Annotated in this window: 165 protein-coding genes, 3 pseudogenes and 1 riboswitch (1 of these 169 running past the window's edge); of the genes and pseudogenes, 66 read left to right on the top strand and 102 right to left on the bottom strand. The window is 72.1% G+C overall.

The annotated features are described in order from the left end of the window. The 4 genes from ACGF5T_RS22335 to ACGF5T_RS22320 all read left to right on the top strand — a co-directional run. Positions 1 to 821: LUD domain-containing protein (locus ACGF5T_RS22335; RefSeq protein WP_366766914.1), on the top strand; the 821-nt coding region annotated here is incomplete at its 5' end. Continuing rightward, positions 818 to 1,465: an LUD domain-containing protein gene (locus tag ACGF5T_RS22330; protein WP_366766915.1), complete on the top strand. Its 648-nt coding sequence runs from the start codon at positions 818 to 820 to the stop codon at positions 1,463 to 1,465. The genes ACGF5T_RS22335 and ACGF5T_RS22330, both read left to right, overlap by 4 nt. A 126-nt stretch (positions 1,466 to 1,591) precedes the next feature. Then, positions 1,592 to 2,377 carry an ABC transporter ATP-binding protein gene (locus tag ACGF5T_RS22325; RefSeq protein WP_366766991.1) on the top strand — a complete coding sequence of 262 codons (786 nt, stop codon included), beginning with the start codon at positions 1,592 to 1,594 and terminating at the stop codon, positions 2,375 to 2,377. 3 nt (positions 2,378 to 2,380) lie between these two features. After that, entirely contained in the window at positions 2,381 to 3,694 is a 1,314-nt protein-coding gene (locus tag ACGF5T_RS22320) for an ABC transporter permease (protein WP_356605116.1), read from the top strand. Between the two features lie 94 nt (positions 3,695 to 3,788). Here the strand turns inward: ACGF5T_RS22320 and ACGF5T_RS22315 are convergent, their stop codons facing one another. The 3 genes from ACGF5T_RS22315 to ACGF5T_RS22305 all read right to left on the bottom strand — a co-directional run bounded on the left by ACGF5T_RS22315 (position 3,789) and on the right by ACGF5T_RS22305 (position 5,924). Next, complete coding sequence (locus ACGF5T_RS22315; protein WP_356605118.1) at positions 3,789 to 4,148, bottom strand: cupin domain-containing protein; 360 nt, start codon at positions 4,146 to 4,148, stop codon at positions 3,789 to 3,791. A gap of 79 nt (positions 4,149 to 4,227) precedes the next feature. Next, entirely contained in the window at positions 4,228 to 5,205 is a 978-nt protein-coding gene (locus ACGF5T_RS22310; RefSeq protein ID WP_356605120.1) for a pyridoxal-phosphate dependent enzyme, read from the bottom strand. Next, positions 5,202 to 5,924, bottom strand: coding sequence for a PAS domain-containing protein (locus ACGF5T_RS22305; RefSeq protein ID WP_356605493.1), 723 nt, complete (start codon positions 5,922 to 5,924; stop codon positions 5,202 to 5,204). Before ACGF5T_RS22305 ends, ACGF5T_RS22310 begins: the two co-directional genes overlap by 4 nt. A 435-nt stretch (positions 5,925 to 6,359) precedes the next feature. Between ACGF5T_RS22305 and ACGF5T_RS22300 the strand changes: the two genes are divergently transcribed. After that, positions 6,360 to 7,157 (top strand): class I SAM-dependent methyltransferase, encoded by a 798-nt coding sequence (locus ACGF5T_RS22300; RefSeq protein ID WP_356605122.1) that lies wholly within the window; start codon positions 6,360 to 6,362, stop codon positions 7,155 to 7,157. A gap of 48 nt (positions 7,158 to 7,205) precedes the next feature. Here ACGF5T_RS22300 and ACGF5T_RS22295 read toward each other — a convergent pair whose 3' ends face one another. After that, the gene (locus ACGF5T_RS22295; protein WP_366766992.1) at positions 7,206 to 7,511 is read right to left on the bottom strand and encodes a hypothetical protein; all 306 of its coding nucleotides are present in this window, start codon (positions 7,509 to 7,511) and stop codon (positions 7,206 to 7,208) included. 339 nt (positions 7,512 to 7,850) lie between these two features. Between ACGF5T_RS22295 and ACGF5T_RS22290 the strand changes: the two genes are divergently transcribed. Both ACGF5T_RS22290 and ACGF5T_RS22285 read left to right on the top strand, forming a co-directional pair. After that, complete coding sequence (locus ACGF5T_RS22290; protein ID WP_356605124.1) at positions 7,851 to 9,512, top strand: alkaline phosphatase D family protein; 1,662 nt, start codon at positions 7,851 to 7,853, stop codon at positions 9,510 to 9,512. Between the two features lie 190 nt (positions 9,513 to 9,702). Then, positions 9,703 to 11,082 (top strand): trypsin-like serine protease, encoded by a 1,380-nt coding sequence (locus tag ACGF5T_RS22285; RefSeq protein ID WP_366766916.1) that lies wholly within the window; start codon positions 9,703 to 9,705, stop codon positions 11,080 to 11,082. Positions 11,083 to 11,184: 102 nt separating this feature from the next. Here ACGF5T_RS22285 and ACGF5T_RS22280 read toward each other — a convergent pair whose 3' ends face one another. The 8 genes from ACGF5T_RS22280 to ACGF5T_RS22245 all read right to left on the bottom strand — a co-directional run bounded on the left by ACGF5T_RS22280 (position 11,185) and on the right by ACGF5T_RS22245 (position 18,869). Then, entirely contained in the window at positions 11,185 to 12,279 is a 1,095-nt protein-coding gene (locus ACGF5T_RS22280; protein ID WP_366766917.1) for a serine hydrolase domain-containing protein, read from the bottom strand. Continuing rightward, complete coding sequence (locus ACGF5T_RS22275; RefSeq protein WP_361015713.1) at positions 12,276 to 13,196, bottom strand: DUF6895 family protein; 921 nt, start codon at positions 13,194 to 13,196, stop codon at positions 12,276 to 12,278. Before ACGF5T_RS22275 ends, ACGF5T_RS22280 begins: the two co-directional genes overlap by 4 nt. Further along, entirely contained in the window at positions 13,193 to 14,146 is a 954-nt protein-coding gene (locus tag ACGF5T_RS22270; protein WP_366766918.1) for a DUF6895 family protein, read from the bottom strand. The genes ACGF5T_RS22275 and ACGF5T_RS22270 overlap by 4 nt, the downstream gene beginning before the upstream one ends. Then, positions 14,143 to 14,850, bottom strand: a complete 708-nt coding sequence (locus tag ACGF5T_RS22265; RefSeq protein ID WP_356605134.1) for a hypothetical protein — start codon at positions 14,848 to 14,850, stop codon at positions 14,143 to 14,145. The genes ACGF5T_RS22270 and ACGF5T_RS22265 overlap by 4 nt, the downstream gene beginning before the upstream one ends. A 21-nt stretch (positions 14,851 to 14,871) precedes the next feature. Continuing rightward, the gene (locus ACGF5T_RS22260) at positions 14,872 to 15,060 is read right to left on the bottom strand and encodes a hypothetical protein (protein WP_356605136.1); all 189 of its coding nucleotides are present in this window, start codon (positions 15,058 to 15,060) and stop codon (positions 14,872 to 14,874) included. 132 nt (positions 15,061 to 15,192) lie between these two features. Beyond that, on the bottom strand, positions 15,193 to 16,932 hold the full coding sequence (locus tag ACGF5T_RS22255; RefSeq protein WP_366766919.1) for a RecQ family ATP-dependent DNA helicase: 1,740 nt from the start codon (positions 16,930 to 16,932) through the stop codon (positions 15,193 to 15,195). Between the two features lie 121 nt (positions 16,933 to 17,053). After that, on the bottom strand, positions 17,054 to 17,689 hold the full coding sequence (locus ACGF5T_RS22250) for a class I SAM-dependent methyltransferase (RefSeq protein WP_361015722.1): 636 nt from the start codon (positions 17,687 to 17,689) through the stop codon (positions 17,054 to 17,056). Positions 17,690 to 17,885: 196 nt separating this feature from the next. Next, entirely contained in the window at positions 17,886 to 18,869 is a 984-nt protein-coding gene (locus tag ACGF5T_RS22245) for a mechanosensitive ion channel family protein (protein WP_361015724.1), read from the bottom strand. A 241-nt stretch (positions 18,870 to 19,110) separates the two neighbouring features. Here ACGF5T_RS22245 and ACGF5T_RS22240 point away from each other — a divergent pair, with 241 nt between their 5' ends. After that, complete coding sequence (locus tag ACGF5T_RS22240) at positions 19,111 to 19,377, top strand: hypothetical protein (protein WP_356605144.1); 267 nt, start codon at positions 19,111 to 19,113, stop codon at positions 19,375 to 19,377. Here ACGF5T_RS22240 and ACGF5T_RS22235 read toward each other — a convergent pair. Both ACGF5T_RS22235 and ACGF5T_RS22230 read right to left on the bottom strand, forming a co-directional pair. Continuing rightward, the gene (locus ACGF5T_RS22235; protein ID WP_366766920.1) at positions 19,309 to 20,304 is read right to left on the bottom strand and encodes a cytochrome c oxidase assembly protein; all 996 of its coding nucleotides are present in this window, start codon (positions 20,302 to 20,304) and stop codon (positions 19,309 to 19,311) included. The two genes, ACGF5T_RS22240 and ACGF5T_RS22235, sit on opposite strands and share 69 nt — an antisense overlap. Next, entirely contained in the window at positions 20,304 to 20,861 is a 558-nt protein-coding gene (locus tag ACGF5T_RS22230; RefSeq protein WP_356605148.1) for a DUF2243 domain-containing protein, read from the bottom strand. Before ACGF5T_RS22230 ends, ACGF5T_RS22235 begins: the two co-directional genes overlap by 1 nt. Positions 20,862 to 21,120: 259 nt before the next feature. Between ACGF5T_RS22230 and ACGF5T_RS22225 the strand changes: the two genes are divergently transcribed. After that, positions 21,121 to 21,558, top strand: coding sequence for a PPOX class F420-dependent oxidoreductase (locus ACGF5T_RS22225; RefSeq protein WP_361015730.1), 438 nt, complete (start codon positions 21,121 to 21,123; stop codon positions 21,556 to 21,558). Between the two features lie 7 nt (positions 21,559 to 21,565). On the opposite strand, the gene ACGF5T_RS22220 is transcribed toward ACGF5T_RS22225, so the two are convergent. The 7 genes from ACGF5T_RS22220 to ACGF5T_RS22190 all read right to left on the bottom strand — a co-directional run bounded on the left by ACGF5T_RS22220 (position 21,566) and on the right by ACGF5T_RS22190 (position 28,338). Beyond that, entirely contained in the window at positions 21,566 to 23,692 is a 2,127-nt protein-coding gene (locus ACGF5T_RS22220) for an MMPL family transporter (RefSeq protein WP_356605151.1), read from the bottom strand. A 153-nt stretch (positions 23,693 to 23,845) separates the two neighbouring features. After that, positions 23,846 to 24,352, bottom strand: coding sequence for a MarR family winged helix-turn-helix transcriptional regulator (locus ACGF5T_RS22215; protein WP_366766921.1), 507 nt, complete (start codon positions 24,350 to 24,352; stop codon positions 23,846 to 23,848). Positions 24,353 to 24,423: 71 nt separating this feature from the next. After that, the gene (locus ACGF5T_RS22210) at positions 24,424 to 24,885 is read right to left on the bottom strand and encodes a hypothetical protein (RefSeq protein ID WP_356605155.1); all 462 of its coding nucleotides are present in this window, start codon (positions 24,883 to 24,885) and stop codon (positions 24,424 to 24,426) included. A 175-nt stretch (positions 24,886 to 25,060) separates the two neighbouring features. After that, positions 25,061 to 25,393: a DUF3140 domain-containing protein gene (locus ACGF5T_RS22205; RefSeq protein WP_366766922.1), complete on the bottom strand. Its 333-nt coding sequence runs from the start codon at positions 25,391 to 25,393 to the stop codon at positions 25,061 to 25,063. A 7-nt stretch (positions 25,394 to 25,400) separates the two neighbouring features. After that, positions 25,401 to 25,628 (bottom strand): DUF2945 domain-containing protein, encoded by a 228-nt coding sequence (locus tag ACGF5T_RS22200; protein WP_366766923.1) that lies wholly within the window; start codon positions 25,626 to 25,628, stop codon positions 25,401 to 25,403. A 98-nt stretch (positions 25,629 to 25,726) separates the two neighbouring features. Beyond that, complete coding sequence (locus ACGF5T_RS22195; protein WP_366766993.1) at positions 25,727 to 27,028, bottom strand: NAD(P)/FAD-dependent oxidoreductase; 1,302 nt, start codon at positions 27,026 to 27,028, stop codon at positions 25,727 to 25,729. A 308-nt stretch (positions 27,029 to 27,336) separates the two neighbouring features. Continuing rightward, positions 27,337 to 28,338 (bottom strand): NADPH:quinone reductase, encoded by a 1,002-nt coding sequence (locus ACGF5T_RS22190; RefSeq protein WP_366766924.1) that lies wholly within the window; start codon positions 28,336 to 28,338, stop codon positions 27,337 to 27,339. Between the two features lie 490 nt (positions 28,339 to 28,828). Between ACGF5T_RS22190 and ACGF5T_RS22185 the strand changes: the two genes are divergently transcribed. Together ACGF5T_RS22185 and ACGF5T_RS22180 are read left to right on the top strand one after the other, a co-directional pair. Next, a complete protein-coding gene (locus ACGF5T_RS22185) occupies positions 28,829 to 29,491 on the top strand; it encodes a hypothetical protein (RefSeq protein ID WP_361015905.1) in 663 nt (220 codons plus the stop codon). Positions 29,492 to 29,694: 203 nt separating this feature from the next. Further along, the gene (locus ACGF5T_RS22180; protein WP_366766925.1) at positions 29,695 to 30,072 is read left to right on the top strand and encodes a hypothetical protein; all 378 of its coding nucleotides are present in this window, start codon (positions 29,695 to 29,697) and stop codon (positions 30,070 to 30,072) included. 201 nt (positions 30,073 to 30,273) lie between these two features. Here the strand turns inward: ACGF5T_RS22180 and ACGF5T_RS22175 are convergent, their stop codons facing one another. From ACGF5T_RS22175 to ACGF5T_RS22085, 19 genes are all read right to left on the bottom strand, one after another. After that, positions 30,274 to 30,621: an acyl carrier protein gene (locus ACGF5T_RS22175; protein WP_361015735.1), complete on the bottom strand. Its 348-nt coding sequence runs from the start codon at positions 30,619 to 30,621 to the stop codon at positions 30,274 to 30,276. A gap of 102 nt (positions 30,622 to 30,723) precedes the next feature. Next, entirely contained in the window at positions 30,724 to 33,921 is a 3,198-nt protein-coding gene (locus tag ACGF5T_RS22170; protein ID WP_366766926.1) for an amino acid adenylation domain-containing protein, read from the bottom strand. Then, entirely contained in the window at positions 33,918 to 34,964 is a 1,047-nt protein-coding gene (locus tag ACGF5T_RS22165; RefSeq protein ID WP_361015739.1) for an alcohol dehydrogenase family protein, read from the bottom strand. The genes ACGF5T_RS22170 and ACGF5T_RS22165 overlap by 4 nt, the downstream gene beginning before the upstream one ends. Continuing rightward, complete coding sequence (locus tag ACGF5T_RS22160; RefSeq protein WP_361015741.1) at positions 34,961 to 36,298, bottom strand: condensation domain-containing protein; 1,338 nt, start codon at positions 36,296 to 36,298, stop codon at positions 34,961 to 34,963. Before ACGF5T_RS22160 ends, ACGF5T_RS22165 begins: the two co-directional genes overlap by 4 nt. 23 nt (positions 36,299 to 36,321) lie before the next feature. Continuing rightward, positions 36,322 to 37,128: a class I SAM-dependent methyltransferase gene (locus ACGF5T_RS22155; RefSeq protein WP_361015743.1), complete on the bottom strand. Its 807-nt coding sequence runs from the start codon at positions 37,126 to 37,128 to the stop codon at positions 36,322 to 36,324. 6 nt (positions 37,129 to 37,134) lie between these two features. Further along, positions 37,135 to 38,043 (bottom strand): amidohydrolase family protein, encoded by a 909-nt coding sequence (locus tag ACGF5T_RS22150; protein ID WP_356605175.1) that lies wholly within the window; start codon positions 38,041 to 38,043, stop codon positions 37,135 to 37,137. Then, positions 38,040 to 39,965: a beta-galactosidase trimerization domain-containing protein gene (locus tag ACGF5T_RS22145; protein WP_356605177.1), complete on the bottom strand. Its 1,926-nt coding sequence runs from the start codon at positions 39,963 to 39,965 to the stop codon at positions 38,040 to 38,042. Before ACGF5T_RS22145 ends, ACGF5T_RS22150 begins: the two co-directional genes overlap by 4 nt. Next, the gene (locus ACGF5T_RS22140) at positions 39,953 to 41,098 is read right to left on the bottom strand and encodes a DegT/DnrJ/EryC1/StrS aminotransferase family protein (protein WP_356605179.1); all 1,146 of its coding nucleotides are present in this window, start codon (positions 41,096 to 41,098) and stop codon (positions 39,953 to 39,955) included. Before ACGF5T_RS22140 ends, ACGF5T_RS22145 begins: the two co-directional genes overlap by 13 nt. Then, a complete protein-coding gene (locus ACGF5T_RS22135) occupies positions 41,095 to 41,859 on the bottom strand; it encodes a sugar phosphate nucleotidyltransferase (protein ID WP_366766927.1) in 765 nt (254 codons plus the stop codon). Before ACGF5T_RS22135 ends, ACGF5T_RS22140 begins: the two co-directional genes overlap by 4 nt. After that, complete coding sequence (locus tag ACGF5T_RS22130) at positions 41,856 to 42,938, bottom strand: glycosyltransferase family 4 protein (RefSeq protein WP_356605183.1); 1,083 nt, start codon at positions 42,936 to 42,938, stop codon at positions 41,856 to 41,858. Before ACGF5T_RS22130 ends, ACGF5T_RS22135 begins: the two co-directional genes overlap by 4 nt. After that, entirely contained in the window at positions 42,935 to 43,918 is a 984-nt protein-coding gene (locus tag ACGF5T_RS22125) for an NAD-dependent epimerase/dehydratase family protein (RefSeq protein WP_361015749.1), read from the bottom strand. The genes ACGF5T_RS22130 and ACGF5T_RS22125 overlap by 4 nt, the downstream gene beginning before the upstream one ends. Beyond that, positions 43,911 to 45,215: a nucleotide sugar dehydrogenase gene (locus ACGF5T_RS22120; protein WP_361015751.1), complete on the bottom strand. Its 1,305-nt coding sequence runs from the start codon at positions 45,213 to 45,215 to the stop codon at positions 43,911 to 43,913. The genes ACGF5T_RS22125 and ACGF5T_RS22120 overlap by 8 nt, the downstream gene beginning before the upstream one ends. Before the next feature lie 49 nt (positions 45,216 to 45,264). Beyond that, on the bottom strand, positions 45,265 to 46,398 hold the full coding sequence (locus ACGF5T_RS22115; protein ID WP_356605189.1) for a hypothetical protein: 1,134 nt from the start codon (positions 46,396 to 46,398) through the stop codon (positions 45,265 to 45,267). Between the two features lie 47 nt (positions 46,399 to 46,445). Continuing rightward, positions 46,446 to 47,267, bottom strand: a complete 822-nt coding sequence (locus ACGF5T_RS22110; protein ID WP_361015755.1) for a creatininase family protein — start codon at positions 47,265 to 47,267, stop codon at positions 46,446 to 46,448. Positions 47,268 to 47,277: 10 nt separating this feature from the next. Next, the gene (locus ACGF5T_RS22105) at positions 47,278 to 48,171 is read right to left on the bottom strand and encodes a dihydroorotate dehydrogenase (protein ID WP_361015757.1); all 894 of its coding nucleotides are present in this window, start codon (positions 48,169 to 48,171) and stop codon (positions 47,278 to 47,280) included. Beyond that, positions 48,168 to 48,713 carry a nucleoside 2-deoxyribosyltransferase gene (locus ACGF5T_RS22100; protein ID WP_356605195.1) on the bottom strand — a complete coding sequence of 182 codons (546 nt, stop codon included), beginning with the start codon at positions 48,711 to 48,713 and terminating at the stop codon, positions 48,168 to 48,170. The genes ACGF5T_RS22105 and ACGF5T_RS22100 overlap by 4 nt, the downstream gene beginning before the upstream one ends. Next, positions 48,710 to 50,158 (bottom strand): aldehyde dehydrogenase family protein, encoded by a 1,449-nt coding sequence (locus tag ACGF5T_RS22095; protein ID WP_366766928.1) that lies wholly within the window; start codon positions 50,156 to 50,158, stop codon positions 48,710 to 48,712. Before ACGF5T_RS22095 ends, ACGF5T_RS22100 begins: the two co-directional genes overlap by 4 nt. 832 nt (positions 50,159 to 50,990) lie before the next feature. Further along, positions 50,991 to 52,403 carry a condensation domain-containing protein gene (locus tag ACGF5T_RS22090; protein WP_366766929.1) on the bottom strand — a complete coding sequence of 471 codons (1,413 nt, stop codon included), beginning with the start codon at positions 52,401 to 52,403 and terminating at the stop codon, positions 50,991 to 50,993. A gap of 339 nt (positions 52,404 to 52,742) precedes the next feature. Then, entirely contained in the window at positions 52,743 to 53,369 is a 627-nt protein-coding gene (locus ACGF5T_RS22085; protein ID WP_356605201.1) for a response regulator transcription factor, read from the bottom strand. Between the two features lie 787 nt (positions 53,370 to 54,156). Here ACGF5T_RS22085 and ACGF5T_RS22080 point away from each other — a divergent pair. From ACGF5T_RS22080 to ACGF5T_RS22070, 3 genes are read left to right on the top strand one after another with little or no spacing between them, the layout of a single operon-like run. Further along, positions 54,157 to 56,016: an ABC transporter ATP-binding protein gene (locus tag ACGF5T_RS22080; protein ID WP_361015762.1), complete on the top strand. Its 1,860-nt coding sequence runs from the start codon at positions 54,157 to 54,159 to the stop codon at positions 56,014 to 56,016. Beyond that, entirely contained in the window at positions 56,016 to 57,851 is a 1,836-nt protein-coding gene (locus ACGF5T_RS22075) for an ABC transporter ATP-binding protein (RefSeq protein WP_356605205.1), read from the top strand. The genes ACGF5T_RS22080 and ACGF5T_RS22075 overlap by 1 nt, the downstream gene beginning before the upstream one ends. 3 nt (positions 57,852 to 57,854) lie before the next feature. Further along, positions 57,855 to 59,426 carry a class I adenylate-forming enzyme family protein gene (locus ACGF5T_RS22070; protein ID WP_366766930.1) on the top strand — a complete coding sequence of 524 codons (1,572 nt, stop codon included), beginning with the start codon at positions 57,855 to 57,857 and terminating at the stop codon, positions 59,424 to 59,426. A gap of 35 nt (positions 59,427 to 59,461) precedes the next feature. Here ACGF5T_RS22070 and ACGF5T_RS22065 read toward each other — a convergent pair. The 6 genes and pseudogenes from ACGF5T_RS22065 to ACGF5T_RS22040 all read right to left on the bottom strand — a co-directional run. After that, positions 59,462 to 59,613: pseudogene (locus tag ACGF5T_RS22065) on the bottom strand (pirin family protein); the annotation flags it as partial. A 61-nt stretch (positions 59,614 to 59,674) separates the two neighbouring features. Next, positions 59,675 to 60,799: an XdhC family protein gene (locus tag ACGF5T_RS22060; protein ID WP_366766931.1), complete on the bottom strand. Its 1,125-nt coding sequence runs from the start codon at positions 60,797 to 60,799 to the stop codon at positions 59,675 to 59,677. Positions 60,800 to 60,811: 12 nt separating this feature from the next. Then, on the bottom strand, positions 60,812 to 61,804 hold the full coding sequence (locus tag ACGF5T_RS22055) for a nitronate monooxygenase family protein (protein ID WP_366766932.1): 993 nt from the start codon (positions 61,802 to 61,804) through the stop codon (positions 60,812 to 60,814). Positions 61,805 to 61,812: 8 nt separating this feature from the next. Then, entirely contained in the window at positions 61,813 to 62,955 is a 1,143-nt protein-coding gene (locus tag ACGF5T_RS22050) for an acyl-CoA dehydrogenase family protein (protein ID WP_366766933.1), read from the bottom strand. A 37-nt stretch (positions 62,956 to 62,992) separates the two neighbouring features. Further along, positions 62,993 to 63,613, bottom strand: a complete 621-nt coding sequence (locus ACGF5T_RS22045; protein ID WP_356605215.1) for a helix-turn-helix domain-containing protein — start codon at positions 63,611 to 63,613, stop codon at positions 62,993 to 62,995. A 35-nt stretch (positions 63,614 to 63,648) separates the two neighbouring features. Next, on the bottom strand, positions 63,649 to 65,469 hold the full coding sequence (locus tag ACGF5T_RS22040) for an AMP-dependent synthetase/ligase (RefSeq protein ID WP_366766934.1): 1,821 nt from the start codon (positions 65,467 to 65,469) through the stop codon (positions 63,649 to 63,651). Positions 65,470 to 65,756: 287 nt separating this feature from the next. Here ACGF5T_RS22040 and ACGF5T_RS22035 point away from each other — a divergent pair, with 287 nt between their 5' ends. Together ACGF5T_RS22035 and ACGF5T_RS22030 are read left to right on the top strand one after the other, a co-directional pair. After that, entirely contained in the window at positions 65,757 to 66,965 is a 1,209-nt protein-coding gene (locus tag ACGF5T_RS22035) for an acetyl-CoA C-acetyltransferase (protein WP_366766935.1), read from the top strand. 61 nt (positions 66,966 to 67,026) lie between these two features. After that, a complete protein-coding gene (locus tag ACGF5T_RS22030; RefSeq protein ID WP_366766936.1) occupies positions 67,027 to 69,192 on the top strand; it encodes a 3-hydroxyacyl-CoA dehydrogenase NAD-binding domain-containing protein in 2,166 nt (721 codons plus the stop codon). On the opposite strand, the gene ACGF5T_RS22025 is transcribed toward ACGF5T_RS22030, so the two are convergent. Continuing rightward, the gene (locus ACGF5T_RS22025; RefSeq protein ID WP_356605223.1) at positions 69,183 to 69,869 is read right to left on the bottom strand and encodes a TetR/AcrR family transcriptional regulator; all 687 of its coding nucleotides are present in this window, start codon (positions 69,867 to 69,869) and stop codon (positions 69,183 to 69,185) included. The two genes, ACGF5T_RS22030 and ACGF5T_RS22025, sit on opposite strands and share 10 nt — an antisense overlap. Positions 69,870 to 70,007: 138 nt before the next feature. Here ACGF5T_RS22025 and ACGF5T_RS22020 point away from each other — a divergent pair, with 138 nt between their 5' ends. The 7 genes from ACGF5T_RS22020 (at position 70,008) to ACGF5T_RS21990 (ending at position 77,227) form a co-directional block, all read left to right on the top strand. Further along, positions 70,008 to 71,237 (top strand): oxygenase MpaB family protein, encoded by a 1,230-nt coding sequence (locus ACGF5T_RS22020; RefSeq protein WP_356605225.1) that lies wholly within the window; start codon positions 70,008 to 70,010, stop codon positions 71,235 to 71,237. A 65-nt stretch (positions 71,238 to 71,302) separates the two neighbouring features. Beyond that, a complete protein-coding gene (locus ACGF5T_RS22015; RefSeq protein ID WP_366766937.1) occupies positions 71,303 to 72,526 on the top strand; it encodes an oxygenase MpaB family protein in 1,224 nt (407 codons plus the stop codon). A 299-nt stretch (positions 72,527 to 72,825) separates the two neighbouring features. Continuing rightward, positions 72,826 to 75,036: a molybdopterin cofactor-binding domain-containing protein gene (locus ACGF5T_RS22010; RefSeq protein ID WP_366766994.1), complete on the top strand. Its 2,211-nt coding sequence runs from the start codon at positions 72,826 to 72,828 to the stop codon at positions 75,034 to 75,036. 27 nt (positions 75,037 to 75,063) lie between these two features. After that, the gene (locus ACGF5T_RS22005) at positions 75,064 to 75,540 is read left to right on the top strand and encodes a (2Fe-2S)-binding protein (RefSeq protein ID WP_356605229.1); all 477 of its coding nucleotides are present in this window, start codon (positions 75,064 to 75,066) and stop codon (positions 75,538 to 75,540) included. 24 nt (positions 75,541 to 75,564) lie between these two features. Next, entirely contained in the window at positions 75,565 to 76,584 is a 1,020-nt protein-coding gene (locus tag ACGF5T_RS22000; protein ID WP_356605231.1) for a porin PorA family protein, read from the top strand. 299 nt (positions 76,585 to 76,883) lie between these two features. Further along, entirely contained in the window at positions 76,884 to 77,012 is a 129-nt protein-coding gene (locus tag ACGF5T_RS21995; RefSeq protein WP_356605233.1) for a hypothetical protein, read from the top strand. Next, positions 77,012 to 77,227, top strand: a complete 216-nt coding sequence (locus ACGF5T_RS21990) for a hypothetical protein (protein ID WP_356605235.1) — start codon at positions 77,012 to 77,014, stop codon at positions 77,225 to 77,227. Before ACGF5T_RS21995 ends, ACGF5T_RS21990 begins: the two co-directional genes overlap by 1 nt. 123 nt (positions 77,228 to 77,350) lie before the next feature. Here the strand turns inward: ACGF5T_RS21990 and ACGF5T_RS21985 are convergent, their stop codons facing one another. Next, positions 77,351 to 78,316: a pirin family protein gene (locus tag ACGF5T_RS21985; RefSeq protein ID WP_356605237.1), complete on the bottom strand. Its 966-nt coding sequence runs from the start codon at positions 78,314 to 78,316 to the stop codon at positions 77,351 to 77,353. Between the two features lie 136 nt (positions 78,317 to 78,452). Here ACGF5T_RS21985 and ACGF5T_RS21980 point away from each other — a divergent pair, with 136 nt between their 5' ends. Continuing rightward, complete coding sequence (locus tag ACGF5T_RS21980) at positions 78,453 to 78,800, top strand: tetratricopeptide repeat protein (RefSeq protein WP_356605239.1); 348 nt, start codon at positions 78,453 to 78,455, stop codon at positions 78,798 to 78,800. A 79-nt stretch (positions 78,801 to 78,879) separates the two neighbouring features. On the opposite strand, the gene ACGF5T_RS21975 is transcribed toward ACGF5T_RS21980, so the two are convergent. Further along, positions 78,880 to 80,301: a PepSY domain-containing protein gene (locus ACGF5T_RS21975; RefSeq protein WP_366766939.1), complete on the bottom strand. Its 1,422-nt coding sequence runs from the start codon at positions 80,299 to 80,301 to the stop codon at positions 78,880 to 78,882. 141 nt (positions 80,302 to 80,442) lie between these two features. Here ACGF5T_RS21975 and ACGF5T_RS21970 point away from each other — a divergent pair, with 141 nt between their 5' ends. After that, positions 80,443 to 81,087, top strand: a complete 645-nt coding sequence (locus ACGF5T_RS21970; protein ID WP_356605243.1) for a peptide deformylase — start codon at positions 80,443 to 80,445, stop codon at positions 81,085 to 81,087. A 95-nt stretch (positions 81,088 to 81,182) separates the two neighbouring features. On the opposite strand, the gene ACGF5T_RS21965 is transcribed toward ACGF5T_RS21970, so the two are convergent. Beyond that, positions 81,183 to 82,616: an NAD(P)/FAD-dependent oxidoreductase gene (locus ACGF5T_RS21965; protein ID WP_361015787.1), complete on the bottom strand. Its 1,434-nt coding sequence runs from the start codon at positions 82,614 to 82,616 to the stop codon at positions 81,183 to 81,185. A gap of 118 nt (positions 82,617 to 82,734) precedes the next feature. On the opposite strand from ACGF5T_RS21965, the gene trxA reads away from it, so the two are divergent. Next, a complete protein-coding gene (gene trxA / locus ACGF5T_RS21960) occupies positions 82,735 to 83,133 on the top strand; it encodes a thioredoxin (protein ID WP_356605247.1) in 399 nt (132 codons plus the stop codon). Positions 83,134 to 83,158: 25 nt separating this feature from the next. Here trxA and ACGF5T_RS21955 read toward each other — a convergent pair whose 3' ends face one another. Beyond that, positions 83,159 to 84,193 (bottom strand): LacI family DNA-binding transcriptional regulator, encoded by a 1,035-nt coding sequence (locus ACGF5T_RS21955; protein WP_356605249.1) that lies wholly within the window; start codon positions 84,191 to 84,193, stop codon positions 83,159 to 83,161. Between the two features lie 542 nt (positions 84,194 to 84,735). Further along, complete coding sequence (locus ACGF5T_RS21950; protein ID WP_356605251.1) at positions 84,736 to 85,404, bottom strand: helix-turn-helix domain-containing protein; 669 nt, start codon at positions 85,402 to 85,404, stop codon at positions 84,736 to 84,738. 144 nt (positions 85,405 to 85,548) lie between these two features. On the opposite strand from ACGF5T_RS21950, the gene ACGF5T_RS21945 reads away from it, so the two are divergent. Both ACGF5T_RS21945 and ACGF5T_RS21940 read left to right on the top strand, forming a co-directional pair. Next, the gene (locus ACGF5T_RS21945) at positions 85,549 to 86,112 is read left to right on the top strand and encodes an NAD(P)H-dependent oxidoreductase (protein ID WP_356605253.1); all 564 of its coding nucleotides are present in this window, start codon (positions 85,549 to 85,551) and stop codon (positions 86,110 to 86,112) included. A gap of 166 nt (positions 86,113 to 86,278) precedes the next feature. Next, positions 86,279 to 86,626: a hypothetical protein gene (locus tag ACGF5T_RS21940; RefSeq protein ID WP_361015791.1), complete on the top strand. Its 348-nt coding sequence runs from the start codon at positions 86,279 to 86,281 to the stop codon at positions 86,624 to 86,626. A 7-nt stretch (positions 86,627 to 86,633) separates the two neighbouring features. Here the strand turns inward: ACGF5T_RS21940 and ACGF5T_RS21935 are convergent, their stop codons facing one another. The 4 genes from ACGF5T_RS21935 to ACGF5T_RS21920 form a co-directional block, all read right to left on the bottom strand. Further along, positions 86,634 to 87,635, bottom strand: coding sequence for a TerC family protein (locus tag ACGF5T_RS21935; protein WP_366766941.1), 1,002 nt, complete (start codon positions 87,633 to 87,635; stop codon positions 86,634 to 86,636). A 97-nt stretch (positions 87,636 to 87,732) separates the two neighbouring features. Continuing rightward, complete coding sequence (locus ACGF5T_RS21930) at positions 87,733 to 88,749, bottom strand: sigma-70 family RNA polymerase sigma factor (protein WP_356605259.1); 1,017 nt, start codon at positions 88,747 to 88,749, stop codon at positions 87,733 to 87,735. An 85-nt stretch (positions 88,750 to 88,834) separates the two neighbouring features. Beyond that, positions 88,835 to 89,269 (bottom strand): PPC domain-containing DNA-binding protein, encoded by a 435-nt coding sequence (locus ACGF5T_RS21925; RefSeq protein ID WP_361015796.1) that lies wholly within the window; start codon positions 89,267 to 89,269, stop codon positions 88,835 to 88,837. A gap of 90 nt (positions 89,270 to 89,359) precedes the next feature. Next, positions 89,360 to 91,330 (bottom strand): BTAD domain-containing putative transcriptional regulator, encoded by a 1,971-nt coding sequence (locus tag ACGF5T_RS21920; protein WP_366766942.1) that lies wholly within the window; start codon positions 91,328 to 91,330, stop codon positions 89,360 to 89,362. 147 nt (positions 91,331 to 91,477) lie between these two features. On the opposite strand from ACGF5T_RS21920, the gene ACGF5T_RS21915 reads away from it, so the two are divergent. The 3 genes from ACGF5T_RS21915 (at position 91,478) to ACGF5T_RS21905 (ending at position 94,503) form a co-directional block, all read left to right on the top strand. After that, entirely contained in the window at positions 91,478 to 92,356 is an 879-nt protein-coding gene (locus tag ACGF5T_RS21915) for an alpha/beta hydrolase (protein ID WP_356605265.1), read from the top strand. A 166-nt stretch (positions 92,357 to 92,522) separates the two neighbouring features. Then, entirely contained in the window at positions 92,523 to 93,818 is a 1,296-nt protein-coding gene (locus ACGF5T_RS21910) for an MFS transporter (RefSeq protein ID WP_366766943.1), read from the top strand. Between the two features lie 43 nt (positions 93,819 to 93,861). After that, positions 93,862 to 94,503: a LysE family translocator gene (locus ACGF5T_RS21905; protein WP_356605269.1), complete on the top strand. Its 642-nt coding sequence runs from the start codon at positions 93,862 to 93,864 to the stop codon at positions 94,501 to 94,503. A gap of 37 nt (positions 94,504 to 94,540) precedes the next feature. Here the strand turns inward: ACGF5T_RS21905 and ACGF5T_RS21900 are convergent, their stop codons facing one another. Next, complete coding sequence (locus ACGF5T_RS21900) at positions 94,541 to 94,963, bottom strand: PPOX class F420-dependent oxidoreductase (RefSeq protein WP_356605271.1); 423 nt, start codon at positions 94,961 to 94,963, stop codon at positions 94,541 to 94,543. Between the two features lie 80 nt (positions 94,964 to 95,043). Then, entirely contained in the window at positions 95,044 to 95,955 is a 912-nt protein-coding gene (locus ACGF5T_RS21895) for an NAD(P)-dependent oxidoreductase (protein ID WP_366766944.1), read from the bottom strand. 242 nt (positions 95,956 to 96,197) lie between these two features. On the opposite strand from ACGF5T_RS21895, the gene ACGF5T_RS21890 reads away from it, so the two are divergent. After that, entirely contained in the window at positions 96,198 to 96,644 is a 447-nt protein-coding gene (locus ACGF5T_RS21890) for a type II toxin-antitoxin system PemK/MazF family toxin (protein ID WP_356605275.1), read from the top strand. A 15-nt stretch (positions 96,645 to 96,659) separates the two neighbouring features. Here the strand turns inward: ACGF5T_RS21890 and ACGF5T_RS21885 are convergent, their stop codons facing one another. Further along, positions 96,660 to 97,475, bottom strand: coding sequence for a TIGR02452 family protein (locus tag ACGF5T_RS21885; protein ID WP_366766945.1), 816 nt, complete (start codon positions 97,473 to 97,475; stop codon positions 96,660 to 96,662). A 286-nt stretch (positions 97,476 to 97,761) separates the two neighbouring features. Between ACGF5T_RS21885 and egtA the strand changes: the two genes are divergently transcribed. The 4 genes from egtA to egtD are packed head-to-tail and all read left to right on the top strand — an operon-like array spanning position 97,762 to position 102,174. Then, positions 97,762 to 99,063, top strand: coding sequence for an ergothioneine biosynthesis glutamate--cysteine ligase EgtA (gene egtA / locus ACGF5T_RS21880; RefSeq protein ID WP_366766946.1), 1,302 nt, complete (start codon positions 97,762 to 97,764; stop codon positions 99,061 to 99,063). After that, complete coding sequence (gene egtB / locus ACGF5T_RS21875; protein WP_366766947.1) at positions 99,060 to 100,415, top strand: ergothioneine biosynthesis protein EgtB; 1,356 nt, start codon at positions 99,060 to 99,062, stop codon at positions 100,413 to 100,415. Before egtA ends, egtB begins: the two co-directional genes overlap by 4 nt. Next, positions 100,415 to 101,215 (top strand): ergothioneine biosynthesis protein EgtC, encoded by an 801-nt coding sequence (gene egtC, locus ACGF5T_RS21870; protein ID WP_361015813.1) that lies wholly within the window; start codon positions 100,415 to 100,417, stop codon positions 101,213 to 101,215. The genes egtB and egtC overlap by 1 nt, the downstream gene beginning before the upstream one ends. Then, positions 101,212 to 102,174, top strand: a complete 963-nt coding sequence (gene egtD, locus ACGF5T_RS21865) for an L-histidine N(alpha)-methyltransferase (protein WP_356605285.1) — start codon at positions 101,212 to 101,214, stop codon at positions 102,172 to 102,174. Before egtC ends, egtD begins: the two co-directional genes overlap by 4 nt. Before the next feature lie 53 nt (positions 102,175 to 102,227). Here the strand turns inward: egtD and ACGF5T_RS21860 are convergent, their stop codons facing one another. Then, positions 102,228 to 103,490, bottom strand: coding sequence for an extracellular solute-binding protein (locus ACGF5T_RS21860; protein WP_366766948.1), 1,263 nt, complete (start codon positions 103,488 to 103,490; stop codon positions 102,228 to 102,230). Between the two features lie 243 nt (positions 103,491 to 103,733). Here ACGF5T_RS21860 and ACGF5T_RS21855 point away from each other — a divergent pair, with 243 nt between their 5' ends. Continuing rightward, complete coding sequence (locus ACGF5T_RS21855; RefSeq protein WP_356605289.1) at positions 103,734 to 103,949, top strand: dodecin; 216 nt, start codon at positions 103,734 to 103,736, stop codon at positions 103,947 to 103,949. A gap of 39 nt (positions 103,950 to 103,988) precedes the next feature. On the opposite strand, the gene ACGF5T_RS21850 is transcribed toward ACGF5T_RS21855, so the two are convergent. After that, positions 103,989 to 104,480 (bottom strand): HAD family acid phosphatase, encoded by a 492-nt coding sequence (locus ACGF5T_RS21850; RefSeq protein WP_356605291.1) that lies wholly within the window; start codon positions 104,478 to 104,480, stop codon positions 103,989 to 103,991. Between the two features lie 59 nt (positions 104,481 to 104,539). Here ACGF5T_RS21850 and ACGF5T_RS21845 point away from each other — a divergent pair, with 59 nt between their 5' ends. Then, positions 104,540 to 105,559 carry an LLM class flavin-dependent oxidoreductase gene (locus ACGF5T_RS21845; protein WP_366766949.1) on the top strand — a complete coding sequence of 340 codons (1,020 nt, stop codon included), beginning with the start codon at positions 104,540 to 104,542 and terminating at the stop codon, positions 105,557 to 105,559. 110 nt (positions 105,560 to 105,669) lie between these two features. Then, positions 105,670 to 108,018 (top strand): excinuclease ABC subunit UvrA, encoded by a 2,349-nt coding sequence (locus tag ACGF5T_RS21840; protein ID WP_366766950.1) that lies wholly within the window; start codon positions 105,670 to 105,672, stop codon positions 108,016 to 108,018. A gap of 43 nt (positions 108,019 to 108,061) precedes the next feature. On the opposite strand, the gene ACGF5T_RS21835 is transcribed toward ACGF5T_RS21840, so the two are convergent. From ACGF5T_RS21835 to ACGF5T_RS21810, 6 genes are all read right to left on the bottom strand, one after another. Further along, positions 108,062 to 108,988, bottom strand: coding sequence for a PRC and DUF2382 domain-containing protein (locus tag ACGF5T_RS21835; RefSeq protein ID WP_366766951.1), 927 nt, complete (start codon positions 108,986 to 108,988; stop codon positions 108,062 to 108,064). A 6-nt stretch (positions 108,989 to 108,994) separates the two neighbouring features. After that, on the bottom strand, positions 108,995 to 109,906 hold the full coding sequence (locus ACGF5T_RS21830; RefSeq protein ID WP_361015824.1) for a lysophospholipid acyltransferase family protein: 912 nt from the start codon (positions 109,904 to 109,906) through the stop codon (positions 108,995 to 108,997). Continuing rightward, positions 109,906 to 110,676, bottom strand: a complete 771-nt coding sequence (locus tag ACGF5T_RS21825; protein WP_366766952.1) for a GNAT family N-acyltransferase — start codon at positions 110,674 to 110,676, stop codon at positions 109,906 to 109,908. Before ACGF5T_RS21825 ends, ACGF5T_RS21830 begins: the two co-directional genes overlap by 1 nt. 215 nt (positions 110,677 to 110,891) lie before the next feature. Then, on the bottom strand, positions 110,892 to 111,641 hold the full coding sequence (locus tag ACGF5T_RS21820) for a succinate dehydrogenase/fumarate reductase iron-sulfur subunit (protein WP_356605303.1): 750 nt from the start codon (positions 111,639 to 111,641) through the stop codon (positions 110,892 to 110,894). Then, positions 111,638 to 113,587 (bottom strand): fumarate reductase/succinate dehydrogenase flavoprotein subunit, encoded by a 1,950-nt coding sequence (locus tag ACGF5T_RS21815; RefSeq protein ID WP_366766953.1) that lies wholly within the window; start codon positions 113,585 to 113,587, stop codon positions 111,638 to 111,640. Before ACGF5T_RS21815 ends, ACGF5T_RS21820 begins: the two co-directional genes overlap by 4 nt. A 1-nt stretch (position 113,588) precedes the next feature. Next, complete coding sequence (locus tag ACGF5T_RS21810; RefSeq protein WP_356605503.1) at positions 113,589 to 114,260, bottom strand: succinate dehydrogenase; 672 nt, start codon at positions 114,258 to 114,260, stop codon at positions 113,589 to 113,591. Positions 114,261 to 114,391: 131 nt separating this feature from the next. Between ACGF5T_RS21810 and ACGF5T_RS21805 the strand changes: the two genes are divergently transcribed. After that, positions 114,392 to 115,276, top strand: a complete 885-nt coding sequence (locus ACGF5T_RS21805; RefSeq protein ID WP_356605307.1) for a LysR substrate-binding domain-containing protein — start codon at positions 114,392 to 114,394, stop codon at positions 115,274 to 115,276. A 148-nt stretch (positions 115,277 to 115,424) separates the two neighbouring features. On the opposite strand, the gene rmdA is transcribed toward ACGF5T_RS21805, so the two are convergent. The 3 genes from rmdA to ACGF5T_RS21790 all read right to left on the bottom strand — a co-directional run bounded on the left by rmdA (position 115,425) and on the right by ACGF5T_RS21790 (position 119,586). Then, positions 115,425 to 117,569, bottom strand: a complete 2,145-nt coding sequence (gene rmdA, locus ACGF5T_RS21800) for a cyclic Di-GMP phosphodiesterase RmdA (RefSeq protein WP_356605309.1) — start codon at positions 117,567 to 117,569, stop codon at positions 115,425 to 115,427. Continuing rightward, positions 117,566 to 118,378: an SAM-dependent methyltransferase gene (locus ACGF5T_RS21795; RefSeq protein WP_356605311.1), complete on the bottom strand. Its 813-nt coding sequence runs from the start codon at positions 118,376 to 118,378 to the stop codon at positions 117,566 to 117,568. Before ACGF5T_RS21795 ends, rmdA begins: the two co-directional genes overlap by 4 nt. Before the next feature lie 260 nt (positions 118,379 to 118,638). Continuing rightward, on the bottom strand, positions 118,639 to 119,586 hold the full coding sequence (locus ACGF5T_RS21790) for an SCO0930 family lipoprotein (RefSeq protein ID WP_356605505.1): 948 nt from the start codon (positions 119,584 to 119,586) through the stop codon (positions 118,639 to 118,641). Positions 119,587 to 120,353: 767 nt separating this feature from the next. Here ACGF5T_RS21790 and ACGF5T_RS21785 point away from each other — a divergent pair. The 3 genes from ACGF5T_RS21785 (at position 120,354) to ACGF5T_RS21775 (ending at position 122,053) form a co-directional block, all read left to right on the top strand. Then, the gene (locus ACGF5T_RS21785) at positions 120,354 to 120,485 is read left to right on the top strand and encodes a hypothetical protein (RefSeq protein ID WP_356605313.1); all 132 of its coding nucleotides are present in this window, start codon (positions 120,354 to 120,356) and stop codon (positions 120,483 to 120,485) included. 15 nt (positions 120,486 to 120,500) lie between these two features. Then, the gene (locus ACGF5T_RS21780) at positions 120,501 to 121,265 is read left to right on the top strand and encodes a DUF4239 domain-containing protein (protein WP_356605315.1); all 765 of its coding nucleotides are present in this window, start codon (positions 120,501 to 120,503) and stop codon (positions 121,263 to 121,265) included. 260 nt (positions 121,266 to 121,525) lie between these two features. Then, entirely contained in the window at positions 121,526 to 122,053 is a 528-nt protein-coding gene (locus ACGF5T_RS21775) for a hypothetical protein (protein WP_356605317.1), read from the top strand. A 189-nt stretch (positions 122,054 to 122,242) separates the two neighbouring features. Here ACGF5T_RS21775 and ACGF5T_RS21770 read toward each other — a convergent pair whose 3' ends face one another. Continuing rightward, positions 122,243 to 122,737: a hypothetical protein gene (locus ACGF5T_RS21770; RefSeq protein ID WP_356605319.1), complete on the bottom strand. Its 495-nt coding sequence runs from the start codon at positions 122,735 to 122,737 to the stop codon at positions 122,243 to 122,245. Positions 122,738 to 123,066: 329 nt separating this feature from the next. Here ACGF5T_RS21770 and ACGF5T_RS21765 point away from each other — a divergent pair, with 329 nt between their 5' ends. Beyond that, positions 123,067 to 123,732: a class F sortase gene (locus tag ACGF5T_RS21765; RefSeq protein ID WP_356605321.1), complete on the top strand. Its 666-nt coding sequence runs from the start codon at positions 123,067 to 123,069 to the stop codon at positions 123,730 to 123,732. A gap of 30 nt (positions 123,733 to 123,762) precedes the next feature. Here the strand turns inward: ACGF5T_RS21765 and ACGF5T_RS21760 are convergent, their stop codons facing one another. Beyond that, complete coding sequence (locus ACGF5T_RS21760) at positions 123,763 to 124,599, bottom strand: polysaccharide deacetylase family protein (RefSeq protein ID WP_366766954.1); 837 nt, start codon at positions 124,597 to 124,599, stop codon at positions 123,763 to 123,765. A gap of 110 nt (positions 124,600 to 124,709) precedes the next feature. Between ACGF5T_RS21760 and ACGF5T_RS21755 the strand changes: the two genes are divergently transcribed. Beyond that, positions 124,710 to 125,171 (top strand): universal stress protein, encoded by a 462-nt coding sequence (locus ACGF5T_RS21755; protein WP_366766955.1) that lies wholly within the window; start codon positions 124,710 to 124,712, stop codon positions 125,169 to 125,171. A 103-nt stretch (positions 125,172 to 125,274) separates the two neighbouring features. Further along, positions 125,275 to 126,687 carry an amino acid permease gene (locus ACGF5T_RS21750; protein WP_356605327.1) on the top strand — a complete coding sequence of 471 codons (1,413 nt, stop codon included), beginning with the start codon at positions 125,275 to 125,277 and terminating at the stop codon, positions 126,685 to 126,687. Here the strand turns inward: ACGF5T_RS21750 and ACGF5T_RS21745 are convergent. Further along, on the bottom strand, positions 126,684 to 127,514 hold the full coding sequence (locus ACGF5T_RS21745; RefSeq protein WP_356605329.1) for an alpha/beta hydrolase: 831 nt from the start codon (positions 127,512 to 127,514) through the stop codon (positions 126,684 to 126,686). The two genes, ACGF5T_RS21750 and ACGF5T_RS21745, sit on opposite strands and share 4 nt — an antisense overlap. Before the next feature lie 49 nt (positions 127,515 to 127,563). On the opposite strand from ACGF5T_RS21745, the gene ACGF5T_RS21740 reads away from it, so the two are divergent. Continuing rightward, on the top strand, positions 127,564 to 128,046 hold the full coding sequence (locus tag ACGF5T_RS21740) for a MarR family winged helix-turn-helix transcriptional regulator (RefSeq protein WP_392888926.1): 483 nt from the start codon (positions 127,564 to 127,566) through the stop codon (positions 128,044 to 128,046). A 1-nt stretch (position 128,047) separates the two neighbouring features. Here ACGF5T_RS21740 and ACGF5T_RS21735 read toward each other — a convergent pair whose 3' ends face one another. Then, entirely contained in the window at positions 128,048 to 129,202 is a 1,155-nt protein-coding gene (locus tag ACGF5T_RS21735) for a CapA family protein (RefSeq protein WP_356605331.1), read from the bottom strand. Positions 129,203 to 129,434: 232 nt separating this feature from the next. On the opposite strand from ACGF5T_RS21735, the gene ACGF5T_RS21730 reads away from it, so the two are divergent. The 3 genes from ACGF5T_RS21730 (at position 129,435) to ACGF5T_RS21720 (ending at position 131,466) form a co-directional block, all read left to right on the top strand. Next, positions 129,435 to 129,989, top strand: coding sequence for a sigma-70 family RNA polymerase sigma factor (locus ACGF5T_RS21730; RefSeq protein ID WP_356605333.1), 555 nt, complete (start codon positions 129,435 to 129,437; stop codon positions 129,987 to 129,989). Positions 129,990 to 130,130: 141 nt separating this feature from the next. Continuing rightward, entirely contained in the window at positions 130,131 to 130,643 is a 513-nt protein-coding gene (locus ACGF5T_RS21725) for a hypothetical protein (protein WP_356605335.1), read from the top strand. A 172-nt stretch (positions 130,644 to 130,815) separates the two neighbouring features. Continuing rightward, positions 130,816 to 131,466 (top strand): zf-HC2 domain-containing protein, encoded by a 651-nt coding sequence (locus tag ACGF5T_RS21720; RefSeq protein WP_356605337.1) that lies wholly within the window; start codon positions 130,816 to 130,818, stop codon positions 131,464 to 131,466. Between the two features lie 20 nt (positions 131,467 to 131,486). Here the strand turns inward: ACGF5T_RS21720 and ACGF5T_RS21715 are convergent, their stop codons facing one another. Together ACGF5T_RS21715 and ACGF5T_RS21710 are read right to left on the bottom strand one after the other, a co-directional pair. Further along, the gene (locus ACGF5T_RS21715) at positions 131,487 to 132,350 is read right to left on the bottom strand and encodes a DNA-formamidopyrimidine glycosylase family protein (protein ID WP_366766956.1); all 864 of its coding nucleotides are present in this window, start codon (positions 132,348 to 132,350) and stop codon (positions 131,487 to 131,489) included. A gap of 41 nt (positions 132,351 to 132,391) precedes the next feature. After that, positions 132,392 to 134,482: a SpoIIE family protein phosphatase gene (locus tag ACGF5T_RS21710; RefSeq protein WP_356605341.1), complete on the bottom strand. Its 2,091-nt coding sequence runs from the start codon at positions 134,480 to 134,482 to the stop codon at positions 132,392 to 132,394. Positions 134,483 to 134,602: 120 nt separating this feature from the next. Between ACGF5T_RS21710 and ACGF5T_RS21705 the strand changes: the two genes are divergently transcribed. Further along, positions 134,603 to 136,021 carry a lipase maturation factor family protein gene (locus ACGF5T_RS21705; RefSeq protein ID WP_366766957.1) on the top strand — a complete coding sequence of 473 codons (1,419 nt, stop codon included), beginning with the start codon at positions 134,603 to 134,605 and terminating at the stop codon, positions 136,019 to 136,021. Between the two features lie 48 nt (positions 136,022 to 136,069). Here the strand turns inward: ACGF5T_RS21705 and ACGF5T_RS21700 are convergent, their stop codons facing one another. Further along, complete coding sequence (locus tag ACGF5T_RS21700; RefSeq protein WP_366766958.1) at positions 136,070 to 139,093, bottom strand: glycoside hydrolase family 38 C-terminal domain-containing protein; 3,024 nt, start codon at positions 139,091 to 139,093, stop codon at positions 136,070 to 136,072. Between the two features lie 293 nt (positions 139,094 to 139,386). On the opposite strand from ACGF5T_RS21700, the gene ACGF5T_RS21695 reads away from it, so the two are divergent. Next, positions 139,387 to 140,742, top strand: coding sequence for an amidase (locus ACGF5T_RS21695; RefSeq protein WP_366766959.1), 1,356 nt, complete (start codon positions 139,387 to 139,389; stop codon positions 140,740 to 140,742). A 24-nt stretch (positions 140,743 to 140,766) separates the two neighbouring features. On the opposite strand, the gene ACGF5T_RS21690 is transcribed toward ACGF5T_RS21695, so the two are convergent. Beyond that, positions 140,767 to 141,246, bottom strand: coding sequence for a GNAT family N-acetyltransferase (locus ACGF5T_RS21690; protein ID WP_356605348.1), 480 nt, complete (start codon positions 141,244 to 141,246; stop codon positions 140,767 to 140,769). A gap of 54 nt (positions 141,247 to 141,300) precedes the next feature. After that, a complete protein-coding gene (locus tag ACGF5T_RS21685) occupies positions 141,301 to 141,474 on the bottom strand; it encodes a hypothetical protein (RefSeq protein WP_356605350.1) in 174 nt (57 codons plus the stop codon). A 474-nt stretch (positions 141,475 to 141,948) separates the two neighbouring features. On the opposite strand from ACGF5T_RS21685, the gene ACGF5T_RS21680 reads away from it, so the two are divergent. Continuing rightward, on the top strand, positions 141,949 to 142,383 hold the full coding sequence (locus ACGF5T_RS21680; protein ID WP_356605352.1) for a hypothetical protein: 435 nt from the start codon (positions 141,949 to 141,951) through the stop codon (positions 142,381 to 142,383). Positions 142,384 to 142,456: 73 nt separating this feature from the next. Here ACGF5T_RS21680 and ACGF5T_RS21675 read toward each other — a convergent pair whose 3' ends face one another. The 4 genes from ACGF5T_RS21675 to glgA all read right to left on the bottom strand — a co-directional run bounded on the left by ACGF5T_RS21675 (position 142,457) and on the right by glgA (position 148,093). Continuing rightward, positions 142,457 to 143,950, bottom strand: coding sequence for an SDR family NAD(P)-dependent oxidoreductase (locus ACGF5T_RS21675; RefSeq protein WP_356605354.1), 1,494 nt, complete (start codon positions 143,948 to 143,950; stop codon positions 142,457 to 142,459). A 103-nt stretch (positions 143,951 to 144,053) separates the two neighbouring features. Then, complete coding sequence (locus ACGF5T_RS21670) at positions 144,054 to 145,391, bottom strand: wax ester/triacylglycerol synthase family O-acyltransferase (RefSeq protein ID WP_356605356.1); 1,338 nt, start codon at positions 145,389 to 145,391, stop codon at positions 144,054 to 144,056. A 255-nt stretch (positions 145,392 to 145,646) separates the two neighbouring features. Then, a complete protein-coding gene (gene glgC / locus ACGF5T_RS21665; RefSeq protein WP_356605358.1) occupies positions 145,647 to 146,867 on the bottom strand; it encodes a glucose-1-phosphate adenylyltransferase in 1,221 nt (406 codons plus the stop codon). A gap of 50 nt (positions 146,868 to 146,917) precedes the next feature. Continuing rightward, a complete protein-coding gene (gene glgA, locus ACGF5T_RS21660) occupies positions 146,918 to 148,093 on the bottom strand; it encodes a glycogen synthase (protein ID WP_366766995.1) in 1,176 nt (391 codons plus the stop codon). A 348-nt stretch (positions 148,094 to 148,441) separates the two neighbouring features. On the opposite strand from glgA, the gene ACGF5T_RS21655 reads away from it, so the two are divergent. After that, on the top strand, positions 148,442 to 149,650 hold the full coding sequence (locus tag ACGF5T_RS21655) for a DMT family transporter (protein ID WP_366766960.1): 1,209 nt from the start codon (positions 148,442 to 148,444) through the stop codon (positions 149,648 to 149,650). On the opposite strand, the gene ACGF5T_RS21650 is transcribed toward ACGF5T_RS21655, so the two are convergent. Further along, on the bottom strand, positions 149,640 to 150,950 hold the full coding sequence (locus ACGF5T_RS21650; RefSeq protein WP_366766961.1) for a transglycosylase family protein: 1,311 nt from the start codon (positions 150,948 to 150,950) through the stop codon (positions 149,640 to 149,642). The genes ACGF5T_RS21655 and ACGF5T_RS21650 overlap by 11 nt on opposite strands. Before the next feature lie 479 nt (positions 150,951 to 151,429). Here ACGF5T_RS21650 and gndA point away from each other — a divergent pair, with 479 nt between their 5' ends. Further along, on the top strand, positions 151,430 to 152,869 hold the full coding sequence (gene gndA / locus ACGF5T_RS21645; protein ID WP_366766962.1) for an NADP-dependent phosphogluconate dehydrogenase: 1,440 nt from the start codon (positions 151,430 to 151,432) through the stop codon (positions 152,867 to 152,869). 529 nt (positions 152,870 to 153,398) lie between these two features. Here the strand turns inward: gndA and ACGF5T_RS21640 are convergent. Genes ACGF5T_RS21640 through panD form a run of 3 tightly spaced genes read right to left on the bottom strand, consistent with a single transcriptional unit; the run spans position 153,399 to position 154,893 of the window. Next, positions 153,399 to 154,067 carry an aspartate/glutamate racemase family protein gene (locus ACGF5T_RS21640; RefSeq protein WP_366766963.1) on the bottom strand — a complete coding sequence of 223 codons (669 nt, stop codon included), beginning with the start codon at positions 154,065 to 154,067 and terminating at the stop codon, positions 153,399 to 153,401. Positions 154,068 to 154,099: 32 nt separating this feature from the next. After that, positions 154,100 to 154,444 (bottom strand): GNAT family N-acetyltransferase, encoded by a 345-nt coding sequence (locus ACGF5T_RS21635; protein ID WP_366766964.1) that lies wholly within the window; start codon positions 154,442 to 154,444, stop codon positions 154,100 to 154,102. 29 nt (positions 154,445 to 154,473) lie between these two features. Continuing rightward, positions 154,474 to 154,893, bottom strand: coding sequence for an aspartate 1-decarboxylase (gene panD, locus ACGF5T_RS21630; RefSeq protein WP_366766965.1), 420 nt, complete (start codon positions 154,891 to 154,893; stop codon positions 154,474 to 154,476). 776 nt (positions 154,894 to 155,669) lie between these two features. Between panD and ACGF5T_RS21625 the strand changes: the two are divergent. Next, positions 155,670 to 156,094: pseudogene (locus ACGF5T_RS21625) on the top strand (transposase); the annotation flags it as partial. Positions 156,095 to 156,231: 137 nt separating this feature from the next. On the opposite strand, the gene ACGF5T_RS21620 reads toward ACGF5T_RS21625, so the two are convergent. From ACGF5T_RS21620 to ACGF5T_RS21605, 4 genes are read right to left on the bottom strand one after another with little or no spacing between them, the layout of a single operon-like run. Beyond that, on the bottom strand, positions 156,232 to 159,477 hold the full coding sequence (locus tag ACGF5T_RS21620; RefSeq protein ID WP_392888842.1) for an SAV_2336 N-terminal domain-related protein: 3,246 nt from the start codon (positions 159,475 to 159,477) through the stop codon (positions 156,232 to 156,234). 13 nt (positions 159,478 to 159,490) lie between these two features. Beyond that, entirely contained in the window at positions 159,491 to 160,420 is a 930-nt protein-coding gene (locus ACGF5T_RS21615) for an AAA family ATPase (RefSeq protein WP_366766966.1), read from the bottom strand. Continuing rightward, entirely contained in the window at positions 160,417 to 162,483 is a 2,067-nt protein-coding gene (locus ACGF5T_RS21610; RefSeq protein WP_366766967.1) for a hypothetical protein, read from the bottom strand. Before ACGF5T_RS21610 ends, ACGF5T_RS21615 begins: the two co-directional genes overlap by 4 nt. Continuing rightward, positions 162,480 to 163,361: an alpha/beta hydrolase gene (locus tag ACGF5T_RS21605; RefSeq protein WP_366766968.1), complete on the bottom strand. Its 882-nt coding sequence runs from the start codon at positions 163,359 to 163,361 to the stop codon at positions 162,480 to 162,482. The genes ACGF5T_RS21610 and ACGF5T_RS21605 overlap by 4 nt, the downstream gene beginning before the upstream one ends. Positions 163,362 to 163,764: 403 nt before the next feature. Here ACGF5T_RS21605 and ACGF5T_RS21600 point away from each other — a divergent pair, with 403 nt between their 5' ends. The 5 genes from ACGF5T_RS21600 (at position 163,765) to ACGF5T_RS21580 (ending at position 168,847) form a co-directional block, all read left to right on the top strand. Beyond that, positions 163,765 to 164,283 (top strand): hypothetical protein, encoded by a 519-nt coding sequence (locus tag ACGF5T_RS21600; protein ID WP_366766969.1) that lies wholly within the window; start codon positions 163,765 to 163,767, stop codon positions 164,281 to 164,283. A gap of 57 nt (positions 164,284 to 164,340) precedes the next feature. Beyond that, complete coding sequence (locus tag ACGF5T_RS21595) at positions 164,341 to 164,985, top strand: Crp/Fnr family transcriptional regulator (RefSeq protein ID WP_366766970.1); 645 nt, start codon at positions 164,341 to 164,343, stop codon at positions 164,983 to 164,985. Positions 164,986 to 165,090: 105 nt separating this feature from the next. Continuing rightward, on the top strand, positions 165,091 to 165,894 hold the full coding sequence (locus tag ACGF5T_RS21590) for a hypothetical protein (protein WP_290002990.1): 804 nt from the start codon (positions 165,091 to 165,093) through the stop codon (positions 165,892 to 165,894). A gap of 50 nt (positions 165,895 to 165,944) precedes the next feature. Next, positions 165,945 to 168,161 carry a hypothetical protein gene (locus tag ACGF5T_RS21585; RefSeq protein WP_366766971.1) on the top strand — a complete coding sequence of 739 codons (2,217 nt, stop codon included), beginning with the start codon at positions 165,945 to 165,947 and terminating at the stop codon, positions 168,159 to 168,161. Then, positions 168,158 to 168,847, top strand: a complete 690-nt coding sequence (locus ACGF5T_RS21580) for a hypothetical protein (protein ID WP_366766972.1) — start codon at positions 168,158 to 168,160, stop codon at positions 168,845 to 168,847. Before ACGF5T_RS21585 ends, ACGF5T_RS21580 begins: the two co-directional genes overlap by 4 nt. 371 nt (positions 168,848 to 169,218) lie before the next feature. Here the strand turns inward: ACGF5T_RS21580 and ACGF5T_RS21575 are convergent, their stop codons facing one another. Both ACGF5T_RS21575 and ACGF5T_RS21570 read right to left on the bottom strand, forming a co-directional pair. Continuing rightward, positions 169,219 to 170,706 carry a UvrD-helicase domain-containing protein gene (locus ACGF5T_RS21575; RefSeq protein WP_366766973.1) on the bottom strand — a complete coding sequence of 496 codons (1,488 nt, stop codon included), beginning with the start codon at positions 170,704 to 170,706 and terminating at the stop codon, positions 169,219 to 169,221. Beyond that, a complete protein-coding gene (locus ACGF5T_RS21570; protein ID WP_366766996.1) occupies positions 170,693 to 172,822 on the bottom strand; it encodes an AAA family ATPase in 2,130 nt (709 codons plus the stop codon). The genes ACGF5T_RS21575 and ACGF5T_RS21570 overlap by 14 nt, the downstream gene beginning before the upstream one ends. Before the next feature lie 74 nt (positions 172,823 to 172,896). On the opposite strand from ACGF5T_RS21570, the pseudogene ACGF5T_RS21565 reads away from it, so the two are divergent. Continuing rightward, positions 172,897 to 173,654 (top strand): annotated as a pseudogene (locus tag ACGF5T_RS21565) (IS5 family transposase); the annotation flags it as partial. A gap of 8 nt (positions 173,655 to 173,662) precedes the next feature. Here ACGF5T_RS21565 and ACGF5T_RS21560 read toward each other — a convergent pair. Together ACGF5T_RS21560 and ACGF5T_RS21555 are read right to left on the bottom strand one after the other, a co-directional pair. Then, a complete protein-coding gene (locus ACGF5T_RS21560) occupies positions 173,663 to 176,944 on the bottom strand; it encodes a hypothetical protein (protein WP_366766974.1) in 3,282 nt (1,093 codons plus the stop codon). A 339-nt stretch (positions 176,945 to 177,283) separates the two neighbouring features. After that, positions 177,284 to 177,844, bottom strand: coding sequence for a hypothetical protein (locus ACGF5T_RS21555; protein ID WP_366766975.1), 561 nt, complete (start codon positions 177,842 to 177,844; stop codon positions 177,284 to 177,286). A gap of 163 nt (positions 177,845 to 178,007) precedes the next feature. On the opposite strand from ACGF5T_RS21555, the gene ACGF5T_RS21550 reads away from it, so the two are divergent. Continuing rightward, the gene (locus tag ACGF5T_RS21550) at positions 178,008 to 178,190 is read left to right on the top strand and encodes a 50S ribosomal protein L32 (RefSeq protein ID WP_366766997.1); all 183 of its coding nucleotides are present in this window, start codon (positions 178,008 to 178,010) and stop codon (positions 178,188 to 178,190) included. A 137-nt stretch (positions 178,191 to 178,327) separates the two neighbouring features. Here ACGF5T_RS21550 and ACGF5T_RS21545 read toward each other — a convergent pair whose 3' ends face one another. The 7 genes from ACGF5T_RS21545 to ACGF5T_RS21515 all read right to left on the bottom strand — a co-directional run bounded on the left by ACGF5T_RS21545 (position 178,328) and on the right by ACGF5T_RS21515 (position 185,082). Next, positions 178,328 to 179,341, bottom strand: coding sequence for a pyridoxal-phosphate dependent enzyme (locus ACGF5T_RS21545; protein ID WP_366766976.1), 1,014 nt, complete (start codon positions 179,339 to 179,341; stop codon positions 178,328 to 178,330). Then, positions 179,299 to 180,303: a GHMP kinase gene (locus tag ACGF5T_RS21540; protein WP_361015866.1), complete on the bottom strand. Its 1,005-nt coding sequence runs from the start codon at positions 180,301 to 180,303 to the stop codon at positions 179,299 to 179,301. Before ACGF5T_RS21540 ends, ACGF5T_RS21545 begins: the two co-directional genes overlap by 43 nt. Next, entirely contained in the window at positions 180,300 to 181,109 is an 810-nt protein-coding gene (locus ACGF5T_RS21535) for a Rossmann-like domain-containing protein (RefSeq protein WP_366766977.1), read from the bottom strand. Before ACGF5T_RS21535 ends, ACGF5T_RS21540 begins: the two co-directional genes overlap by 4 nt. Next, complete coding sequence (locus ACGF5T_RS21530; RefSeq protein ID WP_366766978.1) at positions 181,106 to 181,858, bottom strand: methyltransferase; 753 nt, start codon at positions 181,856 to 181,858, stop codon at positions 181,106 to 181,108. Before ACGF5T_RS21530 ends, ACGF5T_RS21535 begins: the two co-directional genes overlap by 4 nt. Before the next feature lie 233 nt (positions 181,859 to 182,091). Next, positions 182,092 to 183,102 (bottom strand): ABC transporter substrate-binding protein, encoded by a 1,011-nt coding sequence (locus tag ACGF5T_RS21525; RefSeq protein ID WP_366766979.1) that lies wholly within the window; start codon positions 183,100 to 183,102, stop codon positions 182,092 to 182,094. A 14-nt stretch (positions 183,103 to 183,116) separates the two neighbouring features. Beyond that, entirely contained in the window at positions 183,117 to 183,890 is a 774-nt protein-coding gene (locus tag ACGF5T_RS21520; protein WP_366766980.1) for an ABC transporter ATP-binding protein, read from the bottom strand. 1 nt (position 183,891) lies between these two features. Further along, a complete protein-coding gene (locus ACGF5T_RS21515) occupies positions 183,892 to 185,082 on the bottom strand; it encodes a FecCD family ABC transporter permease (protein WP_392888829.1) in 1,191 nt (396 codons plus the stop codon). A 389-nt stretch (positions 185,083 to 185,471) separates the two neighbouring features. Between ACGF5T_RS21515 and ACGF5T_RS21510 the strand changes: the two genes are divergently transcribed. The 3 genes from ACGF5T_RS21510 to ACGF5T_RS21500 form a co-directional block, all read left to right on the top strand. After that, positions 185,472 to 186,674, top strand: a complete 1,203-nt coding sequence (locus ACGF5T_RS21510) for an MFS transporter (RefSeq protein WP_366766999.1) — start codon at positions 185,472 to 185,474, stop codon at positions 186,672 to 186,674. Positions 186,675 to 186,741: 67 nt separating this feature from the next. Then, positions 186,742 to 186,949, top strand: a riboswitch (cobalamin riboswitch). 42 nt (positions 186,950 to 186,991) lie between these two features. Further along, positions 186,992 to 188,032, top strand: coding sequence for an ABC transporter substrate-binding protein (locus ACGF5T_RS21505; protein ID WP_366766981.1), 1,041 nt, complete (start codon positions 186,992 to 186,994; stop codon positions 188,030 to 188,032). Next, positions 188,029 to 188,406: the 5' portion of an iron chelate uptake ABC transporter family permease subunit gene (locus tag ACGF5T_RS21500; RefSeq protein ID WP_361015876.1), read on the top strand. 687 nt of this gene lie beyond the right edge of the window; the window shows 378 of its 1,065 coding nt (coding positions 1-378); its start codon is at positions 188,029 to 188,031; the stop codon falls past the right edge of the window. The genes ACGF5T_RS21505 and ACGF5T_RS21500 overlap by 4 nt, the downstream gene beginning before the upstream one ends.

Here is a 188,406-nt window from a genome sequence, read left to right as displayed (position 1 = left end):
AGACCGGCACCCTGGTCGTCGTGGAGTCCGAGGGCAACGGCCGGATGTGCCTGACCCTGCCCGAGACCCTGATCTCCGTGGTCGGCATCGAGAAGATCGTGCCGAGGTGGCAGGACCTGGAGGTGTTCCTGCAGACCCTCCCCCGCTCCTCGACCGCCGAGCGCATGAACCCCTACACGTCCATGTGGACGGGTACCTCCGACGACGACGGTCCCCGCGCCTTCCACCTGGTCCTGCTCGACAACGGCCGCACCGACACCCTCGCCGACGAGGTCGGCCGCCAGGCCCTGCGCTGCATCCGCTGCTCGGCCTGCCTGAACGTCTGCCCCGTCTACGAACGCGCCGGCGGCCACGCCTACGGCTCCGTCTACCCGGGCCCCATCGGCGCCATCCTCAGCCCCCAACTACGCGGCACCGCCGACGACATCGACGCCTCACTGCCCTACGCCTCCTCCCTGTGCGGCGCCTGCTACGAGGTCTGCCCCGTCGCCATCGACATCCCCGAAGTCCTCGTGCACCTGCGGGAGCGGGTGGTGCAGGGCGGCCCGGCCGTCCGGAGCGGCAACCGGGTCGTGCTGAGGCCCGCCAAGGGACACGCCGCCGAGCGGGCGGCGATGCGGGCGGCACGGTGGGCGTTCACGCACCCGGGCGCGCTGCGGACCGGGCAGCGGCTGGCCTCGCGCACCCGTCGGCTGCATCCGCGCACGCTGCCCGGTCCCGGCCGGGCGTGGAGCGGCAGCCGGGACCTGCCGGCGGTGCCCGCGGAGCCGTTCCGGGACTGGTGGCAGCGCACGCACGGTGGACAGGACGGGGCGAAGTGAGCAGCAGGGAACGCGTCCTGGGCCGGGTACGGCGGGCGCTGGCGGATGTGCCGGACGACGCGAGGCCCTACGAGGAGGCCGTCGCCCGGGACTATCTGCGCGAGCACGGGCAGCGGTCCGTCCGGGAGACGGTGGACCTGCTCGCCGAGAACCTGGCGGACTACCGGGCGATCGTGCACCGCGCGGACGAGGAGGAACTGCCGCTTCTCCTCATGCGGTTGCTCGCCCAGCGTGGATCCCGGTACGTGCTGGTGCCGCCGGGCCTGCCGCCCGAGTGGATGTCGGCCGCCGATCCGACGCGCGTGCACGACCGGGCGGTGAGCACACCGCACGAGCTGGACCGCGTGGAGAGCGTCGTGACCGGCTGCGCCGTCGCGGTCGCCGAGACCGGCACGATCGTCCTGGACGGCTCCCCCGACCAGGGGCGGCGGCGCATCACCCTGATCCCCGATCACCACATCTGCGTCGTGCGGGTGCCCGACCAGGTCGTGTCGTCGGTGCCCGAGGCCCTGGAACGCATCGACCCGAAGCGGCCGTTGACGTGGATCTCCGGGCCGTCCGCCACCAGCGACATCGAGCTGGACCGCGTCGAGGGGGTGCACGGCCCGCGCACCCTCGAGGTGGTGCTGCTGAGCGGCTCGTAGCGCTGCCGGGGTGTCGCTGAGTACACCCCCCGATACGGGTTCTGCGCCCAGTGTGGTCCAGTCCCACTCTCCGTAGCGTCTTCCACGAGGCACCGCACAGGGCGTGCCACACGGAGGGTGATGACGATGTTCCGCACCGGCGCACGAGGCGACGACCCGGGCCCCGCCTCCCCGGAGGCGCTGCGCCTGGTCAAGGTCACCAGGACCTACGGCACCGCCGAGAACGCCGTGACCGCGCTGGACGGGGTGACGCTGACCCTGGGGCGCGGCACGTTCACCGCGGTCATGGGACCGTCGGGCTCGGGCAAGTCCACGCTGCTGCAGTGCGCGGCCGGGCTCGACCGGCCGGACGGCGGCATCGTGTGCGTGGACGGCACGGAACTGACGGGCAGCGGCGAGGCGGAGCTGACCCGGTTCCGGCGCGGCCGGGTCGGCTTCGTGTTCCAGCAGTACAACCTGCTGGAGACGCTGACGGTCGCGCAGAACACGGTGCTGCCGCTCAAACTCGCCGGCCGGCGGGCGGACCGGAGACGGACCCGGGAGGTCCTGACCACCGTCGGCCTCGGTGACCGGCTCGGCCACCGGCCCGACCAGCTCTCCGGAGGTCAGCGGCAGCGGGTGGCGATCGCCCGCGCGCTGGTCACCGAGCCCCGCGTGATCTTCGCGGACGAACCCACCGGCGCGCTGGACACGCGCAGCGCACGGCAGGTGATGCTGCTGCTCCAGCAGGCGGTGCGGGTGCACGGCCGGACCGTGGTGATGGTGACGCACGACCCGGTCGCCGCCTCGTACGCCGACTCGGTCCTCTTCCTCGCCGACGGACGGCTGGCGGGGCGGATGGACGCCCCGACCCCCGACGCGGTCGCGGAGCGGCTCGCGCACCTCGGCGACGACGTGCCGGCGGGGGTGTGACCGATGTTCGTACTGGCCCTGCGGTCGATCGGGCGACGCCCCGGACGGTTCCTCGCGACGCTGCTGTCCGCCTTCCTGGGCGCGGCGATCATCATGACGTTCCAATCGATGCACGACACCGCCGGCCAGGACGGCGTGGACCCGGTGAGCGCGGACACGCTGGGCACGGCGGCGGGGGTCGTGGGCGGCTACGGGACCCTGCTGGTCTTCTTCGCGGTCGCCTCGACGCTCACCGTCAACGTGCGTCAGCGCGCCGCCGAACTGGATCTGCTGCGCTGCTCGGGGGCGACCCCGGCGCAGATCAAGCGGCTGGTCGTGGGTGAGGCGGTGGCGGTGGCCCTGGTGGGCGCCGCGGCGGCGACCGGCCCGGCGGTGCTCGGCGGGCGGACCCTGCTGGGGATGTTCCAGGACGGCGGCCAGGTGGCGCGGTCGGTCGAGTACTCCTTCGGCCCCCTCGCGCTGTCCAGCGGCGTGGGTGTCACCCTGCTCGCGTCGGCGGGCGCCGCCTTCCTGGCGGTGCGGCGGGTGACGCGGGGCCGCGGCCGCGAGCGGGCCGGGGCCAAGCGGTTCCTGGCCTACGGCGCGCTGGTCACCGGTGCCGCGGGGGCGGGCTCCACCCTCCTGTTCTCCGCGACGGACGAGGCACTGATGGCACCGCCGGCCTACGGGGCGATACTGCTGTCGGTGGGCTTCGCGCTGCTGTCGCCTCGGCTGCTGAAAGGCGTGCTCGCCCGGCTGCCGCTGAACGGGGCGAGCGGCTGGCTGGCCGTGCGCAACCTGCGCGAGCGGGCCGATCATCTCGCCGGCATCCTGGTATCGCTGATCATGTTCACGGCGGTGTCGACGGCGACGATCACCATGCAGGCGGTGGAGAGCGACGCGGTGCGGGCGTCCGGCCTGGTCAAGTCCGTCGACGCCAAGAACCTGGAGACGCTCAACCTCACGGTGGTCGGCATCGTCGCGGTCTTCGTCTGCGTGATGCTGGTCAACTCGCTGTACGCGGCGACGACCTACCGTTCCCGCGAGTTCGGGCAGCAGCGGCTGGCGGGGGCGACTCCGGGGCAGGTGCTGGGCATGGTCGGCGCCGAGGGCGCGATCCTGACGCTGACCGGTGTGTTCTTCGGAACGGTCGCCGCGCTGGCCGGGGTGGTGCCGTTCACGGTGGTACGGACCGACGCGGTGCTGCCGGACCGGTTCCCCGGCGTCTGGCTCGCGATGGTGGCGGTGTCGGCCGCGGTGACCCTGGGGACCAGCCTGGGGACGGCCCGGCGGACGCTGCGTACACCGGCGGTCGCGGTGGTGGCGTCGGCCGCGTGAAGGGGGCGGGAGGGAGCGGACAGGGGGCGGTCACCGCGGTGACCGTCCCCTCGTCCGCCCTTGTCCTCCTTTGTCCACCCCGTTTGTCGGCGGCCTAGTCCGCCTTGGCGTACTCCTTCGCCATGGCGCCCGCGAAGTCGTACACCACGCACTGGTCATCGCCCACGACCCAGGCGTCGTGGCCGGGCGAGCAGACGAAGACGTCTCCGGGCCCGACCTCGCTCTCCTCGCCGTCGTCCATGCGGACGCACATGCGGCCCTCGGACACGTAGCAGTTGTGGTGGATCATGCAGCTGTCGGTGCCCGCGATGGGCGCCACGGACTCCGACCAGCGCCAGCCCGGTTCGAAGGTGGCGACGGCGAAGTCGAGTCCCTCCATGTGCACGGCCTCGATGTGCCCGCGGGGGAAATCGCGTCGCTCGTCCGGCTTGTCGAGCGTCTTTGCCTCGAACATGACGCTTCTCCTTTCGCTGGCCCCACCACCCCATCGTCCGCCTGTCAACTCGGCGCCGCCATCCGGGGGACGCCCTGGGTCAGCGGGTGCCGCCGCAGAGCTCGGCGAACCGGCCCGCGTCCACGTTGCCGCCGGACAGGATCACGCCGACCCGGCGCGGCAGGGGGCCCGCGCGGCCGGTGAGGAGGGCTGCCAGCGAGGTGGCGCCGCTCGGTTCGAGGACGGTCTTCAGCCGCTCGAAGGCGAAGCGCATCGCGTCCCGGATCTCGTCGTCGCAGACCAGCACGACCCCGTCGAGCAGTCGGCGGTTGAGGGAGAAGGTCAGCTCGCCCGGCGTGGGCAGGGCCTGGCCGTCGGCGATGGTGCGCGGGACCGGGACCGTGACGCGGCGACCGGCTTCGAGGGAACGCCTGGTGTCGTCACCGGCCTCCGGTTCGACGCCGATCACCCGGGTCCCGGCGTGCAGGCCCTTCACGGCGGTCGCGCTCCCGGCGATCAGCCCGCCGCCGCCGACCGGTGCGATCAGCGCGTCCAGCTCCCCCGTCTCCTCGACGAGTTCGAGGGCGGCGGTGCCCTGTCCGGCGATGACGTGCGGGTGTTCGTAGGGCGGGATCAGGCTCAGCCCCCGTTCGGCGGCCAGGGCCTCGGCGACGGCGACGCGGTCGCCGGTGTAGCGGTCGTAGGTGACGATCTCGGCGCCGTAGCCGGCGGTGGCCGCGCGCTTGGAGGGCGGCGCGTCCTCGGGCATGACGATGACGGCGGTCGTGCCCAGCTCGCGCGCGGCCAGGGCGACCGCCTGGGCGTGGTTGCCCGAGGAGTAGGCGGCGATGCCCCGGGACAGCTGCTCCGGCGTGAGGCGGGAGGCCGCGTTGTAGGCCCCGCGGAACTTGAAGGCGCCGACACGCTGGAGGTTCTCGCACTTGAGGAAGACCTCGGCGCCGGCCAGGGCGTCCAGGGTGCGCGAGCGCAGCACCGGGGTGCGGTGCGCGACGCCGGCCAGGCGTGCGGCGGCGGAACGGACGTCGTCGAGGGTGACCGGCGGGGTCGTGGTCGTCACGCGTGTCCTCCAGCGGGGTCGGTGGCCGGGCCGGCCTCGGCGCGGGCCCGGGCGAGGTAGGTGTAGGCGGAGGCCCGGGAGATGCCGAGCCGGGCGGCGACCTGCTCGACCGAGCGGCGCACGGCGAACACGCCGCGTCCGTCCAGGTCGCGGAAGAGCTCCAGGCGCCGGTCGCGGTCCAGTGCCGCCCAGCTCCGGTCCCGGCGCAGCGGGTGGGCGTCCACGATGGCGTCGACGACCTTGTCGATGTCGTCGCCGAAGGTGGTCGCCGGTGGCTCGGCCAGGGCCCCCGCGGTGCCGGCGAGGGCCCCGAGCAGGGCCTGGGCGCGGTCGACGGCGGTGACGTCCAGGTTGACGCAGAGGGCCCCGAAGACGGCGCCCGTGGAGTCGCGCAGGGCGATCGTGGAGGACTTGAGCAGGGTGCCGTCCGTCGTCCGCGTGACGTAGTTCAGCTCGTCCCGCGCCTCGTCGCCGCGGGCGAGCATCCGCATGCCGATCTCGCTCATCGCCCCGCCCACCGACCGCCCGGTCACGGAGCCGGCGACGGCCACGACCGACCGCTCGGGGCGCCGGTAGTCGTGCAGGACCACCTCGCAGACCGGGCCGAACGTGGCCGCGATGCCGTCGACGACGGGGCGCAGCGCGGCGAGGACGGCGTCCTGTTCGGCGCCGCGTACGGCATTCCGTTCGGCCTCCCGCTCGACGCTCCCGCCCACCATGCGGTCGGCGTCCCCGTCGGCGTCGTGTCCGACATTCCGTCCGGTGTTCCGCTCGGCGTCCCGCGCCGGTTCGTTCACGAAGCGCCTCCCAGTCCGGACCTCCACCCGGAGGCAAGACTATACGTCCAGGCTCTGGACGGAAAGTCCACATGGCCTGATCGCGGCGTCCGGCCACCGCGAAGACGTCCGGATTCGGCCCCCACCCGTCCGGCCGCGAGCCGAAGGAGTGCACGGCCCGGCGCGCCCATGTCGTCCGCATCCGCGCGGCCGGTCCGGCCGGAGACTACTGGTCGTTCCAGTGGACCGGCACGGCCCTCCCCGGCGCCCTCCTCACCTCGGGACGCACCGTCGCCACGCTCCTGTCGCCGCGCCGCCGGGCCCTGGCCCCGGCATCCTCCACACCGCCCAGCCCCTCACCCGGAGGTCGATCCGCCCGTGCCCGAGGCAGCCGAGTCCCCGAAACTGCGCAGCAACCGCGCCGCGCTCCGCCACAAGGTCGGATACGCGCTACGCCACCCCGAGCGCGTCGGCCCGTACCTCCGGCGGGCCGGCCGGGACGCCTGGCTGCGGCTCAGGCAACCGGACCACGTCGGCTACTACCGGGCGGTGATGGCCTCCGACACCCGCCGCGACCCGGAGGCGGCGGTGGGCAGCCGGACCCACGACCGCTGGCTGGCGCTCGGGCGGATGCAGTTCGACTACCTGGTCGAACACGGCCTGCGCCCCGAGCACCGCATGCTCGACATCGGCTGCGGCAACCTGCGCGGCGGCTGGCGGTTCATCGACCACCTGGACGCCGGCCACTACTACGGCATCGACATCTCGCCGGACATCCTGATCGCGGCGAAGGACACCGTGACCGAACGGGGCCTCCAGGCGAAGCTGCCCCACCTGACCCTCACCCGGGACCTCCGGCTGGAGTTCCTGCCCGCGGACCACTTCGACGTCGTCCACGCGCACAGCGTCTTCTCGCACTCGCCGCCGAGCGTCATCGACGAATGCCTCGCGCACGTCGGGCGCGTCCTGACCGTCACGGGGTTCTTCGACTTCACCTTCGACCGCACGGAGGGCGCCGAGCACCAGGTGCTCCGGGAGGACTTCTACTACCGCACCGACACCCTGCTCACGCTGGCCGCCCGGCACCGCCTGCACGCCCGCTTCATGGAGGACTGGGAGAAGCGGCCGCACGGCCAGTCCAAGATCCGTGTCAGCCGCTCACCGCTGCCCTCGTAGGCGCTCCCCGCCCGCGACACCCGTGCGGTACGGACCGTGCCCCGACCCCTACGGGCGCGGGTTGACGCGCCGCCAGCCCGGGCGGGCGTCCGCTCCCCGGCGGCCCGCCGCGGCGGCGCAGCGGGGGCAGACCCGGCGGACCTCGTCGGCCGCACCGCCCGACTCGGGCAGCACGTCGGTCCAGGCGACCGCCGCGAAACGGGACAGCCGCGAACGGTGGAGCGAGAGGCCGCACACCGTCTGGTTCATGCCCTGCTCCCAGGCGTGCACCTCGCCGGCCGGCAGCCACCGGTTGTCCTCCGGGTCCCACCAGCGACCGGATGCGGCCACGCCGTAGCGCCGTGTCCTGGCCATCGGCTCCGCCACCCGCCTTCCTCGTACCCGTCCCGTGCGCCCCTTCCCCGGACGGCCCGGGTGCCCCGGGCGGGGGGCGCCACACCGGCGTACCTCCTCCTGTGTGATCACTCAGCAAGTCCTGACGGTTTCGGCTGTTTTGTCTGCTTAGAGTGCGGGGTCCGCGCATCACGGGTCGACGCCACCGCGCGACGGGACCCCGGCACGGACGGCGCACCACACCGGCCCGCCCCGACGGCGAGTACCCCGGGCCGACGTGCGTCGGGCGACCGCCCGGGGCCACCCGGTTCCCCGTGCCGCTCGTCCACGGACCGCCCGCCCTGTACGAGAGGACACCAGATGGCGCCCACGGGCCGTCACAGCCGACTGGCCGAGCACGCCTTCTCCCCGCACGACGCCGTGATGGGCGCCGCCGCACGCCACATCGGCCGCCGGCGCTTCCTCACCGTCACCGCGGCCGCCGCCGCGCTCGCCTTCTCCACCAACCTGCCGGCCCGCGGCGCGGTCGCCGCGCCCCTGCGCAAGGCCCGGATCACCAGCGACCCGTTCACCCTCGGCGTCGCCTCCGGCGACCCACTGCCGGGCTCGGTGCTGCTGTGGACCCGGCTGGCGCCCGAGCCGTTCCTGGAGGACGGCGGGATGGGCACGGAGCGGGTCACGGTCGAGTGGGAGGTCGCCCTCGACGAGTACTTCGCGGCCGTCCTGTTCCGGGGCACCGCCGAGGCGCACGCCGAGTACGCCCACAGCGTGCACGTCGACGTCCAGGGCCTGACCCCGGGCACGGTGTACTACTACCGGTTCCGCACCGGCGTCTGGCTCAGTCCGACGGGCCGCACCCGCACCGCTCCGGCGGAGAGCAGCGCGACCTCCTCGATGAAGCTGGCGGCCGTCGCCTGCCAGGCATACCAGGACGGCTACTACACGGTGTACCGGCACGTCGCCCAGGACGACGTCGACGTCGTCCTCCACCTCGGCGACTACCTCTACGAGTACGCGGTCAACTCGGCGGGCGGGGAGCGCCGGTACACCGACATCGTGCTGCCCGACGTGTTCAACCGCGAGACCATGACCCTCGCGGACTACCGGCTGCGCTACTCGCTGTACAAGAGCGACGAGGACCTCAAGGCCGCCCACGCCACGCATCCCTTCGTGGTCACCTGGGACGATCACGAGACCGAGAACAACTACGCGGGCAGCATCCCGGAGAACGGCATCCCGCCGGAGGAGTTCCTGCTGCGGCGGGCGGCCGCCTACCGCGCCTTCTGGGAGAACCAGCCGCTGCGCGCGGCCCAGCTCCCCCAGGGCCCGGACGCCCAGCTGTACCGCCGGCTGCACTGGGGCACGCTCGCCCAGTTCGACCTCCTCGACACCCGCCAGTACCGCTCCGACCAGGCCTACGACGACCGGCCGCACGCGCCGGGCCCCGAGTCGGACGACCCGGCGCGCACCATCACCGGCGCCGCGCAGGAGCAGTGGCTGCTCAACGGCTGGCAGAGCTCGTCGGCGCTGTGGAACGTGATGCCCCAGCAGGTCTGCTTCTCGCAGCGCAAGTTCGACGTGACCGCCGACGCCGCGCTCTCCATGGACGCGTGGGACGGCTACCGCGCGTCCCGCGCCCGGGTCGTCGCCGGGGCGAAGGCGGCGGGCGTCGAGAACTGGCTGATCCTCACCGGCGACGTGCACGTGGGCTACGCCCTCGACGTCAAGGAGAACTTCGACGACCCGGCCTCCGCCACCGTCGGCACCGAGGTCACCTGCACCTCCGTGGCCAGCGGCCGGGACGGTGTCGAGAAGCCCGCGAACTGGGACCTGTACATGCAGGCCAACCCGCACATGAAGCACTACGACGCCAGGCGCGGCTACGTCCGGGCCGAACTCGGGCGGCTGTCGACCCGCCTCGACTTCAGGACCGTCTCCGCCATCAGCACGCCCGGTGCCCCCGTCGCCACGACCGCGTCGTTCGTCACCGAGGCGGGCGCGCCCGGCCTGAAGCCGGCCTGAGCGCGGCCCGGCGCGCGCCCGCGTACTGCACATGGCACCCACCGCGTCCCCCATAGCGCGAAAGACGGCCGGGTCCGACATCCCGGCGCGTCCGCGCGGCAAGGACTGAGACGTCGCCGCAGTCGTACCCCGACCGACGGTCCCCCACCGATCCCGCTGTCTCGTACAGCCCCTGAAGGAGGCACATCGCATGGTCGCCGGACATGCCGCGCGCAGCCGCCGCGCCGCCCTGACCGCGCTCGGCACCCTGGTACTGACCGCACTTCCCTCGGTCGCCTCGGCCGCGCCGCCACCCGCCCCGGGGCCGCGGCCCGCCGCCTCCTCGACCCTCGGCGCCGACCGGCCGTCGGCGCAGGTGCTGCACGCGATGGAGCGGGACCTGGAACTGACGCCGGGCCAGGCGTCGGCCCGGCTGGTCAACGAGGCCGAGGCGGGCACCCGCGCGGGCATGCTGCGCAACACGCTGGGCGACCGCTTCGCCGGCGCCTGGGTGAGCGGCGCGACCTCCGACGAGCTGACGGTCGCCACCACCGACGCCGCCGACACCGCCGCCATCGAGGCGCAGGGCGCCAAGGCCGCCGTCGTCGCCAGAGGGCTCGGTGAGCTGCGGACGGTCAAGCAGCGGCTGGACGACGCCGCCGCGGCCGGTTCGCAGTCCCCCGAGACGCCGGTCTGGTACGTCGACGTGAAGGCCAACCGGGTCATGGTCCAGGCCACCAGCGAGCGGGCCGCGGCGGCCTTCGCGGAGGCCGCCGGAGTCGGGAGCCAGGACATCGGTGTCCGGGTCTCGGCCGACCGGCCCCGGGTGCTGGAGGACCTCGTCGGCGGCGACGCCTACTACATCGACGGACAGGCCCGCTGCTCCATCGGGTTCTCCGTGACAAAGGACCAGCAGCAGGGCTTCGCCACGGCGGGGCACTGCGGCAAGCCGGGCGCGACGACCACCGGCTTCAACGAGGCGGCCCAGGGCACCTTCCAGGCGTCGACGTTCCCGGGCAAGGACATGGCCTGGGTGGGCGTCAACGCGGACTGGACGGCCACGCCGGACGTCAAGGCGCAGGACGGCCAGAAGGTGCAGATCGCCGGCTCGGTGGAGGCGCTGGTGGGCGCGTCGGTGTGCCGTTCGGGTTCCACCACCGGGTGGCACTGCGGCACGGTCCAGCAGCACGACACGAGCGTCAACTACGCGGAGGGCACCGTCGACGGGCTGACCGAGACGACGGTGTGCGCGGAGCCCGGCGACTCGGGCGGCCCGTACGTCGCGGGCGCCCAGGCGCAGGGCACCACGTCCGGCGGCTCAGGTGACTGCACGAACGGCGGGACCACCTTCTACCAGCCGATCAACCCGCTGCTCAGCGACTTCGGCCTGACCCTGAGGACCACCGCCGCAGAGGCGGGCACGCCCGCGCCGCAGGACAACGCGGCGGCCGACGCGTGGGCCGCGGGCCGGGTCTACGAGACCGGGGCCACGGTGTCCCACTCGGGCGTGCGGTACCGCTGCCTGCAGAACCACCAGGCGCAGGGTGTCTGGTCGCCCGAGAGCACGCCGGCCCTGTGGCAGCGTGTCTGACCGACGGTGAACCGCCGGGCGGCGGTCGGCGCGGGGTCGCTGCTGGACGCGGCGGCCCCGCGCCCGCCTTGTGCGGTGGCCCCGTCACCCGTCCAGGAGGAATCACCCGTCCATGAGGAACGCGTACGCGGTGGCGATGAACGGGTCGCGGGCGCGGAACCGCCGGCTGCACAGTGCGGCCAGGGCCGTGCCGGTGTCGGGCCGGAAGCCCAGGAACGCCTGCTGGCCCAGGGTGGCCCCGCTGTGGAAGTACATCGGTCCGCCGTCGGTGGGGTGCCGGAACCAGGCCACGGTGTGCACGTGCCGGTGCCCGAGCCCGCGCCGGAGCACCGGCACCCGTACGGCCCGCAGCGCGCCCGCCAACGGTGAGCCCGCCGGGTCGAGGTGGGCCTCGAGGAAGGCGAGCAGGTCGTGCGGGGTGGAGCGGACGGCGCCGGCCGCCTGGAAGCCGCCGGCGTCCAGCGCGGGCACGGGCGTGCGGCCGTCCTTGCGGTGCCCGGTGGCGTCGGTCCCGGGGCCCTCGGCGTGCAGGGCCGTGCCGCTCAGTCCGAGCGGGCGCAGGACGTGTGCGGAGAGCAGGTCCTCCCACGCCGTGCCGGTGGCCGCGGCGACGGCGTGACCGAGGAGGGAGACGCCGTAGTTGGAGTAGTGCCAGCGGGTGCCGGGGCGGTGCCTCGGGCGGTGGTCGAGGAACGCGGCGGTCAACCGCTCGGCCGGGTAGCGGGCGTAGGGGTTGGTGCGCCACGCCGGCAGGGCGCGGCGGACGAAGCCGGGGGGCAGCGCGGGCAGTCCCGAGGTGTGGGTGACGAGGTGGGCGAGCGTGACCGGGTCCGGGCCGGGCGGCCGGGTCGCGTCGAGGCAGACGGCCGCCGCTTCGCCCCCGGTGAGCGCGCCGCCTCGGATCAGCCGGGCCAGCAGCAGTCCGGTGAACGTCTTGGAGGCCGAGCCGATCTCGTAGCGCAGGTCCTCCCGCGGGACGGCGGGCGGCGGGGCGGTGCCCCCGCTGTGCAGGGTGCGCCGGCCGTGCCGGGAGACGGCGAAGACGACGTCGGGTGCGTCGGCGGCGTCGACGGCCTCGGCCAGCCGCTCGCGCAGCACCCGCTCGTCGCCGGGCCCCGGGAGGTCCGGGCGCGGGGGCGGTGCCGGGGTGTCCTCGTCGGCGGGGTCGCCGGGCCAGGGTGCGGCACGGCCCGTCATGAGGCGGTGTGCGCCAGCTCGGACAGGGCGCGGGAGGTGGCCAACACCGAGGCGAAGGCGGCGACCAGCGTCGGGTGGTAGATCATGTCGAACACGCTGTCGCGGTCGCCCTCGGGCATCGTCCGTACGGCGGGCATGGCGCCGTCGGGCTGCTGGGCCGCGGCGAAGCCCTGCCAGGCGGGTTCGTCGAGGGTGGGCCGGGGCAGGCAGGCGTCGACGACGAGGAGTTCTCCGAGCAGGTCCCAGCGTTCCAGGTCCAGCCAGTCGTCGATCCACACCGGGAGCCAGGTGGCGAGGTAGTCGGCGACGGGGCCGGGCAGGCCCTCGGGGTGCTCGCCCCAGTCGGTGAGGTGGAAGACGGTGTGGGTGATGTCGTAGGCGGTGTGGCCCTCGACGGTCCACGGTTCGGGGGTGCCGGCCAGCCAGGTGGTGCCCACCAGGTCGGCCTCGGGGGGCCGGGCCGCCAGGCCGAAGCGGCGCTGGAAGGCGGACAGGCCCAGGCGCCGGGTCGCCGTCACCGGGAACCGTGCCCAGCTGTCCAGCCGGTGGTTGAGCACCGCGGCCCGCTCCACGTCGGGCTGGCTGTACCCCAGTTCCTTGAACGGCAGGTACACCTCGAAGGGGACGGGCGAGAAGGGCTCGACGCGCTGCCCGCGCACCAGCATGCGGCCGCCGTCCAGGGTGTCCCGCCAGACGTGGTCGAGCAGCTGCCGGGCCAGTTGCGCCTGCCGGGACCCGGCGACGCCCTCACGGAAGAGCACCTTGCAGATGAGGGCGAGTTCACCGATCGGCTTGAAGCGTTCCAGGAAGCCGATCTCGGGGTCCACGTCCGGCTCCAGCCGGAACCCGTCGCGGTGGGCCCAGAGCCACTCCAGGGCGTCGGCTCCGACGCGGTGGATCAGGCGGGTGTCCGTCATCTGGGCACTCCTTGTCCGGCGTGGTCCACGTCCCGGAGCCGTGCGGTGGTGAGGGCAGCCGCGAACACGGCCATCAGGGTGGAGTGGTAGCAGTCGGTGAAGGCGTAGGGGTCCTCGTGGCCGGCCCCGGACCCGCCCGCCGCGGCGTCCTGCGTCGCGCCCTCCTCGGGGAGCGCGCCGGACGCGTGCTGCGCCTCGGCGACGCGCTGCCAGGCGTCCTCCAGCACCGCCGGTCCGGGTGGCCGCGGCAGGCTCGCCGCCACGGCCAGCAGCTCGCAGCTCAGGTCCCACATCCGGGCCTCCAGGCAGGTGTCGAGCCAGGGGGGCAGCCAGTGCAGCAGGTAGTCCGCGAGGTCCGGTGGCATCCCCTGGGGGGTGCGGCCCCACTCGGTGAGGTGGAAGACGACGTGGGTCAGCGCGTAACCGCTCGCACGTTCGAAGGTCCACGGTTCCGGCAGGCCGCCCAGCCAGGTGCGGCTCAGTGCCTGTGGCACCGGGCCGTGCGGGCGCAGGCCGCTGCGCCGCTCCGCCTCGACGACCCCGAGCCGCCGGGTGGGGTACTGCTCGGTCAGCCGCCAGCCGCGGGTCCGGGCCACCACGGCGGCGGACGCCTCGTAACCGGCGTGCCGGTGGCCCGCCGAGGCGAAGGCCGCGTACACCTCCAGCGGGTAGGTGGCGAACGGCTCCAGCGACTGCACCAGCGGGAACAGTTCGCCGCGGCGGGTCTGTTGCCAGGCGAACTCCAGCAGCTCGCAGGCGCGGGCGTGGAGCGGGTCCGACGGCACCGTGCACGCGGACACCGACGCGCAGACCTGGGCCAGTTCGCCCAGCGGCTTCCAGGTGCGGTTCACCTGCCCGTCGGCGGCCAGCGCGTCCTCTCCGAGCACGAACCCGTCGCGGTGCGCGCTCACCCACTCCAGGGCGGCCTCCTCCACCCGCCGGACGCTCACAGGAGCACTCCGGCGGGCATCAGCCGGGCCGCCTCGAGCTGAAGGGCCACCCGGGGGTCGCCGCCGCCCATCAGCCGTACGAAGTCCAGTCCGGTCTCCAGGCCGAGGGTGTCGGGCACCCCGTCCAGCAGGGAGAGCCAGCGACCGGCTCCGGCCGCCTGCCGCCAGTCGCGGCGGCGGACCGCCCGTACGAAGCCGCGGGCGACGTCCACCGGCCGGTCGCGGGCCGCACGGGTCACCGCGCACTCCTCGCCGGGCAGCGCGAGCGGCGCGAGGACGGCGAGCTGATGGGTCAGGACCTGCCAGCTCGCTCCGTCGAGCCAGCCGGCGTCGGGCTCCGCGCCGGGGTCGCCGGCGAGCGGGTCGTCCAGGGGCTGTTCGATCCGGCGCAGGGCCCGGGCCATGGCCCAGTGGCTCCACACCACGGCGGGGGCCGCGTCGTCGCGCGGCGGATGGGCCGCCACGGCGTCCTTGAACACGGCCAGTTGCCCCGGGTCGGGCGGAACGCGCAGCAGGGCGGTGGGCAGCAGTGTGTCGGCACCCAGCACGCGCATCGCCGCACGCGCCACGCCGTCACCCGCGCCGCCTCCCGCCGAGGTGCCCCCCGCTCGCACGTGGTCTCCGCTCCGAAGAGCGGAGACCACGTCGGAAGCGAGGTCCAGCACCGTGCCCTCTAGGAGGGCTGATGTGCTCGACTGCTCCATGTTGTCACTCCCGTCGATCCGTCAGCCCTTCTTCGGGCGCGGGGTCGGCGGCGAGAGCAGCAGACTGGTTCCTCCGGACTGGAGGGCGAGCGCGGCGCACTCGCGGCTGTCACGGAAGACTCCGTCGGGCTCGGCGGGGTCGAGTGCCGCTTCGATGTCGATGTTCTCGGTGCGGGTGAGTTCCTCGAGCACCTTGTCCTTGGAAGGCATTTCCTCATCTCCCTCTGGTAGCCGAAGGGCCTTCACACCACAGGTGTCCGGTGAGCCACAAAGCATGCCTCTCTTCTCAAAATTCTCAGAAGATAACTTCTTCAACAAAACGGACATACAAGATGCGCTGGGTCAGTCCTCGCCCCCGCCCTCCTCCGGTGCGACGGTGAGCAGGTCCTCCCGGTCGGCCAGAGCCTCCAGGGACAGCGTGCGGTAGCCGGCCCGGTCGAACAGGACGGTGATGCGGTCCCCGTCCTCGCTCAGCACCGTCCCCTCGCCCCACTCGGCGTGCCGCACCTGCGTACCCACCGGAAAGGCGCGGGCGGGCGTCTTCGGCGCCCCGCCCTCCCGGGGCCCGTTCCCCTGTGACCCGTTCCCCCGGGACCCGTCCTCCTGAGCCCCGTCCTCCCGTGCCTCGCAGACGTCGCAGGCGCCGCACGGAGGCTCGTACTCCTCACCGAAGTAGCCGAGCAGGAACCGGCGTCTGCAGCCGGTGGTCTCGGCGTACGCGCGGGCCATCGCGACCCGGGTCCGGTCGGTCCGCCGATGGGCGTCGGCCGCGTCCTCGGCCAGGTCGGCCGCCGCCTCGGGCGGCGTGCCGGGGTCCGGCCGGACCCCGCCGTCCTCGCCGGTGGCGACGGCCCCGGACTCCTCCAGCAGGTTCACCGCGGCGGTGACGCGGTTGCGGGACATCCCGGTGTCCCGGCGCAGTTCGTCCAGGTCCGCCGGGTCGGGTCCGTGCTCGTGGACGGCGTCGGCGACCTCGGACAGCACGCCGCGGCCGGGGGTGCGGCCGGCGAAGTACGTCTGCATGCCGGTGTCCTCGGGCCGGTAGTGGAGTACGGCGAGTGCCGGGTCGCCGTCCCGGCCGCAGCGGCCGATCTCCTGGTAGTACGCGTCCGGCGAGCCCGGCAGCGAGGCGTGCAGCACGAACCGTACGTCCTCCTTGTCGATGCCCATCCCGAACGCGGAGGTGGCCACGACCACGTCGGCGTCCCCCGCGAGGAACGCGTCGTGGACACGGGTGCGTTCGGCCGCGCGCAGTCCCGCGTGGTAGGCCTCGGCGGCCAGTCCGAGGGCGGACAGCTCCTCGGCGAAGTACTCGGCGTCCTTGCGGGTGGCCGCGTAGACGATGCCGGGTTTCGGTTCGGCGGCGGCCCGTTCGACGAGTGCGCGGCGCCGGTCGTCCTCGTCGCGGAAGCGCTGGACCTCCAGCCGGATGTTCGGGCGGTCGAAGCTCGTCACCGTCACCCGGGGCCGGTCCATGCCGAGCCGTTCGGTGATCTCCCGGCGCACGGGCGGGGCCGCCGTCGCGGTGAGGGCGAGCACCGGGGGCCGGCCCACGCGCCGGGCGGCCTGCCCGAGGCGGAGGTAGTCGGGGCGGAAGTCGTGGCCCCAGGAGGCGACGCACTGGGCCTCGTCCACCACGAAGAGGGCGGGCCGGGCGTCGGCCAGCCGTTCCAGCACCTCGTCCTTGGCCAGTTGCTCCGGCGACAGGTACAGGAACCGGGCCTCGCCCCGCCGCACCGCGTCCCAGGCGGCCTCGGTCCGGGCCGCGGTGAGGTCGGAGTTCACCGCCACCGCACCCGGGGCGCGGGCCCCCTCGGGCAGCCCGGCGATCTGGTCCCGCTGGAGGGCGAGCAGCGGGGAGACGACCACCACCGGTCCGGACATCAGGACGCCGGGGACCTGGTAGACCGCCGACTTGCCGGAGCCGGTCGGCATGACGACCAGGGCGTCCCGGCCGCCCAGCACCGCCTCCATGGCCTCCAGTTGCTCGGGCAGGAGGCTGTCCCAGCCGTACACCTCGGCGGCGGTACGGCGCAGGCGCGCCGCCCGCCCTTCGGCCTCCGACCGACTCTGCTCACCCATGGCCGCTCCCTCGCTCCCCGGTTCCGGTCCGGGCGCACCGGTGCCGGTCGCGCCCGCGGCCTGGGTACCCGGAGCGGCCTGCGGGAACCGGCCGCGGACAGCGTTGCGCGGGCGGGCGGGCTCACACCCTGCGAAGACGCCACACGTGGTCGTCGCGGTGGCCCTCGACGCCCTCGGGGGAGACGCTCGGCCGACGGACGGTCTCCTTGGTGTCGACGGTCCACTCGCCGTCCGGCAGGGCGAGTTCGGCGAGGACGCCGTCCAGGGTGGGGAAGACCGCGTCGAAGGGCGGTTCGGTCTGCCAGGAGGGCCAGCCCGCGTGCAGGACCAGCAGCAGGGTGCCGCCGTCGGCCACGGCCCGTGCGGCGTCGCGCAGGACGGTCCGCTGGTCGAGCGGCACCGGGGACTGCAGGTAGTGGGCGCTCACCAGGTCGAAGGACCCGTCGGGGAAGGACCGGCCCAGTTCGTGGCGTTCCCAGGCGACCCGGTCGCCCACGCCGGCGTCGGCGGCGTGGCCGGCGGCGCGCTCCAACGCGGTGCCGGAGATGTCCACACCGGTGACCCGCCAGCCGCGTGCGGCCAGCCACACGGCGTCCGCCCCCTCGCCGCAGCCCAGGTCCAGCGCGGTGCCGGGGGTGAGGCCGCTCGCCTCGCGGACCAGCAGATCGTTGGGACGGCCGCTCCAGACGCGGTCGGCGTCACGGTAGCGGGCCTCCCAGAACTCGGTGGCGGAAGCCTGCGCGGACGTGTCGGTCATGGTGCCTCCCGGAGACGGACGGAACGGTGCTCGGCGGACACGCGGCGACCCGCGCGCCCTGGATGCAGGCTGCCTCCGGCGGGGCCAGGACGACAAAGAACTTTGCCGGTCCGGCAAACCCGCACACCGGCCGGTGGCCCGCCCACGAGGCAGGCGTACGTGCGCTCAGGGGCCCTCGGCCCCGCGTCGCGGCCCGCTAGGCGTCGGCCTCCGCCGCGTCACCACGCATCCACACCGCCCGCGCGAAGGGGATGTCGATGCCGGCCGCGTCGAGGGCGTCCTTGACACGGCGCCGCAGTTCACGGGTGACGGCCCACTGCTGAAGCGGCACGGTCCGCACCGCGACGCGCACCGTGACCCCGTCGGCGTCCAGCGCCTGCACGCCCCACACCGAGACGTCCTCGAGCAGGAGGTCGGCGAAGCGGGGGTCCTCGCTCAGGGTCCGGCCGGTCTCCTCCAGCACGCGGTAGACCGTGTCCAGGTCGGCGTCGTAGGTCACCGCGACGTCCAGGACCGCGCGCGCCCACTCCTGACTGTCGTTGCGGACCCGCATGATCTCGCCGTTGCGGATGTGCCACAGTCCGCCGTTGAGGTCGCGCACGTGGGTCAGGCGCAGGCCCACCTGTTCGACCTCCCCGACGGCCTCGCCGAGGTCGACCGAGTCACCGACGCCGTACTGGTCCTCGATCATGATGAGCAGGCCGGACAGGTAGTCGGCCACCAGGCTCTGCGCGCCGAAGCCGATCGCCAGACCGACCACCCCGGCACTGGCCAGGAGCGGGCCGAGCGCGATGCCGACCTGGTCGAGCACCATGGCCACGCCGACCATGAACAGCACGATGGTCACGGCGCTGCTGAGCACCGAGCCGATCGTGCGGGCCCGTTGTTCGCGTCGCTGCCGCGCCCGGGACCGGTCGCGGTGCAGTACGGCGGCGCCGCGGCCGGAGCGCCGGGGGCGGCTGCGTTCGGGCTCGCCCGCCGGGGGCTCCAGCACCCGCTGGACGACCCGGGTGATGGCCCGCTTGGCCAGTGCGCGCACCACCAGCAGGATGACGACGATGAGCGCGATGCGCAGGGGTATCCCGACCAGTGCCGCCGTGTGGTCGCCGAACCAGTGCGACCACGAGGCCGCCGACTGCGCGTTCTCGGTCGTGCCGGTGGGCGGTGAGGTGTGCGACATCGACTCAGGTGCTCCGTTCCTCGGGGATGACGTGTCTGCCGTCGGCCCCGCCTACCCGGGGACGGCGCGTGCATGACGCCTGACAGGATTCGCCCCGATCAGTCAGATGGTGTCTGCTTATACGCCTTTGGGTGGGTTCAGTGCGTTTGCCTGACGGTTGCGGCATCTTCACTCACGACCGGCCATCACCGGCGCCGAGCCGGGCAGCCGGGAGGAGTCGTCCACCGGAGGGGGCCCCGGCGTGGTTGTCGTCGCCGTCCTGCTGCTGCCCGGCCTGGGGCTGCTGCTGTACACCATGACCTGCCTGGAGGACCGGCTCTTCGGTGATCCGGACCCGACCGCCCGGCACGCCCGGCGCCGCCATCTGCGACTGATCCCCGGGGGCGGAGCCGGCGGCCCGACGGCCAGGCGTTCCGGGCAGCAGGCCGCCGCGCACCGGTCAGCCGGACGCCGGTCGGCCGGACACAGGTCGGCCGGACGCCGGTCGGCCGACCGCGACGCCGCCTGAGCCGGGGCCGCCGCGCACCGCTCCGCTGACCGGCCGTTCGCGACGGCGCCCGCGCTCGGGCCGCCAGGTGGCCACCAGCGCCGCGGCCAGCAGGAGTTCGGCGAGGTCGCCCGCGTAGTACATGATCTCCGCCGCCTGCCGCACCTCGTCGACAGGTGCGTGGACGTGGACGAAGAACCCGCCGTACATCGCCTGGGCGATGAGGGCGTGGGCGGCGATCGCGACGCCCAGGTACACCAGCCGGGCCGGTACGCCGGGCCGACCGGGAGCCGGGTCGGGGCCGGCGACGGCGTACGCGAAGAGGCATCCGGAGGCCAGGAAGTGGGCGTTCATCAGCCAGTGCCCCGCGGGGTGGCCCATCGCCGCGTCGTACAGCGGGGTGAAGTACAGCAGGCCGAGGGTGCCGGTGCTCAGTACGAGCGCGGCGGCGGGGTGGGCGACCAGGCGTGCGAAGCGGCTGTGCAGCAGCGAGGTGATCCGGCGGGCACCGGCCGGTGGCAGGGCGCGGAGTGCCAGGGTGACCGGGGCGGCGAGCACCAGGGCCGGCGGGGCGTACATGCCGATGAGCATGTGCTGGGCCATGTGCCCCCGGAAGTCGGTGTGTGCGGCCGGCCCCAGCGGGGGCAGCAGGGCGACGGCCACCACCGCCAGCCCGCCGAGGAACGACGCCGTCCGCCAGGCGCTCCAGCCCAGGGCGGGGTTGCGGCGCCGGGCCCGGCGGACGGCCAGCAGGTACCCGGCGGCCGCGACCAGGACGAGGGCGAGGACGAGGACGGTCGGTGCCGCCTCCAGGAGGCCGCCCGCGGTGCCCGGGTCGTCGTGGTGCGCGGGGTGCGCGGGGTGGGCGCCGTCGTGCGGGGCGTGATGCGCGTCCTGGTGCGGGGCGAGGGGTGGGCCGAGGGACGAGCCGAGGGGCGAGTCGTCCATCAGGCGCGGCCCTCCGTGCGGCGCGGAGCCTCGGGGTCGAAGGGCTGTCCGCCGCGCTGGAGCAGATGGCCGCCGGCCACGAGCAGGGCGCCGAGGACCAGGAACCCGGCGTCCCACCATGCCTGGTGGGGACCGCCGTGGACGTGGTGGATGCCCAGGACGTGGTGGTCCAGCACGCCCTCGACCAGGTTGAACAGGCCCCACCCGACGAGGATCCAGCCCCACAGCACCCGGGAGGCCCACACCGCCCGCCGGTGGTGGGTGACCCGGGAGTACAGGAGGGCCAGCCCCAGCAGGACCGAGAGCCAGCACACCGTGTGGAAGACGCCGTCCCACACGGTGTTCATCTCCAGCCCGGAGACGGTGTGCGGGTTGTAGTACTTCACTCCGATGCGGTCGTGGTTGGTGCTGGTGAGCATGTGGTGCCACTGGAGGAGCTGGTGGAGCAGGATGCCGTCGACGAAGCCCCCGAGTCCGACTCCGAGGACGATGCCGGGCAGCCTGATGCTGTTCGGCGCCGTCGCGGCCGCTCGGGTCTCCCCTGTCGTGCTGGCCATCGCCTGTACTCCGTCCCGTCGGCGTGCGCGGACCTTCGGGACACGGCTTCCCTCCGGGCGGCCTCCTGTCACGCGCCGGCCGGATCCTTCCGCCCTTTCCCGTCAGATGTGCCGCTGGCTCACCCGGCCCTTGCGCGGGCCGGTCCCCCCGGCCATCGGGGGGCACGCCGCCGGGGACGCCCCGGTCGCGCACACTGGTCGGGGCCGGCCCCGGCGACACCACCTCCGGGCGCCGCGGCACCCCACGTGAGGAGACGCGATGAACACCGAGGAACTGCACGAGGCGGACGCGGAGTTCGTGGAGTTCTGGCAGGAGCGCCGGGTGTGCTTCCTGTCGACGCCGCGCGCCGACGGGAGCCCGCACCTGGTCCCGGTCGGGGTGACGTACGACCACGCCACCCGTACGGCCCGGGTCATCACGAGCCGGGGCACCGCGAAGGTCCGCAACGTCGAGCGGGCGGGGCGTCCCGTCGTCGCCGTGGGCCAGGTGGACGGCAGGCGCTGGTCCACCCTGGAGGGCGTCGCCACCGTGCGGGACGACGCCGGGGCGGTCCGCGACGCGGAGGCCCGGTACGCGGACCGCTACCGGCAGCCCCGGGCGAACCCGGAGCGGGTCGTCATCGAGATCGCCGTACGGCGCTGCCTCGGCACGGTGCGCCCCCTCGCACCGGCCGGGACGGACGCCCGACGCGGCTGAGTCCGGGTCAGCCGCCGTCGGCGGGGCGGTCGGCCGGCGTGCCGGACCGCCCGCCCGGCTCCTCCCGGGAGAGACGGCCGGGCCACCAGGCGACGGCGCCGATGTCCCGGGCGAGCGCCGGGACCAGCAGCGAACGCACCACCAGCGTGTCCAGCAGGACGCCGAAGGCCACGATGAAGGCGATCTGCACGAGGAACGCCAGCGGGATCACCCCGAGCGCGGCGAAGGTGGCGGCGAGGACCACACCGGCCGAGGTGATCACGCCGCCGGTGGCGGTCAGGCCCCGCAGGATGCCCTCCCGCACGCCGTGCTGGAGCGACTCCTGCCGCACCCGGGACATCAGGAAGATGTTGTAGTCCACGCCGAGGGCGACCAGGAACACGAACCCGTACAGGGGCACGGAGGCGTCGGTGCCGCTGAAGCCGAACACATGGGTGAAGACGAGTGCCGAGACGCCCAGGGTGGCGAGGAAGTTCAGCGCCACCGTGGCCACCAGCAGCACCGGCATGAGCAGGGAGCGCAGCAGGGCGATCAGGATGACCAGGATGATGCCGAGGACCACGGGCACGATGAGCGTGCGGTCGTGTGCGGCGGTGCGCTGGGTGTCGTACTGCTGGGCGGTGTAGCCGCCGACCAGGGCGTCGGCCCCGGAGACGTCGTGGACGGCGGACCTGAGCCGGGCCACCGTGTCCTTGGCGGCGTCGCTGTCCGCCGGTGCCTGGAGCGTGGCGTCGATCCGCACCCGCCCGTCGACCACCTTGGGGTCCCCGCCGCCGGGCCGGCCGGAGGCGGTCACCGCGTCCGCGGAGGCCACGCCGCGGGTGTCGCGGGCCGCCGCGAGGACGGGATCGAGCCGGTCGGCGTCCGCGATGACGACGGCGGGGTTGCCGGAACCGCCCGGGAAGTGCCGGGCCAGGGTCTGCTGGGCGGCGACGGAGGGTGTGTCGTTGACGAAGATCTCGTCCAGCGGGACGCCCTTGGACGAGAGGCCCGGCGCGAAGGCGGCGCAGGCGATCAGCGCGGCCAGCGAGACGGCCCACACCCGTCGGGGCGCCCGGTCGACCAGGGCGGCGATGCGGTGCCACAGGCGGTGCCCGGCCTCCGGGTCGCCGGCCCGGACGGGCTTGGCCGGCCAGTAGGCGGCCCGGCCGAGCAGGACCAGGACGGCGGGCAGGAAGGTGAGGGTGCTCAGCACGGCGCAGACGATGCCGATGGCGCCGACGGGTCCGAGCGCGCGGTTGTTGGTAAGGTCGCTGAGCAGCAGCGCGAGCAGGCCCAGGGCGACGGTTCCCGCGCTGGCGACGACGGCCCCCCAGGAGGCGCGCAGGGCGGCGCGCACGGCGCCGAAGCGGTCGGGGTGCAGGGCCAGTTCCTCGCGGAAGCGGGCGGTGACCAGCAGCGCGTAGTCGGTGGCGGCGCCGATGACGAGGATGGAGAGGATGCCCTGGACCTGCCCGTCGACGCGTACGACGCCGCGGTCGGCGAGCGCGTAGACGATCGCGCAGGCCAGCCCCAGCGCGAAGACGGCGCCCAGGATGATGACCAGGGGCAGCAGGACGCTGCGGTAGACGAGCAGCAGGATCACCAGCACCGTGATCAGCGCGACGCCGAGCAGCAGTCCGTCGATGCCGGAGAACGCGTCGGAGAGGTCGGCCTGGGAGGCCGCCGGGCCGGCCAGTTGCGCCCGGGTGTCCGGTACCCGGTCGGCGGCCGCGCCGATGCGTTCGAGCACGTCGGGCAGGCGGTCGCCGAGGTCGGGCTCGACCTGGACCACGGCCTGCAGTGCCTCGCCGTCCTCGGACGGCAACGCGGGTGTCACGGGGCCGGCGACGCCGGGCTCCCCCTCCAGGCCGGCCACCGACCGGGTGGCCTCGGCCCGGTGGCCGGTGACGGCGCCGCCGCCGTCCGCGGTCCACACCACGATCACGGGAAGGGTCTCGTTCTGCTGGAAGGCCTCCTGCTCGTCGATCACCCGGGTGGACTCGGCGCTGCGGGGCAGGAAGGCGGCCTGGTCGTTGGTGGCGACCTCGCCGAGCTTCCCCGCGTACGGTCCGAGCGCACCTCCGATGCCGAGCCAGGCCAGGAGCAGGACGACGGGGACGAGCCAGCGGGCGCGCCGGGAGGGGAGGGACATCGGTGTTCAGGTCTCCTGGAGCTCAGGGGCGCGGAAAAGTGACTCGATCATAAACAATCTCAATGATTGAATTACTTGGGGTCCTCGTGACACGCCTACTACTGCCCGCGCCCCTCCCCCGGATGCACCACGCGTGCACCACGCGTGCGGGAATCAGCGCTCGTCCGTCCGGACGAGCCCCAGCTCCTCGTTCATCGCCGCCATGAAGCGGAGCACGACCGCCAGCTCCCCCTCGTCGAAGCGGGTGCAGGCGGCGGCGGCCGCGCCGGCCAGCGGACGGAAGTAGCTCCTGGCCGCCGCGCGCGCCTCGGGCACGTAGTGCAGATGGACCACGCGGCGGTCGGCGGCCTCCCGGACCCGGCGCACGTGCCCCGCGCGCTCCAGCCGGTCCACGCAGGCCGTGACCGCTCCCGAGGTGAGCCCGAGGTGCTCACGGAGCCGGCCCGGCGTCATGGGCTCCTCCGCGTCGAGGATCGCCGCGAGCGCCTGCACGTCGGTGGCGTGCAGACCGTGGGTGCCGGCGAAACCGTGCACGAGGCGGTTGATCTCGCCGTTCATCCGCCGCATCCGCGCGGCGAGTTCCTGCAGGTCGCCCGCCTCGGGCCCGGTCCGGGTCCCCCGTTCTTGCGCGTGCTGTCCGCGCTGGTTCGCTGTCGACACGTGATCAGCGTATAGAAGGCCCGTCGTGTGCGGCCGCGCGTCCACCGCCGGGGACTTGCAGACCACCGCCGTCAGGTGAAGGGGGCGTTCGGCCGCCGGGTGCCGGGGCTGTCGGGGCGAGCCGTGTGGTCCGGGTGGCCCCGGGTCCGGCGGGTCTCCTTCATCTCCGCCTCGAACAGGTGGTCGCGGCCGTCCGCGAGCCGCTCCACCGCCTCGCGCTCCAGGTCCTTGAACGCCTGGTAGTACGTCCGGTCGTAGGCCTCGACGATCTGGAACGTCCAGTGGCCCGGGATGACGTTGCGCCCGAGGATCTCCCGCTCGACCCGCTCCGCCCACTCCGGGTGGCCCGCCTTGCGCAGCAGTTCCACCGCGCGGTCCAGTTCGAGGTCCGCCGTGCCGGTGAGCTGGTGGAAGGAGAACAGGTGCCCGCGGGCACGCTCGGTCGTCTCCAGGGCCTTGGACAGTGATCCGAGGGCTGCCACCGTGTCGTCGTCGAGACCTTCCGGGCGCCGGTGCGCGTCCTGTTCGTCCATGTGCCGCCGGTTCCTTCCGTCGATGCGCTGATGCTGTGCGGGCCTGGTGCCGTGCGCGGCCTGGTGCTGTGCGGGGCCTGGTGCTGTGCGGGGCCTGGTGCTGTGCGGGGCCTGGTGCTGTGCGGGGCCTGGTGCTGTGCGGGGCCTCGAAGGGGGCGAGGCGCGTGGGCCGGCGTCAGGCCAGTGGGTCGTGGCCCCAGTTCATGAGCGAGTACCGCCACTTGGTGTCCTGGACGTCGCCCGAGGGGCGCTGGGCCAGGTGCCGGCGGATGTAGCCGACGACCTTGCGCATGTGACGGTAGTCGTCGTCCGTGAGGTCACCCTTCTTCGTCCGCTGGATCTCCACGATCCGGCGGCCGGACGCGTGGCCGGTGGACTCTCCCCCGTCCTGGTGCTGCCCCACGTCCCTGGACCGGTCGGACTCCAGCCACTTCTCCAGGTCGGCCGGCTTCATGTTCACCAGCTCCTGGAAGCCCTCCCAGGTCTCCTTCTGCTCCTCGCCGTCCACGGCCGCCTCACTTCTTCTTCAACGAGGACGGCTTGTGCACCGCGGACTTCCCGGACTTGTCGCTGCGGACCTCGTACTGCGGGTCGTCGGGGGACGCGTCCACCGTGCGGCCCGCGGCCTCGGTCCGCTTGGTGATCTTCTTCTCGACCTCGCCCTCGGTCGTGGTGCCGTGGGTGCTCCAGCCGACCTTGTCGCCCTTCTTCAGGTGGTCGCCCTTGTCGCGGTTCTTCGCCATGTCGTGCTCCTTCGTACGTCGGTCGATCCGGACGACGGGGGCTCGCCGGTCGTGTACGGCGCGTGGCTCGCCGGTCGTCGCGGGGACGGGAGGGCGGGTCACGGCGGTACGCCGTCCCTCCCGGTGTTCGCGGGAACCGCGCCCGGCGGATGCGGTCGCGCCCACAGGTCCGCCAGGACCTCCCGCGCCGCCCGGCTGCCGGAGGCCAGCGCGCCCTGGACCGAGCCGGTGGCGCGGTGGTCGCCGCAGACGTAGCGGCCCTCGGACCAGCGTGTGGTGCGGCTCAACGGCCAGGGGGGACGCATGACGGGGAGCGCGCCCTCGACGGTGTACGTGGCGACCGACCGCCAGTCGGCCGTGTCCGTCTCGTACAGCTGCGCCAGCCGCCGCCGGACGCCGTCCTCCCGGCCCGGCGCGTCCGCGCCCAGGACCGACGTGGACACCAGGGAGGTGCCCGGCGGCGCGTAGGTGGGGCTGACCTCGGTCAGCACGCAGGTGTTCAGGACGGCCAGCGTGCTGTCGACCACGAGGATCGGCTCGGACAGCGGTGAGCGGTCGGTGGCGTGGTAGTAGGTGGTGACGGTCCGGCCTGGCGGTACGTCGAGTCCCGGCAGCAGCCGGGCCGCCGTCGCCGCGTCGGTGGCCACGACCACGGCGCCGGCCCGCAGCTCGGTGCCGTCCTGGAGGACCGCGCCCCGGTCGGTGAGGCTCCGTACGGGTGACTCGAGTCGCACGGTGCCCTCGGGGAGCCGGGCGGCCAGCAGCCGCGGCACGCTGCCGATCCCGCGGGCCGGCAGGCAGAGCGTGCCGCGGGCCGTGCTGCGCCACACGAGGTGGAAGAAGCGGGCCGACGTCTCCAGCTCCGGCTCCAGGAACACCCCCGCCAGGAAGGGACGCAGCAGGTGGTCCACCGCCTCGCGGGACAGTCCGCTGCGCGCCAGGGCCTCGGCGGTGGGGCGGTCGCGGCCACGCTTCAGCAGGGCGGCCGGGGCCACCACGTCCCTGGCGGTGAGGCCGGTCAGGGCGGCCAGGTCCCTGGCCCCCAGGGCCCGGCCCGGCAGCAGCCGGCCGGCCTCGCGCGGGCGGCGGGTCGGGTCGGTGAGCCGGACGACGCCGGACGGCGTGTGGGCCAGCACCCCCGGGGTGAACGGCCGCAGTCCGAGTCTGCGCAGCGGCAGCCGGCGTCGTACCTGCGGATAGGCGGTGTTGAAGACCTGGAAGCCGCGGTCCAGGAGGAAGCCGTCCCGGCGGTCCGTGCGCATCCGTCCGCCGACCTCGTCGGAGGCCTCGTGGACCGTCACGTGCAGGTTGGCACGGCTGAGGTCGAAGGCGCAGGCCAGCCCGGCGAGACCGCCCCCGACCACGAGGACGTCCGGTTCCCGGCCGTGCCCGTTGCTCATCATGCGCGCTCCTTAGGCTGTTCACCAGCGTGGACCCGGTGCCGGGGTTCCACCACTCGGCCGCGGACCGCCGGCCGCCGTGCGACGGCCCGGCGAAGCTCCGGGTCCCCCGTTCGGGGACGTCGATCCCGCCGTCCGCCGCGGATCCGTCCTGGGCGCGGCCCGGGCGCCACCGTCCGGGGGACGCCTCGCCGCCGCCGTCGTCGGTCCCGGAGCAGCCCGTCGAACACCAGCACAGCGACCCCGGGCAGCCACGACGAGCGGATCGACGAGCACCGCCGACGGACCGGGATCGCCCCGCCCGCAGATCAGGAGGGGGTGAGGAGCAGGCGGCCCCGGACCTCGCCCGCCTCCAGCCTGCGGTGGGCCTCCGCCGTCATCGACAACGGCAGCCGATCGCTGATGCGCGGACGCCACGGCGTGTCCCGCAGGAGGCCCGCGACGCCGTGCGCCGCGTCGGCGAGGTCCGCCGTCGTGGCGTTGCTGATGGCGAAGCCCACGACGGAGGCGTCCTTGGTGTAGAGCCGGCCCAGCGGCAACGCGGCGGCGCCCCGGCCCAGTCCGACCATCGCGACCAGGCGCCCACCCCGGGCCAGCACGTCGACGGCGTCGGCGAGCACCCCGCGCCCGGACGTGTCCAGGTGCACGTCGTACCCGTCGGGAGCGGCTCGGCGCACCTTCTCGCCCAGGTCGGGCGACCGGTGGTCGAGGACCTCGGCGGCGCCGAGGCCCCGCACCGCCTCGGCGTCCTCGGCGCGCGCGGTGGCGACCACGCGGGCCCCGGCCCGGGCCGCCAGCGCCACGGCGGCGCTCCCCACGTTCCCGGCGCCGCCCCCGACGTAGACGGTCTCCCCCGCCCTCAGCCGGCCGTGCCGGAACAGGGCGAGATGCGCCGACGCCGCCGGGTGTGCCGCGGCCACGAGATCCTCCCCGGCGAGGTCGGACGGCGCCGCGTAGAGCCGTTCGGCGGCGACCGTCGCGTACTGGGCGCAGGCTCCTTGGCGTCCCTCGTGCCCCAGGCTGTTGCACCACACCCGCTGCCCGGGCGCGAAGCCCCCGGCGCCGGGTCCCGCCAGGGCGACCTCCCCCACCAGGTCCCGGCCGACGACGAAGGGGAACGGCAGCGGCGTGGCGTACGCGCCGGAGCGCACGAACGTGTCCACGGGGTTCACCGCCACCGACTCGACACGCACGAGCACGTCCGTGGGCCCCGTGGGCGGCACGGGAAGCTCTCCGTGACGGATGTGGTCCGGCGGGCCGACGGAGTCGATGTACGCCGCCCGCATCACGTCGGGGACTGGGCCGGTCATGACCTCATGCTACGAACCGGCCGTCCACCGCGCAGCGGTGCGAGGCCGGCGCCGGTGGCCCCTCGGTGGCGGGTCACCCGCTCCCACTCCGGCGGATTCGCGCGGTGAATGACCGGTCGGAAAACGGCGCCTTGCCCCTGCATTAACGAGGACCTGCGCGCATCAGAATTAATGTCTGTTCCGTACGCTCTTCATCGAACAACCGACAGAATCGTTCCGAAACGCACGTCGGCATCACTATGCTGAGATCGCTTCGCCGAGTCGGCGCAGCGGCTGCCCAGGCGCCCGGGGAGGGGCGCCGAAGCAGTTTCGGGGGGTGCGGAGAAATTCGGGGGATCTCGTCGTCGGGGGCTGAATTCATTCCGCGTGCAGTGGCCGTTTCTGTTCCTGCCGCGAAATCCCCGATAAGGCGACCGTGAATCCGTCGCGGGCCTTCTGCCCGCCGCCCCGGTATCCGTTTGACGAAAGCTGAGGAAACACTGTGAGACGCATGACCTCCGTCCTGCTGTCCCTGAGCGCCGTGCTGGCGACCTCCGCACTGGTCGCTCCCGCGGCCGGGGCGGCCCCGGAAGCCGACCGGCCGGTCGCCGCACCCGCCGGCTGGGAGGCGGTGGACGCCGCCGGTCTGGCCCGGATCACCGAGGAGACGGCCGCCCGGAAGGCCCCGCTCGCCGGGGAACGCGCCGCGGACGCGGCCGCGGAGCCCGAGCTGCTGGCGATGCAGTCCGTCCGCAACGGCCGGTTCGTGGCCACCGAGGCGAACTACGCCGCCCCGAACACCGGTGTGCTGCGCGCCCGGTCGGCCGAGTTCGGCGGCTCCTGGGAGGGCTTCTCCTTCGAGTGGGACGAGGCCACCGAGACCTACGCCCTGAAGTCCCTGGCGAACGACCGCTACGTGGCGGTGGAAAAGAACTACACCGGCAGCGCGCAGAACGTGCTGCGGGCCCGCTCCACGAGCGTCGGCGGCTGGGAGCGGTTCATCGTGTACTACAGCGAGACCCTGGACCGCTGGGCCCTCCAGTCCACGCTGAACGGACTGTTCGTCACCATGGAGAACGGCTACACCGGTTCGCTCCAGTACGCGCTGCGCGCCCGCTCCGCCGAGCCCACCGGCTCCTGGGAGGAGTTCGTCCTCTACGACATCGGCGCCTGACACCCGCAGGACCGACCCGTAGGACCGACCCCGTAGGACCGACCCCGTAAGACCGACCCGCCGGAGCCCGGGCAGGACCGGGCGCCGGCGGGTCCGGTCGCGGCGCCGGGCTCGGCACATCGGTGGGCGATCCGCACGTTTTGCCGTTTTTCTCCTGGTAACCCGGTGCGGGAGCCCACCCCTCATGTGACGAGGTGAGAACCATGCTGGTGCTGGGACTCCTGCTCATGGCGGGCGCCGCCGCTTTCGCGGGACTACTGATCGCGTACAACCTGTCCGGCGGTCCGGACTACACGGTGACGCTGCTGGGGAGCCAGCCGTTCACGATCAGCACACTCGGGGCGTTCCTCGGCGGCATCGCCCTGACCCTGATCTTCGGCCTGGGCATGTGGATGCTGCTCGCCGGAACGGTGCTGGCGCGTCACCGCAGCAAGAAGCACCGCAGGGACAGGGAGACCGCCCGGCGGGCCACCGCCGAGCGCGACGACCTGGCCGGCCGCGTGGAGGGCGAGGGCGGCGCGCCGGACCGGCGCGGGCCCGCCTCGCACCGGCCGAACTGGCTCCGGCCGCACAGCCACTGAGGCGGACGGGACGGCCTCATCGGCGCGGGCCCGGCTGCCCCGGCCGCCCCGGCTGCCCGCGGTCGGGCGGCGCTGCGGTGGCTCCTGGCCGCCGGGCGGATCAGCCCGGCGGCCGGCGGCGGCACCGTCCGCGCCCTCCGTCGGCGGCAGCGAAGGGCATTCGGCCGGGGCGCCGGACGCCCCGGCCGAATGCCGTGCCGGTCAGCGGGTCCCGTTCGGCCTGCCGTAGCCCTTCTCCGCCAGGAACTCGGCCTGGCCCATGGGGGTGGCGTTCTCGAAGAGACGGTTGAGGAGTTCTCCCTCCCATTCCACCGACTCCACTTCGCCGACCCCGTACTCCGCCAGGATCCTGCCTATGGCCTGAAGGGCGAGCAGCGAGTATCCGCCGAGTTCGAAGAAGTCACCGTGGTGTACGTCGATCGACTCGGCGTCCGCTTCCAGGACCTCCGCCCAGATCCCGCGCACCACCTCCGCCGCCGCTTCCGCGTCACCCGTCAGGTGCCGGGCCTCCCGGTCCGTCAGGGTGGCGGAGACGGGGGTCCTCGCCATGTCTGTCATTGTCGCCTTGTCCGCCTTGTTCGCATTGTCCGTCACAGTTCCTCCATGGGTCGCCGCAAGGGGCCGGTCGTCGGGGCAGGGCTCATCGGTTCCTCACAGCTCGGCGTCGGGCCGTTCGGCCAGCGCGGCGAGCAGCGGGGGGAACGCCGCGGTGAGGCGGCCGGCGGTCGCCTCGTCGTAGCGGGCCAGGTCGTACTCGAGGACGCCCGCGAAGCCGCCGTCCGCGTCCTCCTCGATCATCACGGTGACGTCGAACTTCGCCGAGCCGGTGTCGACCCGCACGGGCTCCGCGACCAGACCGGGGAGCTCGGGCGCGCGCGCCGAGCGGCCGCCGTAGGAGAACATCAGCTGGAACAGCGGGTTGCGCTGCCGGTCGCGGGCGGGCCGGAGCTCCCGCACCACGCGGTCGAAGGAGACGTCCTGGTGCTCCAGCGCCCCGTACACCACCTCCCTGGTCCGGCGCAGCAACCGCCGGAACGTGAGGCGCGGCGTGAGGCGCACCCGCAACGCCACCGTGTTGGTGAACAGTCCGATCATCCCGGCGGACTCCGGCCGGCCACGGCCCGACACGAGGGAGCCCACGACCAGGTCACGGGCCCCGCTCTCCCGGTGGACGAACGCCAGGAAGCCGGCGAGCAGCACCGTGTAGGTCGTGGCACGCTCACTCGCGGCCAGCTCCCGCAGGCGTGCCGCGACGCCGGAGCCGACGGAGAACGGGCAGGCCAGTCCCGCCGAGGGCGGTCCTGCCGCGTCACGTGTGGGCGGCAGTGCCGTCCGGGCCGGAGCGCCGTCCAACACGCCCTTCCAGTAGGCGAGTTGTCCGTCCGTCGCGACCGGGTCCGGCACGGCCTGCCGGGACGCGTACGCGGCGTAGGAGACCGGCAGGGACGGCAGCCGTGCCGGCACACCGGTCAGGGCCTCCCGATAGAGCTCCGGCAGTTCCCGGAAGAGGACATCGATCGACCAGCCGTCGAAGACGATGTGGTGGAACACCAGCGCCAGGAGGTGGTCGGTCGGGCCGGTGCGCAGCAGGTCCGCTCGCACCAGAGGGCCCCGGGCCAGATCGAAGGGGGCGGTGGCCCGTTCGGTGAGGACCCGGTCCGCCTCCTGCCCCGGGGCGTCGGACAGGTCGGTGATCCGCAGCGGGAGGACGGCGGTGCCGGGCGGGGCCACGCGCTGCACGGGGTGTCCGTCCTCCGTTCCGATGGTGACGCGCAGGGCCCCGTGCCGCCGGACGACCTGCCGGAGCGCGTGCTCCAGGGCGGACGGCACCAGCTCGCCCCTGAGGCGCAGGACCACCGGTTCGTTGTAGGCGGCGCTCGTCGGCACCATCCGGTACTGGAGCCACATGCGCAGTTGGGAGGAGGTGAGGGGCACGCTCTCCGGTTCCGTGTCCGCGCCACCCTCCCCGCGCGCGCGGGGACCCGGGTCCGCGGTGGCCTCGGCGTCGTCCGCGCGACGCAGATCCGCAGCGACGCGTGCCAGCGCCCGCGCCGTCGGCGCGTCGAACACCGTGCGCTGGCGTACGTCCAGGGCAAGCGCCTCCCGCAGACCGGCCGCGATACGGGTGGCCGTGAGGGAATCGCCGCCGAGGGCGAAGAAGTCGTCGTCGGGACCGACCAGGGGACGGCCGAGGGCCAGCGCGCACACTCCGGCAACGGCCGCCTCCAGCGCGGTGTGGGGCACGGCGCCGGGCGGCGGGTCAGGTGGCTCGTCGAGGGGGAGGTGCGGCAGGGCGCGGCGGTCGACCTTGCCGTTGGGATTGAGCGGGAGGTCCGCGACCGGAAAGAGGCGCGCCGGCACCGATGCCCGGGGCAGGACGGCCGCGAGGTGGGCGCGCAGGCCCACCGGATCGTCGCCGTCCTCCCAGACCACGCAGGCGCACAGCTCGTGCGTTCCGACCGCCGTCGTGCGCACGAACACGGCGCTCGCGATGACGCCCGGATACGTGCCGATCGCCGACTCCACCTCACCGGGTTCGATGCGCACGCCGTGGAGTTTGATCTGGTGGTCGGCGCGTCCGAGGAACTCCAGCACACCGTCGTCCCGGCGGCGTACGAGATCGCCGGTGCGGTACATCCGGACGCCCGGCCGGTCGGCGTACGGGTCGGGCAGGAAGCGTTGCGCGGTCGCTCGGGGCCGTTTCAGGTATCCGCGCGCCAGGCAGTCACCGGCGAGGTACAGCTCGCCGGTCCGGCCGTCCGGTACCGGGCGCAGACGCTCGTCGAGCAGCCGCACCTGCACGCCGGCCAGCGGGGTGCCGATGGGCAGCCGGGGCCAGTTCGCCACCTGCGCGACGTCGTGGGGCGCCTCGTAGAGGAGTTGGGAGACGGTGCCCTCCGTCGCGCCGTACTCCTGTACCAGGCGCACCCCCGTGGGCAGCCAGTCCGCGACGCGGTGGACGGAGACCTGCTCGCTGCCCACGACGAGCAGCCGCAGCGAGGCAGGTGGGCATGGGGTGCCGTCGTGGTCGAGTTCCCGCAGCCACTCGTACCAGTACGCGGGAGTGAGCTGCAGGACGGTGATGCCGTATCGCTCCACGGCGGCGGTCAGCCGGGCACTGTCCGCGAGCGCCTCGTCAGGATCCATCACCAGACAGGCTCCGGCGGCCCAGGTGGCGAGCATCTCCTCGGCGGCCACCGAGAAGCCGATGGAGGCGAACTGCAGGACGCGGTCGCCCGGCCCCAGGTCCAGGCGCAGCGCGATCTGCCGGGCCAGGTTGGCGAGCGGGCCGTGTTCGAGCGCGACGCCCTTGGGTGTCCCGGTCGACCCGGAGGTGTAGGCGATCCACGCCAGGTTCCGCGGACGGGGCACGGCGGTGCCCTCCTGGCCGCTCCCGTCCCCTCCGTCGCCCTCCCCCGTACCGTCCAGGCACAGGACGGTCCCCGGGTACGCCGTGGCGTCGAAGGCCGGCCGTCGCTGGGCCAGGACGACCGGGGCACCGCTGTCCTCCAGGGCGAGCCTGTGCCGCTCGCGCGGATGGGCGGGGTCCAGGAGCAGGCACGCCCCGCCTGCCTTGAGCACGGCGAGTACCGCCACGGCCAGTTCGACGGAGCGGGTCAGGTGCAGGCCCACGGGCACGTCGGGGCCGACGCCGAGGCGGCGCAGGCGCGCGGCCAACCGGGCGGCGCGGCGGTCGAGTTCCGCGTAGCTCAGCTGCCGGTCGCCGCAGAGCAGGGCGAGGGCGTCCGGCGCGTCGCGGGCGTGCCGCTCCACCTCCTCGTGCGCGCAACGGTCCCGGGAACGGGCCGTGCCCCCGTCCGCCGCGGGGGCGGTGGTGGAGAGGCTCACGGGATCAACACCACCTTGCCGACCGCCCCGGAGTCGAACAACCGGAACGCCTCCGGGGCCTCGGCCAGCGGCATCCGGTGCGAGACGACGAAGGTGGGGTCGATCCGGCCGCTCCGCACCAGGTTCATCAGCGGCTCACGGTCGCTGATCGGGTCGCCGACGGCGAAGCGCAGCGTGACCTCCTTGGCGAACGCGAGTCGTGTGGGCAGGGGCATGGCGTCGGAGGCGTGGGCACCCACGGCGCACACCACCCCGCGGGGCCGGACCGCGTGCAGCGCGGTCAGCAGCGCGTCGTCCGTGCCGACGGCCTCCAGTACGGCGTCCGCGCCACGCCCGTCGGTCAGGTCGGCGATCTCCCGGGCGGCGTCCGGCCCGCCGGGCACCGGGTGGGCGCCGCGTTCGGCGGCCCGTCGGCGCCGGCCCTCCAGCGGGTCGACGGCGAGCACCCGGGCCGCGCCCAGCGTCCAGGCGGCCTCCAGGGCGAGCAGGCCCACGGGACCGCAGCCCACCACGGCGACCGTGTCCCCCGGCCGCACCCCGGCGCCCACGGCGCACGCGTAGCCGGTGGCGAGGACGTCGCCGATGAACAGCGCGCGTTCGTCACCGACGTCGTCGGGGATCGGGAACAGGACCACGTCGGCGAAGGGCACCCGCACGTACTCGGCGTGCCCTCCCGCGTATGCCCGGGCTCCCACTACGGTGTCGTAGCCGAACAGGCCGACCCGGTCGCACTGGTAGTGCCAGCCGTCGTGGCAGGACCGGCACCGGCCGCACGCGATGATGTCCGACGCGACGACCCGGTCACCGGTCCGCAGGCCGGGCACCTCGGGTCCGACGGCCTCGACCACGCCGGTGAACTCGTGGCCGGTGACCGTGCCCGGCGTGAAGCCGGCGATCTCGCCGCGGTACGGGTGGAGGTCGGTGCCGCAGATCGCACTGCGAACGACACGGACGACGGCGTCCCTCGGGTCCTCGAGCCGGGGCACGGGCAGGTCGTCGGCAACGGCCACCCGGCGGGTGCCGTGCCACTGCAGCGCTCTCATGTGTCCTCCGGTTCGCGGCAGGCGGCGTCCAGCACCTGGCTCAGGTCGTCGAGCAGACGGCCGGCGGCGGTGTCGTCGTACTGGTCGGGGTGATGGGTCAGCAGGGCCCGCAGCCTGCCTGCGTCCTCGTAGAAGCCCAGGTCCAGGGGGTAGGGCGAGAAGGGGTCGTGGTCGACGGGTGTCACGTCGAGCCCTTCCAGCGCGGGCGGCACCTCCGGCGTGGTCTGGAAGGAGACGCACACGCTGATCACCGGCCGGAATCCGGGCCGCCACAGCCCCAGGTCGGCGGTGAGCCGCTCGAAGGGCACGTCGCGGTGGGCGTACACGCCGAGCAGGTTGCGGCGGACCTGGTGCAGCAGGTCCCGGAACGCTCCGTCCTCCGTCACCCTGGTCCGCACGGGCAGCATGTTCACGAAGAAGCCGACGGCCTTCTCGAACTCGGCCCGGGTACGGAATCCGCCCCGGGTGGCGACGAGGATGTCGTCCGTGTCCACGTACCGGCGCAGCACCCGGGTGAACGCGGCGAGCAGCAGCATGAACACGGTGACGCGCTCACGGCGGGCGGTGGCCCGCAGCCGGTCGTACAGGGGCTGCGGGAAGGTCAGCCACCTCGTCCGCGGAGGCCGTGCGTCCCTCGACGGCGCTCGACGGGCCAAGCTGAGCGCGGGCAAGGGGGTCACGTCGGCCAGCGCCTGTCGCCAGTGGGCGAGGTGTCCGGGGTAGGCCGGTCCCGTGAGCCAGGCGTGCTGCCAGCGCGCGAAGTCCGCGTACTGGGTGGGCACGGGCGGCAGGGGGGAGGGCTGCCCGGCCAGCCGTGCCGCGTAGAGCCGTTCCAGTTCCCTCAGGAGCACCGCCCACCAGGACCAGGCGTCGGAGACCAGATGGTGCAGGGTGATCCGGACGATGTGCTCGCGCGGGGCCAGCCTGAGCAGCACCGCCCGTACCAGGGGTCCGTGGGCCAGGTCGAACCCGCGGCGCAGGTCCTCGGCCAGGAACCGGTCGGCGGCGTCCTCGCGTTCCGCCGCGGGCAGCGCGGTGAGGTCGGTCAGGGGCAGCGGTACCGGCAGGTCCGGGGTTACTGCCTGGACGGGCCTGCCGTCGACGACGGGAAAACACGTGCGCAGCGCCTCGTGGCGGCGAACGAGTTCTTCGATGCTCTCCCGCAGCGCCGTCACGTCCAGTCGGCCGGTGAGGCGGAAGGTCATGGGGTCGGCGTACCGGGTCGTGCCGGCGCGGCGCTCCAGGAACCACATGCCCTGCTGGGCGTACGACAGGGGGAGGCCGGCGCCGTCCCGTGACGCGGCGCGCTCAGGCGTCCCGGTCCTGTTCCTCATGCGCGCCTCCCCCTCGTCCCGGGTTACTTGACGCCCCATGCGAAGAGCCAGCGGCGGGGCACCTCGGTCAGCTCCAGCCGCTCGAAGGTGGTCCGCAGTCCCTCGGCCAGTGCCGCGGAACCGAGGGCCGGATCGTCGATCCCGGTCGCGCCCTCGATGAACACCGAGTACCGGCACAGGGCCTCCCAGTCCTGGAGCGTCCAGGCGTACACGGCCTCCTCCGACTTGACCCGGGAGAATCCCGCGGCGGCGAACAGCTCTTCGTGCTGCTGGGGGGTGAGCGTCTGCATCGCCACCGGCTTGGTCCGGGTGACCACGAGGTCGCTGCCCGCCGCACGCAGGACCTCCCGCGTGGCACGCAGCCAGTGGGCGTAGAAGGGCCGGGTCTCGGGCAGGACGGCCCCCTCGTAGAACAAGGTGTTCAGGGCGCATCGCCCACCGGGCGCGAGCAGCCGGTGACAGCCCTCGACCACGGCGCCGCGCTCCGCCGCCGGTATCTGGTGCATCACGTTGCTGAGGACGGCGACGTCCACGGGTCCGGTCAGGGACTCGACGTCCTGAGCGCGTCCCTGTACGAAGCGCACCTTGGGGTCGCGCAGTCGTGTACGGGCGATGGCGAGTTCGTGCTCCGAGGGGTCGATGCCGATGACGGCGCCGACGTGCGCGGCGCGGGCGAGGAACAGTTCGGTGGCGAGGCCGGAGCCGCAGCCGACGTCGGCGACCACGCCGCCGGCGGGTGCCTCGCATATGTCGACGAGACGCTGGGTCACGTCGCCGTACAGGGGGCGACGCGACATGGCGTCGAACTCGTAGCCGTGGACGAAGGACATCGCACCTCAACTCGTCGGTTCGGGCGGGAAGTCGGAATGGCTCGGGAGGGCGGTGCGGGCGAGCAGCCGCTCGGCCGTGCCGCCCATGAGGGCGTGGTACTCCGGCGGTGAGAGCGGGGCGCTGCCCGGCGGCCACAACGCGTGGTCGTGAGCCAACCGCGCCATCCCGGCCACCGATCCGGTCATGGACGCGAAGGGGAAGTCGGTCCCCCACAGCAGGCGGTCCAGGACACCGCTGTCACGGGCGTACGCCAGTGCCGAGGCCACGGTCGCGGGCGGCTGGTACGAGCCGAAGATGGACAGGTCCGCGTAGAGGCGGGGACGGCGGGCGAGCAGGTCGACGCACTGCCGGGTCCAGGGGGTGCCGAGGTGGGCGAGGATCACCGTGAGGCCGGGGAAGTCCTCGGCCACCTGCTCCACGAGCAGCGGGGAGAAGTAGCGGGGGTCGGCGTTCCGGGAGGGGGTGTACCCGGTGTGCATCAGGACCGGGATGCCGAGGTCCTGGGCGGTCTCGTAGACGTCGTACCAGCGGCGGTCCGCCGGGGACATGCGCAGGTAACAGGGGGCGGTCTTCAGTCCGCTCAGTCCCAGGGCGGTCACGGCGTGGCGCAGGCGCGCGGCCGCGCCCGGGGTGCCCGCGTCCACGGAGGCGAAGCCGGTGAACCGGTCGGGGTGGCGGGCACACAGCTCGGCGACGAACTCGTTGGGGACCGAGAAGCCCTCGACACGCCGCACGTCGAAGGCGAGCAGCACGACCCGGTCGACGCCCGCCGCGTCCATCTCGGCGAGCAGCTTCGCCTCCGGCGCGGACAGCGCCTCGGGTGGCATGCCGGTCGTGGCGGTCATCTGCGCGGCGAACCGGGCCGAGTAGTGGCGGTAGTACTCCCCCGCGTGCACATGCGCGTCGATGATCACGAGCTTCGCTCCTCGGACCGTGACCGGTGGCCCGGGTGTTCCGGGGCCCGCTCTGTGGCCCCGTCACGCCAGAACAGCAGGCGGACGCCCTTGGGCTCCAGCGACAGCCGCTCCGTGGCCTGCGGGGTGCCGTCCGCGGTCGGGCGCCGCACGGTCGTCCGCACCGGCTCGGGCGAGTGGTTGATCACCACAGCGCAGCGTTCGGCGCCGCGGCCGAGCACGGTCGTCTCGACGGCCGGGTCGTCGACGGCCAGCGGCGCGCGTACGCCCGCCGCCTCGGCCAGGGCCGCGTACAGCCGGTACCAGGACGCCTCCTGCAGCCGATAGGGGGCGTTGAGCTGGGCCTCCAGCGGGGCGTTGAGATAGTGGGCGGTCCCCTCGCCCAGGCGGTGGCGGGTCAGCGCGGGCGAGCCGTCGGCGAACGCGGCCAGCACCTCGGCACCCACCGCGTCGATCACCGGAACGGGACCGGGCTCCCAGTGCAGCGGGTAGTGCTCGCCCGCCCAGGTGAAGCCGGCGTGGGTGCCGGCGGCCAGGGTGAAGTCGCGGACCCGGATGCCGAACAGCTCCTCGTCGCCGGCGCCGTCCAGCAGGCTGCCCGTGGAGTAGAGCAGTACGCCGCCGGAGGTGACGTACTGCTCCAGTCGGCGGCGGTCGGGCAGCGAGAGCTGCCGGACCGAAGGGCAGATCAGCAGGGCGTGGCGCTCCAGCTCCGCGTCGCGGTGGGTGAACTCGTAGGGCAGGTGTGCCTGCTGGAGGAGCAGATGGGCGTAGAAGGGGGCGGGGGCGTCGCTGCCCGACGGGGTCAGATAGCCGGCGCCGTCCTCGGGCTCGTACCCGGGAACGAAGACGCCCACCGGGGCGGGCAGGGGCCGGAATCCGGCCAGCTCACCGGTGACGCGCCGGGCGAACGCCCGGTACTCGGCCAGGGCGGGCTTCTCGCGGCCGTCCGCGGCCAGCAGGCCGACGCGCCGCTCGTTGGGCCGCAGGGCGTACGGCCTGCGGTCGGTGGTGAAGTCCTGCCAGCACCACACGGCCGTGCCGACGGCTCCGGCCGCGAAGGCGGAGTGGGCCGCGGCCCGCAGATAGCCCGCCGCCGTCGCCTCGTCGCAGCCGTAACTGCCCAGCTCGTCGACGTACACGGGCCGGTGGGCGCTGCCGCGCCGCACGAGGTAGGGCACGAACGCGGTGGCCTTGTGGGCGGTGACGGACTCGATGTGGAACGGCGTCCACACCGGGAAGCCGTGCAGTCCCAGCAGGTCCAGCGGCCGGGCGTGCTCCGGGCGGAAGGCGTGGCCGCCGAGGACCGCGGACGCCTCGTTGGCCTGGAGGACCAGGGCGGCGGGGTCGGCGGCGCGGATCGCGTCCGCGAGCCTCCCCCACCACGCACGGACCTCGTCCGCGTCCAGCGCCGCGGACGACGCGGAGTCCGCGTGGATGATCTCGTCTCCGAGGTCGTACGCCAGGACGTTCGGCGCGCCGCGCAGCGTGGTGGCGATGTGGTGGACGAAGGCCCGCTGACGCTCGACCAGGTCCGCGTCACGCCACAGGTCCCGGCCGCCGCGCCACGGCGGGTCGAAGCGCTGGCCGTTCATCCAGACGGTGAGCAGGGAGGGAAGGCAGGACAGGCCGTGGCGGTCGGCGGTCCCGGCCAGTTCCCGCAAGCGGTCCGTCATCACCGGGTCGTGGACGCCCTCCTCGGGCTCGAAGTCGGCCCAGAAGACGAAGAACCGCACGGTGTCGACGCCCACCGCGGCCATGCGGCGGAAGTCGTCGTCGATGCGGGCGCCGTCCCACTCCCGCCAGTAGTCGCATCCGGTGGTCGAGGGGTGGTAGTTGACGCCGACGCTGGCGAAGGGCCGCCCGTCGCGGTGCGGGACACCGTCGACGAGCGTGACGCGGCCGCCGCTCACGGACGCCATGCGGCGCTCACCGCCTCCGCGACCCGCCCGACCCCGGCCTCCCCGAGGTCCGGGTACAGCGGCAGGGAGAGCTGGCGGGCCATCACGTCCTCGGTCACCGGCAGCAGATCCGGTCCGAGGCCGTAGCGTTCCCGGTAGGCAGTGAACAGGTGGGTGGGCGGATAGTGCACCCCGCTCTGCACCCGTGCCGCGCGCAGCCGGTCCTGCAGCGCCTCGCGGTCGGTGCCTGCGGGCAGCAGCACCGCGAAGAGGTGGTGGGCACCCTCCTCCACCGGCCGGGCGGCGAACGGCACGGTGAGTCCGGGCAGCCCGGCCAGCTGCTCGCGGTATCCGAGGACCGCTTCCCGGCGGCGGGCCTGCGCGGCGGGCAGGGCGTCGAGCTGGACACGTCCGATGGCGCAGGCGATCTCCGTGGACCGGTAGTTGAGGCCGAGGCCGTCGACGTCGTAGCCGGAGGGCCCACCGCGGTGGCGCTGCTTGGCGCTGACCGTGAGGGCGTGCGAGCGCAGCCGCCTGATCCGCTCGCGCAGGGCGGGGTCGCGGGCGACCACCATGCCGCCCTCGCCCATGGCCAGGTTCTTGGTGGCGAAGAAGCTGTAGCAGCCGATGTCGCCGACCGTGCCGAGCATCCCGTGGACCGAGTCGGTGACGGGGGCGTGGGCGCAGTCCTCGATCAGGGCCAGTCCATGGGCGCGGGCCAGCCGGGAGAGAGCCGTGAGGTCGGCGGCGTGCCCGCCGTAGTGCATGGCGACGATCGCCCGGGTGCGCGGGGTGATGCGGCCGGCGACGTCCTCGGGGGCGAGGCACAGGTCGTGCGGGCCCGCGATGTCGGCGAACACGGGGGTCGCGCCGGACAGGGCGACGGTCGCGGCGGCCGACACGAAGTTCAGCGAGGGCAGCACCACCTCGTCACCCGGGCCGATGTCCAGGGCCAGCATCGCCAGGTGCAGGGCCGCGGTGCCACTGCTGACGGCGATCGCGGACTCGACACCGAGGGCGGCCGCGTACTTGCCCTCGAAGTCCTCCGTGACGGGTCCGGCCGACAGCCATCCGGAGCGCAGGACCTCCGTGACCGCCTCGACCTCGGCGGGACCGAACCCGGGGCGGTACAGCGGGATGTCGAAGGCCGTCATCCGGTCACCGCCCTCGAGAACGCGCCGGTGTCCGCGCGCCGTTCGGCCACGCCCCGCCGGCCCAGGTAGCGGGCCCGGTCGGCGCGGAACGCCGTGGTGGCGAGGTCGAGTTGTTCGGGTGTGCCGATGTCGCGCCAGTCGCCCTCGATGACGTAGCCCTCGACGCGCTCGCCGTGCGCGCGGGCACGGTCGAGCAGGGCGGGCATGTCGTGCCGTCCCCGGGGTGGCAGGAAGCGCAGCAGGGAGGGTTCGAGGACGTAGATGCCGGCGCTGACCAGGAAGGTGAGCCGCGGCTTCTCGCGGAAGTCGGTCACGCGCCGTTCCTCGTCGAGTTCCACCACACCGTGCGCGATGTCGATGTCCTGAGAGCTGAGCGCGATCGTGGCGGCGGCCCCCGACTTCCCGTGGTGGGACCACAGGTCGGCGAAGTCGACGTCGGTGAGCAGGTCCGCGTTCATCACGAGGGTGGACTCCTCGAAGGGCGGCAGCAGGGCGAGCGGACCGGCGGTGCCCAGCGGCTCCTCCTCCAGCGAGAAGTCCAGTTCCAGTCCGGCCCAGCGGTTCCCGCCGAAACTGGCCCGGATCATGTGGGCCCGGTAGCCGAGGGAGAGCGTCACACGGGTGAAGCCCGCGTTCTTCAGCTGCGTGAGGATGATGTGCAGGATCGGTATGCCGTCGATCGGTATGAGGGGTTTGGGGACGGTCAGGGTGGCGGGCCGCAGTCGGCGTCCTTCGCCTCCGGCCAGTACCACTGCTCTCATCGGGCCTTCTCCGTTTGCTTCCGGGCGGCGATCAGCGTGCGGTAGACGGTGTGGACCCGGTCGGCGACCGCGTCCCAGCCGAGTTCTCGGCGCACCCTGTCGTGGCCGTGCCGCCCCATGGCGCGGCGTTCCGAGGGCCGCGCGAGGAGCCGGCCGACCGCCTCGGCGACGGGCCCGGCGGCGGGCCGGGCGAGCAGGCCGTCCCGTCCGTGGGTGACGACCTCCCCGCTGCCGAGGAAGGTGGAGGCGACGACGGGCTTGCGGCAGGCCCACGCCTCCACGTAGACGAGGGGGAAGAGGTCGACGGTGGAGGGCACGCACACCAGCTCACAGGCGGCGAGCGCGCTGTGCTTGGTGTCCTCGTCGGCCAGGTCGATTTCGATGACGCGGGGGTCGGCGTACTCCGCGAACCGCTGTGTGCAGTCGTCGTCCCAACGGGGTCCCATGAACACGAAGGAGGTGTCCGGGTGGTCCTCCCAGATGAGCCGGGTCGCCTCCAGGAGCGTGACGTAGCCCTTCGAGCGCATCTTGCGGCCGAGGAAGAGCACCATGGGCCCGTCGATGCCGTGTTCGCGGCGGAACCGGTCGGGGTCGGGGGTGCCGGGCAGGTGCGGTCCCTGGCCGATGATGTGCAGGGCCGAACCGCGGACACCGGCGTCGCGCAGCGTGTCCCGCTCCGCCGCGGAGAGCGCGAAGACGGCGTCGGCGCGCCGGCACGCGTCGAGTACGGCCGCCCGGTCCGGCCAGACCTCGGGCGCGGACGCGGGGGTGACGGCGAACGGCACGTCCCAGGCCCGTGCCAGGCGCAGGCCGACCGCGATGTCCTGCGGGTGGTAGGCGTCGAAGGCGTGGACCAGGTCCGCCGGGTCGGCGTCGTCGGGGGTGGCCGGGAACGGCTGGACCTTCACGCCGGTCTCCCGCATGAACCGCGCGGTGTCCTGGTCGACGTGACCCGAGTACACGCCGGCGTCCCATCCGCGCCGGCTCATCGTCGCGGCGAGGTACTGCGTCATCAGCTCGGCCCCGGCCCGCGCCGGGAAGTAGCCTCGGTGGACGTATCGCACGCGCAAGCCGCTCACGCCCCGGTTCCGCGCGCCGCGATGTCCTGTGCGTACCAGGCGCAGGTGCGGCGCAGTCCTTCGTCCAGACCGACCTTGGAGCGGTAGCCGGTCAGTTCGCGCAACCGGGTGACGTCGGGCAGGCGCCGGGCCGGCGACAGCGGAGGCGCGGGGTGGACGTCGACGGCCGGGTGACGGTCCAGGGTGTCGAAGACCTTCCGGGCCAGGTCCCTGATGCGGATCTCCTCCTCGTCGTTGCCGACGTTGACGAGCAGGGGTTCCTTGGTCGGCAGGGCGGTCAGCGCGATGATCGCGTCGACGGCGTCGTCGACGTGGCAGAAGGCACGGGTCTGGTCGGCGCCGTGGATCTCGAAGGGGTCGGCACCACGGAGCAGCCGCTCGACGAACTGCGGGATCACATGGTCGTAGCCCATGCGCGGGCCGTAGACGTTGTGGAAACGCACCATGCGCAGGGGGAAGCCGTGGGCGCGTGCGTAGGTGCGGCACAGCACCTCCCCCGCGATCTTGCTGAAACCGTAGGAGGAGCGGGCCACGGTGGGATCGGGCAGCATCAGCGGAACGTCCTCGGCGGTGGGCACCGCGGCGAGGCCGGCCTCCACGCTGCCCGCGTACGCCTCGCTGGACGAGGCGAAGCAGAGGGTCGCGCCGGTCAGCCCCGAGAGCCAGTCGAGGAGGTGGACGGTGGTGAGCAGGTTGGTGCGCAGCACCCGTCGGGGGTTGTCGTTGGACTCGGCGACTCCCACCACGGCAGCCAGGTGGTAGACCTCGGTGAAGTCGTCGGCGAGCAAGCCGTCGGGCACGGGGGTGGTCAGATCGTGTTCGACCAGCTCGACGTGGCCGAGCAGATCGGACAGCGCGGTGTCGGACCGGCCCCTGCTGAAGTCGTCGAGCAAGGTCACGTCGCAGGTGGCGGACAGCCGGCGGGCCAGGTGCAGGCCGATGAAGCCGGCCCCTCCGGTGATCAAGGTCTTCTTACGCACGGCCGAGCCTCATCGCCTTCGTCGAGGGCGGGAGGACCCGCCAGGTGTCGTAGACCACGGCCGGCTCCGCCATCCGCGCCACCAGGTCCGCGGCGTCGATGTCGCCGTAGCGGGGGTGGTCGTTGAGGAGGATGGCCGCGTGGGCCCCGGTGAAGCCCTCGGTCAGGTCGACCGCGCGGACGCCCAGCGCCTCGATGCGGGCCGACGGCACCACGAAGTCGTGGCCGACGACCTCCTTGACGCGCTCCCGGAGGAACGGCAGCAGGCGCTCGTAGGGGGCGCCGCGCAGGTCGTCGGTCTCGGGGCGGCCCTTGTAGGCGAAGCCCGAGAGCAGGATGCGGGCGTCGGCCGGGTCCTGGCCCCGCTCCCGGAGCGCGGCCAGGACGCGTTCACCGACCCTGCGCGGCATGGACTCGTTGAGGCTGCGCGCGGCGGTGATCATCTGCGGCGTGTGGCCGTACGCGGCGACCGAGTGGGCGAGGAGGTAGGGGTCCTTGGTCAGGCAGCTGCCGCCGACGAAGCCCGGCTTGTGGAGGGTGGGCCTCGGGTAGCCGAGGTTGGCGGAGTCGATGACCTCCCGCGCGTCCAGACCGAGTTTCTCGGTGAGGAGAGCGACCTCGTTGCCGAAGCCGTAGATCAGGTCGGTGTGGCAGTTGCAGACCAGCTTGACCAGTTCGGCGGCCTCCAGCGAGGAGACGGGCACCACCTGGTCGGTGAGGGTGGCGAAGAACTCCGCCGCCCGCTTGCCGGCCTCGTCGGTCAGTCCGCCGACGATCTGCGGCAGCGACAGCACTTCCGCGAGCGCCTGCCCCTGGATGGTGCGCTCCGGGCAGTAGGCGAGCAGCGGTTCGGTGGTCCTGCGGCGCAGGACGGGCAGCACCAGGTCACGCGAGGTGCGTACCGGGACGGTGCTGCGCACGATGACCAGGGTGTCGTCGTCGGTGCCCGCCGCGATCGCCTCGGTGGCGGCCCGCAGATGGCTCAGGTCGGGCGTGGCGCCGCCGACCCGGATGGGTGTGCCGACGCAGATGATCACGACGGGCGGCAGTCTCCGCTCGCCGAGGTCGCCCGTGACGGCGAAGGCGCCGGACTCGACGCCGTCCCGGACGGCCTCCTCGACGCCCGGCTCGGCCACCTGGAGCCGCCCCTGGGCGAGTTCCTCCGCCACCGCCGGATTGTTCTCGTAGCCGAGGACGCTTCTGCCGGTGCTGAGCAGCGCGGCGGCGAGGGTGACGCCCACGTAGCCCAGCCCGACGACGCACACGTCGAATTCCTCGTACGGCCTGTTCGCTGGCATTGACATGACTCCCTGGATGTGGAGCGTGGGAAGGTGGAGCGGCGGTGGGTCAGCCGACGACCCAGTGGGTCTTCTCGGCTCGGCCGCCGAGCTGCCGTTTCTGGTCGTCGAGGCCCTTCACCTCGGAACCGCCCGCGTCGACCTCGCGGATGCCGTGCCGCCACATCTTCTGGAACACGGTCAGCCAGACGTACTGGGGAATGGCGGTGAAGCCGGTGGGGTCCTTCAGGACGCCGGTCAGCCGCTCGGGAAAGCGCATGGTCATCGTGCAGTAGAGCGAGGCCCTGAGCGGGGCGGTGCGCTCGCCCGCGAAGAACAGCACGGGGATCTCCTCACCGTCCGGCAGGAAGAGGCCGCCGAGATAGGCGAAGTAGTCCCGCTCGTTCTGCCCGCCAGGGCGCTGAGTGATCAGCGCGCGGTAGTCCTCGGGGGTGGAACCGACCAGGGTGCCCTGCTCCCGGCGGGCGTCGAAGTAACCCTCGACGATGGCGCGGGCTTTGCGCGTCTCCGGCTCGGTGTAGCCGTACGGGCGGATACGGAACTGCAGGTGGTCGTTGCGCTGGAGGAAGTTCTCGAACCGGCGGAAGGCGAGGCGGCTCTTGCTCTTGTACCGGCGGTGCTCCTCGCCCGGCAGGTTGCGCACGCGGAGGCTGCCGTCCGGCTGTTCGTCGAAGAGCGTGTCGAGGTAGTAGACGCGATTGGGGTGGGTCTCGTCCTCCTCGGGCGCCACCGGGTGCCACGGATCCTTGGTCACCGGGGCGAAGCCGGCGTCCAGGAAGGCGGCATGGTCCTCCGGCGTCAGGTGGCGGACGTAGACCGAGGTGAGGGCGAGCCCGGCCTCGCGGACGGCGGCGATGAAGGACGTGACGGCCGCCACCTTCCCCGGGCCCTTCGGCGCGACGAGGTGCAGGTGCTTGGCCGGGCCGTCCTCCTTGCTGAAGTAGCCGACGCCGAAGAGGTTCTCACCGTCGTGGTAGACCAGGCCGTTGGGATGGCGGGTGCTGGTGCCGCGCAGGTTGTAGCCGTTGGTGTACAGCATCAGCCCCAGGTGCCCCATCGCGAACGACCCGTCCTTGAATCGCTGGATGGCGTCGAAGGACTCCTCCACAGGGCGCAGCTTGTCCCCGAAGAGGCTCTCGAGGCGGGCTTCGAACTCATCGCGTTCATGGGGAGGCAGGCGCATGGGTTCTCCTCTGGTCGAAGGCGCGCGGTGCACGAGTACGGTCCTGCTCACGGGGACGAGGCGACGTGCCCGGGGCCGGTGGACGCGGCGGGCCGTCCGGCGGCGTCCCGGGCGGGTCTGCCCAGCAGTTCGACGATGCCGTCGACCAGGTGCCAGAACAGACGCTCCCCCAGCTCGGCCGAGGCGCCGGTGGCGGAGGACAGCACGCCCTGGTTGGAGATCTTCTCGACGTCGACGGGATGCCGGTAGACACCCGCGGGCGGCGGCGAGGCGTGGCTGGGCCGCTGAGCGCGCACGACGTCGGGGCGCAGGTACATCATCAGGCTCGTCTCGGTCAGCCCCGCGTGCTCCGCGTGCCAGCCGGGGAACCGCGGGATGTGCTCGCCGAGCCAGTCCTCGGTGACCAGGCTCCACCAGCTGAAGGCGACCACCTCGGTGTCGGGGAACACGGTGCCCGGCGCACACCCGTCGATCGCCTCGAAGAGCAGGCCCTCGTTCTCGTAGTGCCCGTTGACCACGACGAGCCGGCCGAGGCCGAGGCGGGACAGGGCCGTCAGGCAGTCCGTGAGGTACGCGATGAAGGTGGCGCCGCCGAGATGCACGGTGCCGGGGAAGTGGAGCCCGCCACCGCTCTGCGGCAGCGACCTCGCCGAGACCGGCTGGCCGGGCAGCAGCAGCCCGCCGACCTCCGCGGCCACCTGCCGGGCCAGCGCGTCGGGGATGTCCATGTCGACGGAGAGCGGAAGGTGGGGGCCGTGCTGCTCCAGTCCTCCCACCGGCCACACCAGGGTGGCGCCGCGCATGGCCGTCGGCACCTCCGGACTGGTCAGGTCTCCGTAACGGGGTACGTTCGTGTCGCGTTGCCGCATCGCCCTCACCTCATGACCTCTTGACACTGCGCCCGACCAGGTCCGCCACCGTGCCACCGTGTGCGCCCAGCCAGTCGTCGAAGCCCGTGCGGATGGCCCGGAGCGTGGCGTGCATGTCCCGGTGCAGTGCGGTGTAGACCTGGACGGCGTCGGCGCCCACGCTCAGGTACTCCGCCACGTCCTTGCCGTTCTCGACCCCGCCGCTGGCCATCACCGGCACCGTCAGCCCGGCGCGGCGCAGGCCGAAGATCTCGGCGAGCACGAGCGGTTTGATCCCGGGCCCCGAGTAACCGAACGCTCCTCCGAGGCGCACTTCACCGGTGTCCGCGTCGACGGCCAGTCCGGCGAGGGTGTCGCTCAGGGTGATGGCGTCCGCACCGCAGGCCAGGGCCGCCTCGACGCGCTCCCGCACCCGCTCGCCGGCCGCCAGCTTGACGCTGAACGGCACCGGCGTCCGGCGGCGCACCGCATCGGTGTAGGCGGCGACGCGCTCCGGGGTGTCGTCCAGCCCGCCCTCCTCGTTCAGACAGGAGATGCCGAGTTCCAGGGCGGGGCTGCCCGCCTGCCTCACACGGTCGGCCAGCTCGGCGAGTTCGTCCGGGGACTCCGCGTGCACGGACGCGATCACCGGCAGCCCGTCGTCGGCGAACCGGCGGAGCATCGCGCACCAGTCGCCGACCGGCCGACGGGAGTACGTGGTGCTGTTGAGCAGGCCGGTGGGCAGGCGCAGCAGACGTTCGTCGCCCGCGGGGCCGGGGTCGGGGTGGATGGTCTTGGTGACCACGGCTGACGCCCCGTCGTCGAAGAGGCGGCGGATGTTGCGCTCCTGGTCGGTGAGCAGACCGGAGCCCACCACGACGGGGGACGACAGGCGCAGCCCCAGAATCCGCGCGGTGCCGTTCACTCGGACATCACGGCCTCCCGGCCCAGCTTGTCGAGCAGCCGGAGCAGCTCGGCGGGGTGGGCGCGGGCCTCGGCCAGGTCGAACACCGTCACGTCGCCGACGGAGGGCAGCCCGCGCAGCAGGTGGCTGGCGTTGGGCGCCATGGGCGTCGGCGTGACGACGACGATGGGCCTGCCGAGCGCGGAGGCCCAGCCGAGTTCGACGTGGGTGCCGTCGGTGCGCATCAGCTCGCCCGCGGCGTCCACCGGCAGCACCGGTACGAACACGTCGCAGCGGCGCATCCAGTCGTAGTCCCGGACACTGACCTGGTCCGGGGTGAACAGGGCGGTGTCGTCGCCGAACTTCTCGGCGACGTGAGCGGAGAAGACCGTGCCGTTCGCGGCCGAGACGGCGTCGATGATGTCCCGGATCGCGTGCCGCAGCGGCTGGTGGAAGCCCTCGTCGCGGAGGGCGTGCTGGATGGGCCCACCGACGAAGACACGGACTCCGGTCATGTCGAGGCCCTCCGTCCTGTCGACGCCGGCCACCGTGGTGTCCCTCATGACATCTCCCGATCTGCTTGGCGAAGCGCGATGTGGCGCACCTTGAGCTGCGTGTACTCGTGAAGACCCCAGGGGCCGTACTCCACGCCGATCCCCGAGTCCCGATGGCCGCCGAACGGCACGTCGTGCCGCAGGACGCCGTGGGTGTTGATCCACACCGTTCCGCACCGCGGCCGGTCGGCCAGGGCCCGCGCCCGGTCCTCGTCGCCCCACAGGGAGCACCCCAGCCCGTACGGCGAGGCGTCGGCACGGTCGATCGCCTCCTGCGGGTCGTCGTACGGGACGACCGGGACGACCGGGCCGAACTGCTCCTCGTCCTCGAGGCGGGTGCCCGGCGGGAGGTCGGTGACGACGGTGGGCGGATAGAAGTGGCCGGGCCGGTCGGGGACGAGGCCGCCGGCCAGGACCCGGGCGCCGGAGCGGACGGCCTCGTCCACCATGCCCGCGACGCGGTCCCGCTGGGCGCGGCTGACGAGCGGGCCGTACTCGGTGGCCGGGTCGAGCCCGTCGCCCACGACGGCGGCGCTCGCCAGGTCGGCCATGGCCGCGGCCAGACGGTGGTACTGCGTGCGGTGCGCGTAGACGCGTTTGACCGCGGCGCAGAACTGCCCGCTGTTCGTCATGGCCCGGGTGAACAGCTCCCCGGCGACGGCGTCGACGTCGGCGCCGGGGAGGACGACGGCGGGGTCGTTGCCGCCGAGTTCCAGCACGATCCGCTTGAGGCCGGCCGCGGCCTGCCGGGCGATGGCGCGTCCGGTGTCGACCGAACCGGTGAAGGACACCAGCCGGACCGCGGGGTGGACGGTGAGCCGGGCACCCGACTCCGTGCCGCCGCCCACGACCGCGAAGGTGCCGGCGGGCAGCACCTCCCGGAGGGTGTCGCCCATCATCAGGCTGGACAGCGGCGTGTCCGGGGAGGGCTTGAGGACCACGGTGTTGCCGGCCAGCAGCGCGGGCGCGATCTTGCACACGGCCAGCAGGACGGGGTAGTTGGAGGGCGCGATCGCTGCGACCACGCCGTGCGGGACGCGCTCCAGTACGACGCGGACGGCGGGCTCGTCGACCAACCGTTGCGGACTCAGGTCCAGCCGGGCGGTATGGGCGAACCAGTCGGCCGCCAACCGTACTTCGGCCCGGGCGTGCCTCAGGGGTTTGCCCTGCTCCCGGGTGAGCAGGTCCGCCATCGGCTCCACGGTGGCCAGCAGGGCGCGGTGGCAGGCGAGAAGGTGCTCGCGACGGATGTCGAGCGGCGTCGCCGCCCAGCCGGGGTGGGCGCGGAGCGCGTCGTCCAGGACCGCGTCGACCTGCTGGGGCGTGCACCCCGGGGTATGGGCGAACACCTCGCCGAGGGCGGGGTTCTCGACCGGTGCGGGTCCGTACCGCTCGGCCCCGGCGCCTTCGGCCGGGGGTGTGCGGGTGACCGGCCCGGCGGCGCGGGCGTTCACCCGCAGCCCCCCGTCCGCTGCGGCACGCGGTCGGGACGGAACGCGGTGGGTCGGTGGGCGAGTCGGACTACGAGTACGGGCATATGCTCCCGCCAGGAGGAGGTCGCGTCGGGACGGTGGCCGAGGAGGGGAGGCGGACCGGTACGGGGTGCCGGGGCATCCCGCGAGCCGGGCCGGTCGGCGGTGGACGGTCAGCGGTGGGCGCTTTCGCCGGGCATGCGCGCGGTGGCCGCCAGGAAGGCGAGGCCCGAGGCACTGGCCGGCGTCCGGTAGCGGGACCGCCGCGTTATTGCCCGACCTGACCTGTTCTGGGTGGCACGGAGAACAGTCTTGCCAGGGCGCGGTGAGGGTGCCACCCCCACTTTGGGCTATGGTCATCCGGCTACGCCGAACGCCCGGCCGGATGCGCCTGGCGGGTGCGGACGGGTGCGGGGACCATGAGGAAACGCGGGTGTCCGCCGGCCACGCGCGCCTCGGTCGGCGCGGGGACCCGCGAGGGGGCTCTCCGTCCCCTGACTCTTCGCGGCCTCCGGAGACCTGCACCGCACGTGTGCGTCGGGGTTGCCCACCGCTCGTCTTCCGTGCAGGTTGCCCTCCGTGCAGCCTCTGCGGGGCATCGCCTCACCGCGGGTCCGGACGACGGGTTGTTCCGGGGCCCGGCCGCGCGAGCCACCGCACCGGCACCACGGGCCGCGGCAGGGGCCGGTGCAAGCGGCGCCCCGGGGCACGACGGCACCGGCGAGGGGGCCGTGCCGCCGGAGCCCGCGGCCACAGCCCACGCGATGCGGTCCGGTGCCCTCGGCCGTGTCGGCCCGCCCGGGGGCGAGGCCCGTCAGAGACCGTCCGCCACCGCGTGTTCGGCGTGCTCGACGAGCGCGCGCTCGACGTCGTACAGGAAACCGCGGACCTCGGACGGCGTGAGCGCCCTGGTGTCGGCGTTGAGTACCAGCCGGACCCAGCCCAGTTCCTCGTCGTCGATCACCAGGAAGAAGGTTTCCCCCTCCTCGAACTCGTGGGACGCGACCACAGTGTCCGCCATCGCCATCCGCAGGGCTTCGCCGGTCACACGGCTCGCGCGGTCCCCTGCCGCTTCGGGCGGCCCGTGGCCCGCCCTGATGTCGTTGAAGCAGTAGGACAGGTCGACGGGGACGCCCCGCTCACGGGTGGCGGCCTCGAACAGGTCCGTCACCTCGTCCGGGTCGTAGAGACCGTTGGCGTAGGCGGCGGTGCAGGCGGCGAAGGCGCGGCGGGCGATGTCCTCGACGCGATCCCCCTCCAGGTCGACCGTCACGGCGACCTCGGCATGCAGGTTGGCGACGGTGCCGCGCAGCTCGGGGTCCGACCGGTTGGCCGTGAGCAGGCGCAGGGTGCACGAGGACGATCCGGCCCGGCGCCCGAGGAACTGGGCGACGACGGTCAGCAGCACCGCGGAGGTGCTCACCCGCCAGTGCCGCGCCAGCACCGGCAGCGCGAGTGCCACCGCCCGGGAGTCCAGAGCGGCGCTGTGGCGCACGGCCGCCGTGGATCCGCCGTCGGTGCCGGCCGACCGCCCTCCGGTACCGTCCCGCACGGGGAACAAGGTGGCGGGCGCGCTCGCGAGTTGGCGGCGCCAGTACGCATGGGCGCGACGCAGCAGGGCTTGGCCGCGCGGGGAACGCTCGAACCACGCCTGTTCGACGGGCTGCCGGGACGGCACGGCGGGCGGGAAGGGACGCCCGGCGGAGGCGGCGTCGAGCAGCCGGGACGTCTCGTCGGCCAGCAGGCGCAGGGACATCAGGTCCGCCGCCAGATGGGACACGCAGAAGCCGGCGAGCACCGGTGCTCCGTCGGCGACGGTGACCATGAACCGGACCAGCGGGGCGCGAGCCGGCTCGAAAGGGGAGTGCCGCATGCGAAGCCGCCAGGCGTGCAGCACGCTCTCCTTGTCCTCACCGTGGTCGATGGTCCACACCTCGGCCTCGAACCGCCCTGATTCGGCGACGCGTTGGACGAGGGCTCCGTCCGGGGTGCGGCTGAAACCGGTACGCAGCGACTCGTGGCGGCCGAGCAGTTCGGCGAAGACCGCGAGCAGCTCCTGTGCGGTGCCGCGACCGGGCAGGTCGACCCAGTGGCACACGTTGTAGAAGGCCGCGTCCGGCAGTTGACGCTCCATCAGGTTCCACATGTGCCGCTGGGCGCAGGTGGCCGGCGCGACGGCGGTCCGTCGCCCGCGGAACGGAACACGGTGTGTGACGGGCAGCGCCACGGCTCGCTCCTCTCCGGGGCTGTCACGCCCCGTTCACCGTAGCGAGCGCCCGGCGCGGGCGGCACCGGTACATATGACCCTGCCCGTTCGGGTACACCGGTGGTGCGCCCGCTTGAGACTTCCCCACGGAACGCCCGTCCCTGGATCATCGCCCCATGAACGTTGCCCGACGCGCCACGACGCGCGGTGGCCCGGTCACCGGGGCGGCAACCGGGCCGACGTCCCGTCCGCCACCCGCGACCACCGGGGCGGGACCACCCGCGCCCGGTCACCGCGCCGCGAGACGGACGGCACGGTGACCGGGCGCGTGACGGGGACCTCCCCGGCCGCTGAGGCCTGTCAGCAGCTGATGAGACCGTTCTGTATGGCCGTCACCACGGCGGCGGTCCGATTGGGTGCCCCCAGCTTCAGCAACAGGCTGGCGACGATGCGCTTGACGCCATGGCTGGATATGCCGAGGCGCCGGGCGATCTGCTTGTTGCTCATGCCCTCGGCGAGCAGGAGCAGCACCTCGTTCTCCCGGGCGGTCAAGGTGACCTCGCGCTGCCGGTGGTGTCCCGACTCGCGGAGGCGGTGCAGCAGTCCCCTGGTGACGGAGGTGGGCATGGGCACCTCCCCCGCCAACGTCCGCCGGAGTGCGTCCTCGACCGCGGAGGCGGTCAACTCGTCCTCCACCAGGAACCCGTCGGGCACCGGGGGGCCGGCGAGTATCTCCTCGCGCACGTCGTCACTGCTGAGTAACAGCATTAACTTGGGCCGTCGGCGCCGGACGCCGGCGAGCACTCCGCGATCGCGGACGTAATCGTCCTCGTGCAGCAGCAGGACGTCGACTCGACCCGCGCCCAAGGCATCCTCCACTTCCCTCCAGTCACCGCAGTGCCTGACCTCGCCCACGGAAGGGGCGTCCGACAGCACGGCTCGCAGCCCGAACCGCGGGGTTCCGTTGCGCACAAGAGTGGTCACCACGAGCTGGTCTCCTTGACAGGGGGGGTGGCACAGCGTCTGGCTCACTCGTACTCCTCCTCACTGCCGCCTTGCGCCTCTGGCCCCCCGGGAGAACGCGACTGCCCCCGTACCGGCGCGCCGGTACGGCCGAGTTGCCATGAACACGCAATAGCGACTCATGCTCAACAATGACGCTCACGGTACCCAGACGAATGGTTCCGGATCAACCATTCCCATGGTTTCGCGCGAGCGGTCGGCACCCCCCTTGCAATGCCCACCACGCACGCGATCCACCCACTGTTTAATTTTCACCTACTTGCTGCATTTCACACCTCAGAGTCAGGCTTTCGTTTTTCTCGAAAAACAAGTAGCTTCCATGCCGAGGGAAGCCCGCACCCCATTGCACCGCTGCGGGAAAAACTCGACGACACAGCCCGACCTCGATCCACCACACCGCAGAAACACCCTCTGAGCAGGGGCGACATCCGTCCGTTCCGGCGCGCCGCCATCCCGGCCACGCCGCCCCGTCACGCGCCGGATGAACACTCGCCTGCCTCGGCCCGCGGGTCGGCGTCTTGCTCGGATCTCCTGTACGCGGCCCTCCGCGGAACACATCGGAGAGCAGCGACCCCTTCCCGCGGCGCCCGGCGACGCCCCGGTGCCATTTTCAAGCCAGGCTGGAAAACCCCGCGCGTCCGGGAGCCGAAAAATACGGGAAGCAATGGCCGAAACCATGGGCCGATCATTTTTCTCCGGGACCCGCCGGTTCGCATGTGACCCAGCCACCGACCCCTGAGAAGGAGTGCCGATGACCGCCGAGACCGTCCCCACGGGGAAGGATCCGGCCGACACAGCGGGCCCGGACGACACCGCTCACGGTGCCGAGGCACGGGCCGGCGTGCCCCGCTGGCTGCTGGCGCAGATGCGGCCGTTCCGGCCGTACATCGCCCTGCATCTGCTGGGCAGCCTCGTCTGGCAGTCGCTGAACGCGGCGATCCCCCTGGTCGTCGGCCTGGCCTTCGACGCGGTCCTCGACCACGACGGATCCGCACCCGACTTCGGCACCTTCCACGCCATCGTCGCCGTCCTGCTGGCGCTCGTGGTCGTCCGGGCGGCGGGCGGCATCGTGGCCACCTACTGCCTGGAGTCCTTCGCCAGCGGGCTGGAGCGCGAGGCGCGCGCCCAGGTCTTCGCCAGTCTGCTCCGCAAGAGCCAGGGCTACTTCAACCGGCGCCGGATCGGCGACCTGTCCGCCCGTGCCACCGGTGACACCGAGTCTCTGAACCTGATGGTGTCGCCCGGCTTCGACATGGCGGTCGACCTGGCCCTCAACGTGCTGATGCCGATCGTCTTCATCGCCCTGGTGGACCCGCGGCTGCTGCTGTCACCGGTCGTCTTCGTCGTGCTGTTCGCGGTGGCCCTCGCCGAGCAGGGGCGGCGCCTGGAGCCCGTGTCGGACCTGGCCCGGGAGCGCTTCGGCGACATGACGGCCCAAACCACCGAGAGCGTCGCCGGGGTCGAGGTGGTCGAGTCGACGGGCGGCGTCGACCAGGAGCGCGGCCGGTTCGCCGAACTGGCCACGGCCTACCGCGACGCCTCCGTGCGCCAGATCCGCGCTCAGGCGCTGTCCTTTCCCCCACTGCTGCTGACCCTGGCCACCGCGGGCGCCCTGGTGCACGCCGTGGTCCTGCTGCGTGGGGGATCCCTGAGCATCGGCGAACTCGTCGCCGTGCTCGGCCTGATGGGCACCCTGCGCGCGCCCACCCAGCTCGCCTCCTTCAGCCTCGGACTCATCCACCTCGGCATGGCCGGGGCCCAGCGGATCAAAGAGGTCGTCGACGACCCGGACGGCGAGGACGAGCGGGGCGGCCCGCATGCCGCGCCGCTCACCGGTGAGGTCGCCATGGAGCACGTCACCTTCGGCTACGAACCCGGCGAGCCGGTGCTGTCCGACGTGTCGTTCCGGGTGGCTCCCGGCAGCACCGTGGCCGTCGTCGGCGCCACCGGCAGCGGAAAGTCCACGCTCCTGCACCTGCTGAACCGCACCTACTCCCCCGACGCGGGGCGCGTGCTGATGGACGGGGTCGCCACCACGGAATGGGACACCGGGTCGCTGCGCTCGCAGATCGCGGTCGTCGAACAGGACGTGGTGCTGTTCTCCCGCAGCATCGCCGAGAACCTCGCGCTCGGCGCGGAGAGCGGCGTCGACCGCGCCGAACTGGAGGCCGCGGCCCGTACCGCCCAGGCCCACGACTTCATCACGGCGACCGAGCATGGCTACGACACCGTCCTCGGCGAACGCGGGGTCACCCTGTCCGGCGGGCAGCGTCAGCGCCTGGCCATCGCCCGCGCGCTGGTGGCCGATCCCCGCGTCCTCGCCGTGGACGACGCGACCAGCGCCGTCGACGCCGTCACCGAGCACGATCTGCAACGCGCCATGCGGCAGGCCTCGGCCGGGCGGACCACGTTCCTCGTCACACCCAGACTGTCCCGAATCCGTGCCGCGGACCACATCCTCGTCCTGGACGCCGGCCGGATCGTCAGCCAGGGCAGCCACGAACAGCTCCTGCGGGACTGCTCGTTCTACCGACGGATCTTCGCGCCCTACCTGGACGAGCCGGCTTCCTCCGGCCCCCGCGCCGTGGGCGACAGGAAGGAGAGCCACTGATGGCGCACTTGCTGGAGGGCATCGAGCAGGACGGCTACGACCGCCACTACCGCGATCGCGAGCTGGCCCGCCGTATCGCCCCCTACTTCCGCAACAGGGGCGGCACGGTGGCGTTCGTGGCCATCGCCGTGGTCGTCGCCGCCGCGGCGGGCAGCGCCGTACCCCTGCTGCTGGCCAGAACCGTCGACTCCGCCCTGGGTGACGACCGCGACGGCCGGGTGGCCTGGCTGGTGGCGGCCGTCCTCGCCGCGGGCACGATCGCCTGGCTGTTCACCTACGTCCAGGAGCGGATGGCCGGAACCCTGGTCAGCGACGTCGTCCTCAGCCTGCGCCGACGCGTGTTCGAGGCGGCCATGCGACAGGACATGACGTTCCACGACACCTACGCCACCGGTGTGGTGGTCAGCCGGGTCACCAACGACACACAGGCGTTCGCGACGCTGATCAGCCTGGTCCTCAGCCTGCTCGGCCAAGTACTGATGATCGTCATCCTGCTGACCGCGCTGTTCCTGATCAACGTGCCGCTGGCCCTGGTGACGACGCTCGTCGCCGCGGTCGTCGTCGCCGTCAGCCTCGCCTTCCGGCGCGCCGCGCGCAGCGCCTCCCTGCGGCAGCAGGAGGCGCTGGCCGAGGTCAACGGCTATGTGCAGGAAACCCTGCGCGGCATCGCCGTGACGCGCAACCACAGCCATCAGCGGACCGCGCAAGCCGGACTCGACGAGGTCAACCACCGCTGGTTCCGGGCGAGCGTGCGGTTGAACCGCCTGTTCAGCGGCATCTTCCCGCTGTTGATCTCGCTGACCGGGCTGGGCACGGTCGCGGTGGTCCTGCTGGGCGGCCACGGCGTGGACTCCGGCAGTGTGACGGCGGGTCAGTGGGTGCTGTTCCTGGAGGCGCTGGTCCTGTTCTGGTCGCCGCTCACCAGCATCGCCTCCTTCTGGAGCCAGCTCCAGCAGGGCCTGGCCGCAGGGGAGCGGGTCTTCGCGCTCGTCGACCGCGAGCCCGCGGTGCGTCAGCGCGACAGCCTCCCCGTCCCGCGCCTGCGCGGCGAGATCACGCTGCGCGACGTCCGCTTCGGCTACGACGCCCAGCACCCCGTTCTCAAGGGGGTGAGCCTGACCGTCCCGGCGGGCCGCACCGTGGCGCTCGTCGGACACACCGGGGCCGGCAAGTCCAGCCTGGTGCGGCTGATCACGCGCGCGTACGAGTTCCAGGAGGGAAGCATCGAGATCGACGGGCAGGACGTACGCACCCTGGACCTCGACCAGTACCGGCGCTGCCTCGGGGTGGTGACGCAGACCCCGTTCCTCTTCTCCGGGACGGTCGCCGACAACATCGCCCGCGGGCGACCGGGCGCCACCCGCGACGACATCGAGGCCGCCGCACGTGCGGTGGCGGACGGCGACTGGCTGGCCCAGCTCCCGCAGGGCCTGGACACCCCCACCGACGAGGGCGGACGCAATCTGTCCACCGGTCAGCGACAGATCGTCGCCCTCGCCCGGGTCTTCCTCCAGGACGCTCCGGTGTTGATCCTCGACGAGGCCACGGCCAGCATCGACCCCCTGACGGAGGCACAGGTGCAGGAAGGTCTGGACGCCCTCGCCAAGGAGCGCACCACCATCGTCGTCGCCCATCGGCTGCCCACCGTCCGCAAGGCCGACACGATCGTCGTCGTCGACGACGGACGGATCACCGAGGAGGGCGACCACACGGCCCTGCTGGCCCGTGACGGTGCCTACCACCGCCTGTACGACCGGTACTTCCGCCACCAGGTACCTGACGACGACCCCGCCGACGACCCGCGTCTGCTGTCCGTCGTCGAGAGGAAGGCGTGAGCGATGGCCACCAAGTCCGGCACCGGGAGGGCGCCCCTTCCCGGGACCCTCGACGATCTGCTCGACCGCGCGTCCCGCGCCCGTCCGGACGCCGTCGCGGTGCGCTGCGGGGGCCAGACCCTCACGTACGGGGACGTGCACGCGAGGGTGCGGGCCACCGCGCGCCGATGGGACTCCCTCGGCCTGCCTTCGCACGGCACGGCGGCGCTGCTCCTGGAGAACACCCCGGAATGCGTCATCGCCTTCCTCGCCGCCGCGCGCCTCGGGGTACGCCTGGTCCCCCTCGAGCCCGGCACGACCCGGCCCCAACTGGCCGCCCTGCGGGCCGAGACGGGCCCCCTGTTCGTCGCGGCACACGAGGCGAGACTCCGCGCGCTCGGCGGCGGCGAGGATGAGGATCCGCTCGGCGACAGCGTCCTCGTCCCCGTGGACGAGCCGGCCGGCGTCGCGGACGCACCCGCACGGCGAGGCCCCACCCGTACGCCCGACGACGTGCCGCGGACCGCCGCGCCCGACGCCCCGTTCCTGTACCAGTACACGTCCGGCTCGACCGGGGAACCGAAGGCGGTCGTTCACACGCAGCGCAACCTCGTCAACGGCGGCGGGATCTACACGCGCGCCTACGGCGTCGGCGAGGACGACCGCGTCCTGGTCGCCGTCCCGCTGCTGCACTCCTTCGGCATGGTCGCCGGGCTGGTCACCGCTCTGCGGGCCGGGGCGCAGCTCGTCCTCCTCGGCCGCTTCACCCCCGCACGGCTCCTGAGTGCCCTGGACGAGCACGCCTGCACGGTGCTGGTCGCCGCCCCCATGGCCTACGACCTGACGACACGCGCGGCCGCCGTCTCTCGCCCCCCGCGACCGCCGCGCGCACTGCGACTGTGCCTCTCCTCGGGGGCCGCCCTGCCGCCGGCTGTGGCACAGCGGGCCCGGGAGCGGCTCGGCCTGGACGTCCAGCAGGTCTACGGCTGCACGGAGGCCGGGGTCATCGCCGCGCACCGGCCCGAGGACGGCCCCGGCGCGGGCCACGGCGTGGGCCGCCCCCTGCCCGGCGTACAGGTCCGTGTCGTCGACGACCACGGACAGGAGGTGCCGAGGGGCGAGGAGGGGGCGCTACTGGTCCGCACACCGGCGATGTTCACGCACTACCTCGGCCATCCCGAGGCCACCCGGCGGGCCTTTCGCGACGGCTGGTACGCCACCGGCGACGTGGCCCGCATCGGCCCGGAGGGCCACCTGCACCTGGTCGGCCGCAAGGACTCCTTCATCAACGTGGGCGGCAAGAAGGTGAACCCCCTCGAGGTGGAACGGGCCCTCCTCGCCCACCCGTCGGTCGCCGAGGCGGTCGTGTGGGGCGAGGAGACGGGCGACACCGGCGAACGCGTCCGGGCCGCCGTCGTCGCCCTGGCTCCGTTGCCCGCGGCGGAACTGACGTCCCACTGCCGGGCCCGCCTCCTCTCCCACCAGGTCCCCACCGCGGTCGACTTCGTCTCCGCCCTTCCGAAGAACTCCATGGGCAAGGTCCGGCGCGCGGCGGCCCGCGCCACCACCCCGGGCGTCGACGGCAACGGCGTGTAGGAGCGCCGTGCCGCCGAGATCAATCGATCAGGGGGTCAACGAACCCTTCCACGAGGCTTCAGCGGTACCGCCGGGAGCTCGGGGGGGCCGGCGGGGCGCCGTCGTACCCCTTGACCTCCCCGAACCGCGACCCTTCCGTCCAGTCCCGGCGGGCCTGGACGATCTCCTCCTGAGGGCGCCCGATCCAGCCTTCGGCTCCGTCCGGGAGTTGGGGAGTGCCATGGGTACCGTCTCGTCGTTCGGTCCCGTCACCGAGCACCACCCGAGCAGCGGTGGATGGGGGTGTGGGCGCCGGTCAAGGAGGCGCCCGTGCCACCGTGGCGGGTCGCGACGATCTCGGCGGCGATGGACAGGGCCGTCTCCTCGGGGGTGCGGGCGCCGAGGTCGAGGCCGATGGGCGACCTGAGGCGGGCCAGCTCCCGGTCGCTCAGCCCGGCCTCGCGCAGGCGGGCCTCGCGGTCGAGGTGGGTGCGGCGGGAGCCCATCGCGCCGACGTACGCCACCGGAAGGCGCAGCGCCAGCCGGAGCAGCGGGATGTCGAACTTGGCGTCGTGGGTCAGGACGCACAGCACCGTGCGCGCGTCGACCTCGGTGCGCCCCAGGTACTCGTGCGGCCACTCGACGACGATGTCGTCCGTCCCTGGGAAGCGGACCGCGGTGGCGAAGACGGGACGGGCGTCGCACACCGTCACGTGGTAACCGAGGAACTTGCCGACCCGCACCAGCGCCGAGGCGAAGTCGATCGCACCGAAGACGATCATGCGGGGGGCCGGGACCGAGGACTCGATCAGCAGGGTGAGCGGTGCTCCGCAACGCGAGCCCTGCTCTCCGATCTCCAGCGTGCCGGTGCGCCCGGCGTCCAGGAAGGCGCCGGCCTCGGCGGCCACCGTGCGGTCCGGCTCGGGGTGGGCGCCGAAACCGCCCTCGACCGTGCCGTCCGGGCGGACGAGGAGGGCGCGGCCCGTCAGCCCGGCCGGGCCGCTGACGATCCGCGCCAGCGCCGCCGCCCCCCGTGCGGCGGTGGCGAGCGCGGCGGCCAGCACCGGACGGGCGGGATCGTCCGCCCGTACCGGGGTGACGAGGATGTCGATGACGCCGCCGCAGGTCAGCCCCACGGCGAAGGCCTCCTCGTCGCTGTAGCCGAAGCGTTCCAGGACGGTTTCGCCGTCCTGGAGCGCCTGCCGGCACAGCTCGTACACGGCGCCTTCCACACAGCCGCCCGAGACCGAGCCGATCGCCGTGCCGTCGGCATCCACCGCGAGGGCGGCGCCGGACGGCCGGGGCGCGCTGCCGCCGACGGCCACCACGGTGGCCACGGCGAAGTCACGGCCCTGCCCGACCCACCGGTCCAGCTCTTCGACGATGTCCAGCATCTTCCCGGTCGCCTAGTCGGTTCCGGTCGGTGACACCCGGCGAGTGGCGGCCAGCCGTCCGGAGATGAGCGCCTCGGCCTCCGCCACGATCCGCCGCACGACGTCCCCGACGGTCGGGATGTCGCCGATAAGGCCCTGGGCCATGCCGGCGCTCCAGATGCCGGCGTCCAGGTCCCCGTCCTCGAACACCTTGCGCCCCCTGGTCCCGGCAACCAGCTCCCGTACGTCCGGGAACTGGCCCCCGCCGTGGAGTATGTCGACGACCTTCCTGCTGACCGAATTGCTCGCCACCCGGGCGGTGTTGCGCAGGGGACGGAAGATCAGCTCGGTGTCGAGTTCGCTGTTGGCGACGATCTGTTCCTTGACACGCCGGTGTACGGGGGATTCCGCGGTGCACATGAAGCGGGTGCCCATGTTGATGCCCTCGGCGCCCAGCGCGAGAGCGGCCACCAGACCGCGGCCGTCCGTGAATCCGCCGGAGGCTATGACCGGAATGGACACCCGTTGCGTGGTCGCGGGAATGAGGACGAGGCCCGGGACGTCGTCCTCCCCGGGGTGGCCGGCGCATTCGAAGCCGTCGATGCTCACGCCGTCGACGCCGATCTTCTCGGCCTTCACCGCGTGCCGCACGCTGGTGCACTTGTGCAGCACCTTGACACCGTGGGCGCGGAACTCCGGAAGATGCTCCGCGGGGTTGAAGCCAGCGGTCTCGACGACCTTCACGCCGGATTCGATGATCGCACGGCGGTATTCGTCGTACGGGGGCGGGTTGATCGACGGCAGGATGGTGAGGTTGACGCCGAACGGCTTGTCGGTCATCTCCCGGCAGCGTGCGATCTCCTCGACGAGCGCCTCCGGTGTCGGTTGAGTCAGAGCCGTCAGGAAGCCGAGCGCGCCCGACTCGGCAACTGCGGCGACGAGTTGCGCCCGGCCCACCCATTGCATGCCGCCTTGGACGATCGGGTGTTCCACGCCGAACGTCTCGCAGAAGCGTGTGGTCAGCATCGCGGCTCCTACAGTCCGTAGGTCTTGCCGATGATGTCCCGCTGGATCTCGCTCGTGCCGCCGTACACCGTGGACACGACGGTCGAACGGAGCAGGGCTTCCATGCCGTACTCCGTGGCGTATCCGTAACCGCCCATCATCTGCATGCCTTCCAGGGTCACGTGTTTGGCGAGCTCGGTGCACTTGAGCTTCGCCATGGACGCTTCGCGCGCGAACACCCGGCCGGGTTCGGCGTCGATCGCGCGGGCGACGTCGTCGAGGAGCAACTGGGCGCATTCGAGTTCGGTGGCCATGTCGGCGATCCGGTGCTTGAGCGCTTGGAAGGAGCCGATGGGACGGCCGAACTGTTCGCGCTGGCGGACATAGGTGAGGGTGTCGTCGAAGGCCCGTCGTGCGACGCCCAGCATCAGGGCGGCGAGAATCATCCGTTCCAGGTTCAACCCGGCCATGAGCTGCGTCCAGCCCTGTCCGGGCTCGCCGACCACCGCGGAGTCGGGCAGGAAGCAGTCGGTGAAGTAGAGGTCGTTGACGTCCTTGCCGCCCATGGTGTCGATGCCTCTGACCTGGAGGCCGTCGGCGTCGGCCGGCACCATGAGCTGAGTGATTCCGTGGTGTTTCGACTCCCCTCGCTCCGTGCGGGCGATCAGCAGGATGTGGTCGGCGAAATGAGCGTTGGAGCACCAGGTCTTCTGGCCGTTGACCAGGTATCCGCCGGTGGTGCGTTCCGCACGGCAGGTCAGGGCGCCCACGTCGGAGCCGGCACCGGGTTCCGACATCGAGATGGCCTCGACCCGGCCGGCGGCCACGCCTTCGAGTACGGTGCGCTTCTGCTCCTCGGTGCCGAACTTCTCGTAGGCGGAGGCCGCGATGACGGTGGTGCCGAAACCGCTGATGGGGGCCAGCCCGTACGAGGTCTCTTGGAGGAACAGGCAGAGATCGGTCATTCCCTGGCCCGCGCCTCCGTACTCCTCGGGGATCGCTATGCCGAGCCAGCCCAAGTGCGCCATCTTCTCGTACAGCTTCTGGTTGTGCTGCTCCTGACCGTTTGCGGTCAGCTTGTCGCGCTGTTCCTTTGTTCCGCACTCGCGGCGGCAGAAGTCGGCGATCGCCTTGACCAGGTCGCGGCGTTCATCTGACAGGACTCGGGGCATGGACTTCTCTCCTTGGCAGGGGCGCTGAAGGGTGGAGTCACGTGTCGCGCAGGGCGGGGTAGACCGTGTCGACCAGGTGGAGAACGGTGCGTGTGAGCATCACGTGCAGGTCGCTGCGGCTGAGGGTGCCGCGCACCAGCCATTCGCGGGAGGCGGCCTTGAGCATGCTGCTGTGGGCGCGGATCATCGCCCGGAGCTTCTCCCGGCCCTCGGTGACGTCGGCCATCATGGCGGCCTCGAGGACACGGTCGGTCGCGATCTCGTCGGCTTCGAGCATGATCTGGTCGATCTCCGGGTCGCTGCCGAGCGCTTCCAGGCCGATCGCGGACAGCCACATCTCCCGGTTGCGTTCCACGACCTCGAGCCATCGGTCGACGCAGATCGAAACGCGCTCTTCCGCGGTGGTCGGCGGCAGCCGCTGCGAGACGGACGCCGGCACGACCATCATCTGCCGGACCACCTCCAGGTACAGCTGCCGCTTCCCGCCGAAGTAGTGGCTGACCAGGGCACGGGCCACTCCTGCCTCGGAGGCGATGTCCGCGATGGACACCGTGCTGTAGCTCTTGGCCCCGAACAGCCTGCGGGCGACGCCGAGGATCTCGGCTCGCCGGGCGTCCGGCTCCATCCTGCGGCGCGGGGCCTGGCGCTGAACGCCCATGTGGTGGTTCCTTCCGTGGTCGCGGTGTGCCGGACCTATGTGTACATCGACTCGATCGTGGCGGCGTGCGCTTCTTCTATGGCGCGGCGGCGAAGGCTCAGCTTGGGTGTCAGCTCGCCGGTCTCCGCGGTCCAGGGGCCCGCGAGGACACGGTGCTTCTTCACCTGCTCCGTGCGCGACAGCACCGCGTTGGCCTCGGCCACGGCCTGGTCGAGCGCCGCGTGGACCTTCGGGTGACGGGCCAGCGCGTCCACATCGGACGCGTCGGCGACACCGTTCGCCCGTGCCCACAGCGGGGCCGTCTCCTCGTCCAGTACCAGCAGGGCGGTGACGTAGCGCCGCCGGTCCCCGATGACGACGGCATGGGCGATCAGAGGGTGCGCTCGCAGGAGGGACTCGATCTTGGTGGGGGCGATGTTCTTCCCGCCGTCAGTGATGATGATTTCCTTCTTGCGGTCGGTGATGGTGACGAAGCCACGTGAATCGACCGCTCCCACGTCTCCGGTGGGCAGCCAGCCCTCCGCGTCGGTCGCAGGCTCGATGCCACCATCGCTTTGCAGGTAGCCGGCGAACACGACCGGTCCCCTGACGAGGAGTTCGCCGTCATCGGCTGCCTTGACCTCGATGCCCGGTCCCGGCCTCCCGACCGAGCCGAGTGCGAAGGCCCCGGGGGTGCTGACCGTTGCCGCGCCGGTGGTCTCGCTCAGTCCCCACACCTCGTACACCGGCAGGGACACGCTCGCCAGGAACTCCAGTACGCGGGTCGGAATCGGTGCCGCGCCGCTGAAGGCCCTGTGGCATTCGTCGAGTCCGATCGCGGCCCGGACCGGCCGCATCACCCGGGTATCGAGTTGCTCCAACACCTCGGCGAGCTTTGCCGGGACGTCCTTGCCGTCGGAGCGGAGCAGGTACGCCTCCAGGGCGGTCTTCCGGGCCTGCTCCATGGCCGCGGACTGTTCCTCAGGCAGTGCCGCGAGCTTCGCCCGCAGGCCGGCGGCGAGCTTCTCCCACACCCGGGGCACGCCGAAGAAACCGTGCGGACGCACCGTGAGGAGCGTGGGCAGGAGTTGGTCGGGCTCCGGGCAGATCGTGACGTGGCCCGCGTTGCAGATGGGCATGTAGATGCCCAGGACCCGCTCGGCGATGTGGGCCAGGGGAAGGTACGCGACCGAGCGCGGGTGGTCCGGCACCTGGACGAGCTGCTCCTGCATCAGGCACTCGTGGATCACGTTGCGATGGGAGAGCACCACGCCCTTGGGGTCACCGGTCGTACCCGAGGTGTAGGCAAGGGCCAGCGGATGGTCGGTGGTGACGGCGTCCGTGAGTTCCTCGAACCCGGCGTCGTCGGGAGGCACCGCGCCGCGTACGGCCGTGTAGCTGACGAAACGCGGGTCGTCGGCAGGAGCGGCGTCCCAGTCGAGCACGACGACGGCGCGCAGCTTCGGCAGGTCGTCCAGGACCGGACGCCACCGCCGCATCTGTCCCTTGCCTTCCAGGACGAGGACGGCAGCCGCGCTGTGCCGGGCCAGGGCGCCGATCTGCTCGGTGCTCAGCGTGTCGTACGTGCTGCAGGGCAGGGCACCGACATGGACCGCGGCCAGGTCGGCGATCCAGTGCTCCGCCCGCTTGGACATGGCGATGAGCATGCGATCGCCCCGGTTCAGTCCCAGGGCCACCAGGCCACGGGTGACCGCGGCGACCTCGGCGCGCAGCTGCGACCAGGTCAGGGTCCCGGCGTCCGGGCCGATACCGGTGGTCAGCGCCGGACGCTCAGCGTACTGCTGGGCGTTGCGTCGCAGTAGTGCGGTGATCGTCAGCCCTTCGACAGACTCGTGCAACTGCTCTGCTGTGGCCATGACGGGTCCCCTCCCTCGCGAGACGTGAGCGGATTGCTGAGCGGACCCCACAGTGAACCGCTCTTGGCGATGAGTCAATAGAGGCGTAGACCCGAGCACTCAGCACTATCGCCGAACTCGTATCCCCTCTCACACTTTGGCCAGCATCACGTGATGTGACGGTGTCTCAACACTATTGACGGACAGCCAACAAACGCTCTTACTTGTCCCCACCGGATCCAGCACCTGCACCCGGAGTGCCCGGATCGGCAGCACGTCGCCTGCCGACGAGAGGAAGTGCCAGGACAGTGACTGAAGCATTCATCTACGATGCGATCCGCACCCCGCGCGGTCGGGGCAAACGGGGTTCGCTGCACCATGTCAAGCCGGTCTCACTGGTGACGGGCCTGATCGACGAGATCCGCCGCCGTCATCCCGGTCTGGACCCGGACCGTCTGGACGACGTCGTGCTCGGCGTGGTCTCCCCGGTCGGTGACCAGGGCATGAACATCGCCAAGACGGCGGCGCTGGCGGCGGGACTGCCGGACCACGTGGCCGGCGTCCAGCTCAACCGGTTCTGCGCGTCGGGGCTGGAGGCGGTGAACACGGCCGCGCAGAAGGTCCGTTCCGGCTGGGAGCGCCTGGTGATCGCCGGCGGCGTGGAATCCATGTCGCGCGTGCCGATGGGCAGCGACGGCGGTCCGATGGCCGCGGATCCCGAGACCGCCTTCGACACGTACTTCGTGCCGCAGGGCATCGGCGCCGACCTGATCGCGACCATCGAGGGCTTCTCGCGCGACGACGTCGACGCGTACGCGGTCCGGTCGCAGCAGCGTGCCGCTCACGCCTGGTCCGGCGGCTACTTCGCCAAGTCCGTGGTGCCGGTCAGGGACCGCAACGGCGTCATCGTGCTCGCCCAGGACGAGCACATGCGTCCGGAGACGACGGCGGAGGCGCTCGGCGAGCTGAAGCCCTCGTTCGCGGACCTCGGCACCATGGCGGGCTTCGACGCGGTGGCGCTGCAGAAGTACCACTGGCTGGAGCGTATCGAGCACGTACACACCCCGGGCAACGCCTCGGGGATCGTGGACGGTTCGGCGCTCGTCCTGGTCGGTACGGAGCAGGCGGGTGCGGAGTGCGGCCTGGTGCCCAGGGCGCGCGTCGTGGCGGCCGCGGTCAGCGGAGCCGACCCGACGATCATGCTCACCGGGCCGGCTCCGGCCACCCGCAAGGCGCTGGACCTCGCCGGTCTGACGGTGGACGACATCGACCTGTTCGAGATCAACGAAGCGTTCGCGTCGGTGGTCCTGCGCTACGTCAAGGACCTCGGTCTGCCGTGGGAGAAGGTCAACGTCAACGGTGGCGCCATCGCCATGGGACACCCGCTCGGCGCCACCGGGGCGATGCTGGTGGGCACCGCTTTGGACGAACTCGAGCGCCGCTCCGCGCGACGGGCCGTGGTCAGCCTCTGCGTGGGTGGCGGCATGGGCATCGCCACCGTGATCGAACGACTGTGACCACCTCCCTGCCGCCCCGCGTGCCGGGCACGTACATCCCCTCGAAAGGAGCGCCGTACCGATGCTGGCGAAGAACATGATCCACTGGGAACAGGGGCCTGACGGCGTCGTCCTGCTGACCATGGACGATGCCGATCAGCCGGTCAACACGATGAACCGGACCTACGTGGATTCGATGGAGGCCACCGTCACCCGCCTCGAGGCGGAGCGGGACAACATCACCGGGGTCGTCCTCACCTCCGCCAAGAAGAGCTTCTTCGCCGGCGGAGACATCGGCTTCATGAGCAGGGCACAGCCGGACAACGCCGCGGAACTCAGTGAGCTGTGCACGGTCCTGAAGTCACAGCTGCGCCGGTTGGAGACCCTCGGCAGGCCGGTGGCCGCGGCCATGAACGGCACGGCTCTCGGCGGCGGGCTCGAGATCGCGCTCGCCTGCCACCGGCGCATCGCCCTGTCCACGCCGAGCAGCCGCTTCGGCCTGCCGGAGGTGACTCTGGGCCTGCTGCCCGGCGCCGGTGGAGTCAGCCGGACCGTCCGTCTTCTGGGGCTCCAGGACGCGCTGACCGACATCCTGCTCACGGGGCAGCAGTACAAGCCCCAGGAGGCGCTCGCCAAGGGGCTGGTCCATGAACTCGCCCAGACGCCGGAGGAACTGCTCGCCAGGGCCAGGCAATGGGTCCTGACCCATCCTGAGGCCACTCAGCCGTGGGACGCCCCAGGTTTCCGCATGCCGGGCGGATCCCCTTCCCATCCGAAGGTGGCGGCGATGCTGCCGACCCTCTCGGCGCACCTGCGCAAGCAGCTCAAGGGCGCGAACGTGCCGGCGCCGCGCAACATCCTCGCCGCGGCCGTCGAGAGCGCACAGGTCGACCTGGAGACCGGGCAGAAGATCGAGACCGGCTACCTCGTGGAACTGATGACGGGTCAGGTCTCGACCAACATGATGCAGGCGTTCTTCTACGACATGCAGCACATCGGCTCCGGTGGAAGCCGTCCCGACGGCTACCCGCCCCACATCGTCCACAGGGTGGGCGTACTGGGCGCCGGCATGATGGGAGCCGGCATCGCGTACTCCTGCGCGCGCAGCGGCGTGCCGGTGGTACTCAAGGACGTCACCTACGATGCGGCGACGAAGGGCAAGGACTACTCCCGACAGGTCCTGGCCAAGGCCGTGGCACGCGGACGGCTCTCCCAGACCAAGGCCGACGAGGTGCTCGCACGGATCATGCCGACCGCCGACCCGGCAGATCTCGGCGGCTGCGATCTGGTGATCGAGGCGGTCTTCGAGGATCCGGACCTCAAGCAGCAGGTCTTCCGCGACATCGAGGACGTCGTCGCGCCGGACGCCGTGCTGGGGTCCAACACCTCCACGCTCCCGATCACCGGGCTGGCGGAGGCGGTCAAGCGCCCCGAGGACTTCATCGGTCTGCACTTCTTCTCCCCCGTGGACAAGATGCCCCTGCTGGAGATCATCACCGGGGAGAGGACCAGCGAGCACACCGTGGCGAAGGCGGTCGACATGGCGCGGCAGATCGGCAAGACGCCGATCGTGGTCAACGACAGCCGGGGCTTCTTCACGAGTCGCGTGATATCCAAGTTCATCGACGAGGCGGTGGCCATGATCGGCGAGGGACTGCCTCCCGCCTCGGTGGAGCAGGCCGGCTCGCAGGCCGGCTACCCCGCGCCTCCGCTGCAGCTGCTGGACGAACTGACGCTGACCCTGCCCCGGAAGATCCGCGAGGAGACCAGGGCCGCGGTCCTGGCCGAGGGCGGCGACTGGCGTCCGCACGGCTCGGAGCCGGTCATGGACCGCATGATCGACGAGTTCGGGCGGGGCGGACGTTCCTCGGGCGCCGGGTTCTACGAGTACGTCGACGGCCGGCGTACGCGGCTGTGGCGGGGCCTGTACGAGCACTTCGCCGTGCCGGGCCGTGAGATCCCGTTCGAGGACATGAAGGAACGGATGCTCTTCGCCGAGGCACTGGACACGGTCCGGTGTCTCGACGAAGGCGTACTGCGGTCGGTGCCCGACGCCAACGTCGGCTCCATCCTGGGCATCGGTTTCCCGGCCTGGACCGGCGGTGTACTGCAGTACATCAACGGCTACGTCGGCGGGCTCCACGGTTTCGCCGCCCGCTCCAGGGAGCTGGCCGAGCGGTACGGCGAGCGGTTCGAGCCGCCGCAATCCCTCGTGGCCAAGGCCGAGCGCGGCGAAAGCTACGAGTGAGGTGAGTGCGGTGGTCCGAGCATCGGCACGAGGAACTGCCGGGCCACCGCACGCAGCTGCTCATCGTCGTCGAGATCGATCACATGGCTGGGAATGACGAGGAACGACGCGGACATGCGCACCATCATCTCGGCCACCAGGTCCACCTGCACATGACCGGCGATGTTCCCCGCGCGCTGTTCCCGAAGCAGTCGCGATGCCACGAACTGCTGCACCACGGCCAGGGTGCGTCCTCCGTCACTGGTCATGGACGGGACCACGGCGTCCGGCTCGGCGGCCATGAGACCGCCGATGAGACGGTTGCGGCGGATGGCCCTGAGCGAACTCACGAACCCCACGACGACCCGGTCAGCGACGGTGTCGGCGTCCTGGATGTCCAGGATGAAGCGGTCGAAGTACCGCCGGAACTCACGCCGTACAACCTGCTCGACCAGTTGGTCCTTGGTAGCGAACCGGCGGTAGACCGTGATCCGGGAGACGCCGGCCAGCCGCGCCACGTCCGCCATGGTCGAGCGCTTGATGCCCATGCGGCAGAACTGCTCGTAGGCGGCGTCGAGCAGACGCTCCGAGACCTCGTCATCCCGCCCGGCACCCTCGACGGCCTCGGCGAACACGCTCTCCAGCACGGACGGAGCACCGGACGACGACCTCATGAGTGCCAACAGGACGGGTTCCACGACTGCCTCCCGGATTCTGTGAAGCCTCTGGCGTTCACGTCACGCATGTGCTCCCCTGTTGAAACAACGAAGCACTATGCGTTTCATCGTACCAACCCCTGCAGCGATGCCACAGAACTCAAGGAGGAGTTCGCAGCGATGGACGGACTCAGCAGGCGCAGGATGTTGTTCGCGAGCGGGGCACTGGGAGCCTTCGGGGCGCTGAGCCTGGCCTCGCCCACCCACGCACGGTCCCTGTGGACGTGGGCACCGAGCGGCTCGGTGGCGGGCAAGGGAGCCGGTCTCGACCCCGAATGGGTCTGGGACGAGGAGGTCGACCAGTTGGTCGCCGCCGTGATCGAGCGCGGCGATGTGGCCAAGACCAACGCAGCGCTGCGCTCTTGGACCCGCAACGACCAGGCGCTGCCGGCCGGACTCCCCGCGGACCTGCGCGACTTCATGGAGAAGGCCCGCCAACTGCCCGCCTGGGCGGACCGGGACAAGCTGGAGCGGGCGGCCGAGTTCAACAAGTCGAGGGGCCTGTACCTCAACCTGCTGAACGGAGTCGGCGGCGGCATGCTGAGCACCGCCATCCCTCGTGAGGCGCGCTCCGTCTACTACTCCAAGGGCGGCGCCGACATGGAGGACAGGGTCGCCAAGACCAGCCTGCTGGGTTTCGCGGTCGGGGACCTCAACGCGTTCCGGCCCGACGGCGACGTCATCGTGCAGGCCGTCAAGACCCGCCTGGTGCACGCGGCCGTACGGCACCTGCTGCCCCAGTCACCGGCCTGGACCCGGACCAGCGGCGGCCAGACGATTCCCATCAGCCAGCAGGACATGCTGGTCACCTGGCACAGTCTGCCCACCTACGCCATGCAGAAGATGCGCGAGTGGAAGGTACCCATCCCGGCCGCCGATTCGGCCGCCTACCTGCACGTCTGGCAGGTCACCGCCCACCTGCTCGGCATCCGGGACGAGTACATCCCCGCCACCTGGGACGCGGCCAACGCACAGTCCAAGCAGGTCCTCGACCCCATCCTCGCCCCCACGCGCGAGGGCGTCGAACTGACCGACATCCTGCTGCGCCAGCTCGCCGAGCAGACCAGCCCCGGGGGGATCGACCGCCCGCTCGTCAACGCCCTCGCCCGGTACCTGGTCGGCGACCAGGTCGCCGACTGGGACGGCATCCCGCGTGAGCCGTTCTGGGAGAAGGCCATCGCGACCGCCTGGCCGAAGCTGGTCGCCGCCCGGGAGAAGCTGATCCCTCTGCCCCTCGTACCGCCTCTGGCCTGGACGATCGACGAGGCGGCCCGGAAGTACATCCTCTTCTACCTCACCAAGGGACGCGGAACCCACATCGACATCCCCGAAACCAACCGTCCCACCTGACCGAAGTCGGCACCCGCGCGGATGGCCACGGCGGCCTCGGCGGAACTCAAGAAAGGGTTCTCAGCATGGACGACCTGAGCAGGCGCAAGATGCTGATCATGGGAGGAGCGCTCGGAGCGCTCGGAGCTCTGGGGGCCGCGTCACCGGCCCAGGCACGATCCCTGTGGACGTGGGCGCCGAGCGGCTCGGTGGCGGGCAAGGGAGCGGGCGTCGACCCCGACTGGGTCTGGGACGAGGAGGCGGATCCCGTCCTCGCCGCCGTGATCGAGCGCGGCGACGTGGCCAAAGCCAACGAAGCGCTCCGCAAGTGGACCCGCAACGACCAGCCCTTGCCGGCCGGACTCCCCACCGACCTGCGCGACTTCATGGAGAAGGCCCGCCAACTGCCCGCCTGGGCGGACCGGGACAAGCTCGCGGCCGCGGCCAGGTTCACCACGAAGAAGGGCATCTACACCGGGGCTCTGTACGGTCTGGGCAGCGGCCTGTTGAGCACCGCCATCCCGAGAGAGGCGCGCGCCGTCTACTACTCCAAGGGCGGCGCGGACATGAAGGACCGCATCGCCAAGACGGCACAGCTCGGCTACGACGTCGGGGACCTGGACGCCTACCAGCCGCGGGGCGGGATGGTCGTGACCGCCGTGAAGACCCGGATGGTGCACGCCGCCGTACGGCACCTGCTGCCCCAGTCACCGGGCTGGACTCGCACCAGCGGCGGCCAGACGATACCCATCAGCCAGGCCGACATCATGGTCACCTGGCACAGCCTGGCCACGTTTGTCATGCGCAAGCTAAAGGAGTGGAAGGTCCCGATCACCACCACCGAGTCGGACGGCTACCTGCACGTGTGGCAGGTCACCGCCCACATGCTCGGCGTCCGGGACGAGTACATCCCCGCCACCTGGGACGCGGCCAACGCACAGTCCAAGCAGGTCCTCGACCCCATCCTGGCGTCCACCCCCGAGGGCACCGAGCTGACCGACGTCCTCCTCGACATCGTCGCGGAACTCGACGCCGGCCTCACCAGGCCCCTCATCAACGGCTTCGCCCGGTACACCCTGGGTGACCGGACCGGTGACCTGATCGGGCTGGACAGGGAGCCGTTCTGGAAGCCGCTGATCAGCACCGCCTGGCCGCTCCTGGTGGCCTTCCGGGAAGGGCTCATTCCGCTGCCGCTGATCCCCCAGGCCGCCTGGACCGTGGAAGAGGCCCTCCGTAAGTTCGTCCTGCTCTTCCTCAGCGAAGGACAGGGCATCCACCTCGAGATCCCGGACGCCAACCGTCCCTCCTGAGCCACGTACGCCATCGACGACGTGGGGGTACGACGTCACCGGCGTACCCCCATCAGTGCACCCCACGTCCCGCTACCACACCGACGTCGAGAACGAGTTGAGACAATGACGACACCTCACGACAGCGAGACGACACGTTCGTGCTCGGCTCGGGCGCCCCACGCGCAGCCGCCGGCACCGGCCACAAGGGCAGGAGACCGCCGGTGACGGACACCGATCACCCGTCCCGGCAGAACCCGAGCGCGCAGCCCTTCGCCAGACGCCGCTTCCTCGGGTACGTCCTGGCCGCTCCTACCTTGATGACGGCGGCCCAGCTCGTCCCCGCGTCCGAGGCTCGTGCGGACATACCCTCGCCGGAGATCACGGAACTGATCGACCTCAACGACGTGATGACAGCGGCGGCCCTGCCGACGTCCGGCCTGATCACGGTCGAGGTGAACACGGACGGCACCGTGTCCTTCGCGTTGCCGCGGACCGAGGTGGGGCAGGGCATCACCACGTCGACGGCCATGCTGATCGCCGAGGAACTCGGCATCCCCCTCTCCCGAGTGCACATCACTCTCGCCGAGGCGCGCCCGGAGTTGCTCTTCAACCAGCTCACCGGCGGATCCAATACGACGTTCTCCACCTACACCCCGATCCGGGTGGCCGCCGCCGTCGCCCGCAACCGGCTGCTTCAGGCCGCGGCCACCGAATGGGGAACCGCCGTCACCGAACTGAGCTGGGAGGCGGGACTCGTCACCGGTCCCGGAGGCCGGAAGGCCGACATGGGGGACCTGTCCCCAAAGGCGGCGCGCGCGCGGACCGAGGAGGTGTCGGTCAGCCTCAAGCCCCGCGACATGTTCACCGTCATCGGCAAGCCGCACAACCGCGTGGACGCCCACGCGGCGATCACCGGACGCAAGACGTTCACGCTGGATCTGAAGGTTCCGGACGCCCTGCCGACCATGGTGTGCCGCCCGCCGACCATCAACGGCAAGGTCGGATCGGTGTCCAACCTGTCCGAGGTCCGTTCCATGCCCGGTGTCACCGACGTGGTCGTGATTCCGACCGGGGTGGCGGTGCGCGCCGCCACCTTCGGCCGGTGCATCGACGCGGTGCGCGCCCTGCGGGTCTCGTGGCAACCCGGTAGCGCCGAGGGAAAGTCCGACGAGTCCGTGCTCGCGGAGTTGCGCGCCGCCGAACTGCCCATGGGGCTGCCGTCGGTGACGCCGAACGTGGAGGAACGCTTCACGTTCCACTTCCGCAGCAACAGCGCGCTGGAACCCAACTGCGCGATAGCCGACGTGCGCCCCGACCGTGCCGAGATCTGGTCGAGCCTCAAGGCTCCGATCGTCGCGAAGCAGGCGATCGCCACCAAGCTCGGCCTGCCGCTCGGGGCGGTGACCGTGCATGTCACGGAGGGAGGGGGCTCCTTCGGCCGCAAGCTCTTCTTCGACGCGGCGCTGGAGGCCGTCGAAGTCTCCCGACGGATCCGCAAGCCGGTGAAGCTCATGTGGCACCGCGCCGACGACTCCCGCCAGGGTCGTACCCATCCCATGGCCACGTCGCGCGTGCGCATCTCCTACCTGGGCAACACCGTCCTCGGGTACAGACAGCGGCACACCAGTGTGTCCACCGACCTCGGCCACGGCCTCGGGGAGATCTTCACCGCCCTGGCCGCGCAACTGCCGGTGGGTGACATCGGCTTCGCGGAGACCTTCTTCCAGCTCTCCCAGTCGATGCCCTACGACTTCGGTGCCAACAGCCGGCTCCTGAGCGAAACCGACAAGGGCTTCAACACCGGCAGCATGCGCAACGTGTACTCCCCCGACGTCACGTGCGCCCGGGAACTCCTGGTCGATCGGCTCGCCGGGAAGATGGGCAAGGACCCCTACCGGTTTCGGCACGACTTCCTTCGGGACGACCGCGGCCGAGCCGTGCTGGACAAGGCCGCCGAAGCCGGGAACTGGGGCCGGAGCATGCCGGCGGGTACGGCGCAGGGCATCGCCTTCCACTCCGAATACCACTCCGCCAGCGCCGTCCTGGTGGAACTCGACTGCCGACCGGAGACCGTCGACCGCCCCGTCCGGGACGGTGTCGCCGGCCCACGCGTCACCAAGGCCGTCATCGCCGTGGACGTCGGCCTAGCCGTCAATCCGCGTGGCCTGGAAGCTCAGATGATGGGCTGCCTGATGGACGGCATCGCCCTGACCCTGACCTCCAGCCTGCACCTGCGCGACGGGCACTTCCTCGAAGCGAGCTGGGACAACTACTTCTACACCCGGCAGTGGAACACACCGCCCGAACTGCGGGTCATCGTCCTGCCGCCCAGCACCGGCAAGCCCGGCGGCGCGGGGGAACTCGGCGTCGCTGCGTCGATGGCCGCGGTCGCGTGCGCGTACGGCCGTGCCACCGGCACGATGCCCACGGTCTTCCCGATCAACCACGGCACCCTCTCCTTCGAACCGAAACCGACCGTCCCGCCCATCCCCGCGTCCCCCACCGATGGCCTGGACCACGTCCGCTGAAGCGCTGCGAAACATCTGGGAGTTCTCATGCCCACGCACACATTCCGCCTCAACGGTGAGCAGGTGACCGTCGATGCCCCGGACGACGAGCGGCTGCTGTGGGTCCTTCGCGACCTCCTCGGCGTCACCGGACCGAAATACGGCTGCGGCATCAACGTCTGCAAGGCCTGCACGAGCCACCTCAACGGCAGGGCGGCGAACCCCTGCGCCATCCCGGTGCGGGACCTGAGGCCGTCCGACGAGGTCACCACCATCGAAGGGCTGCCGGCCACCGTGGGAGCGGACCTGCACCCGATGCAAGAGGCATGGCTCGACCAGGACGTGGCCCAGTGCGGCTACTGCCAGCCCGGCCAGATCATGGCCGCCGTAGCCCTGGTCCGCCGTGTCAAGGAAGAAGGCCGCACCATCACCGAGGCCGACCTGGACGGTATCCGCAACATCTGCCGGTGCGGCACCTACCCCCGCATCCGTGAAGCGATCAGAGCCGGCGCCGAGAACATGTGACCAGACAAGTGGAGGGAGGACGCCGTGTCCGCACGTCGTCCGTCGATCGTACTCATCACCATGGCCGTGATCCTGGTCGCCGCCGCGGCAGTCGTACGTCTCGTAGTGGCCCCGAACGCGACGAAACTGCCCGACGACACCGACCAGACGGTGCACTACGCGGGCGAGACCACCATGCTGGACGGCAAGGCCCTCCGGTCCGGAGACACCGCACATGCGCTCCGGCCCGGCATCCCCGTCACCGCCGACCGGCGGGTGCGGGTCACCTCCACACACGGTGACACGGCCGTGCTCGAGGACACGATGACGGTCCATGCCGGTGAGCAGTCCCTACCCAGCTCGAAGACGTACGCCATTGACCGAACAAGCAGGAAGGGCGCGTCGCCACCGGCCTCGACATCGGCGGAGAACTCACGGGGCGCACTGAGTTCGGCCTTTCCGCCGGATGCCGAACAGGACGACTCCTACACGTACTACGACGCGACGACCCGTTCGATCGTGCCGGTTCGCTACACCGGAACCGCCCGACGGGAGGGCCGTGCCGTCAATGTCTACGAGATCAAGGTCTCAGCGCCCGTCAAGGACCCGGCGGTGCTCAAGCCGCTACCGACCGCTCTGCCGAAGAAGCTCGTCGCGAGCCTGGTGCCCGCTCTCGACTCCAGGACACGGGCCCGCCTCACACCCACGGTGCTGGCCGCGCTGCCGGACCCCGTTCCGCTCACTTACCTGGGCCAGTCAACCCTGGTCGCCTACGTCGACCAGCAGACCGGCATCGCCGTGGACCAGACGGTGAGCCGGAGAACGGTGGCGACCACCTCCGTCGCCGGGGCTCCAACGCCTTTGCTGCCGGTGTCGGCCCTGACACTCGAGGTCACTCCCGAGAGCGTGCGAGACCTGGGCGACAAGGCGACATCAGCCGGTCGAATCCTGACCGCCCTGACCGTCCTCGCACCGCTCGCGATCGTCGTCGCCGCCGCCCTGCTCCTCTTGGCCACGTTCATCCTCGCGCGGAGGCGCCGACACCGCTCCCGAGTCCGGGGATGAGGCCCGCGGCACCCGTTCCGCCCGACCCGGCGGTCGCCGCCGCAGCCGAGGGCGTCAAGACTCCGCCACCGTCCACCTGAACAGCCAAAACATGCATGGGTGTGCTTGTCACGGGCTTGAAGCCGGTGGGGCCGGCATGCCGCGCCAGACGGTTTCGAACGCGGCCCGGCAACGCTCCTGGACGACGGGGTCTCGGCCGGGTCTTCTTCGAACTCGTCCAGCGCGACGGCGGCCACCGCGGTTTCTTCCGCCACCGCGTACCCCAGGGACGCCGTGACGGCAGCGAAACCCTGTCCTGGGTGAAGCAGTGGGCGGTGACCGGCGACCAGCAGCGCCAGGCGCCGGCGGCCCTGTCCTTCAAGTGCGACGTGCTGTGGGCCCTGCTCGACAGCGTGCAGGGGGCGGCAAGCGGGCAGGAGGAACCGTGATGAGTGGCGAGCCGCGATGGCGGCCCCGTGTTCCCGCGGCCGCGGTGCTGCGCCACGACCGGACGCGGGACGCGGACGTCCTACTGCTGCCCGAGCGCGTCGTCGTCCTGCACGGCTCGGGCCGGGCCGGCCTCGACCTGTGCGACGGCACCCGCACGGTCGACGAGATCACCGCTCTCCCCTCCCCCGGCGGCTCGGATCCCCACCCCGCGTAGCTGACCGCACCGGCCTGAGCCAGGCGGCCGTCTGGACGCAGTCCGGCAGGCAGACGGAAGACAGCGGGATCGACCTGACCGTCTTCCGTCTCGCAGCCACCAATGCGGACGTGTTTCCGCAGGTCAGCGCACCCTTCCCCGCGGCTTCAGCGGCACCGGCGGCAGTTCCGGTGCGGGCAGTGGCGCACCGTCGTACCCCTTCACCTCCCCGAAACGGGAGCCTTCCATCCAGTCCCGACGGGCTTGTACGATCTCCTCCTGCGACCGCCCGATCCAGTTCCAGAACATGATCAGCTCCTCCTCGAACGGCTCGCCGCCCAGGAGCATCAGGGCCGCGTCCGAGTCGGCGCGCAGAGGGAGTTCGTCGCGGCCGCAGCCGAGGTAGAGCATCGATCCCGGTACCAGCGGCACGCCGTCGACGTGGGCCTCGCCGGTCATGGAGAGGACGGCGTACTCGAAGTCCCGTTCCAGGGGGAGGCGGGCGTCCGTGCCGGCGGCGAGGGTCAGGTCGGCGCCGACGAGCGGGGTGTAGGTCGTCCCCGGGGAGGTGGTGCCGTCGAGGCTGCCGAGGAGCAGGGTGGCGGTGAGGCCGGGCGCCGTGACCCGGGGCAGTTCGGCGTGGAACTCGAAGTGCGGGTCGGTGTGGCGGTGGGCGTCCGGGAGGGCAACCCACAGTTGCGCGCCGTGCAGGTGGCGGGCGTGCGAACGGGGGCTCTCCTCGGAGTGGCTGATCGCGCGGCCCGAGGTCATCAGGCCCAGCTGGCGCGGGCGGATGGTCTGCAGGCTGCCGGTCGAGTCGCGGTGCAGCACCTCGCCCTCGTGCAGCCAGCTGACCGTCTGCAGGCCCATGTGCGGGTGCGGGGGCACCTGCATGCCGGGCTCGTCGGCGATGTCGTCGGGGCCGTAGTGGTCGACGAAGCACCAGGCGCCGACCATGCGCCGGCCCAGGTTGGGCAGCAGTCGGCGGACCTCGGTGGACTCGCCGAGCCGCACCTGCCGGGGGCTGAGGAGTTCCCGCACGGGTTCCGCCACCACGAAGCCGCGGCCGCCGCACAGGGAGGGAACCGCCTCGCGATCGAGATTGCTCATGGCGCCCAACCTAGCCCCGGACGACCGTCCGCGTCAGACGGTCCCACGGCCGTCCCCACGGTCGGCGGAGCCCTCGAACCGATGGTGGAATGTTGAACGACCTGGCGTGGTTACCGCACACCGAAGGAGGTCACCAGTGGACACGACGTACTACGACCACGGAACGCCGACGGAGCGCTGGGAGCGCGCGCGGATGTTCTTCGACGCCAAGGACTACGCCGCCGCGGCGCGCGTCCTCAGCGGGCTGGTCGAGGAGGTGCCCGAGCAGTCCGGGCCGCGGCTGCTGCTGGCGCGTTCCTACTACCACTCGGCCCAGCTCCGGCGTGCGGAGGCGGAGCTGCGTCGCGTCGTCGAGCGCGACCCCGTCGAGCAGTACGCCCGGCTGATGCTGGGACGCACCCTCGAGCGGCAGGGGCGGCAGGAGGAGGCCGACGCGCAGCTGCGGATCGCCGCCGCCCTGGCGGGCGACTTCGCCGACCGCTGAGCGGGGGGGGTGGCGGGGTGGCGGGCTCCGGAGGCTCGCCGGGCCCGCTCGTCCCATCGGGTGCGGCGCGCCGCCCTTCTCACCGTTTCGCCGTCGTGGCGCCCGCGTACGTCCGCCGCCCGCGCCGGTGGGCGATCTCGCCGAGCACCACGTCGACGGCGACGAACACGGCCAGCGGGATGCCCAGCAGCGGTACGAAGTAGCCGAGGACGGCGACGACCGCCAGCAGCGGGACGAGGACCGCCGCCGGCACCTGCTGCCAGGCGCCGCGCGGGACCGGACGGCCGAAGACGGAGCCCCGCCCGCGCTGCCACCACATGCGGTAGCCGAGGACGATGAGCAGGATCAGACAGGCGGCCAGCGCCATCAGCCCGACCTGGTTGGCCAGGCCGACCAGGCTGCCCGTGTGCAGGTCGATGCCCCAGCGGCTGAGCTTGGCCAGGACCGGGTAGTCGGCGAAGCGCAGCACGTCCGTCACCTCGCCCGTCACCGGGTCGACGGCGACCGAGTCCTGCTTCTCGGGCCAGCTGCGCTGCACCTGCTTGACGACGTAGGCCGAGGAGGCGTCGGCGGGCGGGACCACCTCCACGGGGTCCCCGAGGCCTTCGGCCCGCGCGGCGGCCAGGACCCTGTCCAGCCCCACCCCGTGCGCGGCGTCACCGCCGGCCCCCGCCGCCGCGCCGTGGCCCGCGTGCTCGCCGCCACCGGCGGCCGACGCCGACACGGACGGAGTGGTCTGCCCGAGCGAGACGCGCAGGTCCTCGATGTTCGCCCCGGCGTACGTCGACCAGGTCAGGCCGGTCGCCGACAGGAAGACGAACCCGGCCGCGGCCCAGGCGCCGACCGTGCCGTGCAGGCCCAGGGTGCGGCGCCGGCCGGCGGTGCCGCGCAGCTTGCGCCGGGCCCGTCGGCGGGAGAACCACAGCACCAGGCCGCCACCCGCGATCACCCAGAGCCAGCTCGCGGCGAACTCGCTGTACAGGCGGCCGGGTTCCCCGAGGTGAAGGTCCCGGTGGAACTCGTCGATCCAGGTGCGCAGCGGCAGCGCGCCGCTCGATCCGTACTGCTCGAGGGCGCCGCGCACCTTGGCGGTGTACGGGTCGACGAAGACCGCGAGCGTGTGGTTCGGGTCGACGCCCTCGACCCCGGAGAGCAGCACCCTGGTGGTGGCGTCCGCGTCCGGTGAGGGGCGTACGGCCGACACCGTGCCGTCGGGGTGGGCCTGCCGGGCGGCGGCGACCTGCTCGGAGAGGGGCAGCTTGCGCTCACCGGCGTCGGGGACGGTCAGTTCGTGTGCGTAGAGCAGCTTCTCCGCCTGGAACGAGGCGGCGTAGAGGAATCCGGTGGCCGCCGCGACCAGCAGGAAGGGGGCCACGAACAGCCCGGCGTAGAAGTGCAGGCGCAGGACGAGCGGGCGCAGCGGGGCCCAGGTGCCGGGGGTGGGCGGCGTCGCCCGGCCCGGTGCCTCGTCCGTGGCGGGCGGGGAGGTGGTGGCGGTCATCGGTGTGCGCTCCGGGGACGTCGTGGGGACGGGGTGGTACCAGTGGTCGGAGCGGGAGCGGGTCCGGTTCCCCGCCGCGGAAGTGGCGTGGGTCACGTTCGTGGACCGGGTGGGTGCGCGGGCCGTGGCATCCTGAGGGCCATGGGAACTCCGAGTGACCGCGCGCCCCTTGCCGAGCGGGTCGAGGAACTGCTCGCCGGTGACGGACCGTTGCCGATCGTCGCGGCCGGCGATCCGGTGCTGCGCCGCCCCGCCGAGCCCTTCGACGGTCAGCTGGAACCCGCGCTGCTGGCACGCTTCGTGGAGGCGCTGCGCCTCACCATGCGCGCGGCGCCGGGGGTGGGCCTCGCCGCGCCGCAGGTGGGGGTGGGGCTCAGGATCGCGGTGATCGAGGACCCGGCGCCGGTCCCGGACGAGGTGCGGGTGGCCCGCGGCCGGGTGCCGCAGCCGTTCCGGGTGCTGGTCGATCCGTCGTACGAGCCCGTCGGGCCGGGCCGGGCCGCGTTCTTCGAGGGCTGTCTGAGCGTGCCGGGCTGGCAGGCGGTGGTGGCGCGCCACGCCGAGGTGCGGTTGGTGGCGCGCGACGAGCACGGGCGCGCGGTGGACGAGGTGTTCGAGGGCTGGCCGGCCCGGATCGTGCAGCACGAGACGGACCATCTCGACGGCGTGCTGTACCTGGACCGGGCCGAACTGCGGTCGTTGGCGTCGAACGGCGCGATGGCCGAGCGGTGGGCGCAGCCGACGCCGCACCGGGCGGCGGCGGCGCTGGGGTTCGAGCTGCCCTGACGAGGCGGGGGGGAGCCGGCGCGTGGCGGCAGGGGGACGGACGTTCCGGGGACGGGCGTTCCTCCCGGAACGCCCGTCCGCCCGGACCGGTCCGGTCAGTTGTCCCGGTACGCCTCGAGCAGCCTCAGCCACACCTCGCTGATGGTCGGGTACGCCGGGACCGCGTGCCACAGGCGGCTGACCGGCACCCGCCCGGCGACGGCGACGGTCGCGGAGTGGATCAGTTCGCCCACGCCGGGGCCGACGAAGGTGACCCCGCGGACGATCTCCTCCTCCAGGTCGACGACCATGCGGGCGCGGCCCTTGTAGCCGTCGCCGTACAGGCTCGAACCCGCCACCGCGATGTCGACGTCGACGGCGCGGACGCGGTGGCCGGCCCGCTCGGCCTCGGCCAGGGTGAGGCCGGCGGATGCCGCCTCGGGGTCGGTGAACACCACCTGGGGCACGGCGTCGTGGTCGGCGGTCGCGGCGTGCGCGCCCCAGGGGCCGGAGTCCACGTCCGCACTGCCGGAGGCGCGGGCGGCGATGGCGGCGCCCGCGATGCGCGCCTGGTACTTGCCCTGGTGGGTGAGGAGGGCACGGTGGTTGACGTCGCCGACGGCGTAGAGCCAGTCGTGCCCCTCGACGCGCAGGCTCTCGTCGACGGGGAGCCACGAGCCGGGTTCCAGTCCGACGGTCTCCAGGCCGATGTCGGCGGTGCGGGGCACGCGGCCGGTCGCGAACAGGATCTCGTCGGCCTCGAGACGGTCACCGGCGTCGGTGACCGCGACGACGGTGCCATCCTCCCGGGTGACGGACGCGACGGAGGTGCCCGTGCGGATGTCGACGCCGGCCTCGGTGAGCGCCTCGGCGACCAGTTCCCCGGCGAACGGTTCCATCCGGCCGAGCAGGCCCTCGGTGCCGCGCACCAGGAGCGTGACCCGGGAGCCCAGGGCCTGCCAGGCGGTGGCCATCTCCACGGCGACGACCCCGCCGCCGACCACGATCAGCCTGCCGGGCGCCGCCTGGGCGCTGGTGGCCTCACGGCTGGTCCAGGGGCGCACGTCGGCCAGTCCGGGCAGGGCGGGCAGGGCGGCGGCGCTGCCGGTGCAGACGGCGACCGCGTGGCGGGCGGTCAGAACGCGCCGGGTCCCGTCGGGCGCGGTCACCTCCACCGTGCGCGGCCCCGCCAGCCGGCCCAGGCCGCGGTACAGGTCGGCCCCGATGCCCTCCACCCATCGGACCTGACCGTCGTCCTTCCAGTGGGAGGTGAACTCGTCGCGGCGGGCGAGCACCGCGGCGGCGTCGAGGGGTTCTCGCACCGACCGGCTCAGACCGGGCAGGCGGCGGGCGTCCGCGCGGGCGAGGACGGGGCGCAGCAGGGCCTTGCTGGGCATGCACGCCCAGTAGGAGCATTCGCCGCCGACCAGCTCGCTCTCCACGATCGCGGTCGCCAGTCCGGCCGCACGGGTGCGGTCGGCCACGTTCTCCCCCACGGGGCCCGCGCCGACCACGACGACGTCGTACGCGATGGAATCCGATTGCGTCATGGGGCCAGTCTGGTGGGTGGTGTGCCACGTGGCCACATGGGTACGTGCGCGGAATACGCACCAGGTCGGCAGTGTTGTGCCGACGGCTTTGCCCCGAACCCAGGAAGAGGGTCACACCATGAGCAGCACCGTGGAGCTCACCAAGGAGAACTTCGACCAGACGGTCACGGACAACGAGTTCGTCCTGATCGACTTCTGGGCGTCGTGGTGCGGTCCGTGCCGTCAGTTCGCCCCGGTCTACGAGAAGGCGGCCGAGGCCAACCCCGACCTGGTGTTCGGCAAGGTGGACACCGAGGCGCAGCCCGAGCTGGCCCAGGCCTTCGGTATCCAGTCGATCCCCACGCTGATGATCGTCCGGGACCAGGTGGCCGTGTTCGCGCAGCCCGGCGCGCTGCCCGAGGAGGCGCTCACCGACGTCATCGGTCAGGCCCGGAAGCTGGACATGGACGAGGTCCGCAAGGCGGTCGCCGAGCAGCAGGCGCAGGCCGAGGGCCAGGCCGGGCAGGACGGCCGGTAGCCGGACCCCGCGGACCCACCCGAGGTCAGGTCGACTCGCGGTGCACGACCGCCGCGCCCAGCACCTCGTGCCGCTCGGGCGCGGCGCCCGGGTCGTGCACCGCACGGTCGACCAGTGCGGCCAGGTCGCGGCCGGAGGGCAGTTCCAGGTGGACGGTGCTCAGTCGGGGCCTCAGCAGCCGTCCCAGCATCAGGTCGTCGGAGCCGATCACGGCGGTGCCCGCGGGCACGTCGACGCCCGCGTCCTGCAGGGCGCGCATCAGCAGCATCGCGTACTCGTCGTTGTACGCGAACACGGCGTCCAGACCGAGCGATCCCCAGCGGGCGGCCAGCCGTGCCGCGTCCCGCTCGTCGTAGGCGAGCGGCAGGGCGGTGACGGTGGCGTCGGTACCGCGGACGGCGCGCCGGGCACCCTCCAGACGCGGCGCCGAGAAGACCTCCAGGCCGTCCTCCACGGGGACGACGACGCCGATCGCGCGCCTGCCCCGGTCGTGCAGGTGCCGGGCCGCGCGGTGGCCGACGATCTCGTGGTCCATGAGCAGGGCGTGCGCCCCCTCGACGGCCTCCGGGCCCAGGGTGACGACCGCCCGGGCGCCGGAGCGCTTGAGGATCTCCACGCCCTGCGGGCCGAGGCCCGAGCCGGGTACGAGGACCGCGACCGGGCGCAGTTCGGCCCAGGCGCGGGCGGCCTCGTCGCCGTGCGTGCCCGCGGTGCCGTACTGGACGACGGTGTAGTCCAGGCGGCCGAGGGCCTCCTGTAATTCGGTGAGGAAGCGGCTGAAGAGCGGTCCGGCGGGGAAGGACGGCGCGGGCATCAGGACCGTACGGCTGCGCCCGGCGCGCAGCCAGCGGGCCGCCGCGTGCGGGACGTACCCGAGCTCCCTGGCGGCCTCGCGGACACGGCGGCGGGTGGGTTCGCTGATGCGGACGGCGTCGGCGTTGTTGAGGACGTAGGAGACGGTCGCGCGCGAGACGCCGGCCAGACGGGCCACGTCGGCGCTCGTGGGGACGGAGCCCGGTGCGAGGGGCCCGTCGGCGGGGGGGTTCGGTATCTGCACCATGAGGTACGGCATCTTGGCAGAGCCCGGCGACCGGGCGGCGACCGGGGCGAGGCGTCACGGACGGACGTGGCGGCCTGTGCGGCGGGCGCTTGCGGCCTGTGCGGCGGGCCCGGTGGACCACACACGAGTGCGGTGGCCCCACCCGGCGGGCGCGCAGAGCCACCCCGGCGGGCGTGGCGGGCCCGTGGGTGCGCTGACCCCGGCGGTGCGGTGACCCCGCCCGATGGGCGTGAAGGCCCGGCAGGCACGGCGGGGCGCCGCGGGCGCGGTGGTCCACGGCGGTGCGGTGCCTCCGCCCGCGACGGGCGTGGAGATCCGCCCCGGTGGGCGCGGACATCCGCCCGAGCGGGCAGGGTGATCCGCCCGGTCGGGGCACAGCGGTTGCCCGGTCGGGGCGTACTGACTGCCCGGCGGGACGTCGAGATCCGCCCGGCAGGACGCAGAAACCCCCCACCCGGGCGCCGTGGTCGCGGGTTCGGGTCGGGTCGGTCGGGTCGGGTCGGGTCGGTCGGGTCGGGTCGGTCGGGTCGGGGTCGGTCGGGTCAGGCCGGGGGTTCGGTGCGCGTCACGCGCGCGACCAGGTCCAGCCAGCCCGCCTCCAGCCGCGCCGGAGGCCTCCCGCACTGCTCGGTGAGGTGGTGCACCAGCGCGGGGTCCAGGTACGCCATCAGCGTGTGCGAGAGCAGCTCGCTGTCCGCCTCCGGGACCGCCTGGCGCAGCAGCAGGGCGACGTGTCCGCGCAGGAAGCGGCGCGGCGCGGAGGTGTAGCGGCGTTCGGCGCTGGGCTCGGCGGCCAGCTGCAGTTCCAGCTCGTCGACGCAGCGGCGCAGCGTCGCGAGGCCGAAGGCGCGCAGCCGCTCGACGGGCGGGGCCCCGGGCCCCAGCGGCGGGGGCCCGCTGAGCAGCGCGGCCTGGAAGTTCTTCTCGGAGTGGTCCAGCAGCGCCGTGAGCAGTCCGGTGCGGTCGCCGAAGCGCCGGAAGACCGTGCCCTTGCCGACGGAGGCCGCGGCGGCGACCGCCTCCATCGTCAGACCCGCCGCGCCGTGCTCGGCGACCAGCCGGGCGGCGGCCTCCAGCAGCCGGGCCCGGTTGCGGGCGGCGTCGGCGCGCAGGCAGGGCTCGTCCTCCTCGGTCCACGGCCCGAGCTGCAGCAGCTCGGACGGACCGGCGGTCTTCTCGGGCTCCGGGAAGGGCGGCAGGGCGGCGGGCATGTCGCCAGCGTAAAGCATCGGGAAGAAAACTGGACCGCGGTCCGGTTGAGGTGTTACAAATCAAACGGACCCCGGTCCGGATCGTATCGGCAGTGTTTCAGCGGCGTCTGTCCCCCAGCGTCCGCGTCATCAGTGGGAGTACTCATGTCTGTCCGCATCCTTGCGCTCGTCGGCAGCCTTCGCGCCGGTTCGCACAACCGCCAGCTCGCCGAGGCGGCCGCCCGGTTCGCCCCGGAGGGCGCCGAGGTGCAGCTGTTCGAGGGGCTCGCCGACATCCCCTTCTACAACGAGGACATCGACGTCGAGGGCAGCGTCCCGGCCGCCGCCGCGAAGCTGCGTGAGGCCGCCCAGGCGTCCGACGCCTTCCTGCTCTTCTCGCCGGAGTACAACGGCACCATCCCGGCCGTCCTGAAGAACGCCATCGACTGGCTGTCCCGTCCGTTCGGCGCGGGCGCCTTCGCCGGCAAGCCCGCCGCCGTGGTCGGCACCGCCTTCGGCCAGTACGGCGGCGTGTGGGCGCAGGACGACACCCGCAAGGCCGTGGGCATCGCCGGCGGCAAGGTGATCGAGGACATCAAGCTCTCCATCCCCGGTTCGGTGACCCGCTTCGCCGAGGTGCACCCGGCCGACGACGCCGAGGTCGCCGCCCAGCTGACCGAGGTCGTCGCCCGGCTGCACGGCCACGCCGACGAGGTCATCGCCGCCTGACCCGCCGCACGACGCCGCACGGGACCGGAGCTCGGCCGAGCTGCGGTCCCGTGGTGTGTCCCGGGGGCGGGTGCGCCGGACCCTGACATGTGCGAGGTACCGGCACGAGCCGTCTTCTCCTTGACTGGTCCCGCAAGCGAAAACGCGCGACCTCATGGGGGTACACATGAACCGCAGGAAGAACGTCGTCGCCGCCGGGCTGGCCGCCACCGTCTCGGCCCTGGCGCTCACACTGGCCGGTTCCGCCGTACCGGCGCAGGCCGCCCCGGCCGCCGCGGCGGCCGGCGTGGACTGCGACGGCTGGGTGCACAACAACAACCCGGACCACGGCATCGCCGGCTGCAGCAACAACACGGACCGCACCGTCACCTTCCGCGCCGAGATCGTCTGCGGCTGGGCGCCGGACGTGTCGGGACAGTGGGTGACGCTGGCGCCCGGCCAGTACGGCGAGTCCTCGGGCGTCTGCGCGATCTACAGCTCCGGCGTCGGCAGCGTGGGCTGGACCATCCAGTAGGCCCTCGTCAGACGCCCGGTCCCGGCGACCGCTCCTCCTCCCGCCCCTGATCCCGATCCCGCTCCTGGTCCTGCTTCCTCGCGGCCCACAGGCTCGTCGCCGTGGTGACCGCGAGGACCAGCACGATGAAGGCGAGCGAGAAGGGGATGCCGATCTCGGGGACGTGCACCCCGGACTCGTGCAGGGCGTGCAGGACCAGCTTGACGCCGATGAAGCCCAGGATGACCGACAGGCCGTACGAGAGGTGCACGAGTCTCTTCAGCAGGCCGCCGATGAGGAAGTACAGCTGGCGCAGACCCATCAGGGCGAACGCGTTGGCCGTGAACACGATGTACGGGTCCTGGGTCAGGCCGTAGATGGCGGGGATCGAGTCCAGGGCGAACAGGACGTCGGTCATGCCGATCGCGAGCATCACCACCAGCATCGGGGTCATCACCCGCCGGCCGTTCTCCTCGATCCACAGCTTGGTGCCGTGGTAGCGGTCGGCGACGCCGAAACGGCGCTCGATCGACTTCAGCAGCTTGTTCTCCTCGTACTCCTCGTCGTGCCCTCCCTTGCGCGCGTCCTGGATGAGCTTCCAGGCCGTCCAGATCAGGAAGGCTCCGAAGAGGTAGAACACCCAGGAGAAGGTGGAGATGATCGCCGCGCCGGCCGCGATGAAGCCGGCGCGCAGGACCAGGGCCACGAGGACGCCGACCATCAGCACGCGCTGTTGGTACTGCGAGGGCACCGCGAACTTCGCCATGATCAGGACGAAGACGAAGAGGTTGTCGACGCTCAGCGACTTCTCGGTGATGTACCCGGCGAAGAACTCGCCGCCCGGCCCGCCACCGCCGAGCACGAGCAGCCCGACGCCGAACAGGGCGGCCAGGACCACCCAGACGGCCGTCCAGATGCCGGCCTCCTTCATCGAGACGTCGTGCGGCTTGCGGCCGATGAAGAAGTCGACGGCGACGAGGACGCACAGGCCCGCGACGGTCAGCAGCCAGACCGTGGGGGAAACGTTCACCGGGGCTCCTGACACTGGGGGACCGCGTACGGCTTCCTGGTCAGGGTGTTTCCGGTGAGCGGCGCGGGCAACCCGGCGCGGCCCCGTGTTCGCCGGATCAGCTGGCCCAGTCCAGCAGCCGGTCGCGGGTCTCGGGGGCGCGCAGGTGGTCGAGCGAGGCCTTCTCCAGCTGCCGGACGCGTTCCCGGGTCAGTCCCACGTGCTGGGCGACCTGGTGCAGGGTGCGGGGGCGGCCGTCGTGCAGGCCGTAGCGCAGGCTGAGGATCATGGCCTCGCGGGGGGCGAGGGTGCCGACGGCCTCCCGCAGCTCCGCCGCCAGCGCCTGGAACTCGGCGACCTCGGGGGCCTGGAGCACCTCCGTGTCCGGGATGAGGTCGCCGACGACGGTGTCCCCGGCCTCGTCGACGGGGGTGTCCAGACTGACCGCGTCCCGGCCCACCCGGCGGAGCCATACCACCTTGTCGCCGTCGATGCCGCTCTCGGCGGCCACCTCGTCCGCGGTCGGCTCGCGGTCCAGGTGCCCGCGGAGCTTGCGCTCGACCTTGGCGAGCTTCTGCAACTGCTCGACGACGTGCACCGGCAGCCGCACGGTACGCGCGTGGGTCGCCAGGCCCCGCTCGATGGCCTGCCGGATCCACCAGGTCGCGTACGTGGAGAACTTGAAGCCCTTGGTGTGGTCGAACTTCTCCACGGCCCGGATGAGGCCGAGGTTGCCCTCCTGGATGACGTCGAGCAGCGGCAGTCCGCGGTGGGCGTGCCGTTTGGCCATCGAGACCACCAGCCGCAGGTTGGCCCGCACCATGTGGTCCTTGGCCTCCTGACCGTCGTGGACGGTCTCCTGCAGCGCGCGGCGGCGAGCGGGCGTCGGGGCGGGTTCGCCGGTGTCGGCCACCTCCAGTTCCTCCCGGGCCCGCACCCCGGCCTCGATGCGGCGGGCCAGGGTCACCTCGTCCTCGGCGGTGAGCAGCGCGGTGGCGCCGATCTGGGCCAGGTACTGGCCGAGCAGGTCGGGTTCCTCGTCGGGTTCGGGGATCCGGCTGCGCAGCCGCGCGGTGCGGGTGGCGGCGCGGCGGTCCCGCGTGCCGGTGTCGGGGGTTCGTGCCTGGGGAGTCATCTCGTTCCTCCGTCCCCTCGTACCGCGTCGCCCGGGTGGGCCGGCGCGGACGCCGTGCGGGCCGGCGGTCCGCGCCCCGGCCGGTTCAGCCCAGGTCGATCAGGGCCAGGCCGATGTCGGGGCGGTGCCTCTTGGCCAGCTCGGCGGGGCTGTCCCGCACGACGACCTCCAGCGTCGGCCAGACCCGGCCGGACAGCAGGTGGCCGCCGCGGGTGGAACCGTCGGAGAGGCCCAGTACGGCGTGCAGGTGCGGGGTCGGCCCGTCGTCCGCGACGGCGATGTCGCCGAGCAGCGACAGCACCTCGCACTGCTCCTCGACGGGGATGCGCCGGTAGTCCTTGGCCCCCCGGTCGAACCAGCCGACCACCGCCTCCGAGAAGGCGCCCACGGCGGTCACCTGGGACGCCCCGAGCCTCCGGTCACGGGCGAAGGCGGTGAGCTGGGCGACGGCGTCCTCGCCGGGGTCGAGCACCACCACGTACACCGCCGACGGGCCCTCCTGCACCTGCTGCCACTTCATGCGCGCCCGGGTACCCGACCGGTGCCTCGGCAACCGCCGGGCCGGGGGCTTCGCGCACCGGCGGACGGTGTGCGCGGCGACCGGCGCGGCTCAGGCACCGAGTGCCCGACGGAGCTCGGCGAGCCATCCGTCGACCGGTCCGAAGATGACCGCCCCGCTGCCCGCCCCGGCGAGTTGACCGGAGGCGGGCAGCAGCCGCCGGTACGTCCGCTCCAGGGCCGGGCGGGCGCCGAGCCGGAGGGCGAGCGCGGCCTCGGCGCAGCACAGCGCCTCGTAGAGGAGGTCGGGGGGCGGTTCCGCGAGGGCGTCCAGGGCGGCCCGGGCCTCGGCGTCACGCCCCTCGTCCAGCAGGGCGAACGGTGCCGCCCAGGGCCGGTACGGTCCCCAGTCCGCGTGCGGGTCCACCTCCGCCGGCCTGCCGTGGGCCAGTCGCAGGCCGAGCAGCGCGAGGGGCTCCAGCCCGCGGGTCAGGCCCGGCATCCCGGCGCCGTCGAGCCGTGCGGCGGCCGACCGGTAGGCGGCCACCGCGCTGTCGTACGGGCTGCCGGTGGCCGCCCGGCGCAGGGCCCGGTACCACTCGGTGAAGACACTCACGAGCGGCCGTTCATGCCGGTCGGCCAGGTGGTCCGCGGCGGCGGCGTGCTCGTCGGCGGCGGCGAAGTCGGCGAGGGCGGAACGGGCCTGGAGCCGGATCAGCCGACCGAGCACCTCATGGTTGACCAGACCGTGCCGGGCGGCGAGCGCGACGAGTTCGGCGCCGATCGCGTCCCGGCGCGGGGCCTGTCCGGCGGTGGTGCAGGACTGCATGAAGACCCCGTTGAGGGCGAAGGCGAGCAGCGCGGGGTCGTCCAGGCGGCGGGCGATCCGCTCGGCCTCGTCCGCCGCCCGGGGGCCGCGCGGGGAGCGGACGCCCCGGGACTCCAGGGCGACGGTGGCGAGCAGCCGGCAGCGCGCCGCGTCGGCGCTGGTGTCGTCCGGCAGGGCGGCGAGGGTGCGTTCGGCGGCCGCGACGATCCGCCGCGCCGCTTCCGGGTCGTCGCTGCGGGTCCAGTTGGCGGGCACGTCGTAGGCGCCGATCACCCGGGCGGTCAGTTCCGCGTCGCCGGTCTCCTCCGCGGCGGCGACCGCGGCCGGCCGGTGCTCGCGGGCCGCTTCCAGACCGCCGCCCCCGGTCACGGCGAGGTGGCGCAGCAGGCCGACGGTGGACTCCAGACGGGCGCGGGCACCGGCGGCGACCGTGTGGTCGTACGCCTCGGTCGCGCGGGCCCACAGGCGGGCCGCGGCCTCCGCCGGTTCGCCGGGCGGGTCGAGGCCGGGGTCCTGGGCGAGGATGCCGGCCTCCAGGCGGCGGAGCCGGGGACCGGGGTCGACGCCCAGGTGCCCGGCCAGCAGGTCGCGGGCCCGGCGCAGCACCGCGAGGGCGTCCCCCTGGCGCCCGGTCCGGTAGAGGGCGAGGGCCAGCAGCCGCCAGGCCTCCTCGCGCCAGGGGTGTTCGGCCAGGTGGGCCTCCAGGTCGGGGACCGCCTCGGCGGCCCGTCCCAGGCCCACCAGCAGCTCCGCCCGGCGTTCGACGGCGCGCAGCCGCAGCTCGGTGAGGCGCAGGCGCTCGCCGCGGGTCCACTCCGCCCCGCCGAACTCGGCGTAGGCGGGGCCCTGCCACTCCCCCAGCGCCGCCCGCAGCAGGTCCGGGGCGCGAGCGGCGGGCGTTCGGTCCGCCTCCGCGACGGCCTCCTCGAAGCGCCACGCGTCCACCGCGTGCGGCGCCGCGCGCAGCGTGTACCCGGGGCCCTCGGTGACGAGCAGCCGGGCCGGGGCGCGCGGTGGACGGCCGGGTTCCAGGGCGCGGCGCAGATCCCCGACGAAGGTGCGCACGGAGCCGACGGCCCGAGGCGGCGGTTCGTCCCACAGGTCCGCCACCAGGCGGTCGAGCGGGACCGTCCGCCGCCGGGCGACGAGCAGGCGGGCCAGCACGGCACGGTGCCGGGGGCCCCGGAGGGCGAGCGCGTCACCGGCACGTGCGGCCGTGACCGGTCCGAGCACGGTGAAGGTGACCGCTTCCATGTTCCGTCCGTTCCGCTCCGCCACCACCCGCCGGGCCTCCACGGTACGCGTGCTGATCCGTTGCTGATTCGCGCCCGGCAGGGTCGAGGACGTCACCGGCACGCCGCGGACCCGCCCCGGCGTGGAACAGAGAGGCCCGGCCCTGCCATGGCACCGACCATCCCCGACTTCACCCACGACCGCGTCGCGGTCGCCGACGGCGTCACCCTGAAGGTGGCCGTCGGCGGCTCCGGCAGCCCGGTCGTGCTGCTGCACGGCTTCCCGCAGACGCATCTGATGTGGCGGCACGTGGCCGCCGACCTCGCGGCCGACCACACGGTCATCTGCCCCGACCTGCGCGGCTACGGCGACAGCGACAAGCCCGCCGACCCCGACGGCACCGCCTACGCCAAGCGGACCATGGCCGCCGACGTCGTCGCCCTCGCCCGGGCGCTCGGACACGAGCGGTTCGCGCTGGCCGGGCACGACCGGGGCGCGCTCGTGGCGGTGCGGGCCGGCCTCGACCACCCGGACGCGGTGACCCACCTGGCGGCGCTGGACGTGCTGCCGACCCTCGACATGTGGGACGTCCTGCGCGGCACCTCCGCGGCCGTGGGCTTCCACCTGTTCCTGATGGCACAGCCGCCCGGGCTGCCCGAGCAGCTGATCGGCGCCGCACCGGACGCGTTCTTCGGCCACTTCCTCGACGGCTGGACCCGGGACCCGGACGCTCTGCCCGCCGACGTCCGCGCCGCCTACCTGAAGGCGTCCCGCGAGGCGGTGCCGTCCATCGTGGCGGACTACCGGGCCTCGGCCGGCATCGACGTCGTCCACGACCGGGCGGACCGCGAGGACGGCAACCGGCTGCGCATGCCGGTCACCGTCCTCCAGCAGGACTGGGGTGCCGCCCTCGGCTACGACGCCGCCGCGCTGTGGCGGGCCTGGGCCCCCGACCTGCGGCACGAGACCGTCGGCTGCGGGCACTTCATGGCGGAGGAGGCGCCCGGCGAGGTCACCGGGGCGCTGCGGGAGCTGCTGACGCGGTAGTCCGGGCGGGCGGCGGACGGACACCGTCCCCGGGCGGCCGACGGGTGACCGGTGACACCACCGCGCGACGGCCACCGGGCGCCGTGGCGGCGGCCCCCGTGTACAACCGGCGGTTGTGCTCCGTCGCCCGTCGGTTGTTTGATCGCGGGGGCCCTCGCTCGCTTGGATGGCGGGCGTGTCGGCATCGGGTGGGTCGGGGAGCGGGTCGCTGGGGCGGCGGTTCGGATGGCTGTGGGGCGCGTACACCGTCAGCACGTTCGGCACCCGGCTCGCCTTCGACGCCTTCCCGCTGATCGCGGTCATGGTGCTGGACGCCGGTCCCGCGCGAGTGGCGGCGCTGGCGGCGGCCGGTCTCGCGGTGGGCGCGCTGGTGGCGGTGCCGCTGGGGCCGTGGGTGGAGTTCCGGCGCAAACGGCCCGTCATGATCGCGACGGATCTGGTGCGCTGCGCGGTGCTGCTGAGTGTTCCCGTCGCGTACGCGTTCGGCCGGCTCGGCTTCGCCCACCTGCTGGTGGTGTCGGTCGTCGTGGCCGCGGCGGACATCACCTTCCGGGCCGCCGCCGGTTCCTGCCTCAAGGCGCTGGTGCCCCGGGAGGACCTCCTGGCCGCGAACGGCCGTCTCGAGGCGACGACCTGGACCGCGACGATGCTCGGACCGCCGGTCGGCGGGGTGATGGTCCAGCTGGCCGGGCCGGTGGTGACGGTGGCGGTCGACGCGGTCAGCCATCTGCTGTCGGCCCTGGGCATCCGGGCCATCGGCGGCGGGGAGCCGCGCCCCCGGCGTGCCGACGGCGCACCGCGGCTGCGCGCCGGTGACCTGCTGGAGGGGTGGCGGTACGTCCTCGCCGCCCCCGGCCTGCGTCCGCTCTTCCTCAACTCACTGCTGGTCAACGGTCTGATCATGGCGACCGCGCCGCCGCTCGCCGTCCTCATGCTGGGCGACCTGGGTTTCGCGCCCTGGCAGTACGGCCTCGCCTTCGCGGTGCCGTGCGTCGGCGGGCTGCTCGGGTCGCGTCTGGCCCGCCGGCTCGTGGCCCGCTTCGGGGAGCACCGGGTGCTGGTCACCGGCGGGGTGCTGCGGGTCTGCTGGCCCGTCTGGCTGGCCTTCGTCGGTCCCGGCACCGGAGGACTGGTCCTGGTGATGGTCGTCGAGTTCGGCCTGATCACCTGCATGGGTGTGTACGGCCCGGTGCTCGCCACGCGCCGGCTCGAACTGACCCCCTCGGACCGGGTCGCCCGCACGCTGTCCGCGTGGACGGTCAGCGGCAAGCTGGCGACCGCGGCCCTGACCGCCCTGTGGGGTCTGCTGGCCGGTCTCGCCGGGCCGCGCACGGCGATCGCGGTCGCGGGGGTGCTCATGCTGGCGACGCCGCTGCTGCTGCCCCGGCACGACCACGCGTCCGCCAAGGACCCCGGTGCCGCGCGGTCCAGCGCGGTAGCGCGGCGGTGGACCCGCCGGTGAAACCCCGTGGAACGCCGTGCCCGCCCCGTGCTTGCATGGAGCCATGGTGTCCCCCGACCGTCTGCTCGCCTTCGCGGCGCTGTCGCTGCTCCTGATCGTCGTCCCGGGTCCCAGCGTGCTGTTCGTGGTCGGCAGGGCGCTGGCGCGGGGACGCCGCGCCGCGCTGACCACGGTGGCCGGGAACACCCTGGGCGCCTACGTTCTCGTCGTAGCCGTCGCCCTGGGGGTCGGGGCGGTCGTCGAGCGGTCGGCCGTCGTCTTCACCGTGCTCAAACTGGCGGGCGCCGCCTACCTGGTGCACCTGGGCGTCCGGGCGTGGCGCGCACGCCGGCGTCCCCTGGCCGTGTCCGCGGGAGACGCGCCGGGCGACGGGGGCCTGCGGCGCACCTTCTGGGAGGGGTTCGCCGTCGGCGTGACCAATCCCAAGACCATCGTCTTCTTCGCCGCCGTGCTGCCGCAGTTCGTCGACCGGGACCGGGGCGGGGCCGCCGTGCAGATGCTGCTGCTCGGTCTGGTCTTCAACGCCATCGCGCTGGCCTGCGACAGTCTGTGGGGGCTGCTGGCGGCCACCGCCCGCGACTGGTTCGCGCGGTCACCGCGCAGGCTGTCCGCCGTCGGCGGGGCGGGCGGCCTGGCGATGATCGGTCTCGGCGTCACCGTGGCCACGACCGGACACGGGGACTGAGCGGCGCCCGTGGCCTCCGGGCGCCGTCGGACGCGGCTCAGCCGGACTGGTCGCTGTCCTTCATCGCGCCCCAGCCGTGCCAGCGCTCGACCTCGATCCAGGCGTTGACCCGGGCGCGGACGCGGTCCGGGTAGGCGTTGCCGGTGTAGTGCCGGGAGAGGCGGTCGATGCCGGTCAGGCCCTCGTCGTCGCGGATCTCCGTGACCCGGCCGATCAGGGTGACGTGCGTGTACCAGTCGTCGCCCGCGAGGACGGTGAGGGTGACGCGCGGGTCGCGGCGCACGTGCCTCAGCCGCACCCGGCCCTCGTCGAAGTTGACCAGGACCCGGCCGTCGTCCTCCCACAGGTACCAGGTGGGCGTGGACACGGGCGACCCGTCCGAGCGGAGGGTGGCCATCACACACGGGTTGGGACGGCGCAGCAGCTCGACGGCTTCGGGCGGCAGGGGCGGCTTGGACATGCGGGCTCCTCTGATCTCGATGTGCGCCGAGGCTACGTCGGCGTTCCGGTCGTTCCGCTCACCCGGTACCCCGGGCGCGCTCAGTCGGACGTCTGCTCCGCCGTCTCGGGCGCCGTCTCGTCGAAACTGGCGAAGTAGGCCGCTGCCATGTCCTCGTCGCCGTGTCCCTGCGCCGCGGCCCGCGCCAGGCGTTCCGCGCCGGCGGCGGCGACGTCCAGGCGGACGCCGTTCGCCTCGGCGGCCTCCACGATGAGCCGGGCGTCCTTCGCGGCGGTGGTGACCGCGAACTGGGCGGGTGTCAGGGCGCCGTCGCGGATCAGGCCGGCCTTGGCCCGCAGGTAGCCCATGTCGAGCGGGCCGCCGGCGATGGCGTCGAAGAAGCCGTCCGGGTCCACGCCGAGTGCCTTGGCGAGCGCGAGCGCCTCACCGGCCGCGTTGGTGGCGGCCAGCACCCAGCTGTTGGCCACCAGCTTCAGCCGGGTGGCGCTGCCGGCCGCCCCGTCCTCGCCGGTCCACACGGTGCGGGAGCCCACGGCGTCGAGGACCGGGGTCACCGCGTCGCGCGCGCCTGCCGGTCCGGCGGCCAGCACCAGCAGCCGGCCGGCCTCGGCGGGCTGCCGGGTGCCCAGCACGGGGGCGTCGAAGAAGACGAGGCCGTGCTCGTGGGCGAGGGCGGCCAGGTCGGCGACCGCGTCGACGCCCGCGGTGGTCGACTGGACCCACGCGGTGCCGGGCCGCAGTCCCGGGGCGGCCTGCCGCATGACGTCGAGGGCTGCCGGACCGTCGAACAGCATGGTGAGCACGGCGTCGGCCCCGCGCACCGCCTCCTGTGGACTGTCGGCGACGTGCGCGCCGTCGGCGGCCAGCGGCTCGGCCTTGTCCCGGCTGCGGTTCCAGACCCGGACGGCGTGTCCGGCACGGACGAGGTTGCGGGCCATGGCGGCACCCATGATGCCGGTGCCCAGGACGCTCACGGTGAGCTGGTCGGTCATGACGTCGGCTTTCTGTGGTCGTGCGGTGGCCGGCCGGAGCCCCGGGCGGCGCGGGGTCCGGTGATCAGCCTGCCACCCGGCCGCGGTGGGCGCGCATCGGCCCGACCCCTCATACGGCGCGCGGCTCGGCCCGACCCCGTATGCGGCGCGCGCATCGGCCCGGCCGGCCTGCCCGCGCCGCCGCCCCGCCCCGCCCCGGACCGGCCCTCGGGCCGCCCGTGCGTGTCCCGTACGGTACGGCCGTGAGCGCCTTCAGCAACGACACCGCCCCCGGCCGTCACGGCCCCTCCGCCACCACCGAGGCCGACCCCCGGAACGTGGGCCGGGTGCGGACGGAGTACTCCCCCGCGCACGACGGCGACCCCGATCCCGGCGAGATCGTCTGGACGTGGGTGCCCTACGAGGAGAACGACGGGCGGGGCAAGGACCGGCCGGTGCTCGTCGTCGCCCGCGAGGCCGCCGGCACCCTGCTGGCCGTGCGGCTCTCCAGCAGACGGCACGTCGGGGACCGCGACTGGGTGCCGATCGGGAGCGGGCCGTGGGACCGGTCGGGGCGGGACTCCTGGGTCGACGTGGACCGGGTGCTGCGGCTGCACGACGCCGGCATGCGCCGCGAGGCCTGCGCCCTGGACCGGATGCGGTTCAACCTCGTGCGGCAGCGGCTGCGGGAGCGCTACGGCTGGAGCTGACGCCCCGGAGCCGCCCTACCGCCCCTCGGGGAAGGCGCGCGCGAACGCTTCCCGGACCGTGCCGCCCGGCGTGCGGTCCAGGATGCCGAACGTGACCCGCCCGAAGGCACCCGAGAAACGTCCGCCGGGCCCGAGCAGCGCCCGGAAGGCGCCGGCGACCTGAGCGGGGTCGTTGCGGAACACCCCGCAGCCCCAGGCGCCCAGCACGAGCGTCCGGTACCCGTGGGCCGCCGCCGTCTCCAGCACCCGCTCGGCGCGCACGGCCAGGGCGGCGGGCAGTCCCGCGGCGCGCTCCGGGGCCGTGCGCAGCACCACGCCCGCGTTCGGCGCGGGAGAGGTGAGGAAGCCGGCGGTGTACGGCTCGTCCAGCAGGCGGCCGCGGTCGTCGCGGAAGACGGGGACGGCGGGCGAGTGGATGACCCGGTCCGTGTAGAACGGGTCGCGGTGGGCGCGGTGGTGGTCGTAGAACGCGCGGGCCCGCAGCAGGCAGGTGTGGAGCGCGGAGGACCGGCACAGCGCCTCCTCCTGTGCCTGGGCGCCGTTGAGGTAGCCGCCGCCGGGGTTCCGGACGGAGGCGAAGTTCAGGACCGCGACCTCGCCGCCGAGGCGGCGGGCGGCCTCCAGGCTGCTCTCGCCACTGACCTCGAAGACCGTCCGCACCGACGCGAGCGCGGGCACCTCCACGGGCTCCGGCCCGTACATCCGCGTACCGGCCCGGGCCGCCTCGACCGCCGCCCCGATCGACACCTCGCGCCCGTCGGACGCGCGGTAGGCGCCCGCCGTCACGATCTGCTCGGTCTCCTGTGCGATGCCCCGCAGGCGCGCGCTCATGGCGCCACCCCCGTGGACGCCATGACCGCGCGCCGCGCGGTCTCCCCCGTCGTGCTCATGAGGAGATCCTGGGTGATGCTGGGGAGGCGGTGCAACGGAGTTTCCCGGCCGGGTAAGGCCGGGGGTATCCCCCGGAAACGGACGGGTCACGGAGTTTGTCGATCCGAAAAGCCCCGATATGCACCCTTGTGCGGAGCGTCGCGAGGGTCTTGGGTGGGACGAGTGTGCCGACCCGGCCCACCGCGCACGGGTCGGTGGCATGGATGGACCTCAGGAGGATCCCGACATGTCCGATACCACCAGTGGCTGTACCCGGCCACGTACCACCGCCACCGAAGCCGAGGTCGAGGCGCTGGTCCACGGCATCTGCTTCAAGACCGGTCCGCCGAAGCGCCTCGGCGTCGAGGTGGAATGGCTCGTCCACGAGCTGCGCGCCCCGCGGCTCCCCGTCTCACCCGAACGGCTCGACGCGGTCTACGCCGCACTGCGGGCCGTGCCCCTGCGGTCCGCGCTGACCGTGGAACCCGGCGGCCAGCTGGAGCTGAGCTCGCTTCCCGCCGCCTCCCTGACGGAGTGCGTCGACACCGTCTCCGCCGACCTCGCCGCCGTCCGCGCCGTCCTGCGCGAGGACGGTCTCGGCCTCGTCGGCTTCGGCCACGACCCCTGGCAGGCGCCGCGCCGCTACCTGCGGCAGCCGCGCTACGACGCCATGGAGGCCTGCCTCGACCGCGACGGTCCGGCCGGCCGCTCCATGATGTGCACCTCCGCCTCCGTGCAGGTGTGTCTGGACGCCGGACACGAGGAGCCCGGCCCGCTCGGCCATGTGCGCCGCTGGTGGCTGGCCCACCTGCTCGGCGCGGTCCTGCTGGCCGCCTTCGCCAACAGCCCGCTGGCCGACGGCCGCCCCACCGGCTGGCGGTCCACCCGGCAGCTGCGGTGGGCCCAGATCGGCACCGGTCGGGCGGGCGGCCCCGCGCTGGACACCGACCCGCGCGGCACCTGGACCCGGCACGTCCTGGACGCGCCGGTGATGTGCGTACGCGGGGACGGCGGGCCCTGGGACGTGCCGGACGGCCTGACCTTCCGGCAGTGGCTCAGGAACGGGCGGCCCAGGCCGCCGACCCTGGAGGATCTCGACTACCACCTCACCACGCTGTTCCCGCCGGTCAGGCCGCGCGGCCACCTGGAACTGCGCATGATCGACGCGCAGCCCGGGGACGACGGCTGGAAGGTACCGCTCGCCGTGACGGCGGCCCTGTTCGACGACCCGGAGGCCACCGAGACCGCCTACCGGGCCGTGAAGCCCCTGGCCGAACGCACCCTGGGCCGGCCGGCCCCGCACAACCCGCTGTACGAGGACGCGGCCCGCGACGCCCTCACCGATCCGGAGCTGCGCGAGGCGGCCGTCACCTGCTTCGGCGCGGCGCTCGCCGCCCTGCCCCGGCTCGGCGCCCGCGCCGAGGTCACGGACGCCGTCGCCGGGTACCAGGAGCGCTACGTGCGCAGGGGCCGCTGCCCCGCCGACGACCTGCTGGAGATGCCGGACGGCGCGAGCCGTGGCCCGCACGGGAGGGAGACCCGCCCATGACCGACCCCGCCATGGAGACCGCCACCGACACCGCCGCCGGCGGGCCCGTCGACGCCGAGACCCTGCGCGAGCGGGCCCTGACCACGCTCGTCACCGCCCGCGACCGCACCACCCTGCTGACCAGCTGTGTGGAGGGCCCCGACCTGACCGCCCAGGTGTCGCCGCTGATGTCCCCGCTGGTGTGGGACCTGGCGCACATCGGCAACCAGGAGGAGCAGTGGCTGCTGCGCGCCGTCGCCGGGCAGGAGGCGATACGACCCGAGATAGACGACCTGTACGACGCCTTCGAGCATCCTCGTGCCGAGCGGACCCGGCTGCCGCTGCTGTCCCCCGCGGAAGCCCGCCGGTACGCGGCCGACGTCCGCGGCCGCGCGCTGGACGTGCTGGAGGGCGCCGCGTTCCACGGGACGCGGCTGACCGAGGCGGGCTTCGCCTTCGGGATGATCGCCCAGCACGAGCAGCAGCACGACGAGACCATGCTCATCACCCACCAGCTCCGCAGGGGCCCCCAGGCCCTGACCGCCCCCGACCCGGAGGCCGTGCCGCTGTTCACCGGCCCGGCGGAGGTCCTGGTGCCGGGCGGCCCGTTCACGATGGGCACGTCGACCGAGCCGTGGGCGCTGGACAACGAACGGCCCGCGCACCGCCGCGAGGTGGCGGCGTTCCACCTCGACACCACGCCGGTGACCAACGGCGCCTACCAGGCGTTCATCGACGACGGCGGCTACGAGGACCCGCGCTGGTGGGCGCCGGCGGGCTGGGACCACGTCCGCCGGCACGCGATCACGGCCCCGCTGTTCTGGCGCCGCGACGGCGGGCAGTGGCTGCGGCGCCGCTTCGGCGTCACCGAGACCGTGCCGGCCGACGAGCCGGTGGTGCACGTGTGCTGGTACGAGGCGGACGCCTACGCCCGCTGGGCCGGGCGGCGGCTGCCCACCGAGGCCGAGTGGGAGAAGGCCGCCCGCCACGACCCGGCCGGTGACCGCACGGCCCGCTACCCGTGGGGCGACGCGGACCCGGGCCCGGAGCACGCCAACCTCGGCCAGCGGCACCTGCGCCCGGCGCCCGCCGGCAGCTACCCGGCGGGCGAGTCGCCGCTCGGCGTACGGCAGTTGATCGGCGACGTCTGGGAGTGGACCTCGAGCGACTTCGCCCCGTACCCGGGTTTCGAGGCGTTCCCGTACAAGGAGTACTCGGAGGTGTTCTTCGGGCCCGAGTACAAGGTGCTGCGCGGCGGCTCGTTCGCCGTGGACGCGGTGGCCTGCCGGGGCACGTTCCGCAACTGGGACTATCCGATCCGGCGGCAGATCTTCTCCGGCTTCCGCACCGCCCGTTCCGCGGAGGCCTCCTGATGTGCCGTCACCTGGCCTACACGGGCCCCGCGGAACCGCTCGGCCGGCTGCTCGTCACGCCGCCGCACGGCCTGTACCGCCAGTCCTGGGCGCCTCGGCACCAGCGGTACGGCACGGTCAACGCCGACGGGTTCGGCGTCGGCTGGTACGCCGAGGGCGACCCGGTGCCGGCGCGGTACCGCCGGGCCGGGCCCATCTGGGCGGACCGGTCCTTCGCCGACCTGGCCCGGGTGGTGCGCACCGGGGCGCTGCTCGCCGCCGTGCGGGACGCCACGCTGTCGGGGGCGGACGCGGAGGCCGCGGCGGCGCCGTTCGCCGCGGGGACCTGGTTGTTCAGCCACAACGGAGCCGTGGCCCAGTGGCCCGGGTCGCTGGCGCGGGTGGCCGGGACGCTGCCCCCGGAGGATCTGCTGGCCCTGGAGGCCCGCAACGACTCGGCGCTCGTGTGGGCCCTGGTGCTGGCCCGGCTGCGCGCCGGGGACGACGCGGGCCGGGCACTGGCCGAGACGGTGCTGGAGGTCGCCGCGGCGGCCCCCGCCTCCCGGCTCAACCTGCTGCTCACCAGCGGGGACACCGTCACGGCCACCACCTGGGGCGACACCCTGTGGTACCTGACCCGCCCGGGCGGCGGCACCGTCGTCGCCTCGGAGCCGTACGACGACGACCCGCACTGGCGGGAGGTCCCCGACCGCACCCTGCTCTCGGCGAGCCGCACGGACGTGCAGCTCACTCCGCTCAAGGACCCGGGCGGCGACGCCCTCGCAGACGCTTTCGTCTCCCCGAAGGAGCCCCGCACGTGAGCCCGTTCCGCCTCACCCGCACGCTGCCCGAGGACGCCACGGACGCCGCCCTGCGCGCCGACGTCCTGGCGGGCCTGACGAGCACGCCCAAGTGGCTTCCGCCCAAGTGGTTCTACGACGCGCGGGGCAGCGAGCTGTTCGAGGAGATCACCGCACTGCCCGAGTACTACCCGACCCGGGCCGAGCGGGAGATCCTCGTCGACCGGGCCGGCGAGATCGCCGCGGCGACCGGCGCCCGCACCCTGGTGGAACTGGGCTCCGGTTCCTCGGAGAAGACCCGGTTCCTGCTCGACGCGCTGACCGGTCTGCGCGCCTACGTACCGGTCGACGTCAGCGGGAGCGCCCTGACCCGGGCCGGGGAGGCGCTCGTCGCCGAACGGCCGGACCTCCAGGTGCACGCGCTGATCGCCGACTTCACGGGAGGGCTGACGCTGCCCGGGACGCCGGGTCCGCGGCTGGTGGCGTTCCTCGGAGGCACGCTCGGCAACCTGCTGCCCGACGAGCGCGCCGCGTTCCTGGCCGCCGTCCGCACCCTGCTCTCCCCCGGCGACGCCCTGCTGCTGGGCACCGACCTCGTCAAGGACGAGCGGGTGCTGGTCCGGGCGTACGACGACGCGGCCGGGGTGACCGCCGCCTTCAACAGGAACGTGCTGTCCGTGATCAACCGGGAACTGGCAGCGGACTTCGCGCCCGACGCCTTCGAGCACGTGGCGCTGTGGAACGCCGAACGGGAGTGGATCGAGATGCGGTTGCGCTCGCGCGCCGCGCAGACGGTCAAGGTCCAGGCGCTCGACCTGGCCGTGGACTTCGCGGACGGGGAGGAGCTGCGTACCGAGGTGTCCGCGAAGTTCCGGCAGGAGGGCGTACGAGGCGAACTGGCCGCGGCGGGCCTGGAGCTGACCCACTGGTGGACGGACGGCGAGGGCCGTTTCGCGCTGTCCCTGAGCACGGTGCGTTGAGCACGGTGCGTTGAGCACCGGGGCCCGCGCACCGGGGGCCCGCGCGCCGGGCGTCAGCCCGCGTCGAGGTCCAGCAGTGCGGTGATGCGGTCGGAGGCCCGCCCGGCCTCCGACTTCGCGTCGGCCCCGGTGAGCACCTTCGTCATGTAGTCCTTGATCGGGTTGTCCGCCTCGACCGCGCCCCACCGGGGCGTGCCGGGGGTCGCCCGCCCCTGCGCGGCACCGGCCGCCATGGCGGCGACCCCCTCCTCGCCCGCGACGGCCTTGGCGAGGGACTTCTTGTTCGGCACGTAGTTCATGGTGCGGGCCAGCTCGGTGTTCCACTTGGTGCCCACGAGCGCCTCCACCACGGCGAGCGCGCCCTCCCGCTGGTCGGTGTTCTTGGGGACGACGAGGTCGGAGCCGCCGGTGAAGACGGCACCGGGCTTGTCGGCGGTCTTCCCCGGCACCGGGAAGAAGCCCAGCTCGTCCTCGAGGTCGGGGTTCTCGCGCACGATGGACCGGGCGAGCCCGGGCACCGCGACGATCTGCGCCACCCGCCCCTCGGCGAACACGCCGGCCTGCGGGGGGTGTTCCTCGTCGGCGTCGACGGGCCCGTCGCCCAGTGCCTGCAACGCGCGGTAGAAGTCCATGCCGCGCAGGGCGGCCTCGGAGTCCAGGGCGCCCGTCCAGACGCCGCCGTTCTGCGTGGCCAGCTCACCGCCCTCGTCCCAGATGAACCCGGACAGGGTGTACCAGTCCTGGCCGGCCAGGTAGATGCCCTGGTCGGCGACCGAGTCCAGCGCTTCGGTCGCGGTGAGCCATTCCTCGCGGGTGCGGGGCGGCTCGGTGATGCCGGCCTGCTCGAACAGGTCCTTGCGGTAGATGACCACGCGGTTGGCGGCGTACCAGGGGATGCCGAACTGCTGGGACAGCCACTGCCCCGGTTCGGCGAGGCCGGGCAGCCAGTCCCGGATGCCCCAGTCCCGCATCGACTCCAGCGTCAGGTCCTGCAGCCGGCCGCCCTCCGCGTACTCCGGGACCTGGGTGTTGCCGACCTCGATGACGTCGGGCCCGTCCGTGCCGTCGGTTTCGAGGGCGGTCTGCACCTTGTCGCCGATCCCGGTCCACTCCTGGATCCGGATGTCGAGGTCGAGGCCGGTGTGCTCCCGCTCGAACTCCTCGGTGAACCGGTGCAGGAAGTCCTGCGAGGCGCTGTCCTTCATCAGCCACACGGTGACGGTGCGCCGCTCGCCGCCGCCGTCCTGCGACGCCAGGCCGCAGCCGCTGAGCAGGGAGGCGGACACACAGACGAGGGCGAGCAGGCGACGTCTCACGAAGGGTCCTTCTGTCTGACGGACAGGGCGGAGCGGACAGGAAGGTCCTGCGCACGCGAAGGGAGACCCGACGTGGGGGCACGAGCCCGAGGCTCGAACGGGTGTCTGAGATTTTGGTATGGACCAATGCGGAGGTCAAGGGGGCGGCGAGGTCCGGTCGCCGACGTCTCGCGCTCCGTCGCCGCTTGGGGCACGGTGGAGTGACGCACGGCACACCGCTGCCCCGCGGAAGGGAGCACCCGCATGTCGAACCACACCTACCGGGTCACCGAGATCGTCGGCACCTCGCCCGACGGCGTCGACCAGGCCGTTCGCAACGGCGTCAGCCGCGCCTCGCAGACACTGCGCAACCTGGACTGGTTCGAGGTGACCCAGGTGCGCGGCCAGATCGAGGACGGGGTCGTGGCGCACTGGCAGGTCGGCCTGAAGCTCGGCTTCCGCCTGGAGGAGTCCGACTGACGGCGCGGCAGGCGCCCCGCTCCCGGCCCGTCCGGACGGTCAGGTGCGGCCCTCGCGCTCCTGGGCCGCCCGCAGCTCGGCCGACCGGGCCGCCCAGCGTGCCCGGACGACGGTGAAGCCGGCGCGCTCGGCGTCGTCGCAGACCAGCTCGTCGTCGTCCACGAGGACCCGGACCTCGCGGCCTCGCGCGAGCCGCCGCAGAATCTCCAGCTTGGTGCGCCGGGCGGGCCGGCGGTCGGCGTCGCCCCGCATGTGCAGGGGCCCCGTCGGCAGCCCGTGCGCGGCCAGCCAGTCGAGCGTGTCCCGCCGGCAGCGCTCGGGGCGCCCGGTCAGGTAGACGATCTCGCACTCCTCGGCGTGCTCCCGCACCAGCGCGACGCCCTCCGCGAGCGGAGGGTCGTGCGGCGCGGCGGCGAAGAAGGCGTCCCAGGCGCGCGGCCGGCGCTCCAGGAACCGCTGCCGGTGCGCGGTGTCGGCGAGGGTGTTGTCCAGGTCGAACACGGCCACCGGAGGCCTCTTGGTGTCGCTCACCGCTCCACCCTAGAGCGCGGCGCCGGGAATCCTGGCGCCCCGCGGACGTTGAACCCGGTGTGAGCTCAGTGATCGCGACCACCCGATTCTCCGTCCTGGACCGCTCCCGCATCCGCGAGGGCCGCACCGCCCAGGAGGCGTTGCGCGACACCGTGGAGCTGGCGCGGGAGGTCGAGCGGCTCGGCTACCACCGCTTCTGGGTGTCGGAGCACCACGGTGTGCAGGGGGTGGCCGGCTCCGCGCCGACCGTGCTGGCCGCCGCCGTGGCCGGTGCCACCCGGACGGTCCGGGTCGGCACGGGCGGCGTGATGCTGCCCAACCACCGGCCGCTGGTCGTCGCCGAGCAGTTCGGCGTGCTGGAGTCGCTCTTCCCGGGCCGGATCGACATGGGCCTGGGGCGCTCGGTGGGCTTCACCGACGGGGTACGCAGGGCGCTGGGCCGGGACAAGGACGACGCCGAGGACTTCGGCGCCCAGCTGGCCGAGCTGCTGGGCTGGTTCCGGGGCACCTCACCGACCGGCGCGCACGCCCGGCCCGCGGAGGGGCTGACCGTCCCGCCCTTCGTGCTGGCCATGGGCGAGGGCGCGGCGGTCGCGGCCCGGGCCGGTCTGCCGATGGTCATCGGGGACCTGCGCGATCGCGACAGGATGCGCCGCGGCATCGACCGCTACCGGGCCGGTTTCCGCCCCTCCGAGTGGAGCGCCGAGCCGTACGTCGTCGTCTCCGGCACGATCGCGGTGGCCGCCACGCCCGAAGCGGCTCGGCGGCTCCTGGTGCCGGAGGCCTGGTCGATGGCCCACGCCCGCACCCGCGGCACCTTCCCTCCCCTGCCCCCGGCCGAGGAGGTCGAGGCGCGGACGATGACCGCGAAGGAACGGGAGCTGTACGAGGCCGGGCTGGGCGGCCACCTCGCGGGCACCGAGGAACAGGTCGCCGAGGAGCTGGAGGCGCTGGTGGAGGAGACGGGAGCGCAGGAGGTCCTCGTCACCACCAGTACGTACGACCGGGTGGCGCTGGTGGACTCCTACCGGCGGCTCGCCCGCGTCACCGGCACGGGAACGGCCGCCGCACCGGCGTAGGATCGCGGGGTTTGTCCCACCCGCCGCGACCACCCGCCGTGACCTGCCGCCGCCGGCCCCGACCGGGACCCCGGCGGCCTCGGCCGTAGACCGTACGGAGTTTCCCCGCGATGCACAGCCCCCACGACCCGTACGTCCGGGTCCGCGACGCCCGTGAGCACAACCTCAAGGGCGTGGACATGGACGTCCCCCGGGACGTGGTGGCCGTGTTCACCGGCGTGTCGGGCTCGGGGAAGTCGTCGCTGGCGTTCGGGACGGTCTACGCGGAGGCGCAGCGGCGCTACTTCGAGTCGGTCGCGCCGTACGCCCGCCGGCTGATCCAGCAGGTCGGTGCCCCGAAGGTCGGCGAGATCACCGGGCTGCCGCCGGCCGTGTCGCTGGAGCAGCGCCGCGCGGCGCCGACGTCCCGTTCCTCGGTCGGCACGGTCACCAACCTGTCCAACTCCCTGCGGATGCTGTTCTCCCGTGCCGGCGACCACCCGCCCGGCGCCGCGCGGCTCGACTCCGACGCCTTCTCGCCCAATACGGCGGCGGGGGCGTGCCCGGAGTGCCACGGGCTCGGCCGGGTGCACCGGACCACCGAGGAGCTGCTGGTCCCGGACCCGTCGCTGTCGATCAGGGAGGGGGCGATCGCCGCGTGGCCGGGCGCCTGGCAGGGCAAGAACCTGCGGGACGTCCTGGAGGCGCTCGGTCACGACGTGGACCGGCCGTGGCGCGAGCTGCCCGCCGACCAGCGCGAGTGGATCCTGTTCACCGACGAGCAGCCGGTGGTCACCGTGCACCCCGTTCGGGACGCGAACCGTATCCAGCGGCCGTACCAGGGCACGTACATGAGCGCCCGACGGTACGTGATGAAGACCTTCTCCGACTCCAGGAGCGCCACCCTGCGGGCGAAGGCGGAGCGCTTCCTGACCAGCGCGCCCTGTCCCCTCTGCGGCGGCGGCAGGCTGCGGCCCGAGGCCCTCGCGGTCACGGTCGCCGGGCGCTCCATCGCCGAGCTGGCCGCGCTGCCGCTCAAGGACCTCGCCGGGCTGCTGCCGACGGACGGCGAGACGGCGAAGGTGCTCACCGCGGACCTCACCGCGCGGATCGCGCCCGTCGTCGAGCTGGGTCTCGGGTATCTCAGCCTCGACCGCCCCACACCCACGCTGTCGGCGGGCGAGCTGCAGCGCCTGCGGCTGGCGACGCAGCTGCGCTCGGGGCTGTTCGGGGTGGTGTACGTGCTGGACGAGCCGTCCGCGGGACTGCACCCGGCGGACACGGAGGCGCTGCTGACGGTGCTGGAGCGGCTGAAGGCGGCGGGCAACTCGGTCTTCGTGGTGGAGCACCACCTGGCCGTGATGCGGGGTGCCGACTGGATCGTGGACGTCGGCCCGCGGGCGGGCGAACACGGCGGACGGGTGCTGTACAGCGGTCCGGTCGACGGGCTGGCCGGCGCCGCGGAGTCCGCCACGGCCCGGTATCTCTTCGGCCGCTCGCCCGCGCCCGTCCGCGAGCCGCGGGTCCCGCGGGGCACGGTGACGGTCGGGCCGGTCACCCGGCACAACCTGCGCGGGGTGACCGCCGGGTTCCCGCTCGGCGCGCTGACGGCGGTCACGGGCGTCTCCGGCTCCGGCAAGTCGACGCTCATCGGCGAGATCTCGCAGGAACTGCCCGGCGTGGGCCGACTGGTCTCCGTCGACCAGCGCCCGATCGGCCGCACCCCGCGCTCCAACCTGGCCACGTACACGGGACTGTTCGACGTCGTACGCAAGGTCTTCGCCGGCACCGACGAGGCGCGGGAGCGGGGCTACGGGGTGGGCCGGTTCTCCTTCAACGTGCCCGAGGGGCGCTGCGAGACCTGCCAGGGCGAGGGCTTCGTCAGCGTGGAGCTGCTGTTCCTGCCCAGCACGTACGCGCCGTGCCCCGACTGCGGCGGGGCACGGTACAACCCGGGGACGCTCGAAGTGGCGTACCGGGGGCGGAACATCGCCGAGGTGCTCGACCTGACGGTGGAGGGCGCCGCGGAGTTCTTCGCGGACACGCCGGCGGTGGCACGCAGCCTGGCCGCGCTGCTCGACGTGGGACTGGGCTATCTGCGGCTGGGCCAGCCGGCCACCGAGCTGTCCGGCGGGGAGGCGCAGCGCATCAAGCTGGCGAGCGAGTTGCAGCGGGGTCGGCGCGGGCACACCCTGTATCTCCTCGACGAGCCGACGACCGGTCTGCATCCGGCCGACGTCGAGGTGCTGATGCGCCAGTTGCACGATCTCGTGGACGCCGGGCACACCGTGGTGGTCGTCGAACACGACATGACGGTGGCGGCCGGCGCGGACCACGTGATCGACCTGGGTCCGGGCGGCGGTGAGGCGGGCGGCCGGATCGTCGCCGCGGGACGGCCGGCCGAGGTGGCGCGGGCGGGTGGCAGTGCGACGGCACCGTATCTGGCCCGGGTCCTGGAGGGGGGCGGGGAGCGCCGGTGAGAGCCGGTCACCGGCGCTCACGCCCGCGGCGTGGTGGGGGCGGTTACTCGCGGCCCCGGCGGGTCTCGTCGTCGGGGAAGGACTCGGTCTCGGCCTCGATCCGCTCCTTGCGGACCTGCCCGCGTACCGTCTGGTCCTCGACGTGCTCCTCCGTGGTCATCCGGACGCGTTCCACCGGCACCGTCTCGGTCTCCACCACGGGCCGCTCCTCGTGCAGCGTGACCTCGTGCTCGGCCTCACCGATCTCCGGCCCGGAGAGCGCCTCGTCACGGTTGGCGTCCGTGATCGGCTCGCGCTCCACCCGCACTTCCTCGTGGCTCACCGGAACGGTCTGCTGGACCTCCTCGGTGACCACGTACTTGCGCAGCCTGGCGCGGCCGGACTCGCGCCGTTCGACGCCGACGTGCATCCGCTCCTCGGAACGGGTCATCGCGTCGTCGCGCATGCCCGTGCGGTCGGTGCCCTCCTCGTACTCGGTCGTGCCGCCCGCCGTGCCCGCCAGGCCGCCCGCTCCCATGCCGGTGCCGAGATGGGTGCCGGCGGTGCCCATGTCCGTGCCGGTGCCGGTGCCGGTGCCCATGTCCGCGTTCTGGCCCGGGCCCGCGGCCCAGCGGCCGTCGTCGGTGCGCTCGGCCTCGGACAGGACGCTGTCCCAGTTGATGCCGTAGTAGTCGTAGAGCCGGTGCTCCTCGGTCTCCGACAGATGCCCGCCCGCGTCGACGTCGACATTGGGCGCGCCCTTGACCTGGTCCTTGGCGTACGGGACCTCGAGGTGGTCCTGCACCAGCGCGGCGTCGCGGATGGGCACGAAGGACTCGTTGGAGCCGAACATGCCCGTCTTGACGCTCACCCACTCGGGGCGACCGGTCATGTCGTCGAAGAAGACGTGCTTGGCCTCGCCGATCTTGTTGCCGTCCCCGTCGTAGACCGGGTGGTCCAGGACGTTGGCGATCTCTTCACGGGTGATCATCTGGCATCACCCTCCTTCCGGAGTGCCTGCCTTCCGGATGTCCGGATCAGCCCTACGAAAACGGTACACAGGTAACAAAGGGCGCATACTTTTCGAACGTGCTTTCCGCGGGTGACCGTGCCGGCCCGTCGACGGCCGGCCGTACGGCGGCTGGGCGGCGTCGGCCAGGGCGCGGCGATCGTGGTGGCGGCCCGGTGGCAGGACGGGGCGGACCTCCACCTCGGCGGTGATGGCCCCGCGCGCCGACGCCACCCGCCACAGGGAGGCGAGCAGGGTGTCGTCGCCGACGAACGCGGGCGCCGTGCTCACCGTCCGCCCCCCGGTCCGGTACCGGATACGGACCGGCTGGACCGGGACCCGGGCGTCCAGGGCGGCCTGGAAGACGGCCCGGCGGAAGCGGCCGTGCGCGCGTCCGCACCAGGTGCTGCCCTCGGGGAAGGCGGCGACGGCCGCACCCGTGCGCAGGGTCCGCGCGATCGCGCCGACCGTGTCGGGCAGGGCCCGCAACCGGTCCCGTTCGATGAAGAGCACGCCCGCACGGGCGGCGACCGCGCCCGCCACCGGCCAGCGCCGGATCTCGCTCTTGGCCAGCATCCTGGCCGGGCGTACGGTCGCGAGCAGGGGGATGTCGAGCCAGGAGACGTGGTTGGCGACGAGGAGCAGCCCGCCGGAGGGCACGGCGGCGCCCGAGATCCGCACCCGGACGCCGGCGGCCCGGACGATCCCCCGGCACCAGCACCGCACCACGGCTGCGGGCACCAGCCTGCCGAGCGGCGTGAGCACGGTCGCGACCCCGGCGAGGAGCAGCACGGCGACCACGGCGAGCCGCAGCACGGCCCGCACCGCGGCGGTCGTCGGCCGGGACGGCTCCACGCACGCCGCGGGGGTGCAGGGCGCGGCGGGCAGCCAGGCGCTCATCAGGCGGGAACGAGCGAGAGGAAGTGCCGCAGGTAGCGGGGGTCGACCCGGTTCATCGGCAGCAGCACGTAGAGGTCGGCGACGCCGAAGTCCGGGTCGTGCGCGGGCTCCCCGCAGACCCAGGCGCCGAGGCGGAGGTAGCCGCGCAGCAGGGCCGGCAGTTCGGTGCGGCCGGCGGGCGCGGGGGTGCGCGGGACCCACGGGAGGAGCGGCCGGACCCGGTACTCCTCCGGCGCCAGGTGCTTGGCCCGCACCCAGTTCCAGGTGCCGGCGGCGAGGGCTCCGCCGTCGGCGAGGGGGAGGGAGCAGCAGCCCGCCAGCCACGCGTGGCCCCGGTCGGTCATGTAGCGCGCTATGCCGGCCCAGATCAGCCCGATGACGGCCCCGTCACGGTGGTCGGGGTGCACGCAGGAGCGGCCGACCTCGACCAGCCCCGGACGGAGCGCGTCCAGGGCCGCGAGGTCGAACTCGCTCTCCGCGTACAGCCGTCCGGCGACCGCCGCGCGCTCCGGGGGCAGCAGCCGGTAGGTCCCCACCACCTGCCCGGTCGTCTCCTCGCGCACCAGCAGGTGGTCGCAGTACGCGTCGAAGGGATCGATGTCGTGGCCGGGCTGGGGGCTCGCGAGCAGTGCGCCCATCTCGCCGGCGAAGACCTCGTGCCGCAGGCGTTGCGCGGCCCGCACGTCCGCCTCGTCGCGGGCGAGGGTGACGGTGTAGCGGTGGGGCGCGGCGGGGTGGGACGGACGGTCTGCGGTCAGTACGCCGGTCATGGCACTCTCCTGGTCACGGGCCGGGGCGGCGACGGCGGACCGGGGGTGTGCGGTCCGCCGCACCTGTTTCTTCCGCTGCCGGTTGGCCGGTGCGTGACCTGGGCCGGGAGAGTGGATGTGGGGCTGCTGAATGCCAGGGGCGCGTGGAGACGGGGCCGGGAGGAGCACCTCTCCCGGCCCCGTCCGTCCGCACCTGTCGGCGAACGTTCTCGGGGCTAGCGCCTCGCCGCCTTGCGCGTGGCGCGCAGCCACTCCTTGTTCATGCTGGTGATGGACATCAGCGGGATGCCCTTGGGGCACGCCGTCGCGCACTCGCCGGCCAGCGTGCAGCCGCCGAAGCCCTCGTCGTCCATCTGCGCCACCATGTCCAGCACCCGGGTCTCCCGCTCGGGCGCGCCCTGCGGCAGGACGTTCAGATGGTTCACCTTCGCGGAGGTGAACAGCATTGCCGCTCCGTTGGGGCAGGCCGCGACGCACGCCCCGCAGCCGATGCACTCGGCGTGCTCGAAGGCGAAGTCGGCGTCCGGCTTCGGAACCGGTGCGGCGTGGGCCTCCGGCGCGGCGCCGGTCGGGGCGGTGATGTAGCCGCCGGCCTGGATGATGCGGTCGAAGGCCGAGCGGTCGACGACCAGGTCCTTCACGACCGGGAAGGCCGCGGCCCGCCAGGGCTCGATGTCGATGGTGTCGCCGTCCTGGAAGGACCGCATGTGCAGCTGGCAGGTGGTGGTGCGCTCGGGGCCGTGGGCGTCGCCGTTGATGACCAGCGAGCAGGCGCCGCAGATGCCCTCGCGGCAGTCGTGGTCGAAGGCGACGGGGTCCTCGCCCCTGAGGATGAGTTCCTCGTTGAGGGTGTCGAGCATCTCCAGGAAGGACATGTCCCGGCTGATGCCGTCCACCTCGTACGTGGACATCGCGCCGTCGGCGCCGGCGTTCTTCTGCCGCCAGACGCGCAGGGTGAGCTTCATGCGTAGCTCCGCTGGGTGGGGTGGACGTACTCGAAGACCAGGTCTTCCTTGTGCAGGGTGGGAGCCTCGCCGGTGCCGGTGAACTCCCAGGCGGCGGCGTAGCCGAACTCGTCGTCCCTGCGGGCCGCCTCGCCGTCGGGGGTCTGGGACTCCTCGCGGAAGTGGCCGCCGCAGGACTCGGCGCGGTGCAGCGCGTCGAGGCACATCAGCTCGGCGAGTTCCAGGTAGTCGACGATGCGGTTGGCCTTCTCCAGCGACTGGTTGAACTCCTCGCCGGTGCCGGGGACCTTGATGCGCCGCCAGAACTCCTCGCGGACCTGCGGGATGCGCTCCAGTGCCTTGCGCAGGCCGGAGTCGGTGCGGGCCATGCCGCAGAACTCCCACATCAGCTCGCCGAGTTCGCGGTGGAAGGAGTCCGGGGTGCGGTCGCCGTCGACGGAGAGCAGCACGTGCAGCCGGTCCTCGGTCTCGGCCAGCACCTCCTGGACCACGGGGTGGGTGTCGTCGACCTCGTCCCGGTGCGGGTTGCGGGCGAGGTAGTCGTTGATGGTGGCCGGCAGGACGAAGTAGCCGTCGGCCAGGCCCTGCATCAGCGCCGAGGCGCCGAGCCGGTTGGCCCCGTGGTCGGAGAAGTTCGCCTCCCCGACGGCGAACAGGCCGGGGACGGTGGTCTGGAGGTCGTAGTCGACCCACAGTCCGCCCATCGTGTAGTGCACGGCGGGGTAGATCCGCATCGGCACCCGGTACGGGTCCTCGTCGGTGATCCGCTGGTACATGTCGAAGAGGTTGCCGTACTTGGCCTCGACCGCCTCGCGGCCCATCCGCGCGATGGCGTCGGCGAAGTCCAGGTACACGCCCTGGCCGCCGGGCCCCACTCCCCTGCCCTCGTCGCATACGTTCTTCGCGGCGCGGGAGGCGATGTCGCGGGGCACCAGGTTGCCGAAGGACGGGTAGATGCGCTCCAGGTAGTAGTCGCGCTCGTCCTCGGGGATCTCGTTCGGCGGCCGGTCGTCGCCCTTGGCCTTGGGTACCCAGATCCGGCCGTCGTTGCGCAGCGACTCGCTCATCAGGGTCAGCTTGGACTGGTGGTCGCCGGTGCGCGGGATGCAGGTCGGGTGGATCTGCGTGAAGCAGGGGTTGGCGAAGTACGCGCCGCGCCGGTGCGCCCGCCACACGGCGGTCGCGTTGGAGTTCATGGCGTTGGTGGAGAGGTAGAAGACGTTGCCGTAGCCGCCGCTCGCCAGGACCACCGCGTCCGCGTAGTACGTGTCGATCCTCCCGGTGATCAGGTCCCGGGCGACGATGCCGCGCGCCCGCCCGTCCACGACGATCAGGTCGAGCATCTCGGTGCGCGGGTGCATCTCGACGTTGCCGGCCGCGATCTGCCGGCTGAGCGCCTGGTAGGCGCCGAGCAGCAGCTGCTGGCCCGTCTGCCCGCGAGCGTAGAAGGTGCGGGAGACCTGGACGCCGCCGAAGGAGCGGGTGTCGAGGAGGCCGCCGTACTCGCGGGCGAAGGGCACGCCCTGCGCCACGCACTGGTCGATGATCTCCACGGAGATCTGCGCGAGGCGGTGCACGTTGGACTCGCGGGAGCGGAAGTCGCCGCCCTTGACGGTGTCGTAGAACAGCCGGTGGACCGAGTCGCCGTCGTTGCGGTAGTTCTTCGCGGCGTTGATGCCGCCCTGCGCGGCGATGGAGTGGGCGCGGCGCGGCGAGTCCTGGTAGCAGAACTGGACGACGCGGTAGCCCTGTTCGGCGAGGGTCGCGCCGGCCGAGCCGCCCGCCAGGCCGGTGCCGACGACGATGACCGTCTGCTTGCGCCGGTTGGCGGGGTTGACCAGTCTGGCCTCGAAGCGGCGGGTGTCCCAGCGCTCGTTGACGGGCCCGGCCGGGGCCTTGGTGTCGGCGACCGGCTCACCGGTCGTGTAGTCGGCGTAGGTCGTCATTTCAGCTCACCACTCCGGTCATGACGCCCACGGGGACGGCGACGAAGCCGACCGTGAGCAGCAGCGCGAGGACGTTCGCGGTCGTCTTCAGGACCCGGTCGCGGGTGCGGCTGCCGGCGCCGAGGGTCTGGGCGGCGCTCCAGAAGCCGTGCCGGACGTGCAGGCCGACGGCGAGCACCGCGACGATGTAGATGAGGTTGCCGTACCAGGTGGAGAAGGTGTCCACGACGTTCTGGTAGGGCTTGCCGGTCTCGAAGCCGCCGGAGTGCACGGTGCCGGTGGTCAGGTCCAGGATGTGCCAGACGATGAACAGGGCGAGGATGATCCCGCCCCAGCGCATGGTGCGCGTCGCGTAGCTCGCCCGCTTCTTCCTGTGCACGTACTTGCTGGGCCGCGCCTTGATGTCGCGGCGGCTGAGCTGGTACGCGGAGACGGCGTGGGCGACGACGGCGACGACCAGCACGACGCGGACCAGCCAGAGCGTCCACTCGTAGTGCATGAACGGCTCGCCGACCGTGCGCAGCCAGTGGGCGTAGTGGTTGAACTCCTCGGTCCCGAAGAAGATCTTCAGGTTTCCGATCATGTGGACGACCAGGTAGAGCAGCATGACGAGACCGCTGACCGCCATCACTGTCTTCTTGCCGACGGTCGAGTCCCACACGGTGCGCGCCATGGACGGCCGTCGGTCCGTCCGCGTTGCCAGAGCCATGTCACAGGACGCTACGGGGCCGGGGGCCCATCGGTCCAAGACATGGTCCGCCTCGTTTCCATAGGCTCTCGCTATGAGGGTCGTATGCTCGCGGTATGCAGCTGCACCAGCTCCGGTACTTCGTGGCGGTCGCCGAGACCCGGCACTTCACCCGGGCCGCGGAGGTCGTCCACGTGGCCCAGCCCTCGCTGTCCCAGCAGATCAAGGCGCTGGAGCGGGAGCTGGGCGCCGACCTGTTCCTGCGGGCGCGGGGCAACATCACCCTGACCGACGCCGGGGAGGCGCTGCTGCCGCTGGCCCGGCGCATCCTGGCCGACGCGGACACCGCCCGGCACGAGGTCCTCGAACTGGTGCAGCTGCGGCGCGGCCGGGTGCGGCTGGGCGCCACCCCGAGCCTGTGCACCGGGCTGCTGCCGGACGTGCTGCGCGCCTTCCACGACCGGTATCCCGGCATCCAGCTGATGATCGAGGAGGGCGGCTCGCACGACCTGGTCCGGCAGCTCGCGCGCGGCGCGCTCGACCTGGCTCTGGTGGTGCTCCCGCTGCCCACCGCGTCGCCTTCGCTGACCACGGTGGAACTGCTCCGGGAGGACCTGGTGGTGGTGTCCTCGCCGGAGTCGCCCCGACCGGGCGGCGGGCGGCGGGCGGTGCGCGTCGCCGACCTGGAGGGCGAGCGCCTGGTGATGTTCCGGCACGGCTACGACCTGCGGGAGCTGACCGTGGCGGCGTGCCGCGCGGAGGGTTTCGAGCCGGACTTCGCGGTCGAGGGCGGGGAGATGGACGCGGTACTGGGGTTCGTACGGGCGGGCCTCGGGATGGCGGTGGTCCCGCGGATGGTGGCGGCGCGGTCCGGGCGCGGGCTGCGGGTGACCCCGCTGGTCCGGCCCGGTCTGCACCGGACCATCGCCCTGGCCCACCGCAGCGACGTGGCTCCGCCGAGGGCGGCGCGGGAGCTGCAGCGGATGCTGCTGGAGCGGTGAGCCGCGGTCCGCGGACCGGCCGGGCGCGGCCGGCACAGGCCCGCTCCGCATCGACCGCGACCCTGGTCCGCACGGCCGCGGCGGCCGCGGCCGCCGTCCGGGACGGTGCCCGGCACGGCGCGCGGGCCGTCCCGCAGCCGGACTCCCGTCAGCCCGTGGCGTCCACCAGGGCCAGTTCGTGCAGGCGCTCCGGGGGGCCCGGACGGGCGTAGTACCAGCCCTGGGCCGTGTCGCAGCCGAGTATGCGCAGCTGCTCGGCCTGGGCGCCGGTCTCCACGCCCTCCACGGTGACCGCGAGGTCCAGGCTGTGGGCCAGGGCGACGATGCCCTCGACGATCTTGAGGTCGACGGGGTCGGCCGGGAAGCGCTGCATGCTCTGGGTGAAGGAGCGGTCCAGCTTGAGCACGCTCACCGGCAGCCGGCGCAGGTTGGCGAGGTTGGAGTAGCCGGTGCCGAAGTCGTCCAGGGCGATGTCCACGCCCATCTCGGCCAGTCGGCGCAGCGGCTTGAGCAGGTCGTCGTCCGCGCCGATCAGCGCCGACTCGGTCACCTCCAGGCAGAGCGCGTCGGGCGCGACCCCGGCCCGCTCCAGGATGTCCACGGTGTCCTGCACCAGCCGGGGGTGGGTGAGCTGGCAGGGCGAGAGGTTGACGTTGATGCGCAGCGGGCCGGCGGCGGTGCTCTCGCCGTACCGCTCCCGCCAGACGCGGGCCTGCCGCACGGACTGCTCCAGCACCCAGCGGCCCAGCGGCACGATCAGCCCGGTGTGCTCTGCGAGCGGGATGAAGCGGTCCGGGCCGAGGACACCGTGCTGCGGGTGCAGCCACCGCACCAGCGCCTCGGCGCCGTGCACACTGCCGTCGCCGAGGTGCACCAGGGGCTGGTACTCGATGAAGAACTCGCCCCGCTCCAGGGCCGCCGGCAGCGCGGTCGTCAGGCCGTGCCGGGTGATGACGCGGGCGTCGGCCTCCGGGTCGGCCAGCTCGTAGCGGTTGCCGCCCGCCGACTTGGCCCGGTACATGGTGATGTCGGCGCTGCGCAGCACCTCCGCCGGACTGCGTTCCCCCGCCGGGCCCTCGACGATGCCGATGCTGCCGCGGACCGTGAGTTCGCGGCCGTCGACGCTGATCGGGGCGAGCAGCGCGTTCATGATCCGGCCGGCCAGTTCGTCGACCTCGCGCGGGGTGTCCGGGCCGGTGGTCAGCGCCACGAACTCGTCGCCGCCGAGCCGGGCGACCATCTCGCCGGGTGCGGTGGCGCAGGACTGGAGGCGGTCGGCGACCTCCACGAGGAGCCGGTCGCCGGCCGCGTGGCCGAGACTGTCGTTGACCGTCTTGAAGCCGTCGAGGTCCAGGTAGCACAGGCCGTACCGCTGGCCCGGCCCAGCGTTCAGTGCCTTCTCCAGGCGTTCGAAGAAGAAACTGCGGTTGGGCAGGCCGGTGAGCGCGTCGTGGGTGGCCTCGTAGCGCAGCCGCAGATTGAGCAGCCGGCGCTCGGTGGTGTCCTCCATCAGCGCCAGCTGGTACTGCGGGCTGCCGTCGGCGTCGCGCAGCAGGGAGACGGTGAGGTTCGTCCACAGGACGGTGCCGTCGGGCCGGTAGAAGGCCTTCTCCAGGTGGTAGGCCTCGCGTTCGCCGCGCACCAGCTCGTCGTAGAGCCGCCAGGTCTGGGGCGCGTCGTCGGGGTGCGACCACTCCCGGACGTTGCGGCCGCGCAGCGTCGGGGCGGCCACGCCGAACATGCGCATCAACGCCCCGTTGACCTGGAGGACGTTGCCGTCGAGGTCGGCGATGCAGATGCCTATGGCGGCACCTTCGAAGACCGCGCGGAAGCGGGCCTCGCTGGCGTGCAGCGCCTCGGCCACCACGCCCTGCGCCCGGAGGGCGGCCTGCGCGATGGCCTCCTGCTCGGCCAGGGTCCTGGCGCGCAGCGACCCGGCGAACCCGGCCGCCATGGCGTGCTGGAGCCGGGCCGAACGGGCCCGCAGGTGCTCGGGGTCGCCGTCCTCGCCGCAGTAGAGCACGAGGTAGGCGTCGATGCAGTCCAGCGTCCGGGCGAGCGCCTCCGGGTCGGTGCAGTGCGCGTCGACGAGCGCGGCGCCGACCGCCCTGGCGTCCTCGGCCTCGAAGCTCCGCGCCCGCAGCACCTCGCTCAGCCGACGGGCCAGCGGCAGCAGTTGCTCCTCGAACTCGGGGCGGGTCGACGACGTCGAGGTCACCGGGAAGACGGCGCGGCTCCAGATCGTCGCGAACCGGCGCAGTCTGTCCTCCGCCCCGTCCGGCTCCGCGCTCACGCCGTACGTCCCACGCCGGCGAAACCGGAGAACGCGTACGGGTCCTCGTCCTCCGGCGCCCCCTCGGGCCGCCAGCGCGGCATCGGAACCAGTCCGGGTTCCACCATGTCGTACCCCTCGAAGAACCGCGCGATCTCGTCGCGCGAACGCATGATCAGCGGATTGCGGATGTCCTTGTACACGCCCACCGCACCCCCGGCCCGCTCGGCGGGCAGCGGGATCCCCTCGTACGAGGCGTGCGTGAGGACGAGCAGGCTGCCCGGCGCGAGCGCCCGGCTCAGGTCGGCCACCGCCGCACAGGGGTCGTCCGCGTCTTCCACGAAGTGCAGTATGGCAAGCAGCAGTAGAGCCACCGGCCGATTCAGGTCGATCAGGCGCTCCACCCGGGGGTCGGCGAGGATGTCCCGGGGCTTGAGGAGGTCGCCGCCCACGACGTCCGCGTGGTCGTCGCCCGCCAGGACGGCCTCGCTGTGCGCGACCGCCACCGGGTCGTGGTCGACGTACACCACGCGCGCGCCGGGCCGGGCGGCCCGGGCCACCTCGTGGACGGCGCCGAAGGCGGGGATGCCGGAGCCGATGTCCAGGAACTGGTCGATGCCCTCGCCGGCGGCGAAGCGCACGGCCCGGCGCATGAACGCCCGGTTCGCCTGCATGATCTTGGGCAGTCCCGGCATGAACTCCATGGCCTTGCGCGCCGCTTCCCGGTCGACCTCGAAGTTGTGCGAACCGCCCAGGTAGAAGTCGTGGATGCGGGACACGCTGGGCACCGTGATGTCGATGCTGCGAGGGGCCCAGGCGGGACGCTCCATCTAGCTCTCCAAGGCAGTGGCGATCCGGTGTTCGAGCAGAGGCTACTGATCGCCCGCCGACTGGGCGAGCCCAACCGGAAATTGACCATCCGTTACCGGTCACTGCCTGCGGCACGTGCCGTGCGCCGCCCGCGTCGCGGCGGACCGCGCCACGCCGGGGCGCACGAACAGGGCGGCGCACGAACAGGACCGTCCCCTCCGCCTGGGTGCGGAGGGGACGGCCCGCTGTCGCGCGCCGGAGGCCGGCGGACGCGAGGTCGCTACTTCTTGGGCGCGCCGACCGGCTTTCCGTCGGGCGAGACGGCGTACCACGTGCCGCCGACGCCCTGACCGTTGGTGTCGCCGGCCTTCTTGTCGCCGGCGAACGTGTAGATCGGCCAGCAGTCGACCGTCTGCTGCTCGGCGCCGTCGGGCCGGGTGAAGGTCATCAGGTCCTTCTTCACGACGCCCTCCGTATCGCCCGGCTCCACCGGCGCCACGACCGGCCACTTCTCCAGGCAGGCGCCGGTGCACGCCGAGACCGGCTTCGGCCAGGCCTCGTCCTTCATGAAGCGGTAGACGGTCATACCGTTCTTGTCGACGACGATCTCGCCGAGCTTCGGGTCCTCACGCGTCGACAGGGCCGCCGACTCGGCCGCCTGGGCCTTCTTGCCGTCGGCGGCGAGCGCGTACCACTTGCCGCCCACGCCCTGGCCCTTGACGTCGCCGGCGGCGGTGTCCTTGGCGTAGCGGTACGCCGGCCAGCCGCCGATGGTCAGCTGCTTGGTGCCGTCGGCCCGGGTGACCTCGCCGAGCAGCGCCTTGTCGATGCCCTCGCCGGCGAGGGCATCGTCGGCGGCCACGGGCGGCCAGGCGGTGGCGCAGTCGTTCTCGCAGGTCGTCTTGGGCGGCTTGGCGGTGTCCGCGTCGAAGCGGTAGAGGGTGCGTCCCGCGCCGTCGGTCACCAGTTCGCCGATCTCGGCGTTCGTGGAGACGGACAGCTTGCCCGCGGGCTCCGCCGCGCTCGCCGACGCCTGCGCGCCGTTCGCGCCGGTGCCCAGTCCCTCGCCGGCACCGGCCCCGATGTCGCCGACGTCGCCGGGCGCCGCGGTGGCGCCCACGTTCTGGCTGCCGGTGGTGGTGCCGCCGTCCTGGCCGCACGCCGTCGTCAGCGCCAGCACCGCCGCGGCGCTCACCACGAGTGAGGCGCTCCGCCAGGAGGTCTTCATCGTCAATCCCCGATCGTCACGAAGGTGTTGGGACGGCAGCCGCGCCGCCGCACGACACTGGGTACGCACGGGGGAGCCGGTTGTGTTCAACGCGGCGCGCCTTTTTCTTCTCGGCGGTGGACGCTCCCGCACTCCGGACCCCTGCCCGTACGCAAGTTCGAGCCCGGCCGCGGGCGGGTGTGCGCCGGTCAAACCCGCGACCGCTCCGTGTCCCTCCTTCGGACCAATCGTCCGGTGATCGCGTGTGGCGGGGCCCGCCAGGCTCCATGATCTGCGTCGTGCATGGACCCGAACCGTCCCGATCCGTCCCTTCCGGACGGGTGTTGGCCCTGGTGACACTGACGTTCACACTCGTCGGCGCACCGATCGGCCCGGCGCAGGCGGACGCCTGCGCGTATGCGTCCACCGGACCGGGTGGCACGCACGCGGTGGCAGTCGCCGGGAGCGACACCTGGCCCGGCTTCCCGCCGTGCCCCGAGCCGACTCCGACACCCACCCCCACGCCTACGCCCACACCCACGCCGACACCGACACCTCCGCCGCCGAAGCCCCCTCCCCCACCGCCTCCCGCCCCGGAGCCTCCCAGGAAACCGCCGGCGCCGAGGCCCGAGGCGCCTCCCGCACCCCCTCCGCGACCGGCACCGAAGCCGCCCGCGCCCACGCCCACGCCGACTCCGACACCCAGCCCCACACCGGCGCCGGCCCGTCCCGCGGCTCCCGCGCCCGCCCCGTCGGCGACGCCCGCGCCCCGACCGTCGCTGAGCCCGGTGCACTACCCGCGCTACCGCGCCGCCCGGCCCCAGCAGCGGACCTCCCGCGGGACCACGTCACCGCTCGTCTTCGTCCTGCTCATCACGGTGCCCGCGGTGGTCGCCGTCGCCGCGCTCCGAGCGCGCTGATCCCTGGAGCCCCCTTTGCCGGAATGGCTTGTTCTCACCCTCGCGATGCTGGCCGCCTGTGCCGTGGTGGTCATCATCACCCTCGTACGGCACCGCCGGGCCTCCGACGACGAGGACATCACCGAGACCCCGGACGTCATCGAGTACATGACGATGTGGATCGGTGTGGTGTACGCCATCGTCCTGGGTCTGGCCATCGCGGGTGTCTGGGAGGCGCGCAGCGCGGCCCAGGACCACGTGCAGACGGAGGCGGTGGCGCTGCACGAGATCTCGGAACGCGTCCGGGTCTATCCGCCCGACGTCCGTGACCGCATCCGGGAGGATGTCAACGCCTATGTCGGACACGTCGTGTCCACCGAGTGGAAGACCATGGCCGACCGCGGCGAGATGACCGGGCGGGGTGCCGAACTGCTCGACCGCGTCCGCGCCGACGTCACGGACTACGAGCCGAAGTCGGACTTCGAGGCGCAGGCGTACCAGCCGCTCGTCGACCAGGTGACCGCCGCGGACCAGGCCCGCATCGCCCGGGCGGAGTCGATGGGGGCGACCATGCCGGGCGTGGTGTGGTTCGGGCTCATCACGGGAGGCGTCGTCACGGTCGGCATGGTCTTCGCCCTCCAGATCCGGCGTACACCCCGCGAGTTGATCCTCGCCGGACTGTTCTCGGCGCTCATCGCGTTCCTGCTCTTCCTGATCTGGGACTTCGACGCACCGTTCAGCCGTGGCGTAGCGGCGTCCACGGACCCCTTCGTCAATCTCTTCCCCGGGGCCGGGGACTGAGGGGCGCCCCCTCGGCGCCCCCTCGGCGGGCCCCTCGCGCCCGCACGCGACCGCGCCCCTCGGCAGCCCCGGCACGGGGTCCCGCCGGGGGGCGTCCGACACTCCGGCCCCGTCCCCCGACCGGCCCACACGCGTACCCCGTTCGCCCTACAGAGATCGCGCCGGGGTCTCCGCCTTCCTAGCGTTCCGACCATCGAGGTGCACTCCAGGCACGTGCGGAACAGGTCCGCCGCCGCTCCTCGGGGACCGGAGGATTCACCATGCGCGCGATACCCGTCGCCTCGGTCGCACTGCTGGGCGCCGCCGCCCTCTCGGGCTGCGTACCGGCCGGGGCGGCCGTGGGCGGCAGCTCGACGTTCGGCTTCACCGTCAGTCCCGCCACCGTGGCACCGGGCGGCGAGGTCACGGTGGGGGTGGGCCGGGGTGCCGGCGGGTGCCACGGACGCGTCACGGTCGAGGCGCCGGTGTTCGACACGGTCACCATCCCGCGGCACGAGTCGTCGGCGACCGCACGGGTCGACCGGGACGCCCGACGCGGAGCGGTCTACCAGGTGACGTTCGCGTGTGACGGCAGGACCGGCACCGTGGACCTGACCATCGCGGGCGGCCACTCCCACCACCCCTCCGGAGAGTCCGGCCACCCCGACAAGGGCGTGCACGCCGGCGAGGGGGGCAGTGTCGCCGGGTTCGACGTGCGGGAGATCGGGCTCGGCCTCGCCCTCGTCGCCGGTTCGGCCGGCGCCGCGTACCACCTCTGGCGGCGCCGTACCGGCGAGGACGGCGTCTGACCCTCGCCTGTGCGCGGCGCGCTCGCACGGCTTCGCCCCGGACCCGCGACGGTCCGGGGCGAAGCCGTGTGCGTGCGCCGCGCGAGCGTGCACCGCGCGATACGGAAGGTGGGACACCGGCGCGGTCCGCAGGGACCGGACGGGACCGCCCCCCGAAGGCGGAGCCCGTCCGTCACGGCCGGGACCCGGTCAGATCCGCCGCTCGGCCCTGCGACGCATCCAGAACAGGCCACCGCCGGCGACGGCCGCGGCCACCAGCCCGCCGCCGATCGCGATGTCGGTCGGCGTCGCCCCGCTGGAGCTGCTGCCGCCGATGCCACCGCGGACACCGCCGATGACGGTGAAGGCGGCCGGCCGTGTGAGCCGCCGCCCCGAGCAGTTGACGGTGATGTCGTACGAACCCGGCCGGGCGTCCTGCCTGATGGTGGCGGTACCCCTGGACGTCTCGTTGGCACCCCGGACCGGCGTCAGGTGGGTCGTCCGGAACGCGTCCGAGGTCATGGTGCCGCCCTGCGGGCAGCCGTCGACCGTCACGGTCATCTGGCCGCCGCGGGCGATCACGCTGGGCAGGGCGACGATGTTGCTCGGCTGGTGGTGGTCGCCGCCGGCGGTGGCCGTGGGGGCGGCCAGCCCGAGGACAGCGACCGCGGCGCCGGCTGCCGCGAGGGCACGAGTGTTGCGCATGTGATCCTCCGCGGAAGACGCCCCGGGACCCGTCCCCGGTCGATCGGCGAGAAAGCGCCTCCCAGAAAGACCCTCAGTTGCCGTGCGCGGGGCCGCATTTCGGGAATGGTCCGTCCTGGTGAGGGGCGTGCCGGGCCGGAGCCGTGCGACCGGATATCGCCGCAGGTCACGGACCGTCAGAAATTTCCCGCCGGACCGTCCCGGATGGCTCACGCCAGGGCGGGCCACCACCCGTTCGCCGCGGCCCCGTCGCCGGTCGGACGCGCTCCGCTTAGCGTGCTCGTATGCGCGGACGACCGGGCGACGGCCGGGTCGAGAGGGGATGGCCAATGGATGCGTCCGAATGGGCCGAAGAGGAGGAGCGGCGGAGGAAACGCGCTCCCTGGGGCGTGATAGCGCTGGTCCTGCTGACCGGGCTCGCGCTCATCCGCAACGGTTCGGGGGAGTTCGACCAGGGCCCGCCGCAGCCGGCCTCGGCCGCGGCCTCGGACAGCCGCGTCGCGCCGGGTGAGGGCGCCGCCCCGGGTGTCGCCCCGCTCGCCTACTCGGTACCGGACCAGGTCACCATCGGCGCCATCCAGGTGGACGCGCCGATCATGCCGGTCGGTCTCGACGCGGACGGCTGGGTCGACGCGCCGCCGGCCGAGGACCCGAACCTGGCCGGCTGGTTCACCGGCGCGGTCTCCCCCGGCGAGAAGGGCACCGCCGTGGTCGTCGGCCATGTCGACAACCAGCAGGGGCCCGCCGTCTTCTACGGGCTCGGTGCGCTCAAGAAGGGCAACACGGTGGAGGTGCGCCGTCAGGACGGGAAGACGGCGGTCTTCGAGATCTACGGCATCGAGGTCTTCGAGAAGGACGACTTCCCCGGCGACCGGGTCTACGCCTCCAAGGGCGGCCCGGAACTGCGGGTCATCACCTGCGGCGGCGGGTTCTCGAAGCAGAACGGATACGAGGGGAACGTCGTCGCCTTCGCCCGCATGACCGGGGTCCGCTGAGCGGGCCCCGGCCGGGGGGCGCGACGGGCGTCAGGCGTACCGGCGCCGGGGGACGGTGAGGCGGTAGCCGGAGTCCAGCAGCTCGGGCAGATAGGAGCGCAGGGCCCGGACGGTCTGCGAGCGGTCGCCCCCGGCGTCGTGCGAGAGCACCACGACGCCGGGGGCGGCGCCGTCCTCCACCCGTTCGACGATGGTGCCGGTGCCGGGGGTGGTCCAGTCGAGGGTGTCCACGGTCCAGGCGAGCGGTTCCATGCCGAGTTCGGCACCGAGCTGGAAGGCGGCGCGGTTCCACGCCCCGTACGGCGCCCGGAACCAGCGGGGCGGCTCGCCGCAGGCCCGTTCGACGACCTCGCTCGTGCGCTCCATCTCGGAGCGGATGCGCCGCCGCGTGAGGCGGGTCAGCAGGGGGTGGGACCAGGTGTGGTTGCCGACGACGTGTCCCTCGTCGGCCATCCGGGAGAGCAGGCCACGGTGGTGGTCCGCCATCTCCCCGCACACGAAGAACGTCGCGCGCACGTCGTACTTGGCCAGGGTGTCGAGGATGTCCGGGGTGTAGCGGGGGTCGGGCCCGTCGTCGAAGGTGAGCATCATGGTGCGGCCGAGGCCCGAGACCCGCAGGATCGGCTCGCTGCGCACCGGTGGCCGCCGCGGCGCGGCGCGGGGTGCGCCGTATCCGGTCAGGGGCTGCAGGCGGTAGGCGGAGGAGGGGAGCGGGCGGCGGACCGCGGGGCCCGGGGCGGGGGCGACCGGCCGGGCCGGTCCGTCCCCCGTGCCCACCGCGAGCGCGCCGGCGGTGCCGGCCGCGCCCACGGCCGCGGCGCCGGCGAGCAGTGCGCGGCGTCGTGTGAGCAAGTGATCCTTCTTCATGACTCATCAGTCGCCCGGTCGCGGACCGGCGCACCGGAGAAACACCGGCGTGGCGGCACGAGACCACCCGCACGGCCGAGGACCGTGGGTGACTCCGATAGCCTCACCGCGTGACGGAACAGCACTCCCACCAGTTCGAACGGGGCACGGACGGGCCGAAGGTCATCGTCGCCGGCGTGGACGGCTCCGACTCCTCGCTGCGGGCCGCCGCCTACGCCGGCGGTCTGGCCCGGCGGCAGCACGCGCTGCTCGCCGTGGTGTACGTGCAGCCGATGCTGGCGGCGGGCGCCTCGCTCGGGGCTCCGGTGGCGGAGACGACCGACGAGATCGCCGAGGACCTGGTGGCGCAGATCCGGGACGCGACCGAGCGGGTCAAGGGGATATTCGACCTCCGCTGGGAGTTCCACACCTTCCGGGGCGATCCCTACAACGGCCTGGTCAAGGCGGCCGACGAGCTGAAGGCCGACGCCGTCGTCGTGGGCGCCTCCGAGCAGGCGGGGCACCGGATCGTCGGTTCCGTCGCGGTGCGGCTGGTGAAGGCGGGGCGCTGGCCCGTGACGGTGGTGCCGTAGCGGCCGTCCGGGGCGGTGCGTGCGTCGCGGCTTCCGTAGCGGGCGGGTGTGGGTCATCATGATCCACCGTCAGCCGTTTGCCGTTCACAAAGAGGTGAGGCGCATGGCCGGGTTCCGTATGGGCGAGGGCGTTCTCCGCCGCAAACCCATCGAGCGCATCGAGGACACGGAGGGCGGGGAGGGCGGTGGCCTGCAGCGGACGCTGGGGCTGTGGCAGCTGACCGCGATCGGCGTGGGCGGCATCATCGGGGCGGGCATCTTCACCCTGGCCGGTACGGTCGCCAACGGCACGGCGGGGCCGGCGGTCCTCATCTCCTTCCTCATCGCGGGCGTCGCGAGCGCGGCGGCGGCGCTGTCGTACGCCGAGTTCGCCGGACTGATCCCGAAGGCGGGCTCCGCCTACACCTACGGATACGCGGTCCTCGGCGAACTGGTGGGCTGGTTCATCGGCTGGGACCTGCTGCTGGAGTACACGGCCATCGTGGCGGTGGTCGCGATCGGCATCTCCGGCTACTTCAGCTTCCTGGTCGGCGAACTGGGTGCCGACCTGCCGAACTGGATGCTGGGCGCGCCCGGCACCGGCGACGGCCACAAGGTCGACCTCTTCGCGGCGGTGCTGTGCCTGCTGATCGCGTACCTGCTGACGCTCGGCATCAAGAACGCGGCCCGCTTCGAGATGGTCGTGGTCGTCCTGAAGGTGCTGGTGGTGCTGCTGGTGATCGCGGTCGGCGTCTTCCACATCAGCACCGCGAACTACGAACCGTTCTTCCCCTTCGGGGTCGGCGGAGCCTTCACCGGGGCGGCGACGGTCTTCTTCGCGGTCTTCGGCTACGACGCCATGTCGACGGCGGCCGAGGAGTCCAAGGACGCCCAGCGGCACATGCCGAAGGCGATCATCTACTCGCTGGTCATCTCGATGGTGCTGTACGTGGCGGCCTGCCTGGTGCTGACCGGCATGCAGGACTACAAGGACATCGACCCGGAGAGCGGATTCTCCACGGCGTTCAAGTCGGTGGGGCTGAGCGGCCTGGCCGACGTCATCGCGGTGGGCGCCATCATCGGCATCCTCACGGTGATGTTCACCTTCATGCTCGGCGTGACCCGGGTGTGGTTCTCCATGTCCCGGGACGGGCTGCTGCCCAAGTGGTTCGCGAAGACGCACCCGACGCGGCACGTGCCGACCCGGGTCACCTGGATCGTCGGGGTGGCGTCGGCCGCGATCGCCGGGTTCCTGCCGATCGGCGAGGCGGCCGAGCTGACCAACATCGGCATCCTGCTGGCGTTCGTGGTGGTGTGCGCGGCGGTGATCGTGCTGCGCTACCGGCAGCCGGACCTGCCGCGCACGTTCCGGACGCCGTGGATGCCGGTGGTGCCGGCCCTGGGGATCGTCTTCTCGATCTGGCTGATCACCTTCCTGCAGTGGCAGACCTGGGCGCGGTTCGCGGTGTGGCTGCTGCTCGGACTGGTCATCTACTTCGGCTACTCGTACCGCAAGTCGGAGCTGGCGCGCCGTTAGCCGCCGACGGGCGGCAGTCCGCGGAGGAAGTCGAGGAGGATCTCGTCGAAGGCCTCGGGCCGCTCCATGTTGGGGTAGTGCGCGGCGCCCTCGACGGTGGCGGAGCGGCCCTCCGGGACCGTGCGGGCGAGCCGTTCCGCCTCGGCGATCAGGTCGGCGGCGTCCAGTGAGCCGTTGACGGTGAGCACCGGGACGTCGATCTTCGGGACGCGGGCCCAGGTGCCGGTCAGGGGCACGTGGTGGTTCTCCTCGTCCGGGGTGTGTTTGGCGAGGGTGCCGGAGGCCATCTCCCGCAGCCGGCGCAGGACGGCCGGGTCGACGTCGTCGAGGTCGCGGTGCTCCCCGGGGACGAAGCGCAGGAACGCCGTGAGCCAGCCCTCGACGTCACCCGCTGCCAGTGCGCGGGCCTGGTCGGCCTGCACCTGCCGCACCCACGGGTCGGTGTACGCGAACTCGCTGGTGGCCGCGCCGCATGCCACCACCGCGCGGACCAGCTCCGGGTACTCCAGCACCGTGTCGGTGGCGATGGCACCGCCCATCGACACGCCGACGAGCACCGCGGGGCCCGCGTCGAGGTGGCGCAGCAGGGCGGCGAGGTCGTCGGCCCAGCGGAACGGCCGGGTCGCGTTGGCCGAGGAGCCGTGACCGCGGACGTCGGGGGCGACGACCCGGTGGCCGGTCGCCAGGACCGGGATCTGGGCGTCGAAGACACGGTGGTCGGTGAAGCCGGGGTGGAGCAGGACGACGAGGTCGCCGGCCCCGGTGTCGCGGTAGGCCAGGTCACCGTCGGGGGAGGCGAAGAAGCGCAGGTCCGAAGCAGCCATCATGACAACCAAGGTGTCATGAGGGCGGGAGATTGGCAACCAGGGTGTCATGATGGAGAACGTGAAGGACATCGACGACCCCCTCCCTCCGGACGCCCTCGCCCGGCGCCTCACCGAGGTGTACGACCTGGTCGGCCCCCTCTACCGGCGCGCGCAGCGCAGCGTCGAGCAGGGCCTGGCGGCGGACGGCCTGTCGGTAGGCGTCCGCGCCGTGCTGACCCTGCTGCACCGGGGCGGGCCGATGACCGTGCCGCAGATGGCCCGGGCCCAGGCGATCAGCCGTCAGTTCGTGCAGCGGATGGTCAACGAGGCGGCGGCGCAGGACCTGGTGGAGAGCGTCCCCAACCCCGCGCACCGGCGGTCCTCACTGATCCGGCCCACCGACCGGGGGCGGCAGACCATCACCGCCGTCCTGGACCGGGAGCACCGGATACTGCGCCAGGTCGGCGGTGGTCTCACCGACGCGGACATCGGGACGTGCCTGCGGGTGCTCGGGGCGATGGTGACCGCTCTGGACCATGTGGACGAGGACTGAGCTACTCCCCCATCACCAGCCCGTCCTCGGCCGCGCCCCGGCTGAGCACGACGTCGCGGATGCGGTCGCGCACGGCCCGTACCTCGGCGCCCTTCTCCAGCGCGCGGTTGAGGTTCACCACCCGGCCGGCGTCGACGTCGAAGAGCTGCGGGACGAACTCGGCCTTGGTCACCCGCCAGCGTTCACCGGAGCGGGCGGGCGGGGCGAAGGTGAAGCGGCCGATGGTCGACTGGTTGCCGCGCGGGTCGCGCTCTCCGTCGCCATTGATCATCTCGCCCGCGATCTGGTCGCCCATCCCGTAGATCACCCAGGTGCCGTTGACCTTCTCGTACGCCTGCGGGACATGGGCGTGGGTGCCGAGGATCAGGTCGATGTCGGGGCGTTCGCCGCTGCGGGCGGCGGTCAGGTTCTCGGCCAGGGTCAGCTGGTCCTGGTCGGGCTCGTCCTGCCATTCGGTGCCCCAGTGCAGGGACACGGCGACGATGTCCGCGCCCGCCGCACGCGCGGCCCGGGCGTCCGCGACGATCTGCTCCTCGTCGATCATGCCGACCGCCCAGGGCTGTCCGTCGGGCACGGGGTGGCCGTTGGTGTGGAGGGTGTAGGCGAGGTGGGCGACCTCGGCCCGCCCCGCACGCAGAACCGTCACGGTGCGCGCCTCGGCCTCAGTGCGCGCGGTTCCGGCGTGCCGCACGCCGGCGCGGTCCAGCGCGTCGAGGGTGCGGCGGATGCCGTCGGCGCCGTCGTCGACGCTGTGGTTCGAGGCGGTGGAGCAGCCGTCGTAGCCGGTGGCGGCGAGGGCCTCGGCCACCTCGGGCGGGGACTTGAAGAGGGGGTAGCCGCTGTAGTCGCCGTGCGCGCCGTACACGGTCTCCATGTGGCACAGGGCGAGGCCGGCGCGCGAGACGACGGGCTTGGCGCCCGCGAGCATGGGGCGGAAGTCGTAGCCGGTGCCGCCCGCGTCGAAGCGGGCCCGCTCGATGATCGAGTCGTGGGGCAGTACGTCGCCGGAGGCGACCAGGGTGAAGACGCCGGTGTCCGCCGCGGACGGGGCCGGGGCCGGTCGTCGCGGCGGCTCGTGGTCGCGGGCCTGGCAGGCCGCGCCCACGGTGAGGAGGGCGGTCAGGGCCAGGGCCACCTGCCGACTGCGTGTGATCATCCGTTCGCTCCGCTGGGGTCGCACACACCGATGATTAGTCACATTTACCTACGAACAGGAAATGAGGTGCGCGCTGCCCCGTGCGGCTCCGACACGCTCATTAGCCCGTCCGGTGTGCGCGAACGGGGTGCCCCGACCGTTCGTCGAACCGTTCGTCGACGCGATCGACCGTCCGTCGCACATCCGTGCGCGCGCCCTGTCCCCCGACGACGCCCTGCGATGCCATACGGCCATGACGGCCGGAATCACCCTGAGGGACAGGACGCACGGAACGACCGCCGAGCACGAGCTCGCCGCACTGCAGCGCGAGCACGGCCGGCCCCTGTTCGCGCTGCTGCTGCGGCTCAGTGACGGCGACCGGCAGCGCGCGGAGGACCTGGTGCAGGAGACCCTGGTCCGCGCCTGGCAGCACCCCGAGGCGCTGCGCGCCGACGACTTCGACTCCGTACGGCCCTGGCTGCTCACGGTGGCGCGGCGCCTGGCCATCGACGCGCGCCGGGCCCGGCAGGCGCGGCCCCCGGAGGTCGGCGACGCCGTGCTGGAGAACGCGCGGGTCTGCGCCGACCACGCCGAACGGGCCGCCGCGGCCCTGGACGTGCGCGAGGCTGTGAAGACACTCACTCCGGAGCACCGTGAAGTCCTGGTGCTGGTGTACTTCCAGGGGGCGAGTGTGGCGGAAGCCGCGGCAGCCCTCGGCATCCCGCCCGGTACCGTGAAGTCCCGCGCGTACTACGCGTTGCGCGCCCTGCGCAGGGTGCTACCGGGATACGCCGCCGACCTGCGGTGAAACCGACCTTTTGGTCAAGCCTCCGTAAAGCGCCTTGCCGTGGACCCCGGTTGAGTAATCGGCTGTCCTCATCCGTGTTCCGGACGGGGGCCCATGACCCGGGTCGGGCGACGCGCACGCACCGGAGGAAGGCAGGAAGGGATGCCGCACAGAGGCAGAGAGAGCACGGACGGCCCCGCCGGGGGCGAACTGGCCGTCCCCATGGCGTGGTTGTACGCCGAGTACATCGCCGACGAGCTGCTGCGGACCGGCGACCTGATGCCGCCCACGTCCTTCGAGTTCCGCGCCGGGCGCGACGCGCTGGCGCTGACCGTCTTCCTGTCCGACACGGAGGACGAGCTCAGCGGCATCCGCGTCATCACCCGGTTGGAGACGTGGCTGTCACTGACCGCCTACGACCAGCCCTGGCACGCGTGGGTGCGGGAGCGACTGGCCGAGGTCACGGCCGACGCGGTCGCCGCCGGCCGGCACTCCCCGGACCTGGAACTCGCCCGGGCCGCCTGGCGCTGGCTCCAGGACACCGAGCTGCTCGCCCCCGACCTGAACGCGGTGCCGGGCGGGGCGGTCGCCGGGGAGGACGAGGGGCCGAAGGTGTGGACGCCGGCCTGGCAGCTGGGCCTGCCGCTCGGCCACCTCGCCATCCACCTCTTCTAGGCGTCGCGACCCGCCCACCGATTTCCTTCGGGCGGCGACCAATCCACGGGCCGTTCCGCTCCGAATCCCTTGGTCTCGATTCTGTCCGGGCCTTGAATGAATCGGCGGTGCGGTGCGTACGGGTGGGAGCAAGGAGTAACCCCACCCGCACCCAACGGTACGAGGATTCGGCATGAGGTCCCTGGAGAGGCATCGCGACGTCGGCGCCTACGCGCTCGGCGTGCTGGACGAGGCGGAAGCGTTCCGCTTCGAGGACCACCTCATGGAGTGCCCCCGGTGCGCGGCGCAGGTGACCGAGTTCGGTCCGGCCACCCGTCAGCTGATGCTGTACCGGCAGGCGACACCACGGTTCGTCACTCCGGTGACCCGGCCCGGACCGCGGCTGCTGGACCGCCTGGTGTCCGAGGTGGCCGCCCGCCGCCGGACCGTCCGCAGGCGGGTGCTGTACGCCGTGGCCGCGGCGCTGGTGTGCGCCGTGGCCGGTCCCGGGGTGGCGCTCTACGCGAGCCGGGCCGACGCGGCGGTACGGCTCACCGCGACCGACGAGCGGTCCGGGGTGTGGGCGCGGATCACCACCGAGGACGAGGCCTGGGGCACCGGGGTGCGGCTCGAGGTCAGGGACGGGGCGGGCCCGCGCTCCTGCCGCCTGATCGCCGTCGGCCGTGACGGCACGGAGCAGACGGTCACCAGCTGGAACGCCACCGGGCACGGCGCCGGGCCGAGCACCATGCGCGGCGGAGCCGCGCTGCACCCGGACCAGATCGCCCGCTACGAGGTGCGCACCGCGGACGGGGAACGCCTCGTGACCCTCGCCGCCGGCTGAGCGGGGACACGCCGGCCGCCCTACTTGAGCAGCCGGGACAGCCTCCGGTCCGCCAGCGGCTTGCCGCCGGTCTGGCAGGTCGGGCAGTACTGGAGCGAGGAGTCGCTGAAGGAGACCTCCCGGACCGTGTCGCCGCACACCGGACACGGCTCGCCGGTGCGGCCGTGCACCCGCAGCCCGCTCCTCTTCTCGGCCTTCAGCCGGCCGGCCGCGACGCCCCGGGACCGCTCGACCGCCTCGGTGAGCGTGGCGCGCAGCGCCTCGTACAGCTGTGCGGTCTCCGCGTCGGTGAGGGAGGCGGCGAGCTTGAAGGGGGACATCTGCGCGGCGTGCAGGATCTCGTCGCTGTACGCGTTGCCCACCCCCGCGATCAGGCTCTGGTCGCGCAGGGCGCCCTTGAGCTGCCGGCGCTCACCGTCGAGGAGGGCGGCGAAGCGGGCCTCGTCGAAGTCGTCGGCGAGCGGGTCGGGGCCGAGTCGGGCCACCCCCGGCACCTGCTGGGGGTCGGCCGCGACGTACACGGCGAGACGCTTCTGCGTGCCCGCCTCCGTCAGGTCGAACCCGGCCCCGGTGTCCAGGGCGACGCGCAGGGCCAGGGGGCCCTTGCCGGGGCGGGGCGGGCCGGTGGGGAGGCTGTCCTTCCAGTGCAGCCACCCCGCCCGGGCCAGGTGGGTGACCAGATGCGGGCCGCCGGCGGTCTCGACGTCGAGGAACTTGCCGTAACGGTGCACGGCGGCCACCCGGTGGCCCTCCAGGGCGGAGAGCGGAGGGTCGTACGTCTTCAGCACGCTGATCGCCACGGGCAGCACGCGGACGATCTCACGGTCGACGAGGTGCTCGGTCAGGAAGTCCCTGAGCGCCTCGACCTCGGGCAGTTCGGGCATACGTCAAGGGTGCCACCGGGGACCGACAGCGCCAGCGGGACTCAGCCCCGGCGGTGGGAGACGACGAATTCGGACCACACGCACTTGCCGCGCCCGCGGGCCTCCACGCCCCACTGGTCGGCGAGCGTCTCGACCAGGAGCAGTCCTCGTCCGGAGACCCCGGAGTCCCCGGCGTCGCGGCGGCGGGGCAGGGCGCTGGAGGAGTCCTCGACCTCGACCCGCAGCCGGCGGTCCGTCCCGGTGAGCAGCCGCAGGGTGACGATCGCGGAGCCCTCGGTGTGCATGAGGGCGTTGGTGACCAGTTCGTCGGCGACCAGTTCGATCTCGTCGCTCTGCGGGCCGGCACCCCAGGCACGGACGGCGGCGCGGATCATGTGCCGGGCCTCGGTGAGCGCCTCGGGGTCGCCCGGGGACACGTGCTGCTGGAGCCGGCCGAAGGTCCGGGGCGTACCCAGCCCGTGCCGGCGCAGCAGGAGCAGCGCCACGTCGTCGTCGCCGCGGCGCTCCTCGGCCACGTCGATGAGCCGGTCGGCCAGGTCCCGGACGTCCTGCGGACCGGAGGCCACCAGCGCCGTGAGGGCCTGTATCCCCTCGTCCACGTCGGCACCGGGCTCCTCGACCAGGCCGTCGGTGCACAGCAGCAGGGTGTGCCCGGGATCCAGCTCGACGGTGGAGACCGGGTAGGCCAGGCGCCCGAACTCGGCGGACAGGCCGAGCGGCAGGCCGCCCTCGACGGGCACCCGGCGGCAGCTGCCGTCGCCCGCGCGCAGCAGCGGGTCGAGGTGCCCGGCGCGGACCACCTGGACCACGCCGGTGGCGAGGTCGGCCTCCGCGTACAGGCAGGTCGCGAAGCGGTCGGTGTCGAGTTCGTGGAGGAAGACCGAGGCCCGCGCCATCACGGTGGCCGGGGGGTGGCCCTCGGCGGCGTAGGCGCGCAGCACGATGCGCAGCTGGCCCATGACGGCGGCGGCGTGCGTGTCGTGCCCCTGGACGTCACCGATGACGGCGCCCACGCGTCCGCCGGGCAGCGGGATCAGGTCGTACCAGTCGCCTCCGATGTCACGGCCGAAGGCGCCGCCGATGGTGGCCGCGCGGTAGCGGACGGCGATGTCGCAGCCGGGCACGCTGGGGATGGTGCGCGGCAGCATGGCCTGCTGGAGGCCCTCGGCGAGGTCCATCTCCTGCTCGTAGAGCATGGCCCGCTGCAGGCTCTGCGCGATGCCGCTGCCGAGCGCGACCAGCACGTTGCGGTCCTCCGGGGAGAAGCCGCGCCGGTCGCTGTAGAGGAGCCCGATCGCGCCGATCGGCCGGGCCTGGGCGATCAGCGGCAGGTAGGCGGCCGCGGTGATGTCCAGGTGGGTGATGTGCTGCCACAGGAGGGGGTAGCGCTCCGCGAACTCCTCCGGCGACTCGATGAAGCGGGGGCTGAGGGTCCGTACGGCTTCGCTCATCGGGTACGGCTCGTCGATCCGGGTGACGCGGGTGCCGGGGGCGAAGCTGTTGTCGGGGCCGTCGGCGACCAGCCGGATGCGGCCGGCCTCGACCAGGCCCATGACGAGGCTGGTGGCGCCGAGGCGGGTGAGGCCGTGGGTGTCGCGCAGGACCTCGATGACGTCGTCCACCGTGCGGGCGTGCGCGAGGGCGGCCGTGGCGAGCTGGACGACGTTGGTGAGCCGCCGGCGGGCCTCGTCCTGCGCGGCCTGCTCGCGGCGGGCCTCGATGTCGCCGACCTCCTGGGTGGCGTCGCGGACGATGCCGATGATGCGGCGGGGGCGGCCGGTGCCGTCGCGGCGGATGTAGCCCTGGGTGCGGGTCCAGCGCAGGGTGCCGTCGCGGGTGCGCAGCCGGAAGTAGGTCCCGTAGTTCTCGCTGCCGTCCTTCATGGCCCGGGCGACGATGGCGTCCAGACGGCTGCCCTCGGCCGCGGGGACGCGGACCGCGAGGGACTCCGGCCGCCCGTCGTACTCGTCCGGGCGCAGATCGAACACCTCGTGGGCCTGGGCGTCCATGTGGAACAGTCCCGTGTCCAGGTCCCAGTCGAAGCTGCCCATGCGGTTGAGCGCCAGGATCGGGTCCGGGTGGGCGGGCCAGTCGTCCGGGAGTGACGAGGCACTCGCTCCCCGATCAACCATGGGCCCCACCTTGCCAGGGTTTGCCCGATTCTTCGACTCCTGTCCGCCGCCCGGGTCGAGGGAGGGCGCCACCCGCCCACCGGGGTACACAGAGCGTGACCGTACGAGAGGAGCGCGGCCGTGGAGTGGTTCACCGCCCCCGACTACTGGCTGAGCAGGCTGGTCTTCCAGCGGGCCCTGGCCGCGATGTACCTGGTCGCCTTCCTGACCGCCGCCCTGCAGTTCCGTCCGCTGATCGGCGAGCGCGGCATGCTGCCCGTGCCCCGCTTCGTCGAGCGGGTGCCGTTCAGGCGGGCGCCGAGCCTGTTCCAGCTCCGCTACTCGGACCGCCTCTTCGCGTGCTGCGCCTGGGCGGGCTGCGCGGTGTCGGCGGCGCTGGTGGCGGGCCTGGACTCGCTGCTGCCGCTGTGGGGGGCGATGCTGCTGTGGCTGGTGCCGTGGGCGCTGTACCTGTCGGTCGTCAACGTCGGGCAGACCTGGTACTCCTTCGGCTGGGAGTCGCTGCTGCTGGAGACCGGCTTCCTCGCGGTGTTCCTCGGCAACGACGAGGTGGCGCCGCCGGTGCTGGTCCTGTTCCTGCTGCGCTGGCTGCTCTTCCGCGTGGAGTTCGGGGCGGGGCTGATCAAGATGCGCGGCGACGAGTGCTGGCGGAAGCTGACCTGCCTGGACCACCACCACGAGACCCAGCCGATGCCGGGGCCGCTGAGCTGGTTCTTCCACCGCCTCCCCCGGCCGCTGCACCGGGTGGAGGTGGCCGCGAACCACGTCACGCAGCTCGCGGTGCCCTTCCTGCTCTTCACGCCGCAGCCCGTCGCGACGGCCGCCGCGGCGCTGATGATCGTGACCCAGCTGTGGCTGGTGCTGTCGGGCAACTTCTCCTGGCTGAACTGGGTCACCATCGTGCTGGCCCTGTCGGCGGTGCGGTTCCCGGCCGATCCGCCGTCCGTGTCCGCCGCGCCGCTCTGGTACGAGGTCGTGGTCCTCGCGGCCGCGGCCCTGCTGCTCTTCCTCAGCCACCGGCCCGTCCGCAACATGGTCTCCCGCCGCCAGGTGATGAACCGCTCCTTCGACCCGCTGCACCTGGTCAACACCTACGGTGCCTTCGGCACCGTCAGCCGGGTCCGCTACGAGGTGGTGATCGAGGGCACCTCCGACGAGGTGGCCCGGGAGGACTCGGACTGGCGGGAGTACGAGTTCAAGGGCAAGCCCGGAGATCCGCGGCGCTGGCCGCGCCAGTTCGCGCCGTACCATCTGCGGCTGGACTGGCTGATGTGGTTCGCCGCGCTGTCGCCCTCGTACGCCGACCCCTGGTTCGGCGTCCTGGTGGAACGGCTGCTGGAGAACGACCGCGCGACGCTGAGGCTGCTGCGCCGCTCCCCGTTCCCGGCGGACGCGCCGCCCCGTTTCGTCCGCGCCCGGCTGTTCCGGTACCGGTACACGACGTGGCGCGAGCTGCGGGAGACGGGCGCCTGCTGGGAGCGGACGTACGTGCGGGAGTATCTGCCGCCGACCCGGCTGGCCGGGGCGCCACGGCCGTAGCGGGCCCCGGTCCGGCTCACCGGGGGCCGTGAGCCGGACCGGCGCGCGCTACGCGCGGGCGATGCGCAGGGTCATCAGCTGGAACGGGCGCAGCCGGACGGAGATCCGCTCGCCGTCGGCCTCGACCGCGGGACCCTCCTCGGCCCGCGGGCGCTCCAGCAGGTCGGTCACCGCCACTCGCGCGACCGGGAACCCGGCCGTCAGGGTGGCCCTGGCCCGGCCGCCGTGCGCCTCGTGGAAGCGGACCACCACGTCCCCGCTGCCGTCGTCGGCCAGCTTGACGGCGGTGACCACGACCGCCTCGTGGTCGACCGTCACCAGTGGCGCCACCTCGCCCGCGCCGGTCAGCCGCCGCTCGGGCAGGTTGATCCGCCAGCCCTCGCGCACCGCGTCGCCGATGCCGGCGCCCGGCACCAGCGCGTGCCGGAAGCGGTGCACGCCCTGGTCGGTCTCCGGGTCGGGGAAGCGCGGGGCCCGCAGCAGCGACACCCGCACGGTGGTGGTCGTACCCGCGTCGTCACCGGTGCGGACGGTGCGGGTCACGTCGTGGCCGTACGTCGAGTCGTTGACGACCGCCACGCCCCAGCCGGGCTCCTCCAGGTGGACGAAGCGGTGGTTGCACGCCTCGAACCTGGCCGCCTCCCAACTGGTGTTGGTGTGGGTGGGCCGGTGGAAGTGCCCGAACTGGGTCTCCGACGCGTACCGTTCGGCATGCAGGTCGAGCGGGAAGGCGAGCTTGAGGAACTTCTCCGTCTCGTGCCAGTCGACCTCGGTCTCCACCTCCAGGCGCCGGTCCCCGGGCGCGAGCCTCAGTGTCTGGGTGACGCGGGAGGAGCCGAAGCCGCGGACGACCCGCACCGAGGCGCCGTCGTCGCCGGGTGCCAGCTCGTCGGCGTCGGTCAGGTCGGTGACGGTGTTGCGGTAGAACGCGTCGACGTCCCAGGCGTCCCACATGTTCGGCAGGTCGGGGTGCAGCTGGAGGAGGTTGCCCGCCCCGCCCGGCGCGATCGTCTCGCGGTCGGCGGCGAGGTCGTACACCGACACGACCAGGCCGCGGCCGTCGATCCCGACCCGCAGCAGCCCGTTGTCCAGGACGTGGCCGCCCCCGGGGCGCGGGGTGAGGACGGTGCGGCCCTCGGAGACGGGGGCGGCGGCGGCGCCGGCCGGGACGCCGGTGCGGGGGTGGGGGGCGGCGTTGAAGACGAGCGGGGTGTCGCCCGCACCGGCCAGGGCGCGTTGGGCGGCGTCGATGACGCCGTTCAGCTCCCCGGCGACGCGGTCGTACGTGGCGCGCGCCTCGCGGTGCACCCAGGCGATGGAGGAGCCGGGCAGGATGTCGTGGAACTGGTGGAGCAGGACGGTCTTCCAGATCCGGTCCAGGTCGTCGTAGGGGTAGGCGAATCCGGTGCGCACCGCGGCCGTGGCCGCCCACAGCTCGGCCTCCCGCAGCAGGTGCTCGCTCCGTCGGTTGCCCTGTTTCGTCCGGGCCTGGCTGGTGAGGGTGGCGCGGTGCAGTTCCAGGTACAGCTCGCCGACCCAGACCGGCGGCTCGGGGTTCTCGGCCTCGGCCTTGGCGAAGAAGGCCCGCGGGGTCTCCCAGGTGACGGTCGCCGACCCTTCGAGGTCACGCAGCCGGGCCGCCCTGGCGACCATCTCGCGGGTGGTGCCGCCGCCGCCGTCGCCCCAGCCGGTGGGGGCGAGGGAGTGCCGGGCCACGCCCTTGTCCCTGAAGTTGCGGGCCGCGTGGGCGATCTCGTCGCCCCGCATGGAGCAGTTGTAGGTGTCGACGGGCGGGAAGTGGGTGAAGATCCGGGTGCCGTCGATGCCCTCCCAGCGGAAGGTGTGGTGCGGGAACCGGTTCGTCTGCGACCAGGAGATCTTCTGCGTCAGCAGGTACTTGGCGCCGGCCTCCCTGATGATCTGCGGCAGGCCGGCGGCGAAGCCGAAGGTGTCGGGCAGCCAGGCCTCGTCGTTGTCGACGCCGAACTCGTCGAGGAAGAAGCGCTTGCCGTGCACGAACTGCCGGGCCATCGCCTCGGAGCCCGGCATGTTGGTGTCCGACTCCACCCACATGCCGCCGGCCGGCACGAACCGGCCGTCGGCCACGGCCTTCTTCACCCGCGCCCACACCTCGGGCCGGTGGTCGCGCACCCACGCCCACTGCTGGGCCTGCGACATGGCGAAGACGAAGTCCGGCTCGTCCTCCAGCAGGGCGGTCATGTTGGACGTCGTGCGCGCGACCTTGCGGACGGTCTCGCGCAGCGGCCACAGCCACGCCGAGTCGATGTGGGCGTGACCGACGGCGCTGATGCGGTGCGCGGACGCGGCGGCGGGGGCGGAGAGGACGCCGGTGAGGCGGGAACGGGCTGCCTCCGCGGTGCCGTTGACGTCCTGGAGGTCGACCGCGTCCAGCGCCCCGTCCAGGGCGCGGAGGATCTCCCAGCGGCGGGGCGAGTCCACCGGCAGCTCGGCCATCAGCTCGCCCAGCACCTCCAGGTCGAGCACCAGGTTCCACACCGTCTCGTCGAGGACGGCGAGGTCCATGCGGGCGAGGGTGTACAGCGGTTCGTCGCCGGCGGTCTCCTTGTCCCCGAGAGGCGTGGGCACGAAGGGGCGGGGGCCGAAGATGACGGGGTTGGACGCCGCCTCGACGTGCAGGCGGACCTCCTCGCCGCCCTGGGCGGGGGCGGCGACGCGCACCCACTGGTTGCGGGGGCTGAGGCCCTTCACCGGGGTGCCGTCGGGCCGGTAGACCAGGCCCTCGCACTGGAAGCCGGGCATGCTCTCGTCGAAGCCGAGGTCGAGGATCGCCTCGACGGTCCGGCCCGCCCACTCCTCGGGCACGGTCCCGGTGACGCGGAACCAGCTGGTGCCCCAGGGGGCGCCCCAGCGGGCGCCCACCTCGACGGGTTCGGGTTCGGCCGCGAGTCCCTCGGCGACCGGCACGGGCTCGCCGGGCGCGTGCCACACGGCGACGTCCAGGGGCACGGACTCGGGGTACACGGCGGGGCGGATGCGCTCGTCGAGGACGCGCTCGAGGCGGGCTTCGACCAGGCTGCGGTCGTCATGCATGCGGGGTCCTCCGTGGTCGGGGGCGGGTGTGCGGGGCGGCCCGCGGCGGGCGGGGCGGCTCGGGAGTCGGCGGGGCGGCTCGGGAGTCGGCGGTTCGGCGTCGGTGGGTCGCGGTCACTGGGGCGGACGTGGTGTACAGCTCCCCCACCGCGCGTCCCGCGAACCGTGTGCGTCCGCCTCTCGACGTGGAGGCGTCCGGGCGGGCAGAGTGCTCACGTACTCGTCAGTAGTCCCGTTTCCGGTGAGTGCCCTCTCCGGTAAGCCCCCTTTCCGCACCCCGAGGAGCCCCTTCCGTGACCAGCTGGGCCGGCCGGACCGCCGCCGACATCGCCGCCGCCGTCCGCGAGGGGCGCGTCACGCCCCGCGAGGTGGTGGCGGCGCACCTCGCCCGGATCGAGCGGCTGGACGGCCGCGTCGGTGCCTTCCGCGTGGTCCGGGCCGCGGCGGCGCTCGACGAGGCCGACGAGGTGGGCGCCCGGAACGGCCTGGCCGAACTGCCGCTGGCCGGCGTGCCGGTGGCGGTCAAGGACAATCTCGCGGTGCGCGGCGAGTCGAAGCGCGTCGGTTCCGCCGCGACGCCGGACACGCCCGCCGGGGCGGACCACGTCACCGTGGCCCGGCTGCGGGCGGCCGGCGCGGTGGTGGTGGGCCTCACCAACGTGCCCGAGCTGTGCGTGTTCGGCACCACCGAGGGCGTGCACGGCACGTCCCGCAACCCGTGGGACCCGGCCCGCTCCGCGGGTGGTTCCTCGGGCGGCAGTGCCGCCGCGGTCGCCGCGGGTCTGGTGCCGCTGGCGCTCGGCAACGACGGCATGGGTTCGCTGCGCATACCGGCGGCCAACTGCGGCCTGGTCACCGTCAAGCCGGGCCACGGGGTGGTACCGGCCGGCATCGGCGAGGGCGACTGGTTCGGCATGTCCGAGAACGGACCGCTGGCCACGACGGTCGAGGACGCACGCCTGATGCTGGCGGTCCTCGCGGGCGACCGCGCGGACGGCGGGCCGGTGGGGCGCGCGGACTCCGGCTCCCTCCGCATCGCGGTCTCCCCGCGCAGCCCCCTGGCCGGCGTCCCCGTCTCCCGCCCGTACACGAACGCCGTCCGCGAGGCGGCCGAGCTGCTCATGAAGGCGGGTCACCAGGTGCGCCGGGCCGACCCGCCCTACCCCGCCTCGCTGGGCCTGACCGCCCTGGTCCACTGGACGGCGGGCACGGCGGTGGACGCACGCGGCCTCGACCGGCGCCGGCTGGCCCGGCGGACCCGGGTGCACGCGGCCGTCGGGCGGGCCTTCGTGCGCACGGCCACCACCGGCCGGGGGCGCGAGGCGCTCCGCGCCCGCCTGGAGCCGTTCTTCGACGCGCACGACGTCCTGCTCACCCCGGCACTGGCCCGCCGCTCCCCCGCGGCCGCACCCTGGCACGAGCGGGGCTGGCTGCGCAACATCGTGGCCGACACGGCCTACTCGCCCTTCACTCCGCCGTGGAACCTGACCGGTTGGCCCGCGATGGCGCTACCGGTCGGCACCCTGCCCTCGGGCGCCCCCTGCGCCGTGCAGCTGGTGGGGCGACCGGGTTCGGAGGCGGCGCTGCTGGAGCTGGCGGAGCGGATCGAGGCGCTGCGCCCCTGGCGTCGCACGGCGCCGCTGGACTGAGCGCCCCGCCCGGCGGGTAGCCCGTCAGAGGGCGCGGTACATGATGTGCAGGCCGACGCGCCCGTGCCGCGGGTGGTCGAAGGCGTCCGGCACCGTGCCCAGGACGGTGAAGCCGAGGGAGGTCCACAGGCGCACGGCGGGGTTGGTCTCGACGACGGCGTTGAAGACCATGCCCCGGTACCCCTGGTCGGCGGCGGCGGCCAGGACGTGTTCGGCGAGGGCCCGTCCGGTGCCGCGGCCGGCCCGGTCGGGGTCGACCATGAAGCCGGCGTTGGCGATGCCCGCGGCGGGCCCGCCGTAGTTGGGGGTCACGTAGGCGGAGGCGACGACGGTGCCCTCGTCCTCGACGACGTAGACGCGTTTGGCGGGGTTGGTCCACAGGGCCCGGGCGTCCTCCTCGGACGTGTCCGGGTCCCAGGCGTAGGTCTCGCCGGCCGCGACGATGCGGTGCCAGATGGGCCAGATGTGCGGCCAGTCACCGGCCGTCGCTTCCCTGATCAGCATGGGCGCGAGTCTCGCACGCCCCTGCCTGCGGCGAATCCCGCGGGTCGCGCGTGGTCAGTCCACGCTGGGCAGGATGTGGGGCTCGGCGAGGTCCTCCTCGTAGCCCGCGAGGCGGATGGGGGCGGACCGGGCCCACACGTCGAGGCTGCCGATCTCTCCTGGCCGGCGGCCCCCGCGCTCGATGCGTTCCTTGGGGCGTTGCTCTGGATTCGTCGTCTCCGGTGTCACCGCGCACTCCTTATGTGTCGGGTCACCCTAGGGGCCTGTCGGCCGAGTCTGCTGTCCGGCACCAGACGCCCGCTGGGGTTTCAGTCGCATGCAGTTCGGACGCGGTGGCGCCGGTAACTCGGGCGAGAGCAGGCCGTTGTGAACCGGCTTGTCCCAGACGGACATCGGGTGGGGGTGGAGCCCTGTGCTGTCGCCCGTCCGCTTTAGATTAACCAAATGAGCGGGGGTGCGCTCTATGGGGCCCAAAACATGGGGGAACCATTGCCCTTCACATCCTGCCCAGTTGGCCCGAGTATGCCGGTATGAGCCCGTTTGCGCACCACAGGTGACTCACCCGTTCGGCCGATGCGGCCGACCGTGTCTTCGATGGCCGCCGACGGCCGGGGCGCACAGTTAAGTCGCCGTTGGCTGCGGCGCAAGGCGGCCATGGTCTGCTGTCGGTCGGCAACGGCTGTCTCGTGGGAGGACCGAGGCATGGAACCGCGCAGCGTCGAGGAGCTGATGGACCTGCTGTACGCCTGCCGCGGCGAGGGGACCCTCGCGGAACGCGGCGGCGGGCGGGTGGACCCGCACGAGCACGCGCTGCGCACCGCCGCGCTGCTCCGCCGGCGGCGCCCCGCCGACAAGGAACTCCAGGTGGCCGGTCTGGTGGCACCCGTGGGCCGGCTGCTGTGGTCCGGCGGCCGGGCCGCCGACGCGGTACGGCCACTGCTCGGCGCGCGCGTCGCCCGGCTGCTGCGCCGTCACGCCCAGGCCGACGCCTGGGCCCACGACGACGACGCGGTCGGTCTGCGGCAGGCGGCCGAGGAGGCCCGCACCACCGTGTTCGACGCCGGGGTGCTGGAGGACTGGCGCACGGTGCTGGAGCTGACGGCGGCGCGGCACGCGCGGCTGGGGGCCGTCGACTGAGCCGGACCTTCCGGATCAGGACGGCGCCCCGCCGACCGGCCGACGGGTCACGGCCGTTGGTCCGCCGGGACCGTCACCACTTGCCGGGCGCGTAGTCCTTGAGGAAGACGCCGTACAGGTCCTCGCCCGCCTCGCCGCGCACGATCGGGTCGTAGACGCGGGCGGCGCCGTCCACCAGGTCGAGCGGGGCGTGGAAGCCGGCCTCGGCCAGGCGCAGCTTGTCGAAGTGCGGACGCTCGTCGGTGATCCAGCCGGTGTCGACCGAGGTCATCAGGATGCCGTCGGTGTCGAACATCTCCTGGGCGCTGGTCCGCGTGACCATGTTCATGGCCGCCTTGGCCGCGTTGGTGTTCGGGTGGCCCGCCCCCTTGTAGCCGCGGGCGAAGACGCCCTCCATCGCGGAGACGTTGACGACGTAGGCACGCTTGGCGGTCGCCCGGCGCGCGGCCTCGGCCATCGCGGGACGCAGGGCGCTGATGAGGATGAACGGCGAGGTGTAGTTGCACAGCTGGGTCTCCAGCAGCTCCACCGGGGAGATCTGCTCGATGGTCTGGACCCAGGTGTTGCTGTCGACGACGTCGGGGACCAGCCCGCCCGCGTCGATGGCGGTGCCCTCGCGGTGCCGGACCACGCTGGCGTTGCCGGCGACCAGGGCGAGGTCGGCCACCTTCTGCGCGTCGAGCCCCGAGACGCCGACGGGCAGTGCCGCCAGCCCGTCCACCGCTCCGGAGTTGAAGGCGCCGATGACGTGGTGGGAGGGCAGCTCGCCTGCGGGCAGCGGGGCGCTCTCGCCCTCGACCAGCGCGGCGTACGCGGAGGGCAGGCGGCGTACGGTCTGGGTGGCGTTGTTGATCAGGATGTCGAGCGGGCCCTGCTCGGTGACCTGGTCGGCCAGCGCCACGGCCTGGGCGGGGTCGCGCAGGTCGATGCCGACGACCTCCAGGCGGTGGATCCAGTCCGCGGAGTCGTCCATGGCCTTGAAGCGGCGGATGGCGTCCTTGGGGAAGCGGGTCGTGATCGTGGTGTGCGCCCCGTCGCGCAGCAGCCTGAGCGCGATGTACATGCCGATCTTGGCCCGGCCGCCGGTGAGCAGCGCCCGCTTGCCGGTGAGGTCGGCGCGGGCGTCGCGGCGGGCCCGGTTCTCGGCGGCGCAGCTCTGGCAGAGCTGGTGGTAGAAGTAGTCGACCTCGGTGTAGCGCTGCTTGCAGATGTAGCAGGAGCGGGGGCGCTGGAGTATCCCCGCGATGCTGCCCTCCTCGGTGCGGGAGGAGGGCAGGATGCCTTCGGTCTCGTCGTCGATGCGTTCGGCGGAGCCGGTGGCGGTGGCCTCGGTGACGGCCTTGTCGTGGGCGGTCTTGGCGGCCCGGCGCTCCTGGCGGCGGCGCTGCTTGACCATCCGGTAGATGTGCGAGGTGGCCCGGCGGACCCGGATGGCGTCCGGGTGGTCGACGTCGAGTCCGTCGAGCTCCTCCAGCACGCTCAGGCAGACGGCGAGCCGCTCCGGGTCGATGCCCGGGCCGTACACCACCTCGTCCGTGGTCGCCGTGCCGTCCTGTGTCACCGTCATCGCCGCTGCCGTTCCTGATCACCGTCGCGGCGCTCCGACTCGCGCCCGCTTTCGAACGGCGGATTTTACTTCAGCGGCGGGCCGGGACGCCAAACGCGCCGGGTCAGGGACCGCAGGCCGTGAGCAGCGTCTCCACCTCCCGGGAGAGGGCCAGGGCGAAGCGGTCCAGGTCCGGCACGGCCTTCGCGTCGGCGACCAGGCCGTAGTGGACCTGCCCGCGGTACGTGGAGACGGCCACCGCCAGGGAGTGGCCCCGGGCCAGCGGCGCCAGCGGGTAGACCTCGGTGAGCGGATGGCCCCCGAGCCGCAGGCCCAGGCTGGGCAGGGGCACGCTGGTGACCAGGATGTCGAACCAGAGCCGGGCCGCCTGGCCGACCAGCGGCCCGCCGAGCCGGTGTCCGAGCGCGGGCACGTGGTCGGCGAGCAGGGCGACGGCACCGGCTCCGCGGCCCGGCCCGGCGTCCTTGTTGCGGCCCATGGCGGTGCGCACCGCGGCGAGCCGGGAGAGCGGGTCCGGATCGCCGACCGGCAGCCGGGTCAGGTATCCGGAGAGCCGGTTGCCCTGCGGATGGGCGGTACGCGGCCGGCGTTTGGAGACGGGGATCAGGGCGCGGGGCGCGACGCCCTCGCTGCCGTCGCCGCGCTCGTCCAGCCAGCTGCGCAGGGCGCCCGCGACGACCGCGATCAGGACGTCGTTGACCGTGCCGCCGGCGGTCTTGCGCACCCGGTGCACGTCGTCGAGGTCGACGGCGACACCCGCGGTGCGGCGGGTTCCGGAGGACGCGGCGGTGAGCGCGGCCGAGGAGCGCACGTCGAGGGTGGACAGGGCGGCGGCGGCGCCGATGTCGAGGGCCCGGCCGGCGTCGGACAGGGCGTCGCGCACCCGCTCCGGCAGTCGGCGCACGTCCGGCAGGAGTCTTCGGGCGGGCTCCTCGGGGCGCGGGCGCGGCGCGGGCAGGTCCATCGGGTCGAGGACCCCCGCGGCGAGGGTCAGCGCCCGCAGGCCGTCGGCCAGGGCGTGGTGGAACTTGAAGAGCACGGCGAAGGAGTCGCCGTCCGCGCCCGGCAGCACATGCGCCTCCCACGGCGGCCGGCCGCGCTCCAGGGGGCGCTCCATGAGGCGGCCGGCCCGGGCGTGGAAGTCCGTCGTCGGGGGGTGCAGCCGCACGTGGTCGAGCGGGTCGAAGCCGGGGGCGGGCTCCCGGGTCGCGCCGCCGAACGAGAAGGGCGTCCCCAGGGCCGGCGGCTGCCAGGTGTCCCGGATGCGCATCCGCAGGCCGGGCACGCCGGGGGCGCGGGCCGCGAGCAGGTCCGCCGCGTGGGCGCCCGCGGTCGGCGAGCCGGCCGCGAAGACGCCGAGCGCGCCGAGGTGCATGGGGTGCTCGGCGGACTCGATGTTCCAGAACGCCAGGTCGAGAGGAGCGAGCGGATCGGAAGTCAAGGGTGGGCCTCGCAGGGACGACGGATGGACAAGCAGTCAATCGCCCCGCGTCGATTACGGTCAAGTACGATCAAGCTACGCACAGTTAACATCAGGTTAAAGTCCCGCCCTGTGACCGGGCCGCGAGTGCGGTGCCCCATGGGGCCGCGGCGCCCGGAGCGGTGGGGACGGCGCCGCCCCCACCGGCGCGCGCCACCCGGACGGGTGCGGGCCGACCGTGCGGGCCGACGGCGGACGGCGGACGGCACCCGGCCGTCACGGCACGCGCTGCCCCTTGCCGAGCGCGATCACGCCGCCCTTGGAGACCGTGTACAGCTCCGAGTCCCGCTCCGGGTTGACGCCGATCGTCGCGCCCGGCGGCACTTCGACGTTCTTGTCCAGCACCGCCCCGCGTACCACCGCGCCCCGGCCGATGTGCACGTTGTCGTGCAGCACCGAACCCTGTACGACGGCCCCCGGGTCGATCACCACGCCCGGTGACAGCACGGACCGGGTGACCTGCCCGCGGATCAGGCACCCCGCGCTGATGATCGACTCACTGGCCATGCCGCCGGCGTTGAACCGGGCCGGGGAGAGCTGGGTGGAGTGGGTGTAGACCGGCCAGTCGCGGTTGTAGAGGTTGAAGGCGGGGCGCTCCGCGATCAGGTCCATGTGGGCGTCGTAGTAGGCGTCGAGCGTGCCGACGTCCCGCCAGTACCCCTGGTCGCGGGAGGTCTCCCCCGGTACGTGGTTGTCGCTGAAGTCGTACAGGGCGGCCTCACCGCGGTCGGTGAGCTGGGGCAGGATCGAGCCGCCCATGTCGTGCACGGAGTTCTCGTCCTCGGCGTCCCGGTGCAGGGCCTCGATGAGCGCCTTGGTGGTGAAGACGTAGTTGCCCATCGAGGCGAAGACGCACCCGGGGTCGTCGGGCAGCCCCGGCGGGTCGGCGGGCTTCTCCAGGAACCCGGTGACGGTCCGGCCGTCGGAGCCCGGCGTGATCACCCCGAAGGAGGACGACTCGCCGCGCGGCACCCGGATGCCGGCCACGGTCACGCCCGCGCCGGACTCGATGTGCTGGGTCAGCATCTGGCGCGGGTCCATCCGGTACACGTGGTCGGCGCCGAAGACGGCCACGTAGTCGGGCTGTTCGTCGTGCACCAGGTTCAGGGACTGGAGGATCGCGTCGGCGCTGCCCAGGTACCAGCGCGGGCCCAGCCGCTGCTGGGCCGGGACGGGGGTGACGTAGTTGCCGAGCAGGCTGGACATCCGCCAGGTGGTGGTGATGTGCCGGTCCAGCGAGTGCGACTTGTACTGGGTGAGGACGCAGATCCGCAGGATGTCGCCGTTGACCAGGTTGGACAGCACGAAGTCGACCAGCCGGTACGTGCCGCCGAACGTGACCGCGGGTTTGGCGCGGTCCGCGGTCAGGGGCATCAGTCGTTTGCCCTCTCCGCCCGCCAGCACGATGCCGAGCACCGAAGGACCTCCACGACGCATGGCCGCTCCCCTCACCCTCGTTCACCGTCGGCTGCCCCGGCCGGGGCGGCCTAAGCCTGTTTGAGGATCTCCTCGTAGAGCCGCACGGTGCGACGGGCGACCGCGTCCCAGCCGAACTCGTCCACCGCGCGCCGCCGGCCCGCCTCGCCCATCCGCCGGGCGCCCTCCGGGTCGCCGAGGACGGAGTCCAGCGCCCGCGCGAGGCCCGCCTCGAAGTCGTCGTCCCGGTCCCCGCTCACGCCGCCGTCCTTGGGGACGAGCAGCCCCGTCTCGCCGTCCGCCACGACCTCGGGGATGCCGCCGACCCGGGAGGCCACGACGGGCGTTCCGCAGGCCATCGCCTCCAGGTTGACGATGCCCAGCGGCTCGTACACGGAGGGGCAGACGAAGACGGCGGCATGGGTCAGCAGCTGGATCACCTCACGGCGCGGCAGCATGCTCGGGATCCAGTACACGCCCTCGCGGGCGCGGCTCAGCCCGGCGAAGAGGTCCCGGAACTCCCGGTCGATCTCGGGGGTGTCCGGGGCGCCGGCGCAGAGCACGACCTGAGCGGCCGGATCGATGTCCCGCACGGCGCGCAGCAGGTGGGGCACGCCCTTCTGGCGGGTGATGCGGCCGACGAACAGGACGTACGGGCGGGAGCGGTCCAGGCCCGTCCGGTCCAGGGCGTCCGTGCCGGGGTCGGGGCGGTACAGGGCGGTGTCGATGCCGTTGTGCACGACGTGGACGCGGCCGGGATCGAGCGCCGGGTAGCAGGCCAGGATGTCCTCGCGCATCGCTCCGGACACGGCCACGACCGCGTCGGCCGCCTCGACAGTGGTGCGCTCGGCCCAGCCGGACAGGGCGTAGCCGCCGCCGAGCTGCTCGGCCTTCCAGGGGCGCAGGGGCTCCAGGGAATGGGCGGTCACCACGTGCGGGATGCCGTACAGCTGCTTGGCGAGGTGGCCGCCGAGATTGGCGTACCAGGTGTGGGAGTGGACCAGTTCGCGGCCTTCGAGGGCGGCGGCCATGGCGAGGTCCACGGAGAAGGTGCGCAGCGCGTCGTTGGCTCCGTCGAGCGCGGACCAGGGACGGTGGCGCAGCACCCCGTCGGCACGGCCCTCGCCCCAGCAGTGCACGTCCAGGTCGACGAGGCGCGCGAGCTCCCGCGCGAGGAACTCCACATGGACGCCCGCGCCGCCGTACACGTCCGGCGGGTACTCGCGGGTCAGCAGTCCCACACGCACCCGGAACCTCCCGTGCTCGTCGGCTGGTCCCTTCATGGTCACTCAGACGGGGCTCGTGGGGAAGAGCGCAGGGGCTGCGAAGATCGGGGAGGGCGGGGATCGCCGGCGGGACCGGGAGCGCGGGGAGCAGTACTACCAGGGCCCCTAGGGGGCGTTGGTCAGGGGCCGGACCGCGATGCGCCCACCCTGGGGAGGACGGCACCGCCCTCGTACTCCATCGGCAGTAGGACTCAATGAGTGCTCAGGGACGACGACGGGAAGCTCTGGGGACGGCATCGTGTTGTCCATGGAAGACGACCGTTCGCCGCGTCGGGCCGAGAGCCCCCGCCTCACGCAGAGGAGCAGCCGATGAGCGCCCTCGCGTTGTCCGTGCTGCTGTCGCTCGTCTCCGCCGTGGCGTACGCGGGTGGAGCGATCGTGCAGGAGCAGGTCGCGGTCTCCTCCCCCGGTGCTCAGTACGCTCCCCTGCGCCGCCCCGCCTGGTGGGCGGCGGTCGCGCTCAACGGCCTCGGTGGCCTCCTGCACGTCGTGGCCCTCGCGCTCGGTCCGCTGAGCCTGGTGCAGCCGCTGGGCGCGCTCACCATCGTGTTCGCCCTGCCCATGGCGGCGCTCTTCGTCGGCCGCAGGGCCGGGGCGACGGCCTGGCGGGGCGCGCTCATGGCGACGGTCGGTCTCGCCGGTCTGCTCTCCCTGGTCGGCGCCGCCGACGCGCAGTCCCTGGACACCGCGCAGCGGGTGGCCGCGGCGGTCGTGACCGGCGGTGTGATCGTGGCTCTGATGATCGCCGGCCGGGCCGCGCACCGGCACCCGGCGGTGCGCAGCATCCTGCTGGCCATCGCCTCCGGCATCGCGTTCGGCATGTCGTCGGTCTTCACCAAGACGGTGGCGGTCGACTGGACCGGCGGTGTCACGGGCGCCGACGTGCCGTCCCTGGCCGTGATCGGTGTGCTCGCCACGGCCGGCATGCTGCTGTCCCAGGCTTCCTACCGGGGTGCCGGTCTCGCGGCCCCGCTCGCGACACTGACGGTCGTCAACCCGGTGGTGGCCGCGGTGGTCGGCATCACGATGTTCGGCGAAACCTTCCGCTACGGCACGACCGGCACCCTGCTCGCCCTGGGCTGCGGTGTGGTGGCCGCCGGCGGCCTGATCCTCCTGACGACGGAGCGGATCGCGCGGGAGGGCACCGAGGGCGCCGCCGTGCCTCTTCCTTCCGCTGCTCCCCCGGCGGCGGCCCTTCCGGCGGCTCTCCAGGCGGCGGTCCTCCCGGCGGCGGTCCTCCCTGCCGTGAGTGGGCCGAGTGCCGTGCCTTCGGGAACGGCCCCGGCGGCCGAGGGCGCCCCGGTGACCGGTCAGCGGGTCGGCGGCCCGCCCGAGAAGGTCCTCGTGCCCTCCCCCGCGGCAGCGCCGGTCCCGGACACCGCCCCCTCCGAGGAGCCGCTCCGGCTTCGGGAGCTCTCGGAGAGGGTCGATCCGCCGGCGTTCTTCGGCCCGTTCCACAACGGTCCGTTCGTCCCGACGCCGGTGCTGGACCGGCACCGGGTGCGGATCAGATCCTGACCCCGCCGGCCCGCAGATACGCCAGCGGGTCGACATCGGAACCGAACCCGGGCCCCGTCCGCACCTCGAAGTGCAGATGCGGGCCCGAGCTGTTGCCCGTGGAGCCCGAGCGGCCGATGCGCTGGCCGGCGCCCACCGACTGACCGTCCTTGACGGAGATCGCCGAGAGGTGCGCGTACTGCGAGTAGCGGCCGTCCTCGTGCCGGACGACCACCTGGTACCCGTAGGAACCGCCCCAGCCCGCACTGACGACCCGGCCCGCGGCGACCGACTTGACCGAGGTTCCGGTGGCGACGGGGAAGTCGACGCCGGTGTGGTAGCCCTTCGACCAGGAGGAGCCCGCCTGGTGGTACGGCGTGCCGGTGGGGGCGTCGACGGGGGCGACGACCGCGTGGCGCACGGTGGCCCTGTCGGTCTTGGCCGCCGTCTCCGTCCTGGCCTTGTTCTCGGTCTTGGCCTTGTTCTCCGTCTTGGCCTTGCCGCTGTCCGGGGACGACTTCTTCGGCTGCTTGTGCTGCTTCTGCTGGGGCTCGGCCGTCTTCGCCCTGGGCTTCTCGGCCGTCTTCCGCTCGGGGCGGGGTGCGGTGGTGGTTCCCTCGCCGCGCACCGCGAGGCGTTGCCCCGGCAGGATCAGGTCGGGGTCCGTTCCGATGGCGGCGCGGTTGGACTCGTACAGCCGCTGCCAGCCGCCCCGGACCCGCTGGGTGTCGGCGATGCCCGAGAGGGTGTCCCCGGTGACCACCGTGTACATGCGCCCCTTGCCGGCCCGGGACTGCGGCGTGGTCTGGGGCTTGACGTCCTTCACGGAGTCCGGCTTCGCGCCGGACCGTCCGGTGCGCTCGCCCGACGACTTCTCGGCGGACCCTTTGGTGCCCTTGGTGGGTCTCGCGTCCCCGGCCGGCCGGATGTCGGGCGTGTCGCCGCCCCGGGTGAGTCCGGCCCGCTGCGAGCAGACGGGCCAGGCGCCGGGCCCCTGGCCGTCCAGCACCTTCTCGGCGACGGCGATCTGCTGGTCCTTGGTGGCCAGGTCCGCACGCGGTGCGTACTCGGTGCCGCCGAACGCCTCCCAGGTGGACTGGGAGAACTGCAATCCGCCGTAGTACCCGTTGCCGCTGTTGATGTCCCAGTCGTTGGTGGACTCGCAGGCGGCGACCTTGTCCCAGGTCTCCACGTCGGCCGCGTCCGCCGTGCCGGTCCCCATCAGCGGGAGCGCCAGTCCCGCGCCGCCCGCGGTGACGGTCAGTGAGGCGCGGTTGATCCTGTTCGGCTGATACCGGCGGTGCCGGCCGCGTACGGCCATGGAGGTCCCCCTCGACATTGCGTCAGGAGGGGCAAAAGTATGTGCTGCTAACAGGCCATGACAAGACGGCAATCGGCCGGTTCGTCACCCCAAGTGGCGGAGAAGGGATGGCGGTTGCCGGGGAAAGGAGTCCGTCCGCTGAGGCGTCGGGGCCCTCCCCCGCGTATGGGAGTCAGCCGGACCACGAGGTGCGACCGGCGTACCGCCACGTCAGGATGGTCGAGCGCGGCAATACTGGCGACACCGAGGATACCGAGGACACCGCCGCTCCCCGGCCGCCAGGGACGGCAGGTATCAGGGGCACCACGAGCACCACAGCCACCATAAGTCTCACGGGCACGACGGGCACCACGGGTACGACGGGCACCACGGGTACGACGGACACCACGGACACCACCAGCACTACATGCACCACAGGACACCCCAGCACCTCGGACATCAGGGCACCACCGACACCAAGGTCACTAGGAGCCAAGCCAATGAGCACTACAGCGCAGATCGGCGTCACGGGGCTCGCGGTCATGGGCCGCAACCTCGCCCGGAACTTCGCTCGCAACGGCTACACGGTCGCGGTGCACAACCGGACCGCGTCGCGCACGCACGCGCTGGTGGAGGAGTTCGGGGACGAGGGCGCCTTCGTCGCGACCGAGACCGCCAAGGAGTTCGTGGCGGCGCTGGAGCGGCCGCGCCGCCTGGTGATCATGGTGAAGGCCGGCGACCCGACCGACGCGGTGATCCAGGAGTTCGCCCCGCTCCTGGAGCCCGGCGACATGATCATCGACGGCGGCAACGCCCACTTCGCCGACACCCGCAGGCGGGAACGCGAACTGCGCGAGCAGGGCATCCACTTCGTCGGCACCGGCATCTCGGGCGGCGAGGAGGGCGCGCTCAACGGGCCGAGCATCATGCCGGGCGGCTCCAAGGAGTCGTACGACTCGCTCGGTCCGATGCTGGAGAAGATCTCCGCGAAGGCGTCGGACGGGGCGCCCTGTGTGACGCACGTGGGCCCGGACGGCGCCGGGCACTTCGTGAAGATGGTGCACAACGGCATCGAGTACGCCGACATGCAGCTGATCGGCGAGGCCTACCAGCTGCTGCGCGACGTCGCCGGGTACGAGCCGGCCCGGATCGCGGAGATCTTCCGCACCTGGAACACCGGCCGCCTGGACTCCTACCTGATCGAGATCACCGCCGAGGTGCTCTCCCACGTGGACGCGGCGACCGGGAAGCCGTTCGTGGACGTGGTGGCCGACCGGGCGGAGCAGAAGGGCACCGGCCGGTGGACGGTGCAGATCGCGCTGGACCTGGGTGTGCCGGTGTCCGGCATCGCGGAGGCCGTCTTCGCCCGTTCCCTGTCCGGGCACGTCGCGCTGCGGGAGGCCTCGCGCGGCCTGGCGGGCCCGAAGGCGTCGCCGCTCGACGAGTCGGAGGCCGCCGCGTTCGCCGACCGGGTGGAGCAGGCGCTGTACGCGTCCAAGATCGTGTCGTACACGCAGGGCTTCCACGAGGTCGCGGCGGGCAGCGAGGAGTACGGCTGGGACATCGACCTGGGCGCGGTCTCGGCGATCTGGCGCGGCGGCTGCATCATCCGCGCGGCCTTCCTGGACCGCATCCGGGCCGCGTACGACGCCCGCGCGGACCTGCCGAGCCTGCTGTCGGACGACACCTTCGCCAGCGAGATCGCCCAGGCGCAGGACGACTGGCGCGAGGTGCTGGTCGCCGCGACCCGGCAGGGCGTGCCGACCCCGGGCTTCGCCGCCGCCCTCGCCTACTACGACGCCCTGCGCGCCGAGCGGCTGCCCGCCGCGCTGACGCAGGGCCAGCGGGACTTCTTCGGCGCGCACACCTACCGGCGCACCGACCGGGACGGCGCGTTCCACACGCTGTGGGGCGGGGACCGGTCCGAGGTCACCGCGTAGCGGTCGCGGGCGGCGGACGGCCGTACGGTCATCCGCCGCCCGCCGCTCCCTTTGTCCCCACGGCCTGTCCCTACGGCCTGTTCCTACGGCGGTTCCGCGCGGCTCAGCTCAGCGGCGGTCCGGGCTCCGGGCTGGGGACGGGCTCCGGTCCCGGCGGGATCGGTGACGGGGAGGGGTCGGGGGGACCCGGGTGCGGGGGTGGCGGTGTCGGCTGCGGGCCCGGCCCCGGGGGCTGGGGCGTGGGCTCCGGGCCGGGGCCCGGCGGCGGTGGCGGGGGCGTCGGTTCCGGACCGGGGGTGGGTCCTGGCGTGGGCCCGGGGGGAACGGGATCCGGATACGGGTTCGTCATGGCGCTGTCCTCCGGCCAGTCGGTCGACGTCGGCTCTCGATCTGTCCCCCGCCTACCCGAGGGCAGTCCCTCCACTCACTCCCCCGCACGAACGGCCGTGCCCGGGTGGCCGAGGCGGCCCCTCACCGGGCCGCGACCGCAGCGGAGCCGACGGTGACGGCGACGGGACGGCGCTCGCGGTCACCGCGTGCCGGGACGCCGTACGCCGAACGGCGACGCGCACGCCGCCTCCGCTGCCGCGGCCAGTCCCGGCGCGGGGCTGGCCAGCACCGGGACGGCGGTCCGGGCCCGCTCCCGGGCCGGCGCCATGGAGGCCTGGGCCAGGACGATCACGTCGGCATCGGTGACGGCGTCGGCGGCCTCGGCCACCACCCGCGCGAAGCCCTCGGTGTCCCCGGCCTCGAACCGGGACCAGGCGCCATCGACCAGGAGGGTCCGCACTTCTACGGGACGTCCGGCGCGGCGCGCCTCCTCCCCGATCAGTGCCGCTGTCGGCTCCAGGGTGCTCCGCAGGGCGCCGAGGACGACGACGCGCGGGCCGGCGGCCACGGCCGCGGCGGCCATCGGCCGGTCGACCCGCAGCACCGGCACGCCCGCGTCACCGGCGGCGGACTCGGCGACGGCGCCGATGGTCGAGCAGGTGCACAGCACGGCCCGCGCGCCCTCGGCGGCAGCCTTGCGCAGCACCGCCCGGACGGCGTCCGCCACCGCCTGCGGCCCTTCCCGGCGCGCCCGGTCCAACAGCTCGGCGTCGACGTGGTGCCGCAGCACCAGACCCGGGTGCGCCGCGTCACGCAGGGCGTCGAAGACCGGGACATGGACGGGTGAGGTGTGCAGCAGCGCCAGCATGAGCGCCCCCTGATCTCCCCTTGGGCCTCGGATCAGAACCGCTCCGGATGCGCCTCGAGCCACTCCTTCGCCGCGCGCAACAGCTCGGCGTCGACCGCGGGCGCTTCGTCCGGGTGGCGCTCGGCCCACTTGACGACGTACGAGCACAGCGGCGCGACGGCGACACCCTCGCGTCGCGCGGCGGCGTACAGCTCACGGGTGAGCGCACCGGCGACGCCCTGACCCTTGTGGGCCGGCTCGACGACGGTGTGCACGGGGACGAGGGCGCGCTCGGGGGCGTCCAGCGCGAAGTACTCGATGCGGCCGACGACGTCGCCGGCACCGACCGCCTCCAGCAGGCCCGCCGCCCGGTCGTCCCGGATCTCGATGTCGCTCACGGCCACGCTCCTCGTCCCGGCCCGGTAGGTCAGGCCGACACGGCCTGCGGGCTGCGCTCCTGGTCCGATCCCGGCACCGGCTCGGACGGGTCGGCACCCAGGGCGACGATACGGTTGTCGCCGTCCACGTGGACGACGCTGGGCCGCAGCGACCGCGCCTCGGCATCGGTGACCTGAGCGTAACTGATGATGATCACGAGATCGCCGGGGTGCACGAGGTGAGCCGCGGCCCCGTTGATCCCGACCACACCGGACCCGCGCTCGCCCTCGATGACGTAGGTCTCCAGCCGGGCCCCGTTGGTGACGTCCACGATGTGCACGAGCTCACCGGGCAGCAGGTCGGCGGCGTCGAGCAGATCGGCGTCGATGGTCACGGAACCGACGTAGTGCAGGTCGGCCTGGGTGACGGTGGCACGGTGGATCTTGGACTTGATCAAAGTTCGCAGCACTTTGGACTCCTAGAGGACGGCTCCCCGCCTGCTTTCTGCAGGTCAGGGGCGTTGTTCACTGTACACCGACGCTCGTCGGACTCGGAGATTCCAAAGAAGATCGACTTTGCTCGGGCAAGAAGGCTCCTCGCCTGTGCTTCCGTGTAGACCAAGCCGCTGCACCAACGTCGACCAAGCATCCGCTGGAGTGCCTGTCCCCGGACTGGGCAAGGACTCATGCTGACCATATGCTGACTTACCTGACGACGCGCCAGGTGCGCACTTCGTCGAGCACGGAGCCACCCTCCGTGTCGGCCTGGAAGAGGGTCAACGCACCCGGCAGGGGGCTTCGTCCGTCTCAAGGCATTACAGCGGCTAACAGAATGGGCGCTGGGCACTGTGCCTAGAGGTATCCCGACTCGTCGTCGGCGACGAAGCGGGTCGGAGATCGCTCCAGCAGTTCCAGGAACTGCAGCAGGTCATCAGTCACCTTGTCGAGTTCTGGGTCGTCCAGCGACGCCGTCCGCGTGCGATAGACCGCCCCATCGGGCCTGGGGACGCAGGACAAGCCGTCGCCGTTCGAGCCAATGACCAGCCGTAGGGACTTCCGCTCCGCGCCGACGTCGGCAGCGCCGTATTCGTAGAGCCGCAGCAGGGCAGGAGCCGTTGGCGCAACTGTGTCGCTTCAGGGGCGAGTTCCGCTCCTGTCTTACCGCTCGTTCGGATACGTTGTTTGAGCCAGCCGACACCGCCCTGTGCGGAGACGGGCCGGTGAGGTCGCTTGTCGAACTGTCGTTGGTGGGCGAGCGACCCCCGCAGACGCCGGCCGCCCTTGGCAGTCCTACCTGTGACACGTCGACATCAAGCACACCCTCCGCCTCTCCAAGCAGACCCTGGGCTGGACCGGACCGAAGATCCGCACCCCAGGGCAGCCAACCGATGGACCTGACTGATCGTCGCCGCCTACACCCAGCTGCAGCTTGCCCAGCCCCTGGCAGCCGACCGTCGCCGACCATGGGAGAAACCCAGTCCGCCGGACAGGCTGACTCCCGCCCGCATCCGCCACGATTTCCGGCACGTCCGCCAAGCGGCCGCCTGCCCGGCCCAGGCACCGAAAGTCTCCCGCCCCGGCCCCAGACGACCACCAGGCCGCAAGAACACCCGGCCCCGCAAAACACAACTGACGCGACGACAAACGAAGAAGTCGACGATCCCACGGCCCGGCGCACAAGTTAAACAAGTGGGTGATCGGCCACGACAACGGCCACGTTGTCGCCCTCTCCAACCACTCACTGCCAGGTGGACCGCACCAACCTGCCGTGGCAACCGCAAGTTCAGGTAGTGGTCTGGTTCACCTCCCTACCGATTCCAACCCGACAGAACGGACCCAGCTCGGTCAGGGGCGGTCTGCGAAGTGCCCGGAAGGGAGCATTCGAACCACACCATCTTGCCGCTACCGAGCCGGGTACTGCCCCAGCGCCTGGCCAGGTTGTTGACCAGATAGAGACCGCGTCCGCCCTCATCAGTGACCCGTGGCCGCCTCAGCCGCGGCATATGAGGTACATCATCACTGACCTCGCAACGCAGTACGTCGGTATGCAGAAGCCGCAGCGCGATCGGGCGGGAAGCGTACCGCACAGCGTTGGTGACGACCTCACTGACCAGCAGCTCCACCGCATCCGACAGCTGCTCCAGCCCCCATCTCGCCAGCACGCGCCGGACCAGTCGGCGAGCCCGGGCCGGGGACCCGTCTTCGGGCTCCAGGAGCCAGTACGCCACATCGCTCGGCGCGATCCCATCAAAGCGGGCAGCGAGCAGCGCGATGTCGTCGTCCCGGTCCCCCGGGCCGAGCATGTCAAGTACCTCGTCGCACAGTGCCTCTAACGGCGGCGGATGATCTGGACCGGTCAGACGGGCTGTTGTGGCAATTCTTTCGCGCAGTTGCTCTATGCCTGTCCACACATCCCTGAGCCGGGACTCGACCAAGCCGTCGGTGTAGAGAAGTAGCGTAGCCCCGGCGGGCGCGTCCAGTTCGACGGCCTCAAAGTCAACGCCGCCGATGCCGATAGGTGCCCCCGACGGGACCCGCAGCACCTCGGCGTAGCCGCCCAGGTGCAGAAGGACAGGTGGGGGGTGGCCGGCGTTGGCGATGGTGATGCGGTGCGAGACCGGGTCGTACACGGCGTAGAGGCAGGTGGCCATACGATCGGTGCCCAGCCTCTGTGCCTGCTCGTCCAGTTGATGGAGCACCTCCTGCGGAGGCAGGTCGAGCCCAGCGAGGGTCTGGGTGGTCGTCCGTAGCTGACCCATGATCGCCGATGAGGTCATCGAGTGACCCATGACGTCGCCGACGACCAGGGCGACCCGGCTGCCGGGCAGCGGGATGGCGTCGTACCAGTCGCCGCCGACCCGTGCAGTCTCGGCGGCGGGAAGATAGCGCGAGGCGAGTCGGACACCGGTGGAGCGGGGCAGCCTCTCGGGCAGCATGGTGCGCTGCAGTTCGTCGGCGAGGTACGCCTCACGCCCGTAGAGCACTGCCTTGTCGATGCCGATGGCGCTGTGAGTGGCCAGCTGGGCGGCGATCAGCAGGTCATCCGCTTCGAACGCCATCCGCTCTGGGCGGCGCAGAAACAGTGCGGCCCCAATGACCCTGCGTCGGCCGCGTAACGGGGCGAAGATCACTCGCCGCCCGTCGGGCACAGTGAACGCGCTGCCTTCACCGAAGAGCTCAGGCATGACGTCACCAGAGCGCGAGTTTGTGAAGACCGGGCGCACTCCACGTAATACCTCGGCAAGCACACTGCCGGGCCGTACCTCGCACACCTCGGCGATCCCTTGATTTCCAGGATGCGATAGGTTCAAGGCTGGCGAAATGTCCACAAATTCCGAATTTTCACCGCTTCGATTCCCATGCCATCGCCGCAGCATGAGGGGGCCGGTAGGTCGCTCGTCGCCGATCGGCAGGGGATCGCGCAGGTAAAGGACTAGGCTGTCGGCGAAGTCCGCAACTGCGGTGTCGAACAAGGCGTCGAGAATCGCAGCAACGTCGAGTTCGCCAGCGATCCGAGCCGTCGCCGAAGCCACAATCGACGCCATGCCTACCGGCGCCGGGTCGCCGCTACCGGCGCCGAGCGCTCTGAGCACGTTTTGGGCGGCATGGCCGAATGGTCTCACTTCGGCAGGGAGAAGCTCCAGCGCGTTGGGATTGTGCAGCACTGCGGGCACGCTGCCCGCGCCCTGAACACGGGCCCCTACGTACTCTTCCAGTACCACGCACAGGCGCCAGGCTTCGTGCTGGGAAAGGAGCTGTTTCAATTCCTCCTCGGCACCGCCACGGAAGGTCACCACGAATATGCCGCCCTCCTGTGGATGAAGCGACACGATGTCACTCGTGATCAGCTCGGCGATGTCGGCGACCGTTGCTTCGGGCACGAGTTCATGCTGTATGAGCTGCAGCACGGGCAGGCCGACACGCCCGACCAAGGCGCATAGGACAGCAAGTTTGACCGCAGTCGGCGAGGCCGTCCGGACGAAAGCTTTGACCGTGTCAGCCTGTGCGAAGGGGGCTTGAGCGGCTTCGCCTCGTGGGACCCTCCCCGCGGGGGGAATGAGTATTGCGTCGCAGCCGCCCGGATCGCCACGCATCTGCGCACGTGCCCAACGCCCGAGCGAATGCGAGCTCAAGGACAGGACGGGGACAGGGAGCCACGGCGCCCGGCCATCCACCAAATGCTCCAGTAGCACCGGCATGTCAAAGCGCAGCGTGGTGCTGCCACTGCCTGGCACGGCCTGGGTGGCAGTAACAGCGGGAAGGTCCAATGCGCTGCTCCGCCAGAGCTTGGGAGGCAGCAGGTCTAGCAGTGCCACCGGTGTCGACCGGGCCCAGGTCCGCAGATGCCTCCAGACTTCCGGGCTGTACCAGCCAGGGGTCGAGCAGTCCGAAACGACAATGACCAGACGTCTGCCCTGCGGTGAGAGCACGTGGTCGGGCCCGGCCACCGCTCCCTGGTGGTCATGAAGCACGGGCTGTGCGTTCTCAAATGTCAACCCCCAGGTGCGCAGCAGGCGGAAGGCTCCCAAATGGTCGAGCACACGTTCCAACTCGTTGATCGTTTCCTTCCAGACCTGCATGGACAGAGACCGGTCGACAATCAACAGCAGGTCGAACCACCGCTCCGGAGCGGCTCGGAACGCTGGGATCAGTTCGCCGCTGCGCGCGTAGCCGTCAACGGTTTGCTCTATGTCGAGCTCCGCGTGCAGGCCGTTCACCCACGGCCGTTTGTAGGCCCGCAGTGCCCGTAACAGGTGCAAGGCATTAGGAAGGGCTCGACCTCGGGCAACGGCAACCGACTCACCCGGCAGTTCTGCGGGGCTGTCGGACAGCTGCTCGTGGATTGCAGCGTCAGGGTGGAGTGACCCCGTCCCCGCCTGGCCGCGCTCCGGTTGGCGCCCCTGTCCGCCACTGGCTCTCGGTGGCACGGGTCCGGGTTCTTCAGCTTCTGGGTGCAGGCTGATCCCGGCGGGGAGTGTAGCGGCCAGCCAGACGGCCTCGGCCAGCGCCGTGGCGTCCAGGTCCAGCCCGTCTACATGGAGGTCCTGCCACACTCGCGAAACGTGGTCAGGCACGTGATAGCTCTCGCATAATCAGGTCAACAACGTTCTGCCGCCTATTGTCGCCCGGAGCTGCGTTTCCGGACATAACGTGAACGGCGTTGAGTAGTTGATCGATGGCCAGGCTGTCACCACCGTCCAACCTAGCGACGAATTCTTCGACTAGGTCTCGCACTGGCCCGTGATCATTAATGTCGATCTTCAGGTGAGCCATGATCATTTGACGGAGCAAGGGTGCCGTAGGCGGTGGCATAGTGTAACGAATGCACCGGCGAAGGAAGGCGGCGGGGAAGTCACGCTCACCGTTGCTCGTCATGACGATGAACGGGAACTGCGTGCAGCGCACACGCCCCCGCTCGATGGCATGGTACTCCTCACCGCCCCACTGCCGAACGCAGACAGTGTCGTCCTGGTATCGGGCAAGCTCGGGGATTTCGTATTCGCCGCGCTCCAGGACGTCGAGGAGATCGCTGGGCAAATCGAGATCACTCTTGTCGACCTCGTCGATCAGCAACGCGCGGGGTTGCTGCGCCGGCAGCAGGGCCGTGCCGAGCGGCCCTAGTTGCATGAACGGTGCGATGTCATCAACACCGCCTGCTTGACCGAGGCGCTGCGCGTGGATGCGGCCCAGTGCGTCGTAACGGTAGAGGGCGTCGTTGAGAGTGCTGCGGGAGGTGATATGCCAGCGCAGCACAGATCCGAGCTTCAGCTCGCTGGCCACCTGCTCGACGACCGTCGACTTACCTGATCCGGCCGGTCCCGTCACCAAGAGCGGCCGACGCAAGTGCAGAGCCGCGTTCACGGACTCCACCAATCCGGCGGGTGGCTGGAACTCCTTCGCCATAGCGCGGCGTGGGAAGGTCCGCCACGGTGGTGGGGGCGCGAGTTGCACGTCACGCGGAATACCGTCGCCGGTGTAGTACGGACTCCAGGTCATGCGATGCTCCCGTGTACGGCGTGCTGTGTATCGAACCAGCTGCAGAAGTCGAGCCATTCGAGGTCGTGCCAGACAGTTCTCAGGTCAGCGAGCCGGTCGGACGGCTCGACGCTACCGCCCTGCCAGCGTCGCCGGTACGCCTGGGCCAGTTCGGTCGGCAGGCGGTCCCAGACCATGTCGAGGAGCGCCCGCTCGGTCGGTGAGAAGCGACGGTCAGAGTCGGGCCACAGCAGGACAGGAACATAGGCCAGCAGGAGCTCCATCGCCTGCTTCAGATGGGCGGGGCGGTGCGAGAAGGCCACCGCCCGCGTGTACCTGCCGGCCCGCAATTGCTCCGCGAGATCGGCTGCCTGGGCTGCGTCCTGTTCGGCCAGCCAGTCAACGGGAGCCTTTGCCGCGCAGGTACTCATCTGTTCCAGGCCAGCCCGGGCATGGTCGTTGATCCACCACAAGTGGGCGGGGGGATTCAGCCGCATACTCCAACGCACCACCACATCGTGGTTGACGCCCAGGCGCACACCGAAGTCGGTTTCCTCGGGTCTCCACCGCAGGAGCAGCGAGGTGGGGACAGCGACGTCCACATGCCGGAGTGGTGCCTGGCGCGGTCGGGCATGCTTGCGCGCCCAGGCGACGGCCTGCGCGAGCTTCGCCTCGACTGCCGTCTGGGTCGGAGCGCAGGCAATCTCTGCCCGCTCGCACACCGTGCCGCCATCTAGCAGCCACAAGCTCAGTGATTCAGGCCAGTCGTCGGCCACGGTGGCATGCAGGCTGACGACCAGCCGCAGCCGTCGGGCGGTTTGGCCGCGCAACAGCTCCTCCTGGGCGTCGTTGAGTTCGATACGGGCCCCGCACGCATCCGCCCATGCCGTTACCCCGGGGCTGCAGAGATCGAGTCCGGCGTCGCTGCCGAGCGCCACGACGAAACGGGTGAGCAGTGCTGTCCGGCTGTCACCGACCCTGGGAGCGCGGAGGACGAGTAGTTCGAGGAGGTCCCTGAGCAGGGCTGTGCCCGTGGCGTCCGGCACCAGCGCGTACGCATCAGCGGGCAGCAGGGGCAGTGCCTTACGCAGCCGCTGGGTCGTGAGCTTGCTGTCGACCCAAGAGGTGAGGAAGGACTGCGTCACCAGGCAGATGCGCAGGCCATCCACCACGTGGAGGGCCCGGTGCACGAGGGCTGGGAGACCTCCCACGCCAGATTCCTTGATCGCATGCATGTCGTATCGGACCCGGTCCAATTCATGCAGGGACCACGGTTCCGGCCAGGCCGCCGCAAGACCGATCGCGTCCAGCGCCGAGCGGAGGTCCTCAGCACCCAGCAGGCCCGGGCCCGGGCCATCGGCGCCGGTGCCACGGGGATTGTGCGCCAACCACAGATCGTGCACGGCGAAATGATCACCGTCGTGCTCCAGACTGACGATGTCCTGCCCAAGGACCGTATGGCGCAGCTTGTCCCTCAGTGCGGATACTTCGAAGTGTTCTCCTGCGCCCGGTATGCCCTGCCGCAGCAGTTTCGTTAGCTCCCGGGTGAACACGAGGTCGTACGCCTCCTGTTCTGCACCTGAGGCCATCAGCAGGGACAGGCGAGTCCGCCCGCCTCGCACGCCTGCCACGAGGGCCTTTACGTCAGGCACGGCACCAGCGGCGTGGCAGGTATCGACCAGACCAATCACTCCGTTGACGCCCGGCTGCTCCGCCGCTTGGACGAGAAGATGACCTACGTTCACCGCACTGCCCAGAACGTCAGGCTGCGCGTCAGCCCCCATCATGTACAACTCTGGGCGTCCTTGCGGCGCCATGCCGTGGCCGAGGAAGGCCAGGATCAGGGTGGCGCCAACATCGCCGGCGCGCCGGGCGGCCGTGCGCACTGCGGTCTCGATCCGTGTCTGCGTGACGGCCGCGCCGTACAGCAAAGCGCCCTCGTCGGCGAGCGCAGGGGAGCAGTACCCCAGATGCTCCTGCTGGAGCAGATCGGCCAGGGTTTGGGCGGCTCCCTCTAACTGATCCAAATGGCCCATGGCCGCGTTCTGGGGCGCCACAATGAGAAGCAGCCTCGACGCAGTCATGCAGGTCCCCTGTCCCCGGCAGCCCGCAGGGCCTCCATGACCGGGCCGGCCACGCTGGCCTGCGCAAGGTATTTCGTGGCCGTGTGGACCCAAATCCCGTCGGAGTCCACCCGATCGGTCAGGGGCAGGCAGCCAGCGGCGTTAGGTAGGATGGTCCGCTCCAGCCGCGGGCGCGGGGCGATGATGTCGTCCCGGTCCCAGAAGTTTAGCCAACGGTGCACACAGTTGGGGGTGGCGGGCGGCTGGGGCCGCAAGCGCGGGTGCACGACAGTACGCATGCCGATTGGAGATCCCACCGTCACCAGCAGCGGTATGGATCCTTGATAGTGGTGCAGCGCCTCCAGGGCAACAACGCTTCCGAGCGAGTGCGCGATTACAACCGTCGGCCGGTCCTCATGCAGGAAGCTGAGAAGACGGCTTCGGATACGTTCGTCGAGAGTGCGGCCGTCGCCGTCAGCCTCGGACCTGGCCAGGTAGCGAGTCACCTGGGCGAGGTGACCAGTCATGAGACGGCTGCTCGCCCACTGACCCCCGCGGCGCACTCCGGGCAAGGCCAGCAGGGTTGTACAAACATTCACCAGCCGCCGTACTAAGTTTCCACTGCCTTGCGCCTGCTGCGCGGCGGTCAGTTCCACACGAGCGTGCTGCAGGATGCGTCGCTCGCCCTCATCGGAACAGGTATCCAGGTGCGTGTCGATCACGTCGCCCAGCAACTGACGGAACGCCTCGGCCTCGCCAACGTTAGCGAGCGGTGCCAAGCCACCTTGTGCCATCGGACGCACGAACAGGTCTCCGTAGTACGCGAAGACTGCTTCAACGGAGCCCTGTCGAGCCAGTGCCGAGCCCTGCGACGAATGGCCCGCCTTGCGAGCTCCCATGGCCAATGCACGGAGCCAGGAGTCGCGCTCCCCCTCAGGGTCTCGTGCACTACCAATCCCATGAACGAACACTAAGCCTGATCTCACTGCAAACCCCCTCCCCCGCATGCTCTCCCACCACACAAGTTACAGGTCAGCGGCGTGGTAAGGGTCAAAATTAGCAAGCGCAGCACGTGCAATGAACGAGCGCGCAAGAAAGCATTAGGTGTTCGAGTGGACCTGTGACTGCTGCCCCACCGTCGCCTGTGGAGCACTCGATCCGGGCAGCGTCGTGGTTCAAACCAAACCAGGCTCCCGACTGTGACCGATCGATCGCGATCGCTACCACCTGGTGGGCAGCTGCGTTCCGGCCGCCTGCCCAGACTGCTACTCCAAGCCGCAAGGCAACGACAAGGAGAAGGCAGTGGAAGAACCCGAGTCGCAGAACGTCCCGCTGCACGTCTCGACAACAACCGGCGTACCTGTGAGTGATGACAACAGGATGTTCGTCGAGGTGCAGCGCGCGGATACGAAAGCAACAGCACTGAGTGGAGTAGCCGGTGCCCTACTTGCGATCACGGCAGGGACTGCGCTGTCCGCACCGGTGAACTCGTCGCGCATGCTCAGCGTGGCTGTGGCGCTGGTGGGCGCACTGCTCGGGGCAGCCCTGGTATCGGCACTGATGGCCCTGCGCCCCATCTTCCCGAAGGACGACGGGCTCGTTTGGCGCGAGGAGTTCGTCGGCGGAGGCAGCGGAAGCAGGCACTCGTCGGCAGCCCTACCGCCACGTCCGGTGAGCTACGCCGAGATACCGGAACGTGAGGCCGCCCTGACCGCCCTTGCGCGCCGAAAGTTCCGGGCGGTCAAGGTGGCCGTCGATCTCACCGTGGCCGCAATCAGTGTGGCCGGATTGGTCCTGTTGCTCACCTTACTCGCCTCCTGAAAATCTCACCCTCTATGGGTTGGTCCCTACGTTTGGGGGGATATGTATCAGTCGCACATGGCAGTGATCGGCGAGAGTCTGTGGTTGCAGTTGCGTGCCCTTGCCCCCATGCGGGTGCGCCCGGCCCGCAGCGTCCTCTTGAGGCAGGGGGATCCCGGTACCCATGTGGTCTTGCTGGCTTCGGGGTCGACCATCGTGACGTTGACGGGGCCGAACGGGGAACGGGCCTTGCTCGCGATACGCGGCCCTGGTGAGCTGCTCGGCGAACTGGCCGTCCTGGATGCGCAGCCCCGCTCGGCTTCTGTGATCGCTGCGGAATCCTGCCACGTGCATCTCATTCCGGCTCCCGATTTCCTTTCATTTGTCGAGAGCAACGGCCTACTCAACCCGTTGCTACGCCATGCGATCGCGCGAGTCAGGGAGTCCGAGACCGTCAGGCTCGAACTCGCCACCGCGTGTGTTCCCGTACGTCTGGCCGGTGCCCTTCGCCGGCTCGTGGATGCAGCTGCGACGAGTCAGCCAGCGGTCAGTGTCCGACTGACTCAGGAAGAGCTCTCCCAGATGATCGGTGCGTCCCGCAACGCCGTCGGTACGGCGATCAAGCCGTGGCGGGAAGAGGGCTGGCTGGAGACGGATCCGGGCGGCGGACTGCTGATCCACGACATCACATCGATCACGGCCCACGCCCGCAGCACGATGTGACCGGCCGCACCCGGGCGGTGCCCAGTAGTGGGCACCAGAGCGTGCCCGGGCCGATCAGCATGGGGCACTCGATTCTTCCGTCGTGACCGAAAGGTCGGTGACAGCGTGCCCATTGCCTCACCTTCGTCCGTCGACGTGCCACCGGAGCAGGCGCTCCTGGCCGTGGATATGCAGGGCTACAGCCAGATTCCGGAAGCGAAGATGGCGCCCGTCCGTTCCGATCTGGATGACGTCCTCACCAATGTGCTGACCCACGTTGGCCTGCAGGATCCACGAGACCGGCCCGGTGCATTCAAGGACACCGGAGATGGAGCCATCTTCGTCATGCCGGCCAAGGACATCGCACGGCTGGTCGACCCGCTGCTGGAACACCTGCACACAGCGCTCGTCCGCTACGACCGTGAACGGCTCGCCAACGCACCAGCGATCCGACTGCGTGCCGCTGTGCATGTCGGCCCGCTCTCCCTGCTCGACCATCGTGGCGATGCCATCAACGAGGTGTGCCGACTGCTCGACAGCCAGGTCGTGCGCGCGGGCCTCACCGTGGCCCGGGAACACCGAGGCGGCTTTCTGGCCGCCGTCGTCTCGGAGGCGGCGTTCCGGCGGACCGTCCGCGCGGGACGCACGCCGGACCTCGACGAGGAACGCTTCCTCCGTGCCACGGCGCGGGTGCACGGCAAGACATTCGAGGAGCCGTGTTGGCTGTTCGTACCCGAGATGACACCGCAAGCCCTCGCACCGCTCATCAGCCCGGAGCCCCTCGGAGGCGGAGGTGGAACAGCCGCGCCGACGTCGTCGGCCGGTTCAAACAGCCCGACTGGCGCCATCTTCCAGTTCAACGGCGAAATGACCGATACCACCGTGATCAACACGGTCGGAACGATGCGCATCGACCGGCGCCGGATCTGACCGTACCCGTGCCCTCGCTCCGAGCCGCATCGAAAGGAACCAGAGAGCGCATGTCCGATAACCGTTCCCCTTTTTCGCGCCGCTCTCCCGACGAGCTCGACTCTCCGTCGACGGGAGCGGATGGCACGGCTCCGCATCCGCCGGACCCAACCAGTAGCCTTCCTGAAGGCACGGAGACCGTTGGCGCCGACCGGGCCGCCCCGGCAGCGTTCGTCGTGCCCCCCGTACCGGACACTGGGCCGGCACCGATCACGGTGAACCGTCCGGAGTTTTTCGTCAACCACGCCGACAAGATCATCAACGAGACCCGCAAACCGGGCATCCTCGAAGGCTCCACGCTTTCTCGTCACCGGATCAAGCAGGAGCCGATCGCCCGCGAAGGCCAATGGGCAGAGACTTGGCAGCAGGCTCTGGATCCGGCGGGGTTACACCCGCGGAAGCACGTACTGATCATCGTCGCCCCGCGGTCGTACGGATCGACCACCCTGGCCCTGCACCTCCTCGCCGAGCACACGGGCGAGGAGACCGACATCGTGAAACTGGACGCAGACTGGAAGACACCCAAAGTGGGCTGGCTTCCCGCCGAGGAGCGCCACGCCTACCAGGTCGACCTCAAGGACCCTGAGCACGACCGGATCTCGGCCGATTTCCTCACCATGTTGGAAGAGCATGCCGGGCTTCTGGAGAGACTCGGCTCCTATCTCGTCCTGAACGTGGCCAAGGATCTCTGGACTGATCACTACGCCTCGGTCCAATCCGGCATTCACGTCGTCCACGTCACCGAGCCGCCGTCGGCCCAGGGTGTCGTGGAAGCCCGGCTGAGGGCTCGCGAGGCCGCTGGGCTGATTGCTTACCTTCACTCCGTCGACAAGGGCAAGGCTTCGATAAGCCGTCTCGACGCCGTGGAAGCGGTCCGCACCGCGGACTCGATCATGCTGGCGTGGCGGGAACACGAACGGCTGACTGACACGTCGCTCCCCATGGACGTCCCGTCGTCATGGTCCGCGCTCGATGCCGGACTGCTCGAACGGATCACGTCCGCCATGTCCGACTGGCGAGACAAACTCGACACCCTGTTCGGAGAGACGGTCTCCGGGCATGGAGGCAAGGACACGTCGCTGCCACTGGAAGACCGCTGCCTCCTCCTGGCCCTGGCTGTGTGCCAATCCGCGCCAATGCCCGTAGTGGCCAAAGCCGCCCGCGACCTGCAGCGCATCATCAGCGCCGATGTCGCCAGCGGCAGCGACTTCGCCTCGTCGACAAGTGCGGCATTCGCCGGCCGCGGGTTGCGCCGCCGTGTTGTCGATGTCGGCGCCGGAGTTAGCAGCAACGACGAAGCCATCTTCGACCAACCCGGCTACGGCAGGGCCATCCTGACCTACGTCTGGGACAACTACGAGGTCATGCGCGATCCCTTGCTCAAGTGGCTTATGTCTGGGGACAGCAGCGAGGCGAACGAGCACGTCGTGGATGCCATCGCCGCTCTGACCCTGCGGCACGGGAACGTCGACCACCTCGTACAGCTCGGCTCCAAGAGCTACCCAGTGAAGGAAGAACTCCTCAGCGCCCTTTTGGTCCAGGCAGTACAGGACGAGCATATCGGCCGCCAAGCGTGGGGCATTCTGTACGGCTGGGCTTCGGGCAAGGAACGGGCGGCTACGGTGGTCGCCGCCTGCCGACAAGTCCTGAACTCCCCGGACGTCACGTCTTCTCAGGCCAGGATGGCCATGGTCCGGCTGCGGCGAGCCGCCAACAGTGGGCACGAATCAGCCTGGCCTGAGGCCCTCGCAGTCTTCATCGAGCAGGCTCAGCACTCCGCCGGGGTGGCGCGGCTCATCACCGAAGTACGAACATGGCAGCAGTCAGGTCGGTCCCGCGGGGCCGGCACCGCAGCCTTCCTGGCCCTGATGTCTGTACCAGGCACCACCACCCCGTGGCTGCTATCCGATGAAGTCCCTTCCGAAGTGAACGTGAAGCGGGCTTTGCAGGATCTATTGGGAGACATCGATACGGCTCCCGACGCCATCAACCGCCTCACCACATGGGTCAGGCAGTCAGCGACCGACCCCGACACCTACGCCCGCGTCCGCGACGGGTTGCTCCCCGTCCTACGCGGCCAAAAGATCTTCAAGGCTTCCGTGAGCCTGATGCAGGCACTGGAGCACGTCTCGGTCGACGGGGAGACGAACGCGGCCAACGACTTCTGGGACCGTCTCGTAGACCCACGTGTCCGCACGGTGTTTCAGCTCAACAGGGATTCGGCGTGAGGTGGTTCTGGCAGCGCCGGGCCCGTACGATCCACTGCGCCCAGCCACGGATGCTCCGCTGCGCGACCCCCGGTATCAACTTCGAGGCCACGTTCACGATCGAGTGGCGCCCCGCGTTACGGACCCGGCTCAATCTCGAAGACCTCGTACTCAGCCAGACCCTAGCGCGGGCCAGCGAGGTTGCGCAGCTCTTCCCAGCCGTCGAGGTGCGCACCGCGCAGGACACCATCAACGCCGAGCTCGGCGCCCCAGAACACACCCGCGCCACCGGGTACCGGTGCCTGGCTGCCCGTGTTGAACTGGCGCTCTCGGAGAACGCACGGGAAGACCTTGCTCAACAGCAGGCAGACGAGGCACGGGTACGGCGGCTGCGGTTCCTCCGCACGAACCTGTACGAGCAACCTGACCTTTTCGTGCTGGACCGGATCGAAAAGCAAGGCGATTGGCCGGGCGCTCAGCAGGTTGCCGAATGGCAGCGCCTGGCACGGTGGATGGTCGCTGCTGACGAATGGTGGCAGCCCATTCTCGACCAGTGGGAAGAGGTCGGCCAAGGCTTCAACGACATTGAGCTGCAGAACCGGGCCATGCTCGCGCTCTGCGACGCGCTCCAAAAGTTGAAGGGCGATGACTCACCGGACGACTCCTCCGTCGCTTCTAGTACTGCGGAAGGGCGGCGCAAGGAATGAGCCCCGCGCTGTGGCGGATCGTCCTGGACCCCCTATCTTCCTGGCGTGCACTTCGCCTGCGACGCAAAGCGGGCAGCCAATTATCATTCGACGCAGCCTGGCGGCAGGCACGGATGCTGGTTGCTCCAGACGAGATGGTCTACCGGCTGCACGGCCACCAGTTCCCCATCGAGGACGAAGGAGACCCTGCACAACCGGACAGAGGAACGTACCGTCTCCCGTGATGGTGACGGTGAAGGCGTCCCATCCTCCACGCTTCCGGCCGTCGGCGGCGCCTGAGCCCCAACGAGAAAGCGAGTCTCAGAGCGATGGCCATATCCAGACGGCCTGTGGGGAGCTGGCGCCAGTTCCGCTCTCGACGCAGTAGGCCGTCATGGTTCGTTTGCCGGGACAAGTACGGTGCGTGTTCTAGCCCGAGTGAGAGCTACGTAGAGCTTGCGATGGTCTTCGCTGTCCGCGCGGAGGCCTCGTCGTAGTACTACGCACTCCGCATCAGTCAGTCGGACTCCGACGACGTCCCATTCTCGGCCCTTGGCCTGATGGGCGGTGAGGCCAGGGACCAGGCGCGAGGAGTTACGGAGGCGAGTACTCAGGTTCTTCAACCGCGCTATGTGGGTGGCGTGTGGCTTTTTGGGGAGAGGGCGGTCGGTTTCGGTGGCAACAGCCGCGTTAAGGGCGGACCAGACTTTAGCTGTGTCGGTCGTGCCCTCAAGGTCGTCAACGATGGACTGAAGGAGAGGGCGCAGGCGTTGCGCCGCGTCGCGGGTGATGCCGAGGGTGATGAGAGCGTCGGCGTGGAAGGTGGCGTCTTCACCGAACATACGCTGGGTGACTTCGCTGAGCACCAGGGTGCAGGCTGCTTCTTGAATGTTTCCGGTGGTTGACTTGTAGGCGAGGGGCAGGACATGAGCGCCTGCCTCCCACAGGCTCTTCCATTGCAGAGCGATTAGGACATCCGTGGTCTCGGCCGGGCCCTTGGGGAGTATCTGGCCCAGTCCTGCGCGCAGTTCGGCGGCCAGCAGTGCTTGTCGCGGGCTCGTCCATCGAAACGAGGTGTGCAGGTCCCGCTGGACAAAGCGGGCTTCTTGCGTCAGGGCGGGGACTTCATCGGGGCGGGCGCCTCGGAAGGCGTAGAGGGCCTGCCACGGATCGCCGACAACGGTGACTTCCAGACCTGCGTCGGCGGCGAGTCGTACGAGGGCTAGGTCGAGTGCGTTGGCGTCAAAGATTTCATCGACGATCAGAGCTCGCGCTGTCTGGGCGAGGCGGGTGCGTACCACGTCGCGTACGCCGGGCGCGTCCAGGGCTGTTTCGAAGACGTGGCGTGCGTCCTGGTGGGTGCAGTACCCCTCGCTCAGCGCCGTGCGGACGTCGTCTGCGTTGGGCCTGTTTGCTTTGCTGGCACGGCGAACGGTCTGGGCCACGACCTGTCCTGTCCTCAAGATGACGGTGGGCTCCCAGTCGCTCCACCGAGTAGGCAGCAGGACCCGCCAGTGGTCGACGACCGTGAGCTCGCGGTGGCCTGCGGGCCAGCGCACGTGGCCGGTGTGCAGAAGGTGGGTGAGCAGCTCACACACGATGGTGTCGAGTGTGACGACGCGGTGCGGCCAGTCAAGGACGCTGCGCCCCCAGTGGCGCAGCACACGGTCGCGGAGCTCGGCGGTCGCGGAGCGGGTAAAGCTGACGGCGACAACCGCCCGTTGGTCATTGCCATTGAAACGCTGAACGCCGAAGCGTTGAGCGGCCACGGTGGTCTTGCCGGAACCGGGGGCAGCTTCGATGTAGACGCGACGGTGCGGCGTCGCCGCCGCGATCAGTTGCTCAGTGGTGAGCCAGTCGGCGGTGTCAGCTCTGGTCATCGTCGCCATCCCCGTACGGGGGGTCCCCCCAGGGAGCGTCTGCCCACGGATCAGGGTTCCGAGTTGCGACTGCCCAGGGATCGGGGTCTGCGAAATGTGTCGGAGCGGTGGGCCACCCTCCGGTCGGCGCAGACTCCGGTGGCGGGGCCGGTGCGTCGAACGGCGCGATGTCAGGAACGGCAGGAGACAAGCCAGAGGAGACGTCCTCGCGCTCTGCTTCATCCGTCTTCGAACCATCGTCGCCCGGCGGGTCTGCGGGATGGGGGAAGAGAAAGTCGAACAGCTGCTGTAGATGGTCCGGGACGTGGACGGGGTCACCGCGGTCGATCGCGTCGCTCAGGCGGAAGGCCAGTGCGTCGGCGAAGGCCGCCTTATCCTTCTTGTGCGGACCCTCAGAGGTATCAGGGGCTCCCTTCTTCCCTTTCCGTTTGCTCTTGAAGAGATCATGCACCGTTTGCGGGGTGATCGGTACAGGAGCCGCTGCGTCGATGTCACGCAACGCTGTCTTGATGAGCTGCTCGTTTCCCTGCGTGATGGACGGCTCCAGCGTCGGGTGGCTGATGAAGGCCTGTACGACCGCCGGATCGTGCTCGTCGAGCCAGCTGGGGGGTTCGGGCTGCTCGGCGAACGGCTTGTCACTGTCCCGCAGCACCGCCAGCCGGGTACAGATCTCTGAGCCCTTCGTCGCCAAGAGGCGAGAGGTCCATGGTCCCACCTTGGTTCCGACATGCATGATGCTGAGCGCCTCGACAAAGGCGCGCTTCGCCTCGTCCGTGCCGGCCCAGGCTCGGCCAAAGTCTCGCAGCAGGGCTGCCTCGGTCACGCCCTCGACGACGACGAGCCGTTCGGCGAACAGCGCGGCAGAGCGGCTGGCGTCCATGTGCAGGCGGGCCATGCGCAGCGTCTTGCCCCGCTCGGTCATAGCAATCCCCGCGATGGGCCGGCAGACCCGCTGGCCCTCCGGCGTGCGCCGCACGACGACGAGGTCTTCGGGGGCGCAGGAGGTGATGATGTCGGTAGCGTGACTGGACAGCACGATCTGGAGTTCGGGACGCTCCCGCACGGTTTTCCGCAGATAGCGCACCAGAGCATGCTGCAGTTGAGGATGAAGATGGGCTTCGGGTTCCTCGATGACGACGGTGGCGTGGAACTGGGCGCGAGGGAAAAAGGAGTCTGCCTCGGACTCGGCCTCTGCCGTGGCCTGTGTGTTTCTCTCCCTGGCCAGTCGTTCCTCATCGGCCGGGGACAATACCTCGACATCTTCGGCCGGTTCCGGCGCCTTCGCTGCAGCCGCAGCGCGGGCAGCAGAGTCGGGTATCGCAGCCAGCGTCACCGCCATATGCAGCAGGTTTACGTAACCCAGGCCCGAGACCTCCAGTGGGCGGGCCGACGAGCGCCCTTCGACAACGGCCAGCATCAGTTCCAGCACCCGCGCGAGGTAGGAATCGTCTATCACTTGCCCCCGCACGAATGGCCACTGACGCTGCACCCCGGAAGTAAGCGCGGCGAGATGCGCGCTGACGCGCTCCTCAACGGCCGCGATGAGCCCGTCCTTGGCAAGGTTCTCCAAAAGTCGGGAGGCCTTCACCCGCAGTGGCACCAGGCTGCGGCTGCCGTCGAGACGCTCCTGCTGGGCTCGGAGCAGCTCGATAAGGATCCGAGTCTCACGACGAGCCAGCTCGTCCAGCGGATGCCGCCAAGCCGGCAGGTAGATGAACTTGAACGGATCAGTCCCCAACCCGCGTTGCAATATGCGGTCGTGGTCGACCCGGGCACGGACTGTGCCCAGGTTTCGCTCGAGGTCCGAGAACCACTTTTGGGCGACGCCGTCAGCAGGACTGTGCCAGGTGTCGCGGATGTGCTGCCCCAAGGGGCCCTCGACCTCCATCGCGGGTTCCAGCCGGTACTGCACCTCGACCCCCGGCGTGCCACCGGTGCCCAACACGGCCGAACTCTGCCGGGGCAGCAGGGGAAACCGGCTGGTGTGCGCCAGGTACAACGAATCGGTGATCGTCGTCTTTCCAGCCCCGTTGGCTCCGATCAGGACACTGAAACGCCCGGGCAATTGACAATCGATCTCCCCCTCGGCGCTCGCCCTCAGACCAGCAACCTTCACGCGGTTCAAATACAACAGTTCCCCCAGACGCTGATGGTGCAACAGCTCTTATCATCCCTGCCACGACCGCTGCCCCCAGCCCCGCACCCCCGCGGCGGCCGGGCGCAGACTACTCGCCGTTCTCGGCCTGGCGGGATTTGCCCGAACGCTACGGCCCGTGGAAGACGGTCTACGAACGCTTCCGCTACTGGTCGGCCGATGGCACCTGGGACCGCCTGTTGGCCAACGTCCAGCAGCATTGCGATGCCGTGGGCGCCGTCGACTGGCAGATCGTGACTCCACCACCGTGCGGGCCCACCAGCATGCGGCGGGGCCCGAAAAGGGGGGCTCTGGCCGGGCGAGGCGATCGGCCGGTCTCGCGGCGGACTGACCACAAGGATCCATCTTGCCTGCGACGGACACGGCCGCCTCCTTGCCTTTGCCTTCACCCTCACCGCCAGGAACGTCAACGACTGCACCCAGTTCGAGGCATTAATGGCCCGCATCAGGATCGCGCGCCCCGGGCCGGCCACGGTCCAGACCGGAGCAGGTCGCCGCGGACAAGGGCTACTCGTCCGTGAAGATCCGCGCCTACCTGCCCAGGCGATGCACCAGGGCGGCCATCCCGGAACGGATCGACCAGATCAACGGCCGTATCCGGCGCGGTGAGCGACGCTACTACCTCGACCGTGCCGCCTGCCGGCGCCGCACTGTCGTCGAACGCTGCTGCAACAAGCTCAAGCACCACAAGGCCCTGGCCACCCGGTACAACAAACGCGGCCGCCACTACCAAGCCATGGTCACCCTCGCCTGCCTACAACTCTGGCTCCCTGACATTACGGACACGGCCTAAGATTTGTTCTACCGGACTCGCACCAAGACGCGGACACTGTGCCGGGGGTCCTTGCCAAGACGGTCCAGAAGTCCCGCGACTACTGGTGGAGCGTCGGGGCCTGCATGAGCTGTCGCCGCTTCGGCCAGAGTACGGCGCACTCGGACGCTCGGGTCTGCGGCAAGACGAGCCGTGGTATCGGCGAAGCGCTGGGGCTGCTGCATACACAGCACTGCGCTGAGCTGCCGAGCCGTGACATGGCTGTGGTCGGCCAGAGCGCGGGCGTCAATGTCCCCTGTGACGTCGCTTGGGAGGCTGTTGAGTGTCAGGGCTGCTTCCTGGACGTCATGGGCATCGTCGCTGCGCAGGAGTTCAACTGCCTGTTCTTTGACCCATTCCTGCTCGTCAGCTGTTGTCGCTGAGGCAGCAGCCAGGCGCAGTCCGGGGCCGCGCAGTGACGCGGATCCCAAATTGATCTTCAAGGTACTGAGGGGGTGGGCCTGGCCCGTGAACTCGTCGAGTCGGCTTCCGTCGAGCGCGCCCAGGGCGAAGGGCTGACTCGCACGGAAGGTGGTGCCCTTGGTCTCCGACTCCTGGTCGACGACGAGATTGCGGGCGCCGATCAAAGCGTCCTGCCGGTTGGACGCCGACTCTCGTCGATCACTCGCCACGGCAAGGAGCTTGTTCAGGCAGGCTCGCTGATCATCGGAGGCGAGGTGACAGACCATGGCCGAGTCGGGAACCAACGTGCTGCCCAGGGACATGGAGTTGGGCTCCGGCTCAGGCCGACTCAGGATGCGATCCCGAGCCGTCCTGGCGCGCTCCTGCACGTCGGGATGGCCGGGGGTGAGGGCGGCCTGGATCACGTTGGACAGGTAGTGTTCCCGCTTGACCAGCTCGTCGGCTCGCCCGCGCAGGGTGTTCTGTTCGTCATCGCTCAGCGGGCTGTAGGAGGCAGTGCCGACAGCCGAGCTGTCGCCCTGCGGCCAGGCGCCCAGTAGGCGCAGCGTCTGATCCCTTAGAAGTACGTTCAGAGCTTTGTCGGTGTGGACGTCGGCGAGATCGAACAGCCTGGTGAGGGCGCGCATGGCGAGTTCGGGGTGTGCCATGGCGATGGCCACGCATGCGGTCGCGTGCTCGTCGTCGGTGTAACTGTACTGATGGGGTTGGCGGGGGACGTCGGAGCTGAGCAGGTCCAGCAGTGCTGCGGCCTGTTCAGGTGAGCTGCGCGAGGCGAGAGCGCAGGCGCTCTTCGCGGCCTGCACGGCCAGGGACCGTGTAGGTGAATCGACGAGTTCACCAGCCCTGCCGCGTACGGCCAGGTCCAGCATCTCCTCGAACAGCTCGTGGGCCGCCGCGTCCTCGCCCAGGTCGGCTTGTGCCGCAATGAGGGCTGCCCGTGCACGCAGGACCCACCACGGCTGGCTCAGGCCGGGCACCAGGGGAAGCAGTTCATCTCCCATGCCCTTGGTGAGCTGTTCGAGCTTCTCGCTGCTTCCGGCGCGCTGGTAGTAGGCCGCGGCCAGGGCGGGTTCGCTGTGGTCGCGGTAGAGGTCCGCGAGCACCGTCACGGCTTCGCTCTCGTCCGCCCAGCTCCCGGTGACCACGCTGTCGGCCAGCCAGCGCCGGGCCGCAAGGACCGCCTCGGTGGGCTTGCCCCTCACCAGCGCCGACATCGCCTGTGCTCTGGGGTCCCGGATGCGGTCCAACAGGCGACCGGTGCCCGTCGTGCGCAGCGCCTGGGCAAGGCGATGCTCGTCATCGATCTCGGTCATCCACGGTCCGTACCGTGCGTTGGCCGCGCGGATGGCGTAAAGCCAGTCGGCGGCCTCTTCGGCAAGCCCCGCGTGGATGCCGTCCTGGACGGCATCCCTCCAGTTCTCCACTGCCTCCTCTGCCCGGCCTTCGAGGGCGCAGCGTCGCGCCTCGCGCGCACTGACGAGTGCTGCGTGCCGGCCCTTCATCCGGTGCCGTCTGGCCTCGCGGAGCAACTCCTGCCGTTGCGCGATGTCGTATTCGGCTCGCAGCAGACGCAGGCGCACAACAATGTCCTGCGTCCGTTCCGTTACTGGCTGATCTTTTGCCTGTGCGAGGGCTGCGCTGATGAGGCCGTCGAGTTCCTCGAGCGTATGGAACTCGGTGGCGAGCCGGTACTCGCCGAGCATGAGGACCAGAAGCGGCCAGTAGTCGAAGGCGTGTTTGTCGCCGGCTTCCAGGGCGGGGGCCAGACGGCTCATGGTCAGAGGGTGGGCGATGTCCTGGGCGGCCGCGTTGATGAGGGTGGCGTGACGTGCCGTGACCGAGGCCTCTGGCGTGCGGGAGCTGGCCGCGTCGCGGGCGAACTGCTCCAGCTGGTGGGCCAGGATCCGTGCCTGATCGCTGTCTCCGTGGTGGAGTGCGGCTGCGGCAAGTTCGGCCGCCAAGCCGGCTGCCTTGTCGAACAGACCGCCCTCTTGGAGCGCCTCGAGCTGCTTTCTCCGCAAGACGGTGGCATGTCCCCGGTACCCGGCGACGTACAGCCGGTTCGCCAAGTCTCCGTAGAGCCTGGCTGACTCCGCCGGTGCCTCGGTCCGCCTGCTGTCCGCGGCCCGCAGCATCGGCGCCACATCGTCGGTGTTGAGGGGCCCGACGAGGACCCTCTCGGCTTGCTCCTGCCGGTCCGGCGGTGGAGCCGGCACCCCTGGCAGCGGAGCGCCCGTGCAGAAGTCGGCCGCCGTCTCCCGCGTCCAGAACTGGGCGACGATGTCGCCGCAGTAGCGCAGGTGCTGGTTGATCTGCTCGGCTCCCCACAGGTCCAAGTCGAGATCAGAATATTGGAGCTGAAGCGCGGCCAGCTCGTCGGCCAGCTGCGTGGCCTCGGTGGAGGCAGAAGTCGCCACAATCAGACGGCCTGCATCGAAGGGACGCCGACCGACGGCGAACTTCTCGACCGCCTTGCGCAGGTCCCTTGCGGTGAACGCCGCGTAGTCCTTGCACTGGATGACCGTGTAGTCACCCGTCGGCTCCCGACCAGCCAGGTCGATGCCGTGCTGCTCTTGCCCCTGGACCCCGTAACGCCGAAAGCGGATGTCCCGCAGGCCCAGTACACGGCGGGCCAGGGCCAGCATCAGCTTCTCGAAACGGTCCCAGCCAAGATGCAGATCCAGATCCGCTCCCGCAGGCGTGCGCCCTGGGGAACCGGCCGGAGGAGGAGTGCGCAGGTTCGGATCTCCGGCATATGGCGCCCAGACGTTCGCGGCCGGTCCGCGATCACCGCTGGTGCCCTCAGACTCTCGCAGTGTGCCGGATTCGGAGAGGTTCGGCTTTGTCACAACTGCATCGTCGCACCCGGCACTGACAACGCCCGGGACACGGACAGGCGCGCGAAAGCGCACGACGATTCGCAAGCGCACGATCAGGCGCTAATAGCTCAGAGATCGGCGGTGGACGCTGGCTTCAGTCGGCGTGCCGCTGCGTGGGATCGAGCGGCTCAAGACAGCGCGTACGAGGGGCGGCCGAAGGCGGGCCGTGGTGCGCTGGCCGGGGTGGGGCCATCCAGGGGTGCGGGGGTGACCTTGCCGTCGCCTGCGACAGCCAGAGCCTGCTTCAGATGGGCCAGGTCCGGAATGACCACCCTCGGTCGCACGTACTCCGTGCACTCCCTTGATCGGTCATCCACCATCGCGCCCTTGTCGTAGGCGTCCCGCAGAATCGTCTTGAGGGTGCGCAGGCGGGCGAGCACGTCGGCAGCGCTCTATCAACGTCCATATCGTTCCGCGCCTGGGTTCACGGAAGCTGATATTCGTCACGCCACTCGTTGTGGAGCGTTTCCTGGATGAGTTGGAGGCCGACGGTGTCAGCGAGGCAATCAGGTAAACATATTCGGTCATCCGGCGCTGCCGGGGCAGCCACTGCTTCGCGTATTCCGACACCGTCTTCTGCCCCAGCTTCCGGCGGACTTCCGCGACAGACGGCGCCGTGCGCTTCTTCTCCACGTAGATCTGCGTGAGGCGTCCGATCGCATCGTCCTGCGTGTCGAACCGGCCCTCCTCGACCTGCTTCCCCGGCCATTGCGGAAACGGATCGTGTACGGGTGCGGGCACCGCGCCGGCCTGGCACAGCCGCATTCCTTGAAGGACGACCCCATACCGCGAGCGAGCTGACGAGCCACGAAGCAACCCTTCCGAGCGGGAGCGAGGCATCTGCGCCCAGGCCACCGCCTCGGCGGTCACCAGGTCAGCAAGCCAGGACGCTTGCGCGCCCAATGCTGACCACTTGCTGACTTGAGCGACCTGATCATGCCTCTGAGCTGCGCAAATCCCCAAATACTAGATCTTGGACTTGAACATGGTGCGCAGCATGTCGAACTCCCGGGTGACGGCTCCCCGCCGGCTTCTGCAGGTCAGGGGCGTCACTCACTGTACATCGGCGGCCAGGGGAGTGTCCCGGCACCGGCGGGCGCAGTGGAAGGTCGTGACGCCTCGGCTGGTGACGGTCACGGTGGACGGGGTGCCGTACCGCGTCCACCAGCGGCCGGCCAAGGCGTACGAGCGCGGTCTGTTGCGCCCGGAAGGCTGATGGCGGCGTGAGCTGATCGTCCACGACAGGCTCGTCGAGCCGCCTCCGCGACGGCCCCGCGTCCAGCTGGACGCGGGGCCGTCGCGGACGTTCCTCAGTGGTTGCCTCGTGCGGGACGGCGAGGGTCGTCCCGCGGGCTATGCGACGACCGCTCCCTCGGGGGCCGGTGAGCCGTTCCAGTCCATCCGCGACCAGGGGAGGGCCAGTTCGTCCCCACTGCGTACCGGGCGGGGTGCCAGGTCGTCGATCTGGGCGGCCTCCCGGTGCCGGGCGAACACGGTGTCGACGTAGCGGTGGCCGGTGTCGGCGGCGATGAACAGGACCGTCCGGCCGGGCTCCTCCCGGCGTTCCCACCGGGCGGCGAGGTAGGCGGCTCCGGTGGACAGGCCCGCGAACACCGCGTGCCGGCGCAGCAGGTCGACGCTGCCGGCGAGGGCGGCGTCGAAGGCGAGCCAGTGCAGGACGTCGTAGAGGTCGTGGCGGACGTTGCCGAAGGGGATGGAGCTGCCGATCCCGGCGATGATGATCTCCGGGTCGGCGACGTGTTCGCTGCCGAAGGTGACGCTTCCGTACGGCTGGACGCCCGCGAGCCGTACGTCGACGGAGCGTTTCCTCAGGTAGTGGGCGAGGGCGCCGGTGGAGGCCCCGGAGCCCACTCCGCCGACCAGGGTCAGGGAGCCGCCGGCGGTCCGGGCGTGGATCTGTTCGGCGACGGCCTCGTAGCCGAGGTAGTGGATGTCGTCGTGGTACTGGCGCATCCAGTGGTAGTCCGGGTTCTCCCGCAGGATCTCGCGGACGCGGGCGACGCGGCGGCTCTGGTCGAGCTTGAGGCTGCTGCTGGGCGGCATCTGCTCCAGGTGCGCGCCGAGGATGTCGAGCTGGGTGCGCAGAGTGTGGTCGACGGTGGTGGAGCCGACGATGTGGCAGCGCATGCCGTGCCGGTGACAGGCCAGGGCGAGGGCGTAGGCGTAGATGCCGCTGGAGCTGTCGATGAGGGTGTCGCCGCGCCGTACGACGCCGGTGTCGAGCAGGTGGCGTACGGCGGCCAGGGCGGAGACGACCTTCATGGTCTCGAAACGCAGGCAGAGGAAGCCGTCGTCGAGGCGTATCAGGTCCGGGCGGCCGACGGCTTCCGAGATGTGTTCGTCCACGGGAACTCCTCGCTGATGGGGGACGCGAAGGTGGTGAAGGTGCGGGTCGGTGTGATGCCCTCGCGGTCCAGGGCGCGGGTGCAGCGGCGCAGTCGGTGGCGCAGGCCGGGCGTACGGGGGTCGAAGAGGATGCCGGCGACGTTGCCGCTGTGGGCGATCTGCACGCCGACGGCGCCCGTGCCGTCGGCGATGCCGGTGAGGGCGGGGAACTCCTCGTGGCGCAGGACGCGTTGGCGCAGGCGGGCGCTGGCGGTGCTGACCCGGCCGAGCAGACCCGTGTCGGTGGAGGTCACCGCGCGGCGGAGCATGCGGCGCAGGTGTCCGTAGGCGGCGAGGTCGCCGTCGTGGTGAAGGGCGGGGAGGGAGAGGGTGTCGACCGGTGCTCCCTGGGCGAGCGCGCACCCGACCACCACGGCGGGCGGCAGCGTGGAACCCAGGACCTCGAGGACGCGGCCCTCGCGCTGCGCGAAGAGCAGGGGGCGTGAGCCGTGCATCAGGGGGTCGCTGGCGCCTTCGGCGCGCACCGCGATCCGGGCGATCGTCTCCGACGGCAGCGACATGCCCCAGGAGTGGGCGACCGCCCGTACCGTGGCGATGACGTCGCTGGTGGAGGAGCCCATGCCGAGGCCCACGGGGAGGTCTCCGGTGAGGGTCAGCTCCCCGCCGCTGGGCTGCGCGGCGCGGCGTGCGGCGCACTCCCGTACCGCGAGGACGGCCGCCGCCCGCGCCTTGGTCCGGCCGGTCGGTGTCACCGTGACCTCGTCGGGCGCGCTGCCGGGCCGGGGCGTGAACCGGGCGGTGCTGCCCGGTCCGTTCATCGGCAGGGTCACCAGGGCGTGGACGGGGCGACGCCGCTCGTCGAGGAAGACGCCCTGCAGGATCTCGCCGTGGTGGCAGGCGGCACGTCCGGTGCCCTCCGTGTCACGGGAGGGGGCCATCGGTCGGCGGGTGGCGGCCGTCATGCGTCGGCCGCCACCCGGTAGCGGTACAGGGTGGTGGGTTCGGCGCTGAACTGGGAGAAGGGGAAGGGTTCCGCGGACAGCGCGGTCACGCCCTGTCCGAGGAAGGCCCGCGCCACGGCGCTGCCGGTCTGGGCGTAGACCACCAGAGGCACGCCGCGTTCGCGGCAACGGCCCAGGACGGTGTCGAAGCTTCCGTTGCTGAGGGTCATGCCGGTGGCCACGACGGCGTCGGCGGCGTCGAGGACCTCGTGCATGTCGTCGGTGACCGGGTCGCCCCACTGGGTGGTGCGCAGGTTGAAGTCGCAGAGCAGGGGCGTACCGCCGCGTTCGCGGATCGCGGCGACCAGGGGGTTGACCACGCCGATGAGGCCGACCTGGGCCCCGGTGTCGATGTCGAGGAGCCCGGCGACGGCCGCGTCCCGGGCCAGCGCCCGGGTCTCGGGGGTCCCGGCGGGCAGGGTGACCGGTTCCGCCTCGGTCGCCTCCCGGTGCGGGCGGACCGAACTGAGGTAGGCGTCGAGCGCGGCGATCCGCAGCGGCCTCGGCCCCTCGCGCAGCAGCGTGTCGACGGGGGTGCCGGAGGCGTCGCGGCACAGGGACGGGTCGACCTCACCCGCCTCGAAGGCGCAGCCACCGAAGGAGTCGCCCAGGCGGACGAGGAGGTACTGGTTGAGGTAGGTGGTGTCGCCGCCGGCCAGCCGGGTGCCGTGGTGCGCCCAGAAGACGCTGGTGGCGACGAGGTCGGCGGGCCGGGGGCCGTGCTCGCCCGCCAGGACGGCGGCCAGGAGTTCGTCGGTGTTCTTCATCGCTGTCCTCCGCTGCGGGGCGTGTCGTGGGTGATGCGGAAGAGGAAGGTCAGCACGCCGTCCTGCCAGTCGTGGAGATGGTCGACGCGCGGGCTGAGCCCGTGGTCCAGCGCGTGCTGGACGAGGGCCCGCAGGTCCGCGGTGTTGGAGGCGATGACGTGGATCTCGCCGCCGGGGGCGAGCAGGTCCCGTTCCGTGATCTGGGCGAAGAACTTCGCCAGCAGGGGCGCGCCCACGCAGACGTTGCGTACGACGTCGGGGGCGTCGCTGACGGTCTGGCTGACGGCGGGCGGGTTGAAGGTGACGACGTCCAGCCGGACGTCGTCGGCCAGAGCGTCGAAGACGTCACTCACCGCGGGGAGGAACGCGGTGTCCGGGCGCTCGCCGACCAGGCGCCGGTAGTGGCCGGTGGCGGCGGCCACGCTCTCCGGATGGACGTCGAGCGCGTGGATCTCCCGAGCGCCGCGGACGCCGGCCGTCACGGCTTCGACGCCCAGGCCGACGCCCATGGCGGCGTACCGCAGGCCACGGGTCTCGATACGGCCGTCGAGCAGCCGCTCGTGGATCAGGCGGCTGGTCCAGCCGGGTATGAAGACGCCGGGCGGGACGTCGAACGTCCAGCCGTTCCACTCGTAGGAGCGCGTGCTGTGCAGGTCGGCCTTGGGCTGGTTGAGGGCGATGATCCGGTCGGCGGGCAGCGGCGGGGGCAACTGCTCCAGGAGAGCCTGTCCGATCGCGTGGCGGTCCATGGGGCCTGGTCCTTTCCTTGTGTCGTTCGACGGGGGTGCGCGCGGGCACGTCCGAGTCCGGTCCGGTGGACGGGGGTGCGCGCGGGCACGTCCGAGTCCGGTCCGGTGGGCGGGGGTGCGCGCGGGCACGTCGAAGGCCGGTCTGGTGGGCGGGGGGGGTGCGCGGGCACGTCGAAGGCCGGTCCGGCGGGCGGGTGTGCGCGCCGTTTCGCCGGACCGTGGTGCGCGGTGGCTCAGCCCTGCAGTTCGCGCAGGTAGGTGGCGAACTTCTCCAGGCCGTCGATGTTTCGGGGCCCGCTGATGCCCTCGTTGTAGTCGAGGACGAAGAAGTTGTTCTTCCGTACGGCCGGGAGGTCCCGGGTGTGCGGGGACTTCTTCAGGAAGTCGATCTTCCTCTGGGCGGGCAGGTCACCGTAGTCGAGGATGACGATGACCTCGGGTTCGGCCTCGGCCACGGATTCCCAGTTGACCTGGGTCCAGCGCTCGTCGAGGCCGTCGAAGACGTTCCGGCCGCCCGCCGTCCTGATGATGTCGTTGGGCGGCACCTGGTTGCCCGCGGTGAACGGCTGGTCGGTGCCGGAGTCGTAGAGGAAGACGGGTACCGGGTCGCCCTGCGGGGCCTTGGCCTCGACCTCCTCGACGCGCTTCCTCAACCCGTCGACGACGTCCGCGGCCTTCTTCTCGACCCGGAAGATCTTCCCCAGTCGTTCGAGGTCGGTGTAGAGGGCGTCGAAGGGGGCCATCCTCTCCGGGTGACCCGGGTAGTTGAAGCAGCTCTCGGTGTGCATGAAGCTCTGGATGCCGAGCTGGTCCAGGATCTCGGGCGTGATGCCCCGCTCCTGCTTGAAGCCGGAGTTCCAGCCGGCCACGACGAAGTCGGACTTGGCCTCGACCACGACCTCCTTGTTGAGGAGGTCATCGCTGAGCATCTTCACCTTCGCGTACTCGGACGCCCACGGGGACTCGCTCACCGGCGGGTTGGCGGGAGGCATGACGTAGCCGTGCACGTGCTCGGTCAGGCCGAGGGCGAACAGCTTGTCCGCGCTGCCGCCCTCGTAGGCCACGGCGCGCCGGGGAACCGTGTACTCCACCGGTTCACCGCAGCGCTTGACGGTGACCTTGCCGGACTCCTTCGCGGCCGTCTCGACCTCGGCGCCGCATCCGCCGAGCACCAGGACGGCCGCCAGGGCGGAACCGAGTGCGGCGGGCCGGCGGGCCGGGGCGGGGGTTCGGGTTGTACGCATGCGTGAGCAGCCTTTCAGCGGGTGGAGTCGAGCGAGTACAGGAGCTGGGGATCACCGGTCAGCGGGTGGGGTACGACGCTGGCCCTGACGCCGAAGACGTCACCGACGAGCCGGGTGGTGAGCACCTCCGCGGGCGGGCCGGAGGCGACCAGGCGGCCTCGGGAGAGCACGCCGAGCCGGTCGCAGGCCGCCGCGGCGAGGTTGAGGTCGTGCAGGACGACGAGGACGGTCAGTCCGGACTCGCGCAGGAGCGAGAGCAGTTCGACCTGGTGGCGGACGTCGAGGTGGTTGGTCGGCTCGTCCAGGACGAGGATCTCCGGCTCCTGCACGAGCGCGCGGGCCAGCAGGACGCGCTGGCGCTCACCGCCCGACAGGGTCAGCACGCCCCGGTGGGCGAGGTGTCCGATGTCGAGCCGGTCCATCGCCCGCTCGCACAACTCGCGTTCCCGGACGCTGAGCACCTGGTTGCCGCGGAGGTGGGGGGCGCGTCCGAGCGCGACGACCTCCTCGACCGTGAAGTCGAAGTCGACGCCGCCGTCCTGGGTCATGGCCGCGACGGTCCGCGCGCTGTCGCGCATCGGGAGCCGGGTGAGGTCCTGTTCGCCCACCCAGACGGTGCCGGAGCTGGGGCGCAGCGCCCGGTACACGCACCGCAGAGCGGTGGACTTGCCGCTTCCGTTGGGGCCCACGAGGCCAACGACCTGACCGTCCGGCACGTCCAGGGAGAGTCCCCGTACGAGACTCCTGCCGTCCGTCACCACGGAGAGTTCATCGAGTTTCAGGTCCACGTCAGCGCGCTCCGAAGGTGTAGCCCCGGCGGCGCATCAGGGCGATGAAGACGGGGACCCCCACCAGCGCGGTGATGACCCCGAGCGGCAGCTCGCGCGGGGCGACCAGTGTCCGGGCCGCGAGGTCGACCCAGACCATGAAGATTGCCCCGACCAGTGGGGCCACGGCGAGGACGCGGGCGTGGGTGGCGCCGACGACCATCCGCACCACGTGCGGCATGACGAGGCCGACGAAGGCGATGGCGCCGCTGACGGCGACCATGACGCCCGTCACCAGCGAGACGAGGACCAGCAGCACCTTGCGGTACCGGTCGGGATCGAAGCCGAGGCTCGCGGCGGTCTCGTCGCCGAGGGAGAGGACGTCCAGTGCCCGCCCGTACCGGTACAGGAGCACCAGGCCGGCCAGCACCACGAGGGAGACGACGGGCAACGCGCCCCAGGCCGCGGCTCCGAAGCTGCCCATGGTCCAGTACAGGACCATGCTGGTCGCCTCGCTGTCCGGCGCGAAGTAGATGATCAGGCTCATGACAGCCTGGAACCCCAGCGACATGGCCACACCCGTGAGCACGAGGCGCAGCGGCGACAGCGAGCCCTTGCTGGAGGAGGCGGCGTACACCAGGAGCGAGGCGACGAGTGCGCCGACGAAGGCGCCGGCGGAGACGGCGTAGAGGCCGAGCGCCGCGAGCCCTCCGGTGACGGTGACCCCGACGGCACCCACGGAGGCGCCCGAGGAGACACCGAGGACGAAGGGATCGGCCAGCGCGTTGCGCACCATGGCCTGGATCGCCACACCGACCGCGCTCAGCCCGGCCCCCACCAGCGCCGCGAGCAGCACGCGCGGCGTACGGATCTGCCAGATGATCTGATACGTCGTCACCTCGTCCGCGCCGACCCGCCCGCCACTGAGAGCCGCCCACAGATGACGGGCCGTCTCCCCCGGGGTGACGACCGCGGGGCCCAGCCCGATGGCGACGACGACGGACACGAGCAGGACGGCGACCAGCGCCGAGCAGCCGAACAACAGCCCCTTACGGGAGCCGAGTCGACCTTGCGACCGGCCTCGCACGGCCTCCGCGGGCCGGGGCGCCGACGCCTCGGCCGGGTCGGCCGGGGTCTCGGCCGGGGTCTCGGCCTCACCGGCCGGGGTCTCGGCCTCACCGACTGAAGGCCCAGAGGCCGAGGGCGGAGGCATGTGCGGGACCTTCACTTTCCCTCGCTAATGACAATCGTTTTCATATGGTGAACCTAGCACGCCCCCGACCTCGACAGACAGTCCGGATCGACGGGCGAAACGAGACACGGGGCCACGACACCCCTCACGAGGGAGCGACCGGGAGCACTCTAATGGAAATGATTATCACTGCGATAGTGTGATGTCCGCGCCGCGCTGCCCGTCGCCTGCCGAGGCCGGTACCGCCGGACAACCTCCCTGTGCGACAAGGATGTTGCAGCCGGTTCGCGTTCGATCCACCGCCGCCGACAGGACAGGAGCGCCCCCTCGTGCCCAGCCCCTCCGCCCCTCCCGCCCCCGCCGGGTCCCCGCCCCGTGAGCAGCGCTCCATCCTGCTCGACCTGGCCTTCCTGCGCCTGTGGACAGGCGCCACCGCGTCCGGCCTGGCCACCTGGGCCCTGCCCTTCGTGCTGGGTCTCGCCGTCTTCGACCGGACCCTGGCCGCCACCGACCTCGGCCTGCTGCTCGCGGCCCGCACGGTCGGCTTCCTCGCCGCGGTACCCGTGGCCGGGGTCCTGGCCGACCGGCACTCCCGCCGGGGTGTGGTGCTGTGGGCGGGGCTCGCCGCCGGAGGCTCGGCGCCGGTGATCGCCTTCGGCCTGGACCGCTCGGTGCTGCTGATGGCGGCGGCCGCCGCGGTGGCCGGAGCCGGCCAGGGCGCCTGCCGACCCGCCTACCAGGCCCTGACCGCCGAGGTGGTCGACGCCGGTCGCAGGCAACAGGCCAACGCCGCCATGACGTTGGCGGTACGGGTCACCACCCTCGTGGGCCCCTCCTCGGCCGCGCTGCTCGCCGTCTTCCTGGACACCTGGGCCCTGTTGATGGGCATCGGGCTCCTCTGGCTCGTCGCGGCCTGCGTGCCCGGACGCGGCGCCCGGCCCGGGGCCGGGGAGGACACGGCGGAGCCTTCGGCCGGGGCGGGCAGGGCGTCCCTGCTGAGCGAGTTCGCGGAGGGGGTCCGCGAGGCCCGCAGGCACCCGTGGTTCCTCGCCGGTCTGGGCGCGCTGACGGCCGTGATAGCCACCGGCTACTCCGCGACCGGCGTCGCCCTGCCCATGGTCAGCCGGGACGAGTACGGCACCGAGGTCGTTCTCGCGGGTGCGATGACCGCGTACACCGCCGGAGCGCTCGGCGGTGCGCTGCTCATCGCCCGCTGGCGTCCCCGCTCCCCCGGCTGGGCCGCCCTGGCCGGCCTCGCCGCCTACGGACTCGCCCCGCTCAGCCTCGTGCTGCCCGTGCACCCGGCCGTCGTGATGGCCGCGTACGCCGTCGCGGGCGTCGGCATCGAGCTGTTCAACGTGCCGTGGTTCACCGCCGCCCAGCGCGAGGTCGCCCCGGACAAACTGGCCCGGGTCTCCTCCCTGGACTTCCTGCTCTCGTACGGACTCGCCCCGGTCGGGCTCGCCCTCATCGCCCCCGCCATCGACGCCTTCGGCGTCACGGCGGTGCTCACGGGCTGCGCGGTCGTCTGCTTCACGGCGCCCGCGGTCGCCGCCCTGGTGCCGAGCGCACGCACCTTCTCCGCCGCCCGGGAGCGCGACGAGGCCCGCTGAGCGCCGCTGCGAAGGGGCCACCCCGGAGGAGGGTCGAAGGTCCGTCGGACCGTACGGGAGAGGGCTGTGATAGCTTCCGGACGCCAGTCGCACTCGTGAACGCGGCCTACGCGTACACGGGTCAGGGAATCCGGTGGGAATCCGGAACTGACGCGCAGCGGTGAGGGTGACGGGCGGGGCAGCAGCCACTGGACGACGGTCACGGCCGGGTCCGGGAAGGCGTTCCGCCGGGATGACCCCGAGTCCGAAGACCTGCTGGTGACCGATCGTTCGCACGGACCCCGCGCCTGGGTCCTGACGTTGAGGAAACCGACACCTTGCAGCTGTCACGTCCCGCCCGTCGTTCCGTCCTGCTCCTGACCGGGGCCCTGTTGCTCACCGGGTGCGGTTCCGGCTCGGGTTCCGGCTCGTCCGGAAAGCCCGCCGGCGCCGGGAAGCGCTCCGTCACGATCGACAACTGCGGGCGGAAGGTGACGGTCGAGGCCCCTCCGCAGCGGGCGGTGTCCCTGAACCAGGGCACCACCGAGATCCTGCTCTCCCTGGGCCTGGCCGACCGCATGGTGGGAACCGCCACCTGGACCGACCCGGTCCTCGCGGGTCTTGAGCGGGCGAACGAGAAGGTGCCCCGGCTCGCCGACGACCAGCCGTCGTTCGAGCGGGTCCTGGACGCCGAACCCGACTTCGTGGCCTCCTCCTTCACCTCCACCCTGGGCAAGGGCGGGGTGGCGCCCCGCGAGAAGTTCGAGGAGCTCGGCGTTCCCACGTACCTCTCGCCCGCCGACTGCGAGGGCAAGGACAACACCGGCGACGGCGACGGCTCCCGGAGCGAGCCCCTGGCCATGGACACCGTCTACCGCGAAGTGCGGGAACTGGCACGGGTCTTCGGGGTGGAGGAACGGGGCGAGAAGCTCGTCTCCGGGTTGGAGAGCCGGGTGGCGAAGGCCGCCGCCGGGACCGGCGCCGAGAACGCCACCGTCCTGTACTGGTTCGCGAACCAGGAGTCCCCCTACATGGCGGGCTGCTGCGGCGCGCCCGGCGTCATCACGAACGCGCTGGGCGCGAAGAACGTCTTCGACGACAGCACGCAGGAGTGGCCCCAGATCAACTGGGAGACGGTGGCCGACCGTGACCCCGACCTGCTCGTCATCGGCGATCTGACCCGCAGGTCGCAGACCGCCGAGTCGGCCGCGAAGAAGATCGCGTTCCTGGAGTCGAATGCGGCGACGAGGAACATGAAGGCGGTGCGGGCGAAGCGGTACGTGCTGCTCAGCGGGCAGGCCATGAACCCCACGATCCGTACGGTCGAGGGCGTCGAGAAGGTGGCCGCGGCGCTGCGCGAGCACGGCCTCGCCCGATGACCACCGCGCTGCGGTCCTCCCGGAAGGTCCGGCCGCCCGGCGCGGCCGGTGTGCTGCGCGGCCTGGCCGGTCTGGGCGGCGGGCTCGCGGTGCTCGCCGTGTCCGTCGCCGTGGCCATCACCGTCGGGCCGGCGGACATCGGCGTGGGCGACGCCTGGTCGGTGGTCGCCTCCCGCCTGGGCTGGGGGACGACGGAGCTGACTCCCATCCGGGAGGGCATCGTCTGGAACCTGCGGCTGCCCCGTACGGTGCTCGCCGCGGTGTGCGGCGCCGGGCTCGCCGTGTGCGGCGCGGTGATGCAGTCACTGCTGCGCAACCCGCTGGCCGACCCCTTCGTCCTGGGCGTCTCCTCCGGAGCGTCGACCGGCGCCGTG

Origin of the sequence: Streptomyces sp. NPDC047853, assembly GCF_043204535.1 — a bacterium.
Lineage (GTDB): Bacteria > Actinomycetota > Actinomycetes > Streptomycetales > Streptomycetaceae > Streptomyces.
This window is presented reverse-complemented; position numbering and strand designations above follow the sequence as displayed.

What these genes read in the sequence shown, in the direction of transcription:
- ACGF5T_RS22030 (WP_366766936.1), top strand. Translation starts at nt 67,027, where the DNA reads ATGCTGGCGAAGAACATGATCCACTGGGAACAGGGGCCTGACGGCGTC.
- ACGF5T_RS21640 (WP_366766963.1), bottom strand. Translation starts at nt 154,067, where the DNA reads ATGCTGGCGCTGCTGCACACCTCACCCGTCCATGTCCCGGTCTTCGAC.
- ACGF5T_RS22015 (WP_366766937.1), top strand. Translation starts at nt 71,303, where the DNA reads ATGGACGACCTGAGCAGGCGCAAGATGCTGATCATGGGAGGAGCGCTC.
- ACGF5T_RS22250 (WP_361015722.1), bottom strand. Translation starts at nt 17,689, where the DNA reads ATGACCGACACGTCCGCGCAGGCTTCCGCCACCGAGTTCTGGGAGGCC.
- ACGF5T_RS21710 (WP_356605341.1), bottom strand. Translation starts at nt 134,482, where the DNA reads ATGGTTGATCGGGGAGCGAGTGCCTCGTCACTCCCGGACGACTGGCCC.
- ACGF5T_RS21920 (WP_366766942.1), bottom strand. Translation starts at nt 91,330, where the DNA reads ATGGAAGCGGTCACCTTCACCGTGCTCGGACCGGTCACGGCCGCACGT.
- ACGF5T_RS21795 (WP_356605311.1), bottom strand. Translation starts at nt 118,378, where the DNA reads ATGGAGCGTCCCGCCTGGGCCCCTCGCAGCATCGACATCACGGTGCCC.
- ACGF5T_RS22020 (WP_356605225.1), top strand. Translation starts at nt 70,008, where the DNA reads ATGGACGGACTCAGCAGGCGCAGGATGTTGTTCGCGAGCGGGGCACTG.
- ACGF5T_RS21575 (WP_366766973.1), bottom strand. Translation starts at nt 170,706, where the DNA reads ATGACCAGAGCTGACACCGCCGACTGGCTCACCACTGAGCAACTGATC.
- ACGF5T_RS21925 (WP_361015796.1), bottom strand. Translation starts at nt 89,269, where the DNA reads ATGAAGTGGCAGCAGGTGCAGGAGGGCCCGTCGGCGGTGTACGTGGTG.
- ACGF5T_RS21900 (WP_356605271.1), bottom strand. Translation starts at nt 94,963, where the DNA reads ATGTCCAAGCCGCCCCTGCCGCCCGAAGCCGTCGAGCTGCTGCGCCGT.
- ACGF5T_RS21770 (WP_356605319.1), bottom strand. Translation starts at nt 122,737, where the DNA reads ATGCGCAACACTCGTGCCCTCGCGGCAGCCGGCGCCGCGGTCGCTGTC.
- ACGF5T_RS21740 (WP_392888926.1), top strand. Translation starts at nt 127,564, where the DNA reads ATGGAGAACGTGAAGGACATCGACGACCCCCTCCCTCCGGACGCCCTC.
- ACGF5T_RS21680 (WP_356605352.1), top strand. Translation starts at nt 141,949, where the DNA reads ATGGAACCGCGCAGCGTCGAGGAGCTGATGGACCTGCTGTACGCCTGC.
- ACGF5T_RS21530 (WP_366766978.1), bottom strand. Translation starts at nt 181,858, where the DNA reads ATGGACCGCCACGCGATCGGACAGGCTCTCCTGGAGCAGTTGCCCCCG.
- ACGF5T_RS22220 (WP_356605151.1), bottom strand. Translation starts at nt 23,692, where the DNA reads ATGTCCCTCCCCTCCCGGCGCGCCCGCTGGCTCGTCCCCGTCGTCCTG.
- ACGF5T_RS21945 (WP_356605253.1), top strand. Translation starts at nt 85,549, where the DNA reads ATGTCTGTCCGCATCCTTGCGCTCGTCGGCAGCCTTCGCGCCGGTTCG.
- ACGF5T_RS22255 (WP_366766919.1), bottom strand. Translation starts at nt 16,932, where the DNA reads ATGGGTGAGCAGAGTCGGTCGGAGGCCGAAGGGCGGGCGGCGCGCCTG.
- ACGF5T_RS21750 (WP_356605327.1), top strand. Translation starts at nt 125,275, where the DNA reads ATGGCCGGGTTCCGTATGGGCGAGGGCGTTCTCCGCCGCAAACCCATC.
- ACGF5T_RS22070 (WP_366766930.1), top strand. Translation starts at nt 57,855, where the DNA reads ATGGCCACCAAGTCCGGCACCGGGAGGGCGCCCCTTCCCGGGACCCTC.
- ACGF5T_RS21975 (WP_366766939.1), bottom strand. Translation starts at nt 80,301, where the DNA reads ATGACCGCCACCACCTCCCCGCCCGCCACGGACGAGGCACCGGGCCGG.
- ACGF5T_RS21970 (WP_356605243.1), top strand. Translation starts at nt 80,443, where the DNA reads ATGGGAACTCCGAGTGACCGCGCGCCCCTTGCCGAGCGGGTCGAGGAA.
- ACGF5T_RS22100 (WP_356605195.1), bottom strand. Translation starts at nt 48,713, where the DNA reads ATGAGGGACACCACGGTGGCCGGCGTCGACAGGACGGAGGGCCTCGAC.
- ACGF5T_RS21675 (WP_356605354.1), bottom strand. Translation starts at nt 143,950, where the DNA reads ATGACGGTGACACAGGACGGCACGGCGACCACGGACGAGGTGGTGTAC.
- ACGF5T_RS21535 (WP_366766977.1), bottom strand. Translation starts at nt 181,109, where the DNA reads ATGAAGAACACCGACGAACTCCTGGCCGCCGTCCTGGCGGGCGAGCAC.
- ACGF5T_RS22210 (WP_356605155.1), bottom strand. Translation starts at nt 24,885, where the DNA reads ATGGACGAACAGGACGCGCACCGGCGCCCGGAAGGTCTCGACGACGAC.
- ACGF5T_RS22200 (WP_366766923.1), bottom strand. Translation starts at nt 25,628, where the DNA reads ATGGCGAAGAACCGCGACAAGGGCGACCACCTGAAGAAGGGCGACAAG.
- ACGF5T_RS21725 (WP_356605335.1), top strand. Translation starts at nt 130,131, where the DNA reads ATGCCGCACAGAGGCAGAGAGAGCACGGACGGCCCCGCCGGGGGCGAA.
- ACGF5T_RS22175 (WP_361015735.1), bottom strand. Translation starts at nt 30,621, where the DNA reads ATGGCGAGGACCCCCGTCTCCGCCACCCTGACGGACCGGGAGGCCCGG.
- ACGF5T_RS22285 (WP_366766916.1), top strand. Translation starts at nt 9,703, where the DNA reads ATGGTCGCCGGACATGCCGCGCGCAGCCGCCGCGCCGCCCTGACCGCG.
- glgC (WP_356605358.1), bottom strand. Translation starts at nt 146,867, where the DNA reads ATGCGTCGTGGAGGTCCTTCGGTGCTCGGCATCGTGCTGGCGGGCGGA.
- ACGF5T_RS22295 (WP_366766992.1), bottom strand. Translation starts at nt 7,511, where the DNA reads ATGGCCAGGACACGGCGCTACGGCGTGGCCGCATCCGGTCGCTGGTGG.
- ACGF5T_RS21815 (WP_366766953.1), bottom strand. Translation starts at nt 113,587, where the DNA reads ATGACGACCTACGCCGACTACACGACCGGTGAGCCGGTCGCCGACACC.
- ACGF5T_RS22120 (WP_361015751.1), bottom strand. Translation starts at nt 45,215, where the DNA reads ATGCCAGCGAACAGGCCGTACGAGGAATTCGACGTGTGCGTCGTCGGG.
- ACGF5T_RS21915 (WP_356605265.1), top strand. Translation starts at nt 91,478, where the DNA reads ATGGCACCGACCATCCCCGACTTCACCCACGACCGCGTCGCGGTCGCC.
- ACGF5T_RS21615 (WP_366766966.1), bottom strand. Translation starts at nt 160,420, where the DNA reads ATGACCTGGAGTCCGTACTACACCGGCGACGGTATTCCGCGTGACGTG.
- ACGF5T_RS22005 (WP_356605229.1), top strand. Translation starts at nt 75,064, where the DNA reads ATGCCCACGCACACATTCCGCCTCAACGGTGAGCAGGTGACCGTCGAT.
- ACGF5T_RS21760 (WP_366766954.1), bottom strand. Translation starts at nt 124,599, where the DNA reads ATGAAGAAGGATCACTTGCTCACACGACGCCGCGCACTGCTCGCCGGC.
- ACGF5T_RS21700 (WP_366766958.1), bottom strand. Translation starts at nt 139,093, where the DNA reads ATGCATGACGACCGCAGCCTGGTCGAAGCCCGCCTCGAGCGCGTCCTC.
- ACGF5T_RS22260 (WP_356605136.1), bottom strand. Translation starts at nt 15,060, where the DNA reads ATGCCTTCCAAGGACAAGGTGCTCGAGGAACTCACCCGCACCGAGAAC.
- ACGF5T_RS21805 (WP_356605307.1), top strand. Translation starts at nt 114,392, where the DNA reads ATGCAGCTGCACCAGCTCCGGTACTTCGTGGCGGTCGCCGAGACCCGG.
- gndA (WP_366766962.1), top strand. Translation starts at nt 151,430, where the DNA reads ATGAGCACTACAGCGCAGATCGGCGTCACGGGGCTCGCGGTCATGGGC.
- ACGF5T_RS22010 (WP_366766994.1), top strand. Translation starts at nt 72,826, where the DNA reads ATGACGGCGGCCCAGCTCGTCCCCGCGTCCGAGGCTCGTGCGGACATA.
- ACGF5T_RS22230 (WP_356605148.1), bottom strand. Translation starts at nt 20,861, where the DNA reads ATGGCCAGCACGACAGGGGAGACCCGAGCGGCCGCGACGGCGCCGAAC.
- ACGF5T_RS22280 (WP_366766917.1), bottom strand. Translation starts at nt 12,279, where the DNA reads ATGACGGGCCGTGCCGCACCCTGGCCCGGCGACCCCGCCGACGAGGAC.
- ACGF5T_RS22275 (WP_361015713.1), bottom strand. Translation starts at nt 13,196, where the DNA reads ATGACGGACACCCGCCTGATCCACCGCGTCGGAGCCGACGCCCTGGAG.
- ACGF5T_RS21910 (WP_366766943.1), top strand. Translation starts at nt 92,523, where the DNA reads ATGGCGGGCGTGTCGGCATCGGGTGGGTCGGGGAGCGGGTCGCTGGGG.
- ACGF5T_RS21790 (WP_356605505.1), bottom strand. Translation starts at nt 119,586, where the DNA reads ATGAAGACCTCCTGGCGGAGCGCCTCACTCGTGGTGAGCGCCGCGGCG.
- ACGF5T_RS21855 (WP_356605289.1), top strand. Translation starts at nt 103,734, where the DNA reads ATGTCGAACCACACCTACCGGGTCACCGAGATCGTCGGCACCTCGCCC.
- ACGF5T_RS21895 (WP_366766944.1), bottom strand. Translation starts at nt 95,955, where the DNA reads ATGACCGACCAGCTCACCGTGAGCGTCCTGGGCACCGGCATCATGGGT.
- ACGF5T_RS22225 (WP_361015730.1), top strand. Translation starts at nt 21,121, where the DNA reads ATGAACACCGAGGAACTGCACGAGGCGGACGCGGAGTTCGTGGAGTTC.
- ACGF5T_RS21985 (WP_356605237.1), bottom strand. Translation starts at nt 78,316, where the DNA reads ATGAGCAATCTCGATCGCGAGGCGGTTCCCTCCCTGTGCGGCGGCCGC.
- ACGF5T_RS21830 (WP_361015824.1), bottom strand. Translation starts at nt 109,906, where the DNA reads ATGAGCGCCTGGCTGCCCGCCGCGCCCTGCACCCCCGCGGCGTGCGTG.
- ACGF5T_RS22325 (WP_366766991.1), top strand. Translation starts at nt 1,592, where the DNA reads ATGTTCCGCACCGGCGCACGAGGCGACGACCCGGGCCCCGCCTCCCCG.
- ACGF5T_RS22195 (WP_366766993.1), bottom strand. Translation starts at nt 27,028, where the DNA reads ATGAGCAACGGGCACGGCCGGGAACCGGACGTCCTCGTGGTCGGGGGC.
- ACGF5T_RS21730 (WP_356605333.1), top strand. Translation starts at nt 129,435, where the DNA reads ATGACGGCCGGAATCACCCTGAGGGACAGGACGCACGGAACGACCGCC.
- egtB (WP_366766947.1), top strand. Translation starts at nt 99,060, where the DNA reads ATGACCGACCCCGCCATGGAGACCGCCACCGACACCGCCGCCGGCGGG.
- trxA (WP_356605247.1), top strand. Translation starts at nt 82,735, where the DNA reads ATGAGCAGCACCGTGGAGCTCACCAAGGAGAACTTCGACCAGACGGTC.
- ACGF5T_RS21655 (WP_366766960.1), top strand. Translation starts at nt 148,442, where the DNA reads ATGAGCGCCCTCGCGTTGTCCGTGCTGCTGTCGCTCGTCTCCGCCGTG.
- ACGF5T_RS22190 (WP_366766924.1), bottom strand. Translation starts at nt 28,338, where the DNA reads ATGACCGGCCCAGTCCCCGACGTGATGCGGGCGGCGTACATCGACTCC.
- ACGF5T_RS22155 (WP_361015743.1), bottom strand. Translation starts at nt 37,128, where the DNA reads ATGTCCTTCGTCCACGGCTACGAGTTCGACGCCATGTCGCGTCGCCCC.
- ACGF5T_RS22245 (WP_361015724.1), bottom strand. Translation starts at nt 18,869, where the DNA reads ATGTCGCACACCTCACCGCCCACCGGCACGACCGAGAACGCGCAGTCG.
- ACGF5T_RS21650 (WP_366766961.1), bottom strand. Translation starts at nt 150,950, where the DNA reads ATGGCCGTACGCGGCCGGCACCGCCGGTATCAGCCGAACAGGATCAAC.
- ACGF5T_RS22235 (WP_366766920.1), bottom strand. Translation starts at nt 20,304, where the DNA reads ATGGACGACTCGCCCCTCGGCTCGTCCCTCGGCCCACCCCTCGCCCCG.
- ACGF5T_RS21810 (WP_356605503.1), bottom strand. Translation starts at nt 114,260, where the DNA reads ATGGCGCGCACCGTGTGGGACTCGACCGTCGGCAAGAAGACAGTGATG.
- ACGF5T_RS22040 (WP_366766934.1), bottom strand. Translation starts at nt 65,469, where the DNA reads ATGGCCACAGCAGAGCAGTTGCACGAGTCTGTCGAAGGGCTGACGATC.
- ACGF5T_RS21885 (WP_366766945.1), bottom strand. Translation starts at nt 97,475, where the DNA reads ATGAGCGCGCGCCTGCGGGGCATCGCACAGGAGACCGAGCAGATCGTG.
- ACGF5T_RS22080 (WP_361015762.1), top strand. Translation starts at nt 54,157, where the DNA reads ATGACCGCCGAGACCGTCCCCACGGGGAAGGATCCGGCCGACACAGCG.
- ACGF5T_RS22060 (WP_366766931.1), bottom strand. Translation starts at nt 60,799, where the DNA reads ATGCTGGACATCGTCGAAGAGCTGGACCGGTGGGTCGGGCAGGGCCGT.
- ACGF5T_RS22320 (WP_356605116.1), top strand. Translation starts at nt 2,381, where the DNA reads ATGTTCGTACTGGCCCTGCGGTCGATCGGGCGACGCCCCGGACGGTTC.
- ACGF5T_RS22050 (WP_366766933.1), bottom strand. Translation starts at nt 62,955, where the DNA reads ATGCCCCGAGTCCTGTCAGATGAACGCCGCGACCTGGTCAAGGCGATC.
- ACGF5T_RS22140 (WP_356605179.1), bottom strand. Translation starts at nt 41,098, where the DNA reads ATGACGGCCTTCGACATCCCGCTGTACCGCCCCGGGTTCGGTCCCGCC.
- ACGF5T_RS21940 (WP_361015791.1), top strand. Translation starts at nt 86,279, where the DNA reads ATGAACCGCAGGAAGAACGTCGTCGCCGCCGGGCTGGCCGCCACCGTC.
- egtA (WP_366766946.1), top strand. Translation starts at nt 97,762, where the DNA reads ATGTCCGATACCACCAGTGGCTGTACCCGGCCACGTACCACCGCCACC.
- ACGF5T_RS21715 (WP_366766956.1), bottom strand. Translation starts at nt 132,350, where the DNA reads ATGCCCGAACTGCCCGAGGTCGAGGCGCTCAGGGACTTCCTGACCGAG.
- ACGF5T_RS22055 (WP_366766932.1), bottom strand. Translation starts at nt 61,804, where the DNA reads ATGCTGACCACACGCTTCTGCGAGACGTTCGGCGTGGAACACCCGATC.
- ACGF5T_RS22045 (WP_356605215.1), bottom strand. Translation starts at nt 63,613, where the DNA reads ATGGGCGTTCAGCGCCAGGCCCCGCGCCGCAGGATGGAGCCGGACGCC.
- ACGF5T_RS21720 (WP_356605337.1), top strand. Translation starts at nt 130,816, where the DNA reads ATGAGGTCCCTGGAGAGGCATCGCGACGTCGGCGCCTACGCGCTCGGC.
- ACGF5T_RS21585 (WP_366766971.1), top strand. Translation starts at nt 165,945, where the DNA reads ATGTCCGATAACCGTTCCCCTTTTTCGCGCCGCTCTCCCGACGAGCTC.
- ACGF5T_RS22305 (WP_356605493.1), bottom strand. Translation starts at nt 5,924, where the DNA reads ATGGTGGGCGGGAGCGTCGAGCGGGAGGCCGAACGGAATGCCGTACGC.
- ACGF5T_RS22115 (WP_356605189.1), bottom strand. Translation starts at nt 46,398, where the DNA reads ATGCGCCTGCCTCCCCATGAACGCGATGAGTTCGAAGCCCGCCTCGAG.
- ACGF5T_RS21745 (WP_356605329.1), bottom strand. Translation starts at nt 127,514, where the DNA reads ATGATGGCTGCTTCGGACCTGCGCTTCTTCGCCTCCCCCGACGGTGAC.
- ACGF5T_RS22110 (WP_361015755.1), bottom strand. Translation starts at nt 47,267, where the DNA reads ATGCGGCAACGCGACACGAACGTACCCCGTTACGGAGACCTGACCAGT.
- ACGF5T_RS21595 (WP_366766970.1), top strand. Translation starts at nt 164,341, where the DNA reads ATGGCAGTGATCGGCGAGAGTCTGTGGTTGCAGTTGCGTGCCCTTGCC.
- ACGF5T_RS21610 (WP_366766967.1), bottom strand. Translation starts at nt 162,483, where the DNA reads ATGACTGCGTCGAGGCTGCTTCTCATTGTGGCGCCCCAGAACGCGGCC.
- ACGF5T_RS21825 (WP_366766952.1), bottom strand. Translation starts at nt 110,676, where the DNA reads ATGACCGGCGTACTGACCGCAGACCGTCCGTCCCACCCCGCCGCGCCC.
- ACGF5T_RS22135 (WP_366766927.1), bottom strand. Translation starts at nt 41,859, where the DNA reads ATGAGAGCAGTGGTACTGGCCGGAGGCGAAGGACGCCGACTGCGGCCC.
- ACGF5T_RS22165 (WP_361015739.1), bottom strand. Translation starts at nt 34,964, where the DNA reads ATGAGAGCGCTGCAGTGGCACGGCACCCGCCGGGTGGCCGTTGCCGAC.
- ACGF5T_RS21950 (WP_356605251.1), bottom strand. Translation starts at nt 85,404, where the DNA reads ATGCCCGCCGCCCTGCCGCCCTTCCCGGAGCCCGAGAAGACCGCCGGT.
- ACGF5T_RS21765 (WP_356605321.1), top strand. Translation starts at nt 123,067, where the DNA reads ATGGATGCGTCCGAATGGGCCGAAGAGGAGGAGCGGCGGAGGAAACGC.
- ACGF5T_RS21840 (WP_366766950.1), top strand. Translation starts at nt 105,670, where the DNA reads ATGCACAGCCCCCACGACCCGTACGTCCGGGTCCGCGACGCCCGTGAG.
- ACGF5T_RS21540 (WP_361015866.1), bottom strand. Translation starts at nt 180,303, where the DNA reads ATGACGGCCGCCACCCGCCGACCGATGGCCCCCTCCCGTGACACGGAG.
- ACGF5T_RS21690 (WP_356605348.1), bottom strand. Translation starts at nt 141,246, where the DNA reads ATGCTGATCAGGGAAGCGACGGCCGGTGACTGGCCGCACATCTGGCCC.
- ACGF5T_RS21835 (WP_366766951.1), bottom strand. Translation starts at nt 108,988, where the DNA reads ATGATCACCCGTGAAGAGATCGCCAACGTCCTGGACCACCCGGTCTAC.
- ACGF5T_RS22315 (WP_356605118.1), bottom strand. Translation starts at nt 4,148, where the DNA reads ATGTTCGAGGCAAAGACGCTCGACAAGCCGGACGAGCGACGCGATTTC.
- ACGF5T_RS21930 (WP_356605259.1), bottom strand. Translation starts at nt 88,749, where the DNA reads ATGACTCCCCAGGCACGAACCCCCGACACCGGCACGCGGGACCGCCGC.
- ACGF5T_RS21515 (WP_392888829.1), bottom strand. Translation starts at nt 185,082, where the DNA reads ATGCCTCCGCCCTCGGCCTCTGGGCCTTCAGTCGGTGAGGCCGAGACC.
- ACGF5T_RS21955 (WP_356605249.1), bottom strand. Translation starts at nt 84,193, where the DNA reads ATGGTGCAGATACCGAACCCCCCCGCCGACGGGCCCCTCGCACCGGGC.
- ACGF5T_RS21605 (WP_366766968.1), bottom strand. Translation starts at nt 163,361, where the DNA reads ATGGGAGCTCGCAAGGCGGGCCATTCGTCGCAGGGCTCGGCACTGGCT.
- ACGF5T_RS21775 (WP_356605317.1), top strand. Translation starts at nt 121,526, where the DNA reads ATGCGCGCGATACCCGTCGCCTCGGTCGCACTGCTGGGCGCCGCCGCC.
- ACGF5T_RS22160 (WP_361015741.1), bottom strand. Translation starts at nt 36,298, where the DNA reads ATGAGGAACAGGACCGGGACGCCTGAGCGCGCCGCGTCACGGGACGGC.
- ACGF5T_RS22290 (WP_356605124.1), top strand. Translation starts at nt 7,851, where the DNA reads ATGGCGCCCACGGGCCGTCACAGCCGACTGGCCGAGCACGCCTTCTCC.
- ACGF5T_RS21820 (WP_356605303.1), bottom strand. Translation starts at nt 111,641, where the DNA reads ATGAAGCTCACCCTGCGCGTCTGGCGGCAGAAGAACGCCGGCGCCGAC.
- egtC (WP_361015813.1), top strand. Translation starts at nt 100,415, where the DNA reads ATGTGCCGTCACCTGGCCTACACGGGCCCCGCGGAACCGCTCGGCCGG.
- ACGF5T_RS21525 (WP_366766979.1), bottom strand. Translation starts at nt 183,102, where the DNA reads ATGCGTACAACCCGAACCCCCGCCCCGGCCCGCCGGCCCGCCGCACTC.
- ACGF5T_RS22075 (WP_356605205.1), top strand. Translation starts at nt 56,016, where the DNA reads ATGGCGCACTTGCTGGAGGGCATCGAGCAGGACGGCTACGACCGCCAC.
- ACGF5T_RS21965 (WP_361015787.1), bottom strand. Translation starts at nt 82,616, where the DNA reads ATGACGCAATCGGATTCCATCGCGTACGACGTCGTCGTGGTCGGCGCG.
- ACGF5T_RS22145 (WP_356605177.1), bottom strand. Translation starts at nt 39,965, where the DNA reads ATGGCGTCCGTGAGCGGCGGCCGCGTCACGCTCGTCGACGGTGTCCCG.
- ACGF5T_RS21905 (WP_356605269.1), top strand. Translation starts at nt 93,862, where the DNA reads ATGGTGTCCCCCGACCGTCTGCTCGCCTTCGCGGCGCTGTCGCTGCTC.
- ACGF5T_RS22180 (WP_366766925.1), top strand. Translation starts at nt 29,695, where the DNA reads ATGCTGGTGCTGGGACTCCTGCTCATGGCGGGCGCCGCCGCTTTCGCG.
- ACGF5T_RS22185 (WP_361015905.1), top strand. Translation starts at nt 28,829, where the DNA reads ATGACCTCCGTCCTGCTGTCCCTGAGCGCCGTGCTGGCGACCTCCGCA.
- ACGF5T_RS21735 (WP_356605331.1), bottom strand. Translation starts at nt 129,202, where the DNA reads ATGATCACACGCAGTCGGCAGGTGGCCCTGGCCCTGACCGCCCTCCTC.
- ACGF5T_RS21990 (WP_356605235.1), top strand. Translation starts at nt 77,012, where the DNA reads ATGAGTGGCGAGCCGCGATGGCGGCCCCGTGTTCCCGCGGCCGCGGTG.
- ACGF5T_RS22265 (WP_356605134.1), bottom strand. Translation starts at nt 14,850, where the DNA reads ATGGAGCAGTCGAGCACATCAGCCCTCCTAGAGGGCACGGTGCTGGAC.